Below are 221654 nucleotides of genomic sequence, written 5' to 3'. Positions count from 1 at the left end.
CAAATGAAAATAGAAACTTCACGGAAGTTTTTGGACTGCACGATTATCGCATACTCATTTCTGAGAAATGGATACAATTACTGTCTTGCAAATGTGTTAGGAAAATGGAAATCGCATACAAGAATGGCACAGCCTTCAGAGAAATTCCGGTGAAAGAAGAGTATGGCTTGTCCATGCTTCTTGCATCGGGTTTTCTCCAAGGATGTGCAGCCAAGCATGAAAGTGGTCGTTGGGGTTTACATCAATGACTTCTTTCTTGCGGTGGAGTATGCAAACAAAATTGTACGGCAAATCAAGGAATGGTGTTTATTTTGATCGGTTAGCCTGCAACCGACAAAAAGAAACACTTTTCCTCATGCCGTACTACTGAGACATGAAAGGGTGGCGTGCCACTGTTTCATGTCGTTTGGATTGTGCGATAAAAAATGGAACTGCGAGTTGTGGCTATAAAAGTCAGCCGTTGTCAGCACGGCAAACAAAGAAAAGTCCTTGGCAGTATAGTCTTGAAGTATTTCAAGGCATACCGCCAAGGATCTTTCTTGCCGTGCCATAGTCGGGGAAAGTTAGTCTGAGATACGAGGACTGTCTTTCTGCGACGACGGCTGACTTTTATACAAAACACACAAAAGGATGAGAATATGCAAACGAAATAGACCATTCAAAAAACAGAAACCCTTGCCACATAAGTTTGAATGGATTGAAATGGCAATAGCAAAGAATAGAGAAGAATATGGTTTAATGAAAACAGATTTATCCAAGCAAAAAATCGAGGATAAAAAATCTTAAAACATTCTTTATCCCCGATTAAATATCGTACCTTTGCAACCGAAAGAGTTCTTTGGATGGTTATGCAAATCACAGCAGGATGCTACATTCTGTTTATTTCTAATTCGTAACCTCTTCTTTTTATGAGATAAAAACTTATCTCATTCTCAATCACTTATAAAAAATACGTACTTTCCAGTTCTGAAACAGCATGTTCCATGCATCGGAAAAGGCATTTACTGTAGCCCATTATGCAAAAACGTTGATATTCAACGTATTACATTTGCGCCCTATAATTCGTGTATACGGACACAGTCTGCTGTTTTCCAGTTCACACGCCATTCTCAGTGACTTTACAAGGTATAAACATTCATTTTCTCATGACAATATTGCGTGAATATGCATTTGCAGCTCTGGTTTTGACGTCTGGATTACGTCATCAACCTTTTGCAGCTATTCAGCCGTATTGTTTCCGCATGGCGTCACGTTGTTGACAGTCAAGACAAGAAGATTGCGGAGTTCCGCAAGCCCATAAGACAGACAGAAAAGAGATATAATTTTATAAAAAGCACAGCATGGGGCAAATAGTTTCTGACAGCAGCAGCCGGTATGACACGACAAAAACGAGTAATGCAATGAACGGTTTGGAGACAAACCGGAATCGTACGTCAGACCTCATATGTATTTTGGTTTGCTATTATGCAGATTGAGTTTCTATTTTATAGAAGATGTATAGGGACAAATCTGTAAAAAGCGGAATACCGGATGGCGGTATAAGTGCAGCTTTTGAATAAAGGTCGGGCAGATGAATAATACCGCGGAATCCATTGTCTTACAGCATTGAGCAGACAAACATAAGTGTTTATATATAAGTGACTTAAAGAGTACATTTTGTATAATTACTTATATCTGCCCCTTATTTTATAAGAAACTAACTATCATTGAAACATTATCATATGCCCCATAAACCTCGATTATTATGATTATTGCGGATGCGGAAATATGAGTAATCGTTAAAAATTATCCGATATTATAAATTTCCCAAGATGTATTTGTGTCCTTACCATCAGATTATGCGCTCTTTATGACTGCATTCCAAAGCCTCATCGGGAGTATTGTCAGCTGCTCTCCTACTACAGTCTTTGAAATGCATCACATAAATATCACGAGTCTGATGGCATTTATTTTAAAACATCCACTTAACAAAAAAATTATAAAATATATACTTCAGATTTTGACATATGCAATAGTTGACGTATCTTTGCAGTAGAATATGGGGTTGTTCCGGTTTGATCGGGATACTCATCAAAATAAAACGAAACCGAGGAAGTTTCTCTTGTTAATGGCGGGCCACATAAAACCCTTATGGGACTAAGCTGTATAGCCGGTGGATTACAAAGACGGAGAGCTCTCAAATCCTATTAGCTCGGAGTTTCATCACATCATCGGGCAACCCCTTTTCTTTTAATTCCCTTTACATTTATATATATGCAATGGTTCCCCGCTTCATAGCGTACATGATGCGGAATATTAACACAAGAACTGTCATTTGAGATTAAATGTATTTCAGCATTATAAAGAAAGGCCGGTCATTGCCCATTCGAAGGAATAGCGACTATATAATAAAGCAGCCGATGACAAAACACTTTTATAAGGCTTCAAGTCTATTTAAAACATTAAATCATTGTATTTATGACAGACGCAGGGTCAGAACCGGTTTGAGTTGAACGGCAAATATATTCACATAAAAATAATAAATCATATTATGTTCTCTGGTATTGTAGAAGAAATGGCGACTGTTGTCGCAATAAGAAAAGAGCATGGAAACATTCATTTTTCCCTTGAATGTTCATTCATAAATGAGTTGAAAATAGATCAGAGCATCTCTCATAACGGCGTATGCCTTACTGTTGTGAATATCGAAAACAACAGTTATACTGTCACGGCCATGAAAGAGACACTTGACAAATCCAACCTCCGATTCCTCAAACCCGGGGATAAAGTCAATGTAGAACGCTCGATGAAATTGAACGAACGGCTGGACGGACATATCGTTCAGGGACACGTGGACGGTACTGCAATATGTAAGGAAATAAAAGATGCCGACGGCTCCACATATTTCACGTTCGAATACGATTTTGACAAAGGCATGGCAAACCGCGGGTATTTCACGGTAGACAAAGGATCTGTGACTGTAAATGGGGTCTCACTGACCGTCTGCAATCCGACAGAAAACACTTTTACAGTCGCAATTATCCCATATACCTATGAGAATACAAACTTCCGCTATATAACAACAGGCAGTGTCGTCAATATCGAGTTTGACATACTCGGCAAATATATAGCAAGACTCCATAGTCTGACAGAATAGTCTCAAGACTGGCATACGATAAAAGAGGCGGGACTTTATCATCCTGCCTCTTTTGCTTGTATGTATATATTATAAGGTCATCCTTGTTGTCAACAATCACGAAGACAACTGTTATAAAAAGCTACATAAACCGTCTGTTTATAAAAAATAATGTTAATATCACAGCCGTATTATAAACAAATCAATTATAATTTCATCTAATGAAATTGTAACGGGAAACCGTCGTTTACACAATACGGAATCAGTTAATACATGATAAGAATTATTGAACTTTAAAACATAAGAAATGAACAAGTATCAAACAACATGTCTGATTGCCATGATAACATTATGCAGCATTGATGTCATGGCGCAGCAATGGACATTGAGAGACTGCATTGAATATGCTTTGGCAAACAATATCTCATTGAAAAAAACTAAATTGCAGGAGTACAGTGCCATTGAAGACATAAAACAAAGTCAGGCTGAGCTGTTGCCTTCACTGAGTTTCTCTACATCCCAGAATGGTACATACCGCCCGTGGCCCGAAGAAGGCAAGGCAACGGTTGACAACGGATATGTGCAGTCAAGCGTTGACAAGGTTTATTATAGCGGGTCATACAGTGTAAGCGGCAACTGGACAGTATGGAACGGAGGACGCAACACAAAGACGATAAAGCTCAATAAGCTTACAGCCGAACAGGCACGGCTCGATTCCGCAGAGACAGCGAACTCCATACAGGAGCAGATAGCACAGCTCTATGTGCAGATATTATATTCAAACGATGCCATAAACGTATGCAAGGAAAGCCTTGAAACAAGCAGGAAAAACGAGGAACGTGGAAAAGAGATGTTCGATGTGGGGAAATTAAGCAAGGCAGACCTCGCACAGCTTACAGCCCAGAGGGCGCAGGACGAATACAACATAGTAGAAGCCGAGAGCAATATGAGAAACTACAAACGGCAGCTCAAACAGGTTCTTCAGATAGCCGACGATAAAGAATTCGACATTGTCATACCGGAAACAACCGACGAGATGGCTTTGAAAAAAATACCTGCTCTCAACGATGTATACGCATCTACACTTACAATAAGACCGGAAATAAAGAACGCCAAGCTCGGTATAGAAAGCAGTGAACTGAGCATTAAAATTGCAAAAGCACAAAGGCTGCCCACCATAGGACTGAACGCCGGCGTATCAACCAACACTACGTCAATGAGCGACAATGCGTGTGGCACACAGCTGAAAAACAATGTAAATGTAGGTGCGGGATTCACCGTCAGCATACCATTGTTTGACAACAGAGCGTCAAAAACGGCTGTAAACAAGGCAAAAATACAAAAGGAGAACTATCTGCTCGAGCTGCAGGACAAACAGACAACGCTCTACTCTACTGTAGAAAACTACTGGCTTCAGGCTGTCACAAACCAGAATAAGTTCAAAGCGGCAAAGTTTTCTACAGAGAGTGCAAGGGCAAGCTACGAGCTGTTAAGCGAACAGTTTGCCCAAGGACTTAAAAATATCGTTGAGCTGATGACAGGTAAGAACAACCTTCTGACAGCCCAGCAAAACGAACTGCAGAGCAAATATCTCGCCATACTGAACATCGATATGCTGAGATTCTACGAAACAGGCGAATTAAAATAAAACATATTCAGTAATCATATAAAGAAATGAAAAGAATCAGTAAGTTATGGATTATTGCCGGCATACTGGCTTTATTAGCGCTGATAATGTGGTTGTTGTCCGGCAATAAGAAAAAAGAGGAGGTTACGTTTGAAACTGTAGCAGCCGCTCCGGCTACAATAAGGAACAGCATAACAGCTACCGGTACCATAGAACCGGTGACTGAGGTAACTGTCGGTACACAGGTTAGCGGAATTGTAAGCAAACTGTATGTGGATTACAACAGTATTGTAAAAAAGGGACAGATAATAGCCGAACTTGATAAGACAAACCTTATAAGTCAGCTAAATACGGCAAAAGCGAATCTGCAGAGTAACGAAAGCAACCTGAAATACCAGACTGCCAACTATAAACGTTACAAGACACTGTACGACAAAGGACTTGTAAGTGCCGACGAGTTTGAGACAGCCCAACTCTCATACAAGCAGGCTAAAGAACAGTACGCATCCTCTAAAGAGGAGGTGAACCGTGCAGAGACGAACCTTGGATATGCAACCATAACATCACCGATAGACGGAGTCGTTCTGTCAAAAGCCGTCGAGGAGGGTCAGACAGTTGCCGCAAGCTTCTCCACTCCTGAACTTTTCACCATAGCGCAGGACCTTACTGACATGCGCGTAGTGGCTGATGTTGACGAGGCAGACATAGGAAGCGTCAAGGAAGGAGACAGGGTCACGTTCACCGTAGACGCCTTCCCGGACGATACGTTTGAAGGTGCTGTGACACAAGTCAGACAGGAAGCCACCACAACAAACAATGTCGTGACATACGAAGTGGTAATAAGCGCTCCTAATGCCGACCTCAAACTGAAGCCAGGTCTTACTGCCAATGTCACCATTTACACAGCCGAGATAAGCGGAGTATTGTGTGTACCGAGCAAAGCGCTAAGATACACACCGACCAAGGAAACCATAGGAAACAAAAAAATACAGGACACTAAAGGCAAAAACAAGGTATGGACTCTTGAGGGAGATAAGATTGTCGCCCACAGTGTAAGCATTGGCGCGACCGACGGAACACATACACAAATCCTTAAAGGAGTGGAATCCGGAACAAAAGTGATAACAGGTATAAGTGTCATGACAGACGAACAACCGGATGAGACTGTCACCGAAAGCAGCCCGTTTGCACCAGGTCCACCTGATAAGAACAAGAAAAAGAAATAACAGAAAAACCGGCTGCACATGGAGAAGAAAACAGTTATAGAACTTCAAAACGTGAAACGGGACTTCATCGTAGGCGACGAGACTGTGCACGCACTGCGAGGCATCTCGTTCAAAATATACGAAGGAGAGTTCGTCACAATAATGGGTAAATCAGGATCGGGCAAGTCTACCCTTCTCAACCAACTGGGATGCCTTGACACTCCAAGCAGTGGAGAGTACTATCTCGACGGTATATCCGTACGCAAGATGTCCAAGTCACAACGCGCGACATTACGCAATAAGAAGATAGGATTCATATTCCAGAACTACAATCTGCTGCCAAAGACGACAAGTATAGAGAATGTGGAACTGCCACTAATGTACAATGCGTCTGTAAATGCTAAGGAACGCCTTGAGCGCGCGACCGAGGCTTTACGCGCAGTAGGGCTTGAAAACCGCATGTATCACAAGTCTAACCAGATGTCAGGAGGACAGATGCAACGCGTGGCAATCGCACGTGCGCTGGTAAACGACCCTGCTGTCATACTTGCCGACGAGGCTACAGGCAACCTCGACACCCGCACTTCATTCGAGATTCTTGTATTATTCCAAAAGCTACATGCGGAAGGTCGCACTATAATATTCGTCACACACAATCCTGACATTGCCAACTATTCGTCACGGAACATAATGTTGCGCGACGGCGTAATAATAAGCGACGAGACAAACAACAACATTCTCTCTGCGAAAGAAGGACTGGCGGCGTTGCCTGTAAACAAGGATGATTGAGCAATAAAAACACAACGAACTGACAATAATAGAAATAGATGAATTACGCTAATCTGTTTAAAATCGCATTGAAAGCCATTGCCGCCAACAAGATGCGCTCTTTTCTGACAGCACTGGGTATCATAATTGGTGTCGCATCGGTTATTACAATGCTTGCGATAGGACAAGGCTCGAAGAAAAGCATACAGGCAAACATTGCCGAAATGGGCTCTAATATGATTATGATACATCCGGGTGCAGACATGAGAGGAGGAGTAAGACAGGATGCCTCATCCATGGAAACGCTGAAGATAAGTGACTATACAACATTGAAAGACGAATGCAACTACATCAAAGGTATCAGTCCGACAGTAACAAGCAGCGGACAGTGGATATACGGCAACAACAATACTCCGTCTACAATATACGGAGTCAGTCAGGACTATCTGGATATCAGACAACTCTCTGTAAGCGACGGAGAGATATTCACAGACGCAGACATAAAGTCGAGCGCGAAAGTCTGCATCTTGGGACAGACCGTGGTTGACAATCTGTTCCCTGACGGTTCTGATCCTATAGGAAAGGTGGTGCGGTTCAACTCCATACCATTCAGAGTCATCGGTGTGCTGAAGAAAAAAGGCTACAACTCAATGGGAATGGACCAGGACGATCTTGCTCTGGCACCCTACACCACTGTCATGAAACGCATTCTGGCACAGACCTATCTGGGCGGAATAACATGTTCTGCCATAACAGAGAACGTTACCGACAAGGCAACGGAGGAAATAACACAGATACTGCGTCGCAACCATAAACTGAAAAACGCCACAAACGACACTCCGGGTGACGAAGACGACTTCAACATACGCTCACAGGAAGAACTGTCGAATATGATGAACTCAACCACCGACATGCTTACAGTGCTTCTGGGATGTGTCGCAGGCATATCTCTGATTGTTGGCGGCATAGGCATTATGAACATAATGTACGTCAGTGTTACCGAACGCACACGCGAAATCGGACTGCGCATGAGTGTCGGAGCACGCGGCATAGACATCCTGAACCAGTTTCTCATAGAAGCGATAATGCTCAGTGTAACCGGTGGAATAATAGGAGTCCTGATAGGTGTAGGAGCGTCTTATGCGGTAAACACATTTGCCCACTGGCCCATTTTCATCCAACCTTGGAGCATCATCATGAGCTTTGCGGTCTGCACATTCACCGGAGTTTTCTTCGGATGGTATCCTGCGAAGAAAGCGGCGCAGCTTGATCCGATAGAAGCCATAAGGTATGAGTAAGCTCCAAACTGTCTGACAATAGTATATCAGACATAAAAACGCGAAGCCGGCAGTATATTTCAATGCTGCCGACTTCACTTATGTTCATACTATCTCGTCAGGACTGGTTACAAAGGTAGTGGCACCATGCTTTTCCAAAAAACTACGGTCGCGGAATCCCCACAGCACACTGATGCACGGCATTCCGCAATTGCGTGCCGTCATGACGTCAACATCGCTATCGCCTATATAAACAGCGCCATTTTTATCAACGCCCAATGCCTTCAGGGCTTCCATCACGGTGTCAGGCGCCGGCTTCTTGCGTATGCCGTCGCGCTCCCCTATCGCAACCTCCACATATCCGCTGAAAAAATGTCGGCACAACTCTTGTGTCGCAGCATAAAACTTATTGCTCACCACTGCCACATTCTTATTTCCTTGTTTCAGACGTTCAAACATCCTCATAACTCCCGGATATGGCTGTGTCGTGTCAAGTCCATGCTCCATGTAATGACTGCGGAACACCGCGTAAGCCTCATCAAACAGCGGGTTATCAACACCTTCCGGAACAACGCGTTCCATCAGTTTCCTCACACCGTTGCCCACGAATCTTCTTACATCGTCAACAGTTCTCTCCGGCATTCCGCAATGTCTCAACGCATAATTACAGCTTGCTGCCAGATCGTCAAGTGTGTTAAGCAGCGTTCCATCAAGATCGAAAACATAAGTTTCGTACATATCGTTATCCTTTGAAAAGTTTCTAAATCTGACACAAAATTACAAAAACATCTGTACAGACAAATAATAATACATAGAAAAAACACAGATAACGCAAACGAGCGGAAAGGGAACCTGCCTTCAAATTCACGTGTGCAGACTATCTCAGACAAATATAATAATATTCGAAGTATGCGTCAGACAATATACATACTGAATAAAAATACGACACCATGACGATGTTTCTCGACACAAGACGCTAAACCGGAATCGCATCAGACTTCCTAAACGGTTTTTTACTATATGTCTGATGAATATTCCGGTTAAGACAAAACAATCTGCCATTCATTACCCAATGACAATCATTTCAACATACAAAAGAGGACACTCCAATCACTGACTCAATTGACTTGAATCACAAATACTATCCAATTGAAACTCTTATGTGTCACTTTTTCTCAGTGATTATATAATATCTTTCCGCATGCAGGTCGTCTCCATTGGTGTGTACAAGTGCCGCCCGTGTAGTGGCATTACCGTAAGTTTCCACCACCTCCGCACCTTCCGGCACAGTCTTAAACTCTGACCTTGTCTCGGTGATTTTTTCTCCCAAATGTTCTTCGAGCAGCCAACGCAATCCGTTTTCCTGCCGTTTGATGTACTCGGCGTCAGTAAGTCCGGATGTATAGGCTACGCCAATTTCAACATAAGGTATATTGTTGCGCACTTGTGTGTCGGTCAACATATACTCATATCTGTTATCAAGCACACAATATATGCCTGATGTTTTTGGATTGTCGAGCACGACATCTCCATATTTCCAGTCGATTCCGAGAAAATCTCTCTCTCGCATGATTTGGTCTACCTTATATTCATACTTCACCTCTCCGTCCTTATATCCTTTGAGAAATATCTGAAAGTCCTTTTTTACGAAGAAATAAGAACTGAACTGGGACATGAATCTTTCAGAGGCGGAATTATAATCATGCTCCTTTTTATATAAACAATACGTATCGGGCATCTCCGGAGAGGAAACGACAAGCGAATCATAATACTGCAGGAATCCCGGGAATCCTACTGGTGAGTATGCATCATTGTTGTCTGTCACTCTGAACTTCAGCATGTCAAACGGTGCCGCCAACGGTGTGTCCAAGTGCATAAATGTTTCCAATTGTACCATTTTGAGCTTGAACTTTGCCTCGTCAGGCACCCCGCCAGGCGAAACAGTGACGTCGCTTATTATGCCAAGCAGACGATAGACATATTTTGTTCCGCCTTGTGAAGGATTTGCCAGAACGTATTTGCGTACCTTCAACTCGTAGGCGTGACCGCGCACATAATCAAAACCCTCGATGCTGCCAATAGCAAGCTCCTGCCATGATGAGGCAGAACGTTCCTTCACAAGCATGTATTCCTTTGGCTCATCAATGCCCCGCACCTGATTCCAAACAGTATTTTCGGACACGTGCATGACAATATCAACGTATGAATTGTCCGTACCGTCATCATTGCCACAACCAATCGACATAAGGCTCAGAGCCGTTAGCAGAAAGAGCGAAAGTCTTTTTATATCCATATCCTATATATTATACAGTCCATAAAATTTGTTTATCCTTAATTCCGCAACACTATTATAAATTAAACTTTTTAAGTACCTGAGCAACAAAAAGTTGCTCAGGATTTTGCCATGTCGAAGAATTCACTTATCTTAGTGTTGCAAAAAATAAACAAGAAAATCCGACGATAGACATGGCAAAAATACAAATTAAATCTGAGAAACTCACTCCTTTTGGAGGAATATTTTCTATCANTGTGCTGAATATCTATACCTGTAATAATGCTTACGCAGACATTTTTCAGACTGATTTTGGATAACGCCTACAACTTATGGGTATGATACTGCGTATTGCCTCAAGTCGCATTGTGGGGTAAGGGAATATTGAGGGTTGCAGTGGGGATTTCTACCTCAATTTATCTGCTAATTCAGTAAGAGAGGACATGTACACGCAAGAAGGACGTTGAAGGGCTTAGTTGAGGATTTGAGGTTTATAACACCTTTAATACTATATTTGCATCTGCACTGTGAATCATTCCAAACATGGCGTCGGTGTCGTACAGTAAAGATAGCTGTGTTTGCTAATGATATCAGACAGCCGTATTCTTGACAAATAAAGCATATTCGGCAATTAAAAATTTATGTAAAAATAATACTTAAATACCGTCGGAGAAAACTATTTAAGTGTTTTAACAGTCATAAGAGAGATTAAGTCATTTGAAGAACAATCATCGGGAAATAGTGCACAATTACACTTATCATCCATCTCTTTGCCTTAATCTGCGCGCTATGAATTTCATGTTCATGATTAAGTCCCGTGTACACGAAGCATTTGTCAATCGTAGAAGGTTGTCATCAAACAAATAACGGCAAAGTAGAGGACGCATGACAAACCGGTTTCTTATTAAATTCTGATATGTAAGAAAATGTTCTTAGCTTGATCCTTTTTGCCGGGCGCAGCTTTCCTTATCCCAAAAGCATACAAGATGACTGTAAAGATATGGATACAACTAAGAGAATTTATAATATAGATTAACGTTAAACAGTTACTTGTATTCTATAATTTTATATTCCATTGTTATAAATATATCCAATGCATTTACTGTATTTCCATGCAGGAAACAGTTAAAGCACAAAAGTCCGTTTTAGTTAATCCTAAGGTATTTTTTTAGTTAACACACATGCGCAATTTAACATTCTGTTTTTCAGATTCTGGGAAATAATATGTCAAACAGAGGTCTCTTTACTTATAAAAAACACACCGCACCGCATACGTTTGAATATCAATGTCAAGCGGAAAAGGCTCTTCCGCATTCCTGAAAGCCGTCTTCCATACTCCAGGAATGTCCATATTGTAATGCGATAAAGCCCGTTTCGACATGCAGAACAGGCTTTATCGTAATGCCGCCGGAAAAGAGCGGTTCTCCGAAACACGATAAAATTCAGATTATCAACAAGTTGCGTTAATGCAGAAATACGCAGTTCTATGGAAAAATATATTATTAATCTCTGAATTATGAAATTATGATGACTCAGAGAAAACGCCGCGACTGATTTTAGTTATCGTATGATGCACATAGGAAACTTCTATCTGAAACCAAAGATAACAGGCGGAACATAAAAACGAAGTCTTCAGTACTTCCGCCTGTTAACAGACAATCATAAGGATGGCTGTCACTTAATATACTCACGGACGGTCTTATGCCAACAGCGAAGTGAATCCTATCTGAGACAGAAACATCTCTCGCGCGACACTCCGGAGAACATTGCTGATGTAATTATTTCTTAAATATGAAATATACAGCAAGCACCAGCAGCACAAATGCCACGAAATGGTTCCAATGCAACTCTGCCTTGAAGGCTATGACGGAGAACACTGTGAACACAGTAAGGGTGATGACCTCCTGAATGACTTTCAACTGCATTATGTCAAACGGACCGCCGTTATCCTTGAACCCCAACCTATTGGCAGGCACTTGCAGACAGTATTCGAAGAATGCCACAGCCCAACTGAAAGCTATCACACCGATAAGCGGAAGGGACGCAAACCAGTTGAACTCCTCCTTCATCTTCAGATGTCCGTACCACGCCACTGTCATGAACACATTTGAGAAAATCAGTAAAATTACAGAATAAACACTTTGTAATGCCATAATATCAATAGTTATTATCCTAAAAAATTCCGTCTTCCGCATCATTGCCGGCACTGTCTCCAGACAGCAGTTTTTCAACACACCTCCACAGACTGTAACATGCTTCCGGGTTGATATGTTCCATCTCGGCAAGCAGACCTTTCATTCTGCTGCGATTGGTAGCCCGTTCGTACGGGCATTTTTTCTTCTGACCAATAAAGCTGCGTACCTCTGCAAGAGAGGCAAGCTCACGTTCACGGATGAGGCACATAGGACGGATGAGGGTCATGTCAAACTTTTTCATTCTCAGCAGAGGAGTCATAGGACTCGGACTTCCGCTAAAAAGCATATTCATAAGTAAAGTCTCAAGGATGTCATCCATATGATGTCCGAGTGCTATCTTGTTGCAGCCCATCTCCTTTGCTTTCTCGAACAGTGCTTTGCGACGGTTCCATGAACAAAGGAAACAGTGAGGCTTGTCCGATTGTTCGGAATATTCATAAGACGTCTCTACATGGAAAAACGGTACGCCATGACTCTCCGAAAATGACCGCAGATAGTCAAGGTCAGAACTGTAGCCCACATTGCTCATCACCACATGCACTGCCACGACCGAGAAGCGCGGCTTGAAAATGCGTGACTTCTCCGCAAGCAACGACAAGAGTGCCAAAGAGTCTTTTCCTCCAGACAATGCAACCATAATCCTGTCACCATCATCTATGAGTCCGTAGCGGGCGATTCCTCTATTGAAACGTGTCCTGATATGCCTCCACAACAAATCTTCATCACTGTATTTTGCCATATCCCGTGATTTGAGCATGCAAAATTACATGAAAATAACGGTTTGAAAAAGAAATTAAAAGAAAGTTTGACATAATGATGAATAAATTCTGTAACTTTGAGGCACATTACTGTTATGAGACATTCATCCAACAGAACAATATATAATATTTAGCTTTCAGAATAACGTTATCATATATTTTATGACTGCAGAAATAGATTTCAACTCTACAACAGAAAATAAAAAGTCCCGCTACGAAGAGTTCACAAGAAAACTTGAAGCTCTCATTTATAATGAACACGACGAAGTGAGCGTAATGGCAAACGTCTCTTCCGCGCTAAAAGAGACATTCGGTTTTTTCTGGGTAGGATTCTACATAGTAAAAGACAACATACTCTCGCTCGGTCCGTTTCAAGGCAGCGTGGCATGCTACCGCATAAAGAAAGGCAACGGAGTTTGCGGAACGGCGTGGGAAAGGAAAGAGACGATTGTGGTGCCGGACGTAGAAAGATTTCCCGGACACATCGCATGCAGCCAACTGTCAAAATCAGAAATTGTAGTGCCGCTGCTAAGACAAGGTGATGTAGCGGCTGTTTTAGACATCGACAGCGACCGCCTTGACAGTTTTGACGATACAGACAGGAGTTGTCTCGAACATATTTGCAGGCTCGTATCAGCCAACATCTACTCAGGACAATGACTTCAATATACATCAACTTGCACATTATCACGACATTAAGGACATAAATAAGGCTGTGATTTCATATTGCCTCATGCATAAGATTATCTTTCATATGCAATAGCTTGGGTATATTCAATCACTCAAAAGTCATAATCTGAGTTTGTCAATAACATTTCACTTTGACTTTCAGAACAATGTCTTAAAAACATTTCACGCAAACAATGGAACACAATGATACAATCTGCGCTGTCGCCACAGCCAGCGGAGGAGCAATAGGAATAATAAGAGTATCCGGAACGGAAGCAATCCGTATCACAGACAAAATATTCCGGCCGGTTGACAAACATAGCACTCCATTGGATAAACGCGACGCCAACACAATAAATTTCGGATTCATCAGAAACGGTAAAGACGAAATAATTGACGAGGTGCTCGTAAGTATTTTCCGCGCACCGCACTCATATACCGGCGAAGACTCCGTGGAAATATCATGTCACGGCTCATCATACGTTCTGCAACAGGTGATGCGCCTTCTTATAGAAAACGGATGTCGCTCAGCCGCACCGGGTGAATATACACAGAGGGCTTTCCTTAACGGCAAGATGGATCTGAGTCAGGCTGAAGCCGTTGCTGACCTTATCAAGTCGACATCGGCTGCCACACACCGCATGGCAATGAACCAGATGCGAGGAGGATTCAGCCATGAATTGTCCACGTTGCGCGACAAACTGCTCAAACTGACATCACTCATGGAGCTTGAACTTGATTTCAGCGACCATGAAGAACTTGAATTTGCCGACCGCGATGAGCTTAAACAGATAGCCTTGCAAGTGAAGTCGAAAATATCAGGTCTCGCTTCATCATTCAACTTAGGAAATGCCATAAAAAACGGCATTCCCGTAGCCATCATCGGGGAAACCAACGCAGGCAAATCAACCTTGCTTAACACTCTCGTTGGTGAAGACCGCGCAATAGTGAGTGATATTCACGGCACAACACGCGATGTGATAGAAGATACGGTTAACATCAATGGAACAGTATTCCGCTTCATTGACACTGCGGGAATAAGAGATACAACAGACACGATTGAACGGCTCGGAATAGACCTTACATTCAAAAAGATAAATCAGGCAGACATTATAATTTGGATGGTTGACGCAACCGAGAAATCTGACAGAATAAAAGAAATATCCAAGAAATTATATCCTTTATGCAAGGATAAACAACTTATTGTTGCCTACAACAAGACCGACATCACAAATCAGCCAGTGTGCACCGAGATAGAGAAATTGCCTCCTCATGCCCATCAAATACACATATCGGCAAAATTCGGTACAAATATCGATAAGCTCAAACAAATGCTCCTGACATTCGCCAATGTGCCAGAAATATCACAAAGTGACATTATTATCACTAATACCCGACACTATGAGGCACTCATCCGTTCACTCGAAGCCGTCAACCGTGTAATTGACGGCATAAACGAAAACATACCTTCTGATCTCGTAGCACAAGACTTGCGCGAATGTATCAGCCATCTCGCTGAAATAACAGGAGGCGAAATCACCAGCGAAGAGACACTACAAAATATATTCAAACACTTTTGCATCGGGAAGTAACTATCTGATTACCAGTGAGTTAAATTGATTACAATCGATTGATATGGCGCTCTTTACGGGCGCCTTTTTTGTTGCTCAAGTATCGTTGATAATCGTTGCTAAGCCTTTTTACGCCATTTTTTGTACCTCCTGTGTACCTCACAAGCCAAAAACAGGGTTTACTGCCTGCCAGATGGTGGATAACCTGGAACGCCTTGGAACGCTGTGGTACGCAATGAAACAGATTTGGCGAACTAAAAAGATAATTAAAATGGCTAGTAACATTGAAATTCAAAAGAAATGCGAGTGGTGTGGCACTATTTTTACCGCCCACAAGATCACTACCGCATACTGTTCACACAGGTGCGCAAACCTCGCATACAAAGATCGAGTTAGAAAAAAACGGATTCAAGAATTTCACTTGAAACATGATGTGGAATTAAAACCTAATTCTGAAAAAGAGTTCTTAACCCCTACTGAAGTTGCCGCATTTTTAGGTGTAGGCCGTACCTCAATTTATCGGTATATTAAAAACGCGGAAATCAAAGCGGTCAGATTTGATGGGAAAACTCTTGTACGGCGTTCGGATATTGATAAGATGTTCGATTACATTATTGCTTCCAATAATGAGAATAAGCCCAAAGAGAAAACTCCAATATCAGATTTCTACACCACAGCTGAAGTCAAGGAAAAATATGGAGTAAAGGATTCCTGGATATTTCATATCGCTAAGGAACATAATATTCCACGAACCTTTCATCGTGGAAAAACCTATTGGAGCAAAAAGCATATTGATGACTACTTTGCAAAGAAAGCTCCCGATCCTGAGATCAAGGAATGGTACAGCACGCAAGACATGCAGGAGAAGTTCGGCATGACGCTAACGGCCATATATTCTTTTGTATCAAAGAATGCCATTCCCAAGAAGAAGGTCGGCATCATGGTGTACTACTCCAAGAAGCATGTGGATATTGCCAAAGGTCTCATAGCTCCCGAAAAGCCCAAATACTACACCATTGCCGAAGCGATGGAGCGATTCAATTTGACGCGGGATCAACTCTACCATTATGTGAAATATCATAATATTCCCCGCATAAAGGTCGGTAAATATACCAAGATCCTGCGGGCAGAGCTGGACAAGTTCTTTGAACCGCCAAAGATAGAATGAGCCGAAAGTTATTTTCCGGTGATAAATACCACCATCAGAACACCTATTTTATTTGCAACAAAAACAAGTATTAATCAAAAAACAATATAGCTATGACACTTACATGCACCAACGTAACTTTGAGACAAAAGCCATTGCGTAACGACCGCATATCTCTTTATCTGGATTATTATCCGGCCATTCGCAATCCTTATACGATGAAGATGAGTCGCCGGGAATTCCTCGGTATCTACATCTATGCCAAACCCAAGAACGAGCAGCAAAGAATGTTCAATCAGGACATGCTGAACAAAGCAGAGGCAATCCGCTGTATCCGTGTCCAGTCGCTTATCAATGAAGAATTTGGGTTCCTGGACAAGAACAAACAAAAGGTAGATTTCCTTGCCTACTTCCGGACAAAGGCACGAGAAAAGTATGAGAAATGGGATTGCGTTTATAATCACTTTGAGAAATTTGTCGGCGGTAAATGTACCTTTGGCGATGTCACCGTGGAACTGTGCGAGAAGTTCAGGGATTACCTGCTCAAATGCAAACAAATCAATCATCCCAATGCTTATATCTCACGTAATTCGGCAGCCGGCTATTATTCTACTTTTCGAGCCCTGTTGAAAATAGCCTACAAAGAGAAGATGCTGCGTGAGAACTTGAACGACTTCCTGGAAAAGATAGAATGGAAAGAGGTCAAGAAAGAGTATCTGACACTTGATGAAGTCAAGAAACTGGCAGCTACACCCTGCAAAATTCCAGTCTTGAAACAGGCCTCCCTGTTTGCCTGCATGACCGGCCTCCGTATCAGTGATATTTTGAAGCTGGACTGGCATGATTTTGAAGTCGGTCCGGATCAAGGTTACTATATCCGTATCTGCACCGAAAAGACTGAAACCGAGGCCACCCTCCCAATCAGTCAGGAGGCACTGGAGTTGTGTGGCGAATGGGGCACTGGAAAAGTCTTCAAAGGCTTAACTCGCTCCATGACTCATCATCCCCTAAAACAATGGATTGCAGAAGCCGGAATCAGAAAGCACATAACCTTCCACTGCTTTCGTCATTCATACGCCGTCATCCAAATCTCTTTAGGTACAGACATTTACACAGTATCGAAGATGTTGACACATAAGAATGTCACCACTACTCAAATCTATGCTGATTTGGTCAATTCCAAGAAGCGAGAGACGGCGAATAAGATTTCGCTGAAATAGTATAAAGTTCTGTAACGTAAGAAGAGTCCGACTAGGTTTTGACCCCATATCGGACTCTTCTTTTTTATTCTATTGTGGCATAGATGGCATAGAAATAAGTACCATATCGAGGACAAATGCTGCCACTTTCTTGGATTTATAGTATGGTATTAATGAAATGACATATATTTGCGCACAAACGATTAGCAAATATCACTATGAATCAGAAAAGTATTGAACATATAACACTCTATTCCCTTGTATTGGTAGGTACTCTTGTTGTTGGCGTTTTAGTTCGTCAGTATGTTTTATCCAAGGGTGTTGATGATTTCAGTAGTATTGTTGCATTTTTTGCAACAGTAATTGTCTTGATGGCAATCTATACCAGTTTACAGACAACTTCCAATCAGTTTCTGCTGCCACGCATAGAAGCTTTTCTGTTTCGTTTCCCTGCTTTTCAAAAGATGAAAAAACACAATGACACCGTTTCTGTTCCAGAAGCCCCTACAATCAAAGAGTCAAAACAAGCTACACCTGATGTCATTGACCCTGCTCCTACCACTGAAGAAGCAATCTCTGAACCTTCAGAATATGAAGTCCTGCGAACCAATTCTATCGCAAAAAAGAATCGTGCTATTCAAACCAAATTGGAAAAGGTCCTTAGCTATACGAAGCAAACTATGGTTGCCTATATGAGTGAAGAAGATCTCAACCGTCTATGCACATACGTTGCAGAATATAGTACAGGCGATACCTTACAAAAGATATCGCCCGTAAAGGTTGACTCACAACTTAAAAGCATTGATATAATGCACTTTGGTTGGAACATCGGCAAGGCTTTTGGCAGGAAGCGTATTCATACCGCCACATTCATCAAGAATGTCTTTGCCCATCCCCTCCGTGACTTGGAAATTTCAACGATTGAACGTAAAATGTCACATACAGAATCAGAGAGCAAGATAAAACTGAACAAAAAAGTATAACAGCAATACCGTTAGGTATTATCGCATTCCAATAGTTAAATCCATTTTCATAACTTTAAGAAGTTTGTAGCCGTAATCATAAATATATTGTGTTAACGACCATTTATCAGGATAATAGAGGCTACATAGAGAAAAGTGTATCTCAACAATAATGTCTGGAAGGCCAATCTCAATTATATTCTTTCTATCTTCATTTTTTTGATGGTATCTTCTATTTTTTTTATCACTTCAATTGAAGCTTTTATTTCTTTTCCTGACAAATTAGGAAGACCTTCATGTCCATGAGAAGATTGATGAAGAACTACTTTTTGATATATAGACATTGCCTGTATATTTTCTGATAGTTTATCAGCTGATTCTGCGGCATTATTGAACTTATTGATAGTCTTCTTAATCTTCTCCCACTGCATGGCTTCTGGCGCATGTCTCATAATATCATTAATTTCCTTGAAAAGTGTTCTTAAATCACTAATGCCGGAGGCATCAATATGAAAAAATCTAAAATCACTTTTCTGGCAAATTTCTTTTATTATGAAAGTGGTTTCTTCTTTTGCACCAGACATCAACAACATGGCTAACTGATGCAGTAGTACCTCAAAATACTGTCTAATGTCATTACCAATATTAATTGTATTTTCTGGGTGATCATCTAGTTCTTTCTCGATTTCTTTTATTCTGTCTACATTCTTCTTGGCATAAACACAATGCTTGTGATTATATTCGTAGATTCCTTGACGTAACCATTTTTGATTTTCTTCTGGAACTTCCTTCAAGAAATGATCACATAGGTTGTAAAAACTAGTATTGTGCGTAAAAATTACTATTTGATAGGACTTGAAACAACTTGTAATATATTGATATAAAAAAGACCGATTGGCAGTGTCTAAACTTGTAATAAAATCATCGAGAACTAAAATCCTCTTTTGGTCAGCCTGTGTAGGTGCCATTAACATAATTGATGACAAAGCAACAATTAATACAATCAGGTGAAGTTTTGCCTCATTGAAATATATTTTTAAAAAATCATCATAATGAAGGTTTTGCTTATCATCATTAATCTTTAGCAAGAACGACCCATTTTGAGACACTGCAACTGTCACTTCTTCAAAGAAAAATTTTTTTAAAACACGGTTTGTCTCACAAACAATTACATCAACGAAATCTTGTGTAACCTCATGATCAATATCATGATGCCCCAAATACATTGATTTTAATAATTGTTTGACATCAATCTGTTTATTAACAGCTAAATCAGCCCCGTCTATCATATATACATGATAACATGAGGTGTCGAAAGTCAAAAAAGATTCCCCGTTAACGGTAATATTAACGGGACTACTCGACATACAATTCTTATAATCTATTAAGATCTGACGTTCGGCATTCAGTCTCCCATCACCTGTTAGATGTGCCGGGATTCTTTCATTTTCAATTCGTTTCTTATGAAAAACATATTTAATAGCTTCATAAATTGAACTTTTTCCAGATCCATTTTCGCCATAACACAATATATTCATTGGTTTCCCCTCAGCAGTAGCATCTCCGAGAACAGCTCTATCACTACCAAAAGCCTTAAAGTTTTCTAATGTTAGCTGTTTCATAACCCTTCTTTTCCATTTACAAAGAAATTTTCTAATAGCTTAGATATATCTTTTATTCGTTTAGTAAATTGGCTATAAGTATAACCTGCAGTGGTGCTTATTAAATTCTTAACCTCCTCTAGCTCAGACATCTTATAAGACTGATAACGTTGATAGATAGGAGTGTTACGCTGTGGCATGTCAAGAACAATATTGTTCCCTAGACTGTTTAAATCGTCATCAAGATTGTCTTTTGGCCAGTTTGAATCAATATGACAGGAATCGATTGACTTGAGAATCTTATCAACTTTATAATTCTTTACGGCCACCTGATTGGGATACTTTAGATAGAAAGCCAATAAGGAAAGTCCTTTCCTCAATCGTCCAGGATAATTCCACATCCATGAATCAATATTCTTTGTCAAATAGTCATCAACTGGCAAATTTGCAGCTACTCTATATATAATATTATAAATCTCAAATTTCACTGACATTGTTGAACCTCTGTAATAGCAATAACGCAAAACTTTTTTTAAGAATTCAATTAAGTCATCTTCGTTAGCCTCTTTGTGAAAGTATAGAAACACTATTAACGCATATACAGGATTCTGATTGGTGTATGCATCTAACACTTGTAGCCAAGCTCCTAATCGTGTAGGCTCTGTACGCTTATAGTAGTACACTTCTATCGCATCTAGTGTCTTCTGTAAATCTTCCAACACTATTTCGTATCCACCTGTTTTAAAGGGAGATTTTGGATCTTTTTGGAAAAACTCTCTTAGTCTTTTTTCGGCTATCACAATTCCCTCTTTACCTCTAATTATATGGTAGTAATAGCGAAATAAATCATCAATTTTAAGTTCTAAGTCATCACATCGAGATATGAGGTTTTTCCATTCTTCTTTGAATTTCTCACCCTTCCCCACTGATAGAGACATATAATAGAGTTTTGCTTTAAAAATATCTGCGTCTTGTAAATCCATACCTCTATTGTTGATGGTTTCAAAAACTAATAAAGCATTTGACCTAGCCTCATCCAAGTCATCGTCTTTCAAAACTATAGGTAGCAGATATATCTTGCTAATAAAAAAATCAACAAATACTTTCTGTTTTTCATCATCCAAACGAGAGAAATACTCTCTCAATAGTGCATAGATGGCAATTGCATTATTCTTCACTTGTTCTGTACTATTCTTATAGTACAGCATCTCTCCCTTCTTTAAGTATTCCAAATAGTCTTTTTCAAAATCTTCTTTTGTTTTTGTGAGAATAGCATCTATTTGTTCTTGATCTTTCACTTCAAAAACATCCGAGAAGATGGTGCTTACAAAATCAGTAGTGCTATCATCCTCATAAGACTCCACCTGTATCATTCTTTTCAGACGATTATTAAACGGATGAAGAATATGAATAGCTTTAAGAAATAACCATAGAGTAATTAAACGTTGTTGCCCGTCAACAACTTCTGGACGATCGTCATGCTCGTCTTCTGCCAATACAATATTTCCCAAAAAATATGAATCGGTACCACTGCTATATGCATCCATTATATCATCATATAGTTGCCTACACTGTTCCATAGTCCATGAATAGTGCCGCTGATAGTTTGGTATTATATACCTGTTGTCATTGGAAAACAATGATTTCAGGTTTTTCTGTTCTGCAGATAAATATAGTGCCATATTTTGCTTAACTAATAAAGTATTCTTATCTATTCGTTTACAAAGATACTTAAATTCCTTGTAATCACTACCAATCACCTCCAAAAGTTATCTCACAGTTATATCCCGGTGATGTTTCCCACCATCAAAACACCAATTTCCTTTGCCAGTGAACAATTAAAAACGAGTACGTATGGCAAATGAACAAATCACTTTTGATAAGCTGCCGCAGGCGGTAGGTTATCTCACAGAACAGATGGAACAAATCCGGCAAATGGTGGCGGCATTGCAACCCCAGGCTTCTTCCGACAAGCATCGTCTTGTTGAAATTGACGAAGCCTGTAAAATCACACGAAAGGCAAAACCTACCATTTACACGCTTGCACGTAAAGGACTGATTCCAGCCTATAAAAAAGGTAAGAAACTATACTTCTATGAAGATGAGTTATTGAAATGGATTGAGTCCGGACGCAAGCAGATGCGGGCCATGTCACTTCAAGAACAGGCAGCGGAGATAGTACATGGAGCGAAACGCAAACCAAAGGGAGGCTATAACTTTTGATTTGCACGGCTATGGAAACCTCCAAATTAACAGCAGAAGGTATTATCGGCGAGGCTGTGCGCATCGGAGCCAAGATGTCTGGTGGTGAGTTCCCAATAGAAGTCTTTCCTATCAGGGTGCAGCGTATTATCAGTAGTTTGCACGACTGTCAGGGCTATCCCGTGGATTATGTTGCTGCGGCTATCCTTGCGGCCATTGCCGTGGGGATTGGCAACTCTCATCTGGTGCAGGTGAAGCGCAACTGGCTGGAAAGTCCCATTCTGTACATGGCACTGATTGGACGCCCCGGAGCGAATAAGAGTCATCCGCTGAGTTTCGCTTTCCAGCCGTTTATTGAACATGACTATTGTCAGAATCAGGAATATCAGAAGTTGTATGCTGAGTATGAACGCACGATGTCCATGAGCAAAAAGGAACGCCTGGAAGCCGGTCTGGATGAGTTTCCGCAGGCTCCCGTGCGCAGACGCTTTCTTGTTTCGGATATTACTCCCGAAGGGTTGAGCCTGATACATGCCCAGAATCCCAGAGGACTCTGCCTTTGGTCGGACGAGCTGTCGGCCTGGTTCAAGAACTTCAATCGCTACAATAACGGTTCGGAAGAACAGTTCTGGCTTTCGGTGTTCAATGCCAAGCCTACGATCTCCGACCGCAAGAGTACGCAAAGTTCCATTTTTATCAGACGTCCCTATATCTCTGTTATCGGTACCATCCAAAAGAAGATTCTGGGCGAATTGGTCAAGGGCGAGCGTTCGAGTAACGGTTTCATAGACCGTATTCTTTTCGTGATGCCTAAATCTGTCTTGAAAAGCAGATGGAACGACCGGGAAACTCCTGAAGAACTGGAAATCCAGTGGCAACAGATTATCGACAAGCTGATCGCACAGGATTGTTCGCATGACGAGAATAATGAGTTGCAGCCTCAATGCCTGCCATTTGATGAAGATGCCAAGCAACGGCTTTACGGTTGGCAGCATGAAAATGCCCGCCAATGTGATATGGAAACCAATGATGCTTTGGTAGGTATTTACTGCAAACTGGAAATCTACATTATTCGGTTTTGTCTGATTATCCAGCTTGCCCGATGGACTTGCGGAGAGTGCGACAAGCATACGATTGACCTTGAAAGCGTGAACCGTGCCATCCTGCTGACTGAGTATTTTCGTACTACAGCTGTAAAAGTGCAGACTGCCGTCAGTCAGGAACAGTTGAGCGAATTACACCGCAACATCTACTTGAATCTGCCTCAGAGATTTACAACGGCAGAAGGTATCGGCATTGCTGAAAGTTACGGGATGAAGGAACATGCTTTCAAGATGTTTCTAAAACGACACATCGGAACATTATTCAGAAAAGAGAATCATGGAGAATACAGTAAATAAACCTGTTACTATGCACATTTTCGCAACCGAGGGGTTTGTGAAGTTGCGAAAATGTGCATAGTAACATCCAAACAGAAAGAAAAATGAACTACAGATTCACATTAGAACCATACAAAGGTGTCAGCACCCGGCACACATGCCCGAACTGCCACCGCAAAAGTTGTTTCGCCAAATACATCGATACGGAAAAACAAATCAGCTTTCCTGACTATGTAGGGCGATGCAACCATGAACAAAAGTGCGGCTACAACTATACGCCCAAAATGTACTTTGATGAGAATCCGATTGCCAAGGAGCGATTGAGTGAAGAGTTTGTACCAGTGTCAAAGCCACGCATCAGTCTCCCTCCTGCGCCATCCTTCATTGAGCCCGAAATTATGAGGCAATCCCTGAAGCTTTATCACACGAACAAGCTGTTTCAGTTCCTGAGTTTCCATTTCGGACAGGAGGCTACCGAAGAGCTGATGTTGCGCTACCATGTAGGAACCTCGAAGCATTGGCCGGGAGCTACGGTCTTTTGGCAGGTCGATATTTCCGGACGTGTACGCACCGGAAAAGTGATGCTCTACAATCCTGGAAGCGGAAGACGGATTAAAGAGCCGCACAACTACATCACGTGGGTACATTCCCTTTTGAAGAAAGAGAATTTCAACCTCCGGCAATGCCTGTTTGGTGAGCACCTTTTGTTTTCCGACCAACAGCGTCCGGTTGCCCTTGTGGAGAGTGAGAAAAGCGCTTTGATATCCAGTTTCTATCTGCCGCAATACCTCTGGATTGCTTCGGGCGGAAAGAACGGTGCGTTCAATCAGGATGCCATGAGCGTATTAAGAAACCGACGTGTTCTGCTCTTCCCCGATCTGGGTGCAACCGACTATTGGAATAGTAAAATGGAGATGATCCGAAGCCTGGGAATAGAGGTTTCTCTCTTCGATTTTATGGAAAGAAACGCAACAAAAGAAGAACGGGATGCGGGTTATGACATTGCAGATTTTCTGCTGAAAGAAGAGACAAAGGAAGCAATTTTCAATCGTCTTATCACGTTGAATCCGGCCTTGAAAACGCTGGTCAAGACCTTCGATTTACGGCTTGTCAATGTGGAGAAAGCACCGCTTTCAGCAACGGTTCAACATACTCGGAAAGGACTTTTCAAACAATGACTTTCAGATGTCTGATTCTCTTCTTTTTCACTGGAGCAAGTTTATGCCGGTGTATTACATTTCCCGGCCACTTGCTCACCTCAAAAGAAGGTGAGACGGCTCCCGATGGTCACAATTATTAATCTCAAAAGCAAATATTATGGACAAGAAAAATACAGTTACAATCCGTCTTACAGACGAACAATTCGGCTGGCTCAGAGCACTCAGCCGGCGCAGTAAACGCAGTCAAAGCGAAGTAGTGCGTTCACTCATTGAACACGGTACGGTGCGCGAACGGATTACGAGAGAAAATCTTGACATCATCCGAAAACTGATTGGCGAAAGTACGAACCTGAATCAGCTTGCCAAACGAGCCAACGCTTACGGTTTTTATCGTGTGGCCGATGAGTGCCGGACCGTCACCCAGCAGATTTCTCAACTCATAAAACAACTCAAGGATGATAGGTAAGATTGTCAAGGGCACATCGTTTTCCGGGTGCGTAAACTATGTGCTGAAAGAAGATAAATCACGCCTGCTGAAAGCGGTTGGTGTCTACGGTTCACCTGAAGAAATAGCGGAGCAATTCGAGTTGCAGACTTTATTGAATGACAAGGTCAAGAACAAGGTCGGCCATATATCATTGAGTTTCTCTGCAGAAGACGGGGACCGCATCCGTGACGATGATGGACTGATGCTGAAAATTGCCCACGACTATATGAAGCTGATGGGAATCGAGAACACGCAGTTCATCATCGCCAGGCATACCGACCGTGATCATCCGCATTGTCACATCGTTTACAACCGGGCGGATAATGACGGCCGCACCATCAGCGACAAGAACGACCGTTACCGGAACGAAAAGGTCTGCAAGATGCTGACAGCCCGTTACCGTTTGCATTTTGCCGAAGGAAAAGAGAATGTCAATTTCATGCGGTTACGTCGTCATGACAAGGTAAAGTATTTTATCTATCATGCCTTGAAACGAGAAGTTCCGAACGCCCGAAGCTGGAGTGAGCTGCGACTGGCCTTACGGAAGTACGGAATTGATACGCAATGGAAGCTAAGTCGCACGACCGGAGAGATGCAAGGTGTCAAGTTCACATGTGACCAACTGACCTTTAGCGGTTCAAAGATTGACCGCCAGTTCAGTTTCCTGAACATCGACCAGGAATTGAGATATAACGCTCTTTCTGCTACCGTGAGCCAACGTCAGGAACAGGCAGAGACCATACGCGAGGAACCTCGGCATGAATACCAACAGGAGAATCATTCCGGTATCAGTCTGGGGTTGTTCACTCCCTCTCCTACGGATTATGATACAGAGGAAGCGATACAGGCCAACCGGCTTAAAAAGAAGAAAAAGAAACCGAAACGCAAACGAGGTTTCAGTCTATAATCAATTTTTATTAACCATCAAAATTCAATTTATTATGAACTATTCCGACTTTATTTACGATTTTAATCTCTATTTGTGTGAGAGATTCGGTTACAGAAACTGTTGTTCCGTTATGCACAACGCCAATGGCATTTGTGTTTCCGTCCATGTTGGCGAAATGGATTTATACATCCGTTTTTGGGAATACAGTTGCGGCGTTGGCAGCATTCCCGACTGGAGCATTATCATTGTGCGCAGCAACTTCAAACGAAACCAACAGGAGAACCTGAAAGACCTTGCTAGCTTCTTCAAGGAGTATGCCCCACGCTATGGTTACAAATACCTCTGCACCGAAGATGATGACTACAAGTATTATCAGACCCTTGGCCTGAAACTTATCCACAAAGGCTTTTTCAGACAATATAATTATGGATTGCCGTTGAAGGAGTTAGAGGTGTAAGAGAATTTATAAGCATTAAGGAAGAGATCTTACTCTTTCTTAATGCTCTTTATAATTATTGTCTTTGCGGAACTAAAAGAGTTTCTTAATATAATGTTTACACAAAAGATCTTATAATACAAATTAAGAATGGTGTGAATCGTATTATTTCATTTAATTTGGCGAAATTCTCTATTTTATAGAGATATTTCTCTAAAAGTCACTACCTGATAGAATAAAAAGACTAATTTTGTAATTAAATTAAAGGCTGTATAAACTAAAAGCCATAGATGTATGCAAGAAAAAGACAAAAATATAAATAGAATAAAGGCTGTACTCGCAGAAAAAAATAAAACGAGTAAATGGTTAGCATGTCAATTAAATAAAGATCAGACGACGGTTTCAAAGTGGTGTACAAACACTTATCAACCTAGTTTAGAGACTTTGGTTAAGATTGCAAAGTGTTTGAATGTTGATGTGAGAGATTTAATTATAAAAACTGAAACCGAATAGTTTATGTATAAAATTGAATGGGATAAAGAAACCGGAGGAATTGTACTCAAATCTTATGTGACACCTGAAACTTTAGGAATATCACCACGTCCTGTGTTTTGGGAAGAATTGGATTTGTTAAAATTAAATGAACTAGGATGGGTCTATCCTCATAGTCAAGAGCCTTTATTGTGGGCATGCAACAAACAATATTACTATCGAGGGGAATATGTATTTGAAGTAAAAGGTGGTAATATCTACGATTCTGCCACGGTTATTCTACAGCAAGGTAAAGAACAACTTAGAATTCAACCTGTAGATGTCAAAGAGATGCTTTACCGTAACAAGGATTTTCTGTTTCTTCTTGAAAGTGAAGCTATAGAATTTATTCGTGATACATATCTACAATATGCATCTGCCAATCGTAGTACCGAACGCGTTGCTTCCAATCAACTTGATTATAATATGCTACTTGCAAGAGCAGAAAAACGTAGCAAGAAAAAAATGGCTATCATAAAAGAGGATTGTGACAGTTTTGATATTGTACCAATAGAAGTTGCAGAAAATGACGGTAAACGTATATATCATGCAACTAAGATAGATCGTTTTCTTGCCTCATTCTCTGGAGGGAAAGACAGCCAAGTAGTTCTTGATCTCTGTACACGAGCCATTCCTTCAACCGATTTTGATGTGATTTATAGTGATACAGGATATGAATTACCTACATCATTAGACTTGTACAAACAAGTTCAAAATCATTATACGTCTTTATATCCAGATTTGAAGTTCTCGATTGCTCGCAATCATGCGTCAGTTCTTAGTTATTGGGATAAGATTGGAACTCCAAGTGATACTCACAGATGGTGCTGTTCCGTTATGAAAACAGCCCCACTATATAGGATGCTTAAGATTGAAGGGACGAATAAACAAGCCCGAGTTTTAGCTTTTGAAGGTACAAGATCAGAAGAAAGTGTACGTCGTTCTAAATACAAACGTATTGGTAAAGGTGTAAAACATGATGTCGTAATTAATGCAAGACCTATTTTAGAATGGAATACAACAGAATTTTTTTTGTACTTATTCAAGTATAATCTATCAATAAATACAGCCTATAGAATAGGTAAGCCACGTGTTGGATGTTTAATTTGTCCTTTTTCTTCCGAATGGGATGATATGATTGTCAATAAAACTTTTCCAAATGAGCTAAAACCTTTTTTATCTCGTCTTGAAAAACTTGCTATTTCAAGGAAGATCCCCAATTGGGAAGAATACATCAAGGGGCACAAATGGAAACTTAGAGCTAGTGGTAAATTTATGCAAACTAATTCAAAAGTTGTATTTAAACAATCTCCAAATGAATTAATTGCAAAAGTCGAAGGAGAACAACAAAATTTTGCTATTTGGATAAAAACACTAGGTAAATGTCATATAAAATTTGATAATAATATAGCAATTGGTGAATTAAAGTATAAAGGACTAATATATACATTTGATATTTCATATCATAGTTCAGATAAAAGAAATTATACAATACATTTTAAAAATATATCTGATATTACGCTAATTGGCTTATTAAAAAGAGTTTTATATAAAAGCACTTACTGTGTTCAATGTGAGGCTTGTGAAGTTGAATGTCCGTCTGGTGCATTAAGCGTATACCCTAAAGTCTCTATAGACAGCACAAAATGTGTAAATTGTTTTAAGTGTTTAAATTTTCATAACAAAGGCTGTATAGTAGCCGATTCTTTAAGTATGACACAGAATGGTAATGAAAAATTAAATGGTATCAGTGCATATGGTACCTTTGGATTACGTGATGAATGGCTCAATGAATTTTTTATTAGTCATAAAGATTTTTGGTTAAACAATTCCCTCGGTAAAAAACAAGTTCCTTCATTTAAGAATTGGTTGAAAGATTCTGAAATTATTGACACGAAAGGAACAATAACACCATTAGGAGAAAAATTGTCTCAGTTATATCAAGATATGCCAGATGTTGTATGGGAAATTATTTGGATTAATCTATCTTCAATAGTTCGTTAAATTTTCCAGGCCCTAAGCGGCCCTGGCAGTAAATAAAACCAGTTCTTTGAAAAGTTTGTCAATAACTTGTGAGTCCGGTTGCAGACCGAACACGCAAATAAATCGATTGAGCATATAAGCGTTATGGATGATCGACTTGCAGGATGATATTGAGAACGGTATTCCCAGTTCCTTGCAGGCGACCTTGGCGATATTGATGCTCTAAGTTACTAATAATCAGCGACTTATGCAATACTTTTATTGCCTAATTATCAATATTTTAGACAATTTTTCAGAGTCTTTTCTAGACCTTTTACAGCTTGCTCAAGCGATAGTTATTGACAGTATTTCAATGAACTTTTATATAGTGAAACCGGATAGCCGGCTTCAAATGTTTAACTTTTAGCGCGGTAAATTTTTACCGAAGTATTGTATCTTATAATTCACCATTAATTAAATGGTTTGTTAATAATATAAATATAGGAACTGTATTCTCAAAAAAAATACTACAAAGTATTTATGAAGAACAGTATAGCGAAGGTTATACAACTTTTAAATATTCATTAGATGCTTTATACAATACTTTTGTATCATCTCCTATAGGAAAAATTTTTCAGCAAAAAGAAGAGCTTACTAAATTTGAAGATATCAGAAATCCTCATAATAACATAAGTGACATAGCAGTTGCTTATTCCTTGTATAAGTATGGTGAACGACATTACTTAAAATCATTTCGAATAGATGATTTATATAACAGTAATGATGGAACGGGAATATTTATTGAATTTGGCCTTGATAAGAATATTTTGGATAAGGCTTTGAGGACTTTAGATTCTTCCACTCCTAGAGTTTTAGTAGCTGAATTAAATATGGGACTTGACAACATAACTCTACTGGATGATTTAAATTCAACTCAAATAATTTCATCATTAACAGATTAAGAATGGCATCACTTCTTAAAATAGGATATTATTCTACAATGATTAATCAAATGAGGCAAGGTCCAAGTTGCAATGGAAAACGAAATAAGGCAAAACCCTTGCTATTATGGACCATTATATCACTAGTAGAAAACAATATTCTTAAAAAGAATATAATTACATTAGAGTTTCTTGAAGACCGATATTATAAAATCCTTAATGATTTTAATGTTCCAAGAACTGTGATTATTTATCCATTCTTTTATCTTAAAAATGATGGCTTTTGGCATCTTAAATGGAAATATGATAAAGAAGCGATTATACAAACACCTACTTTTAAATTCATCAATGATAATATAGATTATGCATATTTTGATGAAGACTTTTGGATTTTGCTTCAAGAAAATAATGCTCGCGAGAAAATAAAAGAAGTATTAATTAAAATGATAACAAACGATTAATGCTATAGCAATGAAATATTCTGATTTTATCACAATACGGGAATCAAAACCGGCATATAATATTAGTAACGAAGAAAAAGGGGAATGGGAAACATTCATTCCCAATGCACAGTTCAATGAAATATTACGTAGAGTTATAAGCGCTGTACGCAATAACGATCAAGATGCACATAAATCATTTTGGATAGACGGAACATATGGTACAGGTAAAAGCCATGCAGCCGCTGTCATTAAGCATTTACTATGTGACAATGTAGAAGATATTCGTGAATATGTAGATGTAGAATATGCAGCTCATCGCTTTGATTTACTACGCCAATCTATATACGATTTACGACAAACAAAGCGATTATTCCCTGTTAATTTATACGGTCCAGAAGGTATTTCGCGAAAAGAAGATTTCTCTCATAGATTGCAAAGTGCCATTAAAAAAGCATTAAAGGCTGCAGGAATAACAAGCTTTTATGTAAAAACTGATTTTGACGATTACGCAAACCATGTAGAAAGTGAGCCTGCATTTTGGGAAGATATTATAGCGCAGAGTCCTAAATTGGAAGCATATACCCCAGATGTTAAAACACTTGCCTCTAAATTGCGTTCAGCAGATACTTCAATTCTTACGCAAGTAAAAGAAGCCTTAGCTGAGCGACGTATGGATATTAGATTAGACAGTGCGAATATTTGTGATTGGTTTTTTGAAATACAAGATAAATTAGCTGAAAATACAGATTTTAGCGGATTACTTATCATTTGGGATGAGTTTACGGATTTAATGAAATCAGATATTGGTCCAAGTTTGCTTGTTGAATTGCAGAATATCACAGAACGAGCAATGGAAACCTGTAATAATAGCTACTTCTTCTTTATATCCCACCCTTCAGCTCTAAATAAACTTGATGCTCAGGAACGAACTAAAACAACAGGGCGCTATCATTATATGAAGTATAATATGGAGACCGTTTCAGCCTTCAAAATTATGTCAAGAAAGTTCAGAATAATAAATACTGAAGGGTATAATACGCTTACAGCAGACTTTTTCAATAGCCATGAAGGCATGTTATCACGTTATGCTAAAGATAGCAATAATGTTGAAGATACAATAAAAGATTTAAGTAACTTATTTCCCATCCATCCAGCGACCGCTAATTTAGCTACATACTATGCGCGAGTTGTAGGATCGTCATCTCGAAGCGTATTTGAATTTATTGGCGCTAACCAAGCTATCAGAGATTTTTTAGATAACGAAGAGAAATTTGCAGACCATGACACTATAACTGCAGACTATCTTTGGGATTATGTTCTTGAAGTTTTTAATGATGATCATCTTCGCTATGGCGCAGTGACGGAACGTTTTAATTCTTATAAATTACAAGTACAGAATCAAGGGATTGATACATTTGCCGTTTTCAAAGGAATATTATTACTCAATGCTCTCAATAATGTTGCAGGAAATGAGACTGTTACGCCAAGTGAAGAAAATGTAAAAAGTTTATTTGAAGGAACAAATATTGAGTACAAAATAGACCAAATATTAGATTGGTTTAATGACAATAGTATTATTCAACGAGCTCCTGGTGGATTATTTTCAATCCAATTCTCGGCATTACCTCCGAAAGAAATCGAGGAGATAAAGTTAGAAATGAAAGCTCAGTTTAAATATACATCTCAAATAGTTACTTATGGACAAGAAGTTAAAAAGGCATTTGACATGCTTACATCTAATGTTAGTCGTCCATTAAGCATTAATTACTATTCTTTATATGTCAATGAAGCTGCTTTACTTCACCAAATTGAAATAGAACTTGAAAAAGCTCAGAGTTATGAACTTTTTCTGGCGATAATGCTTGGCCGAAATGATAATGAAATGAATGAATTGAAAAGCATTGCATCTCGGGCTACAAATGATGAGCGTTTTACAAATGTTGTATTTATGGTATTTGATTCTACTTTTGGAGACAATAATTATGAACGCTTTATAGAATATATGGCAAATGCCCAATGTGCAGCTAGACATAACTTGGCAGATCAACGAACGGCTCATGACAAAAATGCGCAAGCGATGATTGCCGATTGGATGAAGGATATACGACGTGGAAATTTTACTGTATATGTCAAAGGAGAAGTAGAAATGTTTTCCACAATGAAACTTGCTACAACTTTGAATGGAAGTATCTCTCCTTTAGTATTCAATTGTGGTGCTGAAGCTTTAGATTTATTACGAACTCGTGCCCCAAAAACATTCTGGAAAAATCAGCAAGCTAAAGAAACAGCTAAAAACATATTAATGTTCAATACACTTGATGAAATTTTAAGTAAGGCAGCAGGTCCTGCTATGCCATTAAAATTTTTATTCCAAGATGCTGTAGACGATAATTTGAACTGGAAAGATGATGTTGATAAGCATCATCCACTATATTTGGTATATGATTTTGTAAATAGAAAAATAAAGAATGCAGATAAAACAAAAGAATTCAATTTAGCTGAGAAATTTATAGAATTAACACGTCCGCCATACGGCTTATTCCCATCATATGCAGGCATAGCTATGCTTGCATTTGCAATGCGTCCATGGACCAACAAGATATATTCTACAGATGGAAAGCCTCGCCAACCTCAACATCTTGTAGATGATGTTATTGAGACTTTTAAAGCTTGGGAAAATGGGAAATCTAGTAATAAAGTGACCTTTACGTTTGAAACAAAAGAAGCTGGTCAATTAAGTAAATATTTAATAAAGCTATTTAAGCTTAGATCATTGAAAACTTATTCTGATATTAGTAGTCTAAAAGATGCTCGATGGGCTATATCTCATGAATATACAGCAGAAAAGGGATATCCTCTTTGGTCGTTAAAATATATTCCAGAAGTAAATGAAGACTTACAATCTTTAATTGATAATATTGTAAAAATTTCACTTGATGCCAATATTAATAAAAACCCGGCTTTAATGAATGAGACTTTAGAGTTACTTGGCCGTTATGAATTTGAGTTACCAATGTTACTTAACCGTAACGGTGCATTCAAAGAAGGATATTACAATTTTTTAAAATCAGATAAAGACGTAGCACTTGATGATAAACATATTGAAGAAGCTGCAATATATATCAAACAACACTTGCAAGGTGAGGTTGGTCTCTGGTCTGAGAATGAGGTTAATATGCAACTACTACGTTGGAAAGCCTCACTTACTCCCAAGCCGACGTTAACTCCGCAGCCAATCCCACATAATCCATACCCCTCAACAGTATCTTCACCAACAGCGGGTTATAATAATACACAAGATTCATTGTCTTTAAAAATGGGAGAAGCAATGGAGCATATAAAGCAAATTGACACACTAACTCAAGCTCAACAAATTTTGGAAGAACTTTGTAAACTTGGGTATGACGATATTCTTAATATCATATTGAAAAATTAATATATGAATAAAGATTTCGACAATATCAATGATCTAATAGAAGAAGTAAAACAAGATAAAGTTGCCCAAGGGGCTAATTCTTCTATGTTGAACCGCTATCCTGTTCGTTTTGTTCTATTTGACAATTTTTCTGATTCAAAGAGTTTTGTTAGTGAACTGATTGAACTTGGCGTAACAAAAATGCAAAAGATTATAGACTGGATGGACAAAAATAATCCAGATCAGATGTTGACATATACCAATCTTACAGAAAGGATTAAAGACTATATTGAAACCAACAATGATTCTGATAGCATTATTGTTCCATTTTCTGAGCTTGCCAGATTCTATGATAATCATTCAGCTAAAGAGTTTGACGCATTAGTGGCAACTATTAAGGGAATACAGACGTCAATTAATGGATTTCAACACCATCAACGTATCTATATTCCTATGATAGGTCAATATGGGAAAATGTCGAAATTCTTTACAGACTCTCAATGTATAATGTGGCATCTTTCTTCATCTAAACAAGATGAAGAAGGATATCACATGATTCTTACCCGTAGTACATATAACGTCAAAGGGCTAGAACATTATTTTACTATTATTCCTAGTATTACAGATTGGCTTAAAGTGTGGCGTGACGATGAAGCGAAGTCTAATATTGTGAGTACTTCTAAGAGTATCTTTGCTTTTTCGGACAATGCACAACCTGATAATGCACTAACATATACTATTTGCTCAAATGCATATGAATTTCTAACTAAGGGACTTCATTTGGATTTTGGTGATGTAATTTACCATAAAGAAGATGAACCCTATTGGAAAAAATTAGCAGGAGAAATAGAATATAAGAACTTTTCTTTTGAGAAGTTCTTTAATAAATATTTTGATATATATGATCTTACAGATTCTTCTATATTCATGAAAACATGGTTTGAAGATTCTGACCATTTTAAGCATTGGTTACTGATTACGTATTACACTAAAAAATTCTGTAATAAAGGATATTTATGTAAAATACTTAAAACTTGTCATTCTTATAGTAATCAAGAATTGATATCTGCCGCAGCTTTATCAATCTTTGATATGGAATCTTCTGAAGAATTATTAGAAGAGCGGTTAATAATCTTACAATATGCTAGAAAGAATAAAATCTTTTTATCCATAGATGAAGACGATAAATTATATAAAAAAATAGAGAACATATCCATAGAACAAGGATATGAAACTGCTATAAAATATATATCAGGATTTTCAATTAAAGAAAAAGAACTATTAATTAAATGGGTTGCAAACAATCATATTTCAATAAACCGATTAGAAGAATTATTCCCTGAGCTTTGTTATTATATGGCTAAAAGTATTGGTATAAGTAATAATCAGCAAAGATGGGTATTAGATTATATAGATGCATATAAACGAGCCAAATTATCTAACCAATATACAGTTGAAGTTCAACAATATATAGAAGAGCATAATTCCAATGCTGTGTCATTCTATACATGGTATAACCAATTTCGTACTGTACGAACAGAACTTTCAGGAAGAAAAGATATTGACATATATTATTGGATAGACGGTTTAGGGGTTGATTGGGTTCCATTTATAGTACAACTCATTGAAAAATATAAAAATGAAGATGTATTTGTGAATGAAGTGATTATAGCACGATCTTTATTGCCTACAACAACAGCAAATAATAAGGCAGAACTATCTAAACTTGCTGATAACAATCTTTCAAAAAAAGGAGACCTTGATTCTTTTGCACATAAATGTTCTCCATATCCTAAACGTATAATTGAAGAAATGAAGATTGTAAAGTCTGCGGTGGAAGATATTATAGGTGAACATGCCGGTAAAAAAATAGCCATCGTTTCCGATCATGGTTTGTCCTATCTTTCACAAATTCGTCCAGGTTACAACATTGGTGGAATAAAACCAGATCATTCTCGAAGATGTGGTTATAAAAACAGTTCTTCTCTTACGCAAGATGAAAAATACATCATTTTGGATGATGAAAATACAATTTGTGCTCTTCGACATGAATCGCTAGCTGCAAAAATAACAGAAGGTCAAGGTTGCCATGGAGGTTGTACTCCTGAAGAAGTATTAGTACCGATTATTATCATTTCATCTCAACAGAAAGCTTCTGAATATACAATCAGCTTAATTGACAATGAAGTAACTGGGAATAATCCTATACTTAATTTCCACATTAAAGGAGTAACAAGCTTAGAAATTCCTAAACTAATTTATAACAAAATTGGATATAATCTCAATGATATTGGCAATAACAAGTTTGTATCCGACAGATTAAATCTTCAGCAAGGAATAGATGAAATAGAGATTCGTATAGGAAGTTTCTCTCAGAAATTTAAAATTAAAATTAATCTTGGTGCCGAAGAGGATGACCTCTTTGACCTTTAAACTATCAAAGTTATGACAGAAGAATTAACATCTAAGATACGCCAAGCCTTTGGCACGCAAACTATTTATAAAGACTCCGCAACCTCTGGAAGTCTATTTGACGGACGTACGTTACCTTCATTTGTTAAAGATTTCCTACTCAAGAAATATATTAATTCAGATGGAATAGTTGACAAAGGAGGATTAACTACTTTTTTAGATAAAGTCATTCCAAGACATGTATCAGAAGTAAAAGACAGACTGGGATGTGGTGAAGAACTGACATTACTCACTCGTTTTGAAATATATATAGATCTTGTAAAAGGAGTCCGCCGTTTTGCAATCCCTGACATGGGCATTAAACTAAAAGAAGGAATAATACCTGATTATGTATATAATAAGCATCAAGGTGAACTTGTTGATGGTGAGAAATGGGGTGTAATAAAAATTTGTGTTATGCCTGATGACGATGGAAAAAAGAACCATGTTGAAATGCTTGAATTTAAACCGTTCAAGCCATACAAATCAATCGACATGAGCTATTATAGAGATGCTCGTAAACAATTCTCTACAACAGAATGGATTGATGTTCTCTTATCTGCTATGGAATACAATGCAGATGGTTTCTCAACCTTAAAGGAAAAGATAGAATTTATCACAAGATTGCTCATTTTTGTTGAACCACGACTTAACGTCATTGAACTTGCTCCTAAAGGAACAGGTAAATCATATGTATTTGGCAATTTGTCCAAATATGGTTGGTTAGTCAGTGGCGGAAAGGTATCTCGTGCCAAATTATTTTACGATAAACAAAAGCAACAAACTGGTATTATAAAAAACCATGATTTTACAGCTTTTGATGAAATTCAAACAATCGTATTCCAAGACCGGTCTGAAATACAAGCCGCATTGAAGGCTTATCTAGAACAAGGCAAAACAACAATAGATAACTTCGAATTTATTGCTGATAGTGGATTGATGTTAATGGGCAATATAGATCTTGATGAGAATCGCCGTCCAATATCTAGAAAATATTTTGATAAATTACCGGAAAGTTTTAGAGAATCAGCTTTGCTTGACCGTTTCCATTGTTTCATTGAGGGCTGGTATCTACCTAGAATAACAAAAGAAATGATATTCCAAGGCTGGACCGTAAATGTAGAGTATTTCTCTGAAGTTCTCCATACGTTACGCACTCAAACTATATATGGCCAACTATTTGACGAACTCGTAGGTTATGAGAAACAGGCTGATAATCGTGATTTCAATGCTGTAAAGCGCATTACTGTAGCTACAATGAAATTATTATTTCCTCATTGGACAACGATAGAAGATGTTAATCGAGAAGAATTTGAAATTTATTGCCTAAATCCAGCTATTCATCGTAGAGGTATTATTAAAGAACAATGTCATAATATCGACCCTGAATTTAAAATTCAAATGCCTGAATTTTGGGTGAAATAATATTTACTCATAAGCATATACTTTGATAGTTATAATGAACTCTACATTATTTTGTAATCATGACACATACAATTCAAAAAGAAATATTTAACAATATAATGGTTTCTTTTTACGACAATATCAAAAGAGTAAAAAGACTTGATCTTCCTATTAATCGTATCTTTAATGGAATTAGAAGTTGTGCTTATGGTAATATCGTAGAAAACGCTAGGAACTATCTAAATAGAGGGGATGTAGCTGAATATAATAAAATAAAAGAAAACTTACCTGCGGTCACATTTTGTGGAACTTTTAACTCTAGTCATAAAGCTGATGATTGCAATAGATATAACAATTTGTTAGTTATAGATATTGACAAATTAGATGATGATGAACTTCTTAGAATTCACGAAGTTTTAGAAAATGAGCCTCATATTGCTGCTTTTTGGCTTTCTCCATCTGGTAGAGGATATAAGGGACTTGTACATTTAGAATACACAAAAGAAACAGATGAATACAATTTTAAGGACAAACATAATATTGCATTTAAGCAGTTATTTGTATATTTGTTAGCTTAAGTTACGAAAAGAGTGTAATTTATTGGAAATGAGCGTAGGTTAATTGCTCATGATAGTAATAGGTTACGATTTAGTTAGTTATCTACTGCATCATCCTTCTGCGCATTGCGTAACCTTCAAAGAACTCTTCGTATGCAAAAGTAACAATAAAACGGGAGATTTTGAAATGAATCTCCCTAATTTTTTTCTTCTCATACAAGTTTTTCCGTAAAAGCGGTTTTATCCGTCGGTACACCATCGCCCAAAAGGATTTTGAACGGACGTATGCCGACTGCCGCATAAGCGGCGAAAAGGGCTTTGCCTCACGCCTAAACAACAGTTTAGACTGATGATGCAAGGCCCATTTCTTTTGTGCTTATGCCAAAGAGGTGCTTTTACGGGTTCGCAGATGATTTCTTTTTCCGCTGTTCCTTTGAGCCGTAAGCGGAAAGCCGTGTCTGACCGCCCGATCCATAAATGGAACAAGCCGTCATGCACGGCAGGCAAACCGGGAAGAATGATTTTATCCGTCAGACCGGACACGCTCGGACAGACATATAAAATCATACTTCCTTGCCGGTGGTTTACCCGGTTCCACGCTTCCGGCTATGTCCCTTTTCCTTTTTGGCGTTTTCCCTTTTTCACGGATTTCTCTTTTGAAGTTTTCCTGTCTAATCTGCCTCCACTTCCGTTTACCTCCATTTTCGCGTCTTTCAGTGAGCCGCATCAGGCAGTCATTTCCGTTCTGGGCGCAAAGGTAATTCCGGGATTGGACGGGAATGCAAGGTCAAGCCTCCTGTTTTCGGAAAAAATCTCCAGCCCTGCGGGTAGTATTTTTCCCGAAAAACCTTGCATTCCCTAATCCCTACCTTTTCAAGCACCCGAAACGAAAACGACCGATGCGACAGAAAGACGCATAAAAAAAATGTCGGATAAACGAGAGGCAGATAAGATAGTTTGAAACTCAACTCCCTCAGCTCTTGAATCCGCATTAAAAATAAAAAATCAAAAACAGCGAAGATATGACGGCAACGGCAAATTTCAGACAAATGGCGCAGTACATAGGGTTTGCGATATGCGGCTTGATGATGCGCACCGCCTTCGGGGTGTTCGGCATCCTTTGGGCATCATTAGAGAGATTGTAAACGGAGTGTTCCGAGTGGCGATAGGCGTAATCGTGGCTATCCTTTCCACTATCGCCTTCTTCGGTTTCATCCTTTGGTTATTCACCCTTTAACCCCTACCGACATGGCAAAGAGAAGCAGCAAAACGGTAGCGCAGCAATGCAGATACTACGAGGTGGACAACATCTTCGTGTACATGGTGGAAACGTACATCAACGGCAACATATCCGTGTTCCGTGAACTCTACCGAGAACTGAACAAGGACGCACGGAGGGATTTTACAGACTTCCTTCTGAGCGAGGTAGAGCCGACCTATTGGAGAGAGATACTGAAACAGACAATCTAAAAACGACAGCGATATGAAAGGAACAGAACATTTCAAGAGAACGATACAGATGTATCTGGAGCAGCGTGCAGCGGAAGATGCGCTCTTTGCGAAGAACTACCGCAACCCTGCTAAGAACATAGACGATTGCGTCACCTACATTCTCAACTACGTGCAGCGGAGCGGTTGCAACGGCTTCACGGACGGGGAGATATTCGGGCAAGCCGTCCACTACTATGACGAGAACGAGATAGAGGTAGGCAAGCCCATTCAGTGCCACGTGGCGGTGAACCATGTTGTGGAACTCACGGCGGAGGAAAAGGCGGAAGCACGGCAGAACGCAGTCCGCAGATACCAAGAAGAAGAACTCCGCAAGTTGCAGAACCGCAGCAAGCCGAGAACCGCCACCAAAGCGACCGCACAAGAAGTACAACAACCCAACCTATTCAATTTCTGATTATGAAACCGAGAACACCCATACAGCAGGAAGTCGCACGATTAAGCGAGCGACTGCCCAAATTGACCGCCACACAGAGGGCATACGCTTTCCGTCATTGCTTCAAGCATTACGCCATCAAGAGGGCGGACGGCACGAACATCTGCACCGAGTGTGGACATTCGTGGAGGAGTGAACACGACCTTGCGGACACCGTTTGCGGATGCACCTGCCCCCATTGCGGCATGAAGCTGGAAGCGTTGCGCACCCGAAAGAGCGTGTTCAGCGAGAACGAGTATTTCTGCATCATCACCACCTGCAAGCAGTACCAAGTGATACGCTTCTTCTTCGTCAAATCCCGATACAAGGCAGGGCAGGCAGCCGAGTATTCCATTTATGAAGTGGTGCAAAGGTGGATTTCGCCCAAAGGCACAACCGTCACTGTCGCCCGACTGCGAGGAATGTCCATACTTTACTACGACCTATGGGCGGAATACAGCGACATGGAGGTACGCAAGAACAACAAACTCCGTGCATACGATATAAACCCCGTCTGCACCTATCCCCGACAGCGTTTCATACCCGAACTGAAACGCAACGGCTTCAATGGCGAATACCACAACATACTGCCTTACGACCTTTTCACGGCTATCCTTTCCGACAGCCGAGCCGAAACGCTGTTGAAGGCAGGGCAATATCCCATGTTGCGCCACTACATCCGCAGTTCCTTTGACATAGAGAGGTATTGGGCATCCATAAAGATATGTATCCGTAACGGTTACACCATTTCGGACGGCTCCATGTGGCGTGACACCATAGACCTCCTGCGTCATTTCGGCAAGGACACGAACAGCCCGAAGTACGTCTGTCCCTCCGACCTCAAAGCCGAACACGACAGACTTATGCACAAGCGCAACAAGGAGATAGAGCGCAAGAAGTTGGAGGAACGCATCCGCCAAGCGAAGAAACACGAGAAGGCATACCGCAAACTCAAAGGCATATTCTTCGGCATTGCCTTTACGGACGGCACTTTGCAGGTGCGTGTGTTGGAGAGCGTGGCGGAGTTTGCAGCGGAAGGGACGGAACTGCACCATTGCGTGTTTTCCAACTCCTATTTCCTTGAAAAGAACTCCCTTATCCTATCCGCCACCATTGACGGCAAGCGCATAGAAACGGTGGAGGTTTCCTTGAAGACATTGGAGGTGGTGCAAAGTCGTGGCTTGCACAATTCCAATACCGAGTACCACGACCGCATTGTAAACCTTGTGAACAGCAACGTGAACCTTATCCGCCAGCGGATGGAAGCGGCATAGTATCAACCTATAATACCCAATAGTATGGAAGTAAGAATTGAAAGCATGATTTGTCTGTGGGACGATAAAATCCCCACGATGTTCCTTGAATTTGTAAACCTCCTCACTCTTGCAACGAGTGAGGAGCAGTTAAGACGGAGTGTAAAGGACTTTGCCGAGAAGCACGAACTTGACAGGTTTTTCCTTTACGGCTTCGGCTCCCACCATTTCTACCTGCACCAACGCTATACGAGTGACCCCGAAATGGTGATGAAGAACAGAATTCTGTCAGTACATTTTTAACCACCCTAAAATCAACGATTATGGCAACACGAATGACCATCAACGGAATAAGCACCTGCACGGAAGCAGGTACGGAGAAATACGAGCGTTTCCAATTAGGTATCGGCAGACGCAAGCGGACACTTGTGCAGTACGACTACCGCCACCCCACAGACGGAGAGTTGTTCTCTTGTGTCAAACCCACATTGGACGAGTGCCGAGCCGCACGGGACAAGTGGCTCACGGAAAAGGAAGAAAAGGAGGACAACCGATGAAAGCAGCCTATCAAACGCTGATAGTGAAGTTCAGCCAGCCTATCAAAGTATTGGACGGCATCTTTGACGATGCCGAAGCGTGGGGAGTTGATACCCTAAAAGGGTGGATAGACGACTACGAGAGCAGCAGGTTTACCGCCATCAACAGCCATACGGCAGTCATCACAAGCGAGTACAATATGGAGTGCCTGATGGAATGGCTGAAACGAAACACCCCCATTGCCGAGATAACAGAATGTTAAACAAGTTGGCGGTGTCCGCACCGCCAACCTAAAACCAAGAAAAGCATGATAGCAAAGACGATTTTACAGCAGATAGGCGGCAGACGCTTTGTCGCCATGACGGGAAGCAAGGATTTTACAGACATGGGCAACGGCTTACGCATGAGCCTTGCGAGGAACAAGACGAGCGCAAACCGTCTTGACATCATCTACGATGCCGGCTTAGACCTTTACAATATGCGTTTCTACCGCAAAACGTTCAGTAAAAAGACATTCGAGTGCAAGACGAAGGACATCGAAACGCACGAGGGCATATACTGCGATATGCTGGAAGAAATGTTCACGATGGTAACGGGACTCTACACCCGTTTTTAAGTGGCGGCGGCAAAAGCCGCCCTACTTTCTTTCGGTGAGCATGATGGCGGACAAAGAAAGTAGCAAAGAAACCGCTGTCCCAATCTACGATAGTATTCACAAAAACAAGTTTCAATCATGGAAGAAATCAGACAAAACGGAAAAATCATCTTGCACAGCGATGACGGAATAAGCATAAAGATGATTTTCAAAAACCTCACGGGGAAGAATTTTCAAGGTCAGAAATATGCAGAGTATATCCGGCACATCGCAATCGGGGAGATGGGATTTTCGCCCGGCATCATAGAGCATTGCAGGGACGGTGAAGTAATCGGCAAGGGAAAAATCCCGAATGTATGAAAAGCGGAAAATCCGATGAAGTTGCGGCTTCATCGGATTTTCATTTGTCAGGCATTTGCCATGTTACGGAATGTACAGCAGTGCAAACTCCGCCTTTCTCCGTTTGAGCAGCATGGCGTGCCGTTTACCCTTGTAGTTGCAGAAAGCGATATATTCCCGGTAAATGTTCCTGTCGCCCGCCTCCAATTTTCGGATCAGCGTGCTTTTGGGTATCTTTCCGCTCCCCAAAAGCCGGTATGGACCGACATTGTAGGCGAGCGTGGCAAGGAGCAGACTGTCACGCCCGAACTTGCGGAACATGGCGCAGAACTTCCGCAAGTCTTTCCGCAGGAGCGCGTCCGCCTGCCGCTTCGTCATGGTGCGTGCCGAATACCTTTCCCCCGGCTGCACCTGATGCCCCCAGCCCACGTATGGGTGGTGTTTCTCCGAATGCCAGCCCTCGAAATACTTCGTACACCGAACCGCCCGCTCGAAAGGCGGCAGGCGGTAGATTGCCGCCTGCCCGTCCGTCCCCTTCTGACGGCTGTCCCGTGCGGACACGGAACAGACCGCCAGTAGCGAACAGAGGATAGCCATGAATACACGCATCATCTTGGCAGAGGTTTGTAATTGCCGATGGGGATGACGGTCTGAATGTCGTCCTTCACGTTCCGGTTGTTGAAGTTAAATTCCAATTCGTAGGAATTTTTGAAATTGTCCTCCACCACCACGATGAAGTTGTGCGCCTCGTCGCCCTCAGCCGTATAGTACAGCCGGAACTTCTCGTTTTCGAGCAGGTAGCGGTCATTGGGCAGGAAAGTGATGCCATTGTCCATCTTCAGCGTGCCTTCCCCCTCGAACTGGAAATACCGGATGGTGTAGAGCGTGTTGGCAAATTCGCCTGTCTTTTTCAGCTCACAGCGGATTTCCACCGTCTGCCCCTTTGTCACCTTGTTGGGTACGGGCATCGTTTCCACCGTGAACGGATAGGATTGCTGGATGTCCATGTCATCGTCACACGATGCGAGCGTGAGCGACACGGCGGCGAACAGGCAGAGTGCCAACGCCTTGAAGATGGATGTTCTCTTGTTCTTGTTGTTCAGTATGTTCATTGTCCTTTGATTTTTAAGTTATTGTTCATTTCTTTTTTTGCTGTCCGTTGCAGATACTCGTTCAAGTCCTTGCAACCGTCATAGAGTGCGGAACGGTCACAGACACGTCCGCCGTAGTGTCCTTTGAGGACTTCCAGCGTCCTCCGCCCGGATTCGTCACGGTCGAGGAAGCAGTCGATGCGCCCGTACCCGTCCAAGTGTTTCACCGCCTTGCCTACGTTGGCGACGGAGTTCAGCACAAGGCTGTCGCCATTGCCGCCTATGCCGAGTGTGTCAGCGGACAGAAAGTCCATGAAACCCTCGAACACGCTGCATACGTCAGAGGCGGTATCTTCCGGTTTTATCAGTGACACATCTTTGGGTGGTATGCAACCCTTAAAATAGCGGCTCCGGATTTCGTAGCCACCAGCCACGTTCGGGAAGCCAACTGTGAAATACCGCTTTCCACGCACGCCATAGTTCAGGCGGCAGCAGTGGCGGGATGCAACGGCATAAGGGATGCCCCGTTCCGCCAGATAGTCCGTCAGTGGTGAGCGGAGCAGCGGGACGGCTTCCACTCCCTCAAAGGCAGGTTCGGACGGTTCCGGCAGGTACAACGGCTTTTTCGCTGAGACAAATGGCATACGCACAGTTTCCGCTATGAATCCCGCCTGCGCCATGAAGTCACCGCTTCGGGCAAACTCCCCGGCAAGCGTGAAGATGTCACCGCCCTTGCCCAAGCCGAAGTCGTACCAGAGCCGTTTCGCCACGTTCACGCGGAAAGAGGGCGTGCGCTCATTGCGGTATGGCGCATGATACCACAGCTCGTTTCCGCTCCTTCGGACAGGCTCATGTCCCAACCGTGCGAGAAAGTCCGCGAGGGATATTTGCCTCATAGTGTCTATATCCGTCCGTTCCATGCGGCGCATCAGTTGATGATGAACTTTATACCCATGCCCCACTGCGTATGAAATTTCTTCGTGTCGCCACCCCACAGGCAACGCTCCCGGAGGTTGGCGAGCAGGGCGATACGGTCAGCCACGTAAAACTCCACGTCCAGCGTCAGCGCACCGCCATAGACGAAGGCGTCCCGGTCATGCAGTGTCGAGCCGTCATGCAGCACCTTTTCGCCCCAATTCACCGATTCATACCCGGCGAGAGCCGAAGCCCCCGCATAGACGAACACGATTTTACGGGCATCGGAAAGTATCTTGAAATAGTAGCCGCCTTCCGCCGTGAACTGCGCCACAGGTATGGAAGTGTCCTTGTAGGGGTTGTTCTTCAGAATATACTCACCTCCGAACACCCATTTATTACCCTTCTTCGTGTAGGTGGAGAGAGCCGCCCCGAAACTGTACCCGCCGTCGTTACCGCCGGGTTTGAAGCCGTCTGCCAGATTCGCCCTGACCTCGATACCCTGCATCTTCGGCAGGCATCGCTGGGCGTGCGCCTGCCCCGTGAAGAGTGCAAGCGACGCGATGATTATTGCGATGTGCTTTCTCATGGTCAGCGCACTTGGAGTTCGTTAATCGTGTTTGCACGTACCAAATCCTCATTTTCGATCACGAAAGACTGGTGGCGACCTCCGTTCTTCTCGTTCAGCTCCACCACGAGGCACTTGCCGTCGGGGATGGTGAACTTCGCCATCGTGAAGACCGTGCGCTCGCTTTTTTTGCCCGGCACGAACGTGGCGTAGTTCTGTGCGCGGAGCGGCAGGATGACACGCTCCTGCACGGCGGTACGCTTCGCCACCTTCTTGTCCACGATTTTCCATGTGATGTAGTCCACATCGAAAGGCACGTTGCTCTGGTTCCTGATTTCCGTGTGGAAATACAGAAGCCCGTTGTGCGTGTATATGCCTTTCAGAAGGTACTGGATGCCGAAACGCTTGCAGCCGATATGCTTCACCTCACGTTTGTTCTGCTTGTGGATGGACTTCATGATAAGGCGCACCAGCATCGGGCTTTCGCTGCCCAGCTCTTTCAGGTAGATTTCCTGCGCGTTGTTCGGGCGGTTCACCGCCTCGCCGTCATGGATGAAGTCGCACATCTCCACATTGAGCAGCAGCGGCTCGGCGGCGTACTTCACGTTGAAGGTGTAGAAACTCCCGTCCTCCGTGATGACAGACATGTTGGTTTCGTTCGGGAAGTTCCTCACGGTTGCCTTCACACGGATGACGTTCTCCGCTCCGTCGGCTTTGCCCGCGATCAGGTCGGGCGAGCCTAAATCGACATAGCGCACCTCCGCCGGGAAGATGACATGCACGGTCTTGTCGTAGGTCACTTCCAAGCCGTGCGGGGGAACCATGCGGTCAAAGCCCAGCTTTCTCGTCAGACCGTGATACAGGTCGCCGTCCGCCTCCTTCTGCGGATAGACCTCCTTTGTCAAGGTCGGTTGGTCACTTCCGTTGCTTTGCCCAACGGTTACGTTTTCCTGCGCGTTGGCAGTTGCGATGCCCATAGCGAGGGCAAACATCATGATTACTTTTTTCATTTTACTTTGGATTTTTAGTGGTAAATAAAAATTTGATTATTTCCTTAATTCACTCCTTGATAGAGCATGACCCTGTACCCGGCTTTCAGATGCACTTTGACGGTGCGCATCTTCTTGGCTATATACTGGCTCGTGCCTTGTATCAGCCCCTTGCCCAAGTCGGAGGCGAGCTGCGCCCCGGCATTGGTGGAGATGTTGATGCTGCTCCCCAGCGAGCCGCCCATGTTGGCGGCAACCTCCCGGACAGCGTTCATCTCCATCGAGTTGGGGATGAATATGCCGGGCTGTCCGTCCGTGTCATAGACCTCCAACTCCACCGGGATAACCGTACCGTCGTGTTCCAGCGAGGTGATTTCGATAGCGAGCCGTTCGCCCTGAATCTTGGCTGCGCCGACCACCACCGCATTACGGGGAATGATCCGGTCTGCTACCGCCATCGGCTCCAGCAAGCGCAACCTGACCGCCTGCCCGTCCGTCACGCTCTGCGCCCCATAGACACATGCCGGTATGGTGTTCCTGTCCGATACGGTTGTAATGCCCACCGCCGTGTTGAAACTGCGGTTGCGTTCCTGCGAGAAGGAAGCGACAAATTCGGCATTGCTCACGGGCTGTCCGAGCGAGGACACCACCTGATGCGTCACCTGCCTGACGGGTTTTGCCGTATTCTTTCCGGCTTTCTGCACGGGGGACGGCTCTGTGGTCTGTCCCGCCGCCTGCGTGCCGTTCTGACCGCCCATGTACTTCGCCGCCAGCTCGTAGGATTTTTCCATGAGTGCCACCTGCTCGTCCATCGTGGAGCTTCTCTCTTTTCCGCTTTCCAGTTCGGATTCGAGCGTGGCGATGCGTTCCAGCAGTTCGTCCATCTCCGCATTGTCGTTCTTCGGCTGCTCGTAGAAGTTGCCGAGTGTGGCATTGAGGTCACGGTAGGCAGCTGCCGAGGACTGGATGGTTTTCGGCGCGGGCTTCACCGCCTCTTCCGTTCCGCCGGGATTGGCAAGGTCGAAGTCGCTGTCCCCATCCGCTGCCGCCGTTTCGCGGTCGAACAGGTCGCCCAACTGCTGCATGGCGCGGCTGCGGTTCTCCTGCCGTTCCTCCATTGCCCCCTGCTCGTAGGCTTTCGCCTTGTCACCGATAATCCGGCGGTTCTCCTTGTCCGCGTCGGGCATCTCGATGTTGTAGCCGCTTGTTCCCGGTTCCTGCTCCTTGCCGGAGGACGGGGCGAATATCAGCCACATCGCCCCGATGAATACCAGCACCATAGCGGGAAGCACTATCATTTTCTGACGTTTCAGCCGTTGGGCTTCGGTCAGCGGCTTGCGCTCCTTCTTCGGCTTGTCGTTGCCGGGAGCCGTCTTGTTTTCGGGCTTGCTCTCCGTCTTGTTCTCAATCTTCGTTTCGTTCTTTGTCTGTTCCATATAAATAAGGTATTAAGTGATTTTCCGTTTTTTGCTGTACGGACAGTTCCACCTGTCCGGCATGGTCTGTCACCATCCGGCTACCGTCATTCCTGCCGATGTCATAGACGGCTTTACCGAAAGTGTAGAGGGCAAGCGTGGCGAATGCGGCGAGCATTGCCAGCACGATGCGCCTGCGTGTCTTCGGCGGCAAACCGTCCAGATAGCCCCTGAGCCTTGCCACCAGCATTTTCTTTTTGTCATGGAGTTTCCAATATGCGCCCCAAAATGATTTCTTGATTTTCTTCATATCCGTTTACCTTTTGATGGTTTGTAAATCCTTGTTCTCGATGATGGTGAATCCCTCGATGGTGAACCCGTTGGGGTTGTCGTCCGAACGAGACGAGTTCAAGAGGCGACAAGTGGTCACGAGGCTGCGCTCTGTGACGTTGCTCTGCCGGATGATCTTCTGCGTGGCGTAGGTCACGGCACGGTAGGGATAGCCGTTGAAGTCGCACACCACACTGTCCACTTTCAGCACTTGGTTGATGTTACCGGCGATGATGCGGTTGTAGTACCCTTTCTCGGCGAAGTCCGAATAGTAGTTGTACACGCTCTTGTCCGCCAGCAGCAACGCACGCTTCACGTTGTGTTCTATCGCGCTCTTTTCGGGCGAGAGCGTGAAAAACAGCTCGTGGAAGCGGCGCACATGCTCCCTCGCTTCCGCCGGACGGTTCTGCGAGAGGTCCTGCGAGAGTGCCAGCATCAGCGACTTGCCGTTATCCAGCACATAGATCTTTTCACGCTGCCGCTCCGCGAAGCGGTAGGAACTCCACACGCTCCATACCGTTATCACGGCGCACAGCGAGAGGAAGACGATACCGAACAGGCGTATCTGCCTGAACGATGATTCGATGTTTTTGAGTGACTTGAATTCCATTTTACTTTTTCCGTTTATAATTGCACATTGATTATTTCAGCAGTTTCCCGGCACGTCCGACCATGTTGCCTGCGGTAGCACCCGCCACGCTGCCCGCCATGCTTCCGGCGCGTCCCGCCATCTGGTTCACGTTGCGCCCGTAGCCGCCCATGCCCCCGGCTTGAATGATCCAGCCCGCCACCGTCGGAATGGTGAAGTAGCCGATGATGCCGATTATCATGAACACGATATACACCCCGTCGCTGGAATCCAGCGAGAAGTTGGGGTCGGTCTGCATGCGCTCGATGTCGCTCTGGAGCATCAACACCTGAATCTTGGCGAGTATGGTGCTGAATATGTCCGACACGGGCAGCCACAGATAGACCTGAATGTAGCGGCATATCCACTGCGTGAGCGTGCTTTGGAAGCCGTCCCACACCGATATGGCGAAGGCTATCGGACCGAGTATCGCCAGCACCACGAGGAAGAACGTGCGGATGGTGTCTATCACGAGGGCGGCGGCTTGGAACATCAGTTCCAGTATCTCGCGGAAGAAGTCGCGGATGCCCTTCTTCATCTTGTACATCCCCCGGTCGATATACATCCCCGCCATCGTCACCATGTCGGAGGGCGACCAGCCCAATTCCTCCAGTTGCTTGTCAAACTCCTCGTTGGACACGAGGTAGGCGGTTTCGGGATTGCGCACCATCGCCTCGTATTCCAGCCTGTCCTTCTGCTCACGGTACTTGTTCATGTCCAAAGTCTGCGTTTCGAGCAGTTTCGCCGTACCCTGCACGACGGGCGAGAGGACGCTGTTTATCGTGCCAAGCACCACCGTAGGGAAGAACATGATGCACAGACCGACGGCAAAGGGACGGAGCATCGGGAAGACGTCTATCGGTTCGGCTCTCGCCAGCGACTGCCATACCCGGTAGGCGACATAGAAGAGCGCGCCCAGCCCGGCGATGCCTTTCGCCACGCCCGCCATGTCGGCGCACAGCGGCATCATCTGCTCGTAGAGCGAGCGGAGAATCTGGTGAAGGTTGTCGAACTCCATAGGCTACCAGTATCTTTCGTTCATACTGCCGTACAGCCCCATGATGCGGTCAAGGTCGTTTTTCTTCTTCGCACGCAGGTAGCTCACGCTGATGTTCTTGTTGGTGTAGTAGCTCACGAGGTTGCGGTAACGTTTCATCTTGGAGTGGCAGCGTTCCACCACGTCCATGCGCTCCTTGTCCGTCATGGAGAGCGTGGTGATGTTCACCACGTTCTTCAGCTCCGTCAGCACGTCGTTGGATTCCTCCAGCAGCTTCGTGTACCCGAAGGCGATGGCTCCGAGTTCCTCCACCGTGAAGTTGTCGTCGCGCAGCATCTTCTGGAAGCTGGTCACGTAGATGTCCGTGATGTCGCCCACCATCAGGATGGTCTGCTGCACCTTGCGGGCGTCCTTGACCAGATTGTTCACCGATTTGAGGGCGTCGTAATACTTCTTGCCCTGCTCGTATATTTTCACCGTTTCCTGAAAGTTGTTCACCATGTTCGTGGCGGTCTTCGAGGTGTGGATGATGTTCTTCGAGGCGTTGATGATGCCTTGCGCCAGATTGCCCGGATCGCTCACGACCCATTGGGCGGAAGCCCTGCCCGCGAAAAGCAGGCACAGGCAGATGACGAATGTTATTCTTGTTCTCATGTTTCTTTGGATTTTAGCGGTTCTTATTTTTCTGCCGGAGTTTCCGGCTGCGGCTTCACACGCACGTAGTCCCCGTTGGGTGAGAAGGTCAGCACGTCGGTGGCTTCGTTATACGCCACGTCGATGCGGAAGCCGGTGTTCATGAACAGGTTGCCGTTCTCCTCCTGCAAGAGATAGGTTTCCGGTTTCAGCCTGCGGCGGATGCCGCTCCGTTTGAATACCGTCACCTTGTAGGCTTCGCCCTCCTTGTAGATAAGCACGTCGGGCTTGCCCTCCACGCTTTCCCATTTCCCGCACAGCAAGTCGCGGCGGTTCTCCGCCACGTCGCAGGATTGCAGCACCATGACCGCCAGTCCGATTAAACACTTGCTGACTTGCAGCATTTTAATTTTTGATATGCTCATACGCTTTTCTTTTTTTGTTGATGATTGGTTTATTGATTGTTCTTGTTTCTCCGCCTTTCGGCAAGCTGCCGGATGGCGGCTTCGATGTCGCCGCCCAATTGCTCCGCCAGACGGTACACCTCCACCTTTTCCGTTTCCTCGGTGGTGTACGCCAGATATTCCTCCGCGCTCACCTCGGTGGCATAGACCGCCGACTGCGTGCCGCCCAAGCCTATCCACACCTCCTTGTAGAGCCGTGAGGGGTTGTTCGCCATGTTGATGGAGAGTATCTGCGACTTCTCCTTCTCCGTCAGTCCGAGCAACGCCTGAATCTGGTCGAACTTGTTCATGTACTTGCGCTGGTCGAGCAGGATTTTACAGTCCGAGTTGTTGATGATGCTCTCCTTGACAACGGGTGAGGAAATGATGTCGTCCACCTCCTGCGTCACCACGATTGCCTCACCGAAATACTTGCGCACCGTCTTGTACATATAGCGCAGGTAGTCAGCCATATTTGCCGAAGAGAGAGCCTTCCAAGCCTCTTCCACGATAAGCTGCTTTCTCACACCTTTCAGACGCCGCATCTTGTTGATGAAGGCTTCCATGATGATGATGGTCACTACCGGGAACAGTTCGCGGTTGTCCTTGATGGAATCAATCTCGAAGACGATGAACCGTTTGCCCAGCAGGTCGATGTTCTCCGCCGAGTTGAGCAGGAAGTCGTAGCGTCCGCCCCGGTAATACTGCCGCATGGTGGTGAGCATGTTGTCGATGTTGAAGTCCTCCTTCTCCACCTTGATGTCACGCTCCGCCAGTTCCCTGCGGTAGTCGTCGCGCATGTACTCGTAGAAAGTGTTGAACGACGGCACGATGCTCCGGTCTGCCCTGATGCGCTCGATGTAGGCACTCACGGCACTGCCCAATTCCCCGCTTTCGGTTTTCGTCACCTTGTCGTCCTCCGACTTCCAGAGCGTCAGCAGCAGCGTCTTGATGCTGTCCTTCTTCTCCACGTCAAACACGTAGTCGTCGGTGTAGAACGGGTTGAAGCTGATGGGCTTCTCCTCCGTGTAGGTGAAATACACGCCGTCCGTGCCGCCCGTCTTGCGCCGTATCATCTCGCACAATCCCTGATAGGAGTTTCCCGTGTCCACCAATACCACATGCGCGCCCTGCTCGTAATATTGGCGCACCAAATGGTTCATGAAGAACGACTTGCCGCTACCCGAAGGACCTAATACGAACTTGTTCCTGTTCGTGGTGATGCCCCGCTTCATCGGCAGGTCACTGATGTCGAGGTGCAGCGGTTTTCCCGTGAGCCTGTCCACCATCTTGATGCCGAAGGGCGAGAGCGAGCTGCGGTAGTTGGTTTCCTCCGTGAAGAGGCACACCGCCTGTTCAATGAAGGTGTGGAAACTCTCTTCCGCCGGAAAGTCCGCAGCATTGCCGGGCATCGCCGCCCAATAGAGTGTCGGGCAGTCGATGGTGTTGTGGCGCGGCACGCACTCCATGCTTGCCAGCTGGCTGCCCACGTCGTTCTTTATGTGCTTCAGCTCTTCCGCGTCGTCGCTCCACACCATGACGTTGAAGTGCGCCCGCACCGAGGTCAGACCGTAGGAGTGCGCCTCGTTCAAGTATCGGTCTATCCACTCGCGGTTGATGCTGTTGCTCCGGCTGTATCGGGATAACGACTGCATATTCCTCGCGGACTTCTCGAATTTTTGAAGGTTCTCCTCGCTGTTGTCGATAATCACGTACTGGTTGTAGATGTGGTTGCAGGAGAGCAGCAGCCCCACCGGGGATGCAAAGGAGAGGCGGCAGTCCGAGCGGTCGGTGGAGAGTTTCTCATACCGGGTGTCGGTAGCCACCGTGCCGGGCAGGTCTTCCGCGTCGGACAGGGTGTGCAGGCACAGGCGGTTGTCGCCGATGCGCATCTCCCGTGCCGAGAGGTCTATGTCCTGCAACGTGGCATCGCCTTCGGGCATGAGCGAGAAATAACGCTCTATCAGTCCGGTTTTGCCTTCCGTCCCCACAATCTCGTCGGTGGAGAGGCGGCGCAGCCTGACAAAGCCGCTGTCGTTGATGATGCGCTCGAACTGTTCCGCAGCCTCCATGAACTTCGCGGCGGTTTCCTTGTCCAGCTCCTTCGGGATGATATGCCCCCGGCACAGCGTGCTGAAATTGCTCTGCATCCGGTTACGCTCCTTCGTCGTCTTGGTTAGGTAGAGGTAGCACGTGTGCTTCAGGTACGGTCGCTCGTTGAAGTGACGCTCGAAGCTCCGTGAGAGGAAACTCATGTCCTCCTTTTGCAACTCCGGTCTGTACTTCTCCTTGATGAACCAGTCCTGCTTGTGGACAACGGAGAAGTCCGGCAGCACCTTGATCGCCTTGCACCAGCAGCCGTGTATCGCCTCGTACTCCGCGCCCGTCACGGTGTAAAGCTCCGGCAGCTCCACCTCGAAAGCCACCGTGATGTCGGCGTCTTTGGAGATGATGCAGCCTTGCTCCACCGCTAATAGCGGGAACTTGTTTTCCAGTGTTGTCATTTTGGATGTATTCCTCATGTCGTTTCTTCCTTTCGTTTCCGTTTGAATAATCGGGTGATCCGCCGCCGGTTGATAAGGTATCGGGGATGGCTCCTTGTTGCCCCTAATTTCATCAGTCCGTGTTCGCCGTACCGGGCGTTCAGTGCGAAGGTCTGCCACACGAGGACGGAAGACGATGCCACGCCGAAGCCGATACATACCCACTGGTCGATGCCGACCATGTAGAGGATGACGAACAGGACGAAGAGAGCCAGCAGACCTCCGCAGAAGATGAAGAGGTACTGAGCCTTCAAGCCCTTGAATTCTACCGGACGGCCGATACCCTTGTTTATCGGGTATTCAGCCATACATTGGTTTATTAAAGGAAGAATGAGCGCAGGATGGTGGCGGCGACAATCAGGAAGATGCACGCTCCGAACCAGCTTGCCGCTGTTTTGGAGGTATCGGGATCGCCGGACGAGAATTTCCCGTACACTTTCACGCCCCCGATAAGCCCGACTACCGCGCCGATGGCGTAGATGAGTTTCGTGCCGGGGTCGAAGTACGAACTCACCATAGAGGTGGCTTCGTTGATGCCCGCGATGCCGTTCCCCTGCGCGAAGGCGGAGGCGGTTACGGCAACCAGAAGTGCCGCTGAGAGGATAAGTTTCTGTCTGTTGTTCTTGTTCATAAACTGTTCTTGTTTTGTGCCGTCAAAAGGGTGGATGGTCCTTTGTCGGGCGGTTGATACTCGGTTACTTTTCTTTGGTTTAGTGGGTTGCCCGTTTGTTTCTACGGACTTGGGTGTGTCCGTTGCGGACCGGCTGTACCTTGTACCGCCGTGCGCGTGGGTGATGCCGTCTTACGTTTTCATTTTCATTCTTTTTTAGTCGTTATACATAGTTGCGGATGTCGAAGTCCTCAATATTGTCCGGGACGACAAAATCCTTTTTCGGTTTCTTCAGCCGGATTTCGATAAGCCCCTTGATGCGGATGCTCATTTCAGACGAGCCGGTCATCAGCTTCTCGTACAGCTCCGTCCCTTCCATGTCGGTGAAGACCTTTGCCGCCCGCTCCCGTTCCGTCGTTGTCGCTTCCGGGTTCTTGGCGGTTCTGACCGCATCGTCTATCTCGTCGAAGCTGCTTCCGGATGCCCTCGGCGCGTCGGGCGTTTCTTCCTCCGGCTCGTCCTCCCCGAACTCCAGTTCCGAAGGCGTGAGGCTCGTGAAGGTTTCGTCGAGTTTATCCTCCGGGATTTGGGCGGGACGGGACACGGTTTCCGTGTTTCCGTCGTCAAAAGTAGCCTCTTCCTCCGTCAGCTCAATGCCTTTTTCCGAAGTGGCGGCTTCTTGCGTCGGTATGGCAGCGGTTGTCCGGGTCGATGCCATCCTGAAACGGCTCTTGCCGATGATGTCCGGGGTGTCTGCGGGCGGTATTTCCCTTACCGCTTCGGGCTTTGCCGCCGTGCCGCCCAACGACCGCCACACTCCGGCTATGCTTCTGAGGAAGCGGACAAGTCTGGTTTCCATGATCCTGTCATAAAGGAGCAGGAACAGGAACCACAGGTTGCAGCCGACCGATACGGTCAGCAGAATATCAGTCATGCTTATTGTTTCACTCATGCACGTTCTCTTTTTTGAGGGTTAAAATACTGCGTCGTAATTCCGGGCGTAAAGGCTTTTTATCGCCTCCTCGCACTGGTTGAAGTGGTGCGTAAGCACATGGTCGATGTAGGCGGACAGCGACAGCCGGTCATGCCCGATCACACGGGTGATGCGCATGATGCGGTCGTGGTACTCCGGGCGCACATACGCCATCTTTCCCTCGCGTGCCTTCACTTCGGCTTCACGGATGAACAGCCGTTCATAGTCCTTCTCACCGCATTTGCCGCATAACGGCACGGGGGACAGGATTTCCACACTCGCCTGCACTTGGGCAAGCATACCGCCGCCGTCATGCTGCGGACTTCTGTTTTTCTGGTTCTTTTCCATATTCAAATCAAGTCTTCACGTTGTTTCTTGTACAGTTCGTTTATTTTCTCCTTGTGCTGTTCCAGATGTTGGCGCAGCACGGTGTCCACGTAGCCGCCTACCGAGATTTCACGCCCGGCGATGTCGTTCACGATTTTGAGAATCTTGCTGTGGACGTCGCGGCTGATATAGACGCACTGGCGCGTCTTTATCTCGTTGCGGCGGAGGAACAGCCCGGAATAGTCGTCCTCCTGCCGTTTGCGGCGGACGGTGTCCCTCTGCGGTTTTTCCTTTGCCGTGTATTGCACGGGCGGCGGTTCCGTTTCAGGGACGCTTTCTTCTTCGGGAGCAGGTGCGGGCGGCTCCTGCGCGTGGTACAGGGTCCCGTCCTGCCTGCGTCTGCCGATGGAGGCTATCAACAGTTCCTCGTCAATGCCTTCGGTGTTCACTTTCCTGCTGCCCATGATTATTGAGGTCTGATGATACGGCTTATCTCTTCCGAGAACTCACGGATGCCGCTCCCTTTCAGCAGGGACGCATCCATCGGGAAGATGGTAGAGCGGAACACGCTCTTGCGCTCTTCCGAGAGGTCGCGCCGGAACTTCTTGCTGTCGGGCAGGCGGGTGGACAGCACCGGCAGCCCCATCTCGGCTATCACATCCCCATACAGGTCGTAAAGCCCGTTCTTCTCCCTGCCGTCCACCATCGTCCAGAAGAGGTACAGCCCTTTTGTTTTCGCCTGTCCCGTCGTCATGAGGTTGTCGCGGAACATCACGGCGAATTGCAGGGTGCTTTCCACGACAAAACGGTCGGCACTCATGGGCGCGAAGATGTAGTCCATCTGCGAGAGGGTCTTGACCACGCCGTTGCTTTTCAGGGTTCCCGGCATGTCGAAGAACACGACGTCGGGTTTCACCTTTTCTTCGGCAAGCATCCTTTCGGCATCATCGAGGGCGTTAAGGGCGTCGCTTGCGATGACCGGGTAGGCGTTCTTCCTTATCTTGCGGAAGTGGTCACACGCGAGTGCCTTGAAATAGAGGCTCCCGCCGATAAGTCCCGTTTCACGCTCACGCAACCCGTGTATGCTGTGCTGCGGGGCGTCGCAGTCTATGACGGCGACATTGTGTCCTTTCACGTTGTGGAGGTAGTTGGCGGCAAGTGCCGTGACGGTGGATTTGCCGATGCCCCCTTTCTGTGTTGCGAATGCAACGAATGTTTCATTACTCATGGTTCTGTTGGTTTTAATGGTTGATGAATTGTTTTCCTGCTCCGATACGGAATCGGTGACATGTATATCCGCGTCCGCGAATCTCCGCCTGTCCGGTTCGTCACGTATCCGCTTCAACGGTGAGGCAGGGATTCGGATAACTGGTGAATGACGACATTGCGTCATGAAGTCATTGAATCCGTGAATCACCGCGTCATTGGAAAGCCGGGCATCCGAAGGTTCGGGTATCCGGTCTGGCAAATAGCCGCCGAAGCGGTTTGCCGGGTATTTGAAAGCCTCATTTTTCATATCTTCAAATCGTTCGTTTCTTGAATCATGCTGCAAATAAACAAGGATATTTTTGAATCCGCACCACTTCCCCGGCAAGTGGCGGCATGTTGCGCCGGTTGGCACTGATTGTCCGGGGCAAGCCTCTGTCCGATACCGCTTTAAGGGCGTAACTTTGCACCCGAACGGCAGGGTTCGCCGCAGGTGGCGCAGCCCGGAGTTTGAAAGGTATTCCCCCAATCCGTCCCCGACGGATTTTTATGTTCGTCTGAACATAGCAAGATGTCTTTTCAGCCGCTCAAAACGTTTTGAGCAGCCACGAAAAGCACTTGCCCTTGCAGGGGGCGGGCTTCCTCTCCGAAGTCGGGAAGCCTTTCAAACCTGCGGTGTCTGTGCCAAGAAGCGGCGGCTTATGCCGTCCATCCGCTAAATCCAAAGTTTATATGAAAGAGAAAAGAAACAAGACCGGGAGAAATCCCAAACTTGATCCGGCGGTGTTCCGCTACACCGTCCGTTTCAACGAGGAGGAACACAACCGTTTCCTCGCCATGTTCGAGAAGTCGGGCGTTTACGCCAAGTCGGTTTTCATCAAGGCGCACTTCTTCGGGCAGCCGTTCAGGGTGCTGAAAGTGGACAGGACGCTGGTGGATTACTACACCAGACTGTCCGATTTCCATGCGCAGTTCCGCGCGGTAGGCACGAACTACAACCAAGTCGTGAAGGAACTCAGGCTGCATTTTTCCGAGAAAAAGGCGATGGCGTTGCTCTACAAGCTGGAGCAACAGACCGTCGAACTCGTGAAACTGAGCCGTCAGATTGTGGAACTTTCAAGGGAAATGGAGGCGAAATGGTCGCAAAAATCAGTGTAGGAAAGTCGTTGTACGGCGCGCTTGCCTACAACGGGGAAAAGATCAACGAGGCGAAAGGGCGTCTGCTCACCACCAACCGCATCTACAATGACGGCACGGGGACGGTGGACATACGCAAGGCGATGGAGGGCTTTCTTGCCTGTATGCCGGAGCATACGAGGGTGGAGAAACCGGTACTCCATATCTCTCTCAACCCGCATCCCGACGACGTGCTGACCGACACGGAATTGCAGGACATCGCACGCGAGTATCTGGAGAAACTCGGCTACGGCAACCAGCCGTACCTTGTTGTCAAGCACGAGGACATAGACCGCCACCATCTGCATATCGTGACAATCAATGTGGATGAGAAAGGCAGGCGGCTCAATCAGGATTTCCTTTTCCGTCGCAGCGACCGCATCCGGCGGGAACTGGAACAAAAGTACGGGCTGCACCCGGCGGAACGTAAGAATCAACGGATAGAGAACCCGCTGCGCAAGGTGGACGCTTCGGCGGGCGACGTGAAGAGGCAGATCGGGAATACCGTCAAGGCTCTGAACGGACAGTACCGTTTCCAGACGATGGGTGAATACCGCGCCCTCCTTTCCTTATATAATATGACGGTGGAGGAAGCGCGGGGAAACGTGCGCGGACGCGAGTATCACGGGCTGGTCTATTCCGTCACCGATGATGCCGGGAATAAGACGGGCAACCCGTTCAAGTCCTCGCTTTTCGGGAAGTCCGCCGGCTATGAAGCCGTGCAGAAGAAGTTTGCCCGTTCCAAGCAGGAGATTAAGGACCGGAAACTCGCCGACATGACAAAACGCGCCGTCCTTTCCGTGCTTGAAGGCACGTATGACAAGGAGAAGTTCGTTTCGCGGCTCAGGGAGAAGGGTATCGACACCGTGCTGCGCTATACGGAGGAAGGACGCATCTACGGAGCCACGTTCATCGACCACCGCACGGGCTGCGTGCTGAATGGCTCGCGCATGGGCAAGGAGCTTTCCGCCAACGCCTTGCAGGAACACTTCACGCTGCCTTATGCCGGACAGCCGCCGATTCCGCTGTCCGTTCCGGTGGAAACAGGAGAGGATATGCGCAGACAGACCGCATCCGACCACGAGGACACGGTGGGCGGTGTCGGTCTGCTCACTCCCGAAGGTCCGGCAGTGGATGCCGAGGAGGAAGCCTTTATCCGGGCGATGCAGCGCAAGAAGAAAAAGAAAAGGCGCAAGGGCTTGGGAATGTAATCGAGGTATCAACAATCAAAAATTTTCAATCTATGTCACAACAAGAAGACGATTTGAGGGCATTGGCGAAAATCATGGATTTTCTGCGTGCCGTGAGTATTATTTTAGTGGTCATGAACGTGTACTGGTTCTGCTATGAAGCCATACGGCTATGGGGCGTGGACATCGGCGTGGTGGACAGAATCCTGATGAACTTCGACCGCACGGCGGGGCTGTTCCGTTCCATCCTCTACACGAAACTGTTTGCCGTTCTCCTGCTTGCCCTGTCCTGTCTGGGGACAAAGGGTGTGAAGGGAGAGAAAATCACTTGGGGAAGAATCTGGACGGCACTTGCCGCAGGGTTCGTGCTGTTCTTCCTCAATTGGTGGATACTGGCATTGCCGCTGCCGGTTGAAGCGGTGACGGGGCTTTACGTGCTGACCGTAGGCACGGGCTATGTATGCCTGCTGATGGGCGGTCTGTGGATGAGCCGCCTGTTGAAGCATAACCTCATGGATGACGTGTTCAACAACGAGAACGAGAGCTTCATGCAGGAAACACGGCTTATCGAAAGCGAGTATTCGGTCAATCTGCCCACACGCTTTTATTACAGGAAACGTTGGAACAACGGCTGGATCAATGTCGTGAATCCGTTTCGTGCGTCCATCGTGTTGGGTACGCCGGGCAGCGGAAAGTCATACGCGGTAGTAAACAATTTCATCAAGCAGCAGATTGAGAAGGGCTTCTCGATGTATGTCTATGATTTCAAATTCAGTGACTTGTCCACGATTGCCTATAATCATCTGCTCAACCACCCGGAGGGGTACAAGGTGAAGCCGAAGTTTTATGTGATAAACTTCGACGACCCGCGACGCTCGCACCGTTGCAATCCCATTCACCCGGACTTCATGGAGGACATCACGGACGCTTACGAGAGCGCGTACACCATCATGCTCAACTTAAATAAAAGTTGGGTGCAGAAGCAGGGCGACTTCTTTGTGGAATCGCCCATCATCCTTTTCGCGGCTATCATCTGGTATCTTAAAATTTTTCAGAACGGCAAGTATTGCACGTTCCCCCATGCCATCGAGTTCCTGAACCGCCGCTATGAGGATATTTTCCCGATTCTGACCTCTTATCCCGAACTGGAGAACTATCTCTCACCGTTCATGGACGCATGGCTCGGAGGGGCTGCCGAGCAGTTGATGGGGCAGATCGCATCGGCGAAAATTCCACTGTCACGCATGATTTCCCCGCAGCTCTATTGGGTGATGTCGGACAGCGAGTTCACGCTGGACATCAACAATCCCGAAGAGCCGAAAATCCTCTGTGTGGGCAACAATCCGGACCGTCAGAACATTTACGGGGCGGCTCTCGGTCTGTATAATTCCCGTATCGTGAAGCTCATCAACAAGAAAGGGATGTTGAAGTCGTCAGTTATCATCGACGAGCTTCCGACGATATATTTCAAGGGGCTGGACAACCTTATCGCCACCGCACGAAGCAACAAGGTTGCCGTATGTCTGGGATTTCAGGATTTCAGCCAGTTGGTGCGTGACTATGGCGATAAAGAAGCCAAAGTCGTGATGAATACTGTCGGAAATATCTTCTCCGGTCAGGTGGTGGGCGAAACCGCCAAGACGCTTTCGGAGCGGTTCGGAAAGGTGTTGCAAAAACGGCAGTCTATCTCTATCAACCGGCAGGACGTTTCTACATCCATCAACACGCAGATGGACGCGCTTATCCCGCCGAGCAAGATTTCCGGATTGACGCAGGGCATGTTTGTCGGTTCGGTGTCCGACAACTTCAACGAGCGTATCGAGCAGAAGATTTTCCACTGTGAGATTGTCGTGGATGCCGAGAAGGTGAAACGCGAGGAGAAAGCCTACAAGCCGATACCCATCATTACCGACTTCACGGACGAGGATGGCAAAGACTGCATGAAGGAAACAGTGCAGGCGAATTACAGGCGCATCAAGGAGGAGGTGAAACAGATTGTTCAGGAAGAGTTGGAACGCATCGCTAATGACGAAAATCTGAAACATCTGTTGCAGCAGAAATAGCCGACAGGAGGCAGTCGGTAACGGAAACGGGCGGGACAAGTTTGATACCTTGTTCTGCCCCGTTATAAGCATATTATTACCAAGTAGTTAAATATAAAGCAAAAAACAGATGATGGCAAACAATATCGCATCATCTGTTTTTGCTTAGAACAATTTATTTCTCCAACAATCGATATCGTCTGATGGAACGGCTATCCATAACATTTTTTTAGGTCGTGTACATGCAACATACACAATGCGGAGTTCTTCATTATTGTCAACAGAATACTTTGCAGGATTATTCAAAATCGTTGCATAGTTCGTGCTGACAGCTTTTTTAGATAGAAATACTAAAATAGCCTCCAATGTCATGCCTTTTACCGAATGAATTGTTTTCAGGTAAGGTCGCTCTTGCCGAAAGAGATGATTTACTGTTCTAAAAAGCGATTCAATACGGACATTCGCCTTGCCCAAATCAACAGTTAGATTTATGCCCGTTTGTTGAAGTTCCGTAATCCAATTAGACAGTGTATTATTCGTTGAAGGTAATTTTTGAATAAACTCAACCATTTCTGCTCTATGTCTTCTAAACCCTACTTCCCCTATTTCTTTTCGTATTGTACTTGCGGGAACATACCGTACTCGCTTTGTTATTTTATAGCAACCTTTTTCTATAAGAGATAGTCCGTCAGTATATTTTCCATGATCAATCAAATATTTTCCATATACAATATCTCTAACGCCGTAGTGTCCGTTTATCCACGGACTATTCTGTCTTGATGAGCTATCATTGTTTACTAATCCAAAGTTTGTTTCGCCAAACTTTTGTCCTCGAAATACAACTGCATATTCAGATTCATCCAATCCCATCTCATTGCATTTTTCGATGAAATGATTCGTAATTTGATTGACAGATTCCGGCGTGTCGAGATGCCCTTTAATACATGGCTCGTCTGTGTAATCCTTGTCACTTGCTATTGAACACATTTCATTTCCTGAGAAACGATTAGCTAATTGACATATTTTTTCGGAGCTACGTCTATTTTCCGACAAATCCAATGAATGCCAATCTGGATTATTGTATTTTTCCATAAATAAATGTGGACTGGCAGTATTCCATTCAAAAATTGCTTGGTCAGGATCCCCAATCAACATAATAGATTCCGCTCCATATTGAGATAATTTATCAATTATAGCCATTTGCAACTCTGTTGTGTCTTGAGCTTCATCAATTATCAATATAGGAAATCTACGGACAAGATTTTGTGTTATTGAAGGATATTTATCTAATATTCTGAATGTAAAATATATCGCATCTGCCTGATTGAACTTGCCTGCATTGAAATGTTTCCATTTCATCTCTTTCAATTCAGATATAATCTTTTTAGGTGAACCATCTTTCTTATTGGGATTATCCCAATCCGCTTTTCCGAAATGATATGACTGATATGGGGCTAATCGCAATAATTGGTCATTAAGCCCAAATGATATGAGATCGAAATAGTAGTTGGTATCACGAGATGTAATTATTCGTTCACCGTGCTTACCCCTAATATATCTTGTTTGGGTCGGATCATAATCAAACCATTTATTAAATGCGGTTCCTACTATTTCAGGACGACAATCACATCCCATAACTAAATGGGCATAAGGCAGAAATATGTAAGTATTTATAAAACTATCAATCGTCCCTATAAATGAAGGATAACCTATATTTCGACAACCGAATGTCTCTTTAAGTTCTTTTTGTATAACCTCACATGCAGTGTTGGTAAAAGATATGGCTGCAATTCCTCGGTGTCTCGATAAATTATTCTCTCGTAAAAGTTTTGCCATACGCGCAGCCACAGAGAAAGTCTTTCCACTTCCCGGACAGGCTTTCACGACAATTCTCGGCTCGTTGCAACCTACAACAGCTTGTTGTTGTGCTGATAATTGAATATCCATACTTTTATTCTGAAGGGGCTATGAACAAAATAGCATCCTTTATATAATCAGGTACATCGAACGCTACTTCGGTTTCTAATCTATCACAAAGTTGTAATGCAAATTCCGCTTTATCTTTATTAGATTTGAGTTTTTTCATTAAAGTAGAGACATTAAAATCACCACTTAAATCATCTGTTTGAGCATGTATTTTTCGATATACATCTCGCATTATAGCTTTGTTACGCTCAGATTGTTCGAATAAATCATGCTCAAGAGTGTGTGTAGCCAAACATACTTTCAGGTTATGTTTCTCTAAATCCTTTGCTTTTTGCGCTCTGTCAGATATATCTCCATTGTCTTTGGGATCGCTGTCTGTAATGATCGCACATTTCGACAATAGTCGCTTTCTCTCATCATCATTGTTAAATAATAACCCAAAATGATTGAATGCGACACCTCCGATATTGACTAATTCAATGCCACTTTTACACAAGTCGATTTTTTCGGTCAAGAATTTCTTTGCGAGAATGGGTATAATAATCGCTTCTGCGACACCTTCTACCAACAACACTCCGTTAGCAAAAAATAATTGAGCTTTTGTCGTGTCCAAGAATTTTCGCAAATGTCGTTTACTTTCTTTCGGATAATCATCTTCCGATAATTCATCAAATGAAAATGACTGTATAATACTTTGTTTACGTTGCAAAATGGAAATATTATTGACATCCGATTTAGCCGTAATTGTCGGTGAGTGCGATGTTACAAATACTTGAAGTCCTTTGCTTTGTAATTCATTTAGATACTCGAAGAAAGTATTCTGATACTGTGGATGCAAGTGTGCTTCGGGCTCTTCCACAAGTAAAGCGTTGTAGATTTCCAAAGCATGGTCTTCGCATCTGTTGATAAGATCTCCTAAGACAACGGATGTGAAAATAAGATTGTTTTCACCTAAACCATTTTGAGATAGGGTAAAGTATTTCTGTTCTTGTCCGGCTTCGACTGTTTTATAAACCGGACATTTTAATTCGATACCACGTACAACATCCGAGAACTCTCGGCCTACATAGCGCATTTCTATATCAGGATGTTTTAGAGTTATTCCTGTACCTTCAAGATGCTCATTAACTTTGCTCTTTCCTGTAGTTAAAATATGTTTCCAATCATAAGCATCATTCTCGAAGATTTGGTATAGATTTTTTGCAAGTGATTTTTTCTTTTCTTCATTCAGAGGTATGCTTTCGTTGCCTTTGTCATATTTTGTAAGTTGGTTGAATAACTGCGATGTTTTATTGTCATATGAATAAGGTCGCAGACAACTTACGGCATCTCTTAGTGGACTTAAATAGGTATAAAAGATTTCTTGTAAAGATTCATAAGGTACTTGCTGCCCTTCGTTGTCTCCACCCCATATTATTCGTTTGAAATATTTTTTCTTCCCATTATTTTCTTGGATGAATTTCAAATGCAACTGTATCGTTTGCTTGTCAGGATTGTCTTTATCTTGTGATATGAAATCATAGAAACATTCCCTTTCAATTGACGCATCTCCAAATTCAAATATCAAGTCAAATTGTATGACTGTGTTGATTTCTGAAGGATTTTCCGGATTAACATGTAAATCTCCGTCTTGCACATAAATAAAGTTATCTGGTTTACCGCATCCGAGACATATACGTAAGGCATCTATAATTGCGGTTTTTCCCGAATTATTTTCTCCAATCAGTATATTTATACCATTCTTGAAATACAAGGTGATATCATCGAATACTCTAAACTTACTAATATGCAACCGGCTTAAATACATACTCTTATAAATTTTTACATTACACAAATTCTAAATAATTTTCCCTGTTCACCACATGAAACTCTACGTGTGGATATGCTTCTTGAAATACTTTTGGAACAGTCGGCATCTTGTTCCCCCATTTAAATTCCAATGCGGTCAGATTATTAGGATTCTCTTCGATAAGATCAATCTCTTGTTTATCGTAAGTACGCCAAAAATAGAACTCCTTATGCAGCCCTTCGTTGAAATTCGCCTTACGACGCTCTCCGATGATATAGTTCTCCCACAATGCACCAACATCCTGCCGAATAGCCAATGGTGAAAAAGCACCTATAATAGCATTTCGAATGCCATTATCATAGAAATACCACTTCCCAGCTTTCGTCACCTCCTTGCGAAGATTGCGCGAGTAAGCCCCAAGACGATATATAACGAATACTTTCTCCAAGAGGTCAAGATATTTTTCAACTGTTGTTTTGCTCATGCTGAGCTGTTTACCTAACTCATCGTAAGAAACTTCACTGCCCAACTGAAAAGCTATCAATCGAAGCAGATCGCGCATCTTGCTCGAATTTTTTAAGCCGTCAATTGCTAAGATATCTTTAAGCAGGTATGCACCTACAATATCGCGTAAATAGTCTGTTTTACGTTCATAGTTCTCCATCATTACTACTTCAGGATATGAACCGTAAATTAAACGGGCTTCAAGATTCTGACGAGTTTCAAAAGGGGTTTCTATTTGTGCTATTTCCCGTTGCGAAAAAGGAGTAAGTAAAAATTGCGTACTGCGACCTACCAACGGTTCACCAGTCTTATTCAGTAAATCGAATGATGAAGAACCACTTGCCAAGACGCTTATTCCCGGTATTTCATCAACTATCAACTTCAGAATACTACCGATTTGTGGTATGTTCTGTGCCTCATCAATAGCCAGCAAATCAATACCATCCAGCAAATGTCGATAATTGGCAATTGAGCGATTCTCCAAAAGTGCTAATGTGTCGTAGTCTTCACCGTTGAGCATCATAGTCCTACCTGAATAGTTGTCCACAATTTTACGCATCATTACCGTTTTACCAACACGGCGGGCACCAAAAATTAATACTGCTTTATTGGGCGCGATTCGTGCAGTAATCTTCTCTTGAAGTATTCTATTTACTGTTTCCATACCTTTATGAATTATAGTGCAAAGATAATCATAATTTTTTAATTGGCGAATTTTACACAAAAAACAAACTGCAAAGTGGCGATTTTTATAGATCAATCTTAAAGTAGTTGTTTCATCGTTCGTAGTAATTATAAATGCTAATAGCACTAATTGTTCTATTATTTCCCAGACATAATGTTTTGCAGTTTATCTTTATCGGATTGAAAGGTTTCATATAGAACTAATTAGTATGTAATCAAATATAAACTAAAAAGACAGGAATACATGCATCCTGTCTTTTTATTTATAATGGATATTTTTTATCTTCTCATGCGCTCCATTTCTTCGTCGCGGAGCATTCTCTCGTTCAGTTTCTCCTGCATTCTGTTAAGGAAATAGGTGCGGCTTTCGTTCTTCCGGCGTTTGATGTCTATATAGAAGCGGTAGCAGTCCTTTGATTCAACCCCGAAAATCTTGTAGAGAAGCGGGGCCAGCTGTTTGAGCGGCATGTTGCCGTTGTTGATGCAGCCCATCTCGTTGATGCCGTAGATAAGTTCCACGAGGTCGATGGCGTTGCCCGTCCATTGCAGGGGTGAGGCGGGATTTTCGGTTGTGTTGTCGGAGGATGTACGGATGGGGATTAGTGGTGGCACTTGGGGAGCGGCAAGGAACTTCTGCATCTTCCTCACGAAAGAGAGTGCCTTGCTGATGTAGGCTGCAACCTCCCTCTTTTCTTCGGGAAGATTGCGCACGGGATGGTGCTGCAACTCGATTTCAATGTAAGCCAGCGCAATGATGGTGCGGTTGGTGTCCACATTGCCGCTGCATAGTTCGATCACTTGCGTGGCGAAAGCCGTGTATGCCGTTTCCATATTGCAGTCCCCGGCTTCGTTTATACGGCGGAAGAACTCGGTTTCCGCCAATAAGAAATAATTCATGTCCTGTCAATTTTGAAATTTTACACTCTGTTTTTCGGTATGCGCACATGAATATGATTGGCAAAAAGCGTGTACATAAAAGAAAAAATCCGGCACGCTCTCTGCAAGGTGCTGGATTTCAGTGTGATAATTTCTCAATTTATTTATCCGACAGGAATTGTATTCAGCTTAAAGTGTTCATTTACTGAACATTCGTCCACTTTCCGGACATCAAACGCACGCTTTATAGATATGGCGGACCACTCCGTTGCGGTACACCTTCTGTGAGGTCAGCGTCCATTGTCCCTGTGGCAAGGCGGACTGGAAGAAACGCTTTCCCGTTCCGGCAATGAAAGGAATCGTGTAAAGTATGATTTCATCCACCACACGCATACGCAGCAGCCCGTTGATGTAGTCCGCCTTTTCAGGAGTGACTTCTGCCAGATAGCAGATGTCTGTTGTGGATTTCCGCCATTCGTCAAGCATAGATATGGAATAATCCGGTGTGATATGATAAAGGGCGTTTTCCCTTATCTTATTGATGCCGCAATCTTCAAGGCGCAGTTCCTTATACGCTTTGCAACATAACTCGGAGCTTTGACAACCGTCCATCGTGAGGACGGCAAGAATCTGTACTTTACCCATTATCGTTTCCTTTCGTTGGGCAAGGACAAAAAAGTAGCGTGCAAATCACACTACTTTCGAGCGACGGCTCTGGTAAAGCCTTTTACGGAGAGTACGTGAATGCACGCTATGCGTAGGCATAGCATAAGCATCACGCAATCGTCTCCGTAGTGTCAATTTACCAGATTTTCGCTCGAAACGCCTTGCGGTCTTATGTTATATATAGGCGGCAAAAGGCTCTGCCAGTCGCCGTTACCTTCTAATATGTCATGCAAAGATAGCCATTTTCAGCGAATTGCGGGCTATGGTTGCTCAAATTTATACTTCAATCCATATTCTTCCAGTTTATTATAGAGTGTTGTCCTGCCTATTCCAAGCAATTCGGCAGCGACCTTCCGGTTCCCGTCAGCCTGCTTCAAAGCACGCAGAATCCGCTCTTTATCTTCCTCATCGTTGCGTAGGGAGAAGCCGGTAATAGAGGTTGTTTCGGTTATCCCAAGTTCCAGATGCTCTTTCGTGACAAGTCCCGTCTGTGCCTGCAACACCGCGCCCATGATTTTCTGCCGAAGCTCGCGCACGTTGCCCGGCCATGAATGGGTCAGCAACGCTTTCCGTGCTTCGGAGCTGAATCCGCTAACCTTGCACTCCAATTCATTATTGGCAATCTCGCGGAAAAACTCTGCCAGCGGCATGATGTCTTCCTGACAATCACGCAGCGGCGGAACGGTTATATCGAAGTCGTGCAGACGGTACAGCAAGTCCTGCCGGAAACGCTTTTCATTGACCGCCTTTTCCAGATTCTCGTTGGTGGCAGCGATAATACGGACATTGAAACTTCTATCCGTCCTGTCACCAACGGGGCGGTATCGCCGCTCCTGTATGGCACGCAGAAGCATCTGTTGGGTTTCCGGTGCGAGGTTGCCCACTTCGTCCAAAAACAGCGTGCCGCCTTCGGCTTCATGGAAATATCCTTTCTTGGCACTGTCCGCACCGGTGAATGCGCCTTTGACGTGTCCGAAAAATGCCGATGGAGCAAGCTCTTTGTTTAACGATCCGCAGTCCACAGCCACGAACGGCTTGCCGGAACGTTTGCTTTTATCATGCAGATGGTGGGCGATATGCTCCTTGCCCGTGCCGTTCTCTCCGAATATCAGTACGCTCATGTCGGTTGGTGCTACCAGCCTTATCCGGTGCATGATTTTCCGGAAGGCGGAACCGTCACGGGCAAACACGGGCATACGGCTCCGCCCGATATTCCGCTCTTTCAGTATGGTACGGAGAAGAGGCACGAGTTTGTCCTCCACGAGTTGTTTGGGTATGTAGTCCAGCGAGCCGAGTTTCATACTTTCAACCGCCGTATGCACTTCGGCATAGTCGGTCATGATGATGAACGGCTGCGTCATACCCTCTTTGCGCATCCAACGCAACAGGTCGATACCATTGCCGTCAGGTAGGCGCAGGTCTGAAACCACGATGTCCCCGTCAGCGGCTTGTTGCAGAAGTTTCCTCGCTGTCGAGAGGTGGAAAGCCTGCACGGTACGGAATCCCTCACGTGCCAGCAGGTTACAGACAAACTCGCAATACACGATGTTGTCCTCCACCACGATGATTTTTATCTTATCCATTGTTGTATTTCTTCCTTTCTTCTTTTGCCAGCCGGATTATCTCCGAACCCTTATCCAGCACAGCTCTTACGGCATTGCCTATTGCTTTGTCGTCAGGTGTGCCATTGTGATGAATCAGTTTATAAAGTTCCCTCAACGGTCTGTCGGCACGGAGTATCTCCCAAGAGCTGCGCAGGTGGTGTGTTAGGGCGTCCAGTTCCGGAAGGTCTTTCCGTTGTTCCGCATACCTGAGCGACTGCATTTCCTTTTCTGTTTCCGTTATCAATTTCTCCAGCATGACGGCTTCATTGCCGTAGGATAGCAGGGAGGTGAAACCCGGCTTTTCATTTTGTGCCGCATTCATGGCGCATTTATTTGAAATCTCCATCAGTTCAGATATGGAGAACGGCTTGAACAGGCATTCTGTGAATCCATGTTCTATAAGTTCCTCTTTGCCGCAACTGCCCGAAGCGGTTGTCACGATTACCGGGATATCCCTTGAATTGCCAACGTTGGAAGTGCGCAACAGTTCCAGCAACTCGAAACCGTTTATATCCGGCATATTCAGATCCGTCAGAAGAAGGCTGTATTCCTTTTTTCGTATCAGTTCCATCAGCTCCGCAGCATTGGTGCAGGTATCGCAGTGTATCCCTTCCTGTGCATACATTTCTTTCAGCATCAGGAGCAGCACTTCGTCATTGTCGATGGCAACCACATCGTGGAATGTATGGTTATGATGAACCTGTGTTTGATTTATCCGTTCCGGTAGTTCCTCGGCTGTCTGCATGGGGATTTCCACCGTGAAACGGCTACCTTTGCCTTTATCGCTCTCCAGACGGATTGTGCCGCCGAGCATTGTCACAATACGCTGAACAATGGAAAGACCTAATCCGAAGCCATCCTTTGCGGCAGCGTTTGACAGACGTTCAAACGCCCCGAATACCCGTTGCTGTTCCTCTTCGGTCATACCTGTACCCGTATCTTCGACGATAAGTTTCAGCAGACCGTTATCATAATCTGCCCGCAAAGAAACACTGCCGTTCTCCGTGAACTTGATAGCGTTGGACAGCAGGTTGTTCCCGATTTGCAAGATGCGTTCCTTATCTGTACATACAAAGGCATCCTTGTGGCAATGTATTGTCAGAGTCAGTCCTTTGTTTATGGCGATTGGCATAAACTCCGTTTCGAGCGTATGTGTGATTGCGGAAATCCTACATGCGGAGAAATTAGGCTGTTCCTTGCCGTTGTCCAGCCGGAAAAAATTCAGCAGGGTGTTCAGCATTTCACGCATGCGGTCAGAAGATTCCTGAATGTTTCGGATATACGTCCCGGTTTTATCCGTATTGCAGTCTTTCCGCATCAGTCCGGCATAACCCGTTATTGCCGTCAGTGGTGTACGTAATTCATGGGTAATGGTATGAACGGCTTTCTTGCGAGAGGCTATCAGTGCCTCGTTTCGCTTTGCCATTTGTTGCAGTCGCTCAATTAAATCTGCGGTTTCCTGTTTATATCGCTTGATGCGGTTGGCATTTCGGTGTATGATGATATATGATATGACCAGTAGCAGTATAACGAACCCTGTCAAGCCCCCAATCTGAATGAACGACCGTTCCCGCATGGCTGTTATCTCGGCTTCCCGCTTTTGTAGGTCAGTTTGTACTTTCCCGTCTATTTGAACAACCAGTCCTTGCAGTTGCCTGTTAAGTTCCGCATTTCGTGCGGCAAGGCTATCGGCATGAACCGATAAGCGACGGCTTTGCGCCTGTTGTTCGGTTCTCATATTCCGGTTAAAGGAACGGTGCATCGTGGTAGTCACAGTTGGTTTCGCTTCTTCCTTTTTGCCGAAGATGCCCAAGAATCCTTTTCGTTTAGGTTTCTTGGGTTGTTCTTGCACACTTTTCTGCGCGATTACGGGTACTTGACGGGGTATCTTATCGTTGATGGCTTGTTGCTGTTCAAGTATCTGCACGATTTGGCACATCTGCCGTTCCTTATCTTCGAGAAGATGGCGTACGCTGTCTATACGCTCTGCCGGATAGGTAGCTTTGAAACGGCAGAGCATACTGTCCATTGCCATACGCTGTGCATGGTAATGTTCGATATCTTTATCGTTCCATTCCAGTATTGTTTCACCAAATAGAGAGAATTTTATCATTTGAATATTGATATTGTTTATCTCTTTTCGGAACTCGTCTATTTTTTTATTGTCAAGTTCTAATGCTTCTATCTCCTGCCATTCATAGAAGCTATTATATGCTATACATCCGATAAGAACGGAGATAAGTATATACCCCAACCGTATTGTCTTATAGAAATTCCTGGATCGTTCCATTATTTTGATGATACTGATTTTTCAAACATGAATAAAAGTTTATCCTTTTCTTCCATACGGGTATTATCAGAATAACCGCCTTTTGTTATTTGATACCCACACGGCTTAACTTACTTCTGAGGCATAGTCTTTACTTGTATTTAATGGAACTTTCCCTTCAATAAGACACCACTCATTATTACAACTGATACCTTTAATCTCAGACATCATTTTTTGCAGATCTGTAATAGCTTTGGAACTTGCTACTTGTGGTATCTGTAACTCAAAATAGAGCATCGGTTCGAGAATATCCACTCCTGATTGTTGCAAAGCCAACCTGAAGACATAAGGAGACAATTGTCTYAAATCYGCAGGGGTACTTATCGGACTATAATAAAGGGCATAAGTAAAGGTTACTTTCAAATCCGTCACTTCCCATCCATGCAATCCCGATTGGCAAGACATACGGATTCCTTCAAAAACGGCATTTTGAAAAGAATGGTTCAGATAACCAAAGGAGATTTCACTTTCGATTTGCAACCCTGACCCTATCGGTAAAGGTTCAAGAGTCAGTCCTATGGAGGCCCAGTAAGGGTTGGGAGGGACTTCGATATGGATAATCTTATTCACCTTCTTTTTAGGTCGTTCTTTGTAGATAGTCTTGATTTCATCAAAATGGGTCTTTACGGAGAATCGTTCTTCCAGCAATGTTTGTATGATTTCTTTTTGGGTTAAACCATATAACGAGATTTCCAATTCATCACTATATGAATTTATGGAAAAGGACAGAGACGGGTCTTCAATAAACAATACATTTAGAGCGGATATCAACTTGCTTCTCTCTTCGGGCTTGTCTGGTCGGACAGAAGATTTGAGGGCGGGATGCTGATGAGATAATCCTTGAATCAGACAAGGTTTAACACCTAAATAATCTCCGATTCTTAATTCTTCTATATCTTCTATAATTGCGATATCATTAGCAACCACTTCATCAACATTTATCTCTTTGCCCTGATAAATGGTTTTTAGATTTTTAATCTTGATGAATTTTTCAGAATCATTGACTTTTATAACGGTTCGAAGTCTCAGCCTTCCGTCAATAATTTTTAGAAAACTTCTTTTATGCCCTTTGGGGTCATGTTCTATTTTATAAAGATAAGCTGAAAGTCTATTGGGGACTGATGCCGGAGGAAATATAAAAGAAATGATGGCGTCTAACAACTCATTGATGCCAATATTGCACATTGCTGATCCATGCAAGACCGGATAGGCTTTGGCTTTTGCCACAAGAGCGATTATCGCATTCCAATAATCTGCCGGTAAGATTTCTTTATCCGCCAAATATAGTTCTAATATATCGTCGTCATGGTTGCATACAAATTCTTTGTGTTCTGCCCTTATATCTGTTGGGGTGCAAATCGGGTAAACGACTCCATCGACAACCGTTTGCATAAACAAGACGTCTTGCGACAGATTTGTTTTTATGTCCAGATATAAACGCTCAAGATTTACGCCGGCACGATCAATCTTATTGATAAATATAATTGTCGGGATTTGCAGTTTTTGCAAAGTCTTGAACAGCAACTTTGTTTGTGCTTGTATGCCTTCCTTTGCCGATAATATGAGGACTGCACCATCAAGCATTTTGAATGTCCGCTCCACCTCTGCAATAAAATCCATGTGTCCCGGAGTGTCAATGATATTGCATTTCACACCATTCCAAACAATAGATGTCGTAGAAGCCCGAATAGTAATTCCTCTACGTTTTTCTATATCCATAGAGTCTGTTATGGTGTCACCTTTATCAACACTGCCGCGCTTTTCCGTTGCTCCGCAGGCAAATAGCAGATTTTCGGTTACGGAAGTTTTTCCTGCATCAATGTGAGCAAGAATTCCTAAATTTATAATGTTCATTTGATTAAGCAATAATATACTACAATAGATGCATTGCCGAAACGCACCTTTTAATACCTCCTCGTAGCATGTAGAAAACTACAGGANATATCCATAGAGTCCGTTATGGTGTCACCTTTATCAACACTGCCGCGCTTTTCCGTTGCTCCGCAGGCAAATAGCAGATTTTCGGTTACGGAAGTTTTTCCTGCATCAATGTGAGCAAGAATTCCTAAATTTATAATGTTCATTTGATTAAGCAATAATATACTACAATAGATGCATTGCCGAAACGCACCTTTTAATACCTCCTCGTAGCATGTAGAAAACTACAGGATTCTTAACTCGTATTAATATGTATATTATTACTGCCGCATAATTGAACGCAAATTTACGAAAAAAAAGTTCCCTGACAAAAGCACAAAGAACTTTTTTAATCTATACGTATTTTTATTTGGTATTATTAATTTGTTATTTGATGATGAGGGCTATTCATATAAATGTAGGTTAAATTTTTCTGACCATTTCAAACTGTTGTCCTTTTGGGGTAAGTCCTAATGATGACAAGAAACCAGTGACTGATTCACAATCGCAATCAACATTAGTAAATTTGAGTACATCGCTTTGAAAATGACTGACAGCACTTTTAAGCAAAGACTTGCCTATTCCTTTACGCCGGTAATCTTTTGCAACTGCGAGGGATGAAATATCGCCAGATGCCGGTTCAAAGATAACAAATCCGACAAGTTCTTCTCTTTCATAAGCTCCCAATATGTCCAAATTGTCGATTCCGCGTTCCAGTGAAGCCCTGTCATTTTGCCATGAAGGATGAAAATCGAACCAGGCCGTTTGGTTAAGGCAGTTTTTTAAATCCGATGGGAGTATGCGACATGCGGTATGGTTTACTTGCAATACAGGAACAATATCGCTCAGTTTGGCAGAGTAGTAGTTGAAATTTCTCTGTGTTTCAAAGCCTAATTTGCGATATATTTTTATTGCTTTGTGATTGTGTTGCAAAACTTCCAGTACATATTGCCGAACTCCTTGTTGACATATCAATTCGAGGCTGAAAGTGAATATTTTTTGGGTTAGGTGTAATCCCCGGAATGAAGGTACGGTTCCCGTCCCTGTGTCATAGGCAGTCAAGATGTTGTTGTACATGCCTGTTCCGTTAAGCACAAAAGAAATCAGCCGTCCTTCGAAAAATACTCCGAAAGATAGTTGTGGATTGTATCCTCGTCGGTCGAGCATGCGTCGCAATTCATCCGCATTCAAAGAGAAATCATAATCTTTGAATGCAGATGAGAATGCCGCATACAAATCTTTGAAAGAAACGGACTCTAAAGAATGAATGATGATTCCCATATCGGACGGTGTTATGTGTTTGGATTTTCATCACTATTCTCTACGGGTAAACCGTGCTGTTTGAGAAAGCTGAGCTTATCCCAATAACCTCTTTGGAAAACTATTTTATCGTTTTGCACATGAAAGAATCCGCATCCTCGCAACCCGAGCGGATCTTTCCATTCCATGATAGCCCATTCTCCATCCTCGAATATATGCTCAACAATACAAACCATTTTTGAGGTTGCAAATTCATTTACAAACATTTCATGGATAGCTGTTTTTCCTATAACTGGGGTGTTTGCGACTTGATGGTTTATGGCATCCTGAGCGTATAAGTTTGCCAAAGCGACTGCATCGGCGGCGTTGAAGCAGTCAATCCATTTTTGTAGTATCTCTTTTGGCGTCATATTTTTCGTATCTTTTATTCTTTAATATTTAATTGTTGCTTTTTCCTCTATAAGTTAGAATTAGACATTTTTTCTAATTCCTTTTGGAAGGATCATCAAAAACAAAATTAGTATTTTTTTCTGTTTTACTGATGATTCTGTAGAAATATTCTCGTTCATATTATTGTGTCATAAGGAATGTGTCAAATAAAGCGGTTTCCACATTACAGCTTTATGGTAAAATGAGTTTAACCAACTACATAACGCAATCTGTTGTCGGTGCTGTTATCTATTTCCCATTCGTATTCTATTTAGCCCCTTATTGTGGGTATGCAGCAAGTTATCTTATCGAATTCATTCTCTTTGGGAGTCAAATATGGTTGTGCAAATGGTGGCTGACAAAACATAAACAAGGTTAGTTGGAATGTTTTTGGTATAATGTTTATAAACATAAATCAAGAAAGAGCAAATAAATTTAATAGAGGCTGCCCAAAAAGAAAGAAAGTCTTGCAATCACTCTCCTACAGATACTTGCAGAGGGGATATGATTTACTTTTAGACCTTTTGGATAGCCCCTATTAATATTTTATATAAAATTCCTAATTTTAAATTTTTATCCCTTTCGATCGGTTTTTATTCTTTAACTGAAAACCCGGTCGTCCGATGATGACATGGTCGCCAATGATGTTGCCCGTTGGATTTCGCTCATTCACCGGGCTGCGTATCTGCGGTGCATCATCAGTTTGTTGTGGCGATATGCTCCGTACACCTTCCGAAACAGGCTTGACCTCCTGTCCATCCTTTTCTTTTTCGTCGGCTTCCTGCGTAGGCGGCGCAAGTTCCAGCTGTATCTTTCGGTCAAGTGCGGCAAGTTCGGACTTAAGCTGTTTCAGTTCGTCCTCCTTTTTCCATACCTTGCCCGCTATCTCCTGCAACTGCGGAACTTCCTTTTCCAGCACCTCGTTCTTTCCCTTGTACTGGTCGATTATGGACGGAATCCGCTCCAATGCGTTCAGGAAATTACGTGCGGCGGCTACCGAATCAGCCATCGCCAGATGCCCGTTGTTGTAGGTGTACTTGTAGTTTCCCTCCACCACGAAGCGGTTATCGGTAAACTCCAGCCCCTCTTTGAGTATCCTCTCGCTTACCACCTTTATCGGAAAGCCGTAAAGTTCCCCGACAGGCTTGTACAGCCCGCCCGTAGTGGCGTTCTTGGCTATCTCCTGCAAACGCTTTCCGATAACCTTTTCATCGGTAGAATCCACGCCGTCCACCTTGACCGCATTCAGGCGGTTGCCCTCCTTGTCCGTCTGCACAACGGAAAGAAAGCGGTTCCAATCTTCCGTCATGGCTTCGATGACAGCCGTGTTGTTACGCAGTTCCCCCGTCTTGGCTTCCAGCTTGAACTCCGAATCGCGCTTGCCCTTGTTGAACGACTTGCGTTCCCCTTCAAGCGATGCGATACGCTTCTCCAGTTTCGCCTTGTCCAAAAGGTCGGTATTGCCGGAGAGCAACGCCATGTACTCCGAGAAATTCATGCCCGATTTCTCGTCCATCGCCCCCTCGTCGATGGTACGCGCGCCCATCGCCCCGCTTTTAAGCTGCGAGATGAACGTCTGCTTGCAGTGCAGCAGGTTGAACTTGTAGCTGTCCAGCGACTTTTCCACCGCGTAGATGATGACATCCACATTGTTCCCGGCAAAATGCTTGGCAATCTCGTTGCCTGCCCTGACTCCCCGTCCGTCACGCTGTTGCAGGTCGGACGGTCGCCAAGGCGTATCCAAATGATGGATGGCGACACACCTTTTTTGCGCATTCACGCCCGTTCCGAGCATGGAGGTGGAACCGAACAGCACGCGCACCGTTCCGGCGTTCATGGCGTCTATCACCGCCTTGCGCGCCTTGTCGGTCTTGCACTCCTGAATGAAGCGCACCTCGCTTGCCGGTATGCCGTAGTCCTCCGTCAGCTTCCGCTTTATCTCACTGTACACGTTCCACCCGTCGCCCGGCTGGTACGTCCCCAGATCCGAGAACACGAACTGCGTGCCTTTCTGCGCGTCGTATTTATGGTAATACTCCGCAATCGTCTTGGCACAGTGGGAAGCCTTGTTGTCGGGGTGGTCTTCGTAGTTCGGGTCTATCATGCGCATATCGAGAGCCATCTTCCGTGCGTAATCGGTGGCGATCAGCATCTTTGCCTTCTCTTCCGTTTCCGACAGGGGCGGTCTACCGAGCAGCGTGGCGTCGCCCGTCTTGGCGAACTGCATCAGTTTTTGAATGAAGTCCTCCTGCTCCGGCGTGGGCGGTATATGGTGCAGTATCTCGTTCTTGTGCGGACGATCCACACCCACATCCTCTGCCGTGCGGTAGTCGGTTATCTCGTTGTAGAAGGCGGCAAGCTCCGGCACTTTGATGAAGTAGCGGAAACGCTCCTTCTGCACCACGTTGTTCGTCACGTTGAACTCGAAATCGGTCGTCTTCTTGGCGAAGATAGCCGCCCATGCGTCAAAGCACCGGATATCCTGCCGTTCCAGTTCCTTCGGGCGCAGGTACTTGAAGAGCAGGTACAGTTCCGTCAGCGAGTTGCTGATGGTCGTGCCGGATAGGAACGTCGCCCCCAAGTCCTTACCCGTGCGCTCTTGTATGGTGCGGATGGCAAAAAGCATATTCAGGGCTTTCTGGCTTCCTTCCGAGTTGCCCAAACCAGCCACACGGTCATGCCGCGTGTTGAAAGTCAAGTTCTTAAATTGATGCGATTCGTCAATAAAAATATGGTCGATGCCCATCTGCTTGAAGTCCACCACGTCGTCCGTGCGCGACTTGATGGCGTGTTCCACCTTCTCCAGCTTCGCTTCAAGGTTGTGCTTGCGCTTTTCCAGACCTTTCAGCATCGCCCTCGATACGTTCTTGCCCTGCTGCCGCAAGACTTCGAGGTTTTCCTCCACCGTGTCAAGCTCCGCTTGCAGGATGCGCTGCTGCAACTCCGGCGACTGCGGAATCTTGCCGAACTGGTCGTGCGACATGATGACGCAATCATAGTCGTTGTTCTTGATGTTGTTGAAGAAACGCACGCGGTTGGCGGTCGAAAAGTCCTTCTCCGAGGCATAGAGAATCCGCGCGTTCGGGTATGCCGCCTGATAGGTGGCGGCAATCTCCGCGACATTGGCTTTCAGCCCGATAATCATCGGTTTGTGCGCCAAGTTCAGACGCTTCATCTCATGCGCTGCAATGCACATTATCAGCGTCTTGCCTGTACCGACTTCGTGGTCGCAGATGCCACCGCCGTTCTGTTTGAGCATCCAGACGCAATCCATCTGCGACGGATAGACGCTCTTGATACCCCTGCTTGCCAGCCCTTTGAGGTTGAGGTCCGGAAAGGTCTGGTGTGAGCCGTCATATTTCGGGCGCACGAAACAGTTGAACTTGCGGTTGTACATCGTCGTCAGCCGTTCCTTGAACTGCGGCGACTGCTCTTCCAGCCATTCCGAGAACCCGTTACGGATTTCGTCAATCTTGGCGTTGGCGAGCTGTATGCCCTCGCTGTCGCGTACCTTGATGTCGTTTCCGTGTTCATCCTTTCCTATGGACTTCATCATATCCGGGCAGGTGTTATGCAGGGCGTGTTTCAACAGGTGCATGCCGTCATAGTTCCGGTAATAGCCCTTCACTAAAAACTCGTCCGTGATTTTCATGGTGCGGTAGCCGCACGCCACCGAAAATTCGTCCATGCTTGCGGAGTAGGCGATTTTCACGTCCGTGTCAAAAAGACGGCTCATGTAGGCGGCATATACGCCCGTCGGAATCCAGCGTTCCCCGAAATTGAAGTCGAGGTCTTCAAAAGCGATGCGCGGCGGCTCGGCTTCTTTCAGAGCCTCCAACGCCTGCTTCACTTCCGGCATACGCCCGTTTTCGGGGTTGTCGCCCATCCATGCCTCGATGCGTTCCGCCTTCTCTATCACGTTCCCGGCGATGAACCTGTCCTTTATCTCGTAACCGGTTACGAGCGGGTTGTAGAAGATGCGTCCTTTGAGGGCGTCAAGCAATCCCTCCTCCGTACTGTCGGTTATCTCCCGCATATAGTCGAGATTGACCGTGCCGAACTTGTTGAGCGATGCGGAGAGTGCCTCTTCGGGAGAGCTTACGTTGGCATGGCTCTCTACCGAGAAGGAAACGGGACGCTCGAAAATGTCCGCCTTGACGAACCTGCCGTCCTCCGCACGTTCCAGCGAAAGGATGTCGCGTCCTCCTGCATCCATCACCACCAGTTTCACGTTCTGCTTGGCGTTGAGGTTGCCGTAGCGCATGACAAACTCGTCATAGCAGGTGTTCAGATGCTCACGCCACTGCGGGTTTTCCTCGCGCCTGTTCGATTCATAACGGTACAGACGCTCGTATGCGTCACGGAGCGACACATACAGCAACGCCTTCTCTTTCTGATAGCCTGTCAGTCCAAGCGGCTGGAATGTCGCGCCGTAAGGCGTGATGTCTTTCAGATAACCGATGTTACGACGCCCACTGTCAGCCACTAACGAGCCTTCACGCAAGTGCATTTCCGGCGTGCGGTGGTAGGGACGCGGCGACAGGTCGGGAGCTTCCTCTTTCGGTTTTTCCGCTTCCATTTCGGGAAAAAGGGAGGTTGCAGCCGCTTCCGTTGCGGGAGCGACAGGAATGGCGGCAACTTCCGGCTGTGTTTCGGGTTGCCGTGTTTCCTGCTCCGGCGCGGCTTTCACGTCCGGGACATGCTGCCGTTTCTCCTGATGCTGTGCCGCCAGCCTGCGAAGTTCCTTGCGTCGCTCCGGCGTGAGGTCCATCATCATTTCATAGAAGCCGTTGATGGGCGGATTGGTGTCCCAATCCAAAGTAGCGTAAATATCATCCGGATCGGCTTTGGCTGCGACACTCACCGGCTTTGTTTCATGGCTGTCCCTGCTTTCCGTCGGCGGTGCGGCAGACGGCTGTGGCGGTGCGGTCGTAACCTTCGGCGTAACCTGCGCCTGCGGTTTGGGAGGCATGCGCCTTGCCGGGCTTTCCTTTTTCGCCGTCTTTTTCTTCTTGGCGGGTGCTTCCTGCTTGCGTACTTCCTCCGTCATGCCCCAGAGGTCGAGCAGGGAGAGCTGCACGCCCTCCGAATAATCGGGGCGGCGCGGCTCTATCTCCGACTTTTCTTCCTCCGGCTGCGGTGTTGCCGCTTCGGGCTTCACTGCCATTTCATGACGTGGCTGTATCTCAGGAGTGACAACCGGTGTGGAAATGGTTTCTGTCACCGTGCTTTTCCCCTGTGCCGGATGCAGGCTGTGCATTTCATACAGCTTTTTGTCCAACTTATACAGCTCAATATCCATATGTTCCCGCAAATCCTCCGCCATTTGCTCGATGCCGTCCCGGTGCATGACTTTATAGGCTGGTTTCCCGTAAGGGTCTGTGCCGCTTATCAGATCCGAGTGGGGAATCATGCCGATGCTGCCGACATACCCGTTCTGGAAACTACCTATCGGTGTCTTTTCCGTCTGCACGAACAACTCTTCATAATCGTACAGCTCCCGTTTCTTGCCGCTGTTCTTTTGCAGGATAATCAGGTCGCTACCCACTTCCGTACCCGCGTTGTCCGTGAAGAGGTTGTTCGGCAGGCGTGCGACTCCCACCAGATTGGCATTACGCATCATATACTCGCGTATGGGCGCGTTGGACGGTGCGTCCAGTACCCCTTGAGAGGTGATGAACGCCACGATGCCGCCCTCACGCACCGCGTCAAGGCTTTTCAGGAAGAAGTAGTTGTGTATTGCCTTCGGTGCGGAACGCCTTGCCGGGTCTTGGCTGCCCGTGAACTCCGGGTCGAACACAGCCACGTCGCCGAACGGGATGTTCGAGATAGCAAGGTCGAAATAGTCCGTGAATGGCTTCTCTATCTTCTCGAATCCCTGCACCCTTACCTTTTGGTCTGGATGCAGGTATCCCAATATTTTGCCCGTCATCAGGTCTTTCTCGAAAGCCATGATATCCGCGTCCGGCTTGTTTTCCAGCACGGCATCCACGAATGCGCCCACGCCCGCCGACGGCTCCAATACGCGATCGGGACGTATGCCGTGTTCATGCAGTACATCCGCGATAGTGCCGGTTATCTCCGGCGGGGTGTAGAAAGCGGTCAGCACGGACTGCTTCATGGCATCCACGTACCGCTTGTACTCCGTATCGTCCTTGCTGTTTTCACGCACCAGCCTGTGCAGCTCCACCGTAGGGGCAAACAGTTCGAGGTCCGATTTCGCCCAATGCACGGCATCCGTCAGTTCCTTTGCCGGGTTCAGTATGCACTTCAATCCGCCGAAACCGCAATACTTCCGAAGTATGGCTTGTTCCTCGGCGGTTGCCGTCCTCCGTTCCCTGTCAAGGATGAATGCCGTCCGTATCGCCTCGATGTTGTCCCGCAGCCGTTGTTTGCGGTTAAACGCCATACTCGTCGATATAAAGGACGGCGGCTCCCGTCAGCTCCGTGTAGAGCAGGTCGTATTCGGGCGACAGGGCGAAGTTGTCGTCCGAAAGGTCATAGGCGGAGAATACATTACCGACAGGCGGCAGCAGCTTTCGGATGAAGGCTTCGCGTTTCTTTTCCGGCACTTCGTTGGCAAACTCGTTTTCCACGACTTCGCGGAGGATGGCGTACTTGGAATAGCGAAGCCCCCGCAGGAGCGTGTCCATCGCCAACTCCTGCGCCCCTTCGGGCGGATAGCCTTCGAGCCGCACACGCTCATACGTTTCGGCGGCACGGTCGGCACGCTCCCGGATGAAGGCATCATCGGAAGCCTGTTCAAACCTGTTCGTGCGGAGGTAGTCCAGCAGGTACAGACCGTAATAGGAAAAGTCGGTCTGACCCTCGTTTTTCTTCTTGTTGTTCATTACTTTGGAATTTAGTGGATTGGTAATGACGTGGATAATCGTCTGGAAAGGAGAAAGAAAAGGCACTCGGTATCCCTCCGAGTGCCACCACTAAATCCAAAGTATGAGTGTAATCCGGTATCGAAGAACAATTCATTACTCTGAACCAGTGGCAAAGGTAATACTATTTCTTCCGTCCTGAAAATTTCCTGCTCGTTTTCCTTTCGGGGAACACGAAAGTCGTGTTATAGTCCCCGTCAAAGGCGACTATGGCATCAAAGCTCTTGCCCTGTTTGCTTTTGAAGCCTTTGAGCAGCTTCGTATGCCCGTCGGTGAGCAGCTCTTTGATCTCGTCGTCGGAAAGGGTGCGGTTCGCCTTCAGGCGGAACACGGGCAGCCCGCACTCCGCGTTGTCGCAGCGTACCACCTTGCCGTAGAACTGCATGCTGCCCGTCCCGCACTTGGGACACTTGCAGCCGGAATCCCTGCGGGAGAACAGTTTGTCGCACGAGAGCAGTTCGGAGGTGATTTCACGTGTGTACGCCTCTATCTCCCTGCGGAAGGTGTCAGCGGGCAGTTCCCCGCGCTCGATGCGTGCCAGATTCTTCTCCCATTCGCCCGTCATGGCTACGTCGGCGATGCGCATCGTCTTCACGACCGAGTAGAGGGCAAGCCCTTTTTCTGTCGGCACAAGCGATTTCTTGCAGCGTTCCATGTAGCCGCGTTTGAAGAGCGTTTCGATAATCGCCGCACGGGTGGCGGGCGTGCCGATGCCGCAGTCCTTCAACGCCTGACGCAATGCGTCGTCCTCTATGTCCTTGCCCGCCGTTTCCATTGCCGACAACAGTGTCGCTTCGGTATGCAGCGGTTTGGGTTTGGTCTTGCCCTCCGTGATGGAGCAGCCTTTCAGCGTCAGCGTGTCGCCTTCCCGCCAATCGGGGATGGCGGTTTCTTCCTTGTCCTCCCCGCCATAGACGGCACGCCATCCGGCTTGCCTGATGATGCTGCCTTTCACCGTGAACTCCACTCCGGCACATTCCGCCGTGACGGTGGCGGTGTCCTTGACGCATTTCTCGGAGAAAGCCTCAATCATGCGCCCGGCAACCATCTGATAAATGGTGCTGTCCTCTTTGGAGAGGAACAGCGGCTTCTCGCCAGTGACGAGCAGGGCGTGGTGGTCCGTCACCTTGCCGCCGTCCACACTGCGGCGTGTCGGCTGCGCTTTCGGCTGCACCTTGCCTTTCCATTCGGGCAAAGCCCCGATGAAGGCGAGCAGCTTGGGGATTTCAGCGAACATGTCTTCGGGTATGTAGCGGCTTCCGGTTCGCGGATAGGTGATGAGCTTCTTCTCATAGAGCTTCTGCGCGATTTCAAGCGTCTGTTCCGCCGTGAAGCCGTGCTTGGCGTTGGCTTCCTTCTGGAGCGTCGTCAGGTCGTACAGGAGCGGTGTTTCCTCCGTCTTCTCCTTGCGTTCGGCTTTCGTGACGGTGGCTGTGCCTGCCGACTTCACCTTATCATACAGTTCCGTCGCAGGCTCTTTCTCTTTCCACTTTTCGGAAGAGGAAAACTTCACTGTTCCTTCGTCGCAGCCGTCCGTTGCGATATGGAGCTGCCAAAAGGCTTCGGGTGTGAAGCGGCGGTTCTCCCAATAGCGTGCGCACACCATTGCCAATGTAGGTGTCTGCACCCGTCCGATGGAATATGTGCCGTGTCCGGCGGCGATGGAGAGTGCCTGCGTGCCGTTGATGCCCACGAGCCAGTCTGATTCGCTCCGCGCTTTGGCGGCAAGATAGAGATTGTCGTATTTGCCGCCCGCTTCGAGGTTGCGCAGCCCCTCGCGGATAGCCTTGTCGGTAAGCGAGCTTATCCAAAGGCGCACAAACGGGGTGGTGCATCCGATATAATGGTAGAGGTATCGGAAGATAAGCTCACCCTCACGCCCTGCATCGGTCGCCACGATGATTTGTTCGCTCCTGTTGAACAGGGTGGCGATAACCTTTATCTGCGCCGCCACACCGCTGTCAGGCTTGTAACCCTTCTCCGTCTTGGTCTGGCGGGGGACGAGCGTGAAGGTGTCGGGGATGACGGGCAGGTTGTCACGGACGAAGCCGCGTATGCCGTAGCCGTCGGGCATGGCAAGCTGCACGAGGTGTCCGAACGCCCATGTCACGGCGTAGCCGCCTCCCTCGAAATATCCTTCCTCTCTCTTTGTCGCGCCCACGATACGGGCGATCTCACGTGCCACAGACGGCTTTTCTGCAATGATTGTCTTCATATTCTTCTGTCGTTTTGAATTTTACAAATGGTACTTCGGATTTAGTGGCGGACACCGGATTACATCTTCATGCCCTTATTGTTTCTTTTCTGCGGCTTCTCCTGCTGCTGTTGCTGTGCGGTGTCCTTCGGGGCGGTCTGTCCCTTCCGCAACGGTTCTTTCAGGTTCTTGGTAGCCTCGTTGGTCTTGCCCTCGCTGTTCACCGCCACCTGCGTGCGGCTCTCGTTGGACGGGGCGACCTTCTGAGCGTTGTCGGGGTTGGTGTCGTAGCGGTACGGGCGTCCCTTCTCCGGATTGAACTTGATGTACATCGTGGCGTGGAAGCCTTGCTTGTCGGTCACGTTCTCTAATTTCACGGCTTTGCCAGCCACGTAGTCGGCTTTCTGCTGCTCGGTGAAGTCCACGCCGCTCCATTTGCTGATGGGTCGGATGCTGCCGTCGGCGTTAGTCCACGTGTTGCGGCGTTGCTCCTTCTGCGTGTTGGCGGCATTCTCCGTACCCTGCGCCTGTCCCTGTGCGGGGTTGTTCTTCGTTTCCTGCGTCTGGACGGCACGGGGCGACCTGCCGGTTCCCGGCACGAACTCCACGCCGCGCTGCTCCACGTTCACTTGCAGGGTGGTGACGAACTTCCTGCCGTCCTTGCGCTCGATGAGCTTGTCACGCACGGGCAGCCCGGCACGCAGCATGTCCTGCTCCTGCTTGGTGATTTCCGTCTTGCCGATGCGCTCCGGTATGCGCACCTTGTTTGCCGGGACATCCGTGATTTCGTTCGTCTTGCGGTCGATGCTGACGAACGAGGGGATGATCTCGCCCGTTCCCCTGTCCACGAGGTCCACGACCCTGCCGAGGTTGCCCGTTTCGCGCAGGTTCTTCCGGTCATCGTCGGAGAACTTGTGTTCCTTATACTCGTCGAGCTTCTGCTCCTTGCGGATGAAGTGCGGCACAAGGCTGACATTGCCCTCGCCGTCCTTCTTGAAGGAGAGGCGGGCGTCCAGTTCGAAAGCCTCTCCGCCGAAATTGGGCGACACCCTCACCAAGTCGGACTTGCCGTAGTTGAGCATCCTGTTAAGATCGCCCGACTTTTCAAGGTCGTCGCGCTTCACGCCCCATTTCTCCTCCAACTCCTGCCAGTTGATCTTGCTCTCGTCGATGGGCTGGTAGCCCCGGTTGCCCTGCGTCTGTTGCGGGCTTTCCTGATTCTGTTCGTTTTTCTGTTCCATTTCTTCCTGTTTTTTAGGTTCGTCATCTTGTTTCTGTTCCGGTTGTTCCTGCTTTTCGGCGGACTGCTCCTCCTGTACTTTCTTTTCGTAGCCGGAGGTGTCCACCTTGTGGGGCGCAAGCATCTCCTTGTTGCCGTCGGGGTCTTTCAGCAAGTCCTTGATAACCTCCAGCAGTTTGTCGGCTTGGTCCGCCGCGACACGGTAGAAACCGAAGCGGCTGGGTTCCTTGCACTGNCCTCCAGCAGTTTGTCGGCTTGGTCCGCCGCGACACGGTAGAAACCGAAGCGGCTGGGTTCCTTGCACTGGCGGAAGAAGTTCTTGAAGAAGTTGTCCAGCACGTCGCCGTGCCGGTCGAATTGCAGGAAGCTCTGCGAGTTCTCCGCTTTCGCGGGGATACGCTTGGGGGAGCCGTCGGCGTTCAGCCCGGCTACCACGCTGATTTCGCCCGTCTTCTCGTCACGGACAACCAGCACGTCCTTTTCGTCTTTTTTCTTTGCCATCTGAAAAATGTTTTAATGGTTATTTTTGAAAGAAATTATGGATACGAGCCTTGTAGAAGGCTATATCTTCCTTGCGGAAGTCCTTTACATGTTCGGAGAGGAACGTCAGCACGTCCGCCTCGCTGTAATAGGTCTTTTTGCCGAGCGTCTTGTAGGGCAATGCGCCGATGCTGCGGTAGCGTTGCAGGGTGCGCTTGCTGATCTGGAGCAGCATGCACAGGTCTTGGTTGTCGAAAAGCCTGATCCCGTCCATCGGGTTCGGGGCTTTGCCGGACGGCTGCATGGAGAGCAGCATCTCGTCCTGACGGTCGAGCCGTTCCATAACTTTCTGCATCCAGTTCTCGAAATTGTTGCGGGTAAGCAGTTCCATGTCCTACGTCCTCCTTCCTTTGGGTTTGCCGCCCGTGCGCAGCGTGTGGTTGCGTTTCATCTGTTCCGGGGTCGCGGCATCACCCGTAATGGTGCTGTCTTCGAGCAGGCGGTCGATTTCCGACTGCCGGTAGCGGCACTTGCCGCGCAGCACGACATAGGCGATGCGCTGTTCGCTGCGCATGCGCTGGAGGGTGCGGCAACTCACGTTCAGCAGGTGCGCCGCCTCGCGGGTGGTGAGCAGCCTGTCGGGGGATTCTTCCTTCCTCCCGCCGGAAACGGCACGCACGTGTGCCGCTATCTCGGCTATCTGTTCCGTCAATGCGGTGAAGGCGGAACTTTCCATCGTTATCACTTTCATATTCAGTCTTTTCTTTTGGTTTCTGCGGCAAAATTCGGCAATAAACCAAAGGGGCTTTAACAGCTCACTACGTGGCTCACGTAAGATTTTTATGGATAATGGCTCCGTAACCCGGACAGACGGCGCAACAAGCTGCCTTTTAGCGGGAAACGGTGCGTGTTCATGGCGGCTTCGTTACCTTTGCGGCAAACTCTGAAATGTTTTGCTTATGGAAATAGTATCTATCGAGAAAAAGACCTTCGAGATGATGGTGGTGTCCTTCAACGCCCTCGCGGAGAAGGTAGCCACCCTTAGGCGCAGGAGCGACGGCGGGCGGATGGAAAGGTGGCTCACGGGCGAGGAGGTCTGCGGGCAGTTGAGGATCAGCCCGCGCACGTTGCAGACCTTGCGCGACAGGCGGCTTATCGGCTACTCGCAGATTAACCGCAGGTTCTATTACAAGCCGGAGGAGGTCAAAAGGCTCATTCCGCTTGTCGGCACGCTCTATCCCGGCGGAAAATGATTTTTATTATTCACAACCCACTGAATCCGAAATGATGATGAACGAGAACAATGAAGTGTTTACGATGGAGGACGAGCCGCTTGCCACCCTTGTGCAGAACATGCGCAAAGGCTCGAAATGGCTCTCCGCCTTTCTGGAAAGTTACCGCCCGCCGTTGGACGGGGAGCGTTACCTGACGGACAGGGAGGTGGCGGAACTGCTCCGTGTCAGCCGCCGCACCTTGCAGGAGTACCGCAACAACAGGGTGTTGCCCTTTATCCTTTTGGGAGGGAAGGTGCTTTACCCTGAATCGGGGTTGCGTGAATTGTTGGAGGCGAACTATCGCAAGCCGATGGAATAAGGCGGCTGCATGAAAAAAGGAAACGGACAACTCCTTCACGGGGCTGTCCGTTTCCTTTTTCTTATTTATATGCGTTATCAGCAATACCCGGCTTTTCCGTTCTGTATGAACATCACGTATGCCTGCCGCTTTTCCTTCGAGAGTGCTTTCTCTACCAGCCACGTGCGGAACACATGCGCATGGTAGGTGTTCAGCCGGAAGGCGACGGGGATGATGATTTCAAGAGAGTAAACATCCGCGTGCAGCCCGTTTTCAAGCCGCATGTAGCGGCACACTTCGTAGTCGTTCAGCACGTCCGGCTTGCGGACGGCTCTGATGGCGGCGTTCACTGCCGGGACGCCCGTGTGGAACAGTCCGGCGATTTCTGTGGCGGTCATCCATATCTCGTTACCGTTTACGCTGATCGTGTTGTCCTCTATGATGATTATATCACGTTTCATGGCTTCTCTGTTTTAGATGGTGCAACCTGCAAATTCCTCGATGCCGTTCAACCTTGCCGCAAGGTTTTCCATGTCTTGGTTGAGCTTCTCTTTGGTGATTTTCGCGTATATCTGTGTCGTCTTTATGCTCTTGTGTCCCAGCATGGAACTCACCGTTTCGATGGGTACGCCGTTGGAGAGGAACACCGTCGTGGCTGCCGTGTGGCGGCTCTGATGCCACGTGATATGCTTGGTGATGCCGCAACGCTTGGCGACGGAACGGATTCCGGCAAGGCACGTGTTGTAGTGGGGAACGGGGAAAATCCTGCCGTTCCCGCACAGACCCCGGTATTTGTCGATGATGCGCTTTGCGATGTCGAGCAGGCGGATATTGGACACCACGCCCGTCTTCTGGCGGTTGATGTTTATCCACTCGTGTTCGTCGAAGTAGGTGTGGATGTTCTCTTCCGTCAGGTTGCGCATGTCGGCGAACGACAAGCCGGTGAAGGCGCAGAACAGGTAGAGGTCGCGGTAAAGCTCCTGCTTGGCGTTTTTCAGCCTGCCCTCCATCAGCAGCCGGATTTCCTCTTTCGTCAGGAAACTGCGCACAGTTTCCTCCTTCTTGATTTCGTACTCCCGGAACGGGTCGCGTGTGAGCCACTCGTTGTTGATAGCGATGAACACCATCGTCCGCAAAGGGCAGACATACAGCCACACGGTGTTGGTGCAGCAGTGCTTGTCCGTGCGCAGGAACATCTCGAAGTCGGAGATGAAGGCGGGCGTAAGCTCTTTCAGCGCGATGTCCTTCACGCGGTAGCGGATGGAGAGGAACTCTTGCAGGTGCTTGTAAACGGTCTTGTATTTCAAGAGTGTACCTTTGGCTTTCATGCCGGCCTCCACCTGTTTCTCGTAGTCCTCGTTGTGCTGGCGGAACACCTGCATCAGCGTGTGGTAGCGGTGTTCCAGTCCGAGAAAGGCGTTCTTGACCTTCTCTGCCGTGACAAAGTTGTCACGCTCCATGATTTCCTGATAATGTCTGTTGATGCGTACACGCATCTTGTCGAGCATGCGGTTCGTTTCGAGTGCCGCCGTGCTTCTGCCCGTGACACGTCCCCCTTTGGTGTCCCACAGCTTGGGATCGACGGTCAGTTTGCAGCTGAACTGCATCTGGGTGCCGTCCACCGTGATGCGTCCCATGACGGGTACTGTCCCGTCCTTTTTCACTACCTGACGCTTGAGGTAGTAGATTACTGAAAATGTACTCTTCATCGTCCTTAATTTTTTTAGGTTCAAAATTAGTTGGTGAAGAGTCCGTTGTCGGTACGCAAAACGGGGAGGAACGGCGCAATCTTTTTCCGTAACCGGATTTGTTGCGTGGGTTGTCAGTAACTCACTAATCCTTAACGCCTTGTTTCGCTATCCGTGTCCGTTTGTCGCCCTTTCGGGCATGGTTACGGACAAGTAACGTAGCGGCGTCCTGATTTGGCTTCAGCGGTGATTGCGATGGCTTCACGAATAATCGGAAGCACGACTGAAACCCTTGTAACTCAATTCTATCACTATTTCTTTCCGCATTTCACTTTTTTGTAGTAACTTTGTTGCTGCATTATAACATTGAATTAGATAAAAGCGGCTCTGACATTTCTCGATTATGCTTCATGTCTGCAGATGAAAAAATAAGAATAAAAAATGAAGCAGAACCATTTATAGTCAGATTAAGCTCTGAAATAGCAGTTAATAAACGAGAAAAAGCTATAACCGTCAATAATGTAGAAATGAAAAATTGGAATGAGATATATGGGAAGGCTACCCATTACACAAATAACAAATTGTATAAGAATGAATTGTTATATATTTACCGCAAATTAAAAAAACGAGGTCTTAGCATAACAGATTCATGGGAAAACTGGGTAAAAGTAGCTTTCTCTATAGCTTCAACTATTCATCCAGAAAAAGGTCGTGAACTATTTCTAAATTTTTGTAGATTAGATGGTGTGAAACATGATGAAGGAAAAAGTGAACATCTAATATGGGATGCTTATTGTAAAAATCAAGGTAAATGTAGTATTAGTACAATAATATACTTGGCTAAGCAAAAAGGTGTCGTGCTGGACAGATAAGACTGTAGACTTCTACGGTATGTTTTGACATGAAAACTGAATAGAGGTACATACCATCATGTCGTAAGAATGCGATTATCTTCTGAATCTTACTTATATTATGAATAGTATATTCATATACGTTTGTCTTAGTAATATCTTTTTCTTATGCCAAGTATTTTTATTAACAGAGACAAAGTTGTTTTTCTTCTTATAAAAGAACGTTGTAAATTAGCAGACAAACAGTCTCGCATTGATCAAAAGAATGAATTTATAACAAGACGTGGAATTCCCAATAAAGGAAATAGTTTTATATCAAACAGTATTTATAATATTTTTCCACCAAGAGCGAAATGGTGTAGTATTGGAAATACTGAACAAAGAATCAAACTTAATTCCATTGAAAGGAATGAATTAAGATTAAAATATACATATTTGAAAGCTAAAAAACGAAAGTGCAAAGATGAGTGGTATATTAAATTGTGTAATTACGCAGATTACATAGTAAAAATATCAGATAATATGTCTGGTATTATAAATCCGCCTACAGTTACTGTAATTGAAAAAAAAAGAGACGATAAAACCAATACGATTATTTATCGTCCTGTCTGCTCATTTCCCAGAGAAATAAAAATCATATTTTCTTTATTAAATAAATACTTAACAAAAGTATTAGATAAAGAATTTTATGGTTGTTCATATGCATTTAGAGCTGTAAAAAGGAAATATGAACTTCAACATTTGAATGCAGTAATTGACATTCAGCAATACAGAAAAAATCATAGCGGACTTCCTCTTTATGTGGCAGAATGTGATATGCAAAAATTTTATGACACCATAGATCATAATATAATTAAACAACGTTTCTCGACGCTTCTGAATAATGTCGTTAAAACAAAATCGATATTAAAAGAAGATGTAAAAAAAATAAAAAGCATATTTTATACATATGTAGATTGTTTTGACTTTAGAAAAGATATTTTCATTCATAACAAAAAGTCTTCTAATGACATATTTTGGCATAAAAAGAATTCTGACAAATTATGGAAATGTAAAATTGAATGGGTGTCAGAATTAGAACATGCAAAGAAATTCCAAAGACGAAAAAAAGTTGGAGTTCCACAAGGTGGTGCACTTTCTGGTTTAATTGCAAATATTGTTATGCATTATGTAGATGTAGCTGTGCATAAATCCATAGAAGGGAGCGATACTCTTTATTGCCGCTTTTGTGACGATATGATATTGATAGGTGTTGATAAAAATAAAGTAATGGAAACATTTAATATATATCAAAATGCAATTCATAATTCAAAATTGTTTTCACACAATCCAGAAGCATTCAAATTAAAAAAAATGAAAGATTTTTGGAATGGTAAAACTAGAGGACCATATGAATGGAATGAAAGAGGAGAAAATGTTTTTCCTTGGATAACTTTTGTTGGCTTTGACATTAATTGGTGTGGAAACTTACGTATACGAAGAGCATCGTTTAAGAAGCACATAGCAAAACAATATAATGTTGCCTCTGACCTATTACTCCCGTATAAAAATGGGAAAATACCAAGATATAGCATGGGAACCATTAAATTAAGCCTTATTAACAGACTTATTTGTATGAGTGTTGGACGGATTAAAATATGGAACTATAAATCATTTGATAATAACTGTAGTTGGATTAAGGCTTTTTCTATTTTAGATAAGAATCAATGGTCAGTTAAGCAAATGAAATGTTTAGATAAGCATCGAGGTGTCATAATTAATAGAGCATCAAAACAACTAAAATGTTTGGAGTGTCCATCAAATACAAAAAGTAATATAATGGATGATTTTACTAATCGTTATATGTATTTTGGGGGGGCCATTTAGTTATTATGGGCAATGCTTTATATATAAATAAACTCTTTGAAAATATTCTTCTATCATATGACTATACCATTCTATAACATGAAAATATGCATCAAATGATGTAAACTAGACTGACTATCCAAAATTTAGAATAGTGTATGCCCATAATTAGTCGTTCCTTAAAAAGCGATTCACGAATTGATAATCAGTAAAGTAGTTCTTGATTTCCTTTGATATATCTGCAAGTTTTTGTAACTTTAAGTTCTAAAACTTGCAGATTATATGATTAATAAAACTATATCAAGTCCCTCTTTATTCAGTTCTTTGTCCGACCAGTTGAACCAGAAACATCCCTTGTACATCCTTGCGGATAAAATCAGTTGGTCTCGTTTTGAAGAATCCTTCACTCCGTTGTATTGTGCCGATAACGGACGTCCTGCCAAGCCTATCCGTCTGATGTGCGGCTTGCTGATTCTAAAGCACGTACGGAATCTTTCCGATGAGTCAGTTGTTGAGCAGTGGAGCGAGAATGCTTATTACCAGTACTTTTGCGGCATGTCGGAGTTTACTCCATCTTATCCATGCAATGCGAGCGAGCTTGTTCATTTCCGCAAGCGTATCGGTGAGCAGGGTATGGAGCTTATTCTGGCAGAAAGTATCCGTGTCAATCAGGAAAATGACGACAATGACCATTACGACACTGCTTTCATCGACTCCACCGTACAAGAAAAGAACGTGACTTATCCCACTGATGAGAAGCTGCATAAAAAGATAATCCGTAAGGTTATGTCCATTGTAAGGTCGTTGAACCTTCCGTTGCGTCAGAGCTATACGTTTGTGCTTAAAAGGATTTACCGTGACCAACGTTTCCGCAACCATCCGAAGAATCGTGCGAAAGCCTTAAAGGCAGACAAGAAACTGCGGACAATAGCCGGACGATTGGTAAGGGAGCTCAGACGCAACCTGAAAGAAAACCATGAATACGACAAGCAGCTCATTCTGTTTGAACGGGTACTTTCACAGAAACGCAATTCCAAGGAAAAGATTTATTCACTGCACGAGCCTGAGGTGCAGTGCATAAGCAAAGGCAAGGAGCATAAGAAGTATGAGTTCGGGAACAAGGTTTCCATCATCCGCTCTCTGACAGGTATAATCTTAGGAGCCGGCTCGTTCCGCAACGAATACGACGGACATACAATAGAAAAATCCCTTTTGCAGGTTGAAAGAATAACAGGACGTAAAATAAAGAAATTGGCAGGAGACAGGGGGTACAGGGGAAAGAAGGAAGTAAACGGTACTCAAATACTAATCCCTGATGTTCCCAACCGAAAAGACAGCTACTATATTCGCAAAAAGAAACACCGCATCTTCTGCAAGCGAGCCGGAATCGAGCCGACAATCGGGCACCTGAAATCAGAATGTCGCCTGGGACGCAACTTTTATAAAGGTATCTTCGGAGATGTAGTCAATGTACTGTTGGCTGCGGCTGCATATAACTTCAAAAGAGCCATGAGGGTTCTTTGGCGATTTATTGAAAAATTCTGCGGAATGCTGTTTAGTTACAATATCCCGCAGAAATGTGCTTTTTAAGGAACGACTACGTAAACGACGGAAGAATAGAAATTGATGACAACCGCATAGAAAATGCCATAAGACCTTTGGCTTTGGGAAGAAAGAACTATCTGTTCTGCGGCAACGACGCATCCGCATACAGGGCTGCCATCGTGTACTCACTGATTGCCACCTGCAAATCAGCAGAAGTAGACCCTAGAATCTGGATGGAAGATGTCCTGAGCAAAATTCCATATTATGAGAGGGATGAGAAGAATATGGAAGAACTTCTACCACGTAATTGGGCAAAATCCAATCAAACTTGTTCCGAATAGATACTATTAGTTCCGAATCGACTACGAATAGCACCGATTCGGAACTAATTCACAAAATTTGCAACGTGGTTTACCGAATGCTTACAAACTAAATCCAATTAAACTTGTTCCGAATCGGGATTACTCGCCCCCAATTCGGAACTGATTCTTCAAATTTGCAACGTAGTTTAATATAAGCTTTAAGTAAGGTTTTCTATTTACAGTCATTTAGCACAAATATGTTAAATTATTTCTGATTGTTGACTTAAATACTGTTTGTATAGTATAATAAAAATATTATCAATTAATACTATTATTGAAAATCTGAAAAAATAATTATGAAAATCATAGCCTGATTCAGCAAATGCATCTAAATCAGGTTTATTAAGTTGATAAGAAAGTGTATTATGAGCACAACGATTGCGATGTTTATACACAACCTCCATAAAAAAATCTTTTAGTGTTGACTGAAATAGTTGATATGTACCTGTACTATGAGGCGGCCTATTTTGACCAATTTGCTTTGGATCTATTATATGAATATAATTTAATTTATAGTAATTAAGTTCTTTATTCTGCCATTCACTAAATATAGAATTCTCATATAGTTGAATAATTCTATTTAAGATATCAGTTACAAAAACAGGATTGATTAGTATATTGGGTTCAAAAGACTCATTTTTTTCTTTTATAGCATCAAGCAAATCGTTATAAACACCATTTTTACATTTCCAATCAGAATATTCACCATAGTTTTTTTTATTCAAAAAGTCGTATCTATATTCGTAATTATGAGTAGCAATATCCCAACAAATGCATTTTAATTTTTGTTCCTGTGCACCTGTTAGTTTTAGGAATAATGATTGCATTACATATTCACAAAGTGGATACGATTCCATATTGTCTCTCATACCTCTACATGCCGATATAGCATTTTCCAAAATATCAAATAGAGGTGATAAAATAAAATCAGAATGTTTAGTCTTGTACATAATTACCATAAATTGCAATAGAAGTAGATAGACGAGAACGTACATAACCTAATCTATTTGAATTCTTAGAAAAAGATGAATCTGTTTTAGCATTATTTATACTAGCTTCAATTTCTTGCTTAAGAGTTATATTGCGTCCTTCCTCATTTAAACGAGATAAATCCTCCTTAATGTTTTTCCCTTTAAACACACAATAGTATATGATTCCAAATAACCAAAAATCAGCTTCATACCATGCAGAGAATGATTTTTTATCTTTTAAAGGCATAAATCGCTTAAGTTTTTGTATAGCTAAATACAAAATCTCAAATTTTTCTTGCCAATTATTATTGGGAAATATTTCACTGAAATTGAAGCCATTAAATTTGTTTACTCGATCTTCTTGCTCTATACCTAAAATAAAAGAGACATAGTCTGCATAATAGCTTTCCCGTGAACTATATGCAGAATACCCGACCATAACATCTTTTGCATCTAATCGAGTAGAAATGAAATATTGAGATAATATTGATAAATACCTGACGAAGTCAATTTTACATGGCTGTAAATCTTCTATAATCATCAATCCTCCTAATGCATCCTTACCATCATGACATTTACCTTCAAAGTAGTTAGTTAATTTAGAATCCTGATAATACAAAGATTTTCTACTATCCATTGCATCGAGTTTTTTCCCAAAATAGTTGATATTTCTAAATAGCTGTGAAAAGTTTTTTTGAATATCAGTTACTATTGTACTTTCTGGTATAACATAAGAAAATCCCAGATAGTTTTTTGAAAAAAACTCATCATCAAGATTTGTAAATATTGTATCTGTTAATGGTAAATATTTATCATTTTTAATAATTTCCATTATTATGGATGCTTTTGATTGTCCATATTTTAATAGTTCCGAAAAACGCCATAAAATTCCTGATTGAAAATTGGTATTTTCATCATTAGCGCTATCATCTTCTCCAGCCATTTGTTCTGTCTTAGAACTTTCAAATTTCTTTTTATCTGGGAAATAACCCAGATATGCGAGTAATAATGAAGTTAATCTTTGTTGACCATCTAATATTATATTTTGTTTGATTACTCCATCATTATATAGCGCTATTGTAACAGGTTGGACAAATTGACCATCCTTTAAAGATTGAATTAATCGTTTTACATCAGATTCTTGCCATACAAAATGCCTTTGGTAAGCTGGAAGAACGATATTACTTGTAAGCATTAATCTTATCCAATGTTTTAGCGTATATTCGCCATAATAAACTTTGTTTTTCATTTATCGAATTTTAATCTTATTTAACATAAAAAATAACAATTACAAAGAAGCAATTAAGACTATATCTGTGATTAGTGTAAATTATACAACTGGAGTTGACGCTCAAAAATAGGAAGAAACCGCTCCTGTTCGCTTTTAGCAATACCTAGTCGCGTAGCCAATAATCGCCATTCCTTGACTGCATTCAATACTTCACTAATGATTTGCTGAGCTGACTGTTTCTGGAGCATATATTCCTCACAAGAATTCAGCAATTCATTCAAATACGATTTATTTGTATAGCTGTTGATTAACAGACTCTGATACTCATTCTGCGTTGGATTCATATCGTAAGCCGGAGCCAAAGTCCACCCCCTGGCAGTTAGAAGAAAACCATGATTGCGGAAATGGTCATCGCTATTCCCAATGCAGATATTGAATGCAACTCTGCGATACAGTTCTTGCAGATTATCCTCCACATTAGTACAATTCTGAAGTATGAAATCGACAATATCCAGATAGCCATGGCCGGTATTAGCATTGTCACCATCATTCAAGCCCAAAAGAGTCATGGCTGAAGCAAAATGTATGCGCTTACCGTTTTCCCTTCTGTCAAATCGTCGAGAAAGCAAAGTATGGTATTTGTCGCTAGTAGAGATTACTCTTGTATCCGCAGCATTGACACCAGCCTTCTTTGCCAACAGATGTGAGAAATGTTCCCAAAATCCAACGTCATAATCATCTTTGTGGGACGGAAACTTTGCTATATACAAAATCTTGTTTTCGTCAATTACACTTGCCTTTGGACGTGCTCCGCCAAGAGATGAACCAGGCTGTACCAGTTGAGCAATCCAACGCATTTCAGGTAACCTGTTCTCATCTTCACTTTTCTCTATTTCGGAACTAGCTGCAATCAATTCACGAATATCTGTTAGTGGTGGTATGCGCAGGACTTCGCTTACATTGATATACTCTCCATTTATAGACTCCTTGAATCGAAAAGCCCCCATGCGAGAAAAGTCCTCAATCCCGATAAGATAGTCGAATGAAGAAAGCCGACGTACCGGACGCTTTTCTTCCTTTGCAAGAATCTGCTCCCGACGATTTATCAATGTACGCCCCCACCTGTCTGGAAGGGCATCAGAAAAACATCCGAAAATATCCTTGTCTGGAGCTGTATATTGCTGCCCTGGATAGTTATTCAAATCATCACTAAGAAACAAACTACCATAATCCTTTAACCACTCATTACTATAACAAAATCCATAGCTGTCAGAGCCACGAAGTGATTCGTAACTCAGCTCTCCAATTAGTCTTGGTTCTTTCAACCAATCAAAATCAGCAAACACATAGAGTCTTTTCATATCTTATTCTTTTTTTGATGCCCTTTCCCTTTGTTTAAGACTTAAATCTTGTAATGCTTTTCCCATTGCATCTTCTTTTGCAAGCAGAAGAATATCATCATCTAATTGAAGCGCATAAAGCACCCTAAGATAAATGCCTATTGCCACCGTTGGTACACCTTTCTCTATGCGTGAAACCGTCAGAGGTGAACAGGTGGCACGTTCGGCGACTTGGGCAATACTAAGATTCCTGCGTAGTCTGGCCAGCCTGATCTGCTCACCTACTATCAGCATCTTCTGCTCCAATTTTCTTGGCAACTTGGTACCCATTGTACTTTTTGTCATAGCTCAACATATCATATAATATGCAAATATAGTAGTTTTACTTTATTTTATGATGTGTTACAGAGATAAATTTTTGAATTTATTCCTGTTGAAATCTGCTTTGGTCACATTATTGGGCGTTGGAGATATTAAATGCTACTATATTATTCATAAGGCTGATATTTTACAGATAACAAACAATATATTGTTCATAGAAAGATAGCAATAATTTGAACAGAAAAAGAAATAACACTTCCTTTTCTGTTCAGAATATTGCTACTTAGGCTATTTTTTTTAAATAGCGACCGCTGTCACATAAGTCTGTTGTTTATAACAATCACCGACAAACTGACCACACAGCAACTTGAACTGCCTCAAGGCTCTTATAACCGGAGAAAAAGCCATCAGTTCGACTAAAGTGATGCATCGCTATCAAATCTCTTCAACAACCTCAATATTCCGTTCAAAGGCTGCCCTTATCAAGAATGATATATTGGATAATAAGGCTGGTGAAATCTCGTTTCAGGACCCGATTTATGCCTATTGGTTGAAGACAGAATATTTCGCAAAATAATCATAATGTCCCCCCTTGTTTCAGAGCCATTTTTGTACCTTTTCTCATCAAAAAACGCCATTTTTCACAAGTTTTTGTACCGCACATTTTGATATTCAAGAAATTACACTTACTTTTACTTTCCAAAATGGAGGTACAAGCCGAGAATGGTGCTAAAAATCACTAACTTACACATTCTCAAATACTTGTCAATCTACTGGTTGTACCTTTTAGAGTGCTATACTATTGATAATCAACGATGTACACATACTGCATAGGCAAATTATGATCAGAAAAATATCTGTTACCAATGGCACCGATAGTAAGACCATCAAAAGAACTGAGCTTATAAAATAATCACCAAATGAATTTTTGATAAATATTAAGCAGATAAAAAAGTCAAATGTTCTATAAACACGAACACAATCAATGCATAGTAGTTCATAAACATCCTATCATCAAAAAATAATTAACAACGCATCAAAAAGTGTTATTAAAAGGAATAATTCCAATCGTACAAATTTTACTTATATTTATATAATAGCTGACCATTAAATTCGTTCAATAAAATATCATAAGAAAGTAAAATCATGTCATCTATAATAGAATATTTTTATAAAAAGCAACCTGTCAAGAGAAAATAACATATTATTCATGAAAATATCTTAGAGGATTAAATCAAAAAAGGGAACTATCATATTCTCTGGAAAAAATAACAGCTAATATACTACTCATAATCATAAAATACATAGTAGAAATAATTGCTAAAGACAGCTATATCATATAACTTTTCAGCCCATATTACCACATAGTACGAAATCCTTATCACACCATTTTTCACAATTTTGCGCCATAAAACTTGGCATTCTCCTGCAAGAGAACTATCTTTGGAACATGAAGGCAAAAAAGGAAACTTTGAAAGAAAATGTTCTGACCGATATTGACGAACTCATGGATTCCCTGTTCGGTAAACCCGGAACACCGGAACGTGAAAGATTCCGTGAAGAAGCCAGTATTTATGTGAACGGACATGCCAAAACTGAGGAATGTAGGAACTCCCAAAAGAAACGGGAATAACCGGCTTTTCCCGTCCGTTCCGGCGAGCCGGAGAACACTACCTCCGTAACGTCAAATTCTTCATGCAGATAGAAAGAGGTGGCTATTCAAAGGCCCTGCAACCAACTGCCTGATGTATCCGGTTGAATACTAATATCCTACAAGGTTCACCTGCAAATTATGTAGGAACTGAACCTATTTTTGTAAGCAATGTCGAACTATATAGGTTCAAACATCTGATAATAAACATATTACATACCATCCAATTACTCCTAGGCAGATTGGGGCTCTGGGTTCGGGCCCCAGGCGGATTTGAACCTCTCCCTATGACCCTAACAAATATCTGAAAATCACACATTTACTTTATTCCCCTCTTATATAGCGTTTTATTCAAAACTATTAATAATCAAGATATTAAAGTCCATTCAAAACCATAATCTATGTCTTATCCATGTCCTATGCACCCATTTGTGATATGGACACAATTAATATTTATTTCTTATGAGACATAGTTTTTCCATCTACTTCTATCTGAAGCGTAGAAAGCTTCAAAAAGACAGTAAGTCAACAATCATGCTCCGAATCATAGTCAACAACAAGGCCACAGATGTAAGCCTGAAAACGTCCATCCTGCATGAGCATTGGGACAAGCAGAACAGGCGTGTTTCCGACATGAATCCAGAAGCACACGACATCAATACATACCTGAACAAAGTAAGTTCCACATTGCAGCATCATTACCGACAGGCCCAAATGGAAGGGAAACATCTTACAGCAAGCATGCTGAAACAACGCTTCATGGCCACAGGATCCAACCCGCCTTCCCTTTTGGAGATATTTGACAAACAGGTGAAAGATGCGGACAGGCTGGCACATGCCGGACAAATCAGCATGTCCCATTCCAACAGACATAAACTGGTCTACAGGCGGCTTGAAGAGTTCTGCAAGAAAATGGGCAGACAAGATATGCCACTAGAACAGTTCAACCGGCAGATGATACACGAACTGGAACTTTTCTTCAGGACTGACTGCAGGCTGTCAATCAATACGACAGCCAAGATGATGAGTATGGTCAGAAAAGGAATCCTATGGGCATATCGGTGCGGAATTATTCTGACCAATCCGTTCTCGACCTACCGAATAAAGAAGGAGGAAAGCCAGAAACAATACCTGAACAGGCAGGAAATAATAAGGATAATGAACAAGCGGCTGGATATTCCCAGACTAGCTTCCATCCGTGACGCATTCATCTTCAGCTGCTTCACAGGCATCGCCTACTCAGACATCTGTCGGTTAAGAAAGGATCAAATCATCTCAGATTCTGACAAAAGCATGTATATCCATCTGTACAGGACCAAGACCAACCACCCCGCATTCATCCCTCTCCTTCCCCAAGCCAAGAAAATAGCAAGTTTTTACATAAGAAAAGGCGAATCGTAATACCTATTCCCGACCATCTCGAACCAGAAAAGTAACGCTTACCTTAAAGAGCTTGCCGACATCTGCCATATCAGAAAAAGGGTGACATTTCATTCATCAAGACATATAATTTACTATTACTTATTGAGAATAAGGAATTTACAAGATTTATTTTTTAGACAGGTAACGGTTTGGAAACGAGTAGACTTCTTCAAATCACCTGCTTTTGCATAAAATAAAAGAACACTTATTTCAGAATCAAAGATAGAAAAATTCTCTATCATAGCAAATAATATACTGAGAAAAATCTCGTGAAATAACGGATACAAGATTAACAATTAATATAAATGTTAATGATGCAAACTTCATTTTGTATATCCTTCAATCTATCTTGGTCTAATTTCAATTTTTTACCATTAACTACAACATAATTTTCTCCTAATTCACTTATATGGTTCGCATTAACAATACAATTCTCGCTAATAGTAATCATTTTATTTAGTGACATTAGTTGTTTTATTGCTTTTTTAATTGGGATACTTAAAGGGAAAGTCCTTTGCTCAGATACATAGACAACTGAAGTTTTATCGTCTCCTTCTGCATACAAAATTTCATTAGCTTCAACACAAGCATACCCTTCTTTATCTTCAATCATTGCATATCTTTTTCTATTAGTTTCCTTAATTGATTTGCTTCTTTCTGCTTTAATCTTACTTAAGATCACATTTTTCTGCCTCATTATTGAGTGTTTATTTTTCTGACTTTCTTCATATCCTATTCAAGATTAAATGCATACTGACTATATTAAGAATCGTAATCCAATGATAAATAGCTGAATATCTTTGATACAACATTTTGTTAAAGAAGCAATCTTCCATTATTGCTTAACCAGATTCTTACAATATTTTGCAGTATCTCGCGGAGTCGATTCCCTGTTACTCTACAAATGTAAAGCTTTATTTTGAAATACAAGAAGATGCTTTGTTTTTTTGCTCCACTATTAGAAGGCTAATACAGCTATTTCCCAAATCGTCCAGTATAATCACCAGGTGATTATTGGATTGAACGTAATATTATTAGAATTTTATCATATATTATTCTACCATTTACCTAATAAACCCTTTTTAGAGATTAATACTAATATGTTTCATATATAAATATTTTCTTTCAATACTTTACCACACATTTAATTCGATTTTACAATTCTCGTAAGTTAGGCTGCTTTCTACAATCTTGAAGTGGTTATTACCCTTGCGATGAGATTCAATACCTATAAATTAAACAGAGAATAATGCAAATGGTGTTGGATTGTTTATCCCAACCCCAAAAGGCGGGAATCAACCGATGCTTTGCATAGCAAAGCAGCAGGAGTGAACTTTGTCGTCAATTTGAACAAAATAATTAGCAATGGAATCGCAATGGTTTCAGTTCTATTCACCGAATATATTAATGCCAAATTACCGAAAAACATAAATCCAAATAACCGAATATTAGAATTTTCAATTACCTTTGTGGAAGTAAATAGTTTGATTTATGGATGGTTACAAACTTAGAATAATGGATAGCCTGCTTGAAAAGGCTTTGCAGGCAAAAGGAGCGGTGTTGATAGAAGGACCTAAATGGTGTGGTAAAACCACTTCAGCCAAGGAGATTGCAGCTAGCAAAATATTGTTAGCTCGAACTAATGTAAAAAATAATTTCAAAAGCCTGTTAGAAATAGATACAGATGCGGCATTGTCGGGAGATACACCAATACTTATTGACGAGTGGCAAACTGTACCTAAACTGTGGAATGCTATAAGATATACAATTGACCATCGCCGTAAAATGGGACAGTTTATATTAACAGGTTCTGCCGTTCCAGATAAAGATACCGAAAATGAGAGAAAATATTCAGGAACAGGTTGTTTTGCTTGTTTGACAATGCGTCCTATGACATTATTTGAATCGGGAGAATCAAACGGTAAAGTAAGTCTTGGAAATCTATTCACTACTCCTGATAAAATACTGGAGAAGAATGAACTTAGATTACAAGATATTGCATTCTTGATTTGCCGTGGTGGTTGGCCAATGGCTGTTGGGTTGCCCAATGTGGCGGCATTGAAACAGGCATTCGATTATTACGATGCAGTAACCAAAGAGGAAATAACTAAAGTAGACGGGGTAAAAAGAGCATCAGAGCGAGTACAACGTTTGATGAGAGCATATGCCCGACATCAGGGAACACAAGCATCAATTGCAACATTAAAGGAGGATTTAAAAAACAACGATACAGGCACACTTGATGATGATACAATAAGTTCTTATCTTAATGCTCTACGAAAGATTTTTGTTGTAGAAGATATGCCAGCTTGGAATCCAAATCTTCGTTCAAAGACAGCAATTCGTACTGCTGATACACGCTATTTTGTGGACCCATCTATCGCAACTGCAGCTTTAGGTTTGGGTCCAGCAGATTTAATGAGCGATTTAAAGACAATGGGATTCTTCTTTGAAGCTATGTGTGTAAGAGATTTGCGTGTATTTGCAGAAGCATTGAATGGAAAGGTATATCATTATCGTGATAAAAGTGGTTTAGAATGCGATGCGGTAGTACATCTTCGCAATGGCCAATATGGACTTATCGAAGTCAAACTCGGAGGCGAAACTTTGATAAATGAAGGAGTAGAAACTTTAACTTCATTAACCAACCAAATTGACACTGAACGCATGAAATCCCCTGCTTTCAAGATGATATTAACGGCAACAGGCGAACATGCTTATCGTCGTCCAGAAGATGGTATTTACATTGTTCCGATTGGATGTCTAAAGCAGTAATTTAAAGGTAACAAAAGATGGAAAAAATAAAAAACTTTGATATAATAATCAATAAATGTCTTTGGGAAATAAATCCAACTTCGACGACTCCCGATCTAGATAAGAACGACTTTTTATTATCTGTTATAAATGGTTTTGAAGAAGGGAAGTGGAGAAAAAACGAATTCCATAAGTTTGTGATGAACAATATAGCCCAAACTGGATTGTCTGCGGAAGATAGGGATAATCTTTATTCGGAATCTCCATACACAACAATAACAGAGTCTATTAAGAATCTTCGTTTAGTTGATAAAGACAATGGTAAAGGTAGTGAAATTGCAGAAATTGTTTTATATGGCATTATGCGTTATCACTATAATGCTCTTCCTGTTGTTCCAAAGATATTTTACAAGCAGAATCCTAAAGATAATGCGAAAGGAGCTGATAGTGTACATATTGTATTAGACGGGAAAGGGGATTTTACATTATGGTTAGGGGAAGCAAAGTTTTACAATGATATCACAGATGAAAGGTTGTATGAACCAATAAATTCTATCTTTGATACTATCAGTACTGATAAAATAAAGAAAGAAAATTCGATTATAACTAGCATAAAGGATTTAGAATATGTAATTACAGAGCCTACTGTAAGGAAAAATGTTCAAACAATACTTCGGCGAGAGACTCCTATTGACGAAATAAGGAAAAGGCTACATGTCCCAATTCTATTGCTTCACGAGTGTGATAAAACTTATAATGCAACAGGGTTAACAGACACTTACTTAGATGAAATTAAAGAGTACCATCTAAATCGTGCCATCCGCTTTTTTATGTCACAAAATAATCGGCAATTAAAAGAAAACATTTATGGCTATGAGGATATACAATTTCATCTTATTCTTTTTCCTGTGCCCCAGAAGGATGAAATTGTGAATTGGTTTGTAGAACGAGCAAAACAAATTATTGAAGATGCATAATATTGAAATATTTGAAGAATGTGCTAAAATAAATAGATTGATAGAAAACAGCAATAAGGCGGAAGCACGTTCTTTAGTGATTAATTTATTGGATAAATTACAGAAAGAACAAATTGAGTATACCCCTCTTGTCAATCATTTGATAAGAGAGGTAGGGCTATATCCATATATAGATTGTAATACAGCATTATGGGAAGACCAAGTTGTCGTAGAAGCCTTTAAGGCCAATGTGGGTGAAGAAAAACCAGTTACACTACATAGTGCTCAATCTCGTGTACTAAAACGACTTTTAGCCGGAGATAATATTGCAGTAAGTGCACCCACTAGTTTTGGTAAAAGTTTTATTATAGATGCTTTTATCGCTATCCGTAAGCCTGAAAATGTTGTTATTATTGTTCCAACAATTGCTCTTGCTGATGAAACACGTCGTCGAATTGAGCACAAATTCTCCCTTTATTATAAGATAATTACTACAACTGATGCGACATTGGCAGAGAGAAACATCTTCATTTTTCCACAAGAACGCTGTTTTGCTTATATTGGCAAATTAGAAAGTATTGATATGCTCATTGTGGATGAATTCTATAAAGTAAGTTCTATGTTTGATGATGAAAGGAGCTCATCACTATTAAGTGCTATTATTGAATTAGGAAAGATATCTCGTCAGAAATATTATTTGGCCCCTAATATTCATAAAATTGCAGATAATGTTTTTACTCAAGGGATGCAATTTATGAGACTAGTAGACTTTAAAACGGTAATCACAAAATCAGCCAAAATATATGAAAGATTAAAGAACGGAGAAAATCGAGATGAGTTTAAAAAACGTTATCTTGTTAACATCTTACAAAAAAACAAATCAAAGACATTGATTTATGCTGGTAGTTATGGCAATATCAATAAAGTTGCAGATATTCTTGCTAATAGTTTGACTCCTAAAAAGACGACACTACTTAAAGATTTTAATGATTGGCTTAAAATAAATTATGGTCAAGACTTCTCATTGTGTAAACTTTGTGAAAGAGGTGTTGGTGTACATAATGGTAAGATGCATAGGTCATTGAGTCAAATACAAATTAAATTATTTGAAGTAGACAATGGTCTAGATACAGTTATCTCTACATCTTCTATAATAGAAGGGGTAAACACACAAGCTGAACAAGTCATAGTATGGTCTAATAAAAATGGTTCTAACAAGTTTGATTATTTTACATATAGGAATATAATTGGACGAGCAGGCCGTATGTTTAAATATTTCATAGGAAAAGTTTACCTTCTCGAAGAGCCTCCTGCACAAGAAGATACTACCTTAAAGATTGATTTTCCTGAAGAAGTTGTTGAAGCTTTAGATTCGGAAAATCCAGGTATAGAGATCAATCAAGAGCAAAATAATAAAATCAAAGACTATGAGTCATATATGACAGATACATTAGGTGTTGATAATTTTAATCAGATAAGAAAGCTCCCATTGTATAAGTCATGCGATCCGCGTATTCTAAAACGATTAGTTGAGAAACTTAAAGCTAATCCTAATTGGCCCAATGGGTATTCTGCATTAGCTTTACCGAACACATATAATTGGCGCGAACCTATAATGGATGTTATAAGTCTACTTGGTGATAATATGGCTCGTCTTATTAAGATTGCTATTTGGAAGATGCCTGATAATTGGAAACGTTCTATTGCTGATATATACTCTGAACTTTCTGATATTAGTTACGAAGACCTATTTTCAGCAGAACGATACTTATCGTATAATTTATGTTCTACGCTTTCTATTATAAATGTATTAAAAAAATTATTATATCCCGAGTCTCCAGACATATCTGGATTCATAGGTAGAGCTGCAAATGCATTTTTACCCAAACTTGTATATCAATTAGAAGAATATGGATTACCGAGGATGATTTGTAGAAAAATTCAAAATTCAGGTTTGATTAATTTTGAAGATGAATCAATAGAAATATCAGAAATTATTAATCAGTTTAATATTATCGGTCAAGAAAAACTTCTTGAAAATTTGAAAGACATTTTGCCATTTGATAAATTTATTATTAATTATTTTTACGAAGGAATAAGTTAAAAATAAGAAATCAACAAGGCGCAATAAACGTTACTCAGAAAGCATTGGTTAAAATTATAAATTATGTGTTCAAATAATATAGAAAACACCCAAGAATCTTATATACAAGTTCTACAAGCTAAGCATGGGGACGCACTCATTTTGTGTTGTAACAAATCTGATAAAAGAGGAGTCATAGTTATTGATGGAGGACCTTCTCCTAATCCACGTTTTAACCCTTTTGTAAAAGAAGTGGAGAACTGTCTTCCAATTGATTTAATGATATTAACCCATTTTGACGATGATCATCTAGTTGGAATAAAAAACTTTATCGAGAGACATCAAAATGATGTTCCTTTTCCCGTTAAAAGAATCTGGGCGAACTGTGCAAAGCATGTTGATTTTGACACTTCAGAAAACTTGTCTTCTAACAAAGCAAGCAAGATGGCTGATGTCCTATGTGCAATATCGCAAAAATCAGAACTTGATTGGGAATCATACCGGTTGGATGGATTTGTGGATGATACTATAACTTTTGCCGATATAGATATTATCAATCCTCGAAAAGAATTATTTAAGTATTTTATTGATAATTATAAGAAAGAATGTAATTTTAGAGACTCTGAAGAGAATTTATCAAATAGGAAAAACTCGAATTTAGATATCTACATAGATATGCATGAATTGGCACAACGTGGTAAAACTTTAGGCAATCAAAATAAACCTTCAGAACTTGTAAATATGGTTTCGTTAAGTATGTTAATACGTTGTGACGCATTTAGCATATTAATATTAGGGGATAGCTTTCCGCAAGAAATATACATGTCTCTTATTGAAAGAGGATACAGTAAAGAACATAAGTTGCAAGTAGATTTCATAAAGATGTCTCATCATGGCAGTGCTAATAATATCAGCAATGAGTTATTAGATATTATAGATTGTGATAAATTCATCATAAGTACTGATGGAAGTAAAGGTTATAAACATCCACATAGAGAAGCTATAGCGAATGTTTTATGCCATCCAGAAAGAGATTACTCTCGTACTATTCATTTTTATTTTAACTATCCGCTTAAAACTATAATTAATAATAGAGAAGAAGCTTTGTTTAATTTTGAGTTAGATAAATGTTTAAATTTTGAATATCATGAGCCGAAAGAAATTAATAGATTCATCTTGTTACCCTGATATAGATACACTTCAAGCATTATCTGTAAAGATTAACTGCATTAATGAGCATGAAGAAATTATTGAAAATGGAACAGGAACTTTGTTTGCAAATGACGGTTCTTATTATGTTATAACAGCAGCCCATTGTATTCTTAATAATACTACCAAAAGCTTCTATGATAAGAGATGTATTCAGATAAGTCTTCCTCATATATGCAAAACCTTTATAGAGGTGGATGAAGTTTTAGAGTTCAATTCTGATGATGATACAGATTTCGCTCTTTTATCTGTTAAACTAGATATTGATAGTTTCCCGATAAGCTTTGATTATGAAAATGATATTCAATTTTTAGGTAAAGACGAGTTTTGTACTAATACATGTTTCTATGGTTATACATCCTCAGAACCAACAGGGCGTATGTTTCGTGCCAGGATGGTATCTACAAACACATATGAAGTAGAAGAAAATACGATATCTGCAACGGGTGCAGATTTTTCTCGTGTAATGAAAGGAAGTTCGGGTAGTGGGATTTTTGTTGAATACGAGAACCGAATATTTTGTCTGGGCTATGTAAAAAGTCGTATGACAGAGACAGACAGATTAAACGACATTAAAATACGCAGAATACCTAGTGATATAAACAATAAGTTCTCGCATCCCATTCTGCTACATTCTATTCAACAGAAACAAGCACTAGAAGCGTCTCTTACTCCTCAATCTCATGTTGAGATTGAATACATAAATAAATGGAATGAGTTAAGCATCGCCTTATCTAAGAATGAAGATATTACCAGAATTCTTAATGATATTAGTGAATTAAAGATTCACTATCCATATGTAAAGTCAGTTATATATCAAGAACAAATAACAAATATCATATTAAGAAACAAGAATCAATGGAATGCTTGCGAACGACGTGCATTTATTTATGCATTACAAGATCGTGGACTATGGCCTGCTTTATTCGGAGAACTCCCTCAAGCTGGCGACTTCAATGATATTCCTGAATATAAGAACATGATGTTTCGTGCATCAACTTTTGCCTGTGGATTTACTGATGAAGCAAATATACCTGATAAAAATACAGATGAGGGTATGTACGATTTAGTTCTTTGTAAAGCATTTAAGTTTGAATTTGACAAGATGTTCGAACTGATTAATGCTTGGAAAGCTAATGGAATATGGGCTGTAAAAAAAGCACTACTTGTACATTTATTTATAAGAGATGAAGACACTCTGAATTCAGTAAAAATGTTTATCGAGAATAAAACGAATTCTGAAAACGAGAGATTTGTAGCCACTCTTATATATAATATTGCAAGCCAACAATTTCCACAACCATATAAATATACAGAATTTTGGGAACATGGTGTAGAGGAACCAAGTGAGATAATCTCATACATTGCAGCAAGAATTGATAAAACAAAAATACAGCCTCATATCTTTGGTACTCATTCTACGCAAATTTTTGGAAGTACAGATTCTACTTCTTTTCCTGAATCTATCAGATTGTTACAATATTTGGCAAATACAGGTTTAACAACAAAATTTGGTATTTATAGTATTGTAAATATAGAACATTGGATGAAGGCGTTTCGTCACTTGGTACACTTCATCCCTTACCCTACAGTTTATTATACATTGCAATATGCTGAAGAGAAAACTGTAAGATGGGCAGGTCAGATGATAGCATATAGTGATGATGATTTTTTAACCAGTGTTCGTCCAAACTTACTTAATACTTTATTAGGAGCTTTAAGAATTGAATGCACTCCTAGAAACTTATATGCAAGCATTTATTATATAACCCAAGAATTATATGTATCTGTTGAAGAAAGTATATGGTATGATGAATTTAGGAAATCTGTTTTAGATTATTTTGTTGGAGAAATAGATGCAGCAAATGTAAGTATGTCGGATGCTATCTATAAGAACTTATTTTCTGCTATTCAATGTGTTAAAGACCTTGAAAGAAGAAAGGAAATATTTATTCAATTAGCGAATAAAATGTCACAAAATCCGCATCTTATTAGTCGATTATTATGCAATGCATTGTTAGTAGATATAGAATTGGCAGCTACTCCAGAAGTAAAAGAATGTTTATGTTATATAATCGATCAAATTCCTATAGCTTGTTCGTATCATATTTTATACGAGTTTAATCGAATTAACACATTGACTGCAGAGCAAAGAACAGCAATAGACAGTAAAATATTAGCCGAACAATTATCATTTTCAAAAAGTGATTATATAGCCTTAGTTAATTTGAGTAATTTAGCTCTCTCTGAAAAAAGTATATCTAAGATAAAACAAATAGCTCTCTCTAATGACATATGGAATTGCGGTATCACAGATTCTTGTTATACAGCTCCAATGCCATCACACATTGAACTATTTGACGATAAAGTGATATGGTCAGAAGAAGAATGGCAATTTATTCGATTGAATATGGAACAAAATATAGAGCTCTTAGAAAGCAAAAAGATTAAAAGAGAGTCTTCAAATTTCTTCAATTCTATGTACCTTCATCTTCTTTCAGACATGAAATTATTTATACTACGATTACAAAAAACTAATGGATTTAATGTAGAAGATATACTTTATAGAGTTAATACTTTGGTTGAACAAATAAGTGGATATGAGAACCTTATAGAAGCCCTTTCGTCAGATGACTATAATGAAGTAAATGTTGCATTGGATTTATTGAATGTACAATTAAGAACAGATGATTTTAATAAACATATATCTGAGATTAATCTCATTATTAATAAAGTTGTTCTTAAACAATCTGCAAATATTGACAATTGCATTAGCTTTATCGCTTTTCTAATGCGACAATATCCAATAGAAATGAAAAAACATTTTGGAGATTTGCTATTGTGCTTATTGAAGAATTATGTTAATTATGATTTTGAAATTATGAATTTTAGAGTCCCAAATGTAAATCATAAACTAAGCCTTATTGCTCATTATATGAAACCTGAATTTGAGGATAAGAGTCATGTAAAATACTGGACTTCAGATACAGTTGTAAATCGTTTTGGAGATTACACAACTCTGCCCCAATAGTACTGTCATAACAATAGCCTGCAGAAATGCAGGTTATTGTTGTGTTTAGATGCTTTGTTCGATGATTTTTATATCATCCTTTGATAATTCATAAACTTGGTAAACAAACTCATCAATCTGCTTTTCAATTGTAGAGGTGTCTGCAAAATTATTTGTACACTTAGTTTCAATAATTTTTTTTACTAACTCGGAAATCTTCAATTGAGTATCTGAATCTATCAGCGGGATTGGGAAATTATCAACTTCGTAACCATTAACATTGCTATTAGTACTGAAACATCTAAAGAACCAATTTATGGTTTTAGAGTTTAAGAATCCCAATAAGCAATATAGGTCTATTGAGTCTGATGGCAATATATAATTGCATGAATTAGCCAAATAATATCCTTGAGGCACAATAGACATTACAAGTCTAATCTTGTCATTAGCACCTGTCATTCCTTGCATTGCAATTCTTTCATATTTGTGATGGGCAGATTTCTCAGTATTCCCATATTCTAACAAATATTTTTCTTCTTCGAGATAGTCTATTTGACCTTGGCTCATTTGATGAGTATAATAGTATCGTTGTATTGAAGCTCCCTTCAATATAACTGGGTTACTAATATTTGAGCCAAAGAATTTTTTGTGAAATGTTACATTTAACTCACCCTCTATACATTTCAATGATATTCCTTTTTTCTTCAATAACTTAATGACTGTTGTTTTGTATTCAGGTCTCAAACGTGGTATTGTATAATCAATATTATCAATTGCTATAATGTCATTAAGAGAGAAAGAAGTACTCAATCCTGATGATTTATGCTTGTCGTCCCATACAAATACAGGGAATACATAATCACTATCGACTTTAGTATTTTGTATTAATGATATACACACGCTCATCTTTACACTCTCAAAAACACGCTTTTTCTTACTATCTCGTTCAGGGAACGAATCAATTTTGATAATCTTGTCATTCTTGAGGATATACTTTCTCAAATTAGCAGCCTGTCTATCTCCTAAAAAAGAATTTTGGAAGATAAAACAATTTATGCCATTTGTAGATAGGAGTTTTTTTACAGCATTTGCGATAAAGAGTTTGTAGGCATTTAATTTACCCCCAAATGCAATCGTATAATCTTTATCACTACGTAAATCTGCAATCTCTCCAACATGTGATTCTTGATATAAAAAATACGGAGGATTGCCAATTACAATATCAAAACCATTTTTATCATCATCACGATTGAAAACATCGCTAAACCAAGTATGCCAAAGAAAGAATTTGTTATTCTCGGCAAGATTGATATCTTTGAGTCTGGCAAGAATAGTTGGGTCGTATGCCTGTGCCTCCAACTGTTTGTTGATAGTATCGGAAATTTCTTGTTGTAACTTCACCTTTCTATTGTGGTCGTTACAAGAGTAGTACGAAGATAGTAGATGCGATACAGTCTTTTGCAAGCGATTTTTTTCATCATCGAAGAGAGAAATCTCTCCTTTGTCTTTCTTGTATTCTTTTTCGTAAGTGAGTTTACTTAAATCCACCCCGATAAAACTCTCAATTAGCGAGTTGCCTTGCATAATCTTATAGTCGAGATTGGGCAATGGCGATGGTGCCTCTTCATCAACAACGATAGAGAGCCAGAATCGCAAACGGGCTATATCTACTGCACCTTTCTCAATATCTACACCATAGATATTGTTTTGGATAATGCTCTTTTTGATTTCGGCACGATCATAATGGTCGCCACTCAAAACCTCACGACAATGCAACAGTTCATTGAGCAAACCCATAGGAAATGCTCCCGAACCAATAGCAGGATCACAAATCTTAACATTTTCAAGTGCTGAAAGAAGTTTCGGTTTCTTATTCTCTGGAATATCCTTAACTCCCTCTTCTGGTGAAAGTACGAATTGACGAATCTTGTCTTTTGCTATACTTGTATTGGTTTCGAGGTAGGCAATAAGTGACTCCTGACACATATAGCGTACAATTTCTTTCGGTGTGTAGAATGCTCCTTTATCCTTGTTGTCTTCAAGCAAGTTTTCGAAGATTTTACCCAACATTTCTGGATCTACTCCCACTTCGGCATCGTTAGGGTCATTCTCGTCAATGGTAAAGTTGTATTCACTGAAGAATTGGAACAAACGTTTGAAGTAATCAGCTGGGAAACGACTTTCGGGTTCGTCTTCCTTATCACGCTCAAATAAACCACCATTTAGGTATGGAATATCTTTCCATTCATTAAGTAGCGATTTATCCCAATCGTAATCGGCAAACAGGGCTTCACGCTCGGCAGGTTTAGTGTTCAAGATACCGAAGAACAACGGTTCAAGCACTGAGTCGAGATAATCGTTCTTGTACAGTGAGTTCTCAAACATATTTTGCATATAGTTGAGGTCGCCACACATCCAACCTTTGCGTTGCAAGAAATGAAGGAAGGTGATGCGCCCCATCATCTTCTTTACGTAATCACGGATTTTCTTTTCGTTGTAGTCAAACGCTCCAATCAATGCAGCATTGGGCTCACTAAGTCTTTTCTCTTCCCACTTACTGCCCACCTTAACAAAACGCTTACCTGTAATATATTGGATAAAGTCGGCGTATTGCTCGCGATATCTGTCGAAGAACTCATCAGAAAGAGCTTCAACAGAGAATGCAGTTTTCAAATTTTCAAATGAAATACCTTTTTTCTTTAAGAAGTTGAAACGCTCAATAGGCGTTCTGTATAGTAAATCATCACTACCAAAAACGTATGTATATCGTTTAGGCGATGTCGCTTCTCCCTTGATATCACAAATAAATGACAAACGCCAATGGTCGCCACTATCAAATACCACCAATGCGGCATCAAACTCACCCCAAGTCGGATTAATGAATGACTTTACAAGATTGCGTAGCCCTACACGCCTGTTTGCGACCGAGCCTTTTGTAATATTGTAATGAAATAAACCGATACGATAACTGTCTGTAGTATCTATATTTCCCAAATAGTAACCATTATCAGAGGTGCTTCCAATGATCTTTTCTGGTCCTTCTTTCAATTCGGTTGCATTGAAAAAATATTGTAGGAAAGTGTACCACTGAGTCAGATTGAAAGATGATTGGAATAGTTTTCTCAAAATATCCGGTGTATATGTAGCTGCCATAAAAATATTTACTTAAATGATTCTGATATAATGATTTGAGGATTAGAAATATCTTGGGCATCATGGCGTTGTTCTTTGTCCATCGTCTGATACTCTCCAAGTAATTCCGATATTTTGTTTTGCAAGCTATATTCGTCCTGCTTCATTTTAGAGCGGTCGTTTTTGTAGTCTCGTGATAAAGCCTTCAGATAGCGGGGAAGTTGGGCATATATACCTTCATTGATGTATCCCATCAGTACATCGCATTTCGATTTCAGCTCACAGTCAGTTGTTATTTGCTTAATGGTCCGCAGGAATTTATTAGCTTCAAGCGAAGTCTTGTCAAGGTCTGTGCGATTGATAGATGATGTATCTGCAGCCTCTACATAATCGGTTGTATATTGAGCCAATGCACTATTGACATGCTTGTAGTGTTGTTTCTCATTAGTAAATTGTAATGGTTGTTCTTCGGGCCTTGCTTTGAGATACTTTACTGCTTCTAGGAAGTCAATAATTTCAATACCAGTTTGAGTAGCCAGATAAAACTCGGTCTTGACATTGGAAGAAACAAAGATGACTGACTTTCCACAATGCTTTCCCGTATCACGCATTACTCTGCTCTTCATTGGCAAAGCCTTGATCTTGTGATATAGTTTACGGTCTCTGTTATAGAGCTCACGCACTTCACGCAATAGGGCAATTTTCTTATCGATACTGTCCTTTACATTGTTGTCAAACATTTGGAACTCCTTTACAATTTCTTCCTTTGAGTAGATTTGAGCATCTTCGCCAAATGCAGAGTGAAAACCCTGTAATTTAACAAGAGCGTTTTTATAGAGTTGAATTTCCTTGTCGCCCTGTTGCGATGGGTAGAACATATAGTTATAGATATTCGTAGCAACAGAACCGATACGGTTTACACGACCTATACGCTGCATTAAACGTGTGGCATTCCAAGGCGAATCGTAATTGACAATTACATTGGAACGATGCAAGTTCACACCTTCGGCCAATACATCAGAAGTAATAATGATGTTGTACCTCATTAAATTACTGTCAAAATTGGCATCGAAATTCTCTTTGATAGTCTGTCCCAAACGGTTGCGGTTGCTTGCTGTTACCATCAAAACATCTGTGCGACCTATCTCTTTTGTCAATCTATCATATAAGTAATTCAATGTATCGACACTTTCAGAGAACAACACCAATTTGCCAGATGGATTGATGGTCGTATCAAAAAAGACATTAGTAAGGTTTTCTCGGAACTTGTCAAACTTCGGATCATCATTCTCTTTCGCCCAATCTGCATTGAGTTGCTCCAATATCTCACGATCATGATGGAGCATTTCAAGAAAATCAGAACTAAAAGCATTGGCTGGGAAGAGAATATCTTCAGTTGCATATCCTTTTGCAATGGCATACTCGATAATTTCATCAAGTTCCATATTCTTTGCTTGCAGGTCTTTCACCTTCAAATCGGGGGCGATGATCACCTTGTCCTCATCGAACATCTTAATCATATCAGTTGTAATACGAAGAAGTGTTCGAAGCGACTTCTTGAAAGCATAGAAACTACTCTCCAATCTCTTTACCATATGAACACGGTAAATGGCAGCCAATGTCTGACCAATATGTACAGCATTCTTATACTTGCTACGATATTCAGGTTTCAAAAACTCAACAGCACGATAGCGGGCATAGGTCAGTCCCTTGCCTTCTGGATTTTCATCCGTTTTTCCATCAGTCAATTGCTTAAGCGTCTCATAGAAGCGGTTGCTTGTATCTGAGCCCATTACATACTCCAATTCATTCGGTGGCAGAATATTTGGGAATATGATACCTTGTGATTTAATATCTGCCTTATAATCGGGATCGTTGAGTATATTGTTGCGGGTACGGCGTACTGTTACCTTATCAATAACCTTACTACGTATCTGCTCATAGATTTTATCCACCTCAGCAGTAACATCACGCTGGTCACGCTCTCGCATCAATCTCTTATATTCATAGATAAGCGGAGCAAAGAAACCTTTGAGGTTGGGAACTCCGTCAATGGTACAGTTTTGGCTATTTTGGAACAATAGTAACTGATTCTGTAAATCATCAGGGCGGTTGTTGAGCGGTGTAGCAGAAAGAAGCATTACCTTCTTTTGAGTGCTTTTCAGCAAGCCAATATTCAGGCAGGGGGATTTGCATATCTTTTGCAACTCATCATATTTGCCAGAACTATCGCTACGGAAACCATGGGCTTCATCGACAATGATTAAATCAAATTCCTCTTTGTCCTTGTAATTGTCTTTACTTTCAAGAACCTTTGACAGACTGCCATTAGTAATGAATTGAGTTTTCTTGTATATTCCGAAAAGTTTGAATGTATTTCGCCAGTTATCTTCCAATGCCGGGGGATATACAACGAGGATATTGGTATTTTTACCGTTAGCCTCTACAAAACGTTTGGCTATCATTGTTGCAATCATAGTCTTTCCTAACCCCACAACATCAGCAAGGAACAAACCATTATGCTGCATCAGCATCTGATACCCCTGAATAACGGCATCTTTCTGATATTTCAAATCCTTAACACCATCGGGTAACTGAATGGAAAAGTCATCTTCCACTTGGTCACCAAATGTATCAATAAGTACTTTGATGTATAGTTCGTATGGAGTAGGCTGATAGCCCAAGTATGTATTCTTTTTGTACTCTTCAATATCTTTTGCTGTCAATGGAACAGCCTCGTTCCATAAAGTCCAAAATTCATCTGAGCAATACTTTACATCATCAAAGTCCTTCATTGCCACATTGAGTTCATACTGTGGCGGCTGTTTGATCCCCAAACCCGAATCAGAGATATTGGAAGAACCCATTATTACCCAACCGTCGCTATTCTCGCTATGGTTTTGTGGCAGGCATAAGTAGAATTTAGCGTGCAGATTTTTGGTTGCATGAATACGCATTTGCAAACGTCCGGAAACAAGGTCTTCACACATCTGCAATATGCCTTCCTCTACTTCGGGTGAGTATTGAGCGTTTACAATATCCTCCTTGAAACCGTTGTGATAGATTTCTTTTGCTTTTTCTTCATCAACAAGCATCAAAAGAGCCTTGTTATGCTTTCGGAAAATATCATCAATATTGATACCTACCAATATCTTGATTTCTGATATATCACCTAATTCTTTACGCAACTTGAAATATCCAGATGAACGAAAGAAGCCTACAACAGCTAAAAAGCGTTCAAATGTTACCATCTCTGCCGCAATACCTTTCAACTTATCAAAAAGAGTATTACCCGGTATATTATTGAAAAACTTTGTACTCATAATTTTATATTTAATACAAAGCCCCTCCAAACAAAATACAATACATGAATTTATTCTCTCTTAGACAGAGGGAGATTTTGGGCTATAAGGCTGATTTGCTGATGAATTATATGTAGAATTGCTAAACAATAGTTGAAATTCAATAACTTCCGGATGAAAATCCAACGGCCGGAATTGCAGGATTTTCAATAAAATGTATAACTTTGCGCAAGAGTGAGTCCCTCTGTCTAAGAAATGAATGCTTTTGCTAAACGTTCTCCAGTCCTACAGACTTTTCAGAATTTGTGCGTTGGCTTTGTCCACTACGGAATTGTCCAATGAAGCCAAATAAATTTGTGTGGTTGCCTCGGAATCATGTCCCATTCCTTCGCTGATCACCGAAATCGGAATGTTCTTGCCTTTGGCTGCGCTTGCCCATGAATGGCGTGCTTTGTACAATGCAGATATATTTGTGGAAATAGATGCAATTAAAATTATAGATAACAATGAATATCAATAGTTTATGAAACAATCAGCGAAATGGATATTCTGCTTATCTTTTGTTTGTTGATAGGTGTTTTGACTTTTTATGTTACTTTTTTGTTAGTTGTTTCTTGGTGTTTTGGATGGGTTTTGTTATCTTTGCACAAGCAGTAACAAATAACCAAGGAGGAAGTCATGGCACGTACAAAGAAATCAGAGTCTGTACCCGTCCGAATTCGTTTCAAGGAATTGGAGAATGGGAACAAGTCCATCTACCTCGATATATATTATGAGAGGAAAAGACGGTATGAGTTCTTGAAACTGTATCTTATACCAGAAACTTCCGCAGAGGCGAGAGCGCAGAATGAGCATACGCTCAAAGCGGCTAATGCCATCAAGTCACAACGCATCATCGATATCACGAACAAAAAGCAACCGCTTGTTTTGTCCGAGAAAGGCAAGATGCGTTTAATAGACTGGATGGATATATATATGGAACAAAGGAAGCAAAATGGAAAACGCGGATTGGAGCCAAGTGTTCATTCCACAGTGGTCCAACTCCAGAAATATGACCCGAAAGCACGGTTGTGCGATGTGGACAAGGAGTTCTTGGACGGTTTCGTGGAATACATGACAAAGGTCGCCAAAACAAAACGTACCAAGAAACCTTTCGCCAAGAAGACCATTAAGACTTATGTAGGTTATATCGTCTCGGCTCTGAACCTTGCTGTTGACGAGGGCATCTTGTCCGTCAATCCCGGATTGGCCATTGACCGGAATGCCATACAAGGAGAACAGAAGAAACGTGAATACCTCACCATAGATGAAGTACGGCTATTGATAGACACCCCTTGCCGTGAAGACGTGAAAGTTCCTTTCCTGTTCTCCTGCTTTTGCGGCCTGCGGCTTGGCGACATGCGCTCTTTGCAGTGGAAAAATGTAATAGAGGAAACAGGGAAGGTTCATCTTGAAGTGCGCCAGCGGAAAACGGGCAACATGCTTTATCTGCCACTCAGCACCCAGGCGCAAGGTTACCTTCCGGAACAACGGGGCGATGCTGAAGAACATGTGTTTTCCATTCCACATACCACTACCTTGGATGTCGTATTAAAGAGGTGGGCTAAAGCTGCCGGCGTAAAGAAAAATCTCTGCTACCACATGAGCAGGCACACGTTCGCAACTATGGAGTTGACATTAGGCGCAGACTTATACACCACCAGCCAGTTATTGGGGCACAGGGATGTGGAAACCACGCAGGTGTACGCAAAAATTGTCGATGCCAAAAAAGAGGCAGCCGTGCTGATGATAGACAAACTTTTTGAATGAAAAACAACTGACCGGAGGAAAAGCCATGGCAAGACCCAAGAAACAAGTAAAGGCCAAAGAGCCTGTCCGTTTACGATTCAACAAGTTGAAAAACGGGAACACTTCCATATACTTGGACATCTACCATGATGGAAGAAGAAGTTACCAGTTCCTCAAACTGTATCTGGTGCCCGAAACCGATTATGCCTCTAAAATACAGAATGTCAATACGCTTGCCACGGCGAATGCGATAAAGGCGGAAAAGATTTTGGAGCTGACCAACAAAGTGGCAGGCATTACCGACCGTTCGTACAAGGCTAAGATGCTGCTTACCGACTGGATGAAGGTGTACCACGACTATGTGATGAAGCGGGGCGGTTCCAAGTCTGCTTCGACTTGGATAAACCGTAGCATAGCAGAATTGGAGGAATATAATGGCAAGGTTACGCTTGCCGAGGTGGACAGGGAGTATTTGCTCGGCTTTATGGAACGGCTGCTTACCAGGAAGGCATACACGCGGGATCATGGGAAACTTGCCAAAGAAACTGTCTTCATACACATGGACTACATCCGTGCGGCACTCAATTATGCCGTAAAGGAAAATCTGCTGCAGAAATCTCCATACAAGGGGATAAAACGCAGTATGGTGGCCGGGAAAGAGACCAAACGTGAGTATCTTACCGTGGATGAGATAAAGCGTCTCATTAAGACCCCGTGCCGAAGACAGGACATGAAAGCGGCTTTTCTGTTTTCATGTTTCTGCGGTTTGCGCATCATGGACATCAAGTTGCTCTGTTGGAAAAACATCATCCGGAACAACGGGAAATGGCAGGTGGAGATTACCCAATACAAAACAGGTGTGTTGCTGTATCTGCCATTGAACATGAACGCAAGGAAATGGTTGCCGGAACAAGGCGATGCCTCGCCTGACGACCCGGTGTTCCCCACGTTGAGCATTTGGTACAAGCACGTGCTCAGCGATTGGGCGAAAGATGCCGGAATTGACAAGAAATTTTCATTCCATGTCGCCAGGCACACTTTCGCGACCCTTGCCCTGACTGCCGGGGTTGACATTTATACGACCAGCCAGTTGCTTGGCCATACGACCATCCGACACACACAGCGTTACGCGAGAATCATCAACAGCAAGAAGAACGATGCGGTTTCCCTGTTGGACAGCGCATTCGTCCAGTAATAATTTATCCTCTAAATTTTAGCAGTATGATTAGAAAGCGTAAAAAGATGCCTGCTTTTAAAAAAAGGACAGGCGGACCGTGCCAACGGTAGTGCATCGCAAAGTGGTCTGAATTCCCTTCTTCGGGAACTCGTTGCCAAGTACCAATCCGAGGTCGTGGCTGGTGGAAAACTGTACAAACTGTTCGCCATGGATTTTCTGAACAGCCATCACCATACCGACCGGCGGGATGCGGCAGGGTTGAACGAGCACCGGATGAATCTCGGCATCCTGCGTGGCATCCTGTTCACACGGAAAGACCTCCTTGTACGGTTCTCGGAAATGGGAAAGCCCGATGATGGCCTCACGAAGGACTTGCTGCACTTGTATTACACGACGGAGGCGCCTCCTCCGGGGTGCGAAACGGGTGCGGCCATGCCTTCCGACACCCATCCCAACCATTCATTGTCGTTAGGCTGCTGCCTTGACGATGACCAACTGAGCCTCATTGCCGATTGTGCCAATGAGGCTCGCGTATTTGTGGAAACCATTGACGCAATCACTTTCCGTTCTCTTTTGGAAGGCAAACTGACTGTCCCGCTGACATCGCGTAACAACCGGATGCTCGCCTACCTTCTCGACCAGTTGTGCCGACACGGGCTGATCCTTTCCCGCTGGCAGAATTTGTTGGAACAGGCTGGAAGCATACTCGGTCCAAAGGGTAACAAGCCCTTGAGGCATGAACAGTTCTCGAATGCGCTGACCCATGCAAGAAACACCCCGAATAGTATGCAGAGGAAAATCTGGGAATGCGTCCAAAAAGTGCAAGAACAGCGTTCAAATGATGGAATGGCCAGCAAATGACAAGGGAAAACAGCAATAGTTGGAGCAACAGTTCCGAACTATGATTGTCTGTCGTACAGTAGTTTGGAAGCAAGGGACTAAATTCGCCCTCTGAAACAACAATCGTTTCGGAGGGTGAAATCCCTTCATTGTCCAATTTAAAATGTCAGAATAATGGAACAACAAAGAATTGCAACGAACGAACAGTCTGAACGGGTGGAATGCCCGTCCTGCCTGTTGAAACTGAGCCTGCTACAGGCGCAGGTGGAAAAAGTGGAAAAGCTTCTGTACTGCATCAAAGACACACTCAACTTCAAAGAGGCCTGTCGGTACACAGGGCTTTCGGACAGCCAGCTTTACAAACTGACGAAAGCGGGAAAGGTGCCGCACTATAAACCCAGCGGCAAGCTCCTGTTTTTCAGCAAACGGGAATTGGACGGATGGCTTTGCCGCAACCATGAATACGGTGAATCACCCTGCCGGGAGGAAGTATCGGAAGTGGAACTTAAAGGATTGGACGTATGACGGAAGCCGGATTCTTGGAAACATTGGAGCGGGTGGAAGCCGTCCACTCCATATTGAAACGGATGGAGGACATTGACAGCGTATTGGACAAGATAACGGTCATAGAGGAGTTCATCAGCCGTTTCGGCACCTTGGAGGCATTGATTGCCAGGTTTGAGGAAGTGGAACAGCAGCTTTACATCTTGAAAGAAGTGTTCAACGTGGAAGAAGCCGCCAAATACCTGAACATATCCACCGGACATCTGTACCGCCTCACGTCCACCCATGAGATTCCGTTCTCGAAACCTAACGGCAAGCACATCTTCTTCGAGCGGAAAGCGTTGGACGACTGGAAACGCCGGAATCCGGTACTGTCCAACCGGGAGATTGAACGGCAGGCGGCTCTTGCCGGAATCAGCATGGGGAATAGCAACTCACTAATGAAGAAAGGGAAGAAACTATGAACGCACATGGAATCATACCGGTGTCGGAAGACATCGACAGGCAGGTTTACGAGCAGATACTGAGTTTCATCCGATTGCGGGTCACGGAGACCTACGCCTACCCTCCCGAAATCGTGCAGGTGGACGGCATCACCATTGCCACGCTCGGCAATTTCAGCGCATCCGTGGGCAAGCCCAAGAGCAAGAAGACCTTCAACTGTGCCGCTATCGTAGCGTCGGCCTTGTCCGGCAGGAACATCCTGCACTACAAGGCGCATCTGCCTGAAGGAAAACACAAGGTGCTTTATGTGGACACCGAGCAGAGCAAGTGCCATTGCCACAAGGTATTGGAACGCATCCTCAAACTGGCCGGGATGCCTACAGACCAAGAAACGGATCGACTGGTGTTCTTCATGCTACGTGAATACAGCCCCAAGCAGCGAAGACAGATTATCAACCATGCGCTTGCTGCCGACCCGGAGATAGGCTTTGTCGTGATAGACGGCATCCGTGACCTGATGTATGACATCAACAGCCCCAGCGAGTCGGTGGACTTGATTAACGACTTGATGCGTTGGTCGAGCATGCACGACCTGCACATCCACACCGTGCTGCACTTGAACAAGGGTGATGACAATACGCGCGGGCATATCGGCACGGAGCTGAACAACAAGGCGGAAACCATCCTGCAAGTGACCAAGAGCCAGTTTGACGGCAACATCAGCGAGGTCAAGGCCATGCACATCCGGGAACGGGAGTTCCAGCCTTTCGCATTCCGCATCAACAGGGAGGCGTTGCCGGAACTGGTGGAGGACTACGCCTTTACACAGGAACGAAAGCCCACCACCGAGGCCATCACGGATGCTCAGCACGCAAAGGCGTTGGAAATCGCATTCGAAAATGGTCCCATCGTAGGATACGGGCTCCTCATCAAGTCGTTGCGGCAAGGTTATGCGGAAATCGGTTTCAAACGCGGTCGGAACATCTGTATCGAACTGAACAAATACCTGATGGGAAGAGGGGTTATCATTAAGAAAGACAAGGCCTATGCCTATTTGCCGGAAGCATTGAACAACCAGGAAGATTCCGCCACCAAAGAGGTTTAGTTTAACGGGAGGGTATATATAGGACAAACCTGGAAAACTTCCATCCCGGTATAAGCCGATATGAAAGATTGGCACAAACAGGTTTAGTTTAACACCGGGCGTATATATATGACAAACGGGGCAAACCTGCATCCCTTGCCAGCGATTAAAAACCGGCTAGGGAAAGAGGTTTAATTTACAATGGGCGTATATATATGATAAACTTGGTTATATCCACTCCAATATTCATTAAACATAGAAAAGCAGAACGATATGAACATATTACAAATCAAACAGATAGCCATCGTGGACTTCCTGCTGGCCATCGGAATCCGACCTGCCAAGGAAACCGCCGTGTCCGCATGGTATCATGCACCTTACCGTGAGGACGAGAATCCGTCTTTCAAAGTGAACAAGAACCGCAATATATGGTATGACTTTGCTACGGCCAAGAGCGGAGACATCATCGACCTTGCGGTATTGGTATATCGGACCCCGAACATACCCAAAGTATTGAAGATGATTGCACAGGCAGCACCTGCCGTGCCTTTGAAGGTACGGACATTCATGCCGCATCCGCAACCGTCCGCAACCGATGCCAAGCCACCGCAAGCGGCCGCATTCCAAAACCTACGGGTGCAGGCGTTGGCATCCATACCTTTGCTCTCCTACCTCTCCAAGCGCGGCATTGACCTCGATACCGCAAGGCAGGAATGCAAGGAGGTGCATTACACCTGCCGGGGAAAGAACTACTATGCCATCGCGTTTCCCAACGGGGCGGGCGGTTATGAGATACGCAATCCTTATTATAAAGGGTGCATTGCCCCGAAAGCGGTGTCGTTGATTTCTCAAGGGCAAAGCGACAGCGTTTACCTGTTCGAGGGATTCATGGATTACTTGTCCTTTCTGACCTTGCGGAAACGGGAACGCTTGTCCGTACCCTGTTATGGTGCAGACCTGTTGGTGCTGAACTCGGTGAACAACCTGCCCAAGGCATTGCCGCGGCTGAAAGCCTGCAAGCATATCTATTGCTATCTCGATAACGACGATGCAGGACGGCGTGTGGTGGACATGCTCCGGGAACTCAAGGGCGATGCCGTGCATGACATGATGGAAGCCTGTCCGCTCTACAAAGACCTCAATGACATCCTTGTCGGGAAGAAGAGGATGCCGTAATTTGAGGAGATAGAAGGAATAAATCTTGAAGATATTGTTTGTATTCTGATTATAGTTTAGTATTTTTGCATCGTTTTAATAGCTGATTAAATTGATGCAAAAACTGGAAATTGATATTACAATTGCAGGAAGGAATGTTTCGCTACAGTTGCGGGGCAAGGAGCGTATGAAAGGTGTCACCATAGGAGACGCCCTTGCCTATCGGTTCTATGATGGCGAATATCAAGGTATGCCCTTGTTGTTTGCAGAACCCAAAGGTCCGGTGGCATCACCGCGCAACCTTGCCCTGACGGCCGATAAAATCTCCGCCTCGATGGGGCTTCCTGTCGTTTACCTGTTGCCGTCTGCCCCTGCATACCAGCGGCAGCGGTTGATAGACAGGGATGTCTACTTCGTAGTGTCGGCCAAATATGCCCATCTGCCCATGTTGGTGGCCAACGAACGAATCCGGCACAAGAAAGCAGCCAAGGCTTTGTCGCCCGTAGCTCAATACCTCCTGCTTTATCATTTGCAGGTTGAAACTCTGGAAGGGTTGTCTGCCAATGATGTCAAAGACAAGTTACCCTATTCATACGCAAGCATCACCTTGGGCATGACATGCCTTGAAGACTTGGGATTATGTGAGAAAGTAGCGGACGGCCCGAAGAGAAAGCAGCTACACTTCCACCGTAGGGGGATTGAATTGTGGAAACAGGCGAAACCGGTACTTGCCAACCCTGTTGAACAAAAGGTTTACTGTGACGGTTTGGACACAGAAGATGTCTTTCCTGTGTGCGGCATCAATGCCCTTGCCCATTATACACGCCTCAATCCTGACCCGGAGCGTATGGTCATGATGGAAGCAAGGCGGTTCCGGTCGTTGAGGGCAGCAAAGGCCATGCAGAATCCGAATGACTATGACGGCAACATTGTCATAGAGGTATGGAAATATCCCCCAGTCACAGGGTGTGGAGAAACTCCCTTGTGGGTGGATAAGTTATCGTTGGCCCTCTCATTGCAAGAAGATGCCGATGCCCGGGTGGAGAGCGAAGTTGAACAATTAATCAATAAAATGGAATGGAAGGATTAGAAAGATTCCGGGAAGCCTTCGAGGCTTATTCAGACAACTATGTCATCATTGGCGGCACGGCCTGCGAGATGGTGATGTCAGGCACGGCGGTGCGGCCGCGTGCCACCCATGACATAGACATGATTGTGATCGTGGAGAAGATGAGCACAACATTTGCCGAAAGGTTCTGGCAGTTCATCCGGGAAGGCGGCTACCGCCCGGAGAAAAGGAATCCTAAAGACGGAGAAGCACCAAGATATGAACTGTATCGGTTCGTGGATGGCAAGCCCGGTTATCCGGCGATGATTGAGCTTCTCTCCCGGCATCCTGACATTCTCGGGACACCGAAAGGGCTTACGATAGAACCATTGCCCATGGAGGCCGATGCATCGAGCCTGAGTGCTATCATCATGGATGACGACTACTACCATTTTACCATTGCGCACAGTATCCTGACGGATGGCATTCGTCATGCCTCACCGGAAGCCCTGGTAGCCTTGAAAGCCCGTGCTTACCTGAACTTGCAGCAAGACAAGGCCGCCGGGCGGCATGTCAACAGCAAGGATATCAAGAAGCACCGGTCTGACGTGTTGAAAAATGTCGCCATCATGGAAAATGCGCCCGTGGCCGCACCTGATGCCATCGTGGCATGTGTGAGGTCTTTCGTGGCTTCTGTCAGAAGTGAATGGGAAGCATTGGCGGAGCCTCTTGCCAAGTCCCTTGGGCAGGAGGTGTCCTTCGTGGAGGGCTTGTTGGAAGTGCTGGACGGACTATTTATTGCCGAAGAACCATGAAAATACAATATGCGTCCGACCTCCATCTGGAGTTTGCCGACAACTGGCGATACCTCAAAGCGAACCCGCTTGAAGTGTCCGGGGACATACTCGTCCTCGCAGGTGACATAGGCTATCTCGGCGATGCAAACTATTCCATGCACCCATTTTGGGACTGGGCATCGGACAACTACAAACAGGTGATAGCCTGTATGGGCAACCACGAGTTCTACAAATATTACGACATAGGCACGTTATCTGACGGCTCAAGCATTGAAATACGTCCCAATGTGCATAGCTACTACAATGGGGTTATCCGCATCGGAGACATTGACATCATTGTTTCAACGCTGTGGAGCAGGATTCCTTTGGGAGAGGCATATTTCACAGAGCAAGTGGTCAGCGATTTCCGCCGTATCCTGTACAAAGGGGAACTCCTTACTTTTGCGGACTTCAACCATGAACACGAACGGTGTTTGTCTTTCATCAAGGAGGCCGTCAAGTCGAGTACAGCCCGCAAGAAAGTGGTCGTGACCCACCATGTACCCTCATTCAGGATGCAATGCCCCAAGTTTGTAAGCAGCAAAGCCAACGGGGCGTTCATGGTAGAACTGGAAGGCTACATCAAGGAATGCGGAGTAGATTACTGGATTTATGGCCACTCTCATTACAATGTGGATGTGCGCATTGGCGAAACATGGTGTGTCAGTAACCAACTGGGGTATGTATTCCATGACGAACACTTGACTTTTAATCCGGGCAAGACCTTTGAGCTATAAAAGGGAAGCCTGTACATTTTACACGGAACAACCCATTTTAGTGAAAAGGACAACCGCCCTATCACATCGGTAGAACGGATGTCCTTTCTTATTTTCAGCCCTTATGCCGGTCTGCGTCCTCTGACTTTCCAGCCGTAAACATCTGCAACGTATGGATACAGTGAGCGTGTGAGCTTACGGAAACCCTTCTCGTCAATTTCAAGGTTGTAAATTTTGTCGGCAATGCGCTCGGCATCCTCCCGGCTTTTCGCCACCCGGTAAAGCACATAGTTCGTGCCGTCGTGGTGCGTGAGTCGGGCACGGATGTTGTAGCCGTCGCCGTACCATTCGTTGTCATCGCATGAGCTGCGCAAGATGTCGGCAAGGTTGCTGCCCAAAATCTGGTAGCCCTGCCTGCGGCCGCGCCACAAGCCCAAGTCGCCAAAGGCGATTATCACGCCGTCCACCTGCACATTGAGGTTCATGCGTTCGTCATCGAGCCAACTGTACACTTCCTCGCCCCATTCTTCATCGCTCACCGTGTAGCCGTCATCTTCCAAATACTCACGCTGGCAGTCTTGGTAATACTCCCTTACCTTGTCGTCAAAATAGCTGTCGTTCGACCAAATAACCTGTTTCATCGTTTCGAGAATTAAAATGTTAGACTATTTGTTTCTTCCCTACCGTCGGGCTTCCACCCGTCCACAGGGACTTGTTTTTACGTGCAAGAGCCAAGGCGGAAAGCCGGGAACGAATGCAAGGAGGAAGCAGCCACTGCGCCTTGCAGCTTCCCGACAGCCTTACCTTCGCACAGGAAAAACAACGACCGTGGAACAGCCCTTGCACTTCATTGCCCGGAGAAGATATGCTTCGATGGTTGGGCAAGTATAATTTACCCAAAGAAGCAAGTATAACTGTCCTTGGAAAGGCTTTCAAAGTATGATTGACCGTATGATTTTTTCGCCTGAAGAAAAATCAAGTTAAAACAGCACAGTATTTCCATCAGAGGTTTCCCGAGGCAGCCTTTCCGCTATTCTTTTGCAGGCAAAACGAGATTGTAAACCCATAAACCAGACAATGCAATGAGTCCATTTATGATATTCGCCTTGGTTCTGACGATAGCCTACGTCCTCTATTATGCGGTGGTCATCGCCAAGGACTTGCAAGGTAAAAAAGGAATCGTCAACTCCACCGAGGAGGTGTTCGACCTGAACGACATGGAGGAAGAGGAGTCCGTGGAAGTAAGTGAGACCGCTGACAGTTTCCAAGTGGGAAATACGGGAGAAAAGCAGCCGGAGCCGTCCGGGTCCGATGCGAATGACTTTCCCGAACAGCCGGAAGAAGCTCCACGGAATGCAGCGGAGGAAAAGGCAGAACAGCTCAAGTCCGACCTGCTGGAAGCCGACATAACGAGCGAGAATGGCGTGACTGCTCCCGAACTCCATGAGTTGTTGGAGGGCAAACGGGAAACCCTGTTCAAAATCCCCATGAAGATTACGAGGAATGAGTTGTAAGACGCGCAGGTTGACAGGCTTGTTGTTTGGCGTGTGTGCGGCCTTGCCCGCCTCGGCCAAATGTGGTGGCGTGGACTACAGTTGGGGTGCTGACGCATTGGCACTTATGCACGATTATGTCGTGACGATGATGCTGTATGTCCTCTACCTGCTGTACGCCATTGCCGCCATCGTCGCCATCTATGCCAGTTTGCAAATCTATATCAAGATGAATACGAGGGAGGAAGGCATCACAAGGGAGATAATGATGGTGGTCGGTGCTTGCCTGTTTATCATAGGTGCATCCATCGTGTTTCCGGCATTCTTCGGCTACCGGGTATGACAGGAAGAAATGAGACAATTCACATAGTGTTTAATTTTTAAGGTAAAAAGAATGTTTAAGGAAAAACTCAGAAAGTGGATGAAGGGACTTTGCCCTTCCGGGAGATTGAAAATGCTCTCCCTCATGCTGCTGGCAGGCACAACCGCAGCACTCGCCCAGAACGCCGCCGGTGACTATACGGCAGGCACCACCGCCCTCGGTACAGTGACGACCGAAATCGCCAAGTATGTGCCCTACGTGGTGAAGCTGTGTTACGCCATCGCCGGTGTCGTGGCCATCGTGGGAGCCATCAGCGTGTACATCAAGATGAACAACGAGGAGCAGGATGTCAAGAAGTCCATCATGATGATTGTGGGCGCTTGTATTTTCCTTGTGGCGGCCGCACAGGCACTCCCGTTGTTCTTCGGCATCACCAGCTAAGCCATGTCCGGAACGAACGGCGACACCCGGCCACTGGAATACCCCATGTTCAAGGGGCTGCAACGGCCTCTTGAATTCATGGGGATTCAAGGCAGGTACATCTATTGGGCGGCAGGAGCCATCGGTGGTGCCATTGTCGGCTTCATCGTGGCTTACTGCCTTTCCGGTTTCCTTGCCGGGCTGATAGTCCTGGTGGTGACACTTTGCGGCGGCGCGGCACTTATCCTGCTCAAACAGCGGAAGGGGCTTCACAGTAAAAAGAACGACAAGGGCGTGTTCGTCTATGCCCGCTCTAAAGGATTGTAAGTAGGATTTCACTCTATAAAACAGCAGATACGAAAATGATTAAAAACCTCTATAAAACAACGAACGGATGCAAGCCTTTCTGATAATATGTATCGGGCTGCTCCTCGCCTCCTGCGGCGGGAAGGAACAGCCCAAGTCCACGGTCGCCGCCATTGAGTCGGGCGAGAAAACCCGCATGGAATGGCAAAAGAGCCGCAAGCCTGTTGAGATCCACATAGAGGCTGTGGAGGGAATAACCCCTGCATGGCCCCACTTTGGCATATATATGGACGTAAGCGCCACCACACCCGAAGAAAGGCAAGCATTTGCAGGAACGATGTTCACCCGAAAAGGTGGTGTATATGTGTCGGGAAACAGCCATGCCGTCACTAGCGACACGACGGCAACCGTCAGTGTTTGCTATCCATTCCGAAAAGGATTGGGAACAGACGACATCATCCGCTTGGCCGCTCCGTTCGATGAAAACCTTTATGGAGTGGAAACCCACCGCGTCATCGGAAACGCCATCCAACCGGCATTCAGGCTGCAAAGTTCCATGGCACTGCTCCGCATTGTCTGTGAGAGCGACGACCTGCGTGACCGGCTGGACGACATCACTCTCATCGGGGATAACCTCTATACAGAGGGCGGCTACCAGCCTTATACGGCGGGCAGATGGCTCGATAAAAAAGCCAATGGCAGCCTACAAGCGAAAGATGTGGATTGTCTGTTGAACAATGGCAGGAAGCATGACCTCTATTTGATTCCTACTGAAACCGCTTGCTCGGTTACAATCACCATCCGTATCAATGGAAAAGACCATGCGTTGCGCACCATGCTGCCACCCTTGACGGCAGGGAGCATGACGCACCTTTCCATCCGTAAGGGGCGTGAGGGCGTGGCCATCAATGGCAGTTGGGTGGAAACAGAGCGTAGCTTGGCGTATGAACACCGGATGATGCCGGTTGATTCCGTGCAGGTGGGCCATTACCTGCAAAAAAACGGAAAGGTACAAGCAGGACGTGACTCCCTTTCCATCGCCGTGGTCGTGGAAACAGACGGCAAGCATGGCAAGGCTGTAGCCCTGTCAGATTGCAACGGGATGTTCGTATTCTCTGGTAACGACCTTTCAAGCGGCAAGCTGTATTCGACCATAGACGGAACTCGTCATGAGGGCATCATCAATCCGACTGGCGACACCCCGGAGGATGACAAGATTATCTACAAGCCCGGTATGCCCTACCCGGACGATTGCGCCTTGGGCCATGCTGACGGGGCAAGCCTTACGCAAGGACTGATTGAATCCAACAGGCAAGCCAAGCAAGGATCTCCTTTGGGCAGACAAACCATGCTGCAAGAGGCAATGTGGCATTCCGGCAGTTATGTGCCCTCACTCGGTGAATTGGCCGGGCTTTATTACTTGCTGGAATGTGACAAGTCATCCACGCTGAAAGGTTTGATAGCCACCCTGCAAGGCGAATACCTCACTTGTTCCGAAAGCGGCAAGGACACCTTCTATCTGATGGACTTCTCCAATGGCATTGTGACAGGAGGATTATCCAAGCGATATGCCCAAGCGAGACTACGGCTTTTCTACTTATTCTAAAAATGCAGATGAACCTATGACACTCTATGTACTACTGACATTCACGGCTCTTTTGGCAGGCATGGCCATCTCTGTCAAAGCATTCGGCACGGGAGGCAAGCGCAAACGCATGTTCCGAGAAATTTATTTCTCCATTGAGGACGTGGAGGGCATCGGTATCCTCTACACCAAGACCGGAGAATATTCCGCCATCCTGCGCATCGAGAATCCTGTGCAGAAGTTCTCCGCCGACATCGACAGCTATTATGAGTACACCCGGTTGTTCACCGCATTAGCACAGACACTTGGCGAGGGCTATGCCCTGCACAAACAGGACATCTTCACCAGGCAGGGCTTCGAGGAAACAGGCAACGGCAGGCACGAGTTCCTGAGCGAATCCTATTTCCGCTATTTCAAGGGAAGGCAGTACACCAACAGCCGCACCTACCTGACCGTGACGCAGGAGAACCGCAAGGGCAACCTGTTCTCCTATGATGACAAGCGGTGGAAGGACTTTTTGGTAAAGATACGCAAGGTGAAAGACCAGTTGCGCGATGCGGGTATCAGTACCTCGTTCTTGGGCAAGGCAGAAGCGAGTGCTTACGTTGACCATTACTTCACGATGAACTTCTCAGACAAGCCCGTGGCAATGGACAGCTTCAAGGCGGGCGAGGAATGTGTGGAGATGGGCAGCAGAAAATGCAAGGTGTTTTCCATAGTCGATGTGGACAGCACAGGATTACCCTCGCTGGTACGCCCGTTCACCAACATCGAGGTAAACAACACCGAGATGCCCGTGGACTTGGTGTCTATGATAGACAGCATACCCGACGCACGGACAGTGGTTTACAACCAGATGATTTTCATGCCAGGCCAGAAGAAAGAGCTTGCCGCACTGYAAAAGAAGAAGAACCGCCATGCCAGCATCCCCAATCCATCGAACCTGATGGCCGTGGAGGACATCAAGCGGGTGCAAGACACCGTAGCGAGGGAAAGCAAGCAACTGGTCTATATACATTATAACCTCATGGTGTGCTGCGACAAGGGGATCGACCTGCAAAAGCCTACCAACTACTTGGAGAACAGCTTCGGGAGGCTCGGCATCCATATCAGCAAACGGGCATACAACCAACTGGAACTGTTCGTCAACTCCTTTCCTGGCAACTGCTACGGCATGAGCGTGGACTACGACCGCTTCCTCACTCTCGGCGATGCAGCCGCCTGCCTGATGTACAAGGAACGCATCCAGCACAGCGAGAACACCCCGCTGAAGATATACTATACCGACCGCCAAGGTGTGCCTGTGGCCATTGACATCACTGGTAAGGAAGGACGTAACAAGCTGACTGACAACTCCAACTTCTTTTGTTTGGGACCAAGTGGAAGCGGCAAGTCGTTCCACATGCATGTCATATGGACTAAAACGCATCGAAAAGAACTCCAAACAAAACTTAGAGAAACGTCATAAATAGCTCATTTTCAATACATATTCATTAACATAACGCTCCAACCGCCTATTGCGAGTTTCATCCGTTTATAGTAATTTTGTACCACGGTTGTACCATGGGCAGAGGGACACACGGTTCTTAATGAGGGTTCTTATTTCCTCTTATTTCCCCTTGTTTCCTCTTAAAAGTTTCCGTCAAGGACCATCCCCCATGAGTCACTGCAAAATTCAAAAATAACGGTAAAAATGAATACTACAACTCGCATTCCAATCGTGCTGATGTCCGTAGAGGAAACAGCGCAGGCAGTAAGCATCAGCGTCAAGACAGTACGCAGTCTTATTCGTCAAGGCAGGCTAAGAGCCGTAAATTTCGGTACACGCATGACCAGGATCTATTTGCAAGACCTTCTTGAAATAGCCAAGGGACAAGGTTATCAGGTGGTTCTCCCTTCTTCCCTATCGTTAGAAGGAGCAACGTCCAAGAAAGCACAGAGGCTAAAAGATGCCGAGACTGGCTCAGTCAACAAGTTGGCAAAGTGTCGCAAGACTCCCAGGGCTGGTGAAAGAGCACCTGATGGAGTAACCCACGACACCCATTACACAATGGCAGAGGTGTTGAGCACCTTTAATATCAAGTATGGAAGATTCTATGAAGTCCGCAATCGTTACCAACTCCAGTCAGTTCACGCATGGGGAACGACCTGCTTCAAGAAAGAAGACGTGGAAAGGGTTATCGGGCTTTATAATGAAGAACAGGGTAAGAACATTTCCGATGACTGGTACACCTGCTTCGACATCATGAAACTCTACGGATTAGGCAAGACACAGGTACGCAGATTTGCGGAGACCCATGGAGTGAGAATCCGAAAGTTCAAAGGCGGAAGAGCCAACTACTATCTGAAAGCAGACTGGGAGGCTGCACGCAAGAAGGCAGAGAAAAGCAGTACTACGACCAAGGCAAAACGGAAGTGAGACACAAGTCAAGAGATGGTTCAAACAAACTCATATACGACCCATGCCGTTGCAATTGCTATGCAGCACCCATCCATGTCGGTCGAAACAAACCCACAACGCAGAGTAACGGATATAAGACAAAAAACGCATCCAATACCTGCTTTTAGTCTGATTTTGAGCGTAAAATCATACTCAAAAGCAAATTCAGGTTAAATTCTGGCTGTATTTGAAGCCATCTTTGCTTTTCTCTTTTCACGGCAATCTAACTTTGCATCGGATTTGAGAGTTAAAGCGTTGCGACCATGGCTATTCGCATCCACAGATACACATCGGTAAGAATAATAAAAGAATAAACAATATGACGAACATTTGTACAAAGGTCACCGTGCGGAAACGACCTATCAAGAACGGACAGACTTCCCTCTATCTGGATTTCTATCCTCCAATCCGCAACCCGAAGACAGGCAAGCTCTCACGCAGGGAGTACCTTGGTCTTTACATCTACACCAACCCTGTTGAACGCTTTCAGCAGGAGTACAACAAAAGTATGATTCAGAAAGCGGAAATCATCAAGTGCCGCAGGACTGAGTCCATCATCAATGAGGAGTATGGCTTCCTCGACCGCAACAAGGGCAAGGAGAGCTTCTTGGAATATTTCAAGAACCTCATGATTGAGCGTGGCAGCAGCCAGAACTGGGCAACCGCCTACATGCACTTCCACAATTACACGCATGGCGAGTGCCGCTTCTGCGACCTTACCGTTCCGTACTGCCAGGGATTTCTCGACTACCTGTTGTCGGATGCCTGTATGCACAACGGCAAGCACATGATGGGAACAACAGCCAACAACAACCTTACCAAGTTGAAGTGCATCCTTGCCATCGCATACGAGGACGGACTGCTCAAAGAGAATATTGCCAAGAAACTTGTGCGTGCCAAGGCTCATGGCAACAAGCGGCAGTTCCTCACCAAGGAAGAGTTGTTGCAGTTGTCTCAGACTCCTTGCAAGAGTGATGTCCTTCGCCGTGCAGGTCTCTTCTCCTGCCTCACAGGTCTTCGCCTCTCTGACTGCATCAGACTCCAGTGGGAGAATATCGTCAAGTTGGCTGATGGCGGCTGGGGAATGGACATTATCACAAAGAAGACTTCCACCGCTGCAATCCTGCCTATCAGCGAAGAGGCTCTGCAGCTCTGTGGCGAGCGAGCAACTGGACAGGTGTTCAAGAATCTCACGAACAGTACAGTGGCATTGTATCTCAAACCGTGGATAAAGGCTTCCGGCATCGAGAAACACATCACCTTCCACTGCTTCCGTCATACCTTTGCCACCTTGCAGTTGGCAGAGGGAACGGACATCTACACCGTGAGCAAGCTGCTTACCCATAGCAACCTTGCCACAACTCAGGTGTATGCCGATGTGGTGGACGAGCTCAAACGTGATGCGGCAGAACGTATCTCTCTCAAGATGCCAACCAAGGCAGAGGGTAATCAGACATAAGTGAAAAACATAATCAGGATAACAAATGGAAGAAAACAAATCATTATCGTTCGACCAACTGCCCAGCGCAGTTGGCGAACTTCTGACCAAGGTCAATACGATGATGACTCGTCTTGATGACATCGGTCAGAGAATTGGCAATGCTCCGTGCGAGAATGACCATGTTCTTATGGACATCAGAGAGGCAAGTGCCTTCGTCCGAAAAAAGGTCTCATCGCTCTATGCTTACACATCTGAAAGGCGCATCCCATTCTATAAGAGAGGCAACACGCTCTACTTCTTCAAAGACCAGCTGATAAAATGGATTGAGGCAGGTGGCTCATGGGACAAGCCTTACGAACCGACTCAGGAGGAACAGGCAGACTTCGAGGCTCATCTGGCATTGTTGCAGAAAAGCAAGAAGAATAAGCCTGCCTCCATGAAGAGGGTCAAGGGCGAGAAAAATCCTGATGGGGAAGAATGAGATGATGGATAATAGAATCTACTTTTTTACGAAAGGGGGGAAAGAATAATCATTCATTCTCTCCTTGCTGAGTAATCCGTTTCACTTATAACCAGTTTTTCAAGATGAGTAACCAAAGCATAAAATACGGAATCCTGCTGACCAAGGAGCAGCTCGATTTCTTAAAGGATGACAGGCAGGGCTTCCACCGCATGACCGCCTTCGACACTTTTGTATCAATGGCAGCCACCAAGCCAATTGTTTATCAGAAGACAGGCTTCTCCGCTTCTCTCTCCATCGGGCAGTTTGCCATATCAACCGTTGAGCTGTCTGCCCTTTGGAAATGTGACCGCAAGACAGCGGCAAAGGTGGTGGAACTGTTCAATCAGGTGGGCATTCTCTCAACCGAGAGGAACAACCGCACCTCCATACATACGATACTATGCATCGCCTTCTGGTACGTTGACGGCATCAAGGAAGTCATCAAGAACCCCTTCTACAACCGTCAATCCGTGACTTCCGCCACCCAAGAGGAATCGGTGTCCAATGTCCCATCCGATACCGCTTGCTCTTCGGGAGGCAATCTTTCCAATGGCATAGGTCAGCAGAAAGACAGCAGCGTCAATCCTGCCACTACTGACATTCTGCAGCCCCATGTTCCTGCTTCTTATAATACCTCTTCCCCTTTCGTTAAATCTCATGTTATCGAGGGCGGACTTTCAGATCCGTCTCCGATACCACAAGACTTCAAACAAAGGGAAAAGGAAGGTGATGACCATTTTGAGTATGAGGTTGGACAGCCGTCAGAAGATGACTGCAATCAAGGAGAAGAGGCATCACCCATTGAGTTGCTGCTGTCTCCTGTCTATGATGACGAGGGCAACCTCTTGCAGCCACCGCCCCATGAAGGACGATGCGAGGATAACACAGAGAGGCATAGCGCACATATCACCCCAAGTCTCTCATGATGTCATTTCTCCTTTTCCCTTATTTCGACTATTGACCTTCCTGACAGGCAAGCTATCCAAGAGCCGCCACCACTATTAGCTGTAGTTTTTTTCGGAGGTCTAAACAAGAAGTACCAGTGTCAGACGGTTTCGCTTCGCCTACCGCTTCCTACTGGCATTCTTGAATGTTCGCAGGCTCACATTGACTGTCCTGTTATATCAAGTATAAACTTTATAAACCCCATCTACAATGACAAAAGACAAGAATAACAACACGGAGAAAGCCTCAAGGAAGAGACCTCCGAAGACCAGACACATTGACGTTCGTTTCACAGAAGAGCACTACAACCTGGTAGTACATAATGCCCGACTGTCAGGCAGGAGCAAGAGCACATATCTTCATGACTTAGGCATCGGACACAAGCCATCCCTACCCATGACCGCAGAGCAGGAGGAAGCCTTGAAGGGCTTAATCGGGGCAAGGTCTGAACTGGTTTATGTGCGCAATGCGCTTCATGCCCTGCCACAGGCCGAGAGACTGAAACTCTTCAAGAGAGCCGACTTCATGGAACGTTGGCTTCAAGGCATCAACACCCTGATAGAGGAATTGAGCCGCATTAGGGACAAATTCTTGGATATGTTATGATAGCAAAAGCATCAGCAATTCAGCATGGTCAGGCAATGACCAATTACGCAACCAAAAACAACCGCGCGGACATCGTCAAGACCAACCATCTCAGCGAGGGTCTGCCGCCAATGGGCATGTGGGACGAGATGGTGCTGCATCAGTCCATGTTCAAGCAGAGGTATGCCAAGAAGCCCATCGAACTGACGTCCATCCGCTTTGAGCTTTCCCCATCTGAGGAGGAGGCATGTAACTGGACTATGGAGGACTGGAGAAGATTCCTTGACGAGTTCATTCGTGAGATGGATGGCATCTCCAAGGTGAACCACATTGGCAAGAAGAAAGGCAGGGCTGCAACTTCGGTCAAGCCGACCAACATAGCCAACTCACAATATTTTGCCGCCCTTCACCGTGACTCCAAGAGTGGCATTCCCCACCTGCATCTGGTGGTGAACCGCATCGACATGGATGGCAATCTCAATGATGTGAAGTTCATCGGTGAGCGTGCCGTGATGGCAGCGAAAGCCGTCAATCAGCGTCATGGCTGGAAGGATGCCATGGATATTCGTCAGGAACGCATTGCAGAGGTGACCAAAGCATGTATGGATGTGCTGCGCTCAATGCCGTTCTTTGACTGGGATGAATATGCCGACCAGTTGAGGGCAAAGGGATATGACATCGAGCTTATCCGTGACAAGAATGGTCAAGGCAGGGTGCATGGTTACCGCTTCAAGTTCGGAAAAACTACCATCAAGGCTTCCGAACTGGGTGTAGGAAGGAATCTCACCGCATCGAAAATCGGGAATACCTTCCGCAAGCTGCACCCTCAGCCAACACCTGTTGCAGTTGGTCAAAGACCTTCGTCATCTGTTTCAAACGCTACCACATTGGACAGCAGAAATACGGCATCGCAAGGTGGTCAGTCTCGCACAAGCAATGTTGCCAATCCTGACCTGCCTGACGGATTGAGAAAGATTATTGAAGTCGATGGCGAGCGTTTCAGCATAGTCATGCCGAGAACTGCTTACGACACGATGAACAGTTGTATCGAAGTTCCCGAGAATGGATCCGCAAGCCACACTGACATTCTGAATGTGGCTATGCTGCTCTTCATGAACTATCTCGATGCTGCCACATCGATGTCTGATTCATGTGGTGGCGGTGGCAGTCCTGGCAGTGGCTGGGGACGTGATAAGGACGATGATGACCGTGAATGGGCAAGACGCTGCGCAATGCAAGCAAACAGACTCTGCAAGCCGATAAGGAGAGGCATGAGACGATAACTTTTCAAACAAGAACGGTATGGGAAGAAACAAGAAAGATGCCACACAGGATGTGCTTAACCTGTACAACCAGATGCAGGAGGACGAGAACATCGAGAGTGGCAAGGAAGAAATCAAAGTGACCTTGGAAGAGATTGAATCAGCCAAGAAAGCACTCTATGATGCAAAGGAGGAACTGGGCAATGCCTATCGGAGGTTGGAATCAACGAAAGTGGCACTTATGGCTGCCCACAGGAGCACGGACAACATCGTGGATAGTATATGCCATGCCATAGTCAAGGCAGAGCAGAGCAACCTCAAAGTCGGCATCAACGATGAAGGAGTTGCCCAGTTGGATAAGCGGAACAACACCGCCATTTCTGCTTTCAAGCAAGCCCTTGACGAGCATGAGAAGCGGATAAACGACCTGTTCACTCACCAGCAGAAAGAGCTTAAACGAATCCGCAATATCGAGGAGGGTGCATACTTCAACGGTAGCACCTATGCCTGGATGTTCGGCTTGGCTTTCCTAAGTTGGTCTATCATCTTTGTTGAAATCACCATTTGGATATGCATCACACTTTTTTAGAAAACTCAAAACATCAGAATCATGACAGACAACGAATACAGCAAGGCAAGAAAAGCCGCTGTTGATGCCCTTATCTACTGGGCAAAGACAGGCATGAGAGAGTTCACCATGCGTGACGCAGTAAACGACTATCTGGAGGCGAGCGGTGCTAACCGCCCCTCCATCGGTGGCGAATAGACCATCCTTGCACACAGAAAAAATGCAGCCAACCGACTGGCGATTGACTGCATATACAATTCATTTTGCAATAAGATTACTTACTTTCCCTCTTTTCCATCGGTTTTATTAGATGAGTTTGTTTTTGTAGTTGCTGTTTTTGATGAGGTTGCTCGTGGAAGAAGAGTTGGATTAGAGCCTATTGACCAACGATTATTCTTCGGTTGCGACGGAGGAACATTTGTGTTTGTGCGACTGGTTTCTTTTCGCTTTTGTTCCGCTTTTCTTTTTTCCTCTGCTCTTCTCCTCGCATTTTCCCGTTCTAAAGCAATGCGATTACGTTCATTAATCTCATGAAGACGTTGATTGTTTATCCTTTGTTGCTCTTGTTGGAATCGTCTCTCATTTTCTTTTCTAATTTGTTCATTACGTTCTTCTTCAAGATATCCTAAATTCCGCAGCATTTTAGTTTAACTTATTTTATAAGTACCTGAGCAACTTTTTGTTGCTCAGGTACTTAAAAAGTTATATTTGTAATAGTGTTGCGGAATTAAGGATACTACAAAAATGGATTGACTGCTTCAACGCCGCCGATGCAGTCGCTTTGGCAAACTTATACGCTCAGGATGCCATAAACCATCAAGTCGCAAACACCCCAGTTATAGGAAAAACAGCTATCCATGAAATGTTTGTAAATGAATTTGCAACCTCAAAAATGGTTTGTATTGTTGAGCATATATTCGAGGATGGAGAATGAGAGGACCGTGATGGACAGACCTCCGGTTTGCCGGTTGTTCCGCCAGGGGCACCGCCGGGTATCCGTGTCTGGCCGGGATAAGCGCTGAAAGCATCTAAGCGCGAAGCCCTCCGCAAGATTAGAACTCCTTTGAGGGTCGTCAGAGACGATGACGTCGATAGGGCGCAGGTGTAAAGACGGCGACGTCAAAGCCGAGCGCTACTAATTGCCCGAAACTTTCCGTGTTTGAGGCTTATTCCTTGAGTTGTTCGGGTTTTGCTTGTATGAGGATGTCATACCATACGTTGTCCGGTCGAGTCCGGGCATTTCGAAAAGAAATTTATGGTGGTGATAGCGACGGTGTTCCACCTCTTCCCATCCCGAACAGAGAAGTTAAGCCCGTCATCGCCGATGGTACTGCAATGCAATGCGGGAGAGTAGGCAGCCGCCTTTTTTCACATGAGGGACGTTTCCGGCAGTGAGTCGTGAGACGTCCCTCTTTTTTTGTCCTGTCGGAAACGGGTATCTTGCTGTCGGGAATGGGTGTTTTTCTGTAGTAAAACAATGGAACAAGGTATTTGGCAAGAGATTGAACAGCTATACCACAAGTTTTAGCAACTTGGTGTCAGCGAGGCGGTAGACTATGAGAAGTACTACCTCTATTCCCTCATTGCTCATTCTATCGCCATTGAAGGCTCCACGCTGACGGAACTTGACACGCAGCTACTCTTTGACGAGGGAATTACGGCGAAAGGCAAACCGCTTGTTTACCATTTGATGAATGAGGATTTGAAGAAAGCCTACGAACTGGCAAAAGGAGAAGAGGAGCACAACACACCTGTTACTTCGGCTTTCCTGCAAACGCTGAATGCAGCCCTGATGCGTTCATAACGTCATGGGCGGTTCTTTCGATTCCTCAAAAGGTGAGTACCGCCTATGTGGCGTTACGGCTGGTATCGGTGGACATTCTTACATGAACCACATGAAAGTCCCTGCCAAGGTAGAAGAACTTTGTGCTATTCTGCAAGAGAAACAAAAGACCGTGGAAACATTTCGGGAACAATATAATTGAGTTTTAATGCCCACCTCAATTTAGTAACGATTGACGCTGTCCAAAATTTTGTGTAAATGGGAACAATATTTTGGACAGTGTCGTATTCGACAGTAGCATTTGGACAAGCTCTCTTTTAGGTGTAGACATTTAAGCTGACTACCCTTCTTTCTTCGGCAGTAACTCTATTTTCTTCTCATTGTCAGTAAGTAAATAATACGCAATAAGTATGAGTTCATTTGTAGCAGAGGCATTATCAAAATGAGCAATAGGTTGATTCTTGGGTTCGTAGAATACGTCTCCTGCCTTCATATATTGAGAAGCCTGACCGTCTATCTGAAACAACAAGTTTCCCGAGACAACATACCCGAAAACCGGACAAGGATGCAAATGGTAATCAGCTTTTCCTCCTTCCGGAATGACAATTCTTTCTACTACGATATTGGATAGAGTATGCTTCTCGTTCAAATGGAGATAAAGAAGATTTTCCCTCGTAACTAAATTTGTTTTTGTCGTTCCGCAACTATATAAAAGTAATGCAAATACAGATAAAATAATTTTGTTCATATCTTTTTTGCTGCAAAGGTAGGCATAGAAAAGACATAAACTCATTGACCTATCTTAAGGGATTTAATACGGCTTAAAGATTCCGCCCTAATTCCCAAATAAGATGCAATATGATATTGCGAAACATGTTGTTCTATATTGGGATAGGTTTTCAAAAGTAGTTTATATCGGTTGTAGGCATCGTCCGTCAACATAGCCGTTTCCTTCCGGCATTTATTGATAAAAAGCGTGTCTGCAATATATTTGCCCAATTTATACCATTCGGTAGATTCATTCAACAGACTGTCATAATCTGATTTATTCAGGCAATATATAAATGAATATTCTAAGGCTTGTATGCTTCCTACACTCTTTTCCTGTGTGAGAAAACTCTGGTAGGAAATCCTCAAAATAGAAATCGCTATTATGTTCTTCTCCCTCTTTACTGATATATGAACGGAGTACACCCGACTTGACTATCCCGATAAAAGAACACACTTTTCCTTGTCGAAGTAAGAAGTCGTTCTTCCGCACATATACCATCTTGCATAGTTCTATCAGACGCAGGTATATCTCAGAAGACAGACCTATCTGATGTATAATGAGTTGTTCAATCATATTTTTATATCAAAAGAAATGCAGTGTTAAGAAAACCTACCACAACTACAGTTGTATGTGCAAAATGGGGTAAGCTTTACCTTCTCCATACCTATCATCCTTCCCAGTTATATTGAAACCTATATGCTGATAAAATCCAACCGCTTGTATGTTTTGCTCATTCACATCCACCTTATTTATTCCCAAACGTTGGATGGCATATGTCACTAATTCTTTTCCTATACCTTTACCTCGATACTGGTTGTCAACAAATAACATTTCGAGAGTGGTCTCATAGAATCCCATAAAGTCCATTAAAACTCAGTCTTGCTCAAATCCGTATAACGTGACTTGTTGGAAATATAGTGGAAGCCGAGCCTTATAGTATAAGAAGTCTTCCTATTTTAGAAAATGGTGTGTGTTTGATACGGCACTTTCCCAAATCCTTATCAAAACAGAATGCTCACCGGATTCAATATTTCTAAGCATACTCGTTTTCAGATTATCCGCCTTTCAAATTCGGCGATTGTTAACCGCCGAATTATATATTACGCCCAATGGATTCAAATCTATAGTTACAAAATCACTTTATCTCTATTTAAATCATCAACTCCGGCAAGCTTTTTTAAAGGATTTCCCCACGCATGCAACCTGTGGCTCAGTTACAGAACATCTTTGTTTTTATCCATTACATATTACTATACTGGAGCTATGCAATAAACAGGATTGATGTGGAATTTTGTTGTAATGACTATGTATTAAAAGAGGGGCTGACTCGTAACTTTGAGTCAGCCCCTTTCGCTTTTTTTTTAATAGTTCTCTTTTCTCAGTTCGAAATAACTTTGCGGATGGTTGCATACCGGGCATATTTTGGGAGCGGATTTACCGATAACGATATGTCCGCAGTTACGGCAGATCCAAATGCATTCACCCTCACGTGAGAATACGACTTTATCATCAATGTTTTTAAGTAGTTTGCGATAGCGCTCCTCATGATGCTTTTCTATTGCGGCAACACCTCTGAATTTAGCCGCAATTTCAGTGAAGCCTTCTTCTTCAGCCTCTTTTGCCATACGGTCATACATATCAGTCCATTCATAATTCTCACCTGCTGCCGCATCTTTCAGATTCTCCATGGTAGAAGCAATCTCGCCATTATGCAAATATTTGAACCATAACTTAGCGTGCTCCTTTTCGTTGTTGGCTGTCTCTTCAAAAATAGCAGCAATCTGCTCGTAACCGTCTTTCTTTGCTTTTGATGCATAGTAAGTGTACTTGTTACGTGCCTGAGATTCTCCCGCAAAAGCTTCTAACAGATTCTTTTCTGTTTTTGTTCCTTTTAATTCTTTCATAATTTTAAATTAATAGTGATACATAAAGTTGAATAAATATTGCTTTGATAAAAGCGATGTCATATTGTTATTTCTCCACATAAAGCTCTGTTCATGTCTTTTCTTATGAGTGTATTGTCTGAATATTTTCCTTGCAAGAACATAAGTTTTGTAGCGGCACTCTCAACTGTGCTGTCATAACCGCTTATCACACCTGCGTTTTTTAACTGATATCCGTTGTTATATCGGTTCATCTCCACACAACCTGATATGCATTGGCTTATATTTATTACGGTCACTCCGCGGTCGGACGCTTCCCTAAGTATTCGTAGGAGCCATTCCTGACGCGGTGCATTCCCACTTCCATAGCTTCTCATGACGATACCTTTTAATTCCGGTGCGTCAAGTACATGCCTCACAATGTTTTCTTGTATTCCAGGGAAAAGAGAGAATATGACGACATTCGGATCCAGTTTTGTGTGTGGAATCATGGGGCGTGTGAAGTCCGGTTTCAGTATGAAATGATGATTGAAATTGAATCCAACTCCGGCATCGCACAAGTGCGGATAGTTGAACGAATTGAATGCGTTGAAACCATCGGCATTTTGTTTTGTACTTCTGTTCCCTCTTAAAAGTCTTCCGCTGAAATATATGCATACCTCCGGAACGATTGCATGACCGCTTCGGTTCTTTGCGGAGGCAAGCTCAATACTTGTTATCAGATTTTCCTTGCCGTCGGTACGAAGCTGCCCTATCGGAAGCTGGCTTCCTGTAAGAATTACAGGTTTTGTAAGGTTCTCCAGCATAAAAGATAAGGCAGAAGCCGTATATGCCATGGTGTCTGTTCCGTGCAGCACCACAAATCCATCGTATTGGTCGTACCGTTCCGATATTATATTGACAAGTTGAATCCACATCATCGGTGACATGTCACTTGAGTCAACAGGATTACTGAATTGATAAGTGTCTACATCTGCTTTAATATACGAGAACTCAGGCATGTTACTTATGAGATGATTGAAGTTCAAAGGCTCAAGAACACCTGTTTGTGGGTTGCACCCCATCCCGATGGTCCCTCCTGTATATATAAGCAATACCTTGCTGTACTTGATGTTGTATCTGTTGCTCATACGATGTAAATGTATTGAGATAGCAAAGATACTATAAAAAGATCATTCTTTGAAATAAATCCTTGGAATTTATTGTTTAATTGGATAAACAAAGTTAATTAATCTTTGGTAGAAGAGTGAGAGTTATTATCCTTGTCGTATTGCTTAGTTTATCCACCTGTATTCTTTGTGTACATCGCTATCAGTGCTGTAAGAAAGACCTTTGCGGGTATTCCGGATTATTTCACGGCAGAGCTTTTGCACTTCTGATTGTGAGTATCGTTGTAAAATCAAATATTATAAGTTTAAGGTAAAGTATACGATTAAAATTTATAATAAAAGAATGGATTTGTCCGTTAAAAGTAGTATAGCAGTATTAATGAACATAGGAATGAGAAAAAGGACTTATATATTAATGCTCTCATTAATGAGCTTCATGATGGCTTTCTCACAAAAGGATACGAGGGTCGGATATCGTGACATGTTCAGAGAGTTCAATACATTACAGGGCGGTATGACCAGGTATGACGGGTGAAATTTTACGGTAGAGAATTTTTATGACATTCCATACTGGCATACAGCCAGAAACGGCGAATACAGAACCTGGCTTTCCGAAGATGTGTTCTGCATAGAAAATACAGATTCCGACAGAAACGGCTATATCAGTTTCTATAAGTTTTTTGACGCTTTCGACACACGTCCGGACTCGGTATCTCTGCACGGAGAGATAATGTTGCAGTCAGACTCCACCGTCTTTTTTTGCAATGTCAATAGAAAGGGTTTGATGGACAGCAAGGAGATATCTGCTGCAGATAATAAGTCATGGACAAAGTTCAATGTATCAATCCCTTATAAAGAAGGACTGAACTATACAGGAATACAGTTTTATATTCTTGGAATGTGTTCCGGCGACCGGGTGTTTCTGCGCAATTTCGGTATGGATGCCGACGGAGCCAATATAGACGACTATATAGGTAAAAAGCCCTCTGCTGAAGACCATGAGTTTGATGTCTCGTCAATGTTCAGATTCGACAATACCGCTCTGACAGATGAACAGGCTGAACGCCTGGAGACGATATGCCTGGTCTGGGGCTTTTCCAAGTATTACAACGATAGAATAAGGCAAGGGGAAAGAGACTGGAACTATGACCTGTTCAGGATTCTCAACAGGGCATACAATCAGAAAGACAGGACATCGTTCAACAGGGCTCTCGCGGAATGTATACCTTCATCCAAAGCATCCGGGAAAGACAAATACAGTCGTCCTGCCAACAATGACAGCATAATATCGCAGCTTTCATTCGACTGGATGGCGAGAGAACGTCTCGGACGCAGTCTTTTCAAGAAACTGAAGCAAATGCGTGAAGAATAGCACGACAGTGCGCTGATGAGTGTAAGCTACCAGAACAGCAACGATGAGATTATCCAAGAAAGGGTTGTCCTGTTCAAGAACGAGAGCGCGTATCCTGACATCAGTCCCAACGATGACGGCTACAGGATGCTCACTCTATTCCGATTCTGGAACATGATGTACTATTTCCATCCTTATATAGGACATTTCGAAAAGAGATGGAGAGAGCTGCTGCCTGAATTCATAAGGATTTTCGCAAAGGCAAGAGACCGTAAGTCTTTCGACACGGCATGCGCAAGGCTTGTATTTGCGATGAAGGACAGTCATACGTTGCCATACGGTCTTGAAACCAACATCGACGGCGAGCTTCTATGGAAGAATAATAATTATCTGCCGGTGGAGGCGGTGATGGCAGATTCGTGCAGAATACTTATAACAAGGATAAATGCTGAAAATTATCCCAATGACGGAATCCAGCCTGGAGACTATATAACAGGAGTAAACGGCAGGTCTGTATATGATATAAGAAAAGATGCAGACAAGTATAACCACTTTGCCAGCCTTTCAGCCGACCAGTACGCACCGGCATATATCTCATTTCCCGGCAAATCGGTTACTTACACGGTTGAGAGATACGGAGAGATAAGGGACATACGTATCAACGACTTCATGGATTATTGGGAAAGATACAGAGCCAGGGAAGACAACACTCCTTCCACATATACATGCGGAGACGGGATGGTATATGTGAATCTCGGGACAATCAATGCGGACTCCTTAGCTAAAGTCTTGAATAATAATATTGAAAGTAAGGCTATTATATTTGACATGAGGGGTATCCTGTCGATTTTCCGGCTGTTCTCGATACACTTACCTGTTTTCTTTATCCAGAGCCGCGGAGGATAATGCGGATGTCGTATGCCGATTTGAGCTCTCCCGGAACATTCAGGTCGAACAACAGCTATACAATAAAATATGGCAAGACAAATCCTTATTACTATAAAGGTAAGGTGGCTGTACTCGTAAACTGTATAACCATAAGTGCGGCAGAAGTACTCACCCTTGCTATAAAAAACGCTCCGGATGCAGTCGTGATAGGCGAACCTACAGCAGGTGCTCTTGCAATTGTTGCATACCAACCTCTTCTCGGAGGAGCCTCCACAAGGATAACGGGCGCGGGAGTATATCTTAATGACGGGAGTTGCACCTATCCGGACGGGATTCCGCTTGATTTCACCGTTCATCAGACACCTGAAGATGTAAAAGCCGGCAGGGACACACAGTTGGAGTTCGCAAAAAGACTTTTATCAAAATAAATAATCAATAATTGTTTCGTTGCTTTCTGTTTGCGTCAAGAGTGTCCGCATGAATGATTATGTTCATGCGGACGCTCCTCTGGCTTGTAGGTATATGTATGGAATATTCTGCAAACAATATATCATGATTATATAAACAATGTAGCTGTAGGGCGATTGGGATGACTGCTGTCGGAGATACGGCAAATGTGTTATGACAGACACATACACCCCGTGTTCATATAATGACATAAAAAAAACCGTCAGACTAAGTCTGGCGGTCAATCTCTCATTTTTCTGTTCTTAGCTTGATTAGAGGCTGTCAGCAACTGCAGAGTCACCGGCAACAGTTGTGTCAACTACGGCTGCTGTGTCTGCAACAGAGTCAGCGTCAGTAGCAGCTGTGTTTGTTTTGTTACCACAAGATGCGAATGAAATAGCTGCGATAGCTACGAACATTAAAACTAATTTCTTCATTTTCTTTGCTTTTTAAATCTGTAAAACAATCATTTGTTTATTAAAACGATGCAAAGGTAAGCATTTTTTTCTTATCACATCATCTTTTTTGATTTTTTTTTTATTCTTTGCGTAACTTTTTTTTAATTACCTGATAATCAGTCGTTTCGTAACGTATAATTAATGTTAACGACTTTGTCATGCCTTGATGTTGTCCTTGACGTGCAGCCAAATGTATGTCGTGTTTCAATAATTATGCGTGATTATCCATGGATTTCAGCGTATTCTTTGCCAGAGATAAGGCCTGCCGGATATGCCGCTCCGCATTCTCGCGCACCGTGCTTCTTGGATATTTTATATGCGTCATGCGGAATTTCTGCAATCCCTACAGTTCTTCATGCATCAGTCTGATTTTGTATAGGCATCATGTGGATTTATTTTCGGTTTCGGCAAAGACATCTTAGTATACATAGAAATGGAGTGGAAGTAAATATGCAGACACGAATTTATAAACAAAAGATTAGTAGGAGGGATGCGTTTTCGTCATCTGTCACGTCCGCACAATTGCCCCATACAGTTATACATCTTTTAATATACAGTATTGCAGGGCTGCCAGCAGGCTGGTGCGTGAAATTCACATAACTATTGATTGTGCATGTCCGGTCATTTATGCTATGCGGTGTCAAAAGTGTTAAATACGGCATTCTCATACCGGTAAATTAGGTGATGTTAAAAACTATCAGTATATTTGTGTGCATAAATAGTTATAGAAAACCATTCGAATCATCAAAATAATTATCACTATGGACTTTATATTTATGCTTGTTGGTATTGTCATCTGGCTTGTCTGTATGGCAGGCAGTCATTTGACAGGTCGCGGTAAATAGCTGGAAATTATTCTTTTTATATAAAACATATTGCTTTCGGCAATTAAAGAACAAGCTCTCATTGCTCTCGCTGGCATTGTTTTTACATAAAATAATTTCGGCACTGAGTCTCTGTTTTTTCCATTGAACTTATCAAAATCATCAAGTAGCGCAATATCTGTAAGGATGACTGCAAGGTAGTCTTGCAGTTGCAGACAGGCTGATTGCATTGTCTGTTGTTTTATCAAATTCTGGTACAAAAGCTGTTTTTGCGAATGTTTCGAACGCACAAGGCAAAGACCTTTAAAACGGTGGCGTGTTCATTGGCATGGTGACCGCAGCTCTGAAGCGGAGGATAAGTGCTGTAATGTAGGTGCAATCGGTTTGCATAGTATTGGTTGAGTGTTACTCAGTTGGACAAGAACAAATAAATAACTTTGATAGAAAAGGACTTGTCAGGCTTGAGTATCCTGTGCGGAACCGTTGCGACGGCTTACACGGAACGAAAAACCGCCTGCAATAATGCAGACGGAGACGGACGGTCTTAGCCATCCAAATTCAAAAGCGTACTTATATGCGAATTTATTTTGTATTTAAGTTGTGGCGTATTCGGTTACTCTTTATTGAGTTCCGAATAACTCTATTTAGATAATAGAGCCACGGCGCGGCGGTAATGTTAACGGCATTTGCCGCCGCGTTTCGCTTTTGTTCTGTAAATATAGAGTTTATTTCTTTCGGTTGTTCCTTCTGTTAGGAATAATTAAGTAAAAACTCAGTAAAGCCGTAAGACGAAAGAAGCGATGTAAGGTTATGAAGAGACTGAGCTGTTTGAGGTAAGCCGTAAATGGATTACTGAGAAATTGAATATTTGTTCAAAATTAATCGATATTATAAATCTTATCAGCTGCATCTACATCTTGACCATCATATTATGCAATATTTGTATAAGGCAAGCCGTGCTTGGCAAACCGTGAGTAAGCTCGACCGAATACGCATTTGAGATCGAGGCAGCGACTGGCATACCTGTCCATGTCTGGGCTGATATGCAGTCGGCATGTGGTATGCAGACTGTATGGTACAGCATAATACTTAATGCATTATTTGACAATATACGCAAGGCAGTTGCTATGCTTTAATTTTCAATGGTCAAGAAATTCCACTGTCAATGACTTTCAACGTTGTACGGTTCTTATTTCCCAAAAGATTTAACCCGAATCGGTCATCAGACTTCATCCTTATTTCGCACTGCTGTCAGCCAGATTATATTCAGCTTTTATCGGAAATGTAGCGGGCTGCACCGGAAAAAAGCTGGAGGCAAGATGACGGCAGCAGCGTGGAATTGCAGTTATTTTAAATACTCCGACCTGCGTTGGGAACTTGCGGAAATGATATAGCGTTTCAAAAAGAGAGTGGAAAAGAAAATAAACGACAACTTTTAAAACATGCAACCATGACACAGAAAAAAGCATTAAACCAATTAGAGGAATATTGCAGGGTGAACAATATGCACCTTATAAATTCAACCTTTATAAAAGGTGCGTACGCTCTTGTAATTCACGACGCACCTGGCGAATGGGTGCAGGGTGTGGCAAACATGCCTTGCCGCCGTTTGAGCGGAGCGGATATTTAACCCCGAAAGAGCTGCTTTTGTGGCTTGACGGCTATCATGCAGGACTTCAGGCGAACAAAAACAAATAAACTATGGAGACAGGGAAGGACCTTTACTCCTACAAAGTCGTAAAAAGGGGTGGCAAGTACATTATAATTTCACCATACGACGGGCGGAAGATAGGAACGCTTCAATAAATTCACTTATTTTGTGGATTATGTAAAATAAAAGAATTATATTTGCACCAGCAAAGACAACGCTATGCTAATCTAATTTGACAAAGACTACCTGCGCGAACTATTTGTGCAAGGTCGGACGAACGACAAGAAACACCGCTATCAACCCGAAATAATAAAAGGTTACAAAAAGTGCGTGATGTTCTTAAAACGAGCAAACAACGTGGAGCAACTTTACCCTATCCACTCCTTGAACTACGAAGTTTTACAGGGCGACAAAAAGGGTGTTTCATCCGTGCGAATAAACAGGCAATACCGACTTGAATTTACAGTAAGGGATATTTTAGGCGAGCAAATTGTCACAGTGTGCCGTCTATTGGAAATAAGCAACCACTACAAATAAATACAAATATGGAAACAGCAAAGAGAATTTACAGACCTGACGAGTTGCAGCCGTCCGAGCCTATACATCCGGGCGAAATGCTGAAAGACGAATTGCAAGCCCGTGGAATGTCGCAAAAGAAATTCGCCGCCATAATAGGAATGCCTTACACGGCTTTTAACGAGATTATAAACGGCAAGCGGCCTATAACTACCGACACGGCGTTAAGGATAGAGGCTGCAACAGGGATAGCCGCAAACATTTGGCGCGGTCTTCAATCTGACTACGACATGATGGCGGCACGACGAAACAACAAACTCACCGCCATACTTGACAACATACGTAAGGCGGTGGCGGTGCTTTAACATCTTATTATCATCCACAAATTACGCCCGTACAAAGGTTTAAGCCTTTGCACGGGCTTTAAAAAAACGAAATGTAAAAAAGATACATCTCGTTTTATATAATGTATCTATTATCAGTTGATTATCAATGCTATACGCTCTAAACGGTAGAAAAGTGGCAATGTGGATTCTGTTTAGATACGAAAAGGTGAAGATTTAACGTTTTTAACCTTCTATTACACCGAAATTGCAAAAATGTGGGCGATGTGGGATGATTAGTATTCACTCCAAATGCCTTTTATTGCCACAGTGGTTCGTTTTCCCAACCAGAAGGAAAACCAAGGGCTGTCTTATCTACTTCTTGAAATGTAGCAAAAAGTCTGTTCATCTTATCAAGCATATCGTTATTTGGAGATATGATGTCAAGAAAGTACTTGATGATGCACATATCAAAGTACACTTTCAAAGGATCTGTCGGCAAGGTAATCCAAGGACGTGACATTCTGATTGGCATGGTTGCACGAATAGAGAATACCCTATTCCATACGCGTGCATGATGACAACATGAGTTTCTTGTTACAGTGACAATGGTAAGCCAAGACTCAAAAGGTGCAACTTGCAAGCCAAATGACTGTGCAATACGCTTCTTTATCTTCTTATTCTTGATGTTAGAATAAACATTGGTGATTACACCAAATGGCAATATCTCGGTCAGCATCCATGAAGGTGGGTACTGATTGGTATATGTCTCTTTGAAATGGTTGATGAAATCCTCTTTTGTATGGTTCAGTTCATCTTCTATAAGACGTATAGAGCGATTGAACCTGGACGGATTTGAGAAATTGTTGGCATCAGTCATCCAAAAAGGGTTGCCTGTCATTTCCGTTCCAAAGTTCACGATTGCACAACGCACTGCGACCTCTATCTTTTCAATTTCATTGAATAAAAGTAGGCGTATCTTCTTGTCAAAGCGATACAACATCATAACCTTACCGAAAGTTACTCCTTGCTTGAATAGATGTTGCTCCTTGGGAATGGAAAGCAATGGGTACATATAGGCAGACAAACGATAATAACCGATGTGGGAAAGATAATGCTGAGCCTTTTCTTCATCGGTTATCTCCATACCTCTTGTTTTGAGTAGCTGCACTAACTCATGGGGTGTGGAATATGTTTTTATAAACGGAATTTTTGCTGCCATATACCTATAAAAACAAAAACGACCCGCACATTTGAGCATCGTTGAGAGGCTTGGCGGGTTCTCGTGCTGCAAAGATACGAATAATCATTGATAATACAAACTTTTTAGCAAGAAAAATCACGCAAAAGTGGAATTCTTTGACATATTCATATTTAATAATGTTAAATCAGACCTAAAAATCATACTTTACCAGCAAAACAAAGTGGTTTCCGAGATAAAAGTGTTATCTTTGTAACGTCTATACCCATACCGGAAGCCCCAATGGGCAGAGGTTGGGCAGACATACATATGGTAAAAGGCGTTTTTGTACGCTTTGGTTTTGACGATCGATGAACTTCGCAAATTCAACTGTAAGTCAAAAACAAAGCAATGCAGAACGTCTCATGAGGTGTATTATATACAGCTCTCATTGACTTCGGACGATTCTATTGTTCGTTGTCAAGAGTGCTTTCTATATACTTACACTGGCGTGGGGCTTTCGGCGTTGCTCGTTTCGACTTACAGGGCAATGCGAAGGCCTATCGATCGTGGAACGAGTGACAGAACTGGCTCCGCGCTTTTTCGTATGTATAAACGAAGTGATAATTTTTGCCAAGGTAGCCAGCAGCATTAACCGAGCAATAATGAGTAACGGCTACTATCAGATATTGAACCTACATAGGCGATGGGGAATTCTAATCGCCATTATCTTATTTTCTTCTTTCGTACATGCACAAAAGATTTCAGTTTCACGTTTTGTGCTGGCGGAGTCTGACCTTACGGCTCAAAATAAAAGCACTTTAGTTGAAGACCAGAACGGAGATAAATGTGCATTGATTCGGGTGCAAACTACGCAAAAAGGATTTTCGTTTGATGTAGGATCTGCAGGTGTTCAAAAGGTTGATGACAATCATATTGGAGAAATATGGGTGTACGTTCCTTTTGGTGTACGTCACATTAGTATCCGACATCCACAACTTGGTTCACTTGTAAATTACAGTTTTCCTATAAACATCGAAAAGGCAAGGACTTATATCATGGAGATAACTTCGGATAAAGTGTTTGTAAACTATTACGATGACTCCAGAAAACAAAAGTTAAATATAAGAGTGTTTCCCGCAAATGCTTCAATTACGCTAAACGGTATGAATATCAAATTAAATTCCAAGGGTGAAGCTTCACAGGAATTGTCATTTGGAACGTATACTTATAAGGTGGTAGCTGATAGGTATTATTCCAAGGAAGGACAGGTCGTAATAAACGATTCTGTCCATATTCAGCAACTTGTCGTGAATGATTTAAAGCCTATTATGGGTAAGATTAGTGTACACACCAACCCCTATAATGCGGAGATTATGCTTGATGGGGTTTCTATCCCTTCGAACACCGCTCTCACACCATATGCAACACAGATTGGGCATCATAAACTCATTGTGAAACAAATTGGATACAAGACAGAAGAACGAGACATTAAAGTAGAGCAAGACAAAACAACCGATATAAATATCGTTTTGAGTCAATTAGCCATGTTCTCATTTAGAAGTGACCCAACTGGAGCCATAGTGTCTGTCGGCGGAGAAAAATTAGGAACGACTCCATGCCAAAAAGAACTGAAAACAGGCTCTTATGAGGTTTTTGCCCAAAAAGTAGGATACAAAGATTATAAAAAGAAGATGGATTTAAGTAGTTCCAGTCCTAATGTCGATATTTCCTTGAGCAGAATATACAACTACAAGAATGAGTTTTACGCAGAAGCAGGATGTCGTGCAGGAACTTTTGTCTCTTTCGGCGGAACTATTGGTGGTTATATTTCCAACGTAAACATAGAAGCATCTGCTTTCTATGGGACAGGGAATAGTGAAAATATTTATTGGAGTGGAAACGACACGAAACCTATTTCAAGCATCTACCACCCAGAACTTGTGGTAAGCGGTAAGGTCGGATATGGAATAGCTGCAGGAACAAGATTCAGGATTACCCCACAATTGGGAATCAATTATCTGAGTCTGAAAGAATCAATGCAAGAGGAGAGCAATGTGACACCCGCAAATGGAAGCAATGTGACGAGTGCGCTTTTCGGAGTGCGCTTTTCGGCTATCATTACCAATCATTTTGGAGTGAGTTTGTCTCCTGAATATTCTTTTGGAGTAGGAAAATCCAATGGATATAAAGAGTTGGAGGCCGTATCTTCTAAAATCAAGAATTGGGGACAAGGTTTTAATGTGAAATTTGGATTAATGGTTGCGTTTTAAGATGAAACATATAGGATTATACATATTGCTGGTATGCACAGTATTTGCTGGGTGTTCAGACAAATATTCGTCTGATTTTGGATTGAAGCCTACATTGACTCCAAGATACCTTAGAGTGTCCCCTACGTCACTGTCGTTTTCTGCCAATCAGGCATCAAGCCAAAGTGTGGGCATTGAAACGATGGAAACTCCTTGGAAAGTTGACAACGCCATAGAATGGGTCACTATTTCTGCAGCAAATGGTCAGAGTAATTCAAATATAAATGTCAGCGCAACCGAGAACAAAGATGCCAATGCGGCAAGAACTGGTATCTTTTATATAAAAGCGGATGTCAGCGATTGGAATTATGAAAAGGGTATTTCTGTGTCGCAAGCTGCTGCAACGCCTTATATTAATGTGTCTCAATCAAACATTACATTAAAAGGAACCGCTTGTACATCAACATTTGACGTAACATCAAACTGTTCATATATTGTGACAAATGATGCAGATTGGCTTACACTATCTCAAAAGGGAAATAGTTTTATTCTCAACGCTACGGCAAACGAAACCAGTCAATATCGAACGACAACAATACTGTTTTCGTACAATGGAATTGACCAGACAAGCAACAAGATTGTTGTAACTCAAGCTCCAGCTTCCATCAATGCCTCTGCAGAGACCTTGACGTTCGAGAATACTGCAGGAGAGGTTAAGGTTGAAATTACTTCCGAATCAAAATGGACAGCATCTACATCTTATAGTTGGATTAATGTAACACCGAATAGCGGAGAAGCAGGAACGTCATCCATAACAATTTCCGTATCCCCAAACACTTCCGTTGATGAGCGGACTGGATATGTAATTCTTTCCATAGGTTCGGAAGAAAGAATACAAATTCCTATCAAACAACGAGGTATTTATATTGAGACCGACAAATCACAATATGATTTTGAGGCATCATCTGGGACACAAACAATCCAAGTCAATAGTAATACTTCATGGCAGGTATCGTCTGTTCCGTCATGGGTAAAAGTAGACAAGACAAGCGGGACAGGGAATTCTGCAATAAAAGTCACAGTCGAAGACAATCCCAACACAACTGAAAGGAATGGTGAAATTGTGGTTTCTCAACCGAGTTTAAGTGCAATGGCTACAGTAAAAGTACATCAGAAAGGTAAAACTTTCGATGTGGCTGTCACGACATTGACATTCAATGACAAGGAAGAATCACAAACAATCACCATTGCTACAGATGGTACTTGGCGAGCATTTAGTAGTGCCGATTGGATTAAAGTCTCACCAGAGACGGCAACAGGAAATTCCACTTTAACCATCACCGTTCAAGAAAACTCTACGGATGGGGAAAGAAGCGGTTCTGTAAACATCCTGATGGGTGATGCTTCCGCAACAGTAGCTATCGTCCAAAAAGGTAAATATTTTACTATAGATAATAGCTTACTTGATTTTACAAGTAAAGGTGGCGAACTTAAAGTAACTTTGACTACTAATGCGCCATGGTCTGCAAGGAAAGACGATACGGTTAACTGGCTGTCCATTTCTCCGACTAATGGCACAGACAATGCTAACGTAAAAGTTACAGCTTCGGACAATGCTTCTGTCAACAAACGTTCTGCAAATGTTTATTTTGATGCTTTGGGTAGAAGTGTGAATATCCTTGTGTCCCAAAAAGCACGGTACTTGACTGTGGATGCAAATGAATTGTTGTTCTATTCCAAGGGTGGAACGTCAAATGTAGTAACCATATCCACAGATGGAACTTACTCCATAAACTGTTCAGACAATTGGTTGACAATATCAAGAAACGGAGACTCCTTTACTGTCACTGCATCGGAAAATGGCACAAAGGATGCCCGTATCGGCAAGATTACTATCTCGTTAACCGATTTGAAGGAAGGCTCTTATTCTGTTACGTTGACTGTCACCCAATTAAACTATGGAGGAACTTTTCTGCGTAAAGATTTTGAGGAAGACAAAGATTATGACAGCAATGGTTCTTCAACTGGAAGTCTGACAATAACAGGTTATGGGAGCGATACCAATTATGACACGAGTAGCCAAAGTGGTACTAAGTTGTCTGTGGTAGGTTTTAAGTCAGATACAAGTTGGGATAGTTCCACCAATTCGAGTGCTAAGGTGACAATAACAGGGTTTAAATCAGACCATAGTCTCGATTCTAAAGCAAATACATCAGGTACTATGCAAAAGAACGACTTTTCAAGCGATAGTAATTGGAATTATTAATTGTTGAAATATAAAAAGAAAAAGATATGAAACAGGTACACGTTATCCAAATGCTCATGGCTGTAGTTATTGTATTGGCTTTGGGCTCATGCTCTTCTGATGTTTTGTCAGAAGTAGAGAATCAAAATGGCAAGCAAACTGTCAAAATGGAATTTGTGGGTAAAGTCATTGGATTCGACCAACAAGGTTCATCCAAAGCTAAAGTTCAGACAAGAGCGACCAGTTCTTCATGGAATGATGGAGACAAGATTTATATCACATTCTTCAATGGCTCTACCGTTGTTCCAGGCGAAGCCACTTATAGCAGAGCTTCTGGCTGGTCGGTCAGTTATGATGGAAATCTGGCAACAGGCAGCAATCTGAAGTGTGAGGCACGTTATTTTGTCAACGCAACATTCTCCAGTTCTTCTTTGGTCTCGTTGAATGCCAATTCTGAGATTTATGAGGACTTGAATGCCACATATGCTTATAGCAATGGCTCTTTGACCGTTACCGCCACATTGTCTCCAAAGACAGGTCGCATTCGTTTTACCGGAAAGTCAGGAGAAAAGATATATACGACAGGTATTTCTGTCTATACAACGTTCTCTCCTGCCATTAACAAATTCTCTACATCAAATGCCATGATTACATCAACCGTAGCATCGAATGGAAGCACACCTTATATATATGGTTACTTCACGGACAACGACAGAAGTCTTGGTCTTGTCGGTTCTGATTATGCATTTACACGTACATGCACAAGCAGCATGCTTAATGTGGGCGAAAGTGGGTATATGGCTATTCCATCAGAGTCTTCACACAACAATTGGCATAGTGGATTGTATGTCAAATCAAGTGGCGTAGAGTTTAAAATGATACCTGTCGCAGGATATAGCGGTGGCTTCTTTTTGATGGCAGAAACAGAAACGACAGAGGCATTGTATCAGTCTGTCAAAGGAATATCATCCACATCACAATTGCCCATAGATCATATTTCGTATTCAGAAATTTCATCATTTATTGAAAAATTGAATAATGAAACGAAATTAAATTTCTCATTGCCATCAGCCGACCAATGGATGTATGCTGCTAACGGAGGAAACAAATCTCAAAATTACACCTATGCTGGAAGTAATACTCCAGGAGATGTTGCTTGGTATTCCGCCAACTGCTCTTCAAAGCAAAAAGTAAAAACTAAAGCACCTAATGAATTGGGATTATATGATATGAGCGGAAATGTCGGAGAATTTGTCTCTGACTCTAAAAGTTCTTCTTCTGAGCGAGATATCTGTGGGGGAGGATATTGCAGTAGTGTTTCTTATATTAAAAAAGATTCGTATGTTACAACAAATTTTGGGACCAGTAAGGCTGGATATGATGATTTTTATAGTTACAATTCCGGTAATCGAAGTCAAGGAGTAGGATTTCGTTTGATTTTCATTTTCAAATAAAATCATACATGATGAGAAAAAGTAAAATAAAGAAACTTACAAAAAAATATAAGAAACAAGTTCTTCGAGATATTTTCATTTTATCTCAAAAGGATATAGATGATATTACTCGAAATGTCATACCTCCTAAAAAAGGGGATAAGTTATTTGTGGAGTCAAACAAACCAAGCGATCCACGGATTATGTTGCTTGCTACGGATAACGATATCTATTTTGAACAAGGATATGCAAGTACAGTGATATTTTTGTTAAACATAGTAGAATTTGGTAAAAATTACCTTCATAAAGACAGTTACATATATCCTGCTATATTCTGTATGCGAATGTATTTGGAAATTATAATGAAATTAATTCTAACAAACAATCATATAGAAGTTACAGGTGATAAACATAACTTAGAAGCTCTGTGGAATAAAGTGAAAGATACACTTACTCAAGAGGACATTAACGAAACTGTTGAAGGTGTGGAACAAATCGTTTTAGAATTACAACAACATGATCCTTTAGCAACAGCATTTAGGTATCCTAAGAAACTAAATACTCTGTTTGAAAAAAGAAAGATAAAAGATATTGGCACATTGATAGACATTCGTATTTTACGCGAGAGATTTTTGCAACTTTACAGATTCTTCGATGGACTATATGACTTGTCTATAGTAAATATAGAGAAATAAGCTATCAAAAACAAAGCAACAATGAAAAAGATTATCATGCTTTTCATGGCACTCTGCATGGTATTGCCTGCATTGAATGCCCAGAACAACAAGGCACTTAACAAAGCCTTGAAGAAGGAGTACAAGGTGAAGATGAAGGAATTTAAGAAGGGAGGCTGGATGCTTTATGGCTCGTCTCGCTCTCTTGATGTAGCCCTTCTCAACCACTATGGTAAGCTCAACAAAGAAGGAGAAGACGCCTACGAAATAGTAGGTACCTGCTCCAAGTTCAAGTCAAAGAATGTGGGTCATCAGACTTGTATCAACAATGCTTGTAATATTTATGCCCAACAGGCTGGTAGACAGTTGAAAGGGCGTATTGTGAGTGATATTGCTGGTAATGGCGATGACGTATCAGGAGAGTTTGACCATTTCTATGCAGCCTACGAGAGTCTTGTGCAAAAGGAACTCAACGGCGAGTTGCAGGAGTCTTTCTCCGTTATCCGCAGCAACAAGGATGGAAGTTACGAGATGCAGACATTCTTTGTGGTAAGCGAAAGTGCTGCCACCCGAGCAAGAATCCGTGCATACGAGAATGCTGCAAAAGAAAGTGCAGCCGCCCAGAAATATGCAAAGAAGGTAAGCGACTTCGTTCGCGAAGGATTCAAACCAACAACCGTTTCTACATCCACCAATGACTAAACGAATAATTGTTTTACTGACAATGAACTTTTGCCTCATTTCAGCTTTCTCGCAAAGTTGGGATGAGGTAATACGTAATACCCAAACTTATCTATCGGGAGAAGGTTGGGGAGCGACAGTTGAGGAAGCTGACCAACAGGCACTCGCTGCATTGATAAGCAAAATATCCGTTGTGGTAAGTAACGACTTCTCTATCACAGAAGACGAGCGTACAACCAATGGGAAACTTGATGCAGCAAGTTATACAACCTCGAAAGTGCAGACATACTCAACCGCCACTTTGACCAATACAGAGCGCATTGTCATAGACAACAATCCAGACCAAGCTCATATCGGCCGATTTATCAAACGAAGCGAACTGAACAAAATCTTTGAAGGAAGAATCCGTACAATAAAGGAGTATATCCGTTTAGGGAAGGTTGCTGAAGATGCTTGCAAGATAGACGATGCACTGAGAAATTATTACTGGGCTTATTCTTTGCTCAAATCCGTGCAACGTCCCTCAAGTGTCGTTTATTCGGATGAAGAAACAGGAGAAACAATGTATCCTTTAACCTGGCTTCCGCAGCAGATTACAAATATCCTAAAGGATTTAAGCATTGAAGTCACTGGTAACGATGGTACAAATGTAGATTTAATGTTCAAGTATAAAGGTCAACCCGTCAGTACACTTGACTTCACCTACTTCGACGGACGCAACTGGAGCAACATCTGTAGTGCGAAAGACGGACGTGGAACAATGGAATTCAGTAAAGGCTTAGTTCCTGACAACGTTCAAATCAACTACGAATACGCCTATCGTGGTCAAGCGCACATCAATCAGGAAATACAAAGTGTTCTGAATGTTGTAAAAGGGCAATCCATACGTGCAGCAAGGGTAAACCTGCAAATGGGAAAGGCAAAAAAAAGTACAGACAATGCACTGTCTTTGGGTAAGTCACGGGCAAATGACACCATGTTGTCTGTTGCAAATGACGGTTCTTATAGAGCTATGCTAACCAAAGTGCTTAATGCGATAAAGGGACACGACTATGATGCTGTACGTTCTCTCTTCACAGAGGATGGCTGGAATATGTTTACAAGACTTGTAGGATATGGCAATGCCAGAATACTCAATGCCAACGATTGTCAGTTCAGCCAACTGCGTGACAATGTAATTGCAAGAAGCATACAAATGTCTTTCTCTTTCAAGAAAGGGTTAAGAAAGGACTTTGTGGAAGATGTGGTCTTTACTTTCGACAAAAATCAGAAAATAGACTGTATTGCTTTCGGGCTTGACCGCAAAGCCAAACAAGACATCATGAAACGTGGTGCATGGACTCCTATTGCTCGGCAAACAATTATGCAATTTCTTGAAAATTACAAAACAGCATACGCACTGAAGCGACTTGACTATCTTAAAACAATATTTGATGACGATGCGGTCATTATAGTAGGTCATGTGGCAGAAAAACTTGTTGCAGACAGACAGAGCAAGGATATGCCAGCAAAATTCCATACGCAGAGGTATATCCGTCGAGTTCAGTATAGCAAGGACCAGTATATGAAGAACTTGGAGGCTTGTTTCAGAAGCAATGAGTTTGTAAACATACGATTTGCAAATAATGACGTTCGAAAGGCAAAGAATGGTGAGGAGTATGGCATACAAATTAAGCAGGACTATTATTCAACCAACTATGGTGACCAAGGCTATCTCTATTTGCAAGTTGATTTGGAGGATCCTCAAAAGCCCATTATCAAGGTTAGGACATGGCAACCTGAACCTGATCCCGAGATAGGCTTGTTTGGAATTGGTAACTGGTAAACTATGACATAACAATTATGCGTAAGTATTTATTTATACTACTGTTGTGTTCTTCATCAATGATGGCACAAAATACATATTCAGACTATCAAGCATTCCGTAAAGGAGTGCTTGGGAGTTATGATAGTTTCCGAAAAACGGTGTTGGAAGAGTATGCAAAATATCTGCAAGGTGTTTGGGATGAATACGAGCAGTTCAGAGGAATCAAGAGAGACAAAGAACCAAAACCGTCAATAGCACCTAAGGCTGACATAAGACCACAAGATGTCTCTCCTGTTCAGTCTCTCCCCACGGTAAAGCCTACCGTGCAGCCTACGACTGTCCCGACAGATAATCCCATATCCGTGAAGCCTATTGCCCCTAGCACTTTGCCGAATATGTCTTTTTCCTTTTATGGCATGAAACTAAGTACAGTTTTATGCCATGTACAAACAATTGTTGACATTGAGCATCAAGCAATAGCAAAGGCTTGGGACACCTACCGACAAGATAGAGTAATGAAAGATGTTATTCGCTCTTTGCAATCATTGGCTATAGCGTATGGTCTCAACGATTGGTTTACATTTGAGCTTGTCAGAAACTACACGGAGGCAACATGTATGAATCCTGCAAGTAAAACGGTATTGCAGCATTTTCTCCTCGTAAATATGGGATATGATGTCCGATTGGCAAGTTGCGGAAATCAACTTTTATTGTTGGTTCCTTTCAATCAACAGGTATATGAGCGGAGCTATCTCGTTATTGATGGTAAAAAATACTATACCTTTCATGACGATTCTACAAATAAGGTTCAAAATGCTGGAGTTTATACATGTCGTTTACCTAACGCAACAGACAAAGGGCGCAACATAGACTTAAACATGAGAGGTGGACATTTAGGGATAAAGACAGGTGTGGCACATAGGTTTAGTTTGAGTGACGGAAAAATCTTGTTGCAAGGTTCTGTTGATGCAGGAACAATGGAAGCCATCCGCCATTATCCCCAAACGGATATTCCTTTTTATGCCATGTCAACTATTGATTCAAACTTCCACCAATCTTTACTTGCACAAGTAAACGAACAAATACGAGGGTGCTCAGAAAAAGAAGCCGTTGGTAGAATCCTTCATTTCGTACAATATGCTTTCGACTATGCTACAGACGGAGAACAACATGGATATGAGAAGTCCTATTTCATAGAAGAAAACTTTTATTATCCGAAGGACGACTGCGAAGACAGGGCCATCCTTTTTGCGTTTCTTGTGCGTAACGTCTTGGGGCTTGACGTACACCTCGTACAATATCCTGGGCATGAATGTACTGCAGTAAACTTCACAACCTCTCAAATGAATGGAGATGGATATATGTACAAAGGCAAGGCTTTCTTTATCTGTGATCCGACATTCATCGGTGCTTCAATAGGTCAATGTATGCCTGATTATAGAAATGTCAAACCTGTAGTAGAGCTATGGTATTGAGGTTGCTCCTATTGTGGAACACTAATCGCACAGATTTCACTGCTCACATAGCTCACACACGTCTCACTATTCAAGTCGCTACTAAATTAGTGAATCGCAAGGATTATTGTGATATGTAAAGTGTTTGGGAGGGGTGTGTCAAAGAATTCGCCCCTCCCTTATTTTATCGACTTAGCCCTTTGCCCTTTCTGGGTTTTATCATCCGAGTTGCCTGTCGCAAGCATCGCCTTATCCATTCTATCTCATCTTCGTCCTTCTCACGTCCCCAATCCTTGGTATCGCTACCGCCGCCACCTTGGCTTTCTGCGAAGTTGGTTGCTTCGTTGATATAGCCGATGTACAGGTACATTGCACAATGGATAATTTTATCGCCATAGTTGATAAAATCCATAGCAAAGCTATCGTCAAATAGGCTGCTGTCGTGAATGCTCGTCATACGAGGATAGATGTCTGCTATCTCTGCCAACGCCTTCATGCCAGCCTGCGCCCAAATCTTATTGATCATCTGTTGCTGGTATGAAACAGCTGTTTTTTCAAAATCGGCTTTAATTTCCCTGTTTCTTGCTTCAATATGGGAGACATTCTTCTGCAACTCATCAAGTTGTTGCAACTTTGCCTGCTCAAGCTTCATCTTCTTGTCGTTCAATTTGTCACGAACATCCCAGAGTTCCTTTCTGGTGGCGGTAATCTTTGCCTTTATCTCTACAGCATCACCAAGATGATTCTTCATATAATCTTCAAGTTAGGCTATGGCCGCTTGCTTATCTGCTTCTGCTTTCTCCAGATTGCTGACCATAGTCTGCAGAGCCTTGATTTTAGTCTCTGCTTTTGTAATGCTACGATTAAGACCATAAAGAAGCGTATTCTTCATGCCTACTTCATTTGACAAAGTGCGGCATTCTTCAGCCAATTCCCTGCGATAAGTTTCTGTTGACTTGTGCTTAGCTCCAGTTATGGTGATGTCATCACCACGCTCCAGTCCATACTTTTCATTAACCTCTGCAAGTCGGCTGTGAAGTTCACGCATCCTAGTTCTTGCTTGATTCATGTCGTTTCCACCAAAAAGATCTTTTGCGCTCAGTCTGCCGTCCTTTGTGATGGGGACAATGACCGCATGTGCATGAGGATTGAGTTCGTCTAAATGAACAATGAACGAAACGACATTTTCTTCACCAAACTCCCGACAACAAAAGTCATATATGTCCGTTGCCCACCTGTCTATGCCACTGCAACTGTCAATATCCCAGTTGTTGCCGTTCTCACTGATTGTCTGGTCGCCAAATGCGAGTTTGCGCATCTGCTCGCGGTTACCACCAAAGACAATGCTCACGGCACGGTTTGATGTGGCATTTACTCTGCCTGTCACTCTGTTCTTGATGGCTTGTTCAATTTTGTCTGTTATGGACTTGGTCTTATCTACTGGTCCAAGTTCTCCACCTTTCGACACCTGAAAGTTAAGTCGGGTGCGACTACGGTCATAGTTGTACTTCGGATTGTTCTCCTTCCTTGAAAAAAGGTCATCGCCCCAATTACGCTGATGCTCATCGCTGACAGCAACGCTAAAAGACTTGACCTTTTGAATGTCCATCATCTGTTTCTTATTATCGCTCATAAAATTGTTTGTTTTAATTGATTGTACATATGAAATTCAGCTTGCTGTACACATATAATGGCTGTTTGCCCTAATTACTGAGCTTGCTCGGTGTATTAGGCTCCACCCAAGGGATATGTTCGCAAGCGAACTCGTTATAACTGCTGCCAGTAGTGTTATGACTCTTCCACCAGCACCAACCCAAGACTGTCTATCAGATGTTGGAGTGGCGGATGTTGCTTTATCAGCCTTTGTAGCGCCATCTGCGGTGTTTCCGTCATCAATAGGAAGTCGGCAATGTCAAGACCTTTGGTCTTTTGTTCATCGGTGGCATTGTCTTCCAAGATGTTGCTTATGACAACCCTTTTGCAAACAGATTGCAGCAATGGAATTTTTGATTTCCATTTGTCCGTTGCTCCAAGGTCAGGGAACAGAATGATGTCCCGACCTCCCAATACCTTGACAGCGATTTGGTTGAGACAGCCATGCATACCTCCAGTTGCCAGCCAGATGAAATTGGGGATGAAATGGGATGCGATTATGGCGGTTTTTTCACTCTCGACAATAGCGACCGACATTGTGGGATGCTGTGCCAGCAAATGCTCACCAAAGAAACATTGGCACAAGTTGAAATCTGGAAGATGAAGAAAAGCATGCGCCCATCCAACATAAGAACGTGGCTCTTTCACACGATGTCCGTCTTTGGGATTATATAGCATGACCTTGCCAGTCCTCACCTTATCATCCTTGTCAACTTGCCAATAAATGGTTGAGCCTCCCCACTTATAGGATGTTCCGACATGATACATCTTCATCAGCCTTTCTGTCTCTTGTTCACCAAAGACCTTGGAAAGGTACTGGTATAACGGATTGATTCCGTAATGAGACAAGGAACGCTCCATAATAGCGTTGGCAATATAGGACATAGGCTTTTCTACGACTTTCGGTTGGGTATTCCATCTTGTCGGATATGGCAATTTGTCCTTAGATAGAAAGTCTGGATGCTCACGGAAATAGTCTTTAGGAGTATAGTGATACCCACAACTATGCTCATGGTCGCATTTGCCTACATTGTCAGGGAAGGATACTTCCCCCTCATCATCTATGTATCTTGTGAAACAACGCTTGCGCTCACAATTCGGGCATGTGTAACGATTACCCAATCTGTATTTCTCCAAGTGAAATCTATACTCGTTCATCATCGTAACTGAAATGAATTATTGGTGAATTTCAGCTTTCAGTTCTTTCATGTTTTCAGTTACGCACTTGTCAACTGAAAAACTGAAACAAATGAATACTGAAAACAGGTTGGTTTATGTTTCAGTTGCCTGTCCTGTTTCGAACTTTACTTTTTCGTAAAATCCTTTCTTTGCCTTTGTGATTAGTCCAGACTTCATAAGCTCCTTTATATAGTTCATCACAGTACGGTCTGTAACACGCAGATTCTCCATTCCTGTTTTAATGGCAGTTTTTGTGTCAAAACTGTCTTCCAACAGATACAGCAACTCCTTGGACATAGAATCACAGGTGTCTTCAGCAACAAAGGCTCGGCAGCGTTGATAACAATTCTCACAATATTCATTGAGCTGTAATGCTCCTTCTATGGAATCCACATCAATACTTTGCAGATGGCTCTCGCCACAGGCGTATCTTAGAGCTTGGAGCAATAAGGCAATGCGTGCGACGTGGGTATTGTGCTTCATCACCCTCGTTTCAACATCCTCATCGTCCTCTATGGCATTGATGGCATCCACATTTCTGTTCCACCAACCAAAGAAAAGGGAGTGTGCGTCCTTGTCCATATAAAGGATATTTGGACAACATTCATTTGTGTCATTACACCTTGCATAGTCAAGTCCAAAGATTTTCCCGATGATGTCAGCCCATTTTCTTGAAGCCTCGCTCTGGCGCACATGGCCGTCTTCCTCATCCAGCCAGTGTGGAACTTTCTTGGATTTGGGATATACAACCAGAATACGGTCAAGAAAACCAGTATCCATGAATTTGGAAGCCATCAGTTCCTTCATTCGTTTGGTCTGTGTTGTACCGATGATGTTGACACATGGCTCTTCTACACGTTGTGGGCGGTCATTCTTGACACGGGTGTTCTCCAAGTGGCATCCGCTCCAGATGGAAAGTAGGCGTTCAAGCATGGGATTTTTCCCATACCTGTCTGTATTGGCAAGCAGTCCGAGAATTTCATCATAGTTGATGGCTATGCCACGCAAGTTGTTGTAATGCTCCAATACCAGAGCCTCCAATGTAAAGTCATCCAATGTGACCCTTTTCAGAATAGGCTTCTTCATTTCCTTGCTTCCGCTTTCCTTTGTTGCACATGCTGCCTCATATAGGTCAAGTTCATAGCAAAACTTGTCAAACAGCTTTCGTTCATACTCCCGAATTGGCTTGTATGCAAGCTGTAATGGTGGAGTTTTGCCCATGCCAGGTCTGCCAACCAATATGATATAAAGGGCGGCATTCGTGTTCCAATCCTGCTTAACGTGAATACGATAGGTATTGCCAAGAGCCGCTGATGCTGCCGACAGCATGGACATGGCGACATAATCCACCTTGAAATTGCCGTGCACCACCATGTCTATGATGATGGACTGCATTTTTTGTGGAAATACCTCAAGAGGGAAGCATGAGTCCGCTAAAGACTCGGCTTCCATGTTGATTTTGTTACAGAGTTCAAGCGCATCCATGATATTACCAGTTTAAGGGGTTCGGCTTGCGCTTGTTTCCTGCAAGAATGGCTGCATTCTCCTCCTCTGCCGTGAGAGGTACAGGATTCTTGCGGTTAGTCTCCAGCCACTTGTCAAGTTCATCTTGATAGAGGCAATAACGTTTGCCCGGCTTGGTGGCAGGAATGCTGCCGTTTCCAAGTTTCATGTAGAGAGTTGCCATTGGCATTTTCAGGTATGCCGATGCTTCCTCTACACTCATGGGTATGTGCGTGTTCGCCTTTTGTGGCTTGTTCTGTGATTGCAGATTGGTGATCATCTGCTTCATGCCCACCACTTCATCCCGAAGCTGGGCAACGACCATTGGAAGGTCGTTGAAAGTTAATTCCTTATTCATTCTGATACTTTGTTAATAACTGGTGCAAAGGAACAGAATGATGCTTCCGTTACTGAGGTTCGTGACAGTCATTTGTCATTCACGAAGGAATAACTCTAACAATGGGGATTATTCGGGAATTTCCTCCGTCGCATCATGGAAATCATATCTACCATTGGCAGGTTCGTCAATAGGAATGACATCATTGGAGCATGGTGCTTTCAGGTTCTTCAATGTGCTGTAGTCCAAGCCTTCAAATGGCTTTGGAAATAAAGCCTTGACAAAGGCTATTCGCATTGCCATTGTGTAATCACGTTTACCCAAACGTTCTGCGATATTCCAGACAAAGTGTCTGAGTGGGATATTCTCAACCGCCTCCTTGAAACGGTTTATTGCTGTCGGGGTATATTTGGTGTCGTTGCTCCATTCCTTGACAGCCTCAATTACCTTGTACAAATCTTCCTCATAAAGAAACCTTGACATGGTACGATGCACATAGTCAAGTACGGCTCTTGTTCGCTTGTCCTTTTCCTCCTGGGCTTTTTTTTCTTGTGCCTCTACACGCTTGGCATAGTCTTCATGACTGTATTTTACAGACTCTGTTTGTGGTAAGGTTTGCATTGGCTGTTCTTGTTCTATTGCCGACTCTGCTTCCACAACGTTTTTCTTTGTCTTGCTGTTGCTACCAATGGTCATCAGTTCATAGGGATAATTCACCATAGAAATGAATATCGCCCAAAGCAGGATGTTGCTCCCTACAAAGATGATTAACTCGACAAACAGACTTTGGTGAAAGTCATTGCCTACATACATAGCCACGACAAGAGAGATGGCGAGAATTGCAGTACCAACAAAAGCGTAGATGGTACAATCTGAAGTTGTCTTGTTTTCTATCATTATTGTATTCGTTTTATTGTTATTCGTTCAAAAACTTTCACAAAGTTAGATGCAGAAGCATGTAAAAACCGCATTTACGTTCTCTGGCACTCTTTCTTTTACGCTTTATTAGCGTTCTAATATGATATCATACTCTGAATCATACTTTAAACTGCTCGTTAGTGCCAGTTGCTGCTAATTGCTGACTACAAAGGTAAGGGCAAAGAAAAGGGAAATTTGCAGTTCCTCTTTAATATCAACAGAAATTGGAGTGAATTTGTCGGATTGGTTCTATCCATGACAGCAAATAGAACCAACAAAAAGAGAAAAGGACTATTGGAACACTATAATTCCAACAGTCCTTTTCTGCGTGTTATTGTCAAATGGTTACTTCTTCAAGGTGATACAGCCAACCGAAGCACGTTTCTGAGCATCGGAAATCTTGGCATACACCTCTGTCGTTGCCACATTCTTGTGACCGAGATAACGCTGCACTACGGCAATACTTGTTCCTGCGTCCAACTGGAGACAGGCAAAACTGTGGCGTGAGCAATGATAGGAGATATGCTTGGTGATCCCTGCATCTTTCAGCCAGTTCTTCAGCGGTGCCTGCGTCATGGAGTCTTTGAAATCAGGGAACACCTTGCCACGTTTATCCGGTGAATAGCCAATCAGTTCCAAGGCTTCCTCACTGATTGGGTTATGCACGATGTCCTTTGTCTTCTGCATTCGAGTGGTGACATACATTACACCATCGCTGCCGTATGGCTGTATTTCTTCCCAAGTGAGCTTCTTGATGTCGCTCTTTCGCAATGCCGTTAGGCAAGAGAACAGGAAGGCTCGCTTCAAGGCAGGAGCAGAGCATGGTGTGGATGCCAAGCGGATAACCTCGTCTTGTGAAAGATGCTCCTTGTCAGTCGGGATTGTCTCGATACGCTCCAAGAAACCGTTCGGATTCTCCTTTATCTTGCGGTCACGATAGGCAGTGTGGATTGAAGCATGGAAAGTTGACCAGTAGTTAGCTGCTGAGTTGATATGTAGTTTTCTGTTCTTATGCAGTCCCTGTGGTGCTGTCAGCAGATACTCACGAAATCTGTTGCACAAGTCCACGTTTATCTCCCCGAAGGTACACTTGCCTTGCGTGAATGTACGAAAGTGCATATAGACGTGCTGCCACTTGGAGTTCTTCTTGTCCGCCAGTTTCTTGAAGTAGGCAAGGAAATCTCCCTTCATCTTCTCCTTGTCGAAGAAATCGTAACGCTCGTTGACGATAGCCTCGAAGCGACGGCAGCGTATCGCCTCGGCTCTTGCCATAAGGTTGAGGTTGTACTTCTGTTCCATCTGGTTCTTCGGCTTGGCATAGATGTAGATGCCAAGCGACTCATGTCGGATGACTTTCATCGTGCTCTCGTCACGATAGCCAGGATAATAGTCAAGATAATAGGACAGCATGTGTCCGTCCTTGATTTTGCGTGTACGCAATGATACGGTCTTGCAAATGTTGCTCATAACTGATATGTATTATTGATGAGTATTCGTGGTGAAGTGTATCTTCACGGCTGCAAAATAACGGAATGAAATCTCCGTGACTCCAATTATTCATAGTAACTGATGGATAATGCTGAAATCACTTGCTTTCACAGTCCTTTTGCAGCTCTTTCTGCCATTGCTCGCTCCACATCCGTCTTCAAAAGCAGATTTTTTACACCCACCTTTATCTTACTGATATGGTGAACTCTCACTATATGGCAGATATTGGCACTTGTCAGACCATACAACTGCTGCACTTGTTCGGTGGTATAATAGTTGTCATCGTTCATGAGGTCAGTCCTGCGAAGTTCTTCAAGATGTTCCTTGGAATAATAGGTGCGACCATACTCACGTTTGGTCGGTATCTTATGGCGGTAAGTGTATGCCCTGAGTGCCGACTTGCTCATGCTGAAAGCATCACCTACATCATCAGCAGTCACCCATTCCGTGATGCTGTTGATGTCAACGGCAGTACCGAAGAACTCATCAATATGCCGTTTGCTGTAATAGTTCTTGCCAGCGATACGGCACATCGGTATCTGGTTGCGCTTGGCGGATGTATAGAGCCAAGACTTCTTGACCTTATAAATGGACATCACTTCCTCGCCCGAATAATAGTCAAGCACCTCATTCTCCTCTTTCCCTTTTGTTGGTTCCTGATTTTGTGTTGGCTTTTCTGTTTTCGCCTTTTTACAGGGTTTGCTCTTGCTGGCAGGAACCACACGCTTGTAGGGATTACCCTCAAACATCTTCTCTATATCAGCCTTTCTAACGAATGCCATTCTGCTGCTCAATCTTGATGCCTTCAACTTGCCGTTAGCCACAAGTTTGTAGATATACTGTCGGGTGCATCCCATCAGAATGGCTGCTTTGGAGAAGGTAAGATACTCCTGCTGTTGCAGATCCATGATTGGCTCAATACCGCTAATCAAGTCCTGCTGTCTTTTCTTCCTAAGTCGTTTTGCCTCTGCCTGACATTCCTCGGAACAGTATTTCTGCATACCGCTTCTTGGCACGAATGTCTTGCCACAAAATTCACATTTTCTTGTCGGTCTCATACTCTTTGATATTGCTATGTTCTACATACTTTGAGTATTCCACCGATGGAGTAAACGGAAGTGAACCATTGACAACCTTTGTCAACCAAGTCCACGATTTAACGCTTTTTGCCTGTCAGCTTCAAATCTGTCCTCCATCGTAACCACTCGTAAACCCTTGTCAACTACGTTCACGATATGACAAAATAAAAGCTCCGCAAATTCTCCACGGTAGAAATACGCTGCAAAAATATGTGGAAAATCGGGAACTGCCAAAAAGCACTCAGAAATTGTTAAAAATCAAATAGTATTGAAAATCAAGGCTTTATGGTTAGTTAGTCATAGTAAGTTATGGTTAGTTATAAGGCTCTAAATACAATGATTTTATATTATTTCCCGAAAAAATCGGAATGCAGCAAGAATGCTCACATTCCGAACTTACAGACACCTTACAAACGGTGTTCTAATGGCAATACAACAGCATTCAAGTCGTGTTCAGACAGTTTTATTGTTTTCCGTCTGTTTCTTATAAAGCATAATGTCTGTGTATTTGGAAGAGTAATTCATGTGTGCGTTGAACTCCACTTTTTCACAATTTTTGAAAGGGTGTCCGAGTGTCCTGTTTTCACCAAGCCATTCGCAAAGTTCAATTATCGATGACTTGTTGGATGTGAAATGGACAAAAGGTTTGTTCCTTAGCACGTTCAATACGTCCAAATAGTCGGAAAACCGCCAGTACATCTTATACGTACCTACATCCGTTGACAGATAAGGCAGGTCTACAATGAACACCACGCCCGGAACATTCTTGTACGTCATATACAGTTCCTTGTAGTCACATGACGTTACGGTCAGACCTTCCAGGTAATCGGGGCACGGCTGATAGTCCGTCTTGCGTATGTTGTTGTAAAGTGTTTCCTTGCGCATGGCTTCAAGGCTCGTGGCATACTTCATCGAGAACATCAGTGCCGATGATACGGTGATATAGTCCTCTTTTAGTACCTTTTCGTACCGTTTGGTACACCTTTTAAACCTATTTTTATTGCCAAAAACAACAGAAAAAGGCGACTTTTTAGGGTCGCCTTTGCTCGTAAATATCTGATTTTAAGTAGTTTAACTTTTGGAGCGGCAAACGGGATTCGAACCCGCGACCCCCAGCTTGGGAAGCTAGTGCTCTGCCAACTGAGCTACTGCCGCATTGTGCGCTTGCCTCTTCTCTGAGCCGATACCCGGACTCGAACCGGGGACCTATTCATTACGAATGAATTGCTCTACCAACTGAGCCATATCGGCATTGCATGACGTAAGCGTCATATCGGGTGCAAAGGTAAATCATTTTTTCCGAAAGACCAAATATTATGTGTGTTTTTTATTATGCCTGAATATTTGAACGGTCATGACGTTCTCAATTTTCTTCATTCAGAGAGTTTTCTCTCAGGATGTGCGGTTTTCTTTCACATTATTTGTATTTTTGTCATACGTATCATTGTCCTGTTTGGCTTCAGGCGGTAGTTCAGTCTGGGCGTTCTCAGGACTTTGGAAAATCTTCAGCCGCACGATGCCTGCTGCTTGAAATGAAAACAGAGCATTTAGTACGGCTCATATATAATTAGGAAAGTCTCTGAATATGATTACAATTGACACCTCCAACATGTGCTCGCATCTCCGTCGGAAACTCTTCGATGAGGACGGCGAGTATCATCGGCTATGGCAGGCAGTGTGTGAGGATAATGATTTGAGTGCGGTTGTGCGTTCACGACAGTTACATATATACCGTGGCGGCAAGAAGATTCTGATATTGAAGGGGAAGGCTGAGCCACAGATAATAAAGGACGATGTGATAGTAAGACTGCTGAAACGATAAAAGGGGAACCCATATGAAAGCAATTATATTAGGTGCTACAGGTGCGGTGGGAAGAGATCTCACGGAGATGCTGCTCAAGGACGATTATTTCGGGCAGGTAGATATATTTGTGCGCAGAGAAGTCAATGCGGTACATCCAAAACTGAAGGTTCACGTTGTTGATTTTGACCATCCGGAGAACTGGCAGGATCAGGTTCATGGCGATGTCGTATTCTCATGCATGGGCACCAACCGTAAGGCAGCGGGATGTAAGGACAGGCAACGTATGGTGGACTATACATATCAATATGGTTTTGCAGGGATAGCAGCCGGACATGGCGTTCCTGCCTATATTCTGGTCTCTTCTTTCGGTGCAGACCCCAAGAGCCGGTTCTTCTATACGAGAATGAAAGGTGAACTGGATGATGCCGTTCTGAAGCTGCCGTTCACCCGTACGGCCATAGTCCGTCCTACATCCTTAATCCGTAAGAACACGGACAAGACCATAGAGAAGATTTCCGTTCCGCTGTTGATGTTCCTCAATAAGTTGGGCTTGATGCGCGGGATGAAGCCTATGAAAACCGAAACCGTAGCCCGGGAAATGGTGAAGATTGCAAAAGGGAATATGCATGGAATATTCGAAGCCCGTGATATCCGGAATCTGGTGAATGAATAAACATCGATACTCTTTTGAGTATAAGGCATTCGGCTTATTTATACGGAGTCGGGTGTCAGGCTACAGCCGTGGTTTATTTTACATGATATTCATCATGACCGGACTGAAGAGGGTAGGGAACCGTGTTCGTATGGAACATGAAAGATTTCGCAAAGGTTTCAATATCCGGCTTGCGAACATTGAAACGGATGATTATAATTAAGTTAAATGTAATTGGATTTTTAACATTCGGTTTTTGACAATCTGTGTGCCGGTGCAGTTCTTTTGCCTGTCTCACACAGCATCTTCTGCTATGTTTCATGCAGTTTTGGGCTTCACCGCTTGCCGGAAAGCACCGTTTCGCATTTCTAAAATGCCTTTCCTGCATGCCGGATGAGGCTTTCCTGTCGTGCCGGAAAGCCTCTTTCGGGTTGCGGAAAAGGCTCTTCCGCGGTGCGGTGATTTATATTTAAAACACTGGTTACGCCTAATGCATTGTAAATCAACGGCATGACCTTAATGCTGAAATTCCATCCTTTATCCATCAGAATGTCGTTCGGATGAAAATAATCGGATTATGCGATGGATATGAACGGCAATGGGCGGGTTTTAGTTGATAATATGCAATCATGTCAGATGTGAATGTCATGCGGACAAGAAGATATGTATAAAGTGGAGAATGGGATTATGTTATAAGGTGAAATATGGAATCATGTATAATAAGGTAGGGGTATGAGAGCATAGGTATATGGAAAACGGCAGAGGAAGACCGCCATGTATGGTCTTTCACTGCCGTTTTCAGATGTTCTATAATAGCTGTCGCCGTCTGTTATTTCTGCATGTCGTATACCACCTGCATGATTTCCTTGCCGAGTCTGTCAGCCTCGTCCATCGTGTGTGCTTCGCTGTATACCCTTATGATAGGCTCGGTGTTCGATTTGCGCAGATGCACCCATTTGTCCTCGAAGTCTATTTTCACTCCGTCGATGTCGGTAATGCTTTCTCCTGCGTACATCCCCTTCACTTTATAGAGAATGGCGTCGATGTCAGTGTCCGGTGTAAGATCGATGCGGTTTTTCGCAATGAAGTATTCCGGATATGTGGCTTTCAGTTCGCTTGCCTTGCATTTCCTGTGAGCCAGATTGGAGAGAAACAGGGCTATTCCCACAAGGGCGTCGCGTCCGTAATGGCTTTCCGGATAAATCACTCCGCCGTTGCCCTCACCGCCGATCACAGCTCCTGTAGCCTTCATCATGGTGGTGACGTTCACCTCACCCACAGCGGAAGCGGTGTAGTGTCCTCCGTGCTGTTCGGTGATGTCGCGCAGGGCGCGTGTGGAGCTGAGGTTAGACACGGTGTTGCCCGGTGTGTGTGACAGCACATAGTCTGCCACGCTCACCAGCGTGTATTCCTCTCCGAACATTCTGCCGTCCTCGCAGATGAATGCCAGACGGTCTACGTCAGGGTCCACAACGATGCCCAGATCGTATTTGCCGTCGCGTGTGAGCGACATGATGTCACCGAGATTCTTCTCCAGCGGCTCCGGGTTATGCGCGAAGTTTCCGTCCGCCTTGCCGTTGAGTATATGGTATTCCACTCCCAGAGCGTCGAAAAGCTGCGGCAGGATGATGCCTCCCACGCTGTTTATGGTGTCGGCGCACACTCTGAAGTGAGCGTTGCGTATTGCTTCAGTGTCGACCAGCTGCAGGGCGAGCACACTGTCTATGTGGCGTCTGTTGAACGAGTCGTCCTCCGTATAGTGCCCCATGGCGTCTACATCGGCATATTCGAAGTCTTCGGCTTCGGCTATTCTCAGCACCTCGTTGCCGTCGTCCTTCGTGAGAAACTCGCCGTGAGAGTTGAGCAGTTTAAGGGCGTTCCACTGTCTCGGGTTGTGGCTTGCCGTGATGATTATGCCACCGTCAGCCTTCAGCATGGTCACAGCGAGCTCGGTGGTGGGGGTTGTCGCCAGTCCGATGTTCACAACGTCGTAGCCCATGCCGAGGAGTGTGCCGCACACGATGTCCTTAACCATCTCTCCGGAAATCCTCGCATCCCTTCCTACAACTATCCTGCCGCTGCCCGAAGCGGTGCTGCGCTTCATGAATGTGGCGTAAGCTGATGTGAACTTCACTATGTCCAGAGGGTTCAGGGTGTCGCCGGTGCGGCCTCCTATGGTGCCGCGTATTCCTGATATCGATTTTATTAGTGTCATGATTTTAATATCCTCGTTGATATGTTATTTCGTATAAGCATGGGTATACGCCCGATGAGGCGTACTGGTGGCCTTGGGTGTGAGGCACGATAAGCTTCACTTTGGCAATCTCCTCACCCGGTTTCGCCGGACGTCCTATCTTTATATAGCTGAGCGGTGCGAGCCATCCAGCCGGTACTGATCCGCTGCCGTAGATTGAGTACATCACGCTTGAGCCTTGTATGAATGACGCCTTGAACGTGCCTGATGTGTTCTTCACGCTCATCAGGTCTGGAAAGTTAAGCGATGAGTTCTCGATGTTGTTTGCGAGTTGCAGCGAGTCTGTGAGCAGGTTCCATTCCTTGAAGCGGCATATCACTGTAGCCGTCTCGCCGTCTTTAAGCTTTTCCCCGCATCCTTCACGTATTATCTGCATGTACACACCGGTGGTCTCGAATAGCACGTATTCGTTTTTCGACACGTCGGTGGTGGAGTCCTGTGCGTGGAACTCCTTCTCGGTTATCACCTTTATGTTTTCTTTCGCGATATAGCTTCTTATTGCAGAGCGCTCTTTCTTCTTCTGGTCAGCGTACGATTCGGTGTCGTCGCACGACATCAATGTGAACAGTGCGGCGCACGCAAGCAGTGCTAATTTTATCTTTCCCATATTTTATTAAAGTGTGATGTTTTCTGTTTGTTGTCTTGTATATGTGTCAGCCGTTACTCAAGGCGGTCCGTTACATATATTATAATATGTGTAGTCTGTGCAAAGTTATAAAATTAATGCGACATACTATTTTTGCTTATAGATAATTTAAGTATTATATATAATCATTATCCACACCGTAGCCGTGTCGTGGACACCGCTCCGTCATCTCAGCCTGTCGGCGTAGTGCATTATCGCCTTCCTTACAATCTCCTCGGCTTCTTCAAGCGAACATTCCAGCCTTCCGCCGCTTGCGTTGAGGTGACCGCCTCCATTGAAGAACTCGGCAGCCATTTCGTTGCACGGGAAATTGTCCACGGAGCGCAGGCTGAGCCACACAAGGTTGTCCCTGCGGTCGTCCTCCCGCAGTGAGACGGACAGTTTCATGCCTTTTATTTTGAGCGGTTCGTTCACCAGACCCTCGGCGTCTCCTTTTATAAAATGGAAGTCCTTCATGGTCTGGCGAGATATGGAGAAGTAGGAGGCGTTATATCCGTTAAGCACGTTAAGCTTCTGGCACATTATGTATCCGCGCAGTCTTATTGCCCACGAGCTGTAGTTGTTGAACACGTTGCGGTATATCTTGTCCTTGTTTATTCCTTTTGTCAGCAGCTCGCTTATGATGAAGTATATCTCAGGATTGTTCGAGTTGTATGTGAATCCTCCAGTGTCGGTCATCATGCCGCAATAGATGCATGCCGCGCATTTGGGCGTCATCTTGCCGAAGTCTCCGCTCTGGTGCATTATGCGGAACACGAGTTCGCATGTGCTGCTCATCTCCGGACGCGAGACGGTGAGCACGGTGTCCATCACCGGATCCATGTGGTGGTCTATCATTATTTTCTTTGCCGGAGAGTCTCTCAGCGTCTGCTCCATCTCGTCGACGCGCCCGAAGGCGTTGAAGTCCAGGCAGAATATGAGGTCGGCGCCGCACATGAGCGTCTCGGCTCTTTCTTTGTGCTTGTCGTAGCGTATTATTTTCTCAGAGTTGGGTAGCCATTGCAGAAAGTCCGGATATGCGTCCGGAATGATGATGTCGGCGGTCTTTCCTCTGTTGCTCAGGAACTCAAGCCACGCCAGCGAGGCTCCGAGAGCGTCACCGTCAGGCGACTTGTGGGTGCATATTATGATGTGTTGTGAACATTCGGTGTACCGGAGCAATGTCTCCAGTTCTTCTTGTGTGATTGTATTTATCTCCATAATGCCTGCAAAGTTAATAATTTTTGCTTATGATATGTCGCGAACGGGATATAATTATATATGTGTCTGCGTTTTTATGTGCCATAAATGATGCCGTATTGCAACTTTCGGAGCACATCAGGCGTCAAAAGATAAGAAAATGTAAACATCATAGCAATGAACAGAATATCAGTATTGTATGGAATGCTTGCCCTTGGGGCGTGTCTTGTGTGTGTGTCGTGCGGAAATGTATGGAAAAGCCGCGACCGGAAGGAACCTGTGGTGACAGTGGAGCGTAAGGTGCGGTATTTCTCAAAGATAGAGGTAGAGTATCCTTGCGATGTGATTTTTGCGCAGTCAGACTCGCTCTATGTCAGTGTGTCCGGAACCCGTGACGCCGTGAACGGCATCGTCACGGTGCACGACGGCGACAGGCTTGTCATCCGTCCGAAAATGCTGCCGGGCATGCTGCTGCCGGCACGGTTGTCTTCTGTGGCGAACATTTATGTCAGTTCACCTGACCTTACTGATGTCATGTTTAAGACAGCCGGCTCGTTCAGAGTCACCGGTCCGTTGGACACGGACACGTTGAGAGTACGGCTGACAGGCTCGGGTGACGTGTGGTTCGGCAGGATAGTGTGTGACGCTCTGTCTGTGGAGCTTGAGGGAAGCGGCAATGTCAGCATCGATTCGGTGAGAGGCGTAAGCTCGTATGTGTCGCTTCTCGGAGCAGGGAATGTGAAAGTAAGACAATACAAGTTTGCCGATTCACATCTCAGACTCATGGGCGTGGGCGACATGGACGCTACGTTTGAGGACTGCAACCGTGTGGAGTGCGAGCTTATGGGCGTGGGCAACATGAATCTGAGGGGTACTGTCAGAAGTCTGTCGCAGAACAAAAAGGGTACGGGCAGCATAAATACTGACGAACTCAGGTTCAGTCATTGACCGCCTTGCCTTACAGCTGCTTCCGGCTGAATGTTATGGCTGACGTGTAGCGTGCCATGAAACGCCTTACAGCCGGAACGGGCATTATGGCCTTTTCCATAATAAGTATGCCTGCGACTGCCGTTGCTATGCCGAGCATCACGTCTATTATGTAGTGATGGCTGGTGTAGACGGCAGTCCACCATATGCCTGCGCATATGAACGCGAAAACACCGGTTGTGATACGCCCGCTACGGCTTATGGCAGCGTAGACGGTCGCTATGAGCATGTATGCGGCATGAAGCGACGGTACGGCGGCGAACACATTGGCGTTCTTGCCGTAAAGGGCATGGAACACGGGAATGCCTGTCAGCAGGTCGAAGCGTCCGAGTCCGGCGACGTTGCCCGGGGTGTTGAGTATTGGCTCAAAACCGTAGTTCATGGCATACCATGGCGGTGCTGCCGGATGGATGTAATAACCGCAGAAGCCGAGCAGGTTTACAAAAAGAAATGCCAGTGAGAAATGCAGATAATTGCTGTAGTCGCCTTTTGCGTAAAGATATATCCCGAAGCCAAGTGGCACAGGCACCCAGCACAGATAGAACAGTCCTGCCATGATGTCGGCGGGGACGCAGTGATGTATTGCGAAATATTCGCACGGAATGAGTGTCGTCCCGTCTGCATTTATGCCGAAGAGCGTCTTCTCGCTTTCGTACAGCCCTTTCACATCAATGGGGTTTACCTCGTAGTTGGGCAGAAGTCGCATCCAGTCGTATGAGCATGCGAATATGAGCCACGGGGTAAGCGCCAACGCCACCTTGCGGGTGGGTTTCAATATCGCAAGTACCGCATATAATATAATAATGTAGAAGCTGAACATCGGTTATTTCTTCTCACTTTTGTTCAACACCTTGTAGCAATGGCAGATGCGCCAGAATGCCGTGATGTTTGCCAGTATGGCGATTATGACGATGGGCACTACAAGAAACCACAGGTTGTCGAATATTCCGCAGAGTATTGCTCCGAGGCTCGTCAGGACCACACGCTCGGGTCTCTGCATGAGCCCTACCTTACATTCGATGCCAAGACCTTCGGCGCGTGCTCTGACATAGCTCACCATCACGGAGCCCACCATTGCAAGAAACGTCAGTACACCGCCGGTGACCCATGAGTTGAGAATGAGATACATGGCTATCCCGAAAAGGGTGAAGAGCTCGCTGTAGCGGTCGAGCGTCGAGTCCCAAAGTGCTCCGAACATTGACGACATGTTGCCTATGCGTGCCAGACGCCCGTCCATCATGTCGAAAAGTCCGGCAAACAGAATCACCGCACCGCTCCATCCCACGATTGATGTGCTTTCTGTCATTTCTCCCGCAGCGTAGAGTAGCATTATCGTGGCGGCTATGTTGAGCACGAATCCTATTGTTGTCACGAGGTTGGGTGTGAAACCTATCCTTATCATTCCTTTTATGACAGGAGTTATGATGACATATATTATCTTTTGCAGGAAATCTCTGTATTTCATGATTTGAATTTTTGTTGTTATTTGTTTTTTGAATTGAATACGAACCTATATTGCATCTGGTAGTTCCAGAATACAGCCACTATGACGGAAACGATGATTTTTGAGAACATGAAGTACTGGTCGGACAATTCTGTCAGTATGTAAGTGCCGTAAGTGTTGAGCAGTATGCTTCCGCCCCATACAACGAGATAGCGTATGGCGATGTTCCTTTTTTTCATTTCGAATGCGTGGAATACCCATCTGTAGTTTATCAGACAGTTGGCTATTCCTCCGTTCAGTGCTCCGATGAATGTGGAATAGCCGTACCACAAACCGAAGACGTGCGCCAGTATTATTGTGGTGCCGAAGTCTATGGCGGATGCTATCCATGCCGAACATTGTGCCTTGCAGAAGGTTATAAGTTTCGTCCTTAAATTATCCATTGCACCGCGACGATGATTATGAGACTGTATACACCGGCAAGAATGTCGTCTGCCATGACATAGAAAGCTCCTTTGCGCCTGTCAAGTGTTCTGATGCCGAGCGGCTTTAATATGTCAAATAAACGGAAAAGAACGAATGAGGCAAGTACAAGCCACATGTCTGAAGCCGGTACGGCAAGCAGCGGAACCCATACACCCACCATCTCGTCGATGACCACTTTCTGAGGGTCTGAACCCCAAAAAGGCGAAAGGCGTCTGACAGCCCATGTGCCTGCTATCGTGAAAACTACTATGCATGAAAGGGTTACGGCAAAAAGGAGCGTGGAATTAAGCATAAAAGAAAGGGCATACCATATGAGCATGCCTGTCAATGCACCTGCAGTTCCGGGCCCCCATGGCCAGAACCCGCTGCCAAAGCCCGTGCCGATAATCGTGGGTAAAAGCGGCAGTTTCTTCATACAATGGTGCAAAATTAGTAGAAAAATATTAAAAAGCAAAAAGTTTTCTTGTTTTTTTTGATATCTATGTATAACTTTGCAACGGCATTTTTTTGAGTAATTATATAAAGGTGAAAAGATTCTTTTGTTATATATTTGTGTTTTTCTTTGTGGCTGTCTCTGCCATGGCGCAAATAACGGGTGAAATCGTGGATGAGGATGGATATGCCATTCCCAACGCGAGTGCCATATATAAAGGACACCATGTGGCGGTTGTAAGCGACATCAACGGTAAATTCTCTATAGAACGTCATGAGGGTTGGACACTCACGTTCAGCTCTGTGGGATTCAAGACGCAGACGGTAAAGGTGACTCAGGACACTCCGTCATATCTGCGGATAGTGCTGAAGGAGGATTCCAGAAACCTAAGCGAGGTTGTCATAAAAAGCAAGCGTGACAAATATTCGCGCAAGAACAATCCCGCGGTGGAGCTTATGAAGCGCGTGATTGCGGCAAAAGAGCGTACCGATCTTGACAATCACGACTATTATCAGTATAATAAATATCAGAAAATAACTTTCTCCGTAAACGACATAAAGCCGGATGATCTGGATAAGGGAATATTCAAGAAGCAGTCGTGGCTGGCAGACCAGATAGAGACAAGCACATTCAATAATAAGCTTATTTTGCCGATATCTGTGGATGAGACTGTGACGCAGCACATTTACAGGAAAGATCCTAAGGTGGAGAAGGACATCATTAAGGGACAGCGTTCTGACGGAATAAACAATGTGTTGCAGACAGGCGAGATACTCAACACCATGCTGAAGGAGATTTTTACGGACGTCGACATATACGACGATCATGTGCGTCTGCTTCAGTATCAGTTCACGAGCCCTATAGGAGAGACTGCTATTTCATTCTACAGGTTTTATATTGAGGACACCGTATACGTTGACCGTGACCTGTGTTATCATCTGCAGTTCCTGCCGAACAACCAGCAGGACTTCGGATTCAGGGGTGAGCTTTATGTGCTTGCGGACTCTACGTTGCATGTAAAGCGTTGCTCTCTGACATTGCCGAAGAGCAGTATCGTCAATTTCGTCGACAATATGAAGATAGAACAGGAATACACCAAGCTGCCGAACGGGGAGTGGGTGCTGACTGTCGACGACATGATGGTAGAATTGAGAGTGAACGACCTGCTCGGGAAAATGCTTGTCACGAGGACCACACGTCTGAGTGATTATGCCTTTGACGAGCTTCCCGGAAAACTGTTCAAAGGAAAGGCTAAGGTGAGACATGAGGCGGACGCCATGATAAGGGACGAGGCTTTCTGGAACCAATATAGGGCGGTCGGTCTGACGAAGAGCGAGTCGTCAATGAATGAGTTCATCCATCGCATGGAGCAGTCGAAAAACTACAGATGGATAATATTCGGAGTCCGGGCGTTCCTTGAAAACTATGTGGAGACGGGAACATCGCGCACGAAGAGTAAGTTTGACTTCGGACCGGTGAACACCATTGTTTCCAAGAACTTTGTGGACGGGTTCCGGTTCAGGATAAGCGGACGCACAACGGCAAACCTCAACAAACATCTGTTCTGGAGCGGGTATTATGCTTACGGTACGGAATCGAGGAAACATTATTATGGTACGGAGATAACATACAGTCTGAACAAAAAGAAGAATGTTCCGTTCGAGTTCCCGCAGCGTAACATAATATTCGAGTCATCGTATGATGTGATGTCTCCTGCTGACAAATTCCTACTTCACAACAAGGATAATATGTTCATGGCTTTCCGCACACAGAAGGTGGAGCAGATGTATTTCTATAACAGGCAGAAGCTGAGTTTTGTATATGAGACGGACTGGGGATTCAGTATTGACACATCAATAAAGGCAGAAAGCAACGAGCCCACGGGTGATTTGATATTTGAACGCATGACGCCTGCCATCAATAAAGATGGGGAAGAGGTGAAGAATCTTGTGTCGAAAATACGCACTACCGAATTTAAGTTCGGCTTGAGATACTGTCCCGGACAGACGTTCATCAATACAAAGCAGCACCGTTGGCCTGTAAACCTCGACGCTCCGGAGTTCACTCTAAGCCATACTGTGGGACTGAAGGGCTTCCTCGGTGGTCAATATCGGCTTAATTTTACGGAGGCTGGCATATACAAGAGGTTCTGGCTGGGCAGCTGGGGATATGTAGACACCCATCTTAACGGTGGAATACAATGGGATAAAGTGCCTTTCCCGTTGCTAATAATGCCTCCTGTGAATCTGTCGTATTTCGAACATGAGAATACGTTCAACATGATGAGAAATATGGAATTCCTTAGCGACAGATATGCATTCTGGGCAGTCGCGTGGGATATGAACGGCAAACTGCTTAACCGTATACCTCTTGTAAAGAAACTGAAGTGGCGTGAGTATATAGCCGTGAAGGGTATGTGGGGAATGGTTACGGACAAGAACAACCCGTTCCTCGAGCGCAACAGTGCGGACAATTTGCTGTTCCGCTTCCCTGAAGGAGCCGGAATCATGGATAAGAACAAACCTTATTGGGAGGTTGTTGTTGGAGTCCACAATATCTTCAAGTTCTTTGGAGTGGACTATGTACGCCGTCTGACATATACGGACACGCCGGGCGTGAAGAAGAACGGAGTGCGTTTCAGTTTTATGATGAGCTTCTGACAGATATTTAATATATATGAGAAAAATCAGAAATCCTTTTATAGGAAAAGAAGGTTATAATTGTTTCGGCTGCTCGCCGGACAATCCTTTCGGATTGCATATGGAGTTTTATGAGGATGGCGATGACGTTGTATCCTACTGGCATCCTCACGACCATTTTCAAGGATGGACCGGTGTGATGCATGGCGGAATACTTGCTACGATGATAGACGAGACTGCCGGATGGGTGGTTATGCGCAAGCTGCAGACCTCAGGCATGACATCACGTCTGAATCTGAAATATTTATATCCTGTCAGTTCGGACTCTTCACAGGTCACTGTGCGTGCAAGAATCACCGGACGCAAGCGCAATTATTGTGTAATATCGGTTTCGCTCGAAGACGAGACTGGCAGGACTTGCGTTGAGGCTGAGGCTGTTTATTTCGCGTTTAATAAAGAACGTGCGGACGAAATGGGCTTTTCCGGTTGCGATTTATATGAAGAATAGTGTTTCGAATGTGAATAAACGGTAATTTTAATAATTTCTATGACTTTCATGCAATAAAGACATTGTTTCTTCGTTGTCTTTAAAAGATATTATAGCAATCAGCAAAATGACTATGGAAAATTTGCCTTCACGTTTTCAGAAGCTTATCTTTTTGGATTTTAGCATTTCCAAAAAGAAATGTGACAATTTTGTTATAAGGCTTATATGTGTCCTTGCCGTGTTTCTTGTTGCGGCGTTCTTGTTGTATCACATATCAGGTATGGCATCTTTTTTCAGGACTATGGATTTGTCCGACAAGCAACTGATGCTTACGCTAAATTATGACGGAGGCAGCGTGACGGACGGTTTCTGGTACATGCTGTCGTCAAAATACTCTTCCATACCTTTAATAGTCGGACTGCTGTTTTCTTTTTACTATTTTAAGGCAAAGTGGTATGAGGCGCTTTTTATTGTATTAAGTATTGTACTTGTTATATTTTTGTCAGACCAGATTTCTTCTTCTATTATAAAGCCATATTTCTGTAGACTCCGTCCTTCACACAGTCCCGCAATTGCCGACATGCTTCATTATGTGAACGAATACAGGAGCGGCAGATATGGGTTTGTGTCAAGCCATGCCGCTAACGCCCTTGGTGTGGCGACATATCTGTCGTTGGTTTTCAGGAAGAAAAAGTTTGTTCTTTCACTTTGGTTGTGGGCTATTTGCCTGTGCTATTCACGCATCTATCTTGGGGTTCATTATCCGGGAGACGTATTCTTCGGTGGAATCTTGGGCGTGATAGTTGGCGGCGGAGTGTATTATATTGCCAGATATGCTTACACACATTGTCTTTTCAAGATATGCACGATAGATTTTTATACTACCGGAATTTCCATACGATGCGCCTTGTTGAACACTGCAATATTAGGAACGATTATGTTTATCTTGTGTTACAGCATGGTTGTCAATTTGCTATGAGCAAACCTTCATAGTGCTGAATTTTTCATATGAAAGAACGTCGGATGCTTTTTCGCGTGTCATGAATAAAAAACAAGTGCGCGTTTCTTGTGAAATCTGCCATGATGTTGTTTATATGAAGAAAAGCCTGCGGCTTGGTTCAAACGGTTGACAGCTTGTTTTTGCAGATACCATAATAATATAATGTTATACCATCAGAAATAAAAACAGATAATGAAAGTAGATATAGAGGGATTCAGGAATATAAATAAACCGATGTATTTGTTGGAAGAACGGTTGCTGCGTAAAAACCTGTCTTTGATTAAACATGTGGCAGACACTGCCGGTGTAGAGATCATTCTTGCTTTCAAGGCATACGCTTTGTGGAAGACATTCCCTATTTTCCGCGAATACATCAAAGCCACTACGGCAAGCTCTCTCGCAGAGGCAAGACTGGCTTTTGACAAGTTCGGCAGTCCTGCCCATACATATTCACCCGCATACACCTCTTATGAAATAGACGAGATAGCCGCATGTTCCAGCCATCTCACATTCAATTCGATGTCCCAGTATGAACGTTTTGCCGAAAGAGTGAGGACCGTAAATCCCGATATCAGTATCGGACTCCGTATAAATCCGGAATATTCTGAGATTTCGACCGACTTATACAACCCGTGTGCTCCGGGAACGCGGTTCGGCATAACTTCAGACGTTATGCCCGAGAAACTGCCTTCCGATGTCAGAGGCTTTCACTGCCATTGTCATTGCGAGAGTGGGGCGGATGTCTTTCAGCGCACGCTTCGCCATATAGAAGAGAAGTTCTCGAAGTGGTTCGGACAGTTGCAATGGATCAATTTTGGCGGAGGTCATCTGATGACACGTGCTGATTATGATGTCAGTCTCCTTATAGACATATTGCGTGATTTCCGCCGCCGATATCCCCATCTGAAGGTCATATTGGAGCCGGGGAGTGCTTTCGCGTGGCAGACAGGACCTCTTGTGTCGCAGGTTGTCGACATTGTGGAGGATCATGGCATACGTACTGCCATTCTTAACGTCAGCTTCACGTGTCACATGCCGGACTGTCTGGAAATGCCGTATATGCCTGTCGTCAGAGGTGCGGAGGTCGTAAGCGAAGCCGATATCGCCCGTTCAGTGGATGCAGGCACGCATGTTTACCGTTTGGGAGGGAACAGTTGCCTGTCCGGTGATTTTATGTCAAGTTGGCGGTTTGATAAAGAATTGCATGTAGGAGACAATGTCATATTTGAGGACATGCTTCATTATACCACTGTCAAAACTTGTACATTCAACGGTATCAGCCATCCTTCGATAGGCTTCGTACATCAGGACGACAATGAGCTTGAGATACTGCGGGAGTACGGCATAGAAGACTATTTTAGCCGGATGGATTAGAATTTTGAGGTGATTTTGAAAAAAAACGGATGAAAAGTTTGCGGGTACGAAAAAAAGTATTACCTTTGCAACCGCATTTAGAGAAGTGCTTCTATAAAAAGAATTGTTGCGGAAATAGCTCAGTTGGTAGAGCACGACCTTGCCAAGGTCGGGGTCGCGGGTTCGAGTCCCGTTTTCCGCTCAATGCTCTGAATAGAAAGTTTGAAATAATTAAATTATTGCCCAGGTGGCGGAATTGGTAGACGCGCACGTTTCAGGTGCGTGTGCCGTGAGGTGTGCAGGTTCGAGTCCTGTTCTGGGCACTATCTATTCAGAGTGTTATATATGTTGGAGAGGTGGCGGAATTGGTAGACGCGCTACTTTGAGGGGGTAGTGACAATTGTGTCGTGGGAGTTCGAGTCTCCTCCTCTTCACATTATTTTGTTTTGTTGCGGAAATAGCTCAGTTGGTAGAGCACGACCTTGCCAAGGTCGGGGTCGCGGGTTCGAGTCCCGTTTTCCGCTCTTTCTCAGAGAAACATAGCAATCCAATGAACTTATATTTAAGATATTTTGATAAAGAAACATTAGTCACGAATGTTGACGACGCAATCACTTTCTTGCGCTCTATTCAGGAGATTGGAATGAATCCGGGGCTTGAGGCGGACATTCGCGATTATGCAGCCAGTGATGTGTATTACCCCAAACGATATAAGGTCAGACAGCGGGTGTACTTTATTATTATAAAGACGACGGCGGCTACGATGCTCGATTTCAAGCAGAAAAAGGCTCTTCACCCTGTTTCGTCGGGCGGTCAGATGATGGACAAGCGCGACCTTGCCGCCACAGTAGTGACTCGTTTGAATGAGGAAAGACCGGGATGGTATGAAGGCTCTCTTGATTTTAAAAGGGTAGTGATGATTCCGTCAACAGGCAAGCATGAGTATCGTGACACTCATTTTGTAGTGCAGTGCAAGGCAATGTCGGGTCTTGACTGCTATAACAGAATTGTAGAACATCTGAAGGGACGTGTCGACAGCCGTTCACAGTTCCCTTCCGCCAAAGGCAAGAATTTCCATTACAAGTATCTTGGAATGTGGAAATGACATGCAGGTGAAAACATTTTCTTTTCCGTATGAATAAAGTTATGCTTATTGGAAACGTGGGTAACGACCCTGAGATACGTTATTATGACTCGGATCAGGCTGTCGCCCAATTCCGTCTGGCTACCTCCGAGCGATCCTATACGTTGCAGAACGGGATGCGGGTGCCGGAGCATACCGATTGGCATAACATTGTTCTTTGGAAGGGACTTGCCAAGATTGCCGAAAGATATATCCATAAGGGTGACAAGCTTTATATAGAGGGACGTATCCGTTATCGCGTGTACGACGACCAGAAAGGCGTCCGCCGTTATGTCACGGAGATATACGGTGAGAATATGGAGATTCTTTCCTCCCGCAGTTCTGCCGTCACATCAGAGCAAAGGGCTTCACATGACGGTGGTGAGAGACAGGCTTCCGGGAATGATGATGAACCGTTTTAATTCGATTGATAGTTTTGGATACATTACCGATAGTAGAGTCTTTATCTGATATTCATTTCATTTCTCCTACCTTAGGAGTTGTTGTCGCGCTTGTATTGGCGTTTTTTTTATTGTTCGTTTCCGGTTTCGCGAGTGGTTCGGAAATAGCTTTTTTCAGTCTGATGCCTGCTGAGATGACCGAGATAAGTGCCGGAAAGACAGAGATAGACCGTAAGATCAAATCATTGCTCGATGACAGTGAGCGTACATTGGCAACCATTCTTATAACCAACAATTTTGTCAATGTGACGATAATAATGCTCTGCAATTACATCTTTGCCTCAATTGTCGACTTCGGACCGAAGGCATATTGGCTACAGTTCATCTGCATAACAGTATTGCTTACGTTTCTTCTTCTCCTTTTCGGAGAGATAATGCCAAAGGTTTACAGCCGTCAGAATCCGTTGCGTTTTTGCCGTAGGGCAGTACGCGGAATCATGTTTTTCAGGAAACTGTTCTGGCCTTTCGAGAGCATACTTCTGCGCAGCGGCATGCTTGCGGAGAAAGTTGTGCAGAAGGAGAACCACGTGCTCAGTGTCAACGAACTGGAACAGGCGCTTGAGCTGACAGATACCGAAGACATAAAGGACGAGCAGAGCATGCTTCAGGGAATAATACGCTTCGGAGACGAGACGGTCAAGGAAATAATGACAGTCAGACAGGACATTGTCTCCATCAATATAGAGAGCGGTTATGCCGATGTACTGAAGTGCATCGTGGAAAACAACTACAGCCGCATCCCGGTATATCAAGGCTCGTCTGACAATATAAAGGGAATACTCTATATAAAGGACCTGCTGCCTCATCTGTCAAAGCATTCCACATTCAGATGGCAAAGCCTTATCCGCCCGCCTTATTTCGTTCCTGAAACGAAAAAGATAGATTCGTTGTTGCGTGAGTTCCAGAAAAACAAAATGCACATAGCCATTGTGGTCGACGAATTCGGAGGAACGAGCGGACTTGTCACGCTCGAAGACATTCTCGAGGAAATCGTCGGGGAAATCAATGATGAGTTTGACGATGAGGGAACCACCTATTCAAAAATAAACTACAACACATATTTATTTGAAGGCAAGACGCTTCTTGCCGACTTTTACCGCATTATCAATGCTGATGAGGAGGTCTTTGCCGATGTCGAGGGCGACGCCGACACTCTTGCCGGAATGCTGCTCGAGATAAAAGGCGACTTTCTGAGCATTCACGAGAAGATAGAGTATAAGAACTATCTTTTCGAGATAACCGGCATTGAGGGACGCCGTATAAGTAAGGTCAAGGTTGTTGTCAATCAGTCGCCGGTAAAATCCTGAAACACAAACAAGATGCCTCTCCTCAGCGTTGAAAACTTGGATGCGGATGTACAGCTCGGACTCTGGAGAATGGACGAGACCGACTTCTCCTCCGACATCCTCTCCGGTAATCCGCCTCTCCGGTCTGCTGTCCTCTCATGCGCAAGCCGTAAAAGGCGCGCGGAGATAACAGCCGTGCACTCTCTTCTTCATGCCATGACATCAGACCGCAGCCTATTCATCGGTCATACGCCTGAGGGGCGTCCTTTCATAACGGGCTCCGACATGCTCGTCAGCGTGAGCCACACAGACGGCTATGCCGCATTGATGTTGTCGCATGAGAAAAACGTGGCTGTCGACATAGAGTACGTGAGTGACAGGGTGGAGCGAATCGCAGGAAGATTCATGCGCGATGACGAGACAGCAACGTGCACACTAAGCCGCCTCATACACTGGTGTGTGAAGGAGACCGTATACAAATATTTCTCCGGACAGAATCTTGGATACCATGACATAAGGCTGCATGCCTTCCGGCTTTCTAAGGAAGGCAGTGTCATTGCCGACAATATCAGAGACAGCACCGAGTCTGCCGTCGCCTACAGGGTGCGCGACGGATATGTCCTTACTTACATGTTCGGCTGATTAAGTGTTCCTTTCAGACCCGCTCTCTCATTTCACGACAGGCTTCTTTTCCTTCTGCCATTTCATTATTCCGCCTTTCATGTTTATCACTTTATAACCTTCGGCAGAAAGTTTTCTGGCTGCATCCGTGCTTCTTTTGCCGCTTCTGCAGTACACCGCAATCGTTTTCGATTTGTCAAGCACGTTTCTCGCGGTTGTCATGAAGTCGTCGTCCAGCACGTCTATCTGCTCCGCATCGGCAAGATGCCCCTCATCATATTCCCTCTTGGTCCTGACATCGAGTATCTGTACGTTGTCCAGTTTCGTCTGAGACTCAAACACATCCGTTGTCACGTTGCGGTATCCCGTTGTCTTGACCGACTTTATGCTGCATCCGCCAACAACGAGTCCGGCAAGAGCGGCTATAATTGTCATAAGTTTTCTCATATCTTTTCTCTGATGTTTTTATATTTACAAATGGTGCGTCCGGCGGAAACCGTTTCCCATCTTTATTCCCATTATGCCGGTTAGGTGCAAACATAATAAAAATGGATTTAACGTGCAAGTATGTCCTACATAAAAGCTGTTAAATTGATGCGAGCCATGTTCCACGGTCGTCAGATTATGGCTGGCGGATATGTGTGATAAAATATGATTTCTATCAGTTTTCCGTCAGACATCAGGTCATGAAAAACAGTTGCGCGCCACACATGTCATTTGACGCTTTAAACGCAGATTCAGCTGTTGTATACCATTAAAAGTTTTACACTATTACCTTTTGTCTCCACGGTATCTCCGGCTTTCCGAAATTATTCGATTTATTTCTCTGTCGTTCAATAAATTATATATAACTTTACAGGATGGTTTTGTCTGAACTGTTGTTTTTCGCTCCCTGTTTTCCGCATGCGGGTATACGCTTTAACGCAATGGCAACAGGCTTTGATGACAGCGGTTCGTATGGTAAGACAAAGCGTTAAAGAGATATTAATGAAAAAGCAGTGCCGGCGAGTGCAATAAGAGTTTGCTTTCAGATTGCCGCACGCAGACTGTTTAACAAAAAACGGATAATTATAAAACTTGAAATTATGAAAAAGACGTATGTAAAACCTCTTGTAGAGGTTGTGGAAGTAAATGTAGAAGACCAGATACTTGCCGGCAGTCCGCCGGTGGAGTTCGAAATTACTGTTGAGCCACCAATAGATGATGGTGGCGAGGAGATATTCGGAGCAAAGGATTTCAACAGATGGGACGATTGGAAGTAAAAAGGTAAAAAGGTAAGAGGATAAAAAGTAGAAATGTAAAAAGGTAAAAGGGTAAAAAGTTAAAAGGGTAAAAAGAGGAAAAGAAGGAATGTAAAAGAAGATTGTATACAGCGTTTTTCTTTATGTAAAAAAACAATTTGATATTCGAATAATTAATACAAGGAATTTTATATTGGAAAAAATCAGCAGCCGGATGGCATTTGTGCCGGTCTGTCTTTCAGTCCTCATTCTCGGTTCTTGTGCCGATGATGGGGATTTTTCAGGAGTTGTTGATGACGGTGGGGATAAAGGTGCGTCTGTCGCATTCAGCGTGAGCAACGCGCAGGACGACGCTTCGCCTGCCGCAGCTCCGCAATATGCCGCCGCACCGATGAGCCGTGCCGCCTTCCAGAGCAGGCTTGCCGTACAAGGACTCACCCCCGAAGACCTCAGCACACAGAAGCTCGCCGTGAGCGGCGGTGGTGCGGAGAGCGACGGACTCTGCATCATCGAGACCACCACTCCTGGCATCTATACCGCGAGGATGGCGTCAGGACCGCGGCGCGCCAACATCGCCAAGTCAATCACAGAGCCGTTCTCGTCTATCGGATACCGTGGTGCGACATCCGACGGCATAAGCTCCTCACCGTGGTTCCACAACAAGGAGACCAATGCCGACGGCAGACTGGTTGACGATGTGCGCTGGAAGTGGGACGAGCCTTATGCAAGGTTCTACGGCATATCGCCGCAGGTGGGTCCCGGCTATGCCCGCCTCAGCGTCTCGCCTGCAAGTCACGGCGGCACGCCATACGTCGACTTTGAGGTTGAGCCTGACGTTAAGAATCAGAAAGACCTCATGACCGCTTGCTCCGGAGTGGTGCACTATGCCGAGCGTTACGTCGCTCCGCGCGCCCTCCTGAGGTTCCGCCACGCTCTGACAGCGGTCAGGTTCAAGGTGGGGCGCAACCTGTCGTGGAACAAGACCATAAACAAGGTGGAGATAACCGGTGCCATGAGCCGTGGCAGATACACGCTTCCGACAGACGAGACAGGCACCGGTGCGGGCTGGAGCAACCTCGACGCGCCAGCCACCTTCACCCTCAAGGACATCAGCGTGAGCACCTCCGAGGCTGTGAACCACCTCATCATGGGCAACGACGGTGACAACTACACGTTCTATATGCTGCCGCAGCAGCTCTCGGGAGTGCAGGTGAAGATATATTTCTCCGACGGTTCTACGCCCATAATAGCAAATCTCTCAGGTCAGTGGAAGCCGGGCACGACAAAGACCTACGCCCTGTCGCAGAACACATCCACGTGGCAGTATCAGCTCACCGTGACCGACCCTGCCACCGCCGCCTATACCGCCACCACGGCAGACGGCTACACCGTGCAGAGCTATCGCACCGACCCGTCCACCGGAGTGCGGCAGCCCGTGGCGTGGAAGGTGGTGGGCTATGACGCCGACAACGACGGAACATTCTCCATGAGTGAGAAACCGGCGTGGCTCACGTCGCTCAGCACGCCTGAGGGCAACGGAGGAACAGTTGCGGAGAAAGGCTCCGCCGCGCTCACGACCGACATCATCGACAGGCTCGCTCCCATAAACAAGGCTCTGCGCGAGGCTACTCCCAAGGGCTCGGCAGGCTCTCCCTACGACCTTTCCACCAAAGGCGGAAGCGTGGCGCGCAGCACCGCCAACTCCTATGTGGTCTCCGCTCCGGGACACTACCGCATACCTCTGGTGTACGGCAACGCCATAACGGACGGCGCGACCAACACACACTCATACATAAGTCAGGCTAAGACTGGCACGACCAATGAGCCGTGGGTTCTCCGTCACTTCCAGGACCATGCCGGACAGGACATCACCGACCCTTGGATTACAAAGACCAACGGGGGCGTGAACGCTCCCGACGGAGCGAGGATTGTGTGGGCTGACGAGGCGGGACTGGTGACAAACCTAAGCGTGTCGGGTAGCGGCACCGACGCTTACGTCAACTTTGAGGTGCCTGCGTCTGCCATCAAAAACGGCAATGCGGTCGTTGCCGTGACAAAAGGTGGCACGGTGGTGTGGTCGTGGCACCTGTGGTTCGCGCCTCAGGATGTGCTCGGCACAACGCAGGTGACCAATTATCAGGGCGTGAAATACAACTTCTCAAACCAGACACTGGGCTATAAATACACCGAATGGAAGGCATCCGCCTATACCGCTCCGCGCAGCGTAAGGGTGAAGGTGGAGCAGACAGTCGCCAACGAAGGAGTGAGGCAGTATGGCGTGTTCACCGTCACGCAGAACAACGGCAGTGTGCGTCGTGGCTACAGCACTCTCTACCAGTCTGGACGCAAGGACGCCATGCCGGGTACAGACAATGTCGCGGAAGGCTCATTCAAGATTAGCAAGGAAGTGATGTCCATACAGAACGGCATTCAGCATCCCGAAACGTTCTATACATCAGACCAAAATAATTGGACAAAAAACGGATATTTGTGGCTTAACCATTGGTCTATGGATAACACGAGGACAACTTTTCATGATGATCCTGTGGTCAAGACAATATACGACCCGTCACCTTCCGGATTCAAGATGCCAGCGCCAAATGCTTTCACAGGGTTCAGCATTAATGGTCAGAGAACAGAAAACGGAGGTGTGCCTAATGTAAAGGGCGATTGGGACAACGGTTATTTCTTCTTCAACAGGATAAGCAATCCTGACGCTGTAGTATACATGCCTGTTTCAGGTTATCGTATCTCTGGTGGTGGAAAATTGGTTAATCAGAATAAAAGTGGAATATATTGGACTGCGGGTCCGTCGAAATATTTAGACTTTACTGAGGGTTGGATAATTCCGGATGGCACCTACTCGGGAGCCATGGCATTGTCCGTGCGTTCAGTATCGGAATAACGCGTATATCCGGTTTGCAGTGATTTCGTGAGACTGTGTGCTGTCAAAGCATATATCCAGGTATTCCTCAGACCGTCAAACAACAACGAGCCGTATCGTTCTCAGGCATGGACGCGATGCGGCTCGTTTCATTTTATTTTGCCAGCACGCTTTGTGAGATATGACAAGGCATCTGTTTCATACAACGCGAAATTTAACCTCTGTTTACAAAAAACATCTGATATAGCCTTTCCCATATGTTAAACGGCAAGACACGAAAGGCTTGTCCGGAGTCACTGTTCTGTGACAGCCGGGCATTGATTATGCGGTTTTATTATGTGTCGGGAGGCGTCTTGCGGTGAGTATTGTATGCGCCGGTGTTGCAGGAAAGGCTTTATGGTGTTGCCATACAGCCTTTGTCATGACGTGAAACGCACCCTACGGGCACATGAAAGAGCCTTTATGGCATGACGGAACAGGCTCTTTCGCATTGCAGACGGCATTACATTGTATGTCTGTTTTGTGCTAATTGGTTGTAAAACAGACGTTTGTGAATATCTGAGATTTACTGGGTATTTCCTGTGAATATAGGTTTGGGTGATTCCGCAGCGTTAAAACGGTGTTAAGGAATGTGAATAACACATATGCGGCAGGATGGCTTAGAAATGTCCATCCTGCCGCATATGTTGTGTCAGAGTTGTGTTTTCAGTTGTCCATGCCGTGTGGCGTGACTCACGTCACGGTCATCCCTCAAGCTCCTTCTTCAGGAAACGGGGAGTGTATCCCTTGTCGCTTTGAGCCACCTCTTCAGGTGTTCCCGTGGAGAGAAGTGTGCCGCCGTTGCGTCCTCCGTCCGGTCCCATGTCTATGATGTAGTCAGCCTGTTTTATCACGTCGAGGTTGTGCTCTATTATAATCACCGTGTTGCCCCGGTCCACGAGACGGCTCACCACGTCCATGAGTATTCTGATGTCCTCAAAATGCAGTCCCGTTGTAGGTTCGTCGAGAATGTACATCGTCTTGCCGGTGTCGCGCTTGCTCAGCTCCGTGGCGAGTTTCACGCGCTGGCTCTCGCCTCCCGACAGGGTGGTGGACGGCTGTCCCAGCTTGAGATATCCAAGTCCCACGTCCTGTATAGTCTTTATTTTCTGCAATATGGAAGGCACGTTCTCAAAGAACTCCACAGCCTGATTGACGGTCATGTCGAGCACGTCGGCAATGCTCTTTCCCTTATATCTCACCTCGAGCGTCTCACGGTTGTAGCGTTTGCCGTGGCATACCTCACACGGAACCATGACGTCGGGCAGGAAGTTCATCTCTATTGTCTTGTATCCGTTGCCCCCGCATGCCTCGCAGCGGCCGCCCTTCACGTTGAAGGAGAAGCGTCCCGGCTTGTATCCGCGTATCTTCGCCTCGGGCAGATTGACGAAGAGCGAGCGTATGTCGCTGAACACTCCGGTGTATGTGGCAGGGTTGGAGCGCGGCGTGCGTCCGAGCGGCGACTGGTCCACATTCACCACCTTGTCGATGAACTCCATGCCTTCCACCGAGTCGTAGGGCATCGGCTTCTTCAGCGAGCGGTAGAAGTGCTGGCTCAGAATGGGCTGGAGCGTCTCGTTGATGAGCGTGGACTTGCCCGAGCCGCTCACTCCCGTGACCACGATGAGCTTGCCGAGCGGAAACTCCACATCAACGTTTTTCAGGTTGTTTCCGCGCGCTCCCCTTATCCACAGACTGTGCCCGTTGCCCTCGCGGCGGTGCCGCGGTGTCTCTATCCTGAGCGTGTTGTTGAGGTATCCGGCTGTGATGGTGTCGTGTCTGAGCATCTCCTGCGGCGTGCCCTGAAACACCACCTCGCCTCCTTTGCGCCCCGCTTTCGGACCGATGTCCACAATGTAGTCGGCACTGAGCATCATGTCCTTGTCGTGTTCCACCACGATGACGGTGTTGCCCATGTCGCGCAGGCTCTTCAGAGAGTTTATCAGACGCTCGTTGTCGCGCTGGTGCAGACCTATGCTCGGCTCGTCGAGGATGTAGAGAACGTTGACGAGCTGCGAGCCTATCTGCGTGGCGAGCCTTATGCGCTGGCTCTCTCCTCCGGAGAGCGACGCCGACTGGCGGTTGAGCGACAGATAGTCGAGCCCCACGTCGAGCAGGAAGTTTATTCTCGTACGTATTTCCTTCAGAATCTCCGCCGCTATTTTCTGCTGCGTGCTCTCCATGTGTGTCTTTGCCTCACCGAGCCATTCGCTCAGCTGGCTCATGTCCATGGACGCGAGTTCGGATATGTTCTTGTCCCAGATGCGGTATGACAGCGACTCCCTGTTGAGGCGTTGTCCGTTGCATTCCGGGCATGTGCATGTGGCGAGAAACTGGTCAGCCCACTTCTGTCCGTTAGCCGAGTCGTCGCTCTCCATCACCGTCCGCAGGTATTTTATTATGCCGTCGAACGCCACGAAATAGTCGCTTGACGTATGGATGAGCTCCTTGTTTATGCGCACATTCTCCAAAGAGCCGTACAAAATCTCGTTAAGAGCCTCCTCGGGTATGTCCTTTATCGGTGTCTTGAGGTCGCAGCCATATTTCTGAAGCAGTGAGTCTATCTGCCAGAAAATCATCTGGTTCTTATACTTTCCGAGCGGTACGATGCCTCCGTTGCGTATGGACTGCGAGTCGTCGGGTATCACTTTCTTCAGGTCAATCTCGTTGACATAGCCCAGACCTTTGCATCGCGGGCACGCTCCTTCGGGCGAGTTAAACGAGAATATGTTCGGAGCCGGGTCCTTGTAGGATATTCCTGTGGTGGGGCACATGAGCCTTTTCGAGAAATATTTGGCTTCGTCGGCGTCCTTGTCGTAAATCATTATCAGTCCGTCGCCCTCCTTCATGGCTGTCGCCACGCTTTTCTTCAGCCGCTCCATGTAGCTTTCCTCCATCTGCAGCTTGTCTATCACCACTTCTATGTTGTGGTTTTTGTAGCGGTCGGTCTTCATGCCCCGCGTTATCTCGCTTATTGTGCCGTCGACGCGCGCGTAGAGATAGCCTTTGCGTCTGAGGCTTTCGAAGAGTTCGCGGTAATGTCCTTTGCGTTGTCTCACAACGGGAGCGAGTATGTATATGCGCTTGCCGTTGTAGTGGGTCCTTATCATTTCAAGAATCTTCTCTTCGGTGTATTTCACCATCTTCTCGCCCGTAGCGTAGCTGTAAGCCGTACCGGCGCGTGCGAAGAGAAGCCTCAGATAGTCGTATATCTCGGTTGTCGTGCCCACCGTTGAGCGTGGGTTCTTGTTCGTTGTTTTCTGTTCGATGCTTATTACGGGGCTCAGTCCGGTTATCTTGTCCACGTCCGGACGCTCCATGTTTCCTAAAAAGTTGCGCGCGTATGCAGAGAAAGTCTCTATATACCGGCGTTGCCCTTCGGCGTAGATGGTGTCGAACGCCAGTGACGACTTGCCCGAACCGCTCAGTCCGGTAATAACTGTCAGACTGTTTCTCGGTATCTCTACATCAATGTTTTTCAGATTATGGACACGTGCGCCCCATACATTGATTTTCTCGTTTTCCATAAAATAAACCTACCTATTGAATATGGTGTTTTCCTGTTTGTGTCAGTTGCCTGCCGTTGACCCGCCGTCCTCGGTGAAGCCTCTGAGCAGATTGACGTCTTTTTTTATGTTGAATTTTCTGCCGTCGGCACCCTTCGCCTTCACGAGTACAAAATAGACACCGTCCTTGACGTCGTTTCCTTTGTACTTGCCGTCCCATCCTCCTGCGGGGTCAGTCCACTCATAGAGTTTCTGTCCCCACCGGTTGAATATGTAGGCGTGGAATTCTATCAGACTCTGATAGCCGTCCTTGGCTTTGTATATGTCGTTGATGCCGTCGCCGTTGGGTGAGAACGCATTCGGCATCTCCAGTTTGCTTTCTGATATGGAGACTGTCATCGGTCCGGTCTCGTCCCAGTATTCTTGTGTGTACTCCACAAGTTCATCCCCTTTGGTGAATGTGGCGTATACCACAATCTTATGAAGTCCCGCCTTTGTGAATGTGTATTCGGTTTCCTCCTCATATCGTATGAGGTAAGGCTCCTCGGCTTCCTCCAGAGAGAAACGCCATTCGTAGTGGGCTGTCCACCCTTCGGTGTGCTCCGGATTTGCAAGGAATCTCACGGTCAGCGGTGCGGCTCCCGAGTAGCTCGTGCCCGTTTCCTCTCCGTCGGGAGTCATGAATATGGCTGAAGGACTGATTGTCGGATAGTCGTCAGAATATGCTTTGACCAATCCGGCAAATAATGATATAATGATGAAAAATATTCTATGGTTCATAAAAAGAATGTTTCTTATGTGACTGTGAATGCAAAGATAATGCCAGCGAGAGGAAAGAGAACTTGCTCTTTATTTCCCGAGCGCAGCTTATCTTATGCAAAGATAACGCCAACGAGAGGAAAGAGAGCTTGCTCATTATTTCCCGAGCGCAGCTTATCTTATGCAAAGATAACGCAAGGCGAGTGCAACAGCAAGGCGGGAAAACGAAGTTTTACCGGACTTGATACTGCCGAGCCGCAGCTTATCTTATGCAAAAGCACACAATATCTTATGCAAAAGTACACAATAAATTTGTTATTGCCGTTATTTTTAATTATTTTTGAGGAGTTGTTTACACAATGTTGTCGTACGGTTATTTTTATGTGATATAATTTCAGCATACGACATATTTTGTTTATTTTTGCATAAGATAAGCTGCGCTCGGCAATGTAAGAGCAAGCTCTCATTGCGCTCGCTGGCATTATCTTTGCATAAGATAAGCTGCGCTCGGCAATGTAATAGCAAGCTCTCATTGCGCTCGCTGGCGTTATCTTTGCATAAGATAAGCTGCGCTCGGCAATGTAATAGCAAGCTCTCATTGCGCTCGCTGGCATTATCTTTGGCATAAGATAAGCTGCGCTCGGGAAATAAAGAGCAAGCTCTCTTTCATCTCGCTGGCGTTATCTTTGTACATATAAATAAAAGAAAATTGTATGATACGTTTTATAAGATACTGCTTCTTCGCATGTTTTTTTCTGTTGCCTGTACTCGCGTTCGGGCAGAGCGATAAGTGGCAGGATATATATAAGGTGAAGAAAAAAGACACCGTTTACGGTATTGCGAAGAAGTATCACATCACTCCGGGTGAGCTTATTAAAGCCAATCCGGCAATATCAGATACCGATTATAAGCTGAAGAAAGGTGATAAGCTCTTCATTCCTTATCCGGTGAAGACCACAGACACATTTGATGCCGATGCGATAAAAAACGCGAAGAAAGCCGAAACAAAAAAAACGGATGCGCTGCGGGTGGGGATAATGTTGCCGCTTCACGATGTCGACGGTGACGGCAGAAGGATGGTGGAATATTACAGAGGTTTCCTTATGGCGTGTGACAGTTTGCGGGCAAAGGGCATTTCAACGGATGTGTATGCGTGGAATGTTCCGGCGGACGCTGACATCAGAATATCTCTTCTGGACGATAACGCCAAGAGATGCGACATGATTTTCGGTCCTTTGTACACACGTCAGCTGAAACCGCTTGCCGATTTCTGCAGGGCGAATGATATAAAGCTGATTGTACCTTTCTCCATAAGCGGAAACGAGGTCGAGGCAAATCCACATATATATCAGGTATATCAGTCAGCCGAAACGTTGAACGAACGTGCCATAAACGCCTTTATGGAACGGTTCCCCGACTGTCATCCGGTGTTCATCGACTGCAATGACACTACAAGCAATAAGGGCATCTTCACCTTCGGACTGCGTAAGCGGCTCGACGCGAAAGGCATTTCATACAGCATAACAAACCTGAAGTCGTCGGAGGCATACTTCGCCAAGGCTTTCAGCACATCCAAGCGGAATGTGGTGATACTCAATACCGGACGCTCGCCGCAGCTTAATGTGGCGTTGGCTAAGCTTGACGGACTCACCGCAACGAATCCCGGCATGAGGATATCCATGTTCGGATACACCGAGTGGCTTATGTACACAAAGGTTTATCTGAATTATTTCTACAAGTATAACGCGTATATCCCGACTACATTTTATTATAACGCGCTGTCTGATCAGACCGAGGCTTTCGAGAATTCTTACCGTAAATGGTTCCGTACAGACATGCAGACGGCACTTCCGCGCTTCGCTCTGACCGGATACGATCATGCCCGTTTCTTCATCGAAGGAGAGTATGCGCGTGGCAAGTCGTTCCGCGGCACGAAAGGACAAAGCGCATACCGTCCGCTTCAGACGCCTTTGAAGTTTGTTTACGCCTCACCTGATGGCGGCATGAGGAACAGTGCTTTCATGCTTGTTCACTATATGAGCAGTCGCAGGATAGAATCCATAAGTTATTGATGTTATGAGCATACGGAATTTACTTGTAGCTTTTCTGTTTCTGTTTTCGGCAGGTGCGGCTGCCCAGATAGGCGAGCACCGCAACGATCTGGCTGTCGGTTTCAACGGCGGATACGTGTTGGGCAACATCGGGTTCACGCCTAAGGTGACGCAGGGCTATCATGGCGGTATGACCGGAGGTCTGTCGGTAAGATATGTCTGTGAGAAGTATTTCAATACGATATGCTCTATTTACGGTGAGGTGAACTATGCTCAGGCTGGTTGGAAAGAAGATATACTGATGACGGACGGCAGCCCTGTCATAAACAAAGTGACGGGTCTGCCTGAAGAGTACAGCCGTACGCTGAACTACATCCAGATTCCTGTCTTCGCCCATCTGGCATGGGGACGTGAGGAAAAAGGCTTCCAGTTCTTTTTCCAGGCAGGTCCGCAGTTCGGCTTTCTGTTGAGTGAGAAGACGAAGACGAACTTTAACTTCGCTGACCGGAACATGGACGACCGCTCCAACAAGGTCTGCGCGCAGGACACGATGGCTGTGGAAAACAAGTTCGACTACGGTATCGCCGCCGGTGTAGGTATGGAATATTCAATTCCGAAAGTAGGGCATTTCCTGCTTGAAGGACGGTATTATTATGGATTGGGGAATATTTACGGCAACTCAAAGCGCGATTACTTTGCCAAATCAAATATCGGAAACATTGTCATAAAGCTGACATATCTGTTTGACATAACTAAAACCAAAAAATAAAAAAACATGTTTGAAGGTCAACCTAAAGGACTTTATGCGTTGGCATTGGCCAACACAGGAGAGCGTTTCGGCTATTATACGATGATAGCTGTGTTTGCATTGTTTCTTAAAGCGAATTTCGGACTGGATCCCGGTACGGCTGGATTGATTTACAGTTCGTTTCTCGGCTTAGTCTATTTCCTGCCGTTCATCGGCGGCATTATGGCTGATAAGTTCGGTTATGGCCGCATGGTCACAATCGGAATCCTTATCATGTTTGCGGGCTATCTGTTCCTTTCGATACCTCTCGGAGGAGACACATTTGCATTGATATGCATGCTTCTCGCCCTTGTTTTCATAAGTTTCGGAACAGGTCTGTTCAAAGGCAACCTGCAGGTCATGGTCGGTAACCTGTACGATGACCCCAAGTATGCGGACAAACGTGACTCTGCTTTCTCCATTTTCTATATGGCTATAAACATCGGTGCGCTGTTTGCACCGACCGCGGCGGTCAAAATCAAGGAATGGGCGGAGTCAGTCGGCTTTGCCTCCAACGATGCCTATCATTTCTCTTTTGCCGTAGCGTGCGCCTCGCTTATACTGTCTATAGCTATTTATTACATATTCCGTCCTACGTTCAGACATGTAGAAGGCGGTGTGGCAAAGGCGGGAGAGGCTGTCCAGACAGAGCAGGAGCTGTCGCCTTCTGAGACAAACAACCGCATAATAGCCCTCTGTCTGGTGTTCGCGGTGGTGATATTCTTCTGGATGGCGTTCCATCAGAATGGTCTTACATTGACCTATTTCGCTGATGAGTTTACTGCCAAGAGTTCCTCTGGAATTGAAAGCATGGCTTTTGATGTGTTCAATCTGGTTGCGATAATATTCATTGTTTACGCGCTGTTCTCACTGTTCCAGAGCAAGAAAGGGCGTACAAAAACAATCTCGGCTCTCGTGATTGTTCTCTCATGTGTATACCTTTATTACAGATATACTACGCTTGAGGGTGATGTTGCGGTAAGCGCTCCGATATTCCAGCACTTCAATCCGTTCTATGTTGTTGCTCTGACACCGGTCAGCATGGCTATTTTCGGCAGTCTTGCACGCAAGGGCAAAGAGCCGTCAGCACCCCGTAAGATTGCCTACGGAATGCTTGTCGCAGCAATAGGTTTCGGTGTCATGGCTGTCGGTTCGTTGTCTTTGCCGAGTCCGGACGCACAGAAGGCTGCCGGTGATGCTGCGGTCTTTGTTTCTCCCAACTGGCTCATAACGACATATCTTGTGCTTACGTTCGGTGAATTGTTGCTAAGCCCGATGGGTATCTCGTTTGTTTCCAAGGTGGCTCCTCCAAAATATAAGGGAATGATGATGGGCGGATGGTTTGTTGCTACTGCTATCGGTAATATTCTTGTGAGCGTCGGCGGATACCTTTGGGGCAGTCTTCCATTGTGGTGTGTATGGAGTGTGTTTATCGTTCTCTGCCTCATTTCGGCGTTGTTCATGTTCTCTATAATGAAGAGACTGGAGAAAGTCTGCTGACAGAAGAGCAAATACCGCGCCCAGGCATGGGCGCGGTTCAGGATGTGCGGTATGAATGCCGGAACGATGAGAAGCCTTATGACACGAACGGCATATTGACATCTTGACAGTGATATACAAAATAAAGGGTGCGTTCAAAATCTTTGAGCGCACCCTTTATCATAGTAGTACATATTTGATGTTGTCTGGTTTGAACCGTTTATCCGTCTATATAAGCCCAGACGGCAAATGCGACAAGGCAAATAGCTGCAATGCACAATACGTAGAATAATAGCTTTGTGATGGTGCGTTGCAACTGTATTTTCCTAAGCCGCTGTTTCTTCAAATCCTCAGCATCGCCAACATGTCTCCGTGAATGGTGTGTTTTCATAAATTCTTGTCTGTTTTTTGAATGCACGGCACGCATACATACAGGCTGCGTGCCGTGCGGGGTTGTCATTTATTTGCTTTGTTTTTTCTATTTGTCATTATCCGATTATATGAACGCAACAGTCAGTCCTGCCATTACAATACTTACCATCGACATCAGCTTTATAAGTATGTTGAGCGACGGACCGCTTGTATCCTTGAACGGATCGCCTACGGTGTCGCCCACGATGGTGGCTTTGTGGCATGGGCTGCCTTTGCCTCCGAAGTTGCCTTCCTCAACCATTTTCTTAGCATTATCCCACGCACCGCCGGCGTTAGCCATGAATACAGCAAGAGTGAATCCCGTGGCGAGACTGCCGGCAAGCAGTCCGAGAACTCCTGCCACTCCGAGTACTATGCCCACGATCACGGGTATCAGAATCGCAAGAATGGCAGGCAGAACCATCTCACGTTGCGCTCCGCGTGTACTTATCTCAACGCACCGCCCGTAATCAGGTGTCGCCTCGCCTTGCAGAATGCCCTTTATCTCGCGGAACTGGCGGCGCACCTCCTCAACCATAGATGAGGCTGCACGGCTCACCGCACCCATCGTCAGACCACAGAACAGGAATGCCGCCATGGCACCGATGAAGCAACCCACAATCACTTTCGGATTTATGAGGTTGACCTGGAAGAACTCCATGAAGTCGGTTATTCCGGCATCAGAAGGATTGAACATCGCTCCCGCCGCGCCGATAAACTCTTTTCCGCTTTCGGCTGCGCGTATCATGGCTATCTTAATCTCCTCTACATATGACGCGAGCAGGGCAAGCGCGGTCAGCGCAGCCGAACCGATGGCAAATCCCTTGCCTGTTGCCGCTGTGGTGTTGCCGAGTGCGTCGAGCGCGTCGGTGCGGTGTCTGATTTCCTCTCCAAGCCCGCTCATCTCAGCGTTACCGCCTGCGTTGTCGGCTATAGGTCCGTATGCGTCCGTAGCAAGGGTTATTCCGAGAGTGGACAACATGCCTACCGAGGCTATGCCAATGCCGTAGAGCCCTTTGCTTACAGATGCCGCACTCATGGTCATGTCAAATCCGTTGGCACACAGATAGCTTATCATTATCGCCGCAGAAATGGCAAGCACCGGTATGAGTGTCGAGATCATGCCTGTTCCTATACCTTTTATTATTACGGTAGCCGAGCCTGTCACCGATGCCTCGGCTATCTTCCGGGTAGGCTTGTAGCTGTGCGACGTGTAATATTCTGTTGCCTGTCCGATGATGACACCGGCTATCAGACCGCTCAGGACAGAGAACGACAGTCCGAGCCAGTTGTCTATTTTCAGCATGTAGAGTATGACAAACGTTGCTACGGCAGTCAGTGCGGCACTGAGATTCGTACCGTTTCCGAGCGAGTGGAGCAGATCCTTCATTGTCGCGCCCTCCTTTGTCTTCACGGCGAGAATGCCGAGCAGCGAGAGAAATATACCCACTGTGGCAATAAGCATCGGTGCGATGACAGCCTTGAGCTGCATGTCTCCGCTCATGGCAAAGGCAGTCGCGCCGAGAGCTGCGGTAGACAGGATGGATCCGCAGTAGCTTTCGTACAGGTCGGCACCCATTCCAGCCACGTCTCCCACATTGTCTCCCACGTTGTCGGCGATTGTAGCCGGATTGCGCGGGTCGTCCTCCGGAATGTCCGCCTCCACCTTGCCCACAAGGTCGGCTCCCACGTCTGCCACCTTTGTATAGATGCCTCCGCCCACGCGGGCGAACAATGCCTGCGTGGAAGCACCCATTCCGAAGGTCAGCATTGTTGTGGTTATTGTTACCAGAGCCATCTGTTCACCGTCGTACACAGCGTTAAGGATGACAAACCACAACGCAATGTCGAGCAGTCCGAGTCCGACTACCACCAGTCCCATCACGGCACCGCTGCGGAATGCGATTCTCAGTCCGCTGTCAAGACCGCGCCGAGCTGCGTTTGCCGTGCGTGCGGAGGCGTAGGTGGCGGTCTTCATTCCGAGAAATCCCGCAAGCCCGGAGAAGAATCCTCCGGTGAGGAAAGCGAACGGCACCCAAGGGTTCTGCACCTTCATGACATATGCCATGAAGGCGAAAACAGCGGCAAGAATGACAAACACTATTGTGACAACCTTGTACTGCTGTTTAAGATACGCCATGGCACCTTTTCTTACATGTCCGGCTATCTCACGCATTCTTACGGTTCCCTCGTCTTCTTTCATCATGTTTCTGAAGAAGATCCACGCGGCAGCCAGAGCCGTTATGCTGGCGGCGGGAACGAGCCAAAATACAGATGGAATGTTGTTCATATATTTTCAGTTAATGGTTCAGGCAAATTAAAACAGGTTCAGAACCTCACGTCCACCTCTACGTCCACCATGTTATAGTTAGGTTTCTGCAGCGAACGGTCGTTCACGAAAGCGTATTCGGCACCCACTCTGAAGTTCTTGTGGAAGTCGTAGTGCGCGCCCACTTCATATTGTGTCTTGGCAGTACTCCATTCCGCTCTCGGGCGGTACATGTCGTAGCGTGCCTTAAGATAAAACTTCTTCTTCACCACCGGAGCAATCACGAGCGCGTAAAGACCGTCAGCCTTGTCGCCTGCGGCAGTGTTGACGGTGCAGTCCTTGGCGTCGTCCACGTCCTGATATGTTGTCTTGAAGGAGTAGCCCTGGCTGTGTATGTACTCCGAACGCAGTGTCCAGTCGTTTGCGGCATACTCAACGCTGAGAGCGTAACGGTTGCGGTCGAGTGTCCTGACCCCTTTCTTCTCCACGGTCGTCCCTTCAGGAGTGACAGCCGTCCATGAGCCTTTGCGCGAGTATGAGCCTGTCCATCCGAACGCACCTATCCTCAGTCCGCTCACCGGCATGACCCAAAGACCGCCGATGACGTCTTTGCGTTGGTCCACATCCTTTACGTTTATGCCCTGTCCGTTGAACACACCTATCTGATAATGCACCAGATTGCGTCCTGCGGCGTTCTTGATGAAGTCTCCCTGAAACTGCAGACCTATGTCGCGTCCGTTGCTGGCGTGTTCGCCCACACGGTCGGAGAATCCTGCCAGCTTGTTCACATTCTGTGCGTAGCTCATGAATCCCTGGTCTATGGGGTTCATCGGGTTCTCGAACGTGAACGGCCGTTTGTACTGTCCTATCTTCACTTTGAAGAACGGGAACTTCTGCCATTCGGCGAATGCGTCCACCACTCTCGGCGAGTTGCCCAGTGTCGATGTGTTGCCGTTGAACTGAATCTGTGTTTTCCAGTAGAAATCTTTCAATATGCGTCCCTCGAGCGACAGACGCGCCATGCGTACGTTGAACGAGTTGCTTTCAGCGTTTTCCTGACTGCTGTACTGATATTGCGTCATTATGTATCCGCTGAATTTGATGTCGCTGAAGACTTTCATAGTCTTCTCTTCTTTCTGAGCGTTGATGTTCATCGTTGCGAGTATGAGCATGACGCTTGTCACTGCTTTCTTGTTCATCATCTGAATTTTATGTGTTTATTGGTAAATTGTCTGTATCTGCGTCAGCCTGTCGCCCAACACAAATTTAATTAAAATAAGTTATGCCGGTATTGCTCCGGCATTCTTTTTTATCTTTTTTATAGCTTTTTGTTTCAAGTTTCAATTTCTCCTTACCAGCAGCACCACGTTCTCCACGTGCGGTGTATGCGGGAACATGTCCACCGGCTGCACCTCCTTCACGGCATATTCCGCGTCGAGCAGTGACAGGTCGCGTGCCTGTGTCGCGGGATTGCAGCTCACGTAGACTATCCGTTTCGGCTGTGCCCTGAGTATCGTCTCTATCACGTCGCCGTGCATTCCTGCGCGCGGAGGGTCTGTGATTATCACGTCAGGACGTCCGTGGCTGTCAATGAATGAGTCGGTGAGGATGTCCTTCATGTCGCCTGCGAAGAACAGGGTGTTGCCTATCCCGTTTATTTCCGAGTTCACCCTTGCGTCCTCAATTGCCTCCGGCACATACTCGATGCCTATCACCCTGCGTGCGCTGCGTGCCACGAAGTTGGCTATGGTGCCCGTTCCGGTGTACAGGTCGTACACGAGTTCGTTGCCTGTAAGCCCTGCAAACTCACGCGCGACTGAATAAAGATGGTATGCCTGTTCGGTGTTTGTCTGATAGAAACTCTTCGGTCCGACCTTGAACCTCAGTCCTTCCATTGTCTCGAAAATATGGTCGTTGCCCTTGAATACGCTCACTTCCAGATCGCCGAACGTGTCGTTGCACTTCTGGTTGTTCACGTAGAGCAGCGACGTTATCTGCGGAAACATGGCTGCGATGTGCTCCATAAGGCCTTTTGCGCGCTGCTCGTCGCCCTCCTCGTCGTAATGGAACTGTATGATGACCATCCACTCCCCGGTGTTGGAGTTGCGTATCACGATGTCGCGCAAAAGCCCGTGCTGCTGTCTGAGGTCGAAGAAGGTCATGCCGACAGACAGCGCATAGTCGCGTATCGCGTTGCGTATGCTGTTGTGCAGGTCGTCCATGAGCACGCACCTCTCTATCGGCAGTATCTTGTCGAACGCTCCTGTGATGTGGAATCCGATGGCGTTCATGCCTGTGCCGTCGAAGCTGTCGCCCGACGCTATCTGCTCTTTCGTGAGCCACTTCTTGTTTGAGCATCCGAACTCAAGCTTGTTTCTGTACTCGCTCGTTTTCACCGAACCCATTATCGGTCTGAACTCCGGCAGTTCCACCTTTCCTATTCTTGACAGCTGATCGTAAACCTGTTTCTGCTTTGCCTTCAGCTGTTCCTCATATGGAAGCATCTGCCATTTGCAGCCGCCGCACACTCCGAAGTGGCTGCACATTGGGGTGGTGCGCAGCTCGCTGTATTTTATGAATCTTGTCACTTCCGCCTCGCAGTAGTGATGTTTCTTGCGTCTCACCTGCAGATCGACGACGTCTCCTGGGACGGCAAACGGCACGAAGACGACCATGTCGTCTATTCTTGCCAGCGATTTGCCTTCAGCTGCTATGTCGGTAATCGTTATGTTCTCGAGCACCGGCAGCGGTTTCTTTTTTCTTGTCATTTTCTTCCGTTTAGCGTTTTTGTCTTTTCCGGATGATACGTATATTTTATGAAGATAATGCAAACTGGCACAATGAGAGCTTGTTCTTACATTGCCGGGTGCAGTTTTTATCTTGTAAAGATAATGCAAATGTGTGCAATGAGAACTTGCTATTATATTGCCGAGTGCAGTTTTTATCTTGCAAAGATAATGAAAGGTGAGTGTAGAAGCAAGCAAGGAAAACGTAGTTTTACTTGACTTGATACTTCCGAACCGCATCTTATCTTATGCAAAGGTAATATTTTCTGCCGAGATGCAGTCATAATATGCCGTCATAAACGGATATTTTGCTAAAACACATGTTGTTTGCGGAATGTTATTGTGCCTTATGAGAGACGGCATCCGTGGATGTTACAGTCTGTTATGGTATTGCCTTATTAAAGTTACGGTTTTTGTTAAATTATGTTTACTATAGTTAATATGCCGTTTTTGAAGTGCCTCAAAAACCGTCCGGTTTTCTGTCTGACCATGTCTGACGTTGAAAACACGAAAAATACGCGATTTTGTTAATTGCATGACACTCAGAGGGTTTTGCGTATTCATCCGCGCGAAGAAGCTTCCCCATATGCCGTTTTGTCGTGAAAATGCCGGTGAAAGAGGCTTTTCGGGGTTACGGAAAGGCACGTTCCGCACCGTGAGAAAGCCTTTCCGGCAGTGTGATAAAGGCTCTTTCGTGATGCGGAACGTGCATTATGGCATGGAAATACCAATCAAACGATGGTAAAAGAGGCTGTTTTCCGTGTCATCTTATTCTGTTTCATGTATTCCGGAAGTGTTAAATTAAGCCCAGGTTTTCTGTAAGCGCGTGTGTAGACACCGTCGCCGCCATCATGCGTAACTGTGCATGCCGCCCAGAAAATAATTCACTCCGAAGTAGGTCATGATGATGCACAGGAATGCCGCGGTGATGAATATGTGATAGCGCATAGGACTGCGTAGCCACTGCAGACTGCCGCTGTGCACGGCTATGGCATACACCATGAGGGTTATGAGAGCCCATACCTCCTTGGGGTCCCAGCTCCAGTAACGCCCCCAGGACACGCCTGCCCACACCGCTCCGGTGAATATGCCGATGGCGAGGGCGGCAAGAGCCGGATAGAGGAACAGTTGTGACATGAGCCGTAGCATGTGTTCCTGATGCTGCGAGCCGCGTCGCGTGAGATGCAGTATGATTGCCGTCACACCGCAGACAAATGTCAGGGAGAGCATGGCAAAGCCCGTCATTATGACCGACACGTGAATGCAGAGCAGGGGAGAGTTGAGCACCGGCATTATGTGACTTATCTGCGGATCCATGCTGTTGATGTGGCTCACGAGCAGGAACATGCCGGAGGAGAGCAGTCCGCAGGGCAAAAGGAACGGTATGCGCCGGCAGAACATCAGACAGAGAAGCATCACGAGCCATGCGGCGAGGAGCATCGTCTCATATCCGTCGGACATGGGAGCGGTGCCGCTTATCACCCAGCGCAACGCCAAGCATGCTGTAAGCGCGGCGAACGACGTGGCTGTCGTGGCGGCGGTGAGCGCGAACGTCACTCTGTCTGTACGGTTGCGGCGGCGGCAGTAGGCTGTGTCGCTGCAAAGACGGCGTATGGCAAGAATCATGGTGACAAGTCCCACGCTGAGGTTAAGCATGAAAAGTATGGTGGCGAACGGCACTTTGTTGTATATCATCTCGGCTCTTGTCTGCATGAGAGACGGCAGGGAGCCGCCTCCGTTCTTCTGCTGGAAGCGTGATGTTTTTGATATGATGTCGTTCATCCGGGCGTATTCGCCTGCCTTTGCATGGGTGTAGAGCAGTGAGAACACATTCTGTATGTAGAGCTTCCGGTCGTGCGGAGTAGTGTCGGGAATGGCAGATGTGGGGGAGTGCCATGTCACTTTGCCCCCGTCAGCGAGCGGGAACATCTTCAGGAGCGTGCCTCTCCGCAGCTCCATTATCAGACGCACCCTCTCGTCAGTGTCGGCAATCTGACGGTGGAACTCATCGTGCTGTCCCCAGAGATACTCCTGCACGTATGGTCCTATGACATATCCGCCCATGTCGCGGTTGAAAAACCGGTTGAGCGACACGTGTCCGGGGAGTGCGAGAGTTTCCCTCATCTCTCCGCCCTTTATTCTTATGAAGGGCTCGTCGCTCCATTCGTCGCCCCAGAATATCCATCCCGTCACCACCTGTTCGGGCGTAAGTCCTTTGTAAGAAGCCTTTCCGTAAATCTTCTTTGTGAAATCAACGGCGAATGTGTTGAGCGGACATATGCGGTCGTTGTGCAGTATGAGAAGACGTCCGAAACGGTCAGCCACGTCCTTCGGCAGTGTGTGCGGAGCGGCGTATGCCGGCATCACGGTGAGGAACAGAGCCGCAGCCGCGAGTCGCGACCTTTTTTGCGTAAGCATCCGGACGATGCGGCGGTAAGAGCCTTTCGGGTCGGCGAGCATCCAAAGAAATGAAATGAGCAGAAGCGCATAGCCCGTGTAGCTCACTGTTATGCCGTAAGGGTCGCGGCTCACCGACAGTCGGCTGCCGAGCATGTCGCTGTCGTAGCCAGCCTGACAGAATCTTGTGTGCCCGTAGCAGAATATGTTGTTCATGGACACCGATGCCGCCGTCTTGTGTCCTCCCTTTCTGTCGGTGACGGTGAAGTATGTCAGGTAGTCGGCGACGGCGGTTGTCCCCTCATGGTATTGTATGCGGAAAGAGTCAAGTCTGACGCTGAACGGCATCTCAGTCTCAACCGTGTTTCCCGTGTCTGTCTGCCTGCTGTAGCGGTCGGCTGTGACGCCCTGGTGCAGATGCAGCGTCCCCTCTTCCGCTGAGAGATGCGTGAGCAGTGCGCCTGCAAGTATCACTGCAAACGAGAGATGCAGCGTAAGGACAGACGGCAGGCGCACTTTCCTGCGCACAATCCATGCCGCAGCCAGTGCAACCATAACCGCCCATGCCGCTGAGAACCACCATGAGCCGTATATATGCCGCGACACGAACGAGCTGCCAAGATAGTGTTCGATGATGGTTGCCGCAGCCATTGTGGCTATTATAAATATGTATAGTATTATTGTTGTCTTTTTCATTTCATTCTGTTTTAACCCGAATCAGCCGAAAGACCGTCGATGTCGCTTTCCCGACTTTCTGTAAGCTCTTCATCCTTCTTCCGCACAGCTGCCGCCGGATTGCTTTCCGCTTTTTCACGGTGTAGCCTGCCGCATCTCCGATAAAGCCGAATACAATCCGGCTGACAGCAGCACGAAACAAGAATGTAAGTCTAATGACCGATTCGGGTTCAAGTGTTGCCGTAGCCGTCAGATGGAACGCAGGAACTTCACCACTGCGTCGCGGTCTGCCTTGCTGAGGTTGTAGAACTTCTCGGCAGATGCGTAGGCATGGCTCTTCTTGCTGTAGGCATGCCACATGATTGCCTCTATCTCGTTGCGTGCTCGGCAGTCGTGCAGCCTGTCCTCGGCTCCGGTGTTTATCAGAGACAGTCCTCTTCCCCATAGAGGTGTGGTTCGGCACCATGAGTTATGTATGTCGTTCTTCATGTACAGCTTGTGCTGCACAAAGTCAGAATAAGGATATATCTTCTGATTAGGGTACTTCGGGAGCGGCTTGTCCTTTATGACGTCAGGCGTCCAGTAGTTGTCCTCGCCTGTTGTCCACGACGGTCTGTGGCATGAGGCACAGCCTATCTCCATGAACACCTCCTTGCCCCGTTGCACCTCCTTGTCGTTAAGGTTACGCGCGCGCGGTATTGCCAGTCCTCGATGCCACACCATGAAGGCATAGAAATTGTCGGTGCTCATCTCCGGAGTGAAGTTGTGCCAGCGGTTGTCAAACTGGTTGGTTGACGGTGACAGAAGGTTTTTCACAGCGTCGGCGATGCCGCTTTCAGTACCGTCGGCATAATAGGGCGATGTTGGGTCGTTCTTTATGGCGTTTATCACATCGGCATTCATCGACATCGCATCAGCCCATGCCTGCGTGGTGTACAGTTTCGGTCGGTCTGGACGCGACACGTTCGGGATGTTCCACATGGCGTTTGCGCCTGCTCCGTCCTGGAGGCTCGCGCGTGTCAGAGCGTAGGTGTAGCGTTTTATCATTCCGCTCACGGGTGTTCCGTCGGCAAGCGCTCCGGGGCTTGTCCAGTTGGTGTAATATGCAGACGAAGCCCAGTCGTCGGACGAAAGATCCCACATCGCGCTGTTGATGTACTCATCCGCGTTGTTTCCGGTCTTCTCCGCCATCATCCGCGCATACTCCGCCTGAGCGCGATATTGCTCTTTCAGAGCCGATTCGGGTATTGCGTCGATGAGTCCGGTGCCTATAATTCCTATGGTCGACTCCACACGTACGGCAATGTTCTCCGGCTTAGGGTAAGTGTTGAACGCGCTTTGCGGAATGTTTATCTCCGGATAGATGAGCTCATATTTCTCACCGTCGGGAAACTCCATTGGCAGTCCGCTTTCCATGGCAGTGACCTGATGCCATCTCATGTCAATCTGGTTCTCGTCCACCGGAGGCAGGAACGGCGACACAGCCTGCGTCTGCGGCATTCCTGTCACCTCGCTTATGAACGGTCCGTCGTTGCTGTTGTCACCGTCCGTCGGATTGTATATTACGAGCAGATATCCGTTGCCGTAGTTCGCCGCCTTGTATGTGTCCTGCCTTTTACCGTGACCGTATGCAGGGTGACAGTCGATGCACGATGTGCGGACAGACGCCGGACCGAGTCCGTTGAACGGAGGAGTGTTCAGTGTGACGTTGCGTTCGAAGAACATTTCTCCGAGGTTGAAGTCGTCTATAAGTCCCTGATTGTTCACGGCGGGAGTCTCGTCTTCGTAGCATCCTGCCTGTATGTTCTCAGTCGTACCGAGCCTTCCTCCGGGATACCACTCGTCTTCCGAGAAATTGCCTACGGCTTTTCCGATGTATTTGTAGTCGTCGTCCTGCCATACGCCGCTGAAGTCTTTCGGGTCGTCGGTGCATGAGGCGGCAGCCAGACACGAACATGCTGCCAGCATGACGAAATGTGTCTTAATAATATTTTTCATATCTGATATGGTTTATATTGCATGTCTTGAATAATAGTATGTCCATGCCCGGCTGTCTGTCGCAGCCGGTGCATGGATACATGGAGAGCAGATTGTACGTCAGTTGGCGATTATCCAGTCTTTCGCTTCATTGAGCGTAGTGTTCAGGGTGTTGATGGCAGTCATGGCACTTTCGACATTGTCGAGTTCCTGCTTGGTTCCGCTGCTTGCTATGAGCACGAACGGCCGTCCCTGCAGACACACGTCGAGCGCCGCAAACGAGGCGTCAAGACCGGATTGGATCTCAGCGGCGAGCTCGGGTTTGTATTTTGTCAGATAAGCCATGATGGAGCTCGCATGGTATGAGGAACCGTCAATGTTGCCGTAAAGAGCGTTCTTTATGCTTACAATGTTGTCGTAGAAGTCGGTGAACGACTTGTAGCTGTAGGGCGACTCTATGTAGTTCGGGTCGTCGGCTTCGGCTCCTGTGTTTGCCTGTCCCGTGGCACAACGCCACACCTGACCCATCTTCTGGTCTGACACTTCCTGTGCTATGTTCATGCATCCTGAGTCAATGATGGTTGCAAGAACATTGCGCCATGAGGTGTAAGGGCTTTCGCTGCCCGGATTAAGAAGAGCGTGTCCGGTGTAAGAGCCTTGCGTGGTGAGCGTGAAACCGCGTTCCTGGCAACGTGCGATGCGCTCCGCAGGCGCGCTTTCGCCTTTCCATCCCACTTCAAGCCAGTAGCAGTGGTCGCGCAGGTCGCCTGCCACGGCAAGCGCGAAATCAAGCTCGAGCTTTCCGTCAACGCCTGAACCGGCAAACTCGGCGGCTGTCTCCTCACCGCTGAAATTGCTTACCGTTCGCGGGCTGCCGTCGCGGAAAAGAATGAATTCCAGCCCGTGGAAGCCAAGCCATGAGTCTTCGTTGTTGTTGCGGCTCACCTGTTCTATGGCTTCGTTGATGTCGTATCCCGGAGCGAAGATGGTGTTTCTGTTGTTTTTCAGAAACGTGGCGAGTCCGTCACGGCTGAGAGGCCATGTGTCGATGTGCGGGTCTATGCCGTGTACCTCAGCCGGACCATAGAGCCATGCCTCGCTCTTCTCCCACCATGCGCGAGCCTCAAGGAACGTTTTGCATACGTCGTCTATCTGGCTTTGCGTGAGGCTGCCTGCAGACAAGCTGGACTTCATTGTCTCTATTTTCCCGTAAAGCGACTCTGTGGCGTCGGCGAGTCTGCCGTAAGTGACGTACACCACATCGTTGACATAAGTGGAGGTGAGATCTTTCATCTCCTGCTGTTTCCGGAGCTCAGTCTCTGCGTTACGCTCGTCATCGTCGTCGTCGCTGCACGATGAGAAACCTGTGGTTGTGGCGAGAAACATAGCCACGTAATAGAAAAGTTTTTTCATTCTGTCGGTTGTTTTTAATTTTATGTTATAATATATGGTTAAAGAAAAAATCCCTGATAAGCTATACCTATGGATACAGACGGTTCGTCGTTGTAGTGCATGCCGGCGGCTGTGGTCTTGTTGAAGTAACGTTTCGAGTATTCAGCCTTGACAGCAATCTCCGGTATCGGATAATAGTTCAGACCGACGGCAAAACGGTTTTTCGCAGTATAGTTGAACGCATGCGACTGTGAGGCGGCTGGGATGTAGGAGTCGTAATACTCGTAGCGCGAGAACAGATACATTTTCTGGTCATCGCTTCTCAGCTTCGGTATTTGTGAGAAAATGTCGTATCCGGCTTCAATGCCGAGCGCGAGCGCATTCTTGCCGACCTCAGACTTGTTTACGGGCGAGCTGCCTCCGCCGCTGTTTGCCTTTATACTGCTTATCCTTGCCGCATCGTCAAGATAGCCGTAGTCGGCATTGCCGCGGACAATCCAGTTGTATCTGTTGAATGTGAAGTCTATTGCTCCGATGTAAACCCTGCCTTTCACCTTCTGGTTCACCTGGCCCTCGTTCTCCATGTCGTGCGGGAAGGAATTGTGCATGGAGCGTCCGTAATATCCGCTTATGCCGATACGCAGTCCTGGAACGGTGTAGTTGTCGACACGCGCAGCGAATCCGTATTTGTTCGCAACCTTGAACTCGAATGGAGAACCCGCGCCTCCCTGTATCCAGTTGTCGCGACTGAACAGCATGGCATCGAGACCGGCGATGAGCTGAAGCTCGTAACGGAAGTCACCAGCGCGTCCCCAGAAACTGACGCCTGTGTCATGCCAGGTGCACGGCAGGATGGTGGACTCGCCTTCGGGACGGTAGACCGTGAAGAAATTAAGCGGTTCGTGATAGGCGTTGGTAAGACCTACCGGTACGACAAAGTGCCCGAGACGGATGTTAGCCCACGGTGCGAACGATTTCTGAATCCAGAACTGCTCGAGCTCCACCTCGCCTCCTTTTTCAGTCTCCTGTTCCCATTCGCCTCCTTCTTCCCATTCTTTTTCAGACGCGCCTCCAGCACCTCCGTGTTCGAACTCAATCTCACTTGACATTGTCCATCCTTTACCGAAGTCATAGCTTATGTATAACACGGCATGAGGAATGTCGAACCTGCCGTGGCTCGGGTCGTTCCTGTAGTCTTTAGGACTGCGGTAGCGGTAGACGTTATCGCTGAAAAAATTGCGGGTGAGCGCCACCTCACCATATCCGCCTATGCTGAGACGTCTGCCGGATACATGCTGCTGGACGCTGTCTGAGGTGACTGTCTGCGCACGGGCAATGGCAGGACACCCTGAAACAGCCATTACGGCAGCCATTGAAAGGATGATTTCTGTTCTCATATTTTTTTAGTTTGATTTATGATTTTTATGATTGCAAAGTTATTTCTATCACTAATTCTGCGCAATACTTAAATTTCGGTAAAATGCCATTAACGTACTTTTGGTATAGATTGGGTTAAAAACAGTATAATTAACAGGAATATGCGTATAAAATACCTACATATTATTATTGTGCGGTTCATAAGTTTTTTGTTAATTTGCAACACGAATATATATATAATAATGTGCGATGAGAAGTTTTAAAATGTATGAAGCGAGTGACAAGATGATATCGCTTATAAAAGACAATTACAACCTGCTGCAGTGTCTGGGCAGTTTCGGGATAAGTCTGGGATTCGGAGACAAGACGGTAAGCGCGGTGTGTGAGGAACAGAATGTGGATACATTCACGTTTATGGCGATAGTGAACTTTACCATCAACGGCTATCTCAACGCTGATGATATAGGCAAGCTGTCTGTGCCGACACTGATGCAATATCTGAAGGCAAGCCATGAGTATTATCTCGGCTTCCAGTTGCCCTTCATACGGAAGGGACTCGTCGAGGCACTGGACGAGCGTGACAACCTTGCCGGACTTATAATAAGGCTTTATGACGAATACGCACATGCCATTACATCCCATATGAGATATGAGGAGAAGAACGTTTTCCCCTATGTGGAGGCTCTGCTCGACGGGAAGCCGACAGGCAATTATGATATAGACACATATTCGAAACATCACGGGCAGGAAAGCGACAGGCTCAGGGAGTTGAAAAGCATCATAATAAAGTATCTTCCCGGTGACGGGCTGCATAACAACCAGCTTTCGGCGACGCTGTACGACATATATAATAATGAGGAATGGCTGTCGTTGCACGCTGAGGTGGAAGACAGGATATTCATACCAGCCATAAGACTGCTTGAGCACAAGTCGCGTCAGAGCGGTGTGAGTCAGAATATCTCGAAGATGATAGGTCAGAACGGTGACGGCAACGAGGCGTTGGGAGAACGCGAGAAAGAAGTGATAGTGAGTCTTGTGCAGGGAATGACGAACAAGGAGATTGCTGACCATCTGTGCATATCGATAAATACGGTAATCACTCACAGGAGAAACATTGCAAGAAAACTACAGATACACAGTGTGGCAGGGCTTACAATATACGCCATTGTGAATAATCTTGTGGACATTTCGTCGGTAAAGCTATAGATGGAATAATAATTTTTATTTAAAAAATATATGTAGTTTGATGCGGCGTTATACATTTTTGTTTATCTTTGCATGAGATTTGCGAATACAACAAAAAGTATAACTGACATTACGGATGGCTTTAGAAAGTTTTCTGTTTTGGATAACTTTTTGAAAAACAAATTCGAGAAAATTATCCGTAATGGCTAAGAAATGAAATAAAAATGAAGGACTTTACTATCATGAAAAGGGACGGTTCGCGTGACCGTTTTTCCCTTGACAAAATTATGAATGCCGTAATCAAAGCATTTAATTCGGTGGGTGAGGAGACAGACTTGTGCTCGTTGTCGAAGATACTCAGTCATCTGGACATGCACGAGGACATAACCGTGGAGGACATACAGAATCAGGTGGAGACGGCTTTGATGCAGGAAGGGTATTATAAGGTGGCAAAGTCGTTCATGCTTTACAGACAGAAGCATACGGAAGACAGGGAGACTATGGACAAACTGCGTTTCCTTACGGAATACTGTAATGCCTCAAACGCGGCGACAGGGTCAAAATATGACGCCAACGCCAATGTGGAGCACAAGAACATAGCTACGCTTATAGGCGAATTGCCGAAGTCAGGATTCATACGTCTGAACAGAAGACTGCTGACAGACAGGATAAAGAAGATGTATGGAAAAGATGTGGCGAATGACTATATCGACAAGCTGACACACCACTTTATATATAAGAATGACGAGACAAGCCTTGCGAACTATTGCGCTTCTATCACAATGTATCCGTGGCTGACGGGCGGAACTATGTCGATAGGCGGTAATTCCACGGCACCGACAAATCTGAAATCGTTCTGCGGAGGTTTTGTCAATATGGTGTTTATGGTGTCGAGCATGCTGAGCGGGGCGTGTGCGACTCCGGAGTTCCTGATGTATCTTAATTATTTCCTCGGACTGGAGTATGGAAAGGATTATTGGAAAGAGCCGGACAAGATAGTAGACCTGTCGTTGAAACAACGTACGATAGACAAGATGATAACAGACTGTTTTGAACAGATAGTATACTCGATAAACCAGCCGACAGGCGCACGCAACTATCAGGCTGTGTTCTGGAACGTGGCATACTATGACAAACCGTACTTTGAGAGTCTGTTCGGGGATTTCTATTTCCCTGACGGTTCCAAGCCAGACTGGGACGGACTGTCATGGTTGCAGAAGAGATTTATGAAATGGTTTAACAAGGAGCGTACGAAAACCATTCTCACTTTCCCTGTGGAGACAATGGCTCTGCTGACAAAGGACGGTGATGCCGTAGACAATGAATGGGCTGACTTTACAGCTGAAATGTATTCGGAGGGACATTCGTTCTTCACTTATATGAGTGATAATGCCGACTCGCTGAGCTCATGCTGTCGTCTGCGCAATGAGATACAGGACAACGGATTCAGCTACACACTTGGAGCCGGAGGTGTGTCAACAGGTTCGAAAAGCGTGCTTACCATCAATCTGAACCGTTGTATACAATACGCGGTGAATAATAATTTAGACTACAAGGAGTTTCTCGGTGAGGTGGTGGATTTGTGTCATAAGGTACAGCTCGCATACAATGAGAATCTGAAGGACCTGCAGGATCACAAGATGCTGCCTCTCTTTGATGCGGGATATATAAATATGAGCCGTCAGTATCTCACTATAGGAGTGAACGGACTTGTGGAAGCCGCCGAGTTTATGGGACTGCAGATAAATGACAATCCTGAGTATCTTGATTTCGTGCAGACGGTGCTTGGAATAGTTGAGAGCTACAATAAGAAGTACCGCACCAAGGACGTAATGTTCAACTGCGAGATGATTCCGGCGGAAAACGTTGGCGTGAAACATGCGAAATGGGATAGGGAAGACGGATACTTTGTGCCGCGCGACTGTTATAACAGCTACTTCTATGTTGTTGAGGACGACAGTCTGAACATAATGGACAAGTTCAAACTGCACGGAGCACCTTATATCAAACATCTGACCGGTGGCTCGGCATTGCATATGAATCTGGAAGAGCATCTGTCGAAGGCGCAATACAGACATCTTTTGAAGGTGGCAGCTGTAGAGGGATGTAATTATTTCACATTCAATATTCCTAATACAATATGTAACGACTGCGGGCATATAGACAAGCGTTATCTCAAGGAATGTCCTCATTGTCACAGCAAGAACATCGATTATGTGACACGTATAATAGGCTATCTAAAGCGGGTGAGCAATTTCTCGCAGGCACGCCAACAGGAGGCTGGACGCAGATATTATGCGGAAAAGGACAGAATGGTTGAGGCATGATGTTTAGGTAACGGATAATTGCGGAAGATGCTTAAATATATAAATTACGGCATAGTGTTTCAGGAAATCCCGGATGAGGTGACGCTTTCGATAAACATATCTAACTGTCCTTGCCGTTGTCCGGGATGCCACAGCACTTATCTATGGCAGGATACCGGCACTGCATTGACACCGGTCGTACTTGAGAAATTCATCCGTGAATATGGAAATGACATCACGTGCATCTGCTTTATGGGCGGTGACGCGGAACCGGAATATGTGAATGTGCTGGCAAGTTTTATGCATCGCGAATATCCTCAGTATAAGATAGCGTGGTATAGCGGAAGACCGAGAATATCTTCCAAGATAAGGAAAACGGATTTCGACTATATAAAAGTTGGTCCGTATATAAAACATCTGGGTTGTCTGAAAAAACATACGACAAACCAGCGTCTTTATAAGCGTGTGTCGGGAGAGGATTTCATGGATATAACTTATCGTTTCTGGCGATAGATCACATATTGATAGTAGAGTTTTATTATGGGAAAGCCTTGTGTCGCAATAGTTGATTCAAATACATTTGCCTGTATCGGTCTTAAAGACATGCTGCAAAATGTCATGCCTATAATGGATGTGGACACATTCAGGTCGTTTGCAGAGTTGGAGGCAAACAGACCGGAACATTATTTTCATTATTTCGTTAGCGTGAACGTTGTTCTGGAACATAAGGCTTTCTTTGTGTCACATAAGAAAAAGACTATTGTATTGTCGCATATCACAGAGCCTACCGTATTGACGGAAGGCTTTCACAATATATGCGTGAGCCTTTCTGAGAGTCATTTGCTGAAAGCGCTCCTGTCTCTTGAGCACTATGCTCATGCCGAAGGCAGGAATCTTCCGGCAGAAGGCAAAAGCGAGTTCCATCATTGTGTCTTGTCTGCACGGGAGATTGAGGTGATGTCATTGATTGTGAAGGGATTTATCAATAAGGAAATAGCTGACAAACTGAATATCGGTATGTCGACAGTTATAACCCATCGTAAGAACGTGATGACAAAACTTAATCTGAAAAGCGTCGCATCGCTGACCGCATATGCTGTCATGCACGGTTACGTGGATATAAACAGCATATGACAATCAAAGGAAAGGAGTGAGCAGATGGGCAAACCATCCGACAAATTTCTGCCAGTCAGTTCTGAATTTATTCCATGTCTGAGGGGTGAGCTTGAAACACTCCTTTTTATCATTGTCGAACATGTCAGACAATTCTTTCGTGGTGCACTTGTCTACGATGACCGCATTTTCCTCAAAATCAAAGTTGAGGCTTCGCGCATTAAGGTTGGCACTGCCTACGGTGCAGAAAAGTCCGTCAACCATTATGACTTTCGTGTGGTGGAATCCCGGTTTGTAAATGTATATATCGGCACCATGTTTCATGAGTTTGTGCACGTTGTAGAAAACGCAGTCAGGAGTCAATGGTATGTCGCTGTGTGCCGATACCATTATCTCAACTTTCACACCGCGCTTTATCGCGTTGCGTAATGCTTTCTTAAGCTTTCTATTCAGAGTCAGGTATGGATTGATAATCTTTATACTGTCTTTAGCGTTGTTTATCGCACTTTCATAGAACGTTCTTATAATCTTGTTGCTTATACGCGGTTCACGGTTTATTATTCCCACCATTTTTTTACCGGCTGTCGAGCATGTATCCGCTTTCAAGCCTTTGAAATAAGTCGCAGGGAAACATCCTCTGAAATACTGTGCCCCGTGAACGTTCTGTCCTGTGACTTTGTTCCATATTTTTAAGAAAATGGCTTGGAGCGTGTTTACTTCGTCTCCATCTATCCTGCAATGCATGTCACGCCATTCTCCAACATGTTCTGTACCGTTTATATAGTAATCAGCAACGTTCATACCACCTGTATATGCGATTTTACCGTCGATAACAACAATCTTGCGGTGGTCTCTGTGAAACACATGGTTAATCCATGGGAAACGTATCGGATCGAATTCATATATTTCGATGTTTTTATTGCGTATCGCTTTCAGATGACGTTTGCGAAGCGGTCTGTTGTTGGAAGCGTTTCCAAAGCTGTCAAACAAAGCTCTTACCTCGACACCTTCTGATGCTTTTTCTGCAAGCAGGTTAAATAAAAGACCGGCAATGGAATCATTGCGGAAATTGAAATATTCCAGATGAATGCTGCTTCTCGCCTGCCTTATAGCCTTGAACATGTCGTCGAATTTCTCTTGGCCACTCATCAATAGCGCTATGCTGTTGTTTTGAGAGAATTTCACACCAGAGTTGCGTAGTTCGTCTACTACAAGCGAATCACTTGTCTGTGCCTGAGCGTACTGGCATATATAATAAGTAAAAAATATAAATATGATATATTTCAATTTCATCTTAAACTTTATATGTCATGCTTTTTTATTAATCCTACTATGCCAGACAGATGTAGGATTGTCTCTATAATATCGCATGCTTTTGTTAAGGAGCATGTCGTCAGGTGTAAATATAAGAGATGTATATAGTAAATTATATACTA

The 221654-nt window shown here is 44.8% G+C and carries 187 protein-coding genes, 6 tRNA genes, 1 rRNA gene, 13 pseudogenes and 1 other annotated feature; of the genes and pseudogenes, 117 read left to right on the top strand and 90 right to left on the bottom strand.

Going from position 1 to position 221654, the window contains the following annotated elements; translation table 11 throughout:
* The 7 genes from BN4609_RS16720 to BN4609_RS03160 form a co-directional block, all read left to right on the top strand.
* Window positions 1-248: hypothetical protein (locus BN4609_RS16720; protein WP_206196533.1), on the top strand; the 248-nt coding region annotated here is incomplete at its 5' end.
* Between the two features lie 382 nt (window positions 249-630).
* Entirely contained in the window at window positions 631-786 is a 156-nt protein-coding gene (locus tag BN4609_RS16390; protein WP_164071557.1) for a hypothetical protein, read from the top strand.
* A 1744-nt stretch (window positions 787-2530) separates the two neighbouring features.
* The gene (locus tag BN4609_RS03180; protein WP_068855267.1) at window positions 2531-3136 is read left to right on the top strand and encodes a riboflavin synthase; all 606 of its coding nucleotides are present in this window, start codon (window positions 2531-2533) and stop codon (window positions 3134-3136) included.
* Window positions 3137-3422: 286 nt separating this feature from the next.
* Complete coding sequence (locus BN4609_RS03175; RefSeq protein WP_068855242.1) at window positions 3423-4763, top strand: TolC family protein; 1341 nt, start codon at window positions 3423-3425, stop codon at window positions 4761-4763.
* Between the two features lie 26 nt (window positions 4764-4789).
* A complete protein-coding gene (locus BN4609_RS03170) occupies window positions 4790-5968 on the top strand; it encodes an efflux RND transporter periplasmic adaptor subunit (RefSeq protein ID WP_068855241.1) in 1179 nt (392 codons plus the stop codon).
* 18 nt (window positions 5969-5986) lie between these two features.
* On the top strand, window positions 5987-6736 hold the full coding sequence (locus BN4609_RS03165) for an ABC transporter ATP-binding protein (RefSeq protein ID WP_068855240.1): 750 nt from the start codon (window positions 5987-5989) through the stop codon (window positions 6734-6736).
* Between the two features lie 38 nt (window positions 6737-6774).
* Window positions 6775-8013 carry an ABC transporter permease gene (locus BN4609_RS03160; RefSeq protein WP_068855239.1) on the top strand — a complete coding sequence of 413 codons (1239 nt, stop codon included), beginning with the start codon at window positions 6775-6777 and terminating at the stop codon, window positions 8011-8013.
* A gap of 84 nt (window positions 8014-8097) precedes the next feature.
* Here BN4609_RS03160 and BN4609_RS03155 read toward each other — a convergent pair whose 3' ends face one another.
* From BN4609_RS03155 to BN4609_RS03140, 4 genes are all read right to left on the bottom strand, one after another.
* Complete coding sequence (locus BN4609_RS03155) at window positions 8098-8730, bottom strand: HAD family hydrolase (protein ID WP_068855238.1); 633 nt, start codon at window positions 8728-8730, stop codon at window positions 8098-8100.
* A 427-nt stretch (window positions 8731-9157) separates the two neighbouring features.
* The gene (locus BN4609_RS03150; RefSeq protein ID WP_068855237.1) at window positions 9158-10285 is read right to left on the bottom strand and encodes a DUF4377 domain-containing protein; all 1128 of its coding nucleotides are present in this window, start codon (window positions 10283-10285) and stop codon (window positions 9158-9160) included.
* Window positions 10286-12042: 1757 nt separating this feature from the next.
* Window positions 12043-12417, bottom strand: coding sequence for a DMT family protein (locus tag BN4609_RS03145; protein WP_021992461.1), 375 nt, complete (start codon window positions 12415-12417; stop codon window positions 12043-12045).
* A 19-nt stretch (window positions 12418-12436) separates the two neighbouring features.
* Window positions 12437-13198 carry a tRNA 2-thiocytidine biosynthesis TtcA family protein gene (locus BN4609_RS03140; protein WP_068855236.1) on the bottom strand — a complete coding sequence of 254 codons (762 nt, stop codon included), beginning with the start codon at window positions 13196-13198 and terminating at the stop codon, window positions 12437-12439.
* Between the two features lie 181 nt (window positions 13199-13379).
* Between BN4609_RS03140 and BN4609_RS03135 the strand changes: the two genes are divergently transcribed.
* The 5 genes from BN4609_RS03135 to BN4609_RS03115 all read left to right on the top strand — a co-directional run bounded on the left by BN4609_RS03135 (window position 13380) and on the right by BN4609_RS03115 (window position 18786).
* A complete protein-coding gene (locus tag BN4609_RS03135) occupies window positions 13380-13877 on the top strand; it encodes a GAF domain-containing protein (RefSeq protein ID WP_021992459.1) in 498 nt (165 codons plus the stop codon).
* A gap of 203 nt (window positions 13878-14080) precedes the next feature.
* Window positions 14081-15478, top strand: a complete 1398-nt coding sequence (gene mnmE / locus BN4609_RS03130) for a tRNA uridine-5-carboxymethylaminomethyl(34) synthesis GTPase MnmE (protein WP_068855235.1) — start codon at window positions 14081-14083, stop codon at window positions 15476-15478.
* A gap of 43 nt (window positions 15479-15521) precedes the next feature.
* Window positions 15522-16625, top strand: a complete 1104-nt coding sequence (locus BN4609_RS03125; protein WP_438501680.1) for a helix-turn-helix domain-containing protein — start codon at window positions 15522-15524, stop codon at window positions 16623-16625.
* Window positions 16626-16717: 92 nt separating this feature from the next.
* Window positions 16718-17824, top strand: coding sequence for a site-specific integrase (locus BN4609_RS03120; RefSeq protein ID WP_068855234.1), 1107 nt, complete (start codon window positions 16718-16720; stop codon window positions 17822-17824).
* A gap of 197 nt (window positions 17825-18021) precedes the next feature.
* Window positions 18022-18786 carry a mobilization protein gene (locus tag BN4609_RS03115; protein ID WP_068855233.1) on the top strand — a complete coding sequence of 255 codons (765 nt, stop codon included), beginning with the start codon at window positions 18022-18024 and terminating at the stop codon, window positions 18784-18786.
* A gap of 173 nt (window positions 18787-18959) precedes the next feature.
* On the opposite strand, the gene BN4609_RS03110 is transcribed toward BN4609_RS03115, so the two are convergent.
* Together BN4609_RS03110 and BN4609_RS03105 are read right to left on the bottom strand one after the other, a co-directional pair.
* A complete protein-coding gene (locus BN4609_RS03110; protein ID WP_068855232.1) occupies window positions 18960-20387 on the bottom strand; it encodes an ATP-binding protein in 1428 nt (475 codons plus the stop codon).
* Window positions 20384-22126 (bottom strand): DUF262 domain-containing protein, encoded by a 1743-nt coding sequence (locus BN4609_RS03105; protein WP_087278447.1) that lies wholly within the window; start codon window positions 22124-22126, stop codon window positions 20384-20386. The genes BN4609_RS03110 and BN4609_RS03105 overlap by 4 nt, the downstream gene beginning before the upstream one ends.
* Before the next feature lie 94 nt (window positions 22127-22220).
* Between BN4609_RS03105 and BN4609_RS03100 the strand changes: the two genes are divergently transcribed.
* The 8 genes from BN4609_RS03100 (at window position 22221) to BN4609_RS03065 (ending at window position 29454) form a co-directional block, all read left to right on the top strand.
* Window positions 22221-22589, top strand: a complete 369-nt coding sequence (locus BN4609_RS03100) for a helix-turn-helix domain-containing protein (protein ID WP_068855230.1) — start codon at window positions 22221-22223, stop codon at window positions 22587-22589.
* Window positions 22590-22600: 11 nt separating this feature from the next.
* Window positions 22601-23968 carry a DUF3987 domain-containing protein gene (locus tag BN4609_RS03095; RefSeq protein WP_068855229.1) on the top strand — a complete coding sequence of 456 codons (1368 nt, stop codon included), beginning with the start codon at window positions 22601-22603 and terminating at the stop codon, window positions 23966-23968.
* 83 nt (window positions 23969-24051) lie between these two features.
* Window positions 24052-25125 (top strand): DUF6371 domain-containing protein, encoded by a 1074-nt coding sequence (locus BN4609_RS03090; RefSeq protein WP_068855228.1) that lies wholly within the window; start codon window positions 24052-24054, stop codon window positions 25123-25125.
* A gap of 139 nt (window positions 25126-25264) precedes the next feature.
* Window positions 25265-25573 carry a MobC family plasmid mobilization relaxosome protein gene (locus BN4609_RS03085; protein ID WP_008151762.1) on the top strand — a complete coding sequence of 103 codons (309 nt, stop codon included), beginning with the start codon at window positions 25265-25267 and terminating at the stop codon, window positions 25571-25573.
* A complete protein-coding gene (locus tag BN4609_RS03080) occupies window positions 25563-26501 on the top strand; it encodes a relaxase/mobilization nuclease domain-containing protein (protein WP_068855227.1) in 939 nt (312 codons plus the stop codon). The genes BN4609_RS03085 and BN4609_RS03080 overlap by 11 nt, the downstream gene beginning before the upstream one ends.
* A gap of 34 nt (window positions 26502-26535) precedes the next feature.
* A complete protein-coding gene (locus tag BN4609_RS03075; RefSeq protein WP_068855226.1) occupies window positions 26536-26940 on the top strand; it encodes a hypothetical protein in 405 nt (134 codons plus the stop codon).
* A 273-nt stretch (window positions 26941-27213) separates the two neighbouring features.
* A complete protein-coding gene (locus BN4609_RS03070; RefSeq protein WP_068855225.1) occupies window positions 27214-27432 on the top strand; it encodes a helix-turn-helix transcriptional regulator in 219 nt (72 codons plus the stop codon).
* Between the two features lie 3 nt (window positions 27433-27435).
* Complete coding sequence (locus BN4609_RS03065) at window positions 27436-29454, top strand: phosphoadenosine phosphosulfate reductase domain-containing protein (RefSeq protein WP_068855224.1); 2019 nt, start codon at window positions 27436-27438, stop codon at window positions 29452-29454.
* Window positions 29455-29466: 12 nt separating this feature from the next.
* Here BN4609_RS03065 and BN4609_RS17100 read toward each other — a convergent pair.
* Window positions 29467-29655 (bottom strand): annotated as a pseudogene (locus BN4609_RS17100) (transposase); the annotation flags it as partial.
* Window positions 29656-30128: 473 nt separating this feature from the next.
* Here BN4609_RS17100 and BN4609_RS16385 point away from each other — a divergent pair.
* From BN4609_RS16385 to BN4609_RS02985, 15 genes and pseudogenes are all read left to right on the top strand, one after another.
* Window positions 30129-30374, top strand: coding sequence for a hypothetical protein (locus BN4609_RS16385; protein ID WP_164071556.1), 246 nt, complete (start codon window positions 30129-30131; stop codon window positions 30372-30374).
* Between the two features lie 2 nt (window positions 30375-30376).
* Complete coding sequence (locus tag BN4609_RS03060; protein ID WP_068855223.1) at window positions 30377-30814, top strand: hypothetical protein; 438 nt, start codon at window positions 30377-30379, stop codon at window positions 30812-30814.
* Window positions 30815-30824: 10 nt separating this feature from the next.
* Window positions 30825-34232: a DUF6079 family protein gene (locus tag BN4609_RS03055; RefSeq protein ID WP_068855222.1), complete on the top strand. Its 3408-nt coding sequence runs from the start codon at window positions 30825-30827 to the stop codon at window positions 34230-34232.
* A 3-nt stretch (window positions 34233-34235) separates the two neighbouring features.
* Window positions 34236-36644 (top strand): BREX-4 system phosphatase PglZ, encoded by a 2409-nt coding sequence (gene pglZ / locus BN4609_RS03050; protein WP_068855221.1) that lies wholly within the window; start codon window positions 34236-34238, stop codon window positions 36642-36644.
* 12 nt (window positions 36645-36656) lie between these two features.
* Window positions 36657-38087 carry a BREX system Lon protease-like protein BrxL gene (brxL, locus tag BN4609_RS03045; RefSeq protein ID WP_068855220.1) on the top strand — a complete coding sequence of 477 codons (1431 nt, stop codon included), beginning with the start codon at window positions 36657-36659 and terminating at the stop codon, window positions 38085-38087.
* A 59-nt stretch (window positions 38088-38146) separates the two neighbouring features.
* Window positions 38147-38644, top strand: a complete 498-nt coding sequence (locus BN4609_RS03040) for a BT4734/BF3469 family protein (RefSeq protein WP_084791331.1) — start codon at window positions 38147-38149, stop codon at window positions 38642-38644.
* Window positions 38645-39645: 1001 nt separating this feature from the next.
* Window positions 39646-39860 (top strand): annotated as a pseudogene (locus BN4609_RS03025) (hypothetical protein).
* A gap of 11 nt (window positions 39861-39871) precedes the next feature.
* Window positions 39872-40093 carry a hypothetical protein gene (locus BN4609_RS03020; protein ID WP_005944104.1) on the top strand — a complete coding sequence of 74 codons (222 nt, stop codon included), beginning with the start codon at window positions 39872-39874 and terminating at the stop codon, window positions 40091-40093.
* A gap of 13 nt (window positions 40094-40106) precedes the next feature.
* Window positions 40107-40529, top strand: a complete 423-nt coding sequence (locus BN4609_RS03015) for a PcfK-like family protein (RefSeq protein WP_005944107.1) — start codon at window positions 40107-40109, stop codon at window positions 40527-40529.
* A 2-nt stretch (window positions 40530-40531) separates the two neighbouring features.
* Window positions 40532-41821: a PcfJ domain-containing protein gene (locus BN4609_RS03010; protein WP_005944110.1), complete on the top strand. Its 1290-nt coding sequence runs from the start codon at window positions 40532-40534 to the stop codon at window positions 41819-41821.
* A gap of 24 nt (window positions 41822-41845) precedes the next feature.
* Window positions 41846-42103, top strand: coding sequence for a DUF8466 domain-containing protein (locus BN4609_RS03005; RefSeq protein ID WP_005944113.1), 258 nt, complete (start codon window positions 41846-41848; stop codon window positions 42101-42103).
* Window positions 42104-42123: 20 nt separating this feature from the next.
* Window positions 42124-42357 carry a DUF3873 domain-containing protein gene (locus tag BN4609_RS03000; protein ID WP_005944115.1) on the top strand — a complete coding sequence of 78 codons (234 nt, stop codon included), beginning with the start codon at window positions 42124-42126 and terminating at the stop codon, window positions 42355-42357.
* Complete coding sequence (locus BN4609_RS02995; protein ID WP_005944117.1) at window positions 42354-42599, top strand: DUF6956 domain-containing protein; 246 nt, start codon at window positions 42354-42356, stop codon at window positions 42597-42599. Before BN4609_RS03000 ends, BN4609_RS02995 begins: the two co-directional genes overlap by 4 nt.
* 45 nt (window positions 42600-42644) lie before the next feature.
* Window positions 42645-42953 carry a hypothetical protein gene (locus BN4609_RS02990; protein ID WP_005944119.1) on the top strand — a complete coding sequence of 103 codons (309 nt, stop codon included), beginning with the start codon at window positions 42645-42647 and terminating at the stop codon, window positions 42951-42953.
* 117 nt (window positions 42954-43070) lie between these two features.
* Window positions 43071-43292 carry a DUF7688 family protein gene (locus BN4609_RS02985; RefSeq protein ID WP_005944120.1) on the top strand — a complete coding sequence of 74 codons (222 nt, stop codon included), beginning with the start codon at window positions 43071-43073 and terminating at the stop codon, window positions 43290-43292.
* 63 nt (window positions 43293-43355) lie between these two features.
* Here the strand turns inward: BN4609_RS02985 and BN4609_RS02980 are convergent, their stop codons facing one another.
* The 18 genes from BN4609_RS02980 to BN4609_RS02895 all read right to left on the bottom strand — a co-directional run bounded on the left by BN4609_RS02980 (window position 43356) and on the right by BN4609_RS02895 (window position 57249).
* Window positions 43356-43883, bottom strand: a complete 528-nt coding sequence (locus BN4609_RS02980) for a glycoside hydrolase family protein (RefSeq protein WP_015532448.1) — start codon at window positions 43881-43883, stop codon at window positions 43356-43358.
* Window positions 43880-44383, bottom strand: coding sequence for a DUF3872 domain-containing protein (locus BN4609_RS02975; protein ID WP_005944124.1), 504 nt, complete (start codon window positions 44381-44383; stop codon window positions 43880-43882). Before BN4609_RS02975 ends, BN4609_RS02980 begins: the two co-directional genes overlap by 4 nt.
* Window positions 44380-45282 (bottom strand): DUF8464 domain-containing protein, encoded by a 903-nt coding sequence (locus BN4609_RS02970; RefSeq protein WP_025066945.1) that lies wholly within the window; start codon window positions 45280-45282, stop codon window positions 44380-44382. Before BN4609_RS02970 ends, BN4609_RS02975 begins: the two co-directional genes overlap by 4 nt.
* 8 nt (window positions 45283-45290) lie before the next feature.
* Window positions 45291-45866, bottom strand: coding sequence for a conjugal transfer protein TraO (locus BN4609_RS02965; RefSeq protein ID WP_005944127.1), 576 nt, complete (start codon window positions 45864-45866; stop codon window positions 45291-45293).
* Window positions 45867-45868: 2 nt separating this feature from the next.
* Window positions 45869-46855: a conjugative transposon protein TraN gene (gene traN / locus BN4609_RS02960; RefSeq protein WP_005944129.1), complete on the bottom strand. Its 987-nt coding sequence runs from the start codon at window positions 46853-46855 to the stop codon at window positions 45869-45871.
* A 44-nt stretch (window positions 46856-46899) separates the two neighbouring features.
* A complete protein-coding gene (gene traM / locus BN4609_RS02955; protein ID WP_005944132.1) occupies window positions 46900-48270 on the bottom strand; it encodes a conjugative transposon protein TraM in 1371 nt (456 codons plus the stop codon).
* The gene (locus BN4609_RS02950) at window positions 48239-48559 is read right to left on the bottom strand and encodes a TraL conjugative transposon family protein (RefSeq protein WP_005944136.1); all 321 of its coding nucleotides are present in this window, start codon (window positions 48557-48559) and stop codon (window positions 48239-48241) included. Before BN4609_RS02950 ends, traM begins: the two co-directional genes overlap by 32 nt.
* Before the next feature lie 6 nt (window positions 48560-48565).
* The gene (gene traK / locus BN4609_RS02945; protein ID WP_004308925.1) at window positions 48566-49189 is read right to left on the bottom strand and encodes a conjugative transposon protein TraK; all 624 of its coding nucleotides are present in this window, start codon (window positions 49187-49189) and stop codon (window positions 48566-48568) included.
* A 31-nt stretch (window positions 49190-49220) separates the two neighbouring features.
* Complete coding sequence (gene traJ / locus BN4609_RS02940) at window positions 49221-50225, bottom strand: conjugative transposon protein TraJ (protein ID WP_005944138.1); 1005 nt, start codon at window positions 50223-50225, stop codon at window positions 49221-49223.
* A 3-nt stretch (window positions 50226-50228) separates the two neighbouring features.
* Entirely contained in the window at window positions 50229-50858 is a 630-nt protein-coding gene (locus tag BN4609_RS02935; RefSeq protein ID WP_005850484.1) for a DUF4141 domain-containing protein, read from the bottom strand.
* 23 nt (window positions 50859-50881) lie between these two features.
* Window positions 50882-51262 (bottom strand): DUF3876 domain-containing protein, encoded by a 381-nt coding sequence (locus BN4609_RS02930; RefSeq protein ID WP_005944150.1) that lies wholly within the window; start codon window positions 51260-51262, stop codon window positions 50882-50884.
* Between the two features lie 29 nt (window positions 51263-51291).
* A complete protein-coding gene (locus BN4609_RS02925; protein WP_005944152.1) occupies window positions 51292-53802 on the bottom strand; it encodes a TraG family conjugative transposon ATPase in 2511 nt (836 codons plus the stop codon).
* Window positions 53799-54131, bottom strand: a complete 333-nt coding sequence (locus BN4609_RS02920) for a DUF4133 domain-containing protein (RefSeq protein ID WP_005944155.1) — start codon at window positions 54129-54131, stop codon at window positions 53799-53801. The genes BN4609_RS02925 and BN4609_RS02920 overlap by 4 nt, the downstream gene beginning before the upstream one ends.
* 11 nt (window positions 54132-54142) lie before the next feature.
* Window positions 54143-54454 carry a DUF4134 domain-containing protein gene (locus tag BN4609_RS02915; protein ID WP_005944158.1) on the bottom strand — a complete coding sequence of 104 codons (312 nt, stop codon included), beginning with the start codon at window positions 54452-54454 and terminating at the stop codon, window positions 54143-54145.
* A gap of 202 nt (window positions 54455-54656) precedes the next feature.
* Entirely contained in the window at window positions 54657-55385 is a 729-nt protein-coding gene (locus tag BN4609_RS02910) for a hypothetical protein (protein ID WP_005944161.1), read from the bottom strand.
* A 21-nt stretch (window positions 55386-55406) separates the two neighbouring features.
* Window positions 55407-55754 carry a DUF3408 domain-containing protein gene (locus BN4609_RS02905; RefSeq protein ID WP_005944164.1) on the bottom strand — a complete coding sequence of 116 codons (348 nt, stop codon included), beginning with the start codon at window positions 55752-55754 and terminating at the stop codon, window positions 55407-55409.
* Window positions 55755-55756: 2 nt separating this feature from the next.
* Entirely contained in the window at window positions 55757-56197 is a 441-nt protein-coding gene (locus tag BN4609_RS02900; RefSeq protein WP_005944168.1) for a DUF3408 domain-containing protein, read from the bottom strand.
* Between the two features lie 2 nt (window positions 56198-56199).
* Window positions 56200-57249, bottom strand: coding sequence for a ParA family protein (locus BN4609_RS02895; RefSeq protein WP_008765477.1), 1050 nt, complete (start codon window positions 57247-57249; stop codon window positions 56200-56202).
* A gap of 422 nt (window positions 57250-57671) precedes the next feature.
* Here BN4609_RS02895 and mobA point away from each other — a divergent pair, with 422 nt between their 5' ends.
* From mobA to mobC, 3 genes are read left to right on the top strand one after another with little or no spacing between them, the layout of a single operon-like run.
* Window positions 57672-58097, top strand: coding sequence for a conjugal transfer protein MobA (gene mobA, locus BN4609_RS02890; RefSeq protein ID WP_005944180.1), 426 nt, complete (start codon window positions 57672-57674; stop codon window positions 58095-58097).
* A complete protein-coding gene (gene mobB, locus BN4609_RS02885) occupies window positions 58076-59326 on the top strand; it encodes a conjugal transfer protein MobB (RefSeq protein ID WP_005944183.1) in 1251 nt (416 codons plus the stop codon). The genes mobA and mobB overlap by 22 nt, the downstream gene beginning before the upstream one ends.
* Before the next feature lie 32 nt (window positions 59327-59358).
* Window positions 59359-61368, top strand: a complete 2010-nt coding sequence (mobC, locus tag BN4609_RS02880) for a conjugal transfer protein MobC (protein ID WP_005944186.1) — start codon at window positions 59359-59361, stop codon at window positions 61366-61368.
* Window positions 61369-61512: 144 nt separating this feature from the next.
* Here mobC and BN4609_RS02875 read toward each other — a convergent pair whose 3' ends face one another.
* The 11 genes and pseudogenes from BN4609_RS02875 to BN4609_RS02830 form a co-directional block, all read right to left on the bottom strand.
* Entirely contained in the window at window positions 61513-63294 is a 1782-nt protein-coding gene (locus BN4609_RS02875) for a UvrD-helicase domain-containing protein (protein WP_005944188.1), read from the bottom strand.
* Window positions 63295-63298: 4 nt separating this feature from the next.
* Window positions 63299-65080, bottom strand: a complete 1782-nt coding sequence (locus tag BN4609_RS02870) for an ATP-dependent nuclease (RefSeq protein ID WP_005944191.1) — start codon at window positions 65078-65080, stop codon at window positions 63299-63301.
* A gap of 19 nt (window positions 65081-65099) precedes the next feature.
* Window positions 65100-66230, bottom strand: a complete 1131-nt coding sequence (locus tag BN4609_RS02865) for an ATP-binding protein (RefSeq protein WP_005944193.1) — start codon at window positions 66228-66230, stop codon at window positions 65100-65102.
* A 299-nt stretch (window positions 66231-66529) separates the two neighbouring features.
* Entirely contained in the window at window positions 66530-67147 is a 618-nt protein-coding gene (locus BN4609_RS02860) for an RteC domain-containing protein (protein WP_005944195.1), read from the bottom strand.
* Window positions 67148-67357: 210 nt separating this feature from the next.
* The gene (locus BN4609_RS02855; protein WP_005944197.1) at window positions 67358-67771 is read right to left on the bottom strand and encodes a dihydrofolate reductase family protein; all 414 of its coding nucleotides are present in this window, start codon (window positions 67769-67771) and stop codon (window positions 67358-67360) included.
* Between the two features lie 281 nt (window positions 67772-68052).
* Window positions 68053-69375, bottom strand: a complete 1323-nt coding sequence (locus tag BN4609_RS02850; protein ID WP_005944275.1) for a sigma-54-dependent transcriptional regulator — start codon at window positions 69373-69375, stop codon at window positions 68053-68055.
* On the bottom strand, window positions 69368-71686 hold the full coding sequence (locus tag BN4609_RS02845; protein ID WP_005944277.1) for a hybrid sensor histidine kinase/response regulator: 2319 nt from the start codon (window positions 71684-71686) through the stop codon (window positions 69368-69370). The genes BN4609_RS02850 and BN4609_RS02845 overlap by 8 nt, the downstream gene beginning before the upstream one ends.
* Window positions 71686-73579, bottom strand: a pseudogene (tet, locus tag BN4609_RS02840) (tetracycline resistance ribosomal protection protein). Before tet ends, BN4609_RS02845 begins: the two are co-directional and overlap by 1 nt.
* A gap of 89 nt (window positions 73580-73668) precedes the next feature.
* Window positions 73669-73809 (bottom strand): annotated as a pseudogene (locus BN4609_RS17220) (GTP-binding protein); the annotation flags it as partial.
* Between the two features lie 256 nt (window positions 73810-74065).
* Window positions 74066-74923 (bottom strand): GNAT family N-acetyltransferase, encoded by an 858-nt coding sequence (locus tag BN4609_RS02835; RefSeq protein ID WP_005944281.1) that lies wholly within the window; start codon window positions 74921-74923, stop codon window positions 74066-74068.
* 11 nt (window positions 74924-74934) lie between these two features.
* Complete coding sequence (locus BN4609_RS02830; protein ID WP_005944282.1) at window positions 74935-75312, bottom strand: nuclear transport factor 2 family protein; 378 nt, start codon at window positions 75310-75312, stop codon at window positions 74935-74937.
* Window positions 75313-75430: 118 nt separating this feature from the next.
* Here BN4609_RS02830 and BN4609_RS16880 point away from each other — a divergent pair.
* Window positions 75431-75710: pseudogene (locus tag BN4609_RS16880) on the top strand (DUF418 domain-containing protein); the annotation flags it as partial.
* A gap of 186 nt (window positions 75711-75896) precedes the next feature.
* Here the strand turns inward: BN4609_RS16880 and BN4609_RS02825 are convergent.
* The 6 genes and pseudogenes from BN4609_RS02825 to BN4609_RS02800 form a co-directional block, all read right to left on the bottom strand.
* Entirely contained in the window at window positions 75897-81740 is a 5844-nt protein-coding gene (locus tag BN4609_RS02825) for a helicase-like domain-containing protein (protein WP_015532455.1), read from the bottom strand.
* Complete coding sequence (locus BN4609_RS02820) at window positions 81730-82182, bottom strand: DUF1896 domain-containing protein (RefSeq protein ID WP_005944286.1); 453 nt, start codon at window positions 82180-82182, stop codon at window positions 81730-81732. The genes BN4609_RS02825 and BN4609_RS02820 overlap by 11 nt, the downstream gene beginning before the upstream one ends.
* 163 nt (window positions 82183-82345) lie before the next feature.
* Entirely contained in the window at window positions 82346-84436 is a 2091-nt protein-coding gene (locus BN4609_RS02815; RefSeq protein WP_005944290.1) for a type IA DNA topoisomerase, read from the bottom strand.
* A 59-nt stretch (window positions 84437-84495) separates the two neighbouring features.
* Window positions 84496-86156: pseudogene (locus BN4609_RS02810) on the bottom strand (DUF3945 domain-containing protein).
* Between the two features lie 19 nt (window positions 86157-86175).
* A complete protein-coding gene (locus BN4609_RS02805) occupies window positions 86176-86526 on the bottom strand; it encodes a helix-turn-helix domain-containing protein (RefSeq protein ID WP_009016627.1) in 351 nt (116 codons plus the stop codon).
* Window positions 86527-86529: 3 nt separating this feature from the next.
* The gene (locus BN4609_RS02800) at window positions 86530-86886 is read right to left on the bottom strand and encodes a helix-turn-helix domain-containing protein (RefSeq protein WP_015532456.1); all 357 of its coding nucleotides are present in this window, start codon (window positions 86884-86886) and stop codon (window positions 86530-86532) included.
* Between the two features lie 208 nt (window positions 86887-87094).
* Here BN4609_RS02800 and BN4609_RS02795 point away from each other — a divergent pair, with 208 nt between their 5' ends.
* Window positions 87095-87388 carry a helix-turn-helix domain-containing protein gene (locus BN4609_RS02795; protein WP_015532457.1) on the top strand — a complete coding sequence of 98 codons (294 nt, stop codon included), beginning with the start codon at window positions 87095-87097 and terminating at the stop codon, window positions 87386-87388.
* Window positions 87389-87422: 34 nt separating this feature from the next.
* Window positions 87423-87728: a helix-turn-helix domain-containing protein gene (locus BN4609_RS02790; RefSeq protein ID WP_025066921.1), complete on the top strand. Its 306-nt coding sequence runs from the start codon at window positions 87423-87425 to the stop codon at window positions 87726-87728.
* Window positions 87729-87805: 77 nt separating this feature from the next.
* On the opposite strand, the gene BN4609_RS02785 is transcribed toward BN4609_RS02790, so the two are convergent.
* Window positions 87806-88168, bottom strand: a complete 363-nt coding sequence (locus BN4609_RS02785; protein ID WP_005944300.1) for a virulence RhuM family protein — start codon at window positions 88166-88168, stop codon at window positions 87806-87808.
* Window positions 88169-88180: 12 nt separating this feature from the next.
* Window positions 88181-89416: a site-specific integrase gene (locus BN4609_RS02780; protein WP_015532459.1), complete on the bottom strand. Its 1236-nt coding sequence runs from the start codon at window positions 89414-89416 to the stop codon at window positions 88181-88183.
* Window positions 89417-89805: 389 nt separating this feature from the next.
* Between BN4609_RS02780 and BN4609_RS02775 the strand changes: the two genes are divergently transcribed.
* The 4 genes from BN4609_RS02775 (at window position 89806) to BN4609_RS02760 (ending at window position 93977) form a co-directional block, all read left to right on the top strand.
* Window positions 89806-90267: a PriCT-2 domain-containing protein gene (locus tag BN4609_RS02775; protein ID WP_068855217.1), complete on the top strand. Its 462-nt coding sequence runs from the start codon at window positions 89806-89808 to the stop codon at window positions 90265-90267.
* Window positions 90268-90414: 147 nt separating this feature from the next.
* On the top strand, window positions 90415-92112 hold the full coding sequence (locus BN4609_RS02770; protein ID WP_068855216.1) for a reverse transcriptase domain-containing protein: 1698 nt from the start codon (window positions 90415-90417) through the stop codon (window positions 92110-92112).
* Between the two features lie 261 nt (window positions 92113-92373).
* Complete coding sequence (locus BN4609_RS02765) at window positions 92374-93681, top strand: IS5 family transposase (RefSeq protein ID WP_068855215.1); 1308 nt, start codon at window positions 92374-92376, stop codon at window positions 93679-93681.
* Window positions 93669-93977, top strand: a complete 309-nt coding sequence (locus BN4609_RS02760) for an IS66 family transposase (RefSeq protein ID WP_068855214.1) — start codon at window positions 93669-93671, stop codon at window positions 93975-93977. The genes BN4609_RS02765 and BN4609_RS02760 overlap by 13 nt, the downstream gene beginning before the upstream one ends.
* 221 nt (window positions 93978-94198) lie before the next feature.
* On the opposite strand, the gene BN4609_RS02755 is transcribed toward BN4609_RS02760, so the two are convergent.
* From BN4609_RS02755 to BN4609_RS02740, 4 genes are all read right to left on the bottom strand, one after another.
* On the bottom strand, window positions 94199-94948 hold the full coding sequence (locus BN4609_RS02755; RefSeq protein WP_068855213.1) for a hypothetical protein: 750 nt from the start codon (window positions 94946-94948) through the stop codon (window positions 94199-94201).
* Window positions 94935-96218: a DUF262 domain-containing protein gene (locus BN4609_RS02750; RefSeq protein ID WP_068855212.1), complete on the bottom strand. Its 1284-nt coding sequence runs from the start codon at window positions 96216-96218 to the stop codon at window positions 94935-94937. Before BN4609_RS02750 ends, BN4609_RS02755 begins: the two co-directional genes overlap by 14 nt.
* A 71-nt stretch (window positions 96219-96289) precedes the next feature.
* Window positions 96290-97561 (bottom strand): type II toxin-antitoxin system HipA family toxin, encoded by a 1272-nt coding sequence (locus BN4609_RS02745; RefSeq protein WP_068855211.1) that lies wholly within the window; start codon window positions 97559-97561, stop codon window positions 96290-96292.
* A 3-nt stretch (window positions 97562-97564) separates the two neighbouring features.
* Window positions 97565-97885 (bottom strand): helix-turn-helix domain-containing protein, encoded by a 321-nt coding sequence (locus BN4609_RS02740; protein ID WP_008674706.1) that lies wholly within the window; start codon window positions 97883-97885, stop codon window positions 97565-97567.
* 400 nt (window positions 97886-98285) lie between these two features.
* On the opposite strand from BN4609_RS02740, the gene BN4609_RS17350 reads away from it, so the two are divergent.
* From BN4609_RS17350 to BN4609_RS02725, 3 genes are all read left to right on the top strand, one after another.
* Window positions 98286-98438, top strand: a complete 153-nt coding sequence (locus BN4609_RS17350; protein ID WP_497706735.1) for a hypothetical protein — start codon at window positions 98286-98288, stop codon at window positions 98436-98438.
* Window positions 98439-99311: 873 nt separating this feature from the next.
* Window positions 99312-99494, top strand: coding sequence for a hypothetical protein (locus BN4609_RS02730; RefSeq protein WP_068855209.1), 183 nt, complete (start codon window positions 99312-99314; stop codon window positions 99492-99494).
* A gap of 480 nt (window positions 99495-99974) precedes the next feature.
* A complete protein-coding gene (locus tag BN4609_RS02725) occupies window positions 99975-100913 on the top strand; it encodes a site-specific integrase (protein ID WP_241033174.1) in 939 nt (312 codons plus the stop codon).
* A gap of 310 nt (window positions 100914-101223) precedes the next feature.
* On the opposite strand, the gene BN4609_RS02720 is transcribed toward BN4609_RS02725, so the two are convergent.
* Window positions 101224-101631, bottom strand: coding sequence for a LytTR family transcriptional regulator DNA-binding domain-containing protein (locus BN4609_RS02720; protein WP_068855208.1), 408 nt, complete (start codon window positions 101629-101631; stop codon window positions 101224-101226).
* Window positions 101632-102425: 794 nt separating this feature from the next.
* Here BN4609_RS02720 and BN4609_RS02715 point away from each other — a divergent pair.
* The 5 genes from BN4609_RS02715 (at window position 102426) to BN4609_RS02695 (ending at window position 110967) form a co-directional block, all read left to right on the top strand.
* Entirely contained in the window at window positions 102426-103709 is a 1284-nt protein-coding gene (locus BN4609_RS02715; RefSeq protein WP_068855207.1) for an ATP-binding protein, read from the top strand.
* 17 nt (window positions 103710-103726) lie between these two features.
* Window positions 103727-104665, top strand: coding sequence for a HamA C-terminal domain-containing protein (locus BN4609_RS02710; protein WP_068855206.1), 939 nt, complete (start codon window positions 103727-103729; stop codon window positions 104663-104665).
* Window positions 104658-106748: a DEAD/DEAH box helicase gene (locus tag BN4609_RS02705; protein WP_068855205.1), complete on the top strand. Its 2091-nt coding sequence runs from the start codon at window positions 104658-104660 to the stop codon at window positions 106746-106748. The genes BN4609_RS02710 and BN4609_RS02705 overlap by 8 nt, the downstream gene beginning before the upstream one ends.
* Window positions 106749-106811: 63 nt before the next feature.
* On the top strand, window positions 106812-107915 hold the full coding sequence (locus BN4609_RS02700; protein ID WP_068855204.1) for a ComEC/Rec2 family competence protein: 1104 nt from the start codon (window positions 106812-106814) through the stop codon (window positions 107913-107915).
* Complete coding sequence (locus BN4609_RS02695) at window positions 107875-110967, top strand: S1 family serine peptidase (protein WP_164071555.1); 3093 nt, start codon at window positions 107875-107877, stop codon at window positions 110965-110967. The genes BN4609_RS02700 and BN4609_RS02695 overlap by 41 nt, the downstream gene beginning before the upstream one ends.
* Window positions 110968-111012: 45 nt before the next feature.
* Here BN4609_RS02695 and BN4609_RS02690 read toward each other — a convergent pair whose 3' ends face one another.
* The 3 genes and pseudogenes from BN4609_RS02690 to BN4609_RS16875 form a co-directional block, all read right to left on the bottom strand.
* Window positions 111013-114099 (bottom strand): Eco57I restriction-modification methylase domain-containing protein, encoded by a 3087-nt coding sequence (locus BN4609_RS02690; protein ID WP_068855202.1) that lies wholly within the window; start codon window positions 114097-114099, stop codon window positions 111013-111015.
* 8 nt (window positions 114100-114107) lie between these two features.
* Complete coding sequence (locus BN4609_RS02685) at window positions 114108-117401, bottom strand: helicase-related protein (protein ID WP_068855201.1); 3294 nt, start codon at window positions 117399-117401, stop codon at window positions 114108-114110.
* A gap of 264 nt (window positions 117402-117665) precedes the next feature.
* Window positions 117666-117863 (bottom strand): annotated as a pseudogene (locus BN4609_RS16875) (site-specific integrase); the annotation flags it as partial.
* Between the two features lie 195 nt (window positions 117864-118058).
* Between BN4609_RS16875 and BN4609_RS02680 the strand changes: the two are divergent.
* From BN4609_RS02680 to BN4609_RS02630, 10 genes are all read left to right on the top strand, one after another.
* Entirely contained in the window at window positions 118059-119189 is a 1131-nt protein-coding gene (locus BN4609_RS02680; RefSeq protein WP_068855200.1) for a site-specific integrase, read from the top strand.
* The gene (locus BN4609_RS02675) at window positions 119182-120363 is read left to right on the top strand and encodes a site-specific integrase (RefSeq protein WP_237472346.1); all 1182 of its coding nucleotides are present in this window, start codon (window positions 119182-119184) and stop codon (window positions 120361-120363) included. Before BN4609_RS02680 ends, BN4609_RS02675 begins: the two co-directional genes overlap by 8 nt.
* 189 nt (window positions 120364-120552) lie before the next feature.
* Window positions 120553-121206, top strand: coding sequence for a hypothetical protein (locus BN4609_RS16060; protein ID WP_241033173.1), 654 nt, complete (start codon window positions 120553-120555; stop codon window positions 121204-121206).
* Between the two features lie 153 nt (window positions 121207-121359).
* A complete protein-coding gene (locus BN4609_RS02660; protein WP_068855197.1) occupies window positions 121360-121710 on the top strand; it encodes a helix-turn-helix transcriptional regulator in 351 nt (116 codons plus the stop codon).
* Window positions 121707-122153: a helix-turn-helix domain-containing protein gene (locus BN4609_RS02655; RefSeq protein ID WP_068855196.1), complete on the top strand. Its 447-nt coding sequence runs from the start codon at window positions 121707-121709 to the stop codon at window positions 122151-122153. Before BN4609_RS02660 ends, BN4609_RS02655 begins: the two co-directional genes overlap by 4 nt.
* Entirely contained in the window at window positions 122150-123238 is a 1089-nt protein-coding gene (locus tag BN4609_RS02650; RefSeq protein ID WP_068855195.1) for an AAA family ATPase, read from the top strand. The genes BN4609_RS02655 and BN4609_RS02650 overlap by 4 nt, the downstream gene beginning before the upstream one ends.
* A gap of 252 nt (window positions 123239-123490) precedes the next feature.
* Complete coding sequence (locus BN4609_RS02645; protein ID WP_068855194.1) at window positions 123491-124393, top strand: DUF8464 domain-containing protein; 903 nt, start codon at window positions 123491-123493, stop codon at window positions 124391-124393.
* A gap of 94 nt (window positions 124394-124487) precedes the next feature.
* Window positions 124488-125462, top strand: a complete 975-nt coding sequence (locus tag BN4609_RS02640; protein ID WP_068855193.1) for a hypothetical protein — start codon at window positions 124488-124490, stop codon at window positions 125460-125462.
* Window positions 125450-126235 (top strand): hypothetical protein, encoded by a 786-nt coding sequence (locus tag BN4609_RS02635; protein WP_068855192.1) that lies wholly within the window; start codon window positions 125450-125452, stop codon window positions 126233-126235. The genes BN4609_RS02640 and BN4609_RS02635 overlap by 13 nt, the downstream gene beginning before the upstream one ends.
* Complete coding sequence (locus BN4609_RS02630; RefSeq protein ID WP_068855191.1) at window positions 126232-126993, top strand: metallophosphoesterase; 762 nt, start codon at window positions 126232-126234, stop codon at window positions 126991-126993. Before BN4609_RS02635 ends, BN4609_RS02630 begins: the two co-directional genes overlap by 4 nt.
* Window positions 126994-127094: 101 nt before the next feature.
* Here BN4609_RS02630 and BN4609_RS02625 read toward each other — a convergent pair whose 3' ends face one another.
* Window positions 127095-127613, bottom strand: coding sequence for a hypothetical protein (locus tag BN4609_RS02625; RefSeq protein WP_068855190.1), 519 nt, complete (start codon window positions 127611-127613; stop codon window positions 127095-127097).
* Window positions 127614-128054: 441 nt separating this feature from the next.
* On the opposite strand from BN4609_RS02625, the gene BN4609_RS02620 reads away from it, so the two are divergent.
* The 14 genes and pseudogenes from BN4609_RS02620 to BN4609_RS16380 all read left to right on the top strand — a co-directional run bounded on the left by BN4609_RS02620 (window position 128055) and on the right by BN4609_RS16380 (window position 139039).
* Window positions 128055-128486: a hypothetical protein gene (locus BN4609_RS02620; protein ID WP_068855189.1), complete on the top strand. Its 432-nt coding sequence runs from the start codon at window positions 128055-128057 to the stop codon at window positions 128484-128486.
* The gene (locus BN4609_RS02615) at window positions 128476-128808 is read left to right on the top strand and encodes a DUF4134 family protein (RefSeq protein WP_068855188.1); all 333 of its coding nucleotides are present in this window, start codon (window positions 128476-128478) and stop codon (window positions 128806-128808) included. The genes BN4609_RS02620 and BN4609_RS02615 overlap by 11 nt, the downstream gene beginning before the upstream one ends.
* 78 nt (window positions 128809-128886) lie before the next feature.
* The gene (locus BN4609_RS02610; RefSeq protein WP_013619308.1) at window positions 128887-129228 is read left to right on the top strand and encodes a DUF4134 domain-containing protein; all 342 of its coding nucleotides are present in this window, start codon (window positions 128887-128889) and stop codon (window positions 129226-129228) included.
* Window positions 129229-129231: 3 nt separating this feature from the next.
* Window positions 129232-129534 carry a DUF4133 domain-containing protein gene (locus tag BN4609_RS02605; RefSeq protein WP_018665875.1) on the top strand — a complete coding sequence of 101 codons (303 nt, stop codon included), beginning with the start codon at window positions 129232-129234 and terminating at the stop codon, window positions 129532-129534.
* Window positions 129535-129601: 67 nt separating this feature from the next.
* Window positions 129602-131119, top strand: coding sequence for a hypothetical protein (locus BN4609_RS02600; protein WP_068855187.1), 1518 nt, complete (start codon window positions 129602-129604; stop codon window positions 131117-131119).
* 16 nt (window positions 131120-131135) lie between these two features.
* Window positions 131136-132527: pseudogene (locus tag BN4609_RS02595) on the top strand (TraG/VirB4 family ATPase); the annotation flags it as partial.
* 264 nt (window positions 132528-132791) lie between these two features.
* Complete coding sequence (locus BN4609_RS02590) at window positions 132792-133517, top strand: helix-turn-helix domain-containing protein (protein WP_048317560.1); 726 nt, start codon at window positions 132792-132794, stop codon at window positions 133515-133517.
* A 340-nt stretch (window positions 133518-133857) separates the two neighbouring features.
* Entirely contained in the window at window positions 133858-134997 is a 1140-nt protein-coding gene (locus BN4609_RS02585) for a site-specific integrase (RefSeq protein ID WP_068855186.1), read from the top strand.
* 25 nt (window positions 134998-135022) lie between these two features.
* On the top strand, window positions 135023-135460 hold the full coding sequence (locus BN4609_RS02580) for a helix-turn-helix domain-containing protein (protein WP_068855185.1): 438 nt from the start codon (window positions 135023-135025) through the stop codon (window positions 135458-135460).
* Window positions 135461-135564: 104 nt separating this feature from the next.
* Window positions 135565-136407, top strand: coding sequence for a hypothetical protein (locus BN4609_RS02575; protein WP_068855184.1), 843 nt, complete (start codon window positions 135565-135567; stop codon window positions 136405-136407).
* 229 nt (window positions 136408-136636) lie between these two features.
* Window positions 136637-137032, top strand: a complete 396-nt coding sequence (locus tag BN4609_RS02570; RefSeq protein ID WP_068855183.1) for a plasmid mobilization protein — start codon at window positions 136637-136639, stop codon at window positions 137030-137032.
* Window positions 137029-138294, top strand: coding sequence for a relaxase/mobilization nuclease domain-containing protein (locus BN4609_RS02565; protein ID WP_068855182.1), 1266 nt, complete (start codon window positions 137029-137031; stop codon window positions 138292-138294). The genes BN4609_RS02570 and BN4609_RS02565 overlap by 4 nt, the downstream gene beginning before the upstream one ends.
* Before the next feature lie 19 nt (window positions 138295-138313).
* Complete coding sequence (locus BN4609_RS02560) at window positions 138314-138862, top strand: hypothetical protein (RefSeq protein ID WP_068855181.1); 549 nt, start codon at window positions 138314-138316, stop codon at window positions 138860-138862.
* Between the two features lie 21 nt (window positions 138863-138883).
* Window positions 138884-139039 carry a hypothetical protein gene (locus tag BN4609_RS16380; protein ID WP_153093198.1) on the top strand — a complete coding sequence of 52 codons (156 nt, stop codon included), beginning with the start codon at window positions 138884-138886 and terminating at the stop codon, window positions 139037-139039.
* Window positions 139040-139119: 80 nt separating this feature from the next.
* Here BN4609_RS16380 and BN4609_RS02555 read toward each other — a convergent pair whose 3' ends face one another.
* The gene (locus BN4609_RS02555) at window positions 139120-139482 is read right to left on the bottom strand and encodes a hypothetical protein (protein ID WP_053078087.1); all 363 of its coding nucleotides are present in this window, start codon (window positions 139480-139482) and stop codon (window positions 139120-139122) included.
* 38 nt (window positions 139483-139520) lie between these two features.
* Between BN4609_RS02555 and BN4609_RS17215 the strand changes: the two are divergent.
* From BN4609_RS17215 to BN4609_RS16870, 3 genes and pseudogenes are all read left to right on the top strand, one after another.
* A pseudogene (locus BN4609_RS17215) lies at window positions 139521-139760 on the top strand (YybH family protein); the annotation flags it as partial.
* Window positions 139746-139988 (top strand) — a sequence feature (23S ribosomal RNA rRNA prediction is too short). Its footprint overlaps the pseudogene before it by 15 nt.
* Before the next feature lie 107 nt (window positions 139989-140095).
* Window positions 140096-140208 (top strand): 5S ribosomal RNA (rrf, locus tag BN4609_RS02545).
* A 110-nt stretch (window positions 140209-140318) separates the two neighbouring features.
* A pseudogene (locus BN4609_RS16870) lies at window positions 140319-140858 on the top strand (Fic family protein); the annotation flags it as partial.
* A gap of 106 nt (window positions 140859-140964) precedes the next feature.
* Here the strand turns inward: BN4609_RS16870 and BN4609_RS02535 are convergent.
* From BN4609_RS02535 to BN4609_RS02515, 4 genes and pseudogenes are all read right to left on the bottom strand, one after another.
* Window positions 140965-141372, bottom strand: a complete 408-nt coding sequence (locus tag BN4609_RS02535) for a cupin domain-containing protein (protein ID WP_068855180.1) — start codon at window positions 141370-141372, stop codon at window positions 140965-140967.
* 642 nt (window positions 141373-142014) lie between these two features.
* A pseudogene (locus tag BN4609_RS02525) lies at window positions 142015-142437 on the bottom strand (GNAT family N-acetyltransferase).
* Window positions 142438-142757: 320 nt separating this feature from the next.
* Window positions 142758-143300, bottom strand: a complete 543-nt coding sequence (gene rbr, locus BN4609_RS02520; RefSeq protein ID WP_021993249.1) for a rubrerythrin — start codon at window positions 143298-143300, stop codon at window positions 142758-142760.
* Window positions 143301-143359: 59 nt separating this feature from the next.
* Window positions 143360-144409, bottom strand: a complete 1050-nt coding sequence (locus BN4609_RS02515; RefSeq protein ID WP_021993248.1) for an asparaginase — start codon at window positions 144407-144409, stop codon at window positions 143360-143362.
* A gap of 763 nt (window positions 144410-145172) precedes the next feature.
* On the opposite strand from BN4609_RS02515, the gene BN4609_RS02505 reads away from it, so the two are divergent.
* From BN4609_RS02505 to BN4609_RS02495, 3 genes are read left to right on the top strand one after another with little or no spacing between them, the layout of a single operon-like run.
* Window positions 145173-145760, top strand: a complete 588-nt coding sequence (locus BN4609_RS02505) for a hypothetical protein (protein ID WP_164071554.1) — start codon at window positions 145173-145175, stop codon at window positions 145758-145760.
* Window positions 145761-145775: 15 nt separating this feature from the next.
* Complete coding sequence (locus BN4609_RS02500) at window positions 145776-146645, top strand: S41 family peptidase (RefSeq protein WP_068855177.1); 870 nt, start codon at window positions 145776-145778, stop codon at window positions 146643-146645.
* Window positions 146646-146650: 5 nt separating this feature from the next.
* A complete protein-coding gene (locus BN4609_RS02495; protein WP_164071553.1) occupies window positions 146651-147055 on the top strand; it encodes a S41 family peptidase in 405 nt (134 codons plus the stop codon).
* 291 nt (window positions 147056-147346) lie between these two features.
* Here the strand turns inward: BN4609_RS02495 and BN4609_RS16375 are convergent, their stop codons facing one another.
* Window positions 147347-147511 carry a PG1828 family lipoprotein gene (locus BN4609_RS16375; RefSeq protein ID WP_164071552.1) on the bottom strand — a complete coding sequence of 55 codons (165 nt, stop codon included), beginning with the start codon at window positions 147509-147511 and terminating at the stop codon, window positions 147347-147349.
* An 841-nt stretch (window positions 147512-148352) separates the two neighbouring features.
* Complete coding sequence (locus BN4609_RS02490) at window positions 148353-148586, bottom strand: hypothetical protein (RefSeq protein ID WP_068855175.1); 234 nt, start codon at window positions 148584-148586, stop codon at window positions 148353-148355.
* A gap of 1220 nt (window positions 148587-149806) precedes the next feature.
* On the opposite strand from BN4609_RS02490, the gene BN4609_RS02485 reads away from it, so the two are divergent.
* The 3 genes and pseudogenes from BN4609_RS02485 (at window position 149807) to BN4609_RS02475 (ending at window position 150888) form a co-directional block, all read left to right on the top strand.
* Complete coding sequence (locus BN4609_RS02485) at window positions 149807-149986, top strand: hypothetical protein (protein WP_164071551.1); 180 nt, start codon at window positions 149807-149809, stop codon at window positions 149984-149986.
* A 252-nt stretch (window positions 149987-150238) separates the two neighbouring features.
* A pseudogene (locus BN4609_RS02480) lies at window positions 150239-150544 on the top strand (type II toxin-antitoxin system RelE/ParE family toxin); the annotation flags it as partial.
* A gap of 8 nt (window positions 150545-150552) precedes the next feature.
* Window positions 150553-150888 carry a HigA family addiction module antitoxin gene (locus BN4609_RS02475; RefSeq protein WP_068855173.1) on the top strand — a complete coding sequence of 112 codons (336 nt, stop codon included), beginning with the start codon at window positions 150553-150555 and terminating at the stop codon, window positions 150886-150888.
* 277 nt (window positions 150889-151165) lie between these two features.
* On the opposite strand, the gene BN4609_RS02470 is transcribed toward BN4609_RS02475, so the two are convergent.
* On the bottom strand, window positions 151166-152068 hold the full coding sequence (locus tag BN4609_RS02470; protein ID WP_068855264.1) for an Abi family protein: 903 nt from the start codon (window positions 152066-152068) through the stop codon (window positions 151166-151168).
* Window positions 152069-152595: 527 nt separating this feature from the next.
* On the opposite strand from BN4609_RS02470, the gene BN4609_RS16860 reads away from it, so the two are divergent.
* Genes BN4609_RS16860 through BN4609_RS02435 form a run of 7 tightly spaced genes read left to right on the top strand, consistent with a single transcriptional unit; the run spans window position 152596 to window position 162593 of the window.
* Window positions 152596-154299 carry a PEGA domain-containing protein gene (locus tag BN4609_RS16860; RefSeq protein WP_241033172.1) on the top strand — a complete coding sequence of 568 codons (1704 nt, stop codon included), beginning with the start codon at window positions 152596-152598 and terminating at the stop codon, window positions 154297-154299.
* Window position 154300: 1 nt separating this feature from the next.
* A complete protein-coding gene (locus BN4609_RS02460) occupies window positions 154301-156544 on the top strand; it encodes a BACON domain-containing protein (RefSeq protein WP_084791327.1) in 2244 nt (747 codons plus the stop codon).
* Window positions 156545-156570: 26 nt separating this feature from the next.
* Complete coding sequence (locus BN4609_RS02455; RefSeq protein WP_068855170.1) at window positions 156571-157977, top strand: formylglycine-generating enzyme family protein; 1407 nt, start codon at window positions 156571-156573, stop codon at window positions 157975-157977.
* Between the two features lie 8 nt (window positions 157978-157985).
* Window positions 157986-158651 carry a hypothetical protein gene (locus BN4609_RS02450; protein WP_068855169.1) on the top strand — a complete coding sequence of 222 codons (666 nt, stop codon included), beginning with the start codon at window positions 157986-157988 and terminating at the stop codon, window positions 158649-158651.
* A gap of 21 nt (window positions 158652-158672) precedes the next feature.
* The gene (locus tag BN4609_RS02445; RefSeq protein ID WP_068855168.1) at window positions 158673-159332 is read left to right on the top strand and encodes a hypothetical protein; all 660 of its coding nucleotides are present in this window, start codon (window positions 158673-158675) and stop codon (window positions 159330-159332) included.
* Window positions 159325-161136, top strand: a complete 1812-nt coding sequence (locus tag BN4609_RS02440) for an LPP20 family lipoprotein (protein ID WP_068855167.1) — start codon at window positions 159325-159327, stop codon at window positions 161134-161136. The genes BN4609_RS02445 and BN4609_RS02440 overlap by 8 nt, the downstream gene beginning before the upstream one ends.
* A gap of 17 nt (window positions 161137-161153) precedes the next feature.
* Window positions 161154-162593 (top strand): PT domain-containing protein, encoded by a 1440-nt coding sequence (locus BN4609_RS02435; protein WP_164071550.1) that lies wholly within the window; start codon window positions 161154-161156, stop codon window positions 162591-162593.
* A gap of 163 nt (window positions 162594-162756) precedes the next feature.
* Here BN4609_RS02435 and BN4609_RS02430 read toward each other — a convergent pair whose 3' ends face one another.
* The 11 genes and pseudogenes from BN4609_RS02430 to BN4609_RS02380 form a co-directional block, all read right to left on the bottom strand.
* Window positions 162757-163323 (bottom strand): hypothetical protein, encoded by a 567-nt coding sequence (locus BN4609_RS02430; RefSeq protein ID WP_068855165.1) that lies wholly within the window; start codon window positions 163321-163323, stop codon window positions 162757-162759.
* A gap of 12 nt (window positions 163324-163335) precedes the next feature.
* Window positions 163336-164205 (bottom strand): MobV family relaxase, encoded by an 870-nt coding sequence (gene mobV, locus BN4609_RS02425; RefSeq protein WP_068855164.1) that lies wholly within the window; start codon window positions 164203-164205, stop codon window positions 163336-163338.
* Window positions 164206-164360: 155 nt separating this feature from the next.
* The gene (locus tag BN4609_RS02420) at window positions 164361-165383 is read right to left on the bottom strand and encodes a DUF6371 domain-containing protein (protein WP_206196534.1); all 1023 of its coding nucleotides are present in this window, start codon (window positions 165381-165383) and stop codon (window positions 164361-164363) included.
* A 114-nt stretch (window positions 165384-165497) separates the two neighbouring features.
* On the bottom strand, window positions 165498-166889 hold the full coding sequence (locus tag BN4609_RS02415) for a DUF3987 domain-containing protein (protein ID WP_068855162.1): 1392 nt from the start codon (window positions 166887-166889) through the stop codon (window positions 165498-165500).
* A 4-nt stretch (window positions 166890-166893) separates the two neighbouring features.
* Window positions 166894-167265, bottom strand: coding sequence for a helix-turn-helix domain-containing protein (locus BN4609_RS02410; RefSeq protein ID WP_068855161.1), 372 nt, complete (start codon window positions 167263-167265; stop codon window positions 166894-166896).
* 108 nt (window positions 167266-167373) lie between these two features.
* Complete coding sequence (locus BN4609_RS02405) at window positions 167374-168141, bottom strand: hypothetical protein (protein WP_068855160.1); 768 nt, start codon at window positions 168139-168141, stop codon at window positions 167374-167376.
* A gap of 366 nt (window positions 168142-168507) precedes the next feature.
* A complete protein-coding gene (locus BN4609_RS02400; protein ID WP_068855159.1) occupies window positions 168508-169629 on the bottom strand; it encodes a site-specific integrase in 1122 nt (373 codons plus the stop codon).
* Between the two features lie 128 nt (window positions 169630-169757).
* Complete coding sequence (locus BN4609_RS02395; protein ID WP_068855158.1) at window positions 169758-170708, bottom strand: helix-turn-helix domain-containing protein; 951 nt, start codon at window positions 170706-170708, stop codon at window positions 169758-169760.
* 474 nt (window positions 170709-171182) lie between these two features.
* Window positions 171183-171677 (bottom strand): annotated as a pseudogene (locus BN4609_RS02390) (DNA adenine methylase); the annotation flags it as partial.
* A 131-nt stretch (window positions 171678-171808) separates the two neighbouring features.
* Window positions 171809-171884, bottom strand: a tRNA-Gly gene (locus BN4609_RS02385).
* 23 nt (window positions 171885-171907) lie between these two features.
* A tRNA-Thr gene (locus tag BN4609_RS02380) sits at window positions 171908-171980 on the bottom strand.
* Between the two features lie 334 nt (window positions 171981-172314).
* Here BN4609_RS02380 and BN4609_RS02375 point away from each other — a divergent pair.
* Window positions 172315-172551: a hypothetical protein gene (locus BN4609_RS02375; protein ID WP_206196532.1), complete on the top strand. Its 237-nt coding sequence runs from the start codon at window positions 172315-172317 to the stop codon at window positions 172549-172551.
* 13 nt (window positions 172552-172564) lie between these two features.
* Window positions 172565-173206 carry an NAD(P)H-binding protein gene (locus tag BN4609_RS02370; protein ID WP_068855157.1) on the top strand — a complete coding sequence of 214 codons (642 nt, stop codon included), beginning with the start codon at window positions 172565-172567 and terminating at the stop codon, window positions 173204-173206.
* A gap of 808 nt (window positions 173207-174014) precedes the next feature.
* Here BN4609_RS02370 and glmM read toward each other — a convergent pair.
* The 3 genes from glmM to BN4609_RS02350 form a co-directional block, all read right to left on the bottom strand.
* Window positions 174015-175400 carry a phosphoglucosamine mutase gene (gene glmM / locus BN4609_RS02360; RefSeq protein ID WP_068855155.1) on the bottom strand — a complete coding sequence of 462 codons (1386 nt, stop codon included), beginning with the start codon at window positions 175398-175400 and terminating at the stop codon, window positions 174015-174017.
* Between the two features lie 4 nt (window positions 175401-175404).
* The gene (gene bamK, locus BN4609_RS02355) at window positions 175405-176046 is read right to left on the bottom strand and encodes a BamK family beta-barrel-assembly machinery protein (protein ID WP_021993234.1); all 642 of its coding nucleotides are present in this window, start codon (window positions 176044-176046) and stop codon (window positions 175405-175407) included.
* Between the two features lie 204 nt (window positions 176047-176250).
* A complete protein-coding gene (locus tag BN4609_RS02350) occupies window positions 176251-177285 on the bottom strand; it encodes a DHH family phosphoesterase (RefSeq protein WP_068855154.1) in 1035 nt (344 codons plus the stop codon).
* A 156-nt stretch (window positions 177286-177441) separates the two neighbouring features.
* Between BN4609_RS02350 and BN4609_RS02345 the strand changes: the two genes are divergently transcribed.
* Complete coding sequence (locus BN4609_RS02345) at window positions 177442-178212, top strand: GIN domain-containing protein (protein ID WP_084791325.1); 771 nt, start codon at window positions 177442-177444, stop codon at window positions 178210-178212.
* 10 nt (window positions 178213-178222) lie between these two features.
* Here the strand turns inward: BN4609_RS02345 and BN4609_RS02340 are convergent, their stop codons facing one another.
* The 4 genes from BN4609_RS02340 to BN4609_RS02325 are packed head-to-tail and all read right to left on the bottom strand — an operon-like array spanning window position 178223 to window position 180596.
* Window positions 178223-179071 carry a phosphatase PAP2 family protein gene (locus tag BN4609_RS02340; protein WP_068855152.1) on the bottom strand — a complete coding sequence of 283 codons (849 nt, stop codon included), beginning with the start codon at window positions 179069-179071 and terminating at the stop codon, window positions 178223-178225.
* Window positions 179072-179074: 3 nt separating this feature from the next.
* Window positions 179075-179716 (bottom strand): CDP-alcohol phosphatidyltransferase family protein, encoded by a 642-nt coding sequence (locus tag BN4609_RS02335; protein WP_068855151.1) that lies wholly within the window; start codon window positions 179714-179716, stop codon window positions 179075-179077.
* A 17-nt stretch (window positions 179717-179733) separates the two neighbouring features.
* The gene (locus BN4609_RS02330) at window positions 179734-180138 is read right to left on the bottom strand and encodes a GtrA family protein (protein ID WP_021993229.1); all 405 of its coding nucleotides are present in this window, start codon (window positions 180136-180138) and stop codon (window positions 179734-179736) included.
* Window positions 180126-180596 carry a phosphatidylglycerophosphatase A family protein gene (locus BN4609_RS02325; protein ID WP_068855150.1) on the bottom strand — a complete coding sequence of 157 codons (471 nt, stop codon included), beginning with the start codon at window positions 180594-180596 and terminating at the stop codon, window positions 180126-180128. Before BN4609_RS02325 ends, BN4609_RS02330 begins: the two co-directional genes overlap by 13 nt.
* Before the next feature lie 164 nt (window positions 180597-180760).
* Between BN4609_RS02325 and BN4609_RS02320 the strand changes: the two genes are divergently transcribed.
* From BN4609_RS02320 to BN4609_RS02265, 12 genes are all read left to right on the top strand, one after another.
* Complete coding sequence (locus BN4609_RS02320; RefSeq protein ID WP_068855262.1) at window positions 180761-183274, top strand: DUF5686 family protein; 2514 nt, start codon at window positions 180761-180763, stop codon at window positions 183272-183274.
* A gap of 16 nt (window positions 183275-183290) precedes the next feature.
* Entirely contained in the window at window positions 183291-183761 is a 471-nt protein-coding gene (locus BN4609_RS02315; protein ID WP_021993226.1) for a PaaI family thioesterase, read from the top strand.
* Between the two features lie 259 nt (window positions 183762-184020).
* Complete coding sequence (locus BN4609_RS02310) at window positions 184021-184719, top strand: phosphatase PAP2 family protein (protein WP_164071549.1); 699 nt, start codon at window positions 184021-184023, stop codon at window positions 184717-184719.
* Between the two features lie 213 nt (window positions 184720-184932).
* Complete coding sequence (gene nspC / locus BN4609_RS02305; protein WP_206196531.1) at window positions 184933-186114, top strand: carboxynorspermidine decarboxylase; 1182 nt, start codon at window positions 184933-184935, stop codon at window positions 186112-186114.
* Window positions 186115-186222: 108 nt separating this feature from the next.
* Window positions 186223-186295 (top strand) — tRNA-Gly (locus BN4609_RS02300).
* 39 nt (window positions 186296-186334) lie between these two features.
* Window positions 186335-186416, top strand: a tRNA-Leu gene (locus BN4609_RS02295).
* Window positions 186417-186443: 27 nt separating this feature from the next.
* Window positions 186444-186527, top strand: a tRNA-Leu gene (locus tag BN4609_RS02290).
* A gap of 17 nt (window positions 186528-186544) precedes the next feature.
* Window positions 186545-186617 (top strand) — tRNA-Gly (locus tag BN4609_RS02285).
* 26 nt (window positions 186618-186643) lie between these two features.
* Complete coding sequence (locus BN4609_RS02280) at window positions 186644-187198, top strand: hypothetical protein (protein ID WP_021993223.1); 555 nt, start codon at window positions 186644-186646, stop codon at window positions 187196-187198.
* Between the two features lie 29 nt (window positions 187199-187227).
* Entirely contained in the window at window positions 187228-187638 is a 411-nt protein-coding gene (locus tag BN4609_RS02275; protein WP_068855147.1) for a single-stranded DNA-binding protein, read from the top strand.
* Between the two features lie 14 nt (window positions 187639-187652).
* Window positions 187653-188984, top strand: a complete 1332-nt coding sequence (gldE, locus tag BN4609_RS02270) for a gliding motility-associated protein GldE (RefSeq protein ID WP_068855146.1) — start codon at window positions 187653-187655, stop codon at window positions 188982-188984.
* 12 nt (window positions 188985-188996) lie between these two features.
* The gene (locus tag BN4609_RS02265) at window positions 188997-189605 is read left to right on the top strand and encodes a 4'-phosphopantetheinyl transferase superfamily protein (RefSeq protein ID WP_068855145.1); all 609 of its coding nucleotides are present in this window, start codon (window positions 188997-188999) and stop codon (window positions 189603-189605) included.
* A gap of 27 nt (window positions 189606-189632) precedes the next feature.
* Here the strand turns inward: BN4609_RS02265 and BN4609_RS02260 are convergent, their stop codons facing one another.
* Complete coding sequence (locus tag BN4609_RS02260; RefSeq protein WP_021993219.1) at window positions 189633-190031, bottom strand: rhodanese-like domain-containing protein; 399 nt, start codon at window positions 190029-190031, stop codon at window positions 189633-189635.
* A 638-nt stretch (window positions 190032-190669) separates the two neighbouring features.
* Between BN4609_RS02260 and BN4609_RS02255 the strand changes: the two genes are divergently transcribed.
* Window positions 190670-190846 carry a hypothetical protein gene (locus BN4609_RS02255; RefSeq protein ID WP_164071548.1) on the top strand — a complete coding sequence of 59 codons (177 nt, stop codon included), beginning with the start codon at window positions 190670-190672 and terminating at the stop codon, window positions 190844-190846.
* Window positions 190847-191039: 193 nt separating this feature from the next.
* Window positions 191040-193730, top strand: coding sequence for a fimbrillin family protein (locus tag BN4609_RS02250; protein WP_241033171.1), 2691 nt, complete (start codon window positions 191040-191042; stop codon window positions 193728-193730).
* A gap of 722 nt (window positions 193731-194452) precedes the next feature.
* On the opposite strand, the gene uvrA is transcribed toward BN4609_RS02250, so the two are convergent.
* Entirely contained in the window at window positions 194453-197275 is a 2823-nt protein-coding gene (gene uvrA, locus BN4609_RS02245; RefSeq protein ID WP_068855142.1) for an excinuclease ABC subunit UvrA, read from the bottom strand.
* 42 nt (window positions 197276-197317) lie between these two features.
* Window positions 197318-198034, bottom strand: a complete 717-nt coding sequence (locus tag BN4609_RS02240) for a T9SS type B sorting domain-containing protein (protein WP_021992359.1) — start codon at window positions 198032-198034, stop codon at window positions 197318-197320.
* 692 nt (window positions 198035-198726) lie between these two features.
* On the opposite strand from BN4609_RS02240, the gene BN4609_RS02235 reads away from it, so the two are divergent.
* The 3 genes from BN4609_RS02235 to BN4609_RS02225 are packed head-to-tail and all read left to right on the top strand — an operon-like array spanning window position 198727 to window position 202351.
* Window positions 198727-200085 (top strand): LysM peptidoglycan-binding domain-containing protein, encoded by a 1359-nt coding sequence (locus tag BN4609_RS02235; protein ID WP_068855141.1) that lies wholly within the window; start codon window positions 198727-198729, stop codon window positions 200083-200085.
* Window positions 200086-200089: 4 nt separating this feature from the next.
* A complete protein-coding gene (locus BN4609_RS02230; protein ID WP_068855140.1) occupies window positions 200090-200833 on the top strand; it encodes a porin family protein in 744 nt (247 codons plus the stop codon).
* 6 nt (window positions 200834-200839) lie between these two features.
* Window positions 200840-202351: a peptide MFS transporter gene (locus BN4609_RS02225; protein ID WP_021994302.1), complete on the top strand. Its 1512-nt coding sequence runs from the start codon at window positions 200840-200842 to the stop codon at window positions 202349-202351.
* A gap of 475 nt (window positions 202352-202826) precedes the next feature.
* Here the strand turns inward: BN4609_RS02225 and BN4609_RS02215 are convergent, their stop codons facing one another.
* From BN4609_RS02215 to BN4609_RS02180, 7 genes are all read right to left on the bottom strand, one after another.
* On the bottom strand, window positions 202827-205031 hold the full coding sequence (locus tag BN4609_RS02215) for a sodium-translocating pyrophosphatase (RefSeq protein ID WP_068855138.1): 2205 nt from the start codon (window positions 205029-205031) through the stop codon (window positions 202827-202829).
* A 38-nt stretch (window positions 205032-205069) separates the two neighbouring features.
* A complete protein-coding gene (locus BN4609_RS02210; RefSeq protein WP_068855261.1) occupies window positions 205070-206209 on the bottom strand; it encodes a porin in 1140 nt (379 codons plus the stop codon).
* 141 nt (window positions 206210-206350) lie between these two features.
* Window positions 206351-207778 carry a 23S rRNA (uracil(1939)-C(5))-methyltransferase RlmD gene (rlmD, locus tag BN4609_RS02205; protein ID WP_068855137.1) on the bottom strand — a complete coding sequence of 476 codons (1428 nt, stop codon included), beginning with the start codon at window positions 207776-207778 and terminating at the stop codon, window positions 206351-206353.
* Window positions 207779-208645: 867 nt separating this feature from the next.
* Complete coding sequence (locus BN4609_RS02200) at window positions 208646-210889, bottom strand: cytochrome c biogenesis protein CcsA (protein WP_068855136.1); 2244 nt, start codon at window positions 210887-210889, stop codon at window positions 208646-208648.
* A 228-nt stretch (window positions 210890-211117) separates the two neighbouring features.
* Window positions 211118-212866, bottom strand: coding sequence for a di-heme oxidoredictase family protein (locus tag BN4609_RS02190; RefSeq protein ID WP_068855134.1), 1749 nt, complete (start codon window positions 212864-212866; stop codon window positions 211118-211120).
* A gap of 99 nt (window positions 212867-212965) precedes the next feature.
* The gene (locus tag BN4609_RS02185) at window positions 212966-214258 is read right to left on the bottom strand and encodes an imelysin family protein (RefSeq protein WP_068855133.1); all 1293 of its coding nucleotides are present in this window, start codon (window positions 214256-214258) and stop codon (window positions 212966-212968) included.
* 38 nt (window positions 214259-214296) lie between these two features.
* Entirely contained in the window at window positions 214297-215634 is a 1338-nt protein-coding gene (locus BN4609_RS02180) for a putative porin (RefSeq protein WP_068855132.1), read from the bottom strand.
* A gap of 229 nt (window positions 215635-215863) precedes the next feature.
* Between BN4609_RS02180 and BN4609_RS02175 the strand changes: the two genes are divergently transcribed.
* From BN4609_RS02175 to BN4609_RS02160, 4 genes are all read left to right on the top strand, one after another.
* Window positions 215864-216820 (top strand): LuxR C-terminal-related transcriptional regulator, encoded by a 957-nt coding sequence (locus tag BN4609_RS02175; protein ID WP_068855131.1) that lies wholly within the window; start codon window positions 215864-215866, stop codon window positions 216818-216820.
* A 203-nt stretch (window positions 216821-217023) separates the two neighbouring features.
* The gene (gene nrdD / locus BN4609_RS02170) at window positions 217024-219126 is read left to right on the top strand and encodes an anaerobic ribonucleoside-triphosphate reductase (RefSeq protein WP_068855130.1); all 2103 of its coding nucleotides are present in this window, start codon (window positions 217024-217026) and stop codon (window positions 219124-219126) included.
* 27 nt (window positions 219127-219153) lie between these two features.
* On the top strand, window positions 219154-219618 hold the full coding sequence (gene nrdG, locus BN4609_RS02165) for an anaerobic ribonucleoside-triphosphate reductase activating protein (RefSeq protein ID WP_068855260.1): 465 nt from the start codon (window positions 219154-219156) through the stop codon (window positions 219616-219618).
* A gap of 27 nt (window positions 219619-219645) precedes the next feature.
* Window positions 219646-220239, top strand: coding sequence for a response regulator transcription factor (locus BN4609_RS02160; protein WP_068855129.1), 594 nt, complete (start codon window positions 219646-219648; stop codon window positions 220237-220239).
* A 3-nt stretch (window positions 220240-220242) separates the two neighbouring features.
* On the opposite strand, the gene BN4609_RS02155 is transcribed toward BN4609_RS02160, so the two are convergent.
* Window positions 220243-221511, bottom strand: a complete 1269-nt coding sequence (locus tag BN4609_RS02155) for a phospholipase D-like domain-containing protein (protein WP_068855128.1) — start codon at window positions 221509-221511, stop codon at window positions 220243-220245.
* Window positions 221512-221654: the final 143 nt, after the last annotated feature.

This window comes from Leyella lascolaii (assembly GCF_900079775.1).
Taxonomy (GTDB): domain Bacteria; phylum Bacteroidota; class Bacteroidia; order Bacteroidales; family Bacteroidaceae; genus Prevotella; species Prevotella lascolaii.
This window is presented reverse-complemented; position numbering and strand designations above follow the sequence as displayed.

Bases quoted from the DNA above. Each gene is read 5' to 3' on its own strand.
- BN4609_RS02210 (WP_068855261.1), bottom strand. From the start codon at position 206,209: ATGAACAAGAAAGCAGTGACAAGCGTCATGCTCATACTCGCAACGATG.
- BN4609_RS02535 (WP_068855180.1), bottom strand. From the start codon at position 141,372: ATGAACAAAATTATTTTATCTGTATTTGCATTACTTTTATATAGTTGC.
- mobA (WP_005944180.1), top strand. From the start codon at position 57,672: ATGAAAGAGAAAAGAAACAAGACCGGGAGAAATCCCAAACTTGATCCG.
- BN4609_RS03015 (WP_005944107.1), top strand. From the start codon at position 40,107: ATGAAAGGAACAGAACATTTCAAGAGAACGATACAGATGTATCTGGAG.
- BN4609_RS02345 (WP_084791325.1), top strand. From the start codon at position 177,442: ATGAACAGAATATCAGTATTGTATGGAATGCTTGCCCTTGGGGCGTGT.
- BN4609_RS02450 (WP_068855169.1), top strand. From the start codon at position 157,986: ATGATGAGAAAAAGTAAAATAAAGAAACTTACAAAAAAATATAAGAAA.
- traN (WP_005944129.1), bottom strand. From the start codon at position 46,855: ATGAAAAAAGTAATCATGATGTTTGCCCTCGCTATGGGCATCGCAACT.
- BN4609_RS17350 (WP_497706735.1), top strand. From the start codon at position 98,286: ATGCATCGCTATCAAATCTCTTCAACAACCTCAATATTCCGTTCAAAG.
- BN4609_RS02845 (WP_005944277.1), bottom strand. From the start codon at position 71,686: ATGGAACGATCCAGGAATTTCTATAAGACAATACGGTTGGGGTATATA.
- BN4609_RS02370 (WP_068855157.1), top strand. From the start codon at position 172,565: ATGAAAGCAATTATATTAGGTGCTACAGGTGCGGTGGGAAGAGATCTC.
- BN4609_RS02455 (WP_068855170.1), top strand. From the start codon at position 156,571: ATGAAACAGGTACACGTTATCCAAATGCTCATGGCTGTAGTTATTGTA.
- BN4609_RS03075 (WP_068855226.1), top strand. From the start codon at position 26,536: ATGAACTATTCCGACTTTATTTACGATTTTAATCTCTATTTGTGTGAG.
- BN4609_RS02400 (WP_068855159.1), bottom strand. From the start codon at position 169,629: ATGAGCAACATTTGCAAGACCGTATCATTGCGTACACGCAAAATCAAG.
- BN4609_RS02870 (WP_005944191.1), bottom strand. From the start codon at position 65,080: ATGTATTTAAGCCGGTTGCATATTAGTAAGTTTAGAGTATTCGATGAT.
- BN4609_RS03160 (WP_068855239.1), top strand. From the start codon at position 6,775: ATGAATTACGCTAATCTGTTTAAAATCGCATTGAAAGCCATTGCCGCC.
- BN4609_RS02900 (WP_005944168.1), bottom strand. From the start codon at position 56,197: ATGGGCAGCAGGAAAGTGAACACCGAAGGCATTGACGAGGAACTGTTG.
- BN4609_RS02645 (WP_068855194.1), top strand. From the start codon at position 123,491: ATGAACATATTACAAATCAAACAGATAGCCATCGTGGACTTCCTGCTG.
- BN4609_RS02965 (WP_005944127.1), bottom strand. From the start codon at position 45,866: ATGAGAAAGCACATCGCAATAATCATCGCGTCGCTTGCACTCTTCACG.
- BN4609_RS02155 (WP_068855128.1), bottom strand. From the start codon at position 221,511: ATGAAATTGAAATATATCATATTTATATTTTTTACTTATTATATATGC.
- nrdG (WP_068855260.1), top strand. From the start codon at position 219,154: ATGCTTAAATATATAAATTACGGCATAGTGTTTCAGGAAATCCCGGAT.
- BN4609_RS02460 (WP_084791327.1), top strand. From the start codon at position 154,301: ATGAAACATATAGGATTATACATATTGCTGGTATGCACAGTATTTGCT.
- BN4609_RS02720 (WP_068855208.1), bottom strand. From the start codon at position 101,631: ATGAGGCAGAAAAATGTGATCTTAAGTAAGATTAAAGCAGAAAGAAGC.
- BN4609_RS02690 (WP_068855202.1), bottom strand. From the start codon at position 114,099: ATGGCAGCTACATATACACCGGATATTTTGAGAAAACTATTCCAATCA.
- BN4609_RS02395 (WP_068855158.1), bottom strand. From the start codon at position 170,708: ATGAGACCGACAAGAAAATGTGAATTTTGTGGCAAGACATTCGTGCCA.
- BN4609_RS02760 (WP_068855214.1), top strand. From the start codon at position 93,669: ATGTGCTTTTTAAGGAACGACTACGTAAACGACGGAAGAATAGAAATT.
- BN4609_RS02990 (WP_005944119.1), top strand. From the start codon at position 42,645: ATGATAGCAAAGACGATTTTACAGCAGATAGGCGGCAGACGCTTTGTC.
- BN4609_RS02280 (WP_021993223.1), top strand. From the start codon at position 186,644: ATGAACTTATATTTAAGATATTTTGATAAAGAAACATTAGTCACGAAT.
- BN4609_RS02555 (WP_053078087.1), bottom strand. From the start codon at position 139,482: ATGCTGCGGAATTTAGGATATCTTGAAGAAGAACGTAATGAACAAATT.
- BN4609_RS02635 (WP_068855192.1), top strand. From the start codon at position 125,450: ATGGAAGGATTAGAAAGATTCCGGGAAGCCTTCGAGGCTTATTCAGAC.
- BN4609_RS02700 (WP_068855204.1), top strand. From the start codon at position 106,812: ATGTGTTCAAATAATATAGAAAACACCCAAGAATCTTATATACAAGTT.
- BN4609_RS03135 (WP_021992459.1), top strand. From the start codon at position 13,380: ATGACTGCAGAAATAGATTTCAACTCTACAACAGAAAATAAAAAGTCC.
- BN4609_RS02605 (WP_018665875.1), top strand. From the start codon at position 129,232: ATGTCCGGAACGAACGGCGACACCCGGCCACTGGAATACCCCATGTTC.
- BN4609_RS02190 (WP_068855134.1), bottom strand. From the start codon at position 212,866: ATGAAAAATATTATTAAGACACATTTCGTCATGCTGGCAGCATGTTCG.
- BN4609_RS02180 (WP_068855132.1), bottom strand. From the start codon at position 215,634: ATGAGAACAGAAATCATCCTTTCAATGGCTGCCGTAATGGCTGTTTCA.
- BN4609_RS02790 (WP_025066921.1), top strand. From the start codon at position 87,423: ATGATGAACGAGAACAATGAAGTGTTTACGATGGAGGACGAGCCGCTT.
- BN4609_RS02660 (WP_068855197.1), top strand. From the start codon at position 121,360: ATGGAACAACAAAGAATTGCAACGAACGAACAGTCTGAACGGGTGGAA.
- BN4609_RS02865 (WP_005944193.1), bottom strand. From the start codon at position 66,230: ATGGAAACAGTAAATAGAATACTTCAAGAGAAGATTACTGCACGAATC.
- BN4609_RS02325 (WP_068855150.1), bottom strand. From the start codon at position 180,596: ATGAAGAAACTGCCGCTTTTACCCACGATTATCGGCACGGGCTTTGGC.
- rbr (WP_021993249.1), bottom strand. From the start codon at position 143,300: ATGAAAGAATTAAAAGGAACAAAAACAGAAAAGAATCTGTTAGAAGCT.
- BN4609_RS02320 (WP_068855262.1), top strand. From the start codon at position 180,761: ATGGCGCAAATAACGGGTGAAATCGTGGATGAGGATGGATATGCCATT.
- BN4609_RS02340 (WP_068855152.1), bottom strand. From the start codon at position 179,071: ATGTTCAGCTTCTACATTATTATATTATATGCGGTACTTGCGATATTG.
- BN4609_RS02630 (WP_068855191.1), top strand. From the start codon at position 126,232: ATGAAAATACAATATGCGTCCGACCTCCATCTGGAGTTTGCCGACAAC.
- BN4609_RS02330 (WP_021993229.1), bottom strand. From the start codon at position 180,138: ATGGATAATTTAAGGACGAAACTTATAACCTTCTGCAAGGCACAATGT.
- BN4609_RS16390 (WP_164071557.1), top strand. From the start codon at position 631: ATGAGAATATGCAAACGAAATAGACCATTCAAAAAACAGAAACCCTTG.
- BN4609_RS02655 (WP_068855196.1), top strand. From the start codon at position 121,707: ATGACGGAAGCCGGATTCTTGGAAACATTGGAGCGGGTGGAAGCCGTC.
- mobB (WP_005944183.1), top strand. From the start codon at position 58,076: ATGGTCGCAAAAATCAGTGTAGGAAAGTCGTTGTACGGCGCGCTTGCC.
- BN4609_RS02215 (WP_068855138.1), bottom strand. From the start codon at position 205,031: ATGAACAACATTCCATCTGTATTTTGGCTCGTTCCCGCCGCCAGCATA.
- BN4609_RS02710 (WP_068855206.1), top strand. From the start codon at position 103,727: ATGGAAAAAATAAAAAACTTTGATATAATAATCAATAAATGTCTTTGG.
- BN4609_RS02495 (WP_164071553.1), top strand. From the start codon at position 146,651: ATGTCGTATGCCGATTTGAGCTCTCCCGGAACATTCAGGTCGAACAAC.
- bamK (WP_021993234.1), bottom strand. From the start codon at position 176,046: ATGGGAAAGATAAAATTAGCACTGCTTGCGTGCGCCGCACTGTTCACA.
- BN4609_RS02565 (WP_068855182.1), top strand. From the start codon at position 137,029: ATGATAGCAAAAGCATCAGCAATTCAGCATGGTCAGGCAATGACCAAT.
- BN4609_RS02230 (WP_068855140.1), top strand. From the start codon at position 200,090: ATGAGCATACGGAATTTACTTGTAGCTTTTCTGTTTCTGTTTTCGGCA.
- BN4609_RS02745 (WP_068855211.1), bottom strand. From the start codon at position 97,561: ATGAAAAGACTCTATGTGTTTGCTGATTTTGATTGGTTGAAAGAACCA.
- BN4609_RS03040 (WP_084791331.1), top strand. From the start codon at position 38,147: ATGACACATACAATTCAAAAAGAAATATTTAACAATATAATGGTTTCT.
- BN4609_RS02335 (WP_068855151.1), bottom strand. From the start codon at position 179,716: ATGAAATACAGAGATTTCCTGCAAAAGATAATATATGTCATCATAACT.
- BN4609_RS02445 (WP_068855168.1), top strand. From the start codon at position 158,673: ATGAAAAAGATTATCATGCTTTTCATGGCACTCTGCATGGTATTGCCT.
- BN4609_RS03170 (WP_068855241.1), top strand. From the start codon at position 4,790: ATGAAAAGAATCAGTAAGTTATGGATTATTGCCGGCATACTGGCTTTA.
- BN4609_RS02805 (WP_009016627.1), bottom strand. From the start codon at position 86,526: ATGGAACTGCTTACCCGCAACAATTTCGAGAACTGGATGCAGAAAGTT.
- BN4609_RS03155 (WP_068855238.1), bottom strand. From the start codon at position 8,730: ATGTACGAAACTTATGTTTTCGATCTTGATGGAACGCTGCTTAACACA.
- BN4609_RS02225 (WP_021994302.1), top strand. From the start codon at position 200,840: ATGTTTGAAGGTCAACCTAAAGGACTTTATGCGTTGGCATTGGCCAAC.
- BN4609_RS02740 (WP_008674706.1), bottom strand. From the start codon at position 97,885: ATGACAAAAAGTACAATGGGTACCAAGTTGCCAAGAAAATTGGAGCAG.
- BN4609_RS02730 (WP_068855209.1), top strand. From the start codon at position 99,312: ATGAAGGCAAAAAAGGAAACTTTGAAAGAAAATGTTCTGACCGATATT.
- BN4609_RS02830 (WP_005944282.1), bottom strand. From the start codon at position 75,312: ATGACGCCAAAAGAGATACTACAAAAATGGATTGACTGCTTCAACGCC.
- BN4609_RS02405 (WP_068855160.1), bottom strand. From the start codon at position 168,141: ATGATAGAAAACAAGACAACTTCAGATTGTACCATCTACGCTTTTGTT.
- BN4609_RS02755 (WP_068855213.1), bottom strand. From the start codon at position 94,948: ATGTACAAGACTAAACATTCTGATTTTATTTTATCACCTCTATTTGAT.
- BN4609_RS02715 (WP_068855207.1), top strand. From the start codon at position 102,426: ATGGATGGTTACAAACTTAGAATAATGGATAGCCTGCTTGAAAAGGCT.
- BN4609_RS02785 (WP_005944300.1), bottom strand. From the start codon at position 88,168: ATGAAACGTGATATAATCATCATAGAGGACAACACGATCAGCGTAAAC.
- BN4609_RS02515 (WP_021993248.1), bottom strand. From the start codon at position 144,409: ATGAGCAACAGATACAACATCAAGTACAGCAAGGTATTGCTTATATAT.
- brxL (WP_068855220.1), top strand. From the start codon at position 36,657: ATGACAGAAGAATTAACATCTAAGATACGCCAAGCCTTTGGCACGCAA.
- BN4609_RS02265 (WP_068855145.1), top strand. From the start codon at position 188,997: ATGCCTCTCCTCAGCGTTGAAAACTTGGATGCGGATGTACAGCTCGGA.
- BN4609_RS02260 (WP_021993219.1), bottom strand. From the start codon at position 190,031: ATGAGAAAACTTATGACAATTATAGCCGCTCTTGCCGGACTCGTTGTT.
- BN4609_RS02930 (WP_005944150.1), bottom strand. From the start codon at position 51,262: ATGAGCATATCAAAAATTAAAATGCTGCAAGTCAGCAAGTGTTTAATC.
- BN4609_RS02695 (WP_164071555.1), top strand. From the start codon at position 107,875: ATGAGCCGAAAGAAATTAATAGATTCATCTTGTTACCCTGATATAGAT.
- BN4609_RS02780 (WP_015532459.1), bottom strand. From the start codon at position 89,416: ATGAAGAGTACATTTTCAGTAATCTACTACCTCAAGCGTCAGGTAGTG.
- BN4609_RS02560 (WP_068855181.1), top strand. From the start codon at position 138,314: ATGGGAAGAAACAAGAAAGATGCCACACAGGATGTGCTTAACCTGTAC.
- nspC (WP_206196531.1), top strand. From the start codon at position 184,933: ATGAAAGTAGATATAGAGGGATTCAGGAATATAAATAAACCGATGTAT.
- mobC (WP_005944186.1), top strand. From the start codon at position 59,359: ATGTCACAACAAGAAGACGATTTGAGGGCATTGGCGAAAATCATGGAT.
- BN4609_RS02765 (WP_068855215.1), top strand. From the start codon at position 92,374: ATGATTAATAAAACTATATCAAGTCCCTCTTTATTCAGTTCTTTGTCC.
- BN4609_RS02350 (WP_068855154.1), bottom strand. From the start codon at position 177,285: ATGGAGATAAATACAATCACACAAGAAGAACTGGAGACATTGCTCCGG.
- BN4609_RS02725 (WP_241033174.1), top strand. From the start codon at position 99,975: ATGAGACATAGTTTTTCCATCTACTTCTATCTGAAGCGTAGAAAGCTT.
- rlmD (WP_068855137.1), bottom strand. From the start codon at position 207,778: ATGACAAGAAAAAAGAAACCGCTGCCGGTGCTCGAGAACATAACGATT.
- BN4609_RS02950 (WP_005944136.1), bottom strand. From the start codon at position 48,559: ATGAAGAAAATCAAGAAATCATTTTGGGGCGCATATTGGAAACTCCAT.
- BN4609_RS03010 (WP_005944110.1), top strand. From the start codon at position 40,532: ATGAAACCGAGAACACCCATACAGCAGGAAGTCGCACGATTAAGCGAG.
- BN4609_RS02235 (WP_068855141.1), top strand. From the start codon at position 198,727: ATGATACGTTTTATAAGATACTGCTTCTTCGCATGTTTTTTTCTGTTG.
- BN4609_RS02470 (WP_068855264.1), bottom strand. From the start codon at position 152,068: ATGGCAGCAAAAATTCCGTTTATAAAAACATATTCCACACCCCATGAG.
- BN4609_RS02275 (WP_068855147.1), top strand. From the start codon at position 187,228: ATGAATAAAGTTATGCTTATTGGAAACGTGGGTAACGACCCTGAGATA.
- BN4609_RS02505 (WP_164071554.1), top strand. From the start codon at position 145,173: ATGGACAGCAAGGAGATATCTGCTGCAGATAATAAGTCATGGACAAAG.
- BN4609_RS02685 (WP_068855201.1), bottom strand. From the start codon at position 117,401: ATGAGTACAAAGTTTTTCAATAATATACCGGGTAATACTCTTTTTGAT.
- BN4609_RS02200 (WP_068855136.1), bottom strand. From the start codon at position 210,889: ATGAAAAAGACAACAATAATACTATACATATTTATAATAGCCACAATG.
- traM (WP_005944132.1), bottom strand. From the start codon at position 48,270: ATGGAACAGACAAAGAACGAAACGAAGATTGAGAACAAGACGGAGAGC.
- BN4609_RS02440 (WP_068855167.1), top strand. From the start codon at position 159,325: ATGACTAAACGAATAATTGTTTTACTGACAATGAACTTTTGCCTCATT.
- BN4609_RS03090 (WP_068855228.1), top strand. From the start codon at position 24,052: ATGAACTACAGATTCACATTAGAACCATACAAAGGTGTCAGCACCCGG.
- BN4609_RS02490 (WP_068855175.1), bottom strand. From the start codon at position 148,586: ATGCAATCAGCCTGTCTGCAACTGCAAGACTACCTTGCAGTCATCCTT.
- BN4609_RS16060 (WP_241033173.1), top strand. From the start codon at position 120,553: ATGGATTTTCTGAACAGCCATCACCATACCGACCGGCGGGATGCGGCA.
- BN4609_RS03060 (WP_068855223.1), top strand. From the start codon at position 30,377: ATGGCATCACTTCTTAAAATAGGATATTATTCTACAATGATTAATCAA.
- BN4609_RS02825 (WP_015532455.1), bottom strand. From the start codon at position 81,740: ATGGCGTTTAACCGCAAACAACGGCTGCGGGACAACATCGAGGCGATA.
- BN4609_RS02615 (WP_068855188.1), top strand. From the start codon at position 128,476: ATGAGTTGTAAGACGCGCAGGTTGACAGGCTTGTTGTTTGGCGTGTGT.
- BN4609_RS02905 (WP_005944164.1), bottom strand. From the start codon at position 55,754: ATGGAAAAGAACCAGAAAAACAGAAGTCCGCAGCATGACGGCGGCGGT.
- BN4609_RS03000 (WP_005944115.1), top strand. From the start codon at position 42,124: ATGGCAACACGAATGACCATCAACGGAATAAGCACCTGCACGGAAGCA.
- BN4609_RS16380 (WP_153093198.1), top strand. From the start codon at position 138,884: ATGACAGACAACGAATACAGCAAGGCAAGAAAAGCCGCTGTTGATGCC.
- BN4609_RS02310 (WP_164071549.1), top strand. From the start codon at position 184,021: ATGGCATCTTTTTTCAGGACTATGGATTTGTCCGACAAGCAACTGATG.
- BN4609_RS03110 (WP_068855232.1), bottom strand. From the start codon at position 20,387: ATGAAACAGCTAACATTAGAAAACTTTAAGGCTTTTGGTAGTGATAGA.
- BN4609_RS02915 (WP_005944158.1), bottom strand. From the start codon at position 54,454: ATGAACAAGAACAACAGACAGAAACTTATCCTCTCAGCGGCACTTCTG.
- BN4609_RS02910 (WP_005944161.1), bottom strand. From the start codon at position 55,385: ATGAGTGAAACAATAAGCATGACTGATATTCTGCTGACCGTATCGGTC.
- pglZ (WP_068855221.1), top strand. From the start codon at position 34,236: ATGAATAAAGATTTCGACAATATCAATGATCTAATAGAAGAAGTAAAA.
- BN4609_RS02985 (WP_005944120.1), top strand. From the start codon at position 43,071: ATGGAAGAAATCAGACAAAACGGAAAAATCATCTTGCACAGCGATGAC.
- BN4609_RS03120 (WP_068855234.1), top strand. From the start codon at position 16,718: ATGACACTTACATGCACCAACGTAACTTTGAGACAAAAGCCATTGCGT.
- BN4609_RS02995 (WP_005944117.1), top strand. From the start codon at position 42,354: ATGAAAGCAGCCTATCAAACGCTGATAGTGAAGTTCAGCCAGCCTATC.
- BN4609_RS02485 (WP_164071551.1), top strand. From the start codon at position 149,807: ATGACACAGAAAAAAGCATTAAACCAATTAGAGGAATATTGCAGGGTG.
- BN4609_RS02640 (WP_068855193.1), top strand. From the start codon at position 124,488: ATGCAAAAACTGGAAATTGATATTACAATTGCAGGAAGGAATGTTTCG.
- BN4609_RS02250 (WP_241033171.1), top strand. From the start codon at position 191,040: ATGGCATTTGTGCCGGTCTGTCTTTCAGTCCTCATTCTCGGTTCTTGT.
- BN4609_RS02850 (WP_005944275.1), bottom strand. From the start codon at position 69,375: ATGGATAAGATAAAAATCATCGTGGTGGAGGACAACATCGTGTATTGC.
- BN4609_RS02580 (WP_068855185.1), top strand. From the start codon at position 135,023: ATGGAAGAAAACAAATCATTATCGTTCGACCAACTGCCCAGCGCAGTT.
- BN4609_RS02895 (WP_008765477.1), bottom strand. From the start codon at position 57,249: ATGAAAAATGAGGCTTTCAAATACCCGGCAAACCGCTTCGGCGGCTAT.
- BN4609_RS02935 (WP_005850484.1), bottom strand. From the start codon at position 50,858: ATGAGAACAAGAATAACATTCGTCATCTGCCTGTGCCTGCTTTTCGCG.
- BN4609_RS03080 (WP_068855227.1), top strand. From the start codon at position 25,563: ATGATAGGTAAGATTGTCAAGGGCACATCGTTTTCCGGGTGCGTAAAC.
- mobV (WP_068855164.1), bottom strand. From the start codon at position 164,205: ATGAGCGATAATAAGAAACAGATGATGGACATTCAAAAGGTCAAGTCT.
- BN4609_RS03125 (WP_438501680.1), top strand. From the start codon at position 15,522: ATGGCGCTCTTTACGGGCGCCTTTTTTGTTGCTCAAGTATCGTTGATA.
- BN4609_RS02980 (WP_015532448.1), bottom strand. From the start codon at position 43,883: ATGATGCGTGTATTCATGGCTATCCTCTGTTCGCTACTGGCGGTCTGT.
- BN4609_RS02925 (WP_005944152.1), bottom strand. From the start codon at position 53,802: ATGAGGAATACATCCAAAATGACAACACTGGAAAACAAGTTCCCGCTA.
- BN4609_RS02815 (WP_005944290.1), bottom strand. From the start codon at position 84,436: ATGAAGACAATCATTGCAGAAAAGCCGTCTGTGGCACGTGAGATCGCC.
- BN4609_RS02650 (WP_068855195.1), top strand. From the start codon at position 122,150: ATGAACGCACATGGAATCATACCGGTGTCGGAAGACATCGACAGGCAG.
- BN4609_RS03100 (WP_068855230.1), top strand. From the start codon at position 22,221: ATGGCAAATGAACAAATCACTTTTGATAAGCTGCCGCAGGCGGTAGGT.
- BN4609_RS02920 (WP_005944155.1), bottom strand. From the start codon at position 54,131: ATGGCTGAATACCCGATAAACAAGGGTATCGGCCGTCCGGTAGAATTC.
- BN4609_RS02820 (WP_005944286.1), bottom strand. From the start codon at position 82,182: ATGAACAACAAGAAGAAAAACGAGGGTCAGACCGACTTTTCCTATTAC.
- BN4609_RS03115 (WP_068855233.1), top strand. From the start codon at position 18,022: ATGAATCAGAAAAGTATTGAACATATAACACTCTATTCCCTTGTATTG.
- BN4609_RS02575 (WP_068855184.1), top strand. From the start codon at position 135,565: ATGAGTAACCAAAGCATAAAATACGGAATCCTGCTGACCAAGGAGCAG.
- BN4609_RS03145 (WP_021992461.1), bottom strand. From the start codon at position 12,417: ATGGCATTACAAAGTGTTTATTCTGTAATTTTACTGATTTTCTCAAAT.
- BN4609_RS03085 (WP_008151762.1), top strand. From the start codon at position 25,265: ATGGACAAGAAAAATACAGTTACAATCCGTCTTACAGACGAACAATTC.
- BN4609_RS03165 (WP_068855240.1), top strand. From the start codon at position 5,987: ATGGAGAAGAAAACAGTTATAGAACTTCAAAACGTGAAACGGGACTTC.
- BN4609_RS03180 (WP_068855267.1), top strand. From the start codon at position 2,531: ATGTTCTCTGGTATTGTAGAAGAAATGGCGACTGTTGTCGCAATAAGA.
- BN4609_RS02705 (WP_068855205.1), top strand. From the start codon at position 104,658: ATGCATAATATTGAAATATTTGAAGAATGTGCTAAAATAAATAGATTG.
- BN4609_RS02875 (WP_005944188.1), bottom strand. From the start codon at position 63,294: ATGGATATTCAATTATCAGCACAACAACAAGCTGTTGTAGGTTGCAAC.
- BN4609_RS02255 (WP_164071548.1), top strand. From the start codon at position 190,670: ATGAAAAAGACGTATGTAAAACCTCTTGTAGAGGTTGTGGAAGTAAAT.
- BN4609_RS03140 (WP_068855236.1), bottom strand. From the start codon at position 13,198: ATGGCAAAATACAGTGATGAAGATTTGTTGTGGAGGCATATCAGGACA.
- BN4609_RS03095 (WP_068855229.1), top strand. From the start codon at position 22,601: ATGGAAACCTCCAAATTAACAGCAGAAGGTATTATCGGCGAGGCTGTG.
- BN4609_RS02610 (WP_013619308.1), top strand. From the start codon at position 128,887: ATGAAGGGACTTTGCCCTTCCGGGAGATTGAAAATGCTCTCCCTCATG.
- mnmE (WP_068855235.1), top strand. From the start codon at position 14,081: ATGGAACACAATGATACAATCTGCGCTGTCGCCACAGCCAGCGGAGGA.
- BN4609_RS02240 (WP_021992359.1), bottom strand. From the start codon at position 198,034: ATGAACCATAGAATATTTTTCATCATTATATCATTATTTGCCGGATTG.
- BN4609_RS03070 (WP_068855225.1), top strand. From the start codon at position 27,214: ATGCAAGAAAAAGACAAAAATATAAATAGAATAAAGGCTGTACTCGCA.
- BN4609_RS02795 (WP_015532457.1), top strand. From the start codon at position 87,095: ATGGAAATAGTATCTATCGAGAAAAAGACCTTCGAGATGATGGTGGTG.
- BN4609_RS02430 (WP_068855165.1), bottom strand. From the start codon at position 163,323: ATGAAGAATCATCTTGGTGATGCTGTAGAGATAAAGGCAAAGATTACC.
- BN4609_RS02420 (WP_206196534.1), bottom strand. From the start codon at position 165,383: ATGAACGAGTATAGATTTCACTTGGAGAAATACAGATTGGGTAATCGT.
- BN4609_RS02185 (WP_068855133.1), bottom strand. From the start codon at position 214,258: ATGAAAAAACTTTTCTATTACGTGGCTATGTTTCTCGCCACAACCACA.
- BN4609_RS16375 (WP_164071552.1), bottom strand. From the start codon at position 147,511: ATGAAGAAATTAGTTTTAATGTTCGTAGCTATCGCAGCTATTTCATTC.
- uvrA (WP_068855142.1), bottom strand. From the start codon at position 197,275: ATGGAAAACGAGAAAATCAATGTATGGGGCGCACGTGTCCATAATCTG.
- BN4609_RS03020 (WP_005944104.1), top strand. From the start codon at position 39,872: ATGGCAAAGAGAAGCAGCAAAACGGTAGCGCAGCAATGCAGATACTAC.
- BN4609_RS02435 (WP_164071550.1), top strand. From the start codon at position 161,154: ATGCGTAAGTATTTATTTATACTACTGTTGTGTTCTTCATCAATGATG.
- BN4609_RS02835 (WP_005944281.1), bottom strand. From the start codon at position 74,923: ATGGGAATCATCATTCATTCTTTAGAGTCCGTTTCTTTCAAAGATTTG.
- BN4609_RS02585 (WP_068855186.1), top strand. From the start codon at position 133,858: ATGACGAACATTTGTACAAAGGTCACCGTGCGGAAACGACCTATCAAG.
- BN4609_RS03065 (WP_068855224.1), top strand. From the start codon at position 27,436: ATGTATAAAATTGAATGGGATAAAGAAACCGGAGGAATTGTACTCAAA.
- BN4609_RS02970 (WP_025066945.1), bottom strand. From the start codon at position 45,282: ATGGAACGGACGGATATAGACACTATGAGGCAAATATCCCTCGCGGAC.
- BN4609_RS02680 (WP_068855200.1), top strand. From the start codon at position 118,059: ATGGCACGTACAAAGAAATCAGAGTCTGTACCCGTCCGAATTCGTTTC.
- BN4609_RS02625 (WP_068855190.1), bottom strand. From the start codon at position 127,613: ATGAAACAGGTTATTTGGTCGAACGACAGCTATTTTGACGACAAGGTA.
- BN4609_RS02600 (WP_068855187.1), top strand. From the start codon at position 129,602: ATGCAAGCCTTTCTGATAATATGTATCGGGCTGCTCCTCGCCTCCTGC.
- BN4609_RS02415 (WP_068855162.1), bottom strand. From the start codon at position 166,889: ATGGATGCGCTTGAACTCTGTAACAAAATCAACATGGAAGCCGAGTCT.
- BN4609_RS02475 (WP_068855173.1), top strand. From the start codon at position 150,553: ATGGAAACAGCAAAGAGAATTTACAGACCTGACGAGTTGCAGCCGTCC.
- BN4609_RS02315 (WP_021993226.1), top strand. From the start codon at position 183,291: ATGAGAAAAATCAGAAATCCTTTTATAGGAAAAGAAGGTTATAATTGT.
- BN4609_RS03175 (WP_068855242.1), top strand. From the start codon at position 3,423: ATGAACAAGTATCAAACAACATGTCTGATTGCCATGATAACATTATGC.
- BN4609_RS03150 (WP_068855237.1), bottom strand. From the start codon at position 10,285: ATGGATATAAAAAGACTTTCGCTCTTTCTGCTAACGGCTCTGAGCCTT.
- BN4609_RS02860 (WP_005944195.1), bottom strand. From the start codon at position 67,147: ATGAATTATTTCTTATTGGCGGAAACCGAGTTCTTCCGCCGTATAAAC.
- BN4609_RS02775 (WP_068855217.1), top strand. From the start codon at position 89,806: ATGTCTGCAGATGAAAAAATAAGAATAAAAAATGAAGCAGAACCATTT.
- traK (WP_004308925.1), bottom strand. From the start codon at position 49,189: ATGGAATTCAAGTCACTCAAAAACATCGAATCATCGTTCAGGCAGATA.
- BN4609_RS02410 (WP_068855161.1), bottom strand. From the start codon at position 167,265: ATGAATAAGGAATTAACTTTCAACGACCTTCCAATGGTCGTTGCCCAG.
- BN4609_RS02975 (WP_005944124.1), bottom strand. From the start codon at position 44,383: ATGAACATACTGAACAACAAGAACAAGAGAACATCCATCTTCAAGGCG.
- glmM (WP_068855155.1), bottom strand. From the start codon at position 175,400: ATGACACTAATAAAATCGATATCAGGAATACGCGGCACCATAGGAGGC.
- BN4609_RS02620 (WP_068855189.1), top strand. From the start codon at position 128,055: ATGAGTCCATTTATGATATTCGCCTTGGTTCTGACGATAGCCTACGTC.
- BN4609_RS02175 (WP_068855131.1), top strand. From the start codon at position 215,864: ATGAGAAGTTTTAAAATGTATGAAGCGAGTGACAAGATGATATCGCTT.
- BN4609_RS02770 (WP_068855216.1), top strand. From the start codon at position 90,415: ATGCCAAGTATTTTTATTAACAGAGACAAAGTTGTTTTTCTTCTTATA.
- BN4609_RS03055 (WP_068855222.1), top strand. From the start codon at position 30,825: ATGAAATATTCTGATTTTATCACAATACGGGAATCAAAACCGGCATAT.
- BN4609_RS02590 (WP_048317560.1), top strand. From the start codon at position 132,792: ATGAATACTACAACTCGCATTCCAATCGTGCTGATGTCCGTAGAGGAA.
- nrdD (WP_068855130.1), top strand. From the start codon at position 217,024: ATGAAGGACTTTACTATCATGAAAAGGGACGGTTCGCGTGACCGTTTT.
- BN4609_RS02570 (WP_068855183.1), top strand. From the start codon at position 136,637: ATGACAAAAGACAAGAATAACAACACGGAGAAAGCCTCAAGGAAGAGA.
- BN4609_RS02750 (WP_068855212.1), bottom strand. From the start codon at position 96,218: ATGAAAAACAAAGTTTATTATGGCGAATATACGCTAAAACATTGGATA.
- BN4609_RS02375 (WP_206196532.1), top strand. From the start codon at position 172,315: ATGATTACAATTGACACCTCCAACATGTGCTCGCATCTCCGTCGGAAA.
- BN4609_RS02855 (WP_005944197.1), bottom strand. From the start codon at position 67,771: ATGGGTAAAGTACAGATTCTTGCCGTCCTCACGATGGACGGTTGTCAA.
- BN4609_RS02160 (WP_068855129.1), top strand. From the start codon at position 219,646: ATGGGAAAGCCTTGTGTCGCAATAGTTGATTCAAATACATTTGCCTGT.
- traJ (WP_005944138.1), bottom strand. From the start codon at position 50,225: ATGGAGTTCGACAACCTTCACCAGATTCTCCGCTCGCTCTACGAGCAG.
- BN4609_RS02500 (WP_068855177.1), top strand. From the start codon at position 145,776: ATGAGTGTAAGCTACCAGAACAGCAACGATGAGATTATCCAAGAAAGG.
- BN4609_RS02800 (WP_015532456.1), bottom strand. From the start codon at position 86,886: ATGAAAGTGATAACGATGGAAAGTTCCGCCTTCACCGCATTGACGGAA.
- BN4609_RS03005 (WP_005944113.1), top strand. From the start codon at position 41,846: ATGGAAGTAAGAATTGAAAGCATGATTTGTCTGTGGGACGATAAAATC.